The 230,686-nt window shown below is 36.8% G+C and carries 196 protein-coding genes, 6 tRNA genes, 1 pseudogene, 5 riboswitches and 3 other annotated features (2 of these 211 cut by a window edge); of the genes and pseudogenes, 47 read left to right on the top strand and 156 right to left on the bottom strand.

Translation table 11 applies throughout. The annotated features are described in order from the left end of the window. Together CACET_RS02845 and CACET_RS02840 are read right to left on the bottom strand one after the other, a co-directional pair. Positions 1 to 458, bottom strand: partial view of a LytR/AlgR family response regulator transcription factor gene (locus tag CACET_RS02845; protein WP_044823062.1) — the 5' portion only. 310 nt of this gene lie to the left of the window's left edge; the window shows 458 of its 768 coding nt (coding positions 1–458); its start codon is at positions 456 to 458; the stop codon falls past the left edge of the window. 46 nt (positions 459 to 504) lie between these two features. After that, complete coding sequence (locus CACET_RS02840) at positions 505 to 2,025, bottom strand: ADP-ribosylglycohydrolase family protein (protein WP_044823063.1); 1,521 nt, start codon at positions 2,023 to 2,025, stop codon at positions 505 to 507. A gap of 313 nt (positions 2,026 to 2,338) precedes the next feature. Here CACET_RS02840 and pyrB point away from each other — a divergent pair, with 313 nt between their 5' ends. Both pyrB and CACET_RS02830 read left to right on the top strand, forming a co-directional pair. After that, a complete protein-coding gene (gene pyrB, locus CACET_RS02835; RefSeq protein WP_044823064.1) occupies positions 2,339 to 3,274 on the top strand; it encodes an aspartate carbamoyltransferase in 936 nt (311 codons plus the stop codon). Beyond that, complete coding sequence (locus CACET_RS02830) at positions 3,268 to 3,696, top strand: aspartate carbamoyltransferase regulatory subunit (RefSeq protein WP_044823065.1); 429 nt, start codon at positions 3,268 to 3,270, stop codon at positions 3,694 to 3,696. The genes pyrB and CACET_RS02830 overlap by 7 nt, the downstream gene beginning before the upstream one ends. 222 nt (positions 3,697 to 3,918) lie before the next feature. On the opposite strand, the gene proB is transcribed toward CACET_RS02830, so the two are convergent. Continuing rightward, entirely contained in the window at positions 3,919 to 4,743 is an 825-nt protein-coding gene (gene proB / locus CACET_RS02825; protein WP_341411619.1) for a glutamate 5-kinase, read from the bottom strand. Beyond that, on the bottom strand, positions 4,724 to 5,965 hold the full coding sequence (locus CACET_RS02820; RefSeq protein WP_044823066.1) for a glutamate-5-semialdehyde dehydrogenase: 1,242 nt from the start codon (positions 5,963 to 5,965) through the stop codon (positions 4,724 to 4,726). The genes proB and CACET_RS02820 overlap by 20 nt, the downstream gene beginning before the upstream one ends. 52 nt (positions 5,966 to 6,017) lie before the next feature. Continuing rightward, positions 6,018 to 6,220 (bottom strand) — a binding site (T-box leader). A 220-nt stretch (positions 6,221 to 6,440) separates the two neighbouring features. Between CACET_RS02820 and rd the strand changes: the two genes are divergently transcribed. Next, complete coding sequence (rd, locus tag CACET_RS19755; protein ID WP_082058072.1) at positions 6,441 to 6,602, top strand: rubredoxin; 162 nt, start codon at positions 6,441 to 6,443, stop codon at positions 6,600 to 6,602. Between the two features lie 53 nt (positions 6,603 to 6,655). Here the strand turns inward: rd and yihA are convergent, their stop codons facing one another. From yihA to lonB, 3 genes are all read right to left on the bottom strand, one after another. Beyond that, entirely contained in the window at positions 6,656 to 7,279 is a 624-nt protein-coding gene (yihA, locus tag CACET_RS02815; RefSeq protein ID WP_044823067.1) for a ribosome biogenesis GTP-binding protein YihA/YsxC, read from the bottom strand. Next, positions 7,269 to 9,620 (bottom strand): endopeptidase La, encoded by a 2,352-nt coding sequence (gene lon, locus CACET_RS02810; protein WP_044823068.1) that lies wholly within the window; start codon positions 9,618 to 9,620, stop codon positions 7,269 to 7,271. Before lon ends, yihA begins: the two co-directional genes overlap by 11 nt. A gap of 127 nt (positions 9,621 to 9,747) precedes the next feature. Continuing rightward, positions 9,748 to 11,433 (bottom strand): ATP-dependent protease LonB, encoded by a 1,686-nt coding sequence (gene lonB / locus CACET_RS02805; RefSeq protein ID WP_044823069.1) that lies wholly within the window; start codon positions 11,431 to 11,433, stop codon positions 9,748 to 9,750. Between the two features lie 280 nt (positions 11,434 to 11,713). Here lonB and CACET_RS02800 point away from each other — a divergent pair, with 280 nt between their 5' ends. Further along, positions 11,714 to 12,262: a chromate transporter gene (locus tag CACET_RS02800; RefSeq protein ID WP_044823070.1), complete on the top strand. Its 549-nt coding sequence runs from the start codon at positions 11,714 to 11,716 to the stop codon at positions 12,260 to 12,262. Then, the gene (locus CACET_RS02795; RefSeq protein ID WP_044823071.1) at positions 12,249 to 12,773 is read left to right on the top strand and encodes a chromate transporter; all 525 of its coding nucleotides are present in this window, start codon (positions 12,249 to 12,251) and stop codon (positions 12,771 to 12,773) included. The genes CACET_RS02800 and CACET_RS02795 overlap by 14 nt, the downstream gene beginning before the upstream one ends. Before the next feature lie 71 nt (positions 12,774 to 12,844). On the opposite strand, the gene clpX is transcribed toward CACET_RS02795, so the two are convergent. The 6 genes from clpX to CACET_RS02765 form a co-directional block, all read right to left on the bottom strand. Continuing rightward, positions 12,845 to 14,119, bottom strand: coding sequence for an ATP-dependent Clp protease ATP-binding subunit ClpX (clpX, locus tag CACET_RS02790; protein ID WP_044823072.1), 1,275 nt, complete (start codon positions 14,117 to 14,119; stop codon positions 12,845 to 12,847). Between the two features lie 24 nt (positions 14,120 to 14,143). Beyond that, positions 14,144 to 14,728: an ATP-dependent Clp endopeptidase proteolytic subunit ClpP gene (gene clpP, locus CACET_RS02785; RefSeq protein ID WP_044823073.1), complete on the bottom strand. Its 585-nt coding sequence runs from the start codon at positions 14,726 to 14,728 to the stop codon at positions 14,144 to 14,146. 26 nt (positions 14,729 to 14,754) lie between these two features. Beyond that, a complete protein-coding gene (gene tig, locus CACET_RS02780) occupies positions 14,755 to 16,044 on the bottom strand; it encodes a trigger factor (protein ID WP_044823074.1) in 1,290 nt (429 codons plus the stop codon). Between the two features lie 275 nt (positions 16,045 to 16,319). Continuing rightward, positions 16,320 to 17,309, bottom strand: coding sequence for a LacI family DNA-binding transcriptional regulator (locus CACET_RS02775; protein ID WP_044823075.1), 990 nt, complete (start codon positions 17,307 to 17,309; stop codon positions 16,320 to 16,322). Between the two features lie 412 nt (positions 17,310 to 17,721). Then, positions 17,722 to 19,626, bottom strand: a complete 1,905-nt coding sequence (locus CACET_RS19750; protein ID WP_082058073.1) for a sensor histidine kinase — start codon at positions 19,624 to 19,626, stop codon at positions 17,722 to 17,724. 176 nt (positions 19,627 to 19,802) lie between these two features. Further along, the gene (locus tag CACET_RS02765) at positions 19,803 to 23,243 is read right to left on the bottom strand and encodes a pyruvate carboxylase (protein WP_044823076.1); all 3,441 of its coding nucleotides are present in this window, start codon (positions 23,241 to 23,243) and stop codon (positions 19,803 to 19,805) included. 232 nt (positions 23,244 to 23,475) lie between these two features. Here CACET_RS02765 and CACET_RS02760 point away from each other — a divergent pair, with 232 nt between their 5' ends. Both CACET_RS02760 and CACET_RS02755 read left to right on the top strand, forming a co-directional pair. Then, positions 23,476 to 24,813 carry an aminotransferase class V-fold PLP-dependent enzyme gene (locus CACET_RS02760; RefSeq protein WP_044823077.1) on the top strand — a complete coding sequence of 446 codons (1,338 nt, stop codon included), beginning with the start codon at positions 23,476 to 23,478 and terminating at the stop codon, positions 24,811 to 24,813. A gap of 143 nt (positions 24,814 to 24,956) precedes the next feature. Next, complete coding sequence (locus tag CACET_RS02755) at positions 24,957 to 25,436, top strand: DsrE/DsrF/DrsH-like family protein (RefSeq protein ID WP_082058074.1); 480 nt, start codon at positions 24,957 to 24,959, stop codon at positions 25,434 to 25,436. Positions 25,437 to 25,606: 170 nt separating this feature from the next. Here CACET_RS02755 and CACET_RS02750 read toward each other — a convergent pair whose 3' ends face one another. The 3 genes from CACET_RS02750 to CACET_RS02740 all read right to left on the bottom strand — a co-directional run bounded on the left by CACET_RS02750 (position 25,607) and on the right by CACET_RS02740 (position 30,510). Further along, a complete protein-coding gene (locus tag CACET_RS02750; RefSeq protein ID WP_044823078.1) occupies positions 25,607 to 26,434 on the bottom strand; it encodes a Gmad2 immunoglobulin-like domain-containing protein in 828 nt (275 codons plus the stop codon). Between the two features lie 150 nt (positions 26,435 to 26,584). Next, positions 26,585 to 29,689: an isoleucine--tRNA ligase gene (gene ileS / locus CACET_RS02745; RefSeq protein WP_044823079.1), complete on the bottom strand. Its 3,105-nt coding sequence runs from the start codon at positions 29,687 to 29,689 to the stop codon at positions 26,585 to 26,587. 67 nt (positions 29,690 to 29,756) lie between these two features. Next, positions 29,757 to 29,977 (bottom strand) — a binding site (T-box leader). Between the two features lie 332 nt (positions 29,978 to 30,309). Beyond that, on the bottom strand, positions 30,310 to 30,510 hold the full coding sequence (locus CACET_RS02740) for a helix-turn-helix domain-containing protein (protein WP_044823080.1): 201 nt from the start codon (positions 30,508 to 30,510) through the stop codon (positions 30,310 to 30,312). A gap of 344 nt (positions 30,511 to 30,854) precedes the next feature. Between CACET_RS02740 and CACET_RS02735 the strand changes: the two genes are divergently transcribed. Next, a complete protein-coding gene (locus CACET_RS02735) occupies positions 30,855 to 31,805 on the top strand; it encodes an MGDG synthase family glycosyltransferase (protein ID WP_048407521.1) in 951 nt (316 codons plus the stop codon). A 323-nt stretch (positions 31,806 to 32,128) separates the two neighbouring features. On the opposite strand, the gene CACET_RS02730 is transcribed toward CACET_RS02735, so the two are convergent. From CACET_RS02730 to CACET_RS02690, 9 genes are all read right to left on the bottom strand, one after another. After that, positions 32,129 to 33,034 carry a thiamine pyrophosphate-dependent enzyme gene (locus tag CACET_RS02730; RefSeq protein WP_044823082.1) on the bottom strand — a complete coding sequence of 302 codons (906 nt, stop codon included), beginning with the start codon at positions 33,032 to 33,034 and terminating at the stop codon, positions 32,129 to 32,131. Beyond that, positions 33,027 to 34,211 (bottom strand): transketolase C-terminal domain-containing protein, encoded by a 1,185-nt coding sequence (locus CACET_RS02725; RefSeq protein WP_044823083.1) that lies wholly within the window; start codon positions 34,209 to 34,211, stop codon positions 33,027 to 33,029. Before CACET_RS02725 ends, CACET_RS02730 begins: the two co-directional genes overlap by 8 nt. A 4-nt stretch (positions 34,212 to 34,215) precedes the next feature. Next, positions 34,216 to 34,512, bottom strand: coding sequence for a 4Fe-4S dicluster domain-containing protein (locus tag CACET_RS02720; RefSeq protein ID WP_044823084.1), 297 nt, complete (start codon positions 34,510 to 34,512; stop codon positions 34,216 to 34,218). Continuing rightward, positions 34,505 to 35,053 (bottom strand): 2-oxoacid:acceptor oxidoreductase family protein, encoded by a 549-nt coding sequence (locus CACET_RS02715; RefSeq protein WP_044823085.1) that lies wholly within the window; start codon positions 35,051 to 35,053, stop codon positions 34,505 to 34,507. Before CACET_RS02715 ends, CACET_RS02720 begins: the two co-directional genes overlap by 8 nt. Further along, a complete protein-coding gene (locus CACET_RS02710; protein ID WP_044823086.1) occupies positions 35,047 to 36,222 on the bottom strand; it encodes a pyridoxal phosphate-dependent aminotransferase in 1,176 nt (391 codons plus the stop codon). Before CACET_RS02710 ends, CACET_RS02715 begins: the two co-directional genes overlap by 7 nt. Before the next feature lie 32 nt (positions 36,223 to 36,254). After that, positions 36,255 to 37,571, bottom strand: coding sequence for a phenylacetate--CoA ligase family protein (locus CACET_RS02705; RefSeq protein WP_082058075.1), 1,317 nt, complete (start codon positions 37,569 to 37,571; stop codon positions 36,255 to 36,257). A 199-nt stretch (positions 37,572 to 37,770) separates the two neighbouring features. Then, positions 37,771 to 38,436, bottom strand: a complete 666-nt coding sequence (locus CACET_RS02700) for a methionine ABC transporter permease (RefSeq protein WP_044823088.1) — start codon at positions 38,434 to 38,436, stop codon at positions 37,771 to 37,773. Beyond that, the gene (locus CACET_RS02695; RefSeq protein WP_044823089.1) at positions 38,426 to 39,436 is read right to left on the bottom strand and encodes a methionine ABC transporter ATP-binding protein; all 1,011 of its coding nucleotides are present in this window, start codon (positions 39,434 to 39,436) and stop codon (positions 38,426 to 38,428) included. Before CACET_RS02695 ends, CACET_RS02700 begins: the two co-directional genes overlap by 11 nt. A gap of 11 nt (positions 39,437 to 39,447) precedes the next feature. Then, the gene (locus CACET_RS02690; protein ID WP_052661202.1) at positions 39,448 to 40,275 is read right to left on the bottom strand and encodes a MetQ/NlpA family ABC transporter substrate-binding protein; all 828 of its coding nucleotides are present in this window, start codon (positions 40,273 to 40,275) and stop codon (positions 39,448 to 39,450) included. Between the two features lie 91 nt (positions 40,276 to 40,366). Beyond that, positions 40,367 to 40,483, bottom strand: a riboswitch (SAM riboswitch). A gap of 85 nt (positions 40,484 to 40,568) precedes the next feature. Beyond that, a riboswitch (SAM riboswitch) is annotated at positions 40,569 to 40,684 on the bottom strand. A 179-nt stretch (positions 40,685 to 40,863) separates the two neighbouring features. Here CACET_RS02690 and larC point away from each other — a divergent pair. From larC to ychF, 4 genes are all read left to right on the top strand, one after another. Then, positions 40,864 to 42,132: a nickel pincer cofactor biosynthesis protein LarC gene (larC, locus tag CACET_RS02680; protein ID WP_044823091.1), complete on the top strand. Its 1,269-nt coding sequence runs from the start codon at positions 40,864 to 40,866 to the stop codon at positions 42,130 to 42,132. A 427-nt stretch (positions 42,133 to 42,559) separates the two neighbouring features. Next, the gene (larE, locus tag CACET_RS02675; protein WP_144414705.1) at positions 42,560 to 43,360 is read left to right on the top strand and encodes an ATP-dependent sacrificial sulfur transferase LarE; all 801 of its coding nucleotides are present in this window, start codon (positions 42,560 to 42,562) and stop codon (positions 43,358 to 43,360) included. Further along, entirely contained in the window at positions 43,361 to 44,107 is a 747-nt protein-coding gene (larB, locus tag CACET_RS02670) for a nickel pincer cofactor biosynthesis protein LarB (protein WP_044823093.1), read from the top strand. It begins immediately after the preceding gene. A 273-nt stretch (positions 44,108 to 44,380) separates the two neighbouring features. Next, positions 44,381 to 45,475 (top strand): redox-regulated ATPase YchF, encoded by a 1,095-nt coding sequence (gene ychF, locus CACET_RS02665; RefSeq protein ID WP_044823094.1) that lies wholly within the window; start codon positions 44,381 to 44,383, stop codon positions 45,473 to 45,475. 235 nt (positions 45,476 to 45,710) lie between these two features. On the opposite strand, the gene CACET_RS02660 is transcribed toward ychF, so the two are convergent. The 5 genes from CACET_RS02660 to CACET_RS02640 all read right to left on the bottom strand — a co-directional run bounded on the left by CACET_RS02660 (position 45,711) and on the right by CACET_RS02640 (position 53,270). Continuing rightward, positions 45,711 to 47,033 (bottom strand): YjiH family protein, encoded by a 1,323-nt coding sequence (locus CACET_RS02660; protein WP_044823095.1) that lies wholly within the window; start codon positions 47,031 to 47,033, stop codon positions 45,711 to 45,713. Positions 47,034 to 47,399: 366 nt separating this feature from the next. Next, positions 47,400 to 48,218, bottom strand: coding sequence for a nitroreductase family protein (locus CACET_RS02655; RefSeq protein WP_044823096.1), 819 nt, complete (start codon positions 48,216 to 48,218; stop codon positions 47,400 to 47,402). A 159-nt stretch (positions 48,219 to 48,377) separates the two neighbouring features. Beyond that, positions 48,378 to 51,518 (bottom strand): SbcC/MukB-like Walker B domain-containing protein, encoded by a 3,141-nt coding sequence (locus CACET_RS02650; RefSeq protein ID WP_044823097.1) that lies wholly within the window; start codon positions 51,516 to 51,518, stop codon positions 48,378 to 48,380. Position 51,519: 1 nt separating this feature from the next. Next, positions 51,520 to 52,686, bottom strand: a complete 1,167-nt coding sequence (locus tag CACET_RS02645) for an exonuclease SbcCD subunit D (protein WP_044823098.1) — start codon at positions 52,684 to 52,686, stop codon at positions 51,520 to 51,522. Positions 52,687 to 52,820: 134 nt separating this feature from the next. Beyond that, positions 52,821 to 53,270: a chemotaxis protein CheW gene (locus CACET_RS02640; protein ID WP_044823279.1), complete on the bottom strand. Its 450-nt coding sequence runs from the start codon at positions 53,268 to 53,270 to the stop codon at positions 52,821 to 52,823. A gap of 487 nt (positions 53,271 to 53,757) precedes the next feature. On the opposite strand from CACET_RS02640, the gene nifV reads away from it, so the two are divergent. The 3 genes from nifV (at position 53,758) to CACET_RS02625 (ending at position 57,931) form a co-directional block, all read left to right on the top strand. Further along, entirely contained in the window at positions 53,758 to 54,912 is a 1,155-nt protein-coding gene (gene nifV, locus CACET_RS02635) for a homocitrate synthase (RefSeq protein ID WP_479722671.1), read from the top strand. A gap of 79 nt (positions 54,913 to 54,991) precedes the next feature. Beyond that, positions 54,992 to 56,917: an aconitate hydratase gene (locus tag CACET_RS02630; RefSeq protein WP_044823100.1), complete on the top strand. Its 1,926-nt coding sequence runs from the start codon at positions 54,992 to 54,994 to the stop codon at positions 56,915 to 56,917. A gap of 3 nt (positions 56,918 to 56,920) precedes the next feature. Then, positions 56,921 to 57,931, top strand: coding sequence for an isocitrate dehydrogenase (NAD(+)) (locus tag CACET_RS02625; protein ID WP_044823101.1), 1,011 nt, complete (start codon positions 56,921 to 56,923; stop codon positions 57,929 to 57,931). 233 nt (positions 57,932 to 58,164) lie between these two features. Here the strand turns inward: CACET_RS02625 and CACET_RS02620 are convergent, their stop codons facing one another. The 5 genes from CACET_RS02620 to CACET_RS02600 form a co-directional block, all read right to left on the bottom strand. Beyond that, positions 58,165 to 59,430: a methyl-accepting chemotaxis protein gene (locus CACET_RS02620; RefSeq protein WP_044823102.1), complete on the bottom strand. Its 1,266-nt coding sequence runs from the start codon at positions 59,428 to 59,430 to the stop codon at positions 58,165 to 58,167. A gap of 32 nt (positions 59,431 to 59,462) precedes the next feature. Then, on the bottom strand, positions 59,463 to 61,229 hold the full coding sequence (locus CACET_RS02615; RefSeq protein ID WP_044823103.1) for a ferrous iron transporter B: 1,767 nt from the start codon (positions 61,227 to 61,229) through the stop codon (positions 59,463 to 59,465). Between the two features lie 257 nt (positions 61,230 to 61,486). Continuing rightward, the gene (locus tag CACET_RS02610) at positions 61,487 to 61,915 is read right to left on the bottom strand and encodes a flavodoxin (protein WP_044823104.1); all 429 of its coding nucleotides are present in this window, start codon (positions 61,913 to 61,915) and stop codon (positions 61,487 to 61,489) included. 102 nt (positions 61,916 to 62,017) lie between these two features. Beyond that, the gene (locus CACET_RS02605; RefSeq protein WP_044823105.1) at positions 62,018 to 62,617 is read right to left on the bottom strand and encodes a DUF3793 family protein; all 600 of its coding nucleotides are present in this window, start codon (positions 62,615 to 62,617) and stop codon (positions 62,018 to 62,020) included. A gap of 248 nt (positions 62,618 to 62,865) precedes the next feature. Continuing rightward, positions 62,866 to 63,171, bottom strand: coding sequence for a DUF2325 domain-containing protein (locus CACET_RS02600; protein WP_044823106.1), 306 nt, complete (start codon positions 63,169 to 63,171; stop codon positions 62,866 to 62,868). Positions 63,172 to 63,622: 451 nt separating this feature from the next. Between CACET_RS02600 and CACET_RS20085 the strand changes: the two genes are divergently transcribed. Beyond that, positions 63,623 to 63,841, top strand: coding sequence for a hypothetical protein (locus CACET_RS20085; protein ID WP_144414704.1), 219 nt, complete (start codon positions 63,623 to 63,625; stop codon positions 63,839 to 63,841). 245 nt (positions 63,842 to 64,086) lie between these two features. On the opposite strand, the gene CACET_RS02595 is transcribed toward CACET_RS20085, so the two are convergent. The 9 genes from CACET_RS02595 to hisS form a co-directional block, all read right to left on the bottom strand. After that, a complete protein-coding gene (locus tag CACET_RS02595) occupies positions 64,087 to 65,238 on the bottom strand; it encodes a metal ABC transporter permease (protein ID WP_201774894.1) in 1,152 nt (383 codons plus the stop codon). Beyond that, positions 65,231 to 66,379 carry a metal ABC transporter permease gene (locus CACET_RS02590; RefSeq protein WP_144414703.1) on the bottom strand — a complete coding sequence of 383 codons (1,149 nt, stop codon included), beginning with the start codon at positions 66,377 to 66,379 and terminating at the stop codon, positions 65,231 to 65,233. Before CACET_RS02590 ends, CACET_RS02595 begins: the two co-directional genes overlap by 8 nt. Position 66,380: 1 nt before the next feature. Next, entirely contained in the window at positions 66,381 to 67,184 is an 804-nt protein-coding gene (locus tag CACET_RS02585) for a metal ABC transporter ATP-binding protein (RefSeq protein ID WP_044823108.1), read from the bottom strand. A 20-nt stretch (positions 67,185 to 67,204) separates the two neighbouring features. Then, positions 67,205 to 68,164, bottom strand: a complete 960-nt coding sequence (locus tag CACET_RS02580) for a metal ABC transporter solute-binding protein, Zn/Mn family (RefSeq protein ID WP_052661203.1) — start codon at positions 68,162 to 68,164, stop codon at positions 67,205 to 67,207. 295 nt (positions 68,165 to 68,459) lie between these two features. Continuing rightward, positions 68,460 to 69,173: a 4Fe-4S double cluster binding domain-containing protein gene (locus CACET_RS02575; RefSeq protein ID WP_044823109.1), complete on the bottom strand. Its 714-nt coding sequence runs from the start codon at positions 69,171 to 69,173 to the stop codon at positions 68,460 to 68,462. Between the two features lie 109 nt (positions 69,174 to 69,282). Then, positions 69,283 to 70,140 (bottom strand): energy-coupling factor ABC transporter ATP-binding protein, encoded by an 858-nt coding sequence (locus tag CACET_RS02570; RefSeq protein ID WP_044823110.1) that lies wholly within the window; start codon positions 70,138 to 70,140, stop codon positions 69,283 to 69,285. Next, positions 70,128 to 70,841, bottom strand: coding sequence for an energy-coupling factor transporter transmembrane component T family protein (locus CACET_RS02565; protein ID WP_044823111.1), 714 nt, complete (start codon positions 70,839 to 70,841; stop codon positions 70,128 to 70,130). The genes CACET_RS02570 and CACET_RS02565 overlap by 13 nt, the downstream gene beginning before the upstream one ends. A 107-nt stretch (positions 70,842 to 70,948) precedes the next feature. Beyond that, positions 70,949 to 71,701, bottom strand: a complete 753-nt coding sequence (locus CACET_RS02560) for an energy-coupling factor ABC transporter permease (RefSeq protein ID WP_044823112.1) — start codon at positions 71,699 to 71,701, stop codon at positions 70,949 to 70,951. A gap of 237 nt (positions 71,702 to 71,938) precedes the next feature. Next, complete coding sequence (gene hisS, locus CACET_RS02555) at positions 71,939 to 73,117, bottom strand: histidine--tRNA ligase (RefSeq protein WP_242846865.1); 1,179 nt, start codon at positions 73,115 to 73,117, stop codon at positions 71,939 to 71,941. Between the two features lie 410 nt (positions 73,118 to 73,527). Here hisS and CACET_RS02550 point away from each other — a divergent pair, with 410 nt between their 5' ends. Both CACET_RS02550 and CACET_RS02545 read left to right on the top strand, forming a co-directional pair. Next, positions 73,528 to 74,043 (top strand): hypothetical protein, encoded by a 516-nt coding sequence (locus tag CACET_RS02550; protein ID WP_044823113.1) that lies wholly within the window; start codon positions 73,528 to 73,530, stop codon positions 74,041 to 74,043. A 135-nt stretch (positions 74,044 to 74,178) separates the two neighbouring features. Further along, positions 74,179 to 74,937: an N-acetylmuramoyl-L-alanine amidase family protein gene (locus CACET_RS02545; RefSeq protein WP_044823114.1), complete on the top strand. Its 759-nt coding sequence runs from the start codon at positions 74,179 to 74,181 to the stop codon at positions 74,935 to 74,937. A gap of 2 nt (positions 74,938 to 74,939) precedes the next feature. Here CACET_RS02545 and CACET_RS02540 read toward each other — a convergent pair whose 3' ends face one another. Then, positions 74,940 to 75,701, bottom strand: coding sequence for a polysaccharide deacetylase family protein (locus CACET_RS02540; protein ID WP_044823115.1), 762 nt, complete (start codon positions 75,699 to 75,701; stop codon positions 74,940 to 74,942). 267 nt (positions 75,702 to 75,968) lie between these two features. On the opposite strand from CACET_RS02540, the gene CACET_RS02535 reads away from it, so the two are divergent. Further along, positions 75,969 to 76,751 (top strand): ZIP family metal transporter, encoded by a 783-nt coding sequence (locus tag CACET_RS02535; RefSeq protein ID WP_044823116.1) that lies wholly within the window; start codon positions 75,969 to 75,971, stop codon positions 76,749 to 76,751. Between the two features lie 107 nt (positions 76,752 to 76,858). Next, positions 76,859 to 77,935, top strand: coding sequence for an S-methyl-5-thioribose-1-phosphate isomerase (mtnA, locus tag CACET_RS02530; protein ID WP_044823117.1), 1,077 nt, complete (start codon positions 76,859 to 76,861; stop codon positions 77,933 to 77,935). A gap of 38 nt (positions 77,936 to 77,973) precedes the next feature. Here the strand turns inward: mtnA and CACET_RS19345 are convergent, their stop codons facing one another. Beyond that, positions 77,974 to 80,886, bottom strand: a complete 2,913-nt coding sequence (locus CACET_RS19345; RefSeq protein ID WP_052661204.1) for an EAL domain-containing protein — start codon at positions 80,884 to 80,886, stop codon at positions 77,974 to 77,976. Between the two features lie 309 nt (positions 80,887 to 81,195). Here CACET_RS19345 and CACET_RS19340 point away from each other — a divergent pair, with 309 nt between their 5' ends. From CACET_RS19340 to CACET_RS02500, 5 genes are all read left to right on the top strand, one after another. Next, complete coding sequence (locus tag CACET_RS19340; RefSeq protein WP_052661205.1) at positions 81,196 to 82,749, top strand: glycosyl hydrolase family 18 protein; 1,554 nt, start codon at positions 81,196 to 81,198, stop codon at positions 82,747 to 82,749. 114 nt (positions 82,750 to 82,863) lie between these two features. Then, complete coding sequence (locus tag CACET_RS02515) at positions 82,864 to 83,250, top strand: GntR family transcriptional regulator (protein ID WP_044823118.1); 387 nt, start codon at positions 82,864 to 82,866, stop codon at positions 83,248 to 83,250. Beyond that, a complete protein-coding gene (locus CACET_RS02510; protein ID WP_044823119.1) occupies positions 83,243 to 84,142 on the top strand; it encodes an ABC transporter ATP-binding protein in 900 nt (299 codons plus the stop codon). The genes CACET_RS02515 and CACET_RS02510 overlap by 8 nt, the downstream gene beginning before the upstream one ends. Continuing rightward, a complete protein-coding gene (locus CACET_RS02505; protein ID WP_044823120.1) occupies positions 84,117 to 86,090 on the top strand; it encodes a DUF6449 domain-containing protein in 1,974 nt (657 codons plus the stop codon). The genes CACET_RS02510 and CACET_RS02505 overlap by 26 nt, the downstream gene beginning before the upstream one ends. Positions 86,091 to 86,153: 63 nt before the next feature. Beyond that, positions 86,154 to 86,867, top strand: a complete 714-nt coding sequence (locus tag CACET_RS02500; protein WP_158385947.1) for a hypothetical protein — start codon at positions 86,154 to 86,156, stop codon at positions 86,865 to 86,867. Positions 86,868 to 86,932: 65 nt separating this feature from the next. On the opposite strand, the gene CACET_RS02495 is transcribed toward CACET_RS02500, so the two are convergent. Together CACET_RS02495 and CACET_RS02490 are read right to left on the bottom strand one after the other, a co-directional pair. After that, positions 86,933 to 95,428: a GH36-type glycosyl hydrolase domain-containing protein gene (locus CACET_RS02495; protein ID WP_044823121.1), complete on the bottom strand. Its 8,496-nt coding sequence runs from the start codon at positions 95,426 to 95,428 to the stop codon at positions 86,933 to 86,935. A gap of 40 nt (positions 95,429 to 95,468) precedes the next feature. After that, positions 95,469 to 97,913: a sugar phosphate nucleotidyltransferase gene (locus CACET_RS02490; RefSeq protein WP_242849925.1), complete on the bottom strand. Its 2,445-nt coding sequence runs from the start codon at positions 97,911 to 97,913 to the stop codon at positions 95,469 to 95,471. Between the two features lie 376 nt (positions 97,914 to 98,289). Between CACET_RS02490 and CACET_RS02485 the strand changes: the two genes are divergently transcribed. Further along, positions 98,290 to 98,784, top strand: a complete 495-nt coding sequence (locus CACET_RS02485; RefSeq protein ID WP_044823122.1) for a YajQ family cyclic di-GMP-binding protein — start codon at positions 98,290 to 98,292, stop codon at positions 98,782 to 98,784. A 273-nt stretch (positions 98,785 to 99,057) separates the two neighbouring features. Here CACET_RS02485 and CACET_RS19335 read toward each other — a convergent pair whose 3' ends face one another. The 15 genes from CACET_RS19335 to CACET_RS19745 all read right to left on the bottom strand — a co-directional run bounded on the left by CACET_RS19335 (position 99,058) and on the right by CACET_RS19745 (position 116,619). Beyond that, complete coding sequence (locus CACET_RS19335) at positions 99,058 to 100,101, bottom strand: PocR ligand-binding domain-containing protein (RefSeq protein WP_052661208.1); 1,044 nt, start codon at positions 100,099 to 100,101, stop codon at positions 99,058 to 99,060. A gap of 158 nt (positions 100,102 to 100,259) precedes the next feature. Continuing rightward, a complete protein-coding gene (gene lpdA, locus CACET_RS02475) occupies positions 100,260 to 101,648 on the bottom strand; it encodes a dihydrolipoyl dehydrogenase (protein ID WP_044823123.1) in 1,389 nt (462 codons plus the stop codon). A 23-nt stretch (positions 101,649 to 101,671) separates the two neighbouring features. Beyond that, complete coding sequence (locus CACET_RS02470) at positions 101,672 to 102,976, bottom strand: dihydrolipoamide acetyltransferase family protein (RefSeq protein ID WP_044823124.1); 1,305 nt, start codon at positions 102,974 to 102,976, stop codon at positions 101,672 to 101,674. Between the two features lie 54 nt (positions 102,977 to 103,030). Beyond that, positions 103,031 to 104,026, bottom strand: a complete 996-nt coding sequence (locus CACET_RS02465) for an ATP-NAD kinase family protein (protein WP_044823125.1) — start codon at positions 104,024 to 104,026, stop codon at positions 103,031 to 103,033. A gap of 49 nt (positions 104,027 to 104,075) precedes the next feature. Next, on the bottom strand, positions 104,076 to 105,059 hold the full coding sequence (locus CACET_RS02460) for an alpha-ketoacid dehydrogenase subunit beta (protein WP_044823126.1): 984 nt from the start codon (positions 105,057 to 105,059) through the stop codon (positions 104,076 to 104,078). Further along, complete coding sequence (pdhA, locus tag CACET_RS02455; protein WP_082058079.1) at positions 105,056 to 106,042, bottom strand: pyruvate dehydrogenase (acetyl-transferring) E1 component subunit alpha; 987 nt, start codon at positions 106,040 to 106,042, stop codon at positions 105,056 to 105,058. The genes CACET_RS02460 and pdhA overlap by 4 nt, the downstream gene beginning before the upstream one ends. Before the next feature lie 12 nt (positions 106,043 to 106,054). Then, positions 106,055 to 106,438 (bottom strand): Lin0512 family protein, encoded by a 384-nt coding sequence (locus CACET_RS02450; RefSeq protein WP_242846866.1) that lies wholly within the window; start codon positions 106,436 to 106,438, stop codon positions 106,055 to 106,057. Between the two features lie 578 nt (positions 106,439 to 107,016). Beyond that, positions 107,017 to 108,987 (bottom strand): sigma-54-dependent Fis family transcriptional regulator, encoded by a 1,971-nt coding sequence (locus CACET_RS02445; RefSeq protein WP_044823128.1) that lies wholly within the window; start codon positions 108,985 to 108,987, stop codon positions 107,017 to 107,019. A gap of 206 nt (positions 108,988 to 109,193) precedes the next feature. Then, complete coding sequence (lipA, locus tag CACET_RS02440; protein ID WP_479722651.1) at positions 109,194 to 110,051, bottom strand: lipoyl synthase; 858 nt, start codon at positions 110,049 to 110,051, stop codon at positions 109,194 to 109,196. After that, positions 110,020 to 110,724, bottom strand: coding sequence for a lipoyl(octanoyl) transferase LipB (gene lipB / locus CACET_RS02435; RefSeq protein WP_044823129.1), 705 nt, complete (start codon positions 110,722 to 110,724; stop codon positions 110,020 to 110,022). Before lipB ends, lipA begins: the two co-directional genes overlap by 32 nt. Before the next feature lie 106 nt (positions 110,725 to 110,830). Continuing rightward, a complete protein-coding gene (locus CACET_RS02430) occupies positions 110,831 to 111,886 on the bottom strand; it encodes a 2,3-butanediol dehydrogenase (protein ID WP_044823130.1) in 1,056 nt (351 codons plus the stop codon). Positions 111,887 to 112,084: 198 nt separating this feature from the next. Then, positions 112,085 to 112,810, bottom strand: a complete 726-nt coding sequence (locus CACET_RS02425; RefSeq protein WP_044823131.1) for an amino acid ABC transporter ATP-binding protein — start codon at positions 112,808 to 112,810, stop codon at positions 112,085 to 112,087. A 4-nt stretch (positions 112,811 to 112,814) separates the two neighbouring features. Continuing rightward, the gene (locus CACET_RS02420; protein ID WP_242849924.1) at positions 112,815 to 113,456 is read right to left on the bottom strand and encodes an amino acid ABC transporter permease; all 642 of its coding nucleotides are present in this window, start codon (positions 113,454 to 113,456) and stop codon (positions 112,815 to 112,817) included. Between the two features lie 120 nt (positions 113,457 to 113,576). Beyond that, complete coding sequence (locus CACET_RS02415) at positions 113,577 to 114,428, bottom strand: transporter substrate-binding domain-containing protein (RefSeq protein ID WP_044823133.1); 852 nt, start codon at positions 114,426 to 114,428, stop codon at positions 113,577 to 113,579. A gap of 352 nt (positions 114,429 to 114,780) precedes the next feature. Next, a complete protein-coding gene (locus tag CACET_RS19745; protein WP_242846872.1) occupies positions 114,781 to 116,619 on the bottom strand; it encodes a sensor histidine kinase in 1,839 nt (612 codons plus the stop codon). Between the two features lie 428 nt (positions 116,620 to 117,047). On the opposite strand from CACET_RS19745, the gene truA reads away from it, so the two are divergent. Then, positions 117,048 to 117,785 (top strand): tRNA pseudouridine(38-40) synthase TruA, encoded by a 738-nt coding sequence (gene truA, locus CACET_RS02405; protein ID WP_044823134.1) that lies wholly within the window; start codon positions 117,048 to 117,050, stop codon positions 117,783 to 117,785. An 82-nt stretch (positions 117,786 to 117,867) separates the two neighbouring features. Here truA and CACET_RS02400 read toward each other — a convergent pair whose 3' ends face one another. Continuing rightward, a complete protein-coding gene (locus CACET_RS02400) occupies positions 117,868 to 118,407 on the bottom strand; it encodes a DUF5698 domain-containing protein (protein ID WP_044823135.1) in 540 nt (179 codons plus the stop codon). A gap of 656 nt (positions 118,408 to 119,063) precedes the next feature. Here CACET_RS02400 and CACET_RS21265 point away from each other — a divergent pair. Continuing rightward, positions 119,064 to 119,195, top strand: a pseudogene (locus CACET_RS21265) (IS3 family transposase); the annotation flags it as partial. 16 nt (positions 119,196 to 119,211) lie between these two features. Here the strand turns inward: CACET_RS21265 and CACET_RS02395 are convergent. From CACET_RS02395 to CACET_RS02380, 4 genes are all read right to left on the bottom strand, one after another. Then, complete coding sequence (locus CACET_RS02395) at positions 119,212 to 120,399, bottom strand: cation:proton antiporter domain-containing protein (RefSeq protein WP_044823136.1); 1,188 nt, start codon at positions 120,397 to 120,399, stop codon at positions 119,212 to 119,214. 101 nt (positions 120,400 to 120,500) lie between these two features. Next, positions 120,501 to 120,564: riboswitch (Fluoride riboswitch) on the bottom strand. Between the two features lie 110 nt (positions 120,565 to 120,674). Next, positions 120,675 to 120,899, bottom strand: a complete 225-nt coding sequence (locus tag CACET_RS02390; RefSeq protein WP_044823137.1) for a hypothetical protein — start codon at positions 120,897 to 120,899, stop codon at positions 120,675 to 120,677. Then, entirely contained in the window at positions 120,899 to 122,050 is a 1,152-nt protein-coding gene (locus CACET_RS02385; protein ID WP_044823138.1) for a Ger(x)C family spore germination protein, read from the bottom strand. Before CACET_RS02385 ends, CACET_RS02390 begins: the two co-directional genes overlap by 1 nt. Continuing rightward, the gene (locus CACET_RS02380) at positions 122,047 to 123,684 is read right to left on the bottom strand and encodes a spore germination protein (RefSeq protein WP_052661209.1); all 1,638 of its coding nucleotides are present in this window, start codon (positions 123,682 to 123,684) and stop codon (positions 122,047 to 122,049) included. The genes CACET_RS02385 and CACET_RS02380 overlap by 4 nt, the downstream gene beginning before the upstream one ends. Positions 123,685 to 123,771: 87 nt before the next feature. Here CACET_RS02380 and CACET_RS02375 point away from each other — a divergent pair, with 87 nt between their 5' ends. Beyond that, positions 123,772 to 124,896, top strand: a complete 1,125-nt coding sequence (locus tag CACET_RS02375; protein WP_044823139.1) for a GerAB/ArcD/ProY family transporter — start codon at positions 123,772 to 123,774, stop codon at positions 124,894 to 124,896. Positions 124,897 to 125,168: 272 nt separating this feature from the next. Here CACET_RS02375 and CACET_RS02370 read toward each other — a convergent pair whose 3' ends face one another. The 4 genes from CACET_RS02370 to CACET_RS02355 all read right to left on the bottom strand — a co-directional run bounded on the left by CACET_RS02370 (position 125,169) and on the right by CACET_RS02355 (position 128,416). After that, complete coding sequence (locus tag CACET_RS02370) at positions 125,169 to 125,795, bottom strand: class I SAM-dependent methyltransferase (RefSeq protein ID WP_044823140.1); 627 nt, start codon at positions 125,793 to 125,795, stop codon at positions 125,169 to 125,171. 146 nt (positions 125,796 to 125,941) lie between these two features. Next, positions 125,942 to 127,372: a sensor histidine kinase gene (locus tag CACET_RS02365; RefSeq protein WP_044823141.1), complete on the bottom strand. Its 1,431-nt coding sequence runs from the start codon at positions 127,370 to 127,372 to the stop codon at positions 125,942 to 125,944. A gap of 2 nt (positions 127,373 to 127,374) precedes the next feature. Further along, positions 127,375 to 128,067, bottom strand: coding sequence for a response regulator transcription factor (locus CACET_RS02360; RefSeq protein WP_044823142.1), 693 nt, complete (start codon positions 128,065 to 128,067; stop codon positions 127,375 to 127,377). Positions 128,068 to 128,137: 70 nt separating this feature from the next. Then, positions 128,138 to 128,416: a hypothetical protein gene (locus CACET_RS02355; protein ID WP_044823143.1), complete on the bottom strand. Its 279-nt coding sequence runs from the start codon at positions 128,414 to 128,416 to the stop codon at positions 128,138 to 128,140. A 688-nt stretch (positions 128,417 to 129,104) separates the two neighbouring features. Here CACET_RS02355 and CACET_RS02350 point away from each other — a divergent pair. The 4 genes from CACET_RS02350 (at position 129,105) to CACET_RS20885 (ending at position 131,930) form a co-directional block, all read left to right on the top strand. After that, positions 129,105 to 130,502: a methyl-accepting chemotaxis protein gene (locus tag CACET_RS02350; RefSeq protein WP_044823144.1), complete on the top strand. Its 1,398-nt coding sequence runs from the start codon at positions 129,105 to 129,107 to the stop codon at positions 130,500 to 130,502. Between the two features lie 808 nt (positions 130,503 to 131,310). Then, on the top strand, positions 131,311 to 131,667 hold the full coding sequence (locus tag CACET_RS02345) for a nucleotidyltransferase domain-containing protein (RefSeq protein ID WP_044823145.1): 357 nt from the start codon (positions 131,311 to 131,313) through the stop codon (positions 131,665 to 131,667). Beyond that, the gene (locus CACET_RS21060) at positions 131,660 to 131,785 is read left to right on the top strand and encodes a hypothetical protein (RefSeq protein WP_278287090.1); all 126 of its coding nucleotides are present in this window, start codon (positions 131,660 to 131,662) and stop codon (positions 131,783 to 131,785) included. Before CACET_RS02345 ends, CACET_RS21060 begins: the two co-directional genes overlap by 8 nt. A 4-nt stretch (positions 131,786 to 131,789) precedes the next feature. Then, positions 131,790 to 131,930: a hypothetical protein gene (locus CACET_RS20885; RefSeq protein ID WP_242846867.1), complete on the top strand. Its 141-nt coding sequence runs from the start codon at positions 131,790 to 131,792 to the stop codon at positions 131,928 to 131,930. 121 nt (positions 131,931 to 132,051) lie between these two features. On the opposite strand, the gene CACET_RS02335 is transcribed toward CACET_RS20885, so the two are convergent. The 14 genes from CACET_RS02335 to CACET_RS02270 form a co-directional block, all read right to left on the bottom strand. Then, positions 132,052 to 132,128, bottom strand: a tRNA-Arg gene (locus CACET_RS02335). A gap of 24 nt (positions 132,129 to 132,152) precedes the next feature. Further along, positions 132,153 to 132,227, bottom strand: a tRNA-Gly gene (locus CACET_RS02330). Between the two features lie 35 nt (positions 132,228 to 132,262). After that, a tRNA-Gln gene (locus tag CACET_RS02325) sits at positions 132,263 to 132,338 on the bottom strand. Between the two features lie 18 nt (positions 132,339 to 132,356). Next, positions 132,357 to 132,432, bottom strand: a tRNA-His gene (locus CACET_RS02320). A gap of 10 nt (positions 132,433 to 132,442) precedes the next feature. Beyond that, a tRNA-Arg gene (locus tag CACET_RS02315) sits at positions 132,443 to 132,519 on the bottom strand. A 10-nt stretch (positions 132,520 to 132,529) separates the two neighbouring features. Beyond that, a tRNA-Gly gene (locus CACET_RS02310) sits at positions 132,530 to 132,603 on the bottom strand. A 288-nt stretch (positions 132,604 to 132,891) separates the two neighbouring features. Next, positions 132,892 to 133,377, bottom strand: coding sequence for a YfcE family phosphodiesterase (locus tag CACET_RS02305; protein ID WP_052661210.1), 486 nt, complete (start codon positions 133,375 to 133,377; stop codon positions 132,892 to 132,894). After that, on the bottom strand, positions 133,370 to 133,984 hold the full coding sequence (gene rdgB / locus CACET_RS02300; protein WP_044823148.1) for an RdgB/HAM1 family non-canonical purine NTP pyrophosphatase: 615 nt from the start codon (positions 133,982 to 133,984) through the stop codon (positions 133,370 to 133,372). Before rdgB ends, CACET_RS02305 begins: the two co-directional genes overlap by 8 nt. Further along, positions 133,974 to 134,750, bottom strand: coding sequence for a ribonuclease PH (rph, locus tag CACET_RS02295; protein WP_044823149.1), 777 nt, complete (start codon positions 134,748 to 134,750; stop codon positions 133,974 to 133,976). Before rph ends, rdgB begins: the two co-directional genes overlap by 11 nt. Positions 134,751 to 134,917: 167 nt before the next feature. Next, a complete protein-coding gene (locus tag CACET_RS02290; protein WP_044823150.1) occupies positions 134,918 to 135,928 on the bottom strand; it encodes a GerMN domain-containing protein in 1,011 nt (336 codons plus the stop codon). A gap of 80 nt (positions 135,929 to 136,008) precedes the next feature. Next, positions 136,009 to 136,530 carry a DUF2179 domain-containing protein gene (locus tag CACET_RS02285; RefSeq protein WP_044823151.1) on the bottom strand — a complete coding sequence of 174 codons (522 nt, stop codon included), beginning with the start codon at positions 136,528 to 136,530 and terminating at the stop codon, positions 136,009 to 136,011. A gap of 109 nt (positions 136,531 to 136,639) precedes the next feature. Then, positions 136,640 to 138,727, bottom strand: a complete 2,088-nt coding sequence (locus tag CACET_RS02280; RefSeq protein ID WP_048407518.1) for an N-acetylmuramoyl-L-alanine amidase — start codon at positions 138,725 to 138,727, stop codon at positions 136,640 to 136,642. A 187-nt stretch (positions 138,728 to 138,914) separates the two neighbouring features. Then, positions 138,915 to 139,898, bottom strand: coding sequence for an AIR synthase family protein (locus CACET_RS02275; protein ID WP_044823152.1), 984 nt, complete (start codon positions 139,896 to 139,898; stop codon positions 138,915 to 138,917). A 53-nt stretch (positions 139,899 to 139,951) separates the two neighbouring features. Next, a complete protein-coding gene (locus CACET_RS02270; RefSeq protein ID WP_044823153.1) occupies positions 139,952 to 140,536 on the bottom strand; it encodes a DUF4433 domain-containing protein in 585 nt (194 codons plus the stop codon). A gap of 98 nt (positions 140,537 to 140,634) precedes the next feature. Here CACET_RS02270 and CACET_RS20075 point away from each other — a divergent pair, with 98 nt between their 5' ends. After that, a complete protein-coding gene (locus CACET_RS20075) occupies positions 140,635 to 140,787 on the top strand; it encodes a hydroxymyristoyl-ACP dehydratase (protein ID WP_144414700.1) in 153 nt (50 codons plus the stop codon). A 107-nt stretch (positions 140,788 to 140,894) separates the two neighbouring features. Here the strand turns inward: CACET_RS20075 and CACET_RS02265 are convergent, their stop codons facing one another. From CACET_RS02265 to CACET_RS02250, 4 genes are all read right to left on the bottom strand, one after another. After that, positions 140,895 to 141,875, bottom strand: coding sequence for a lysylphosphatidylglycerol synthase transmembrane domain-containing protein (locus CACET_RS02265; protein WP_044823154.1), 981 nt, complete (start codon positions 141,873 to 141,875; stop codon positions 140,895 to 140,897). Further along, positions 141,811 to 142,446 (bottom strand): SAM-dependent methyltransferase, encoded by a 636-nt coding sequence (locus tag CACET_RS02260; protein WP_044823155.1) that lies wholly within the window; start codon positions 142,444 to 142,446, stop codon positions 141,811 to 141,813. The genes CACET_RS02265 and CACET_RS02260 overlap by 65 nt, the downstream gene beginning before the upstream one ends. A 131-nt stretch (positions 142,447 to 142,577) precedes the next feature. Then, positions 142,578 to 144,344: a ferrous iron transporter B gene (locus CACET_RS02255; protein ID WP_048407517.1), complete on the bottom strand. Its 1,767-nt coding sequence runs from the start codon at positions 144,342 to 144,344 to the stop codon at positions 142,578 to 142,580. After that, on the bottom strand, positions 144,345 to 144,560 hold the full coding sequence (locus CACET_RS02250) for a FeoA family protein (protein ID WP_044823157.1): 216 nt from the start codon (positions 144,558 to 144,560) through the stop codon (positions 144,345 to 144,347). 252 nt (positions 144,561 to 144,812) lie between these two features. On the opposite strand from CACET_RS02250, the gene CACET_RS02245 reads away from it, so the two are divergent. Beyond that, positions 144,813 to 145,214, top strand: coding sequence for a rubrerythrin family protein (locus CACET_RS02245; protein ID WP_052661211.1), 402 nt, complete (start codon positions 144,813 to 144,815; stop codon positions 145,212 to 145,214). 102 nt (positions 145,215 to 145,316) lie between these two features. Here the strand turns inward: CACET_RS02245 and CACET_RS02240 are convergent, their stop codons facing one another. Beyond that, positions 145,317 to 145,997, bottom strand: a complete 681-nt coding sequence (locus tag CACET_RS02240) for a TIGR01906 family membrane protein (protein ID WP_044823158.1) — start codon at positions 145,995 to 145,997, stop codon at positions 145,317 to 145,319. Between the two features lie 165 nt (positions 145,998 to 146,162). On the opposite strand from CACET_RS02240, the gene CACET_RS02235 reads away from it, so the two are divergent. After that, positions 146,163 to 146,342, top strand: coding sequence for a hypothetical protein (locus tag CACET_RS02235; RefSeq protein WP_044823159.1), 180 nt, complete (start codon positions 146,163 to 146,165; stop codon positions 146,340 to 146,342). Between the two features lie 252 nt (positions 146,343 to 146,594). Here CACET_RS02235 and ligA read toward each other — a convergent pair whose 3' ends face one another. From ligA to trpE, 19 genes are all read right to left on the bottom strand, one after another. Then, a complete protein-coding gene (gene ligA, locus CACET_RS02230) occupies positions 146,595 to 148,583 on the bottom strand; it encodes an NAD-dependent DNA ligase LigA (RefSeq protein WP_044823160.1) in 1,989 nt (662 codons plus the stop codon). 25 nt (positions 148,584 to 148,608) lie between these two features. Continuing rightward, the gene (gene pcrA / locus CACET_RS02225) at positions 148,609 to 150,792 is read right to left on the bottom strand and encodes a DNA helicase PcrA (RefSeq protein WP_044823161.1); all 2,184 of its coding nucleotides are present in this window, start codon (positions 150,790 to 150,792) and stop codon (positions 148,609 to 148,611) included. A 334-nt stretch (positions 150,793 to 151,126) separates the two neighbouring features. Then, positions 151,127 to 151,630, bottom strand: coding sequence for a molybdopterin-guanine dinucleotide biosynthesis protein B (mobB, locus tag CACET_RS02220; RefSeq protein WP_044823162.1), 504 nt, complete (start codon positions 151,628 to 151,630; stop codon positions 151,127 to 151,129). A 179-nt stretch (positions 151,631 to 151,809) separates the two neighbouring features. After that, entirely contained in the window at positions 151,810 to 153,042 is a 1,233-nt protein-coding gene (locus CACET_RS02215) for a molybdopterin molybdotransferase MoeA (protein WP_044823163.1), read from the bottom strand. Positions 153,043 to 153,053: 11 nt separating this feature from the next. Next, positions 153,054 to 154,076, bottom strand: a complete 1,023-nt coding sequence (locus CACET_RS02210; RefSeq protein ID WP_044823164.1) for a molybdopterin-binding protein — start codon at positions 154,074 to 154,076, stop codon at positions 153,054 to 153,056. Positions 154,077 to 154,700: 624 nt separating this feature from the next. Further along, entirely contained in the window at positions 154,701 to 156,722 is a 2,022-nt protein-coding gene (locus CACET_RS02205; RefSeq protein WP_044823165.1) for a sensor histidine kinase, read from the bottom strand. A 191-nt stretch (positions 156,723 to 156,913) separates the two neighbouring features. Continuing rightward, on the bottom strand, positions 156,914 to 157,693 hold the full coding sequence (locus CACET_RS02200) for a chorismate mutase (protein WP_082058082.1): 780 nt from the start codon (positions 157,691 to 157,693) through the stop codon (positions 156,914 to 156,916). A 14-nt stretch (positions 157,694 to 157,707) separates the two neighbouring features. After that, a complete protein-coding gene (aroB, locus tag CACET_RS02195) occupies positions 157,708 to 158,754 on the bottom strand; it encodes a 3-dehydroquinate synthase (protein ID WP_044823166.1) in 1,047 nt (348 codons plus the stop codon). Next, positions 158,736 to 159,872, bottom strand: coding sequence for a chorismate synthase (gene aroC, locus CACET_RS02190; protein WP_044823167.1), 1,137 nt, complete (start codon positions 159,870 to 159,872; stop codon positions 158,736 to 158,738). Before aroC ends, aroB begins: the two co-directional genes overlap by 19 nt. 12 nt (positions 159,873 to 159,884) lie before the next feature. Further along, a complete protein-coding gene (gene pheA / locus CACET_RS02185) occupies positions 159,885 to 160,706 on the bottom strand; it encodes a prephenate dehydratase (protein WP_044823168.1) in 822 nt (273 codons plus the stop codon). Positions 160,707 to 160,744: 38 nt separating this feature from the next. After that, on the bottom strand, positions 160,745 to 162,025 hold the full coding sequence (gene aroA, locus CACET_RS02180; RefSeq protein WP_044823169.1) for a 3-phosphoshikimate 1-carboxyvinyltransferase: 1,281 nt from the start codon (positions 162,023 to 162,025) through the stop codon (positions 160,745 to 160,747). Beyond that, a complete protein-coding gene (locus CACET_RS02175) occupies positions 162,009 to 163,136 on the bottom strand; it encodes a prephenate dehydrogenase (RefSeq protein ID WP_044823170.1) in 1,128 nt (375 codons plus the stop codon). Before CACET_RS02175 ends, aroA begins: the two co-directional genes overlap by 17 nt. A gap of 152 nt (positions 163,137 to 163,288) precedes the next feature. Continuing rightward, on the bottom strand, positions 163,289 to 164,089 hold the full coding sequence (gene trpA, locus CACET_RS02170) for a tryptophan synthase subunit alpha (RefSeq protein WP_044823171.1): 801 nt from the start codon (positions 164,087 to 164,089) through the stop codon (positions 163,289 to 163,291). Next, complete coding sequence (gene trpB, locus CACET_RS02165) at positions 164,079 to 165,275, bottom strand: tryptophan synthase subunit beta (RefSeq protein ID WP_044823172.1); 1,197 nt, start codon at positions 165,273 to 165,275, stop codon at positions 164,079 to 164,081. Before trpB ends, trpA begins: the two co-directional genes overlap by 11 nt. Positions 165,276 to 165,279: 4 nt before the next feature. Next, on the bottom strand, positions 165,280 to 165,882 hold the full coding sequence (locus CACET_RS02160) for a phosphoribosylanthranilate isomerase (protein ID WP_044823173.1): 603 nt from the start codon (positions 165,880 to 165,882) through the stop codon (positions 165,280 to 165,282). A gap of 5 nt (positions 165,883 to 165,887) precedes the next feature. Then, positions 165,888 to 166,661 (bottom strand): indole-3-glycerol phosphate synthase TrpC, encoded by a 774-nt coding sequence (trpC, locus tag CACET_RS02155; protein WP_044823174.1) that lies wholly within the window; start codon positions 166,659 to 166,661, stop codon positions 165,888 to 165,890. Then, positions 166,658 to 167,677, bottom strand: coding sequence for an anthranilate phosphoribosyltransferase (gene trpD, locus CACET_RS02150; RefSeq protein WP_044823175.1), 1,020 nt, complete (start codon positions 167,675 to 167,677; stop codon positions 166,658 to 166,660). The genes trpC and trpD overlap by 4 nt, the downstream gene beginning before the upstream one ends. A 28-nt stretch (positions 167,678 to 167,705) precedes the next feature. Further along, positions 167,706 to 168,275, bottom strand: a complete 570-nt coding sequence (locus CACET_RS02145; protein ID WP_044823176.1) for an anthranilate synthase component II — start codon at positions 168,273 to 168,275, stop codon at positions 167,706 to 167,708. Further along, positions 168,272 to 169,744 (bottom strand): anthranilate synthase component I, encoded by a 1,473-nt coding sequence (gene trpE / locus CACET_RS02140; protein ID WP_044823177.1) that lies wholly within the window; start codon positions 169,742 to 169,744, stop codon positions 168,272 to 168,274. The genes CACET_RS02145 and trpE overlap by 4 nt, the downstream gene beginning before the upstream one ends. A gap of 148 nt (positions 169,745 to 169,892) precedes the next feature. Then, positions 169,893 to 170,152 (bottom strand) — a binding site (T-box leader). Positions 170,153 to 170,651: 499 nt separating this feature from the next. Between trpE and aroF the strand changes: the two genes are divergently transcribed. Beyond that, positions 170,652 to 171,653: a 3-deoxy-7-phosphoheptulonate synthase gene (aroF, locus tag CACET_RS02135; RefSeq protein ID WP_044823178.1), complete on the top strand. Its 1,002-nt coding sequence runs from the start codon at positions 170,652 to 170,654 to the stop codon at positions 171,651 to 171,653. Positions 171,654 to 171,897: 244 nt separating this feature from the next. On the opposite strand, the gene CACET_RS02130 is transcribed toward aroF, so the two are convergent. The 15 genes from CACET_RS02130 to CACET_RS02065 form a co-directional block, all read right to left on the bottom strand. Continuing rightward, positions 171,898 to 173,493 carry a sigma-54 interaction domain-containing protein gene (locus tag CACET_RS02130; protein WP_044823179.1) on the bottom strand — a complete coding sequence of 532 codons (1,596 nt, stop codon included), beginning with the start codon at positions 173,491 to 173,493 and terminating at the stop codon, positions 171,898 to 171,900. Positions 173,494 to 173,689: 196 nt separating this feature from the next. After that, the gene (locus CACET_RS02125) at positions 173,690 to 174,523 is read right to left on the bottom strand and encodes a beta-keto acid cleavage family enzyme (RefSeq protein ID WP_044823180.1); all 834 of its coding nucleotides are present in this window, start codon (positions 174,521 to 174,523) and stop codon (positions 173,690 to 173,692) included. 62 nt (positions 174,524 to 174,585) lie between these two features. Then, positions 174,586 to 175,764, bottom strand: a complete 1,179-nt coding sequence (locus CACET_RS02120) for an acetyl-CoA C-acetyltransferase (RefSeq protein ID WP_044823181.1) — start codon at positions 175,762 to 175,764, stop codon at positions 174,586 to 174,588. Positions 175,765 to 176,063: 299 nt separating this feature from the next. After that, positions 176,064 to 177,002, bottom strand: a complete 939-nt coding sequence (locus CACET_RS02115; RefSeq protein ID WP_044823182.1) for a cyclase family protein — start codon at positions 177,000 to 177,002, stop codon at positions 176,064 to 176,066. A 208-nt stretch (positions 177,003 to 177,210) separates the two neighbouring features. Continuing rightward, positions 177,211 to 178,149, bottom strand: a complete 939-nt coding sequence (locus CACET_RS02110) for a 3-hydroxyacyl-CoA dehydrogenase family protein (protein ID WP_242846868.1) — start codon at positions 178,147 to 178,149, stop codon at positions 177,211 to 177,213. 15 nt (positions 178,150 to 178,164) lie between these two features. Beyond that, positions 178,165 to 178,953 (bottom strand): SDR family NAD(P)-dependent oxidoreductase, encoded by a 789-nt coding sequence (locus tag CACET_RS02105; RefSeq protein WP_044823183.1) that lies wholly within the window; start codon positions 178,951 to 178,953, stop codon positions 178,165 to 178,167. Between the two features lie 15 nt (positions 178,954 to 178,968). Beyond that, positions 178,969 to 179,316 (bottom strand): cupin domain-containing protein, encoded by a 348-nt coding sequence (locus tag CACET_RS02100; protein WP_044823184.1) that lies wholly within the window; start codon positions 179,314 to 179,316, stop codon positions 178,969 to 178,971. Between the two features lie 25 nt (positions 179,317 to 179,341). Further along, a complete protein-coding gene (locus CACET_RS02095) occupies positions 179,342 to 180,001 on the bottom strand; it encodes a 3-oxoacid CoA-transferase subunit B (protein ID WP_044823185.1) in 660 nt (219 codons plus the stop codon). Continuing rightward, entirely contained in the window at positions 180,001 to 180,654 is a 654-nt protein-coding gene (locus tag CACET_RS02090; RefSeq protein ID WP_044823186.1) for a CoA transferase subunit A, read from the bottom strand. Before CACET_RS02090 ends, CACET_RS02095 begins: the two co-directional genes overlap by 1 nt. A gap of 339 nt (positions 180,655 to 180,993) precedes the next feature. Then, positions 180,994 to 181,368, bottom strand: a complete 375-nt coding sequence (locus tag CACET_RS21260; RefSeq protein ID WP_423229896.1) for a methyl-accepting chemotaxis protein — start codon at positions 181,366 to 181,368, stop codon at positions 180,994 to 180,996. Positions 181,369 to 182,185: 817 nt separating this feature from the next. Further along, positions 182,186 to 183,523, bottom strand: a complete 1,338-nt coding sequence (locus CACET_RS02080) for a uracil-xanthine permease family protein (RefSeq protein WP_044823188.1) — start codon at positions 183,521 to 183,523, stop codon at positions 182,186 to 182,188. 152 nt (positions 183,524 to 183,675) lie between these two features. After that, entirely contained in the window at positions 183,676 to 183,822 is a 147-nt protein-coding gene (locus CACET_RS20340) for a hypothetical protein (protein WP_158385945.1), read from the bottom strand. 16 nt (positions 183,823 to 183,838) lie between these two features. Then, entirely contained in the window at positions 183,839 to 184,990 is a 1,152-nt protein-coding gene (locus tag CACET_RS02075; protein ID WP_044823189.1) for a uroporphyrinogen decarboxylase family protein, read from the bottom strand. After that, positions 184,991 to 185,641 carry a cobalamin B12-binding domain-containing protein gene (locus tag CACET_RS02070; protein ID WP_044823190.1) on the bottom strand — a complete coding sequence of 217 codons (651 nt, stop codon included), beginning with the start codon at positions 185,639 to 185,641 and terminating at the stop codon, positions 184,991 to 184,993. Positions 185,642 to 185,747: 106 nt separating this feature from the next. Continuing rightward, positions 185,748 to 186,659: an AEC family transporter gene (locus CACET_RS02065; RefSeq protein WP_044823191.1), complete on the bottom strand. Its 912-nt coding sequence runs from the start codon at positions 186,657 to 186,659 to the stop codon at positions 185,748 to 185,750. A 1,003-nt stretch (positions 186,660 to 187,662) separates the two neighbouring features. Between CACET_RS02065 and CACET_RS02060 the strand changes: the two genes are divergently transcribed. The 5 genes from CACET_RS02060 to asrB are packed head-to-tail and all read left to right on the top strand — an operon-like array spanning position 187,663 to position 194,640. Then, a complete protein-coding gene (locus tag CACET_RS02060) occupies positions 187,663 to 188,796 on the top strand; it encodes an ROK family transcriptional regulator (protein ID WP_044823192.1) in 1,134 nt (377 codons plus the stop codon). Between the two features lie 34 nt (positions 188,797 to 188,830). Further along, complete coding sequence (locus tag CACET_RS02055; protein WP_044823193.1) at positions 188,831 to 191,509, top strand: molybdopterin-containing oxidoreductase family protein; 2,679 nt, start codon at positions 188,831 to 188,833, stop codon at positions 191,507 to 191,509. Further along, positions 191,506 to 192,132 (top strand): 4Fe-4S dicluster domain-containing protein, encoded by a 627-nt coding sequence (locus tag CACET_RS02050; RefSeq protein WP_242846869.1) that lies wholly within the window; start codon positions 191,506 to 191,508, stop codon positions 192,130 to 192,132. Before CACET_RS02055 ends, CACET_RS02050 begins: the two co-directional genes overlap by 4 nt. Next, on the top strand, positions 192,133 to 193,848 hold the full coding sequence (gene asrA, locus CACET_RS02045) for an anaerobic sulfite reductase subunit AsrA (RefSeq protein ID WP_082058085.1): 1,716 nt from the start codon (positions 192,133 to 192,135) through the stop codon (positions 193,846 to 193,848). 3 nt (positions 193,849 to 193,851) lie between these two features. Then, the gene (asrB, locus tag CACET_RS02040; protein WP_044823194.1) at positions 193,852 to 194,640 is read left to right on the top strand and encodes an anaerobic sulfite reductase subunit AsrB; all 789 of its coding nucleotides are present in this window, start codon (positions 193,852 to 193,854) and stop codon (positions 194,638 to 194,640) included. A 369-nt stretch (positions 194,641 to 195,009) separates the two neighbouring features. On the opposite strand, the gene CACET_RS02035 is transcribed toward asrB, so the two are convergent. The 27 genes from CACET_RS02035 to CACET_RS01905 form a co-directional block, all read right to left on the bottom strand. Next, a complete protein-coding gene (locus CACET_RS02035; RefSeq protein ID WP_044823195.1) occupies positions 195,010 to 195,639 on the bottom strand; it encodes an MBL fold metallo-hydrolase in 630 nt (209 codons plus the stop codon). A gap of 129 nt (positions 195,640 to 195,768) precedes the next feature. Further along, entirely contained in the window at positions 195,769 to 196,866 is a 1,098-nt protein-coding gene (gene eutH / locus CACET_RS02030) for an ethanolamine utilization protein EutH (protein ID WP_044823196.1), read from the bottom strand. A gap of 68 nt (positions 196,867 to 196,934) precedes the next feature. Next, positions 196,935 to 197,483 carry a BMC domain-containing protein gene (locus tag CACET_RS02025; RefSeq protein WP_044823197.1) on the bottom strand — a complete coding sequence of 183 codons (549 nt, stop codon included), beginning with the start codon at positions 197,481 to 197,483 and terminating at the stop codon, positions 196,935 to 196,937. Then, positions 197,480 to 198,829 (bottom strand): 4Fe-4S dicluster domain-containing protein, encoded by a 1,350-nt coding sequence (locus tag CACET_RS02020; protein ID WP_044823198.1) that lies wholly within the window; start codon positions 198,827 to 198,829, stop codon positions 197,480 to 197,482. The genes CACET_RS02025 and CACET_RS02020 overlap by 4 nt, the downstream gene beginning before the upstream one ends. A gap of 14 nt (positions 198,830 to 198,843) precedes the next feature. Further along, positions 198,844 to 199,125 carry a EutN/CcmL family microcompartment protein gene (locus CACET_RS02015; protein WP_044823199.1) on the bottom strand — a complete coding sequence of 94 codons (282 nt, stop codon included), beginning with the start codon at positions 199,123 to 199,125 and terminating at the stop codon, positions 198,844 to 198,846. 18 nt (positions 199,126 to 199,143) lie between these two features. Next, positions 199,144 to 199,839, bottom strand: a complete 696-nt coding sequence (locus CACET_RS02010) for a hypothetical protein (RefSeq protein WP_044823200.1) — start codon at positions 199,837 to 199,839, stop codon at positions 199,144 to 199,146. Positions 199,840 to 199,879: 40 nt separating this feature from the next. After that, a complete protein-coding gene (gene pduL / locus CACET_RS02005) occupies positions 199,880 to 200,518 on the bottom strand; it encodes a phosphate propanoyltransferase (RefSeq protein WP_044823201.1) in 639 nt (212 codons plus the stop codon). A 12-nt stretch (positions 200,519 to 200,530) separates the two neighbouring features. Beyond that, complete coding sequence (locus tag CACET_RS02000) at positions 200,531 to 201,274, bottom strand: cobalamin adenosyltransferase (RefSeq protein WP_044823202.1); 744 nt, start codon at positions 201,272 to 201,274, stop codon at positions 200,531 to 200,533. 66 nt (positions 201,275 to 201,340) lie between these two features. Next, positions 201,341 to 201,625, bottom strand: a complete 285-nt coding sequence (eutM, locus tag CACET_RS01995; protein WP_044823203.1) for an ethanolamine utilization microcompartment protein EutM — start codon at positions 201,623 to 201,625, stop codon at positions 201,341 to 201,343. Positions 201,626 to 201,644: 19 nt separating this feature from the next. Continuing rightward, positions 201,645 to 203,093, bottom strand: a complete 1,449-nt coding sequence (locus CACET_RS01990; protein ID WP_052661212.1) for an acetaldehyde dehydrogenase (acetylating) — start codon at positions 203,091 to 203,093, stop codon at positions 201,645 to 201,647. Beyond that, positions 203,094 to 203,630, bottom strand: coding sequence for a BMC domain-containing protein (locus tag CACET_RS21055; RefSeq protein ID WP_052661213.1), 537 nt, complete (start codon positions 203,628 to 203,630; stop codon positions 203,094 to 203,096). Positions 203,631 to 203,644: 14 nt separating this feature from the next. Further along, positions 203,645 to 204,298, bottom strand: coding sequence for an ethanolamine utilization microcompartment protein EutL (gene eutL, locus CACET_RS01980; RefSeq protein WP_044823204.1), 654 nt, complete (start codon positions 204,296 to 204,298; stop codon positions 203,645 to 203,647). 23 nt (positions 204,299 to 204,321) lie between these two features. Next, a complete protein-coding gene (eutC, locus tag CACET_RS01975; RefSeq protein WP_044823205.1) occupies positions 204,322 to 205,221 on the bottom strand; it encodes an ethanolamine ammonia-lyase subunit EutC in 900 nt (299 codons plus the stop codon). Positions 205,222 to 205,274: 53 nt separating this feature from the next. After that, positions 205,275 to 206,642: an ethanolamine ammonia-lyase subunit EutB gene (locus CACET_RS01970; protein ID WP_044823206.1), complete on the bottom strand. Its 1,368-nt coding sequence runs from the start codon at positions 206,640 to 206,642 to the stop codon at positions 205,275 to 205,277. Positions 206,643 to 206,662: 20 nt separating this feature from the next. Further along, positions 206,663 to 208,096 (bottom strand): ethanolamine ammonia-lyase reactivating factor EutA, encoded by a 1,434-nt coding sequence (eutA, locus tag CACET_RS01965; RefSeq protein WP_044823207.1) that lies wholly within the window; start codon positions 208,094 to 208,096, stop codon positions 206,663 to 206,665. A gap of 103 nt (positions 208,097 to 208,199) precedes the next feature. Continuing rightward, positions 208,200 to 209,609 (bottom strand): sensor histidine kinase, encoded by a 1,410-nt coding sequence (locus CACET_RS01960; RefSeq protein ID WP_044823208.1) that lies wholly within the window; start codon positions 209,607 to 209,609, stop codon positions 208,200 to 208,202. A gap of 20 nt (positions 209,610 to 209,629) precedes the next feature. Next, the gene (locus tag CACET_RS01955) at positions 209,630 to 210,199 is read right to left on the bottom strand and encodes an ANTAR domain-containing response regulator (RefSeq protein WP_044823209.1); all 570 of its coding nucleotides are present in this window, start codon (positions 210,197 to 210,199) and stop codon (positions 209,630 to 209,632) included. A gap of 285 nt (positions 210,200 to 210,484) precedes the next feature. Further along, positions 210,485 to 212,230, bottom strand: coding sequence for an NADH-dependent [FeFe] hydrogenase, group A6 (locus CACET_RS01950; RefSeq protein WP_044823210.1), 1,746 nt, complete (start codon positions 212,228 to 212,230; stop codon positions 210,485 to 210,487). 136 nt (positions 212,231 to 212,366) lie between these two features. After that, positions 212,367 to 214,070 carry a NuoF family protein gene (locus CACET_RS01945; protein ID WP_242846873.1) on the bottom strand — a complete coding sequence of 568 codons (1,704 nt, stop codon included), beginning with the start codon at positions 214,068 to 214,070 and terminating at the stop codon, positions 212,367 to 212,369. A gap of 77 nt (positions 214,071 to 214,147) precedes the next feature. Beyond that, positions 214,148 to 214,660 (bottom strand): NADH-quinone oxidoreductase subunit NuoE family protein, encoded by a 513-nt coding sequence (locus CACET_RS01940; RefSeq protein ID WP_044823211.1) that lies wholly within the window; start codon positions 214,658 to 214,660, stop codon positions 214,148 to 214,150. Between the two features lie 288 nt (positions 214,661 to 214,948). Further along, entirely contained in the window at positions 214,949 to 215,665 is a 717-nt protein-coding gene (locus CACET_RS01935) for a phosphatase (protein ID WP_044823212.1), read from the bottom strand. 258 nt (positions 215,666 to 215,923) lie between these two features. Further along, a complete protein-coding gene (locus CACET_RS01930) occupies positions 215,924 to 216,112 on the bottom strand; it encodes a hypothetical protein (RefSeq protein WP_044823213.1) in 189 nt (62 codons plus the stop codon). A 238-nt stretch (positions 216,113 to 216,350) separates the two neighbouring features. Continuing rightward, complete coding sequence (locus CACET_RS01925; protein ID WP_044823214.1) at positions 216,351 to 216,569, bottom strand: hypothetical protein; 219 nt, start codon at positions 216,567 to 216,569, stop codon at positions 216,351 to 216,353. 165 nt (positions 216,570 to 216,734) lie between these two features. Then, the gene (locus tag CACET_RS01920) at positions 216,735 to 217,865 is read right to left on the bottom strand and encodes a YkvI family membrane protein (protein ID WP_044823215.1); all 1,131 of its coding nucleotides are present in this window, start codon (positions 217,863 to 217,865) and stop codon (positions 216,735 to 216,737) included. Positions 217,866 to 217,891: 26 nt separating this feature from the next. Beyond that, on the bottom strand, positions 217,892 to 219,280 hold the full coding sequence (locus CACET_RS01915) for an FAD-binding oxidoreductase (RefSeq protein WP_044823216.1): 1,389 nt from the start codon (positions 219,278 to 219,280) through the stop codon (positions 217,892 to 217,894). Positions 219,281 to 219,323: 43 nt separating this feature from the next. Beyond that, entirely contained in the window at positions 219,324 to 220,325 is a 1,002-nt protein-coding gene (locus tag CACET_RS01910; RefSeq protein WP_044823217.1) for an electron transfer flavoprotein subunit alpha/FixB family protein, read from the bottom strand. A gap of 6 nt (positions 220,326 to 220,331) precedes the next feature. Beyond that, positions 220,332 to 221,132: an electron transfer flavoprotein subunit beta/FixA family protein gene (locus CACET_RS01905; protein ID WP_044823218.1), complete on the bottom strand. Its 801-nt coding sequence runs from the start codon at positions 221,130 to 221,132 to the stop codon at positions 220,332 to 220,334. Between the two features lie 384 nt (positions 221,133 to 221,516). On the opposite strand from CACET_RS01905, the gene dapG reads away from it, so the two are divergent. After that, complete coding sequence (dapG, locus tag CACET_RS01900; RefSeq protein ID WP_044823219.1) at positions 221,517 to 222,737, top strand: aspartate kinase; 1,221 nt, start codon at positions 221,517 to 221,519, stop codon at positions 222,735 to 222,737. Positions 222,738 to 222,957: 220 nt separating this feature from the next. Here dapG and CACET_RS01895 read toward each other — a convergent pair whose 3' ends face one another. Beyond that, positions 222,958 to 223,281, bottom strand: a complete 324-nt coding sequence (locus tag CACET_RS01895; protein ID WP_044823220.1) for a YerC/YecD family TrpR-related protein — start codon at positions 223,279 to 223,281, stop codon at positions 222,958 to 222,960. A gap of 371 nt (positions 223,282 to 223,652) precedes the next feature. Continuing rightward, positions 223,653 to 223,763, top strand: a riboswitch (SAM riboswitch). A gap of 73 nt (positions 223,764 to 223,836) precedes the next feature. Then, positions 223,837 to 223,947, top strand: a riboswitch (SAM riboswitch). Between the two features lie 74 nt (positions 223,948 to 224,021). Here CACET_RS01895 and CACET_RS01890 point away from each other — a divergent pair. The 4 genes from CACET_RS01890 (at position 224,022) to CACET_RS01875 (ending at position 226,628) form a co-directional block, all read left to right on the top strand. Further along, a complete protein-coding gene (locus CACET_RS01890; protein ID WP_044823221.1) occupies positions 224,022 to 224,819 on the top strand; it encodes a methionine ABC transporter ATP-binding protein in 798 nt (265 codons plus the stop codon). A 1-nt stretch (position 224,820) separates the two neighbouring features. Continuing rightward, positions 224,821 to 225,471 (top strand): methionine ABC transporter permease, encoded by a 651-nt coding sequence (locus CACET_RS01885; RefSeq protein ID WP_044823222.1) that lies wholly within the window; start codon positions 224,821 to 224,823, stop codon positions 225,469 to 225,471. A gap of 4 nt (positions 225,472 to 225,475) precedes the next feature. Further along, a complete protein-coding gene (locus tag CACET_RS01880) occupies positions 225,476 to 226,309 on the top strand; it encodes a MetQ/NlpA family ABC transporter substrate-binding protein (protein ID WP_044823223.1) in 834 nt (277 codons plus the stop codon). Positions 226,310 to 226,430: 121 nt separating this feature from the next. Further along, positions 226,431 to 226,628 (top strand): hypothetical protein, encoded by a 198-nt coding sequence (locus CACET_RS01875; RefSeq protein WP_044823224.1) that lies wholly within the window; start codon positions 226,431 to 226,433, stop codon positions 226,626 to 226,628. A gap of 84 nt (positions 226,629 to 226,712) precedes the next feature. Here the strand turns inward: CACET_RS01875 and CACET_RS01870 are convergent, their stop codons facing one another. The 3 genes from CACET_RS01870 to CACET_RS01860 all read right to left on the bottom strand — a co-directional run. Next, the gene (locus CACET_RS01870) at positions 226,713 to 228,428 is read right to left on the bottom strand and encodes a methyl-accepting chemotaxis protein (RefSeq protein ID WP_044823225.1); all 1,716 of its coding nucleotides are present in this window, start codon (positions 228,426 to 228,428) and stop codon (positions 226,713 to 226,715) included. 274 nt (positions 228,429 to 228,702) lie between these two features. Then, entirely contained in the window at positions 228,703 to 230,646 is a 1,944-nt protein-coding gene (locus tag CACET_RS01865; RefSeq protein ID WP_044823226.1) for a TRAP transporter permease, read from the bottom strand. 4 nt (positions 230,647 to 230,650) lie between these two features. Then, positions 230,651 to 230,686 carry the 3' end of a DUF1850 domain-containing protein gene (locus CACET_RS01860; protein ID WP_158385943.1) on the bottom strand. The gene runs 381 nt beyond the window's last position, so 36 of the gene's 417 nt are visible here — the last part of the coding sequence; its start codon lies off the right edge, out of view; it ends in the stop codon at positions 230,651 to 230,653.

Here is a 230,686-nt window from a genome sequence, read left to right as displayed (position 1 = left end):
TAGTGGGTTCTACCATAGGCTTCTAGTTTTATTAAGCCTACATTGGGATACATCTGCAAATCTTGAAGTTCTTTAATTTTCTTTAGCAGTCTCCTAATATGCCAATCAAAGGTTTGGCGGTCTAAAGGTTTTGTAAGATAAGCAAAAGGTTCTATATTTCTGTTAAGACTTTCTACAGCCCACTCCGCATAAGCAGTAATAAATATAATTTTTGTATTCATATTTATGCTTCTGATCTTCTCAGCTAATGCTACACCGTTCATCTCTTTATTTAAGTTAATATCTAAAAGACAAATCTTGGTGGCTTCATCTTCTGTGACCAAAGACAAGGCTTCCTCCGGTTGGGATGTCGCCACCAATAATTGGATATCTTTATGATCAATGTAACTTTCTAACCAATCACAGATGGTTTTTCTAGTTTTAGGATTATCTTCGCATACGATAAAATCAATCTTCATAACTTCGCCTCCACCTTTAGTGGTCTTTATCATTTTATTTACTTACTTAGCTTTTTCTTTTGATACTGGTAATTGCCTCTAGTACCTCCCTACCTATCTCATATTCTGGTGCTATCTCTACAGAACGCCGAGCATATTTTTCTGCCTTATTTAAATCATCTAAGTTGAGATAAGTAATCGCTAGATCACACAAAATAATGGGGTGGTTTAGATCATAGGCCAATGCTTTTTTAAAATGCTTCAGAGCTTCTTCGTAGGCTTCTTCCTTTAAAAGTTTGGTGCCCAGTCCTTCATAAGCTTCAATAATGTGAAGTTTTATTCTCTCATTTTTCTTTGCTTCTGGATGCTGTATAATTAAGTCTTCAAAGTATTTTACAGACTGCTGATAATGTTCTTGTTTGTTGTATTTAATGCCCTTCCACATCAATTTGTCGATCTCATCTTGAGATTTTGATTCACTAATATTTTCTCTCATTCTTCTATAGGGATTATTACTTTTATTTTTTAAAGATAGTTCAAATAAGCGATCTGCTAAAGCTAATATTTCCTCAAGATTTTTTAATTTGCTAATATATCCTTTAGGAATATGGTTATATCCTAAATAAGCCCCTGCTAAGGTCAATGCTAGGCTGGCAACGGTATCTGTATCTCTCGCCATTAAACACTGTTTCAATATTTTTTCATAATCATTGGGATTTTTTAAAAAGACAAATAATCCATAGGGTAAAGATTCCAGTACATAAGCACCACTTCCCCACTTTTCTCTTATTTCATCTACTTCTAAATCTTTTTCAATAGCCTCCGCCAATTCTATATTTAATCTTGTATATAAATTAGCAATTTGACTATTCTCTCTAGTACGGTAAACCTTGGTTTCTATACCTTTAATCCCTTTTGCGCAAACGGATATAAACTTATATAGATCCTCTTTATCCCTTAAACTAAAGGGGGATAAATTCATTAGATAGGCAATAGCTGTACTATGGGCAATACTAGAAGCAATTGCCATTTGATCCATATGGGTGATTGAAGATTGAATACCTGCCATCATTTTTAAAGAAACAAAGTCTCCATAATTAATTAAAGCTATAGGAGCACATCTCATAGCAGCACCGTTGCCGGCAGACTCAACACCACTCTTGTACCATGCTATCTTTCTATCACGATAGTTATGGATAAACTCTTTAATGGTGTTTCCCATCTGAGTAATAGATTGACGTACAAACCTATTGGCTATATCCTCTGGGTAAAAGCCTTGATGAATAATAAGAGATTCTGCCAACATAATGCTCATTTCAGTATCATCAGTAATATTTAATGAAACCGCATGTCGATCTCCTTTTAAAAAGTTATTAATATATTCTACTTCTCTAGGAAGCTGACCCTCCAAGTAGCTGCCATAAGCATCTCCTATGGCAAGACTTACCAAAGCCCCCCGAATCTTATCTCTGTATTCGATGTTCGATACAGGAATCAAATGAATGTTTTCATTATATTCCATAAAAGGAGGCATCTCCCCCTCTTCTACTAAAAAGTTATAAAGCTCTTCTAAAGATAATCCGTACATCTATCTACACCTCTTATAAATTATTTCCTCGAAGAAGTATTCTACATAATTTATTTATTTCCTTCTATTATGTCAAATCTATAAACCTTGACTTTTAATTTTCTTAATGATATATTTAAGAAAATAAATAAGACCTTTAAATCTGTCCTGTGAGACTGAAAAGGAAAGTTGCCAAGCTTTAAAGGTGGTTGCTTTGTTTACTATACCCTTCAGTCTGACTGCAAGGGTTTTATTTATGTTATACCTTTAATTTAGTCCGGGGAGACTAAAAAGGGAGTGAAAACTCCCAAATTTAAAACAGGGAGGCATATAAATGAGTTTACAAGGCAGACACTTGATTGACCCTAATGATTTAACACTGGAGGAGATTCAGCGAATTATTGATTTAGGATTAAATATTTATCATCATCCAGCTCAGTATGCAGAAATATGCAAAGGAAAAATACTAGGTACTTTGTTTTATGAGTCCAGTACACGTACTCGTTTAAGTTTTGAATCTGCTATGCTGAGAATGGGAGGAAATATTTTAGGTTTCTCTGATGCCGCCACCAGTTCTGTACAAAAAGGTGAAAGTATCGCAGATACGATCCGTGTTTTAGACGATTATGCGGATATTCTAGTAATGCGCCATCCTAGAGAAGGCGCACCTAAGTTAGCTTCTCAATATGCTACTGTGCCTATTATCAATGGCGGTGATGGTGGACATCAGCATCCTACCCAAACTTTAACAGACCTGATTACCATTCAGTATTACAAAGGTGAGATTAAGAACCTAAAAGTAGCTTTTTGTGGTGATCTATTATTTGGTCGTACTGTTCATTCTCTTTTAAAAACCTTAAGTAGATATCCTAATATAAGTTTTGTATTAATTTCTCCTCCTGAATTGAAGATTCCTTATCATCTCAAAAGTGAAATTCTTCAAAACCATGATGTTGAAATTATTGAAACCCATTGTCTTGAAACTTACATGAAGGAAATCGATATTCTTTACATGACAAGAATTCAAAAAGAAAGATTTTTTAATGAAGAAGATTATATAAAGTTAAAAGATAGTTACATTTTAAATAAAGAAAAACTAGTACCCGCCAAAGAGGAGCTGTTGGTACTTCACCCACTGCCACGGGTAAATGAAATCAGCTATGATGTAGATGATGACCCTAGAGGAAAGTATTTTGAACAAGCAAAGCTAGGGGTATACGCAAGAATGGCCTTAATGGCACTACTTTTGGGGGTGGTTGAATCGTGTTAAAGGTAAACAGTATTCAAAAAGGTATTGTGATCGATCATATAAGCTCTGGTAAAGGTTTAAAAATCTTTGAAAAGCTTTGTTTAGATAAAATAGATACACCAGTGGTTTTACTAATGAAGGTCCCCAGTAAAAAATTAGGTAAAAAAGATATTATTAAAGTACAAGACTACATTGATATTGACTTAACGATACTGGGTTTAATTGATCCTAATATCACGATTAATATCATTGAGAACGATAGAACAATAGAGAAAAAAGCTATTGAAATCCCTCAAAAAGTTTCTGGTTTATTTAAATGCAAAAACCCACGCTGTATTACTTGCATAGATGATTACGCAGAGCCAGAATTTACTCTCGTACCTAATGGTAAGATTCAATACAAATGTAGTTATTGCGAAGAATTGACGGAGTATCGTCTATAAATTTTAATATTTAAGGTCTACGGTTTGCCTCTGGCTAAAAAACGTAGACCTTAATATATTAAAAATGAATTTATAAGCGTTAACTTAATACAATTATTTCCAAAACTCTGTCAAACTGTCTTCTTGCTAATTTTAAGATCCTTCGACTCGCTTTGCTCCCCTCAGGATGACAAGTTATAGTTTAGGTTAACGCTAATGAAAGTGAATTTTACAGATATTTACTTAATTATTCGCTAAAAACACGGTTCCTTTTTCGCTGCCATCTAGTAGCTTTAATAAAATATTTTCTTTCTTACCATTAGCTAGAATCATGGGTATACCATAATTATTTACCTTCTTAGCAGCTTCTATTTTTGTTGCAATCCCTCCCGTGCCAAAATCATTTACCGTACCTATTTCAATGGTTTTTAACAGGACATCAATATTGTTAACTTCTTCTATAAATTCAGCATCTTTATAGGTTTTGGGATTCTTATTATAAATACCATCAATATCACTAAAAAGGATTAGAAGATCTGCATTCCAAAGGTTTGTCGTCAAAGCCGCTAATGTATCATTGTCTCCTATTTTTATTTCTTCTACACTTACAGTATCGTTCTCATTGATGATAGGAATAACACCTTCATCTACTAGTGTAAAAAGTGTATTCCTTATATTTAAGGTCCTGTGTGGATCTGAAAAATCATCTCTTGTTAAAAGCATCTGGCCAATATGGATGTGTTCCTCCTCAAAAACTCTTCGATAGGCATCCATCAACTCTACCTGACCAATGGCACATAAGGCTTGTTTGTAATGAATGTCTTCTTTACGCATCCATTTGGCTAAGGTTGCCACCCCAGCAATTCTTGCTCCCGAAGATACAATAACCACTTGTTTTCCCTGGTCCTTTAAGTGACTAATTTGTTTACTTAAATCCTGCAAGAAAGTCTTGCATATTGTACCATCTTGATTTGCCAATGTATTACTGCCGATTTTAATAACAATTTTTTTGCTATTATTGATAAGCTCCTTGATCATCTCTACCCCTCTATTCTCTAATTTGTCCATTGCCCACAATAGTATATTTTACTGTCACCAGTTCATTTAAACCCATAGGCCCTCTGGCATGCATTTTTTGTGTACTAATACCCATTTCTCCACCAAAACCAAACTCTCCTCCGTCTGTAAACCTAGTGGAAGCATTAACATAAACTGCTGCTGCATCCACTTGTCTTAAGAAAGTATTAGCATGAGTGAAGTTTTCTGTCAAAATTGCCTCTGAGTGCTTGCTGCCATATTGATTGATATGCTCAATAGCGTCGTCAATACTTTTTACCAGCTTTACTGCCAAAATATAATCTAAATATTCCTCTGCCCAATCTTCATCGGTGGCGGCCTTGACATCTATCAGTTTTTTCACTGCTGCACAGCCACGAATTTCTACCTTGCTTCCTATACGGTCATATAGTTTAGGTAACAACACTTCAGCAATTTTTTCATGTATTAGTACAGTTTCACAAGCATTACAAACGCCTGGACGCTGAACCTTGGCATTTTCTATAATATCTATGGCTTTTTCTAAATCACTATCTTCATCCACAAAAATATGGCAGTTTCCTACACCCGTCTCGATGGTAGGTACAGTAGCATTTTTTACTACAAAATCAATTAAATCCTTACCACCTCTAGGAATAATTAAATCAATGTATTCATTTAAGGTTAACATTTCTTTTACAATGCCTCGGTCTGTATCATCTACAAAACCAATCACCTCTTGAGATATAGCACTATTTTTCAATCCTTCTTTGATAGCATATACTAGTGCTCTGTTAGAATTGATAGAAGTAGAGCTGCCCCTCAACAAAATACAGTTTCCGCTTTTTAGGGTTAGGGAAAAAGCATCTACTGTCACATTAGGTCTTGATTCATAGATAATGCCAATCACCCCTATAGGTACCGTCATCTTACTGATGGTTAAACCATTTTCCAATGTCCATACATCATTACTTCTCCATACTGGGTCCTTTAAATCGATGATGGTATAAATACTGTCTATCATTCCTTGTATTCTATCTTTAGTTAACCTCAAGCGATCAATAAGACTTTCCTTCATATGATTTTGTTTTGCATTTTCAATATCCTTAGCATTTTCCTGCAAAATATAGTCTTCGTATTGGTTTAAGCTAATGGCCACCTGTCTTAATGCTTCATTTTTTGCCTTTGTATCTGTACTCCCTAAAACCTGGGCTGCTTTTTTTAATGTTTTGCATTGTTCAACGAATGTCATCATTTTATCACTCCTTCAAAAGTATTATGAGCAAATAAAAAAACCCTCATCCCCTAAAAGGGACGAGAGTTTACCCGCGGTACCACCCTAATTAACTAAATTAGCTCACTTGCTGTAATCTTAACGTGATTACTACCGTAATGACTTTATCATCATAGGCTCCAGAGGGGGTTCAAAAGGCTAGCCTATAGGACTTCCACCAATATCCTACTCTCTATAAAACATCACCCTTTTACTGTGCTCTTTCCCAGCATTTATCTCTATTCACTTAAATTATGCAATTATTTACTTTGAAGTATTGTATTTTAAAATGATTATATATAAAAATTCCTAAGATGTCAACGCTCTCCCAAAGGAAATATTAAAGATTATTTTTATATTTATTTTTTGTTTAATATTTTTTCAAACGGGTATAATGCTATTGTGAATACATAAAATATATTATTTTGAAAAACATTAAGAAAGGAGATATACAAGTATGAAAAAATATGTATGTACACCATGTGGTTATGTTTATGATCCTGAGGTAGGAGATCCAGATTCAGGTGTTGCTGCTGGAACAGCTTTTGAAGATATTCCAGATGATTGGGTTTGTCCTATCTGTGGTGTTGGCAAAGATATGTTTGAACTAGAAGAGTAGTAGCTACTACTAATTTATAATCAAAAAAGAGTCAGAAGCTCCAAAGTAATTTATTACTTTGGAGCTTCTTCTATTGTAATAGGCAACTGTCTTTCAATAAACAATTCCTCAATGCTGTTCCAGACTTCCTCTACGCCTTGCTTCTTTAGAGAAGATACTGGTAAAATTCTGTCCTCTTTGGTCATCTCTAGTTTTTGCCGAATGATTTTAAGATTTTTTTGCAGCTGAGATCTTGTGATTTTATCAAGTTTCGTAGCAATCACCCTACTGCCATAGCCAAAATGCTTCAACCAATCATACATCATCTTATCATCATTGGTAGGTTCGTGTCTTATATCCACTAATAAAATTACTTCTTGAAGATTTTTTCTACTTGCCAAGTAAGTTTCCATAGTCTTTCCCCAAGATGCTTTTTCTGTTTTTGACACTTTTGCATAACCATACCCTGGCAAATCTACTAAGTAAAATTCCTTGTTGATGATGAAAAAGTTGATGGTCCTTGTTTTTCCTGGTGTGGCACTTATTCTGGCTAGTTTTTTTCTCCCCAGCATCGTATTAATCGTAGAAGACTTTCCGACATTGGACCTGCCTACCAATGCAACTTCTGGCAACATATCTTCTGGATATTGGCTAGGCGCCACTGCACTAGTAACAAAGTCTGAAGTTTTAATCTTCATCTTTTACGCTCCTTTTCAAGGCATGCTCCAGTACCTCATCCATATGATCTACAAAGACAAATTCCATTTTCTTTTTTACATTTTCTGGTATTTCTTCTAAATCTCTTTTGTTTTCTATAGGGAGTAATACCTTTTTTATCCCTGCTCTATTGGCAGCCAATACCTTTTCTTTAATTCCCCCTACTGGTAAGACTCTTCCCCTCAAAGTGATTTCTCCTGTCATAGCAACATCTTTATAAACTGGGATATTCGTCAAAGCAGAAATAACCGCAGTAGCCATGGTAATACCAGCAGAAGGACCGTCTTTTGGCGTGGCTCCTTCTGGAATATGAATATGAATATCTAGGTTAGTATGAAATTCCGGATCGATCTTTAATGCTTCTTCTCTTGAACGAATGTAACTAATACCTGCCCTAGCAGACTCCTTCATTACATCGCCCAACTGACCTGTCAGCACTAATTTACCATTGCCCTTCATGGGGGTTACTTCAATAGATAATGTATCTCCGCCTACCATCGTCCAAGCTAAACCTCTTACCACACCCACTTCATCTTTTTGATTTGCCATTTCGTAACGATAAATTGGTTTACCTAGATATTTTGCTAAATTAGCAGGAGAAATCCGAATCATCTTTAATTTCTCTTCTACTACTCTTTTTGCCACTTTTCGACATAAATTAGCTATCTGTCTTTCTAAGTTTCTTACTCCTGCTTCTCTAGTGTAGTAGTTGATAATATCTCTTAAAGCTTTTTCTGATACCTTTAACATTTCTGGCTTTAAACCATGTTCTTTAATCTGTTTAGGCAGCAAATACTTAGAAACGATGTTTAGCTTTTCTTCCTCTGTATATCCCGCTATTCGAATCACTTCCATACGGTCTAATAGAGGCCTTGGTATGGTATCCAATGTGTTAGCGGTTGTTATAAACATAACCTTAGAAAGATTAAAGGGCATTTCCATAAAATGATCTGTAAAATCATGGTTTTGTTCTGGGTCCAGTACTTCTAAAAGTGCTGATGCAGGATCTCCTCTAAAATCACTGGCCAATTTATCAATTTCATCTAATAAAAATAATGGATTTTTTGTCCCTGCTTGACGAATAGAAGAAATAATTCTCCCAGGAATAGCACCTACATAAGTTCTTCTATGTCCTCTTATTTCTGCTTCGTCTCTTACACCACCCAAAGACATTCGAACAAATTTTCTATTGAGAGATCGAGCAATAGACTTAGCGATAGATGTCTTACCTACACCAGGAGGTCCTACTAGACATAAAATTGGTCCTTTCATGGACTTTGCCAGTTGCCGTATAGCTAAGTATTCTAGTATTCTTTCTTTAACCTTCTTCAAGCCATAATGATCTTCATCTAAAATTTCCGCTGATTTTTTTAACTCCAGCTTATCTTTGGTCTCCTTCGTCCAAGGTAGGTTTAAAGCCCAATCTATGTAATTACGAATCACTCCTGTTTCTGCTGAAGCAGGAGATAACTTTAACAACCTATCAATTTCTCTATCAATTTTTTCATGGATATCTTTAGGAAATTTCAATTTATTAAGCTTTTCCTTGTACTCAGCCACTTCCTCTACAATACCCTCATCTTCTCCTAGTTCCTTCTGTATCGCCTTTAACTGTTCCCTCAAATAATACTCTTTTTGAACTTTGTTGATTTGTTTTTTTACACGATTATTAATCTTTTTCTCTATTTCTAAAATTTCAATTTCTTCTAGCAAAATCTTATATAAGATTTCTAACCTCACAACTGGATCAAAAGCCTCTAGGATTTCCTGTTTTTGTCCTGGCTTAATAAAAACATTTGAAGCGATTGTATCCGCTAATCTTCCAGGCATCTCTATCTCTGCTATAGTGATCAAAATTTCTGATGAAATTTTATTACTTACTTCTACGTATTCCTCAAAGGAGTCCACCACACTACGCATTAAAGCCTCTGTTTCACTGTCTACTTCCATTTCTGTTTTATAGGTTTTTTCCTCTATTTCCACTTGAAAATACGGTGTCTCCTGTACTACATGGGTAATTTTACCTCTGGAAATCCCCTCCACCAATACTCTTATGGTATCCCCAGGTAACTTTAACATTTGTTTAATTTTAGCAATCGTACCTACTTCATAAAGATCTTCCAGTGTAGGGGCATTCACTTCAGCCTCCTTTTGAGCAACTAAAAAAACCAGTTGATCATTTACCATGGCTTCCTCTAATGCATTAATAGAACGTTCTCTACCTACATCAAAGTGTATAACCATATATGGAAAGACGTTTAATCCCCTCAAAGGAATCAAAGGAATTGTACGAGTTGAAATAGAAGTTTCTTTTTCTACCATATTATCTACTCCTTTTATTATAATCGCACAGTTGATTATTATTATATCGTTTCATACTACTTTTTTCAATATTTTACCCTAATTTCCACTATTATATCAAATAAAGCGTGAAAAAAGTAGTCTATGACTACTTTTTATCTTTGTTCCCCAAGGCGGCAGCAAAATCTATTGTTTCAACTGGAGAGGATTTTTTCTCTTTATAATCTTTAACTTCCATAGCCAGTGCAATAACTTCCTCTATATTGTCTACAGGAATTACTTCTATACTTAATTCTTTAAAACGTTCTTGATAATTATCCTTGGGGATAAGTACTCGAGTACATCCTGCCTCTTTTGCCGCTTCTATTTTTGCTGTGATTCCTCCTACTGGTTTAATAGCACCTCGTATAGATATTTCTCCTGTCATAGCTAAGCTGTTATCTACGGGCTGATTAGTAATAGCAGAATATATAGCTGTTACTATAGTTATCCCTGCTGAAGGACCATCTATAGGAACCCCACCTGGAAAGTTTACATGAATATCATAATCTTTAGGATCTACTTTAAAAAACTTTTTAATTACAGTTAATACGTTGTCTACAGAGTCAGAGGCGGTACTTCTTCTGTGTAAACTTCTTCCAGGTGCATTCGTTTCCTCACGATCAATAATCCCTGTAACAATCAATCGTCCTTGACCTTTTGTAGGCAACTTAATGGCAGATACCTCAATTTCTATGATCATACCCATATTAGGTCCATATACCGCTAATCCATTGACAAAACCAACTGTAGGTTCCTTACCTATTTTTTTCGATGGTCTTGGGCTATAGTGACCACTTTCTACCACCCACTGGACATCTTGAAGGGTTATTTTTTTTCTTCCCTCTGTTAAGGCTAAGCCTCCTGTAATCTGTATAATATTAACAGCTTCTCTACCATTAGTAGCATACTTCTTTACTTCTTCAACAGCTCTTTCTTCCATTTCAAAATTACTTTTTTTACATGCATTTTTCACAATGGCCCCTATTTGCTCTGGTGTTAAGGGGCAAAAATATATTTCTACACAGCGAGACCTTAATGCTGGTGGTAAATCTCCTGGAGCCTTTGTTGTAGCTCCTACTAGTCTAAAATCTGCTGGTAACCCTTTTTGAAAAATGTCATGAATATGTTTAGGAACATTTTCATCCTCCGCATGATAATAAGCACTCTCCAAATAAACTTTTCTATCCTCTAAAACCTTTAAAAGCTTATTCATCTGCACTGAATGCAATTCTCCAATCTCATCTAAGAATAAAATCCCCCCATGAGCCTTTGTAACAGCTCCCGGTTTTGGCTGTGGAATACCAGCTTGTCCTAAGGGTCCTGCTCCCTGATAAATGGGATCATGTACTGATCCCATTAGAGGATCTGCAATTCCCCTGTCATCGAACCGTAAAGTAGTGGCATCCATCTCTATAAATTTAGATTTTTGATTAAAAGGTGATAGCTCACTTTTTTTTGCCTCTTCCAAGATTACTCTAGCAGCTGCAGTTTTTCCTACTCCTGGAGGGCCATAAATAATAACATGTTGAGGATTCGGACTGCATAAAGCTGCCTTTAACGCCTTCAAACCATCTTCTTGACCAATAATATCATCAAAAGTCGAGGGTCTTGTATGTTCTGCTAAGGGTACAGTTAGTGCACTTTCCCTTAGTTCCTTAAGTTTTTCCATTTCCTTTTTTGATTCCTTTTCTATGGCAGATTTATTGCCTTGCTGGCTCTTCAAAAGACCTAAAAAGTAAAGTCCAATCACAATAGCAAAAAAGAACTGCACTAAAAAAAAGATATTAGGCAAAATATGACCTCCTTTCTTTTACTTCTAGTTTTAGTATGTACATTGAAAAACGAATTATCCTGTATGAAAAACTGTCATTATAAGCAACAATAGGTAATTTATTTCAATGAAATTTGTAATTTATGTTATACTAAGAATAATGTCATTTTACTAGCACTAAGATCCTTCGACGCCGCTTTGTTCCACTCAGTATGACAAATTATGGCTCAAGTTAACGTTAACGATAATTAAATAAAAGAAAAGGACTTTCCTTAAATTTTCATATGGAGGTGTATATTCTATGAAGGACTACTTAAAATTGTTTTCGATCTTTTTTCGTGTTGGTGCCTTTACCTTCGGTGGGGGCTATGCCATGCTTCCTATCATGCAAAAAGAAATGGTTGAAAACCATGATCTTATTAGAGAAAATGAGTTTTTAGACATTATTGCAGTTGCTCAAAGTTTGCCAGGACCTATTGCTGTCAACACAGCAGTTTTCGTAGGTTATAAGGTAAAAGGAATTTTAGGAGCAGTCTTTACCTTAATTGGCACGGTTTTGCCTTCTTTACTAGTGATTATGGTATTAGCTATTTTTTACGATAAAATTAAGCATATAAATACGATACAATTATTTTTCCATGGTGTTCGTCCTGCCATTGTAGCCTTAATCCTTATGGCAGCATTAAAGTTATCTAAACCCATTTCCAAAACTGATTTCAACATGGTGATTATGGTATTGTCTTTTGTTAGTATTGTGTTGCTTAAAGTCCATCCTATTCTTGTTATCATATCTTGTGCTGTTGCAGGATTGTTGCATAAAAAAAAGGAGGGGAAACGTGGGACTCATTAGATTATTTATCACTTTTTTAAAAATTGGTGCCTTTAGCTTTGGTGGAGGCTATGCTATGTTGCCTCTTATTGAAGAGGAAATAGTAAACATCCATGGATGGCTTACACCAACAGAGTTTGTAGATATTATTGCCATCTCCGAAATGTCCCCTGGTCCCATTGCTATTAATAGTGCTACCTTTATAGGTTTTAGACTATACGGCGTAGTAGGAGCTGTCCTTGCTACCCTAGGCGTTGTTTTAGTATCCTTCATTCTTGTCACTACTTTGGCTCGCCTAATCATCCAGTATAAAGATTCTCCCTTTGTTGAAGGAGTTTTTGGTGGCATCCGTCCTGCTGTCATCGGTTTGATTGCTGCCGCCTGCGTAGCTCTCTTTCAAACTTCTATTATTGATTTGCGCAGTTTCATTATTGCTTGTATCGTTTTTATAATTTTATACAAATTCAAGCTGCATCCCATAGGGGTCATTTTATTGTCAGGTATACTGGGAATCGTCTTTTATTCCTTCTAAATATGGCGCCAAGACAGTTCCTCAGAACCATAAAAAACCCTAAGTTATGATCATAACTTAGGGTTTTTTTATTAGGATGCTGATTCTTTAGGTTTCTTTTTGCTTTTTGTTGCATTAGGACTTTTTAATGTAATCGTTGGTTCTTCACCCTTCATTACTGTGTCCTTTGTAATGGTAATTTTATCAATATCATCCCTAGAGGGGACATCATACATAATATCCATCAAAAGGCCTTCTACAATACCTCTAAGTCCTCTAGCTCCTGTTTTTCTTTCAATAGCTCGCTTAGCAATGAACTCTAAAGCGTCTGTTTCGAAATCTAAATTAACATCTTCGATTTCAAATAGTCGCTTATACTGTCTTACTAAGGCATTTTTAGGTTCTGTTAGAATTTGAATTAAAGCAGCTTCATCCAATTGATCCAAGGTAACTACTACTGGTAATCTACCTACAAATTCAGGAATCAAACCATACTTTAGTAAATCCTCAGGTTGAATCTGTTGTAACAAAGCACCTATATCTACTTTTTGTTTACTTGCAATTTCTGCGCCAAATCCCATAGAATTCTTTCCAGTACGTTTCTGGATGATTTTATCTATGCCATCAAATGCCCCACCACAAATAAACAAAATATTGGTTGTATCTATTTGTATAAACTCTTGATGAGGGTGCTTCCTGCCCCCTTGAGGTGGAACGCTTGCTACTGTTCCCTCTAAGATTTTCAATAGTGCTTGTTGTACACCTTCTCCACTTACATCCCGAGTAATGGAAGGATTTTCTGATTTCTTAGCTATTTTATCTACTTCATCGATATAAATAATACCCTTTTCTGCTTTTTCTATATCATAATCAGCTGACTGGATTAGTTTCAATAAAATGTTTTCTACATCTTCTCCTACATATCCTGCTTCTGTTAAAGAAGTTGCATCTGCGATAGCAAAGGGAACGTTTAAAAGCTTTGCCAAGGTTTGAGCCAATAACGTCTTACCAGAACCTGTAGGCCCCAACATAACAATATTACTTTTCTGCAGTTCAACATCTTCACTTTTAACATCCATATTCACTCTTTTGTAATGATTATATACAGCTACCGCCAGAGCCTTTTTAGCCTTTTCCTGCCCTATAACATATTGATCTAATATAGACTTAATTTCCTGCGGCTTAGGTAGATCTACTAAGTCAACATCAAGGTTCTCATCAAATTCTTCTTGAATAATCTCTTGACATAACTCTATACACTCATCACAAATATATACATTAGGACCAGCAATCAACCTCCTTACTTGATCCTGAGACTTACCACAAAAGGAGCATTTTAATTGCTTTTTATCCTCAAATCTAGACATCTTTACACCTCGCTTAATCCGCAACTATTTTCTTGCGGTAATTACTTCGTCAATAATACCATACTCCTTCGCCTCTTGAGCAGACATAAAGAAGTCTCTGTCAGTATCCTTCTTAATACGATCTAATGGCTGTCCTGTTCTTTCTGCTAATATATCATTTATAGTATCTCTTGTTTTGAGAATTCTCTCAGCATGAATACGGATATCTTCTGCCTGACCGCGAGTTCCTCCTAATGGTTGATGAATCATAATTTCTGCATTAGGAAGTGCATATCTTTTACCTTGTTTTCCTGCAGTTAATAAAAAGGCTCCCATGCTAGCGGCCATACCAATACAAATAGTAGAGACATCTGGTTTGATATAATTCATTGTATCATATATCGCCATTCCAGCTGTAATAGACCCTCCTGGACTATTGATATACAGCTGAATATCTTTATCTGGATCTTCAGCTTCTAAAAAGATTAATTGTGCCACAATTAATCCTGCGGTTACATCATTTACTTCATCGTTTAGCAGGATAATTCTATCCTTTAAAAGTCTTGAATAAATGTCATAAGACCTTTCTCCCCGATTCGTTTGTTCAACCACAACTGGTACTAATGCCATAGGCTATCTCCTCCCAACATTTATCTTTATGCTATTTTAGCATTCTCTACTAAGAAGTCGATAGTTTTTCTTACTACGATATTGTCTTTGATGCTTGCCATATCTTCTTCTCTTAATCGTTCTTTTACCTTATCAACTTCTTGTTTATATTGTTCTGCCATCTTCTCGATCTCTTGATTTACTTCTTCTTCTGTAGCTTCAATAGCTTCTATCTGACTGATCTTATCCAGTACTACTTGTGTTTTTACTCTTTTTTCTGCATCGTCCTTCATTTGATTTCTTAAATCTTCTTCTGTTGTTCCTGTAATATTATAGTAGTACTCTAAGTCTAGTCCTTGGTAGCTTAAAGAATATTCGAAATCCCTTAACATCGCAGCAACTTGTCTTATTACAACTGCATTTGGCAGACTAACTTCTACTTTACCAACAACAGCTTCTACTACATTATTTCTTAGTTCCTGCTCCGTTCTGTTCTTCGCTTGCTCTTCTAATTTTTTCTTGGTGTCAGCTTTTAATTCTTCTAATGTATCGAACTCAGATGCATCTTTAGCAAACTCATCATCCAACTGAGGAAGCTCTTGTTCTTTAATTTCATGAACTTTTACTTCAAATATTGCATCTTTGCCTGCTAATTCTTTACTGTGGTATTCCTCAGGAAAAGTAACCTTTACCTCTACTTCATCACCTATGTTAGCACCTATAAGTTGTTCTTCGAAGCCTTGAATAAATTGTCCTGAACCAATAGTAAGACTTTGCTTTTCTGCGGTTCCTCCTTCAAAAGCTACACCATCCATCATGCCTTTATAATCAATGATTACCATATCGCCTTCTTTAACAGGTCGATCTTCTACTGTAACCATTCTAGCATTTTTTTCAACCAAAGCACTTATTTCCTTCTCAACATCCTCTTCCTGTACATTATACTCTTTTTTCTCTACTTCTATACCTTTATAATTTTCTACCACCACTTCTGGCATAACTTCGATACTTACTGTAAGTACTACATCTTTACCCTTTTCAATTTCTTCAATATCATCTATCGATGGACGATCTACTGGATGAAGTTTATGGTCTTCTATAGCAGCATCATACGCCTCAGGAAAAGTAATGTTGATAGCTTCTTCGTAAAAAACCTCTACGCCGTAGTTTAATTCAATAATTTTTCTTGGAGCCTTTCCTTTTCTAAAACCTGGAATATTAAATCTTGATCTGGTTTTATTATAGGCTTTATTAACTGCTTCTTCGAATTTTTCTGCACCTACAACTACCTTTAATGTTACTTTATTATCTTCTCTTTTGATTATTTCTGAACTCATTAGTGGTCCTCCTCAGTATTTAATTTTAGCATATATTATCATTTATACCATGATGTTATTATGTTATTCAGTTTTAAGGATAAATATTAAGTAAAGTGTCTAAAATTAGCAGCTATTATGCTAAAAAAAACATCCATAATCGTTTATTGGATGTTTAAAACATACTAATTTACTTACCATTTTAATACTATCTAATTTAATTATTATTGTCAACATAATTAACCTTTTTTTATTCTACATTTTTGATTATTTTTTTATTTATTTTCTCAAAAATTTTAGCTACTTTCTCTCTCAACAAAACTATGGTTTAACACTACTTTTTTATTATCCAATACTTCATCGTGTAATATCTTGGTCAATACCCTCATGCCTATAGCTCCCATCTCGTACATAGGTTGTGCTATCGTGGACAAAGAGGGATACACTTTCCCTGCCATGTCGATATTATCAAAGCCTACAATTGCCAATTCCTCTGGAATCGCTATATCTTCTTCAAGAGCAGCCCGCATAGCTCCTATGGCCATTTCATCGCTGCCTACAAAAATAGCTGTTGGTCTGTCTTTTAATTTCAATAACTTTTTTGCTCCTTCATAGCCGCTTTTGAAACGATATCCTCCTTCTACTACAAAGGCCTCATTATATTTTAATCCAGCTTGTTCTAATGCTTCCGCATATCCTTGTTTTCTAGCCATCCCATTTCCTGAATCATAAGCTTTCCCAGTAATCATGGCAATTTTTTCATGTCCTTTTTTTAGTAAATACTTAACGACATCCTTGCCAGCCTGTATATTATCAATGGTAATAGAAGGAAGATCCTCATAATCAGTACCTATTAGTACAGTTGGAATTTCGCTGGTTTTAAATCTTTTCCCCAAATCCTCTGCGATAATATTTCCCATGAAAATAATACCATCTACCTGCTTTTCCTCTAAAACATCAAAATATTGCACTTCCTTTTCCTGATCCAAATCTGTATTGCATAAGAAAATGTTATATTCATACATATTAGCAACATCTTCTACACCTCTCACAACTTCTGGAAAAAACTGATTAGAAATATCTGGTATCATAATGCCGATTGTTTTCGTGTTTTTTACCTTGAGACTTCTAGCAATAGCATTGGGTTTATACCCTAGTTCTTCTATCGCCTGCATCACTTTGTCTCGGGTTTTAGGACGTACTGCTTTGCTATTATTTACAACTCTTGATACAGTAGAAATAGATACACCTGCTTTTCGAGCTACATCCTTTATATTAAACTTCATTACTGTCTCACTCCTTTATATATCGCTGCGATTATATACTACCTATCATAAGCGTTAATTTAATACAATTATTTTCAAAATTCTGTCGAACTGTCTTTACTGAGCATAGCGAAGGATGACAAATTATGGTTTAGGTTAACGCCATGATACTGTTATTATATATTATTGTTTATTTCTCTACAAATTACTTAAATTCCTGTCAATAAAATATCTTTTTTGCAAAAAAATTTTCCTAATCATGCCCTTTAACTACACAAATTTTCCTCTAAATATTACTCTATTTGGAAATAATCCTGTTAAGTTAACGCCTATACTATCTTATTATAACCTCTATCAGAAAGTATTAACAATACAAAAAAGAAACACCTCTCTGTCTATTCACCATAGGAGGAGGCAAAAAGTGGTATATTATTTAACTATAATAAATATCCGAAAATTCAATGCCAATTCTCTCCAGTTGACTTGGACCTAGTCCATCTTCCTTGGTGAATAAGATTGGCTCCTCATCCTCTATATCTTCTCCTGCCATGACGGGAAGCTCTATGGTAAATGTAGTACCTTCTCCAAGTTTGCTTTTTAAGCTAATACCCCCTCCATGCATCTCCACCAAAGACTTTGTTAGGGTTAAGCCCAATCCACTACCTTCATGCTGTCTTCTAAGAAGGTCCTCTACCTGTCTAAAGCGTTCGAAAATCACTTTTTGTTTTTCCTCTTGTATGCCTCTTCCTGTATCTTTAACTGAAATCAAAACCTTATCTTTTTGATCTTGTAGGACTACTTCTATTTTCCCACCAGGCTTTGTACATTTTACTGCATTAGACAAAAGATTTAAAATAACTCTTTCTATTTTATCAGGATCACAAAAAATAAATTTTTCTTCTATCTCTGTATCGAATATTAGGTCTATTTGATGACTTTCTATATACTTTGATACCGACATAGTAATATCTTCTACCACGGAAACAATATTATGATTATTTCTTCTTAGTTCAAAAAAACCTGCGTCAATTTTTGTCATATCTATTAAATTGTTAGCTAATCTTAGCAACCTATAACAATTTTGTTTCATCATTTTTAAGTGTTTATTGTTTCTTATCTGCTGTTGATTGTGCTTCATTTCTAGTTCCCAAAGCTGTAGACTACTTAATATTACATTTAACGGAGTCCTTAATTCGTGGGATACATTTGCCAAGAATTCACTCTTTAGGTGGTCATATTCTAGTTTTTCTCTTAGATCTTCATTCAACTTCTTCTCATCCTGTATATTTTTTACCATAATATTAAAGGTTCTTGCTAAATCCATGATTTCATCAGATCCCTCAACTTCTATGTAGTGTAACGATTGAGAAGTTCCCATAGCCTGAATACTATTTGTAACTTTTTTTAGTGGTTGTATAATAAGTTTATTTAGCCAAATAAATAATAATACAATAATAATAGTAGTAGATATAAGTAGTGCTCTAAAGGCATTTTTATGCATTAATGATAATGTGGATAAATAAAAATCCCAAGATTCAACTAAAACCAACTCTCCTATAGGTATCCCAAACAAATCTTTAAGCACTGTCTTGGACATCATTTGCTCTTCTACTATTTCCACTTCCTTCACATCTACGGTATCTATAAAACCTTGAAGATTCTCTTGGACTCCTCCTAGCATCTCATATGGAGTAATCACAGTATTTGTAAAGAAAATCAACATTTTATAGCCATAATTCTCCTCAATATACCTTAATAATTTAGGGGTTACCTTTCTACCAAAGAGTATAGTTCCTGTGGCGTTCATATTTGCTGGCTTTAGTGGTGCTGCTGCTATAATATATAAATCTTTTCCATACTTAAACAAACCGTGAAGAATTTCTTCCTCTTTGTTTCGTGAAATTGTACTGAAATTTTCTCCTTTATTTTGCAATAAATGAGGATGTCCTCCCTCAAAAAAAGCATATTGGTGGAAGATTTGTCCATCTTCATCCAGTACAATAGCAAAGTCTATCTCGTATTTTTCATATAACCTATACCCATAATTTTGGCGGAACCAGTTTGTATCCCTCTCTGCCATTTTTTTATAGGCAGTTTCACAAGATGCATAGGGCCTCAACAGCATAGCCAGACCTTCTCCTTTAAACTGAAGTATTCTTTCTGCCCGACTTAAATTTTCTTTTGTTTGGTTTTTTTCTATGGTTAAAAAGGTCTTAGAAGTAAATATACTATTAAAGATTAAGTAAATCAATAATGGTATTAGTGCAATTAAAATCAAAACACCCTTTATCTTAAATTCCATTGTATTATAAGTTTTCTTCAATAAATTATAAACCACCTATTTTTCCACCCCATATCACTAATTTCTTCCTTTATTTATACTTTTTCTACTATATCTTATTTCTTCTGTCGAAGTAAGGTAAGGGGTGTCGACAGTATGCATCATTTAACAATATTTTTTTCAGCTTAGTTTTTCCATAAAAAAATTGCCTAAAAAGGCAATTTTTTTATGGCTTATGCTTCTCTTAAACGTATCAATAATTCTCCAGATTTAACTTGTTGTAGCTCCTCCACAAAAACAGTATCTACAATACCTGCTACAGGAGCAACAATATTGGTTTCCATCTTCATAGCCTCTACTAAAATAATACTTTGCTTTTCCTTAACTTCTTCTCCTGCTTTTACTAGTACTTTTAGAACTGTTCCTGGAATACTAGCACCAATCTCTAACTTGTTATTAGGGTCTGCCATTTGAACAAGTTGCTGCTTATTGGTCATTCCACTGGCTTTATCGAATACTTTTATTTCTCGACGATTACCATTTACCTCAAAGACTACAGAACGCTGACCTGTATTGTCTAATTTACCAATTTCTTGAAGTTTTACAATTAGTACCTTTCCTTCTGCAATTTCTATTTCACTGGTTTCTCCCTCTGCTAAACCATGGAAAAACACATCACTGCCCATCCTACTTAAGTCCCCATATTCAGAAATATACTTTAGATAATCCTCATAAACCTTAGGATATAAGGCAAAACTCAATAGATTTTTCATATTGGGTTTCATATTGTAATTTTCCTTCAGATACCCTTCAATAGCATCAAAATCTTCTGGTGGTAATAGTTCTCCTGGTCTACAGGTAATAGGTTCTTCACCCTTCAAGACTAACTTTTGTAATTCTTCAGGAAAACCTCCCGCCGGTTGCCCCATCATTCCTTTAAAATAAGCTACCGTGGAATCAGGGAAAGGCATATCTTTTGCCTTTTCATAAATATTTTCAGGGGTTAATTCATTTTGTACCATAAAAATTGCTAAGTCCCCCACCATTTTTGAAGAAGGTGTTACTTTTACAATATCTCCTACCATATCATTAACAGTTTTGTACATTTCCTTCACTTGGTCAAATCGATGACCCAAACCAAAGCTCTCTACCTGCGGTTTTAGATTAGAATACTGTCCACCAGGAATCTCGTACTTATAAATTTCAGCTGTTCCAGACTTTAGGTCAGACTCAAATTGACCATATACTGGTCTTACTGCACTCCAGTATTGAGAAATCTTCTCTAAGTCATCTACCTCCATCCCAGTGTGTCTATCCGTATTCTCTAACGCTGCCACTACAGAGTTAAGTGGTGGCTGACTGGTAAGTCCTGACATACTATTAATAGCTGTGTCTATGATATCCACCCCAGCTTCTGCCGCCATCAATACAGTAGCGATACCATTACCACTGGTATCATGAGTATGAAGGTGAATCGGAATAGAAATTTCTTCTTTTAATGCCTTAATCAGTTTTCTAGCAGCATAGGGCTTTAATAAAGCAGACATATCTTTAATCGCTAAAATATGTGCCCCCATTTTTTCTAACTCTTTTGCCATATTTACATAATATTGAAGAGTATATTTGTCTTTTGTTGTATCCAATATATCTCCTGTATAACATACACAGGCCTCTGCTATCTTACCAGTTTTTAAAACCTCATCGATGGCTACTTCCATTCCCTTTAACCAGTTTAAGGAGTCAAAGATTCTAAAGACATCGATCCCTGTAGCAGCAGATTCTTTAATGAATTCTCTAATGACGTTATCTGGGTAGTTCTTATAACCTACACCATTGCTTCCTCTTAAAAGCATCTGGAATAGGATGTTAGGAATCCTCTTACGAAGTTCCTCTAGACGAATCCAAGGAGACTCGTGCAAGAATCTATAAGCTACATCATAGGTAGCTCCTCCCCACATTTCTAAGGAAAATAAATCCTTCGCCAATACGGAAGTGGCTTTTCCTATCTTCAACATATCCCTTGTTCTTACTCTTGTTGCCATTAAGGACTGATGAGCATCTCTCATGGTGGTATCAGTTAATAGTAGTTTTTGCTGTTCTTTAATCCATTTTACTAATCCCTCTGGTCCCTGCTCATCTAGGATCTGTTTTGTCCCTCTTAAATCTTGGGGCTTTTCTATTTTAGGCACTATTGGCACATCAAAATCCCTATGAACACCTTTTGTTTCATTAACCACTTTTTCTCCAATATATCTTAGTACCTTTAACTCTTTATCGCTTTTTGGCTTAATGTCTAGTAGTTTAGGATTGTTAGCGATAAAACCAGTATCACACTCTCCCTTTAAAAAGGCTTCATGATTTAGTACATTGATTAAAAAGTCAGAGTTGGTCTTTACCCCAGCTACCTTTAGCTCTCTGATGGAACGAATAGACTTTCTTACAGCATCTTCGAAGGTTCTTGACCAAGAAGTTACCTTCACCAGTAAGCTATCATAATAAGGGCTAATCTCTGCTCCTGTATAACCATTGCCACCGTCTAGACGAACACCAAAGCCAGAACCAGTTCTATAAACATCAATTCTTCCTGTATCTGGAGCAAATTGGTTTGCAGGATCTTCGCAGGTTACTCTACATTGTATAGAATATCCCCTTGGGTTGATCATTTCCTGTGTACCGATTCCTAGCTCTGGTGAATCTAGTGCATACCCTTGAGCAATCAATATCTGACTTTGCACAATGTCGATACCTGTTACCATTTCTGTAACAGTATGCTCTACTTGAATTCTAGGGTTCATTTCAATAAAATAGTGATTTCCATGTACATCTACAAGAAACTCTACTGTACCAGCACTTTTATAGTTCACTTCTTTTGCAATCTTTAAGGCATCATTACAAATAGCCTCTCTTTGTTCAGGAGATAAGGTGAGTGCAGGTGTAAATTCAACCAGCTTTTGATGTCTTCTTTGAATAGAACAATCTCTCTCAAAAAGATGCACCATATTACCATGCTCGTCTCCTAATACCTGTACTTCAATATGCTTTGGTTTTTCCAAATATTTTTCAATAAAAATATCATCATTACCAAAGGCCTTTTTGGCTTCGCTCTTGGCACTGTAGAAAGCATCCAGCAAGTCTTCTTCCTTTGTAACGATTCTCATTCCTCTACCGCCGCCGCCAGCCGCTGCTTTAATCATCACTGGATAACCACAGTAAGCAGCAAATTCCTTTGCCTCTTCATCAGAAGCAATAGGTTTTTCTACCCCTGGAATGGTTGGCACTTGTGCTCTTTTAGCTACTATTTTTGATTGTATTTTATCGCCCAACTGTTCAATCATTTCGTGGGAAGGACCGATAAAAACGATGCCTGCTTCTTTGCATTTTCTTGAGAATTCAGCATTTTCTGACAAAAACCCATAGCCTGGATGGATGGCATCTACACCTTTTTTCAGTGCAACTTTAATGATTTCTTCAATATTTAGGTAGGCTTCTACTGGCCCTTTGTTTTTTCCTATCAAATAAGACTCGTCTGCCTTCGTTCTAAATAAGGCACATTGATCTTCACTAGAATAAATGGCTACTGTCCGAATCCCTAATTCATGGCAGGCCCTAAAAATTCTAATAGCTATTTCACCACGGTTCGCCACTAGCACTCTTTTAAACTTTTGTACACCCATTAGACTCCCATCTCCTTTTCCTAATTTTATGCTTTATAATTGAATATTTATTAATCCACCTTAATAAATAATAATTAGAACTATTATATAAAATCTTAATATCCTTTGCAAGATTCTTTACAATATTTTTTCAATAAAAAGTATTTTTGTAGAATACATTTTCTGTAATCACCCTTTATTCTCTTAGTGCATAGAATGTTTAAGAAGAATACTATTTAGGTGGGTGATAAAAATGAGCTACATACATCCCTTGACAGAGACCAGAAAATTGATCGCCGGCATTGATACAAAAATATCTCTTCCTAACGGAAAATACCTCCCTGTTATCAATTTTGACAACGCCGCCACCACCCCTCCCTTTCTACCTGTGCTGGAGGAAATTATGAACTTTTCTCCTTGGTATGCTTCAGTACATCGTGGTACTGGTTATAAATCTCAAGTTTCTTCTAACATCTACGAAAATGCCCGCAGCATGATTGCTGATTTTGTAGGTGCAGATTTAAAGCATGATACAATTATTTTTCTTAAAAATACCACAGAAGCTATCAATAAACTTTCTAACAGGCTGCTAAATACTTATAAAGATGGTGTTATTTTATCCAGCTTTATGGAACATCATTCTAACGATTTACCCTGGAGGAATAAATATACAGTAGACTATATTGATATTAACCAAGAAGGAAAGCTATCCCTAGAGGATTTAGAAGCAAAACTCCTCCATTATAAAGGAAGGGTACAGCTAGTAGCGGTGACTGGAGCCTCTAATGTAACAGGTTATATGAATCCTATAAATCAAATTGCTGAAATAGCTCATCGTCATGGAGCTAAGATTCTAGTAGATGGGGCACAGTTGGTGCCTCATGCCCCAATAAATATGAAACCTCCTAATGATCCTCAACACATCGATTTTCTTGTTTTTTCTGGTCATAAAATGTATGCCCCTTTTGGTACAGGAGTTTTAATTGGTCCTAAGGAAATTTTTCAGAAGGGTTCTCCAGATTATACAGGAGGTGGTACAGTAGAAATTGTAACACATGATACTGTAAAGTGGGCTGATCCTCCTCTAAAAGAAGAAGCTGGAACACCTAATGTGATGGGGGTATTAGCTATAGTTACCGCTATAAAAACTTTAAAAAATCTAGGAATGGAAGACATTGAGATTTATGAAAGAAAATTAATGGAGTACGCTTTAAGCAGACTTAAGGATATAGATGATCTTATCTTTTATGGAGACGCCTTTAATAGTAAAGATCGTGTTAGCATTATTCCCTTTAATATTCTTGGTATGTCCCACGATATGGTAGCTACTATTTTTGCTCAAGAAGCCGCTATTGCCGTAAGAAATGGTTGCTTTTGCGCACAACCTTATATTCAAAGATTGCTAAATATCTCTGCTGAAGAAATTAAAAACCGTATAGAAGATCCTTCCCTCCCTCATCCTGGTGTTGTTCGAATAAGCTTTGGACTGTATAATTCCTTTGATGAAATAGATCAATTGATCAAACTCCTTTCCAAAATTTCAAAAAATAAAAAAGCCTATCTATCGAAGTATAGGCATTTATCCTTTTAAACCATGTGCTATTCATTACATGGTTTTTTCTATATGTAAGGTTTTTGATAAGCAAAAGTGGTTACACTAAAATAGCATATAGATTTTATAAAAAACCCAGTTCATGGGGTGTGTAAAATTATATAGAAAGGCAGGTGCTTTCTTTGGAAAAGAAAAAAATAAATTTGCTCATGTTCAGTGGAGAATATGATAAAGCTTTAGCGGCCTTAATCATCGCTAATGCTGCACGAGAAATGGAGGTTGAAGTAACATTGTTTTTTGCTTTTTGGGGATTATTTTTGTTGAGAGACCCTGAAAAGATGACCTTAGAAGATAAAACCACCTACGAAAAAATGTTTGGTATGATGACGCCCAAAGGACCAGAAGAACTTCCCCTCTCTAAAATGAATTTTGGTGGAATCGGTAAAGAGATGCTATTAGAAATGATGGAGGATGACAAAGCTCCACGATTAATAGATTTTTTAAATGGTGCCATAAAAAAAGGCGTGCGCTTTTATGGTTGCAAATTATCTGTAGAAATTATGGGATTAAAAAAGGAAGAATTAATTCCTGAATTAGAAATCGTAGATGCAAAAACTTACTTAGAAGATGCTATGGCATCGGACATGCAATTATTTATTTAAAAAAGATGGTCTTTTGACAAAAGAACGCTGAAAAACTATAGTTTTTTTGTTTGTCATTTTGAAACGAAGTTGAAGAATCTTATGTTTTCAATATAATTAAGATCCTTCACTAACGTTCAGGATGACAAAAAGAACTTTTTCAGTGGCCTCTTTGACAGAGGCCACCTTTTTTAGTCTTCATTATTCTTAAATCTTACATTCACTTGTTCTCGCATCATATATTCTCCATCTTTGGCACTATATTCGCCGATTTCTATTCTTCCTTCTTCTGCATCAGTGACAGGATATCGCACTTCCTCATGAAAATTTCCCCAATAAGGTCCTCCTGCATCCGCTTGCAGATGTTCCTCATGAATTAGCTCATCTTCATCATCCAAAATACGCACAATAAAACTTCCTTCAAAGGCAATGATCCTTCCTCTTATTTCCACAGGATTATTAATTTCTTCGCCTTCTTCCGGTAGCTCTAGTACGGCATGAACTAATTTACTTTCTGTAGGAAATGTTTCACCCTCCATCGTTCTAACTTCGTATTCCGATACCATATCCGTATGAATTTGCAAAGTGACAGAAGGATAAGCAATAGCCTGCGTTACCACATCTTCATCACCTGGAACCATCATATCTACTAAGATCACTCTAGGGTATTCCTCTTCTAAGTAGTCTTCTACAATGATACCATAACCCCCTGTAGGTCTTTCGCCTGCATTAATTCTGATATAAGTGGCATCTGGACGTTGATATACGTAGGCACCTTCTTCATCTCCAAATTCTTCAAACCAACTTGCTGCATCTGAAGGGATTGTGGTCCCCTCAACGATTCTCATTCTGTCTCTAAGATCCTCTTTGATATCCCTATGTACGTTTGGATCCTCCTCAGGGGTTTCAACCGGATCCTCCTGCTGTTGAGGGGGTGGCGTTTGTTCCTCTTCAGGCTGGCAGCCTATCATGCTTATACCCATACATAAACACAGGACCCATAGAAAAAACTTCTTCATTACAATGCACCTCCTGCTTTTAACATACCCACTTTTATTTATACTTATTTCATTGGTGCAAAAAATTTCTCTCTAAGATTAGAACAAAGTCTTCCTTTGGTTATAAAAAACATCTCCAGATACTAATTATCTGGAGATGTTAAGATGTATTTATGCTTCTATCTTTTGAATTTTTATACCTGTCTCATGGTCATTCAAGTTTTGTTTTTCTAAATCATTATCTTCAACACTGTCAATAGTTACTGCTAAAGTCTCCTGCATAATATAAGACTTATAAAGTTCTACTGCCTTAGTGATTTCATCATCTCCATTAAAGTAGATTTTGATATTGTCTGCTACTTCAAAGTCGCTATTTTTTCTCATCTGCTGAACTTTAGAAACAAACTCACGGGCAAAACCTTCGTCAATCAATTCTTGGGTTAAGGTGGTGTCTAAGATAACAAACAGATTATTTTCCATTTCTACTGTAAAGCCTTCCTTTGCAGAAATGTTGATCATTACATAATCTTTACCAACCTCAAAATTTTCTCCATCAAGTTCTAAGTCTACCTTCTCACCTGCTTCTAATTTCGGTACAACAACAGATGCATCTAGACTCCCAAGGGCCTTGCCAAAGGCTTTGATTTTACTTCCTAACTCAGGACCTGCCACTCTAAAGTTTGGCTTTAGACTAAAGTCCATAAAATCCTTTAGATTCTTTTCAAAATGAACTTCCTTCACATTTAACTCTTCTTGGATTAATGGCATAAGGTCAGCAATTAAGGTCTCGTACTTACCATCCACCAATATTTTTTGCAGTGGTTGACGTACTTTCATCTTAGACTGAGCTCTTGCAGCTCTACCTAGTCCTACTAAGTCCCTTACTAAGTCCATTTTTTCCTCTACTTCTTTATCGATCAATGCAGCATCTGCTACAGGATAATCTGCAAGATGAACAGATAACTCTCCTGTTAACTTTTCATGCATCTCATCTGATAAGAAGGGAGCAAAAGGTGCCACTAACTTAGAAATACCTACAAGAATTTCAAAAGTTGTATTATATACCGCCTTTTTATCCTTGGTCAACTCTGTGGCCCAGAAACGTCTTCTAGCTCTTCGGATATACCAGTTTGAAAGATCTTCATTCACGAACTCTTGAATCTTTCTTACAGCCTTTGTCAGGTCATATACCTCCATATCACTTCGTACTTCTTTTACAAGGCTGTTGTACTTTGATAAAATCCATCGATCCAACTCTGGACGTTCCTTATATTCGATAAAGAAATCCTTAGGATTAATCTCATCTGTATTTGCATACAAAGTAAAGAAGGCATATACATTTTCAATAGTGGTGAAGAACTTACTTTGTACTTCTTTTAATCCTTCGATATCAAATCGTGTAGGTGTCCAAGCCGGTGATACATGCAGTAAGTACCATCTTAGAGCATCTGCACCATACTTATCAAATAACTCAAAGGGATCTACCGTATTTCCTTTTGATTTTGACATCTTTTGACCGTTTTTATCTAAAATTAAATCATTTACCAGTACATTTTTATAAGGTGCTTTCCCCATAACAAAGGTAGAAATCGCCAGTAGTGAATAGAACCATCCTCTTGTTTGGTCGATTCCTTCACAGATAAAGTCTGCTGGGAACAGTGTATCAAAGTTTTCTTTATTTTCAAAAGGATAATGATGTTGTGCAAAAGGCATGGCCCCACTATCAAACCAACAGTCGATTACTTCTGTTACCCTAGTCATACTTTCTCCACAGTCCTGACACTTTAAGTGGATATCATCCACATAAGGTCTGTGAAGTTCTACTGTCTCATCAAGATCTTCAATGGCTCTTTCTATTAGCTCTTTTCTTGAACCTACAGAAGTAGTACTGCCACACTCACAACGCCAAATGTTTAGCGGTGTTCCCCAATAACGGTTTCTAGATAATGCCCAATCATTCAGGTTTTCTAGCCAGTTACCAAAACGCTTTTCTCCTACATAGTCAGGATACCAGTTGACGCTATTGTTGTTTTCGATTAATTGATCCTTTAGCTTGGTCATTTCAATGTACCAGCTTGGCTTTCCATAGTAAAGCAGGGGTGTTGAACAACGCCAGCAGTGAGGATAATTATGATCCATTTTTTCCTTCTTAAATAGCTTTCCTTCTCCGTGAAGCCACTTAATAATGTCAACATCAGCATCGATAACAAACTGACCCTCCCAAGGCGTGGTGGTGTATTTTCCTTCTTCACTTACCGGTTGTAATACAGGGAGATCATACCTTCTACCTACTTGGTAGTCATCCTCACCAAAGGCAGGTGCAATATGAACAATTCCAGTACCGTCTTCTGTAGTTACATAATCAGCTAAAGTAACGAAGAAGGCTTTTTTATCTGGTTTCACAAAAGGCATCAATTGCTCGTACTCTATATATTCTAAGTCTTGTCCTTTTAATTCTTCTATGACTTCATATTCATCACCGATGACCTTAGAAGCCAAAGCCTTTGCTACAATATATACTTTGTCATTGTACTTTACCTTCACATAGATTACTTCAGGATGTACCGCCAAAGCCACGTTAGAAGCTAATGTCCAAGGGGTGGTTGTCCATACCAAGAAGTACTCATCAGCATCCGTTCTTTTCATAGGAACGATTACTGTATTGGACTTAATTTCTTTATACCCTTGAGAAACCTCATGGGAAGCCAAACCTGTTCCACATCTTGGACAATAAGGTAGAATTTTATGTCCTTCATAAATATAGTCTTCTTTAAAGAACTTATCTAAAATCCACCATACAGATTCGATATAGTTATTGTCTAAAGTAATGTAAGGATTATCAAGGTCAATCGAGTAACCCATTCTTCTGGTCATTTCCCTCCACTGCTTTTCATAGGAGAAAACAGATTCTCTACATTTTTCATTAAAAGCTGCGATACCATAGTTTTCGATTTCTACTTTGCTAGATAGTTTTAATTGCTTTTCTACTTCGATTTCTACCGGTAACCCATGGGTATCCCAGCCAGCCTTTCTCTTTACTTGCTCTCCCACCATTGTATGGTATCTACATACTGAGTCTTTTAATGTTCTTGAAATAACGTGATGAATTCCCGGTCTACCATTGGCTGTTGGCGGTCCTTCAAAAAACACAAAAGACTTTGCTCCCTCACGATTTGTAATACTTTTATCGAGAATTTCGTTTTTATCCCACAATTCAGCTACAGCCTTTTCTCTTTCAGCCACAGGAACATTCGATAAAGATTTAAATCCTTTCATTGTTTTCCCATCCTTTCTAAAGTACATTCAAAGTTACGCCAAAAATATAAAAAAGCCCCTAGAATAATCTAGGGGCGAATAAACCGCGGTACCACCCTGCTTACAAGATAAATTTCTTATCTTGTCACTCAGATACATGATAACGTATGTCTACGGAGAACCCTACTGCTGTTTCAGATCCTCTGCTCCAAGGTGATTTTCATAAAAAGCTCCATAATAATCTCGCACCACATGATTATCTCTCTGTAAAGGTTATCTTTCTATTACTGTCCTCTTCATAGCAATGATTTATAAAAATATTTTATTGTATTACCACTCATATTTACAAATTTTGTGCAAACCTTTAAAATACATTATACAATCAGTTATGCATAAAAGTCAAGCAAATTGACTTTTATCTACTTGTATGAATTTTAGCCTATTTAGCAAAAAATATACATTATAATATGTCTCCATATCTAAATAAACATAAAACCTATCTCCGATCTGGAATATGATATTATGGCAATATTACTGAGAATGACCCACCTAAATTATTCATAAAAATCTTGTATGTTCACAATCATTGTTTGAATTTCGATATTTTATATAGATTATACAAAGGAGTTCTTTCTATTCATTTATAACTTCAATACCAACTCATCCACCTTCACACCTAAGACCTTAGCTATTAAAACAACTTTATTAAAAGCAGGGTTATGTTTTGTTCCTCTCTCCAATTCTTCTATATAGCTTTTGGAAATTTGTGTTAAGTTAGCCATATCTAGTGTAGTATATCCTTTGACATTTCGCAACTCTCTGACCTTTAAATTATTTAACATAAAAACCCCTCCTATAAAGTAGTTAAGTTGTTGTGTTATAACTTAATTCCTTTGTTACAGTGACTACAACAAATATCGCAGTCTTTCCCTCTGCTAAGGTCTAGATCAGGTAGCTTAGTTGATTTTTTTACCTAGCTACAGAATATCACCTTACATGTATGGTTTGGTTATAACTTTGTAAAGTATTTGTTAGCAAGGTATTAAAGAATATGCTTCTTCTTCTCACAATTTACTCTTATACTTAACAGATTTTTAACTGGTGGTTAATAGATCCTTAAACTTTATATTGTAGTCTTAAATTGATAGTCATCGTATTACCACCATATAAGGAGGAGATTGGTTCTATGAGGTTAGCTATTGTTACAGCTTCAGTAGGTCAAGGTCATAATTCAGTTGCCTTAGCTTTACAGGAGGCTTTCCAACTGGAGGATCCAAACATTAAAATTAAAATATTTGATGTTTTAGATGACAGTAGAGTATATCAGTTCTTTACTAATGTATATTTACAAGTAATAACAAAAAACCCATCTATCTATAGCAAAATTTTTTACTGGTCACAACAACATCAACAAGCCAGTTCCATCATAAGCTACTTAAACTTTGTTTGTTTTAAAACCCTAAAGAAAATGAAGCAAAGTTTTCAGCCTGATGCTTTTATCTTTACCCACCCAATTCCTACAAATAGCTACAACGCCACTATAAAAATTCCTGCTTGGACGATTATCACTGACTATTCCTACCACCCTATCTGGTATAATTCCGATATAACAGGATACTTTGTTGCAAATGATCATCTGCAAAATCAATTGCTAAAAAATAAGTATCCTATTGAATCCATATTTAATACTGGGCTACCTATAAAGCAATCCTTTACCACTGGAAAGAAAGTTTATAAACCTCTAATACAATATCCAGATACACATCCTTTGATATTAATTATGGGAGGAGGGTTAGGTATAGGTGCATTAAATAGCATCGTAGAAAAGTTAGAAACTATAGATTTTCCCTTCCAAGGACTGATAGTTACAGGAAAAAACGAACGTCTTTATTGGGAGATGAAAAAACTTGAAAATAGAGACTCAAAAAAATGGGAAATTATCTCCTTTACCAATGAAATTCCTTCACTGATGAAGAAGGCATCTTTACTAATTACTAAGGCAGGTGCCATTACATTGACAGAAGCACAAGCTTGTGAACTGCCTACAATTATTTATAATCCAATCCCTGGTCATGAAGAAGAAAATGCCCATTGTGTATGTCAGCAAGGATGGGCAACCTGGGCAAAAAACTCCTGAAGAGCTTATTCATATGACTACAGATTTGTTGGTTTCAAGCAATAGACTTAAGTCTATGAGAGAGTGTACGATGAAATTTGCTAGACCTAGTGCAGCCAGTGATATTACAAAAATAATATCAAGTCATTTATCGGTACCATTTAGGGGGACTATATGAATATACTTAGTTTTCAAAGATATATTTTTTTGTAATGGTGTTATTCCGCCTTAAAGATTTAAGACAGCATACTAACCTTTCATAGTGCATGCGAAGCAGGGAAGTGAATGAATAGATTCACTTCCCTGCTTTAATATTAAAAGATAAAGCCCTTTTGTAGTTTCCTTTATGATCTTACCCAACTTTTTCTAATCTTTTCCCACTTCTCATCACGATCTTTTACGATCTTCTCTATATCTTCCTTTAATAAGTGCTTAAATCGACCTTGATTTTTTAAATAGTCCTCAGCTGAGGCAAATTCCTTAGGATTTTTATTTAGAAGAAACTCTCCGTTTTCATATTCCGCTAGATACCAAAGCCCACAGTCTACCACTTCTTTACCTAATTCTATAGCAGAGTCAGCAGAGGTTCCCCATCCAGTAGGACAAGGAGCATATACATGGATGTAGGAGGTACCCTCTACTTGTTTTGCCTTGTTAATCTTATTTAAAAAATCTTGTATATAACCAATACTAGCGGTGGCTGCATAGTCAATGCCATGGGCAGCGACAATTTCAAACATATTTTTCTTCGTTGTAACTGCTCCTCGAATATTATCTCCTGCCGGTGTGGTGGTGGTGCGGGTACCATAGGGGGTCAAGCCACTTTTTTGAATCCCTGTGTTCATGTAAGCCTCGTTGTCATAGCAGATATAAATAATTTTCTCTCTACGGTCTATGGCACCCGAAAGTGCTTGAATACCGATATCTGCTGTACCTCCATCTCCGGCAATACCTACAGCATGGAAATCCTTAATACCCAATGCCCTTGCCCCTGCTGCTACACCTGAGATCATAGAAGCTGTTCCTGCAAAGGTAGAGATCATGGCATTGGTGGTAAAGCATAGCTGCGGATAATTAAATCCTACCGCCGACATACAACCAGCAGGAAGCACTGTAAAGGTTCGCTGTCCCAATACCTTTAATACTAACCGAACTGCTAAACTACCTCCACAGCCAGCACAAGCCTTATGACCATAAAAGTATTCTTCATCTGTAATATTACGGGCATTTATATTTTTTTCCCTACGCATCGATCTCCACCCCCACATTAATAAAGTGTACATGCTTTTCTACCTTTGTTCCTGGGACTTCCTGTAACTTTTCAAACATTCCTTGAATATCTTCCTTAGAAATATCTCTACCACCTAACCCTGCAATGAAGTTTAGGCTCTGTATATCTTGACCTCCTTTTGCTAAGGCAGAATTGACATTGGTATACACAGTACCTTCATAGCCAAAAGAAATATCTTTATCGATTACACCTACCGCCTTTACATCTTTCAGCACCTCGAGAATTTCCTTCTCTGGAAAAGGACGCATAAAACGAATCTTTAATAATCCTACCTTCTGCCCTTGTTGTCTTAGGGCATCCACTACAGTACGACAAGTCCCACAAACACTGCCTAGTGCAATCAAGACGACCTCTGCATCCTCACAACGATAAGCTTGTATGAGCCCTCCATAATCTCTATGAAACTGTGTTGCAAAGTTTTCATTCACTTCTTTAATCACCTTTACAGCATCTAAAGCTGCCTTATGCTGTTGATACTTAAAGGCCATATTATCTGCTGGAGAAGAACTAAAGCACATATTTGTAGGATTCTCCAAGTCAAACTTATTGGTGGTTTTATAAGGAGGTAAAAAAGCGTCTACCGCTTCTTGCTGCGGTACCTCCACCTCCTCATAGGTGTGGGTTAATACAAACCCATCTAAGTTCAGCATAATAGGTGTCAATACATCAGGGTGCTCTGCAATGGCATAGGATTGAATCACCATATCTAAACTTTCCTGTGCATCCTCTACATAGACCTGCAGCCATCCAGAATCCAAAAGAGATAATGAATCTCTTTGATCTCCATAAATGCTCCATGGCAAAGCTACAGAGCGATTAGCATTCATCATGACAATAGGAAACCTACCGCCGCTGGCATAATGCATACATTCTGCCATATATAAAAGTCCCTGCGAAGAACTGGCTGTAAAAGTTCTAGCACCTATTGCGCTAGCCCCCATGGCAGCGGATAGTGCAGAATGTTCTGATTCTACATGCATAAACTCTGCTTTGATGCTTCCTTCCTCCACCATCTCAGAAAGACGCTCTACTACGATGGTCTGTGGAGTGATAGGATAAGCTGAAATAACATGGGGTCTAGATAATTTTGTTCCTACTGCTACAGCTTCATTTCCAGAAATAAATACCTTCTCCATGATCCTACTCCTCCCTATTCATTGTGATAGCCTTAGCTTTACAAGCCTTAGCACAGATGCCACAACCTTTACAAAATTTATAATCAATGTCTACTTTATTTTCTTTTTTAAAGATAACGCCCTCAGGACAACACAAATAACAATAAAAACATCCATTACAACTTTCATTATTGATCACAGGTTTTTCTGTTCTCCAGTCTGCATTTTCTGTCACTAAATAGCCAGCCGTAAAGCATGTACCCTTTGGATACTCTTTGATATGCACTGGTTTCTTATAAGGTCGAACAACAGGTCTACTCATGGGACACCCCTTTCACTACTTCATAGGCTTTCTTTATCAACGCTATGTTTTTGTCAACAATTTTAGCAGGCAACCCTGCCTCTAATCCTTTAATAGCAGCATCTAAGGAGACAATCTCTGTGGAACCTAAAAGTGCCCCCAACATAGCTGTATTGGTGATAGGTTGTCCTAGTATATCTAGGGCCAGGGATGTAGCGTCTATCGTCACTACCTGTGCCCCTTGCCAGTCGTGATACTTTTCTGGATGACTGGTGTTGATAATTACCTTGCCATTCGGCTTGATGGTTTCTAAAATCCCTTTATTTACAAGACTTTCATCTAATACGACAGCATAGTCACAGGATTTTACTTCAGTACGATCTATGATTTTCTTCTCATCGATTTTCGTAAAAGCTAAAACTGGTGCTCCTCTTCTCTCGGGCCCAAAGGAGGGAAAGGCTAATGCATATTTATTTCCATATAAGGTTACTGCAATGCCTAATATTCTTGATACAGTAAAACTTCCCTGACCACCTCTGCCGTGCCATCTAACTTCTACCATGCAACTCCCTCCTCTACTTTTTCACGAAGTTTTGCTAGCCGCTTTAATGCTTCTTTTAAAGTTTCTTCTTGCTTTGCAAAATGGAAACGTATCAAATGATTCACATCTTCCCTAAAGAAACTGGAACCCGGTACAGCCGCCACCCCTACTTCTTTTGCCAGCCATTCACAGAATTCTACATCATTTGGAGCCTCAAACTCTGAAATATCTACTAATACATAATAAGCTCCTTGAGGCACAGTATAGATCAATCCTATCTCATCTAATCCCTTGAGGAAGAGATCACGTTTTTTTCTATAGGTTTCTTGTAACGCCTCATAATATAAATCATTAAACTCCAAGCCTACAACAGCTGCCTCCTGTAATGGTGCTGCAGCCCCTACCGTTAGAAAGTCATGTACCTTACGGGCAGGATCAATAATCTCCGCTGGGGCAATCACATAACCCAGTCGCCATCCAGTGATAGAATAGGTCTTAGATAAAGAACTACAAGAAATCGTACGTTTAAACATACCTGGTAAAGAAGCAAAGTAAATGTGCTTATAAGGCTCAAATACGATATGCTCATAAACTTCATCTGTAATAACAAAGGCATCATATTCCTCCGCCAACTCAGCAATCCTCTGTAGCTCCTCTAGGGTAAAGACTTTACCAGTAGGATTAGAGGGATTACAAAGAATTAGCGCCTTTGGTTTTTGTTGAAAAGCCCTTCTCAATTCTTCTATATCAAAGTGAAAAGTTGGGGGATGCAACGGTACATAGATAGGCTCTGCACCACACAAAATGGTATCCGCCCCATAGTTCTCGTAGAAAGGAGAAAATACAATTACCTTATCTCCTGGGTTGCAAACCGTCATCATGGCTACCATCATGGCTTCTGTACTGCCACAGGTAACGACAATTTCTGAATTTGGGTCAATCGGTATCCCCATATACTTCGACTGTTTTTTTGCCAAGGCTTCTCTAAAGTTTGGTGCCCCCCAGGTAACGGCATATTGATGCGGTCCTTCCTTCGCCACTTTCTGAAGAGCTTCTTGTATCTCTACAGGGGGCTCAAAATCAGGAAAGCCCTGAGATAAATTCACCGCATCATATTGGTTGGCAATTCTTGTCATACGTCTAATAATTGATTCTGTAAACCCCGCTAATCGACTACTTATTTCTGGCATAAATATCTTCCTCTCCCTCAAAATTTATATTATTAGTTATTTCTCAAATCAATTAATCGCTTTGCTTTATGGGTAGCTCTTGGCAGTTCCCCTTCTTTTAGGAGAACGACCTCTTTAGGTCTTACACCCAATCGTGTCTTTATACTATCCTGCACCTTTGCAAGTAAAGCTTCTTCATCTATAGCTGAAGTATCTAGCTTTTCTACTTCTACCTTATACTTAGTTGTAAAGTTCTCTGTAAATACGGTGATACGATACTCTCCAGTAAGCTCTGGAATATTTCTTATCACAAATTCAACATCACTAGGGAATACATTCACTCCAGATACAATAAACATATCATCTAGTCGTCCTGTAATATTAACTCTCCCGTGGGTTCTGCCGCATGTACAAGGTTCTTTTGTATAGGTTACAATATCTCCTGTACGGAATCTGATCATAGGTCTTGCTGTCTTTCGCAGTGTGGTCAAAACCAACTCTCCTCTTTCACCATCTGCTACAGGTTCTAAGGTTTCGGGATTTAATACCTCCACCAGGATATGGTCCTCGGCAATGTGTAGACCGCTTCTTGCTTCACAAGCACCAGCACATGCACCAAATATATCTGAGATTCCATAAAAATCGTAGACCTTCGCACCCCATAATTCTTCAATAGCAGCTCTTGTGGCATCAATGGAGCCTCCTGCCTCACCAGCCACAATAATTCTTTTAATGGCAAGGTCTTTTGCAGGATCAATCCCCTGCTTACGGGCAGTTTCTCCTAAATACCATGCGTAGGAGGGTGTGGTCCAAATCATGGTGGGTTGGAATTCTTTTAAGATGAATAGCAACCGATCAGAGGGAATTGCTCCTGCCCATAGGCACAGTGCACCAAGATTCTGTGCCCCAATTACGTCTGGTCCACCTACAAACAAAGTAAAGTTCAGTGCGTGAACGTATCTATCAGTGGGTCGCATTCCTGCTGCCCAGAACAGCCTACTTTGTACATCTTGAAACTCTTCAAAGTCTTGGCGGGTAAAGGGACTTAAAGTAGGTACACCTGTAGAACCACTGGAGGCAGAAACAAATACAACCTCCTCCTCCTCTACTGCCGTCATATCTCCTAAGAAAGGCTTTAGATTTTGTCGTTCCCGTTCTATTTGTTTATTGGTAAAGGGAAATTTTCTAATATCAGCAAGTTCTTTAAAATCCGAGGGTTTCACCCCCGCCTGATCAAAAGCTTCTTTATAATATGCAGATTGATCATAGGCCAGTAGTAGATGTTGAGAAAGCTGATCTGCTTGATAGGCTTCTAATTCTTCTCTAGAAAGTGTTTCGATTTCTTTGTTCCAAAACTGTCTGTAACGCATCATATTGCCCCCTTTATTAAAATCTTAAGTAAATATTTTCCTATCACAGATGTTAACTGAATACAATTATTACTAAAGTTCTCTTGAACTGTCATCCTGAGGGTAGCGAAGGATCTTGGAGCAGTCTATGAAATTTAATATACTAAAGGCTAGCCGTGTGTATCAAAGTTCAAGTTTAAAAGCGTACTTAAAATTACTACTATCTTTTGTCCACTACTTTAGATAAATGATCACCTAAAAATTGTAAAGCTTGCACTAATATTACTAAAACAATTACTGTTACCAGCATCACATCGGTTTGGTAACGATAATAACCAAATCGTATAGCAAGATCTCCTATACCGCCTCCCCCTACGATTCCCGCCATGGCAGAGTAACCAATAAGGCTGATGGCGGTAACTGTCACCCCATTGATCATGGAGGGTAAAGCCTCCGTCAACAGTACATGTCGAATAATCATAAAGGGTTTTGCTCCTATAGCAATGGCTGCTTCTATGACTCCCCGATCCACTTCACGGAAGGAGGCCTCCACCAATCGGGCATAAAATGCTACTGCCGCTACAGAAAGAGGAACCGAAGCAGCTCTTGCTCCAATGGTGGTTCCAGTAATCAGCTTTGTCAGCGGTAGTAACAGCACCAAAAGAATGACAAAAGGCACTGATCGGATGATATTTACAAGAATTCCTCCTACAAAGTTTAAAGTTTTATTTTCAAAGAATAGTCCTTGAGAAGTAATATAGATGAATAAACCTAGAGGAATTCCTAGAATAATCGCAGCAAACAAAGAAATCCCCACCATTTCAAAGGTCTCTGACATTGCCTTTATCAAATTAGATACCAGTTCTGTAACTACATTAGCTTGCATAGGACACCTCCGTTACATCTGTATTTTCTCTTATATAATCCAACCCTTGTTTTACATCTCCTGCCTCACCGTTAAAAGCAACCACCAGTACACCTATGGATTGATTTCCTATATATTCAATCTTGCCGTGAAGAATATTTAAATCTAGATCAAACTTTTTCGTTGCTTGAGATAATATAGGCTCTAATGCGGAATCCCCTCTGTATACAATTTTCATAGGTTTTCCCTTTAAATTCTTAAAGATTTCCTGTGGTAATTCTAAGTTGAAGGTATGCTCCACCAACTTTTTAGTAAACTCATGTTTTGGTGTAGCAAATACATCATAGACATTACCTACTTCCACAACTTCACCCTTCCTCATTACAGCAACACGATCACATATACTCTTTACTACATCCATTTCGTGGGTAATGAGTACAATAGTAATACCTAAATTTCTGTTAATTTCTTTTAGTAATTGCAGGATAGACTTTGTTGTTTCTAAATCCAGCGCAGATGTAGGTTCATCACATAAAAGAATTTGTGGTTCATTGGCAAGAGCTCTAGCAATACCAACCCTTTGTTTTTGTCCTCCACTTAACTTGGAAGGATACACATCTCTTTTGTCTGACAAGCCTACGATCTTCAAAAGCTTTTCTACTCTATCTTTTATCTCTTCCTTCGACTTTTCAGCCGCCTTCATAGCGAAGGCAATGTTATCAAATACTGTTTTGCCACGGATTAAGTTAAAATGTTGAAAGATCATTCCTATTTTTAACCTTGTTTTTCTAAGTTCTTCCCCTGTAAAATCCGTGATATCTGTGCCGTCTATTACCACAGCCCCAGAAGTTGGTTTTTCTAAGAGGTTGATGGTGCGGAGCAGTGTACTTTTACCTGCTCCACTAGAACCAACAATCCCAAAGATTTCTCCTGTATCTATCGCAAGAGAAGCCTCTTTTACTGCACCTACCACTTGATTTGCTGCTTTAAATGTCACTGAAATATTCTCAAGACTGATCAAGTCAATTCCCCCTATTCAAACCAATCAGGCTTTTGGAAACCACTAAATATATCATTAGGATTATTAATTGCCTCTCTAAAAGCTTCTGATTGAACGATTTCTTTAATATCCTTTACAAATTCTTTATCTAAATCTTCGGTTCTTACAGCGATCAAATTTTTATAAGGTTCCTCCAGGGTTTCCATAACAATAGCGGTAGAAAGATCTATGCCAGCAGCAATTGCAAAGTTGCCATTGATGGCAGCTAAATCTGCACTTTCTAAGGTTCTAGGTAATTGTGCCGCCTCCACTGGAGTAATCTGTAAATTCTTTGGATTTTCAACAACATCCTTTTCAGAAGCTGTTGTAGGATCTACATTTTCACTGATGGTGATTAACCCTGCTGCTTCTAAAAGTCTAAGCGCTCTGGCTAGATTAGTAGGATCACTGGCAATGGTTACTACGCTTCCTTCTGCTAATTCATCTAAAGACTTTATTGTATTAGAATACAGCCCAACTGCCGCTGTAGGAATATTTATTACTGGTGACAATTCTAAATTGTGATCCTGAGAAAACTTTTCTAAATATACAGCATGCTGAAACATGTTAGCAGTAATTTCTTTATTGGCAAGTGCTTGATTTGGCAGCACATAGTCACTAAACTCTTTTACTTCTATAACATATCCTCGTTCTTGTAACTGTGGTTGAATCGCTGTTTTAAACATATCACCATAAGGTCCTGGCGCTACACCAATAACCAACTTTTCACTCACTTCTGTACTATCTACCTTCTGACAACCTGTAAAAATCATCGCTAAAATTGCTACTACTAAAAATAATACCTTTACTCTCTTTTTCATAAATCTCCCTCTTTTCTTTTAATTATTTTTTAAAAATTGTTAGTGTGAATTAAAAAAACCTCTCGACAAGAGAGGTTAGTTAACTAGCTCTCTCTCATCTCTCAGCCGCTACTATAAGTTATAGTTGGCTGTAGGAATTAGCACCTTGCACTTGTATGCCGGTTGCTGGGTTTCATCGGGCCTATCCCTCCACCTCTCTGGATAAGAGTTATCCTTTATAATTTTTGTACGTAGGGCTTTCTTAGGTAATAAAAAACCCTCTCGACAAGAGAGGGCATGTGCACCTATACCATCTCTCATCTTTCAGCTCCACTGTAAACCACAGTTAGCTGTAGGAATTAGCACCTTGCACTTGTATGCCGGTTGCTGGGTTTCATCGGGCCTATCCCTCCACCTCTCTGGATAAGAATTAACAATCAATTCATATTATTTTGATATGATTATATAGGATTTATTTTCGAAAGTCAATAAGAAATTTAAAATAAATTACACTATTTTTTTATCTTTGTTTGTTATAGTATAATAAGGAAATACTATAGCAAAGCTTATATTTGCAAGTTAGTCTTTAAAATTTCAGGAGGAATCGCTATGAAAATACTATACTACGACTGCTTCTCCGGCATCAGCGGAGACATGAACTTAGGTGCAATGATTGATCTCGGCGTAGATGAAGCTATTCTAAGAGAAGAACTAGAGAAGCTCCATTTAAATGAATATGAGTTAGTGATTACAAGGGATGAAAGAAAGGGAATCACAGGTACAAAAGTAGATGTAAAGCTCCTACATAACCAGCATGAAAACCACCATCATCATGATGAAAACGCTTGTTCTCATAATCATACACATCACCACAAACACCATTGTCATGATCAACATGAACATCCTCATAAAATAAAACAACATCATCATAGAAACTTTCACGACATCGAAGCTATTATTGATGGTAGTGATCTAGATCCTGCTGTAAAGGAAGTTAGCTTAAAGATGTTTAGAGAAGTAGCAGTTGCAGAGGCCAAAATTCACGGTAAATCTATAGAAGAAGTACATTTTCACGAAGTAGGTGCTGTGGATTCTATTGTAGATATCGTAGGGGCAGCTATTTGCTATAATTTCTTAAAAGTAGACAAAGTTATCTTTTCTCCTATTACTGTGGGGGGTGGTTTTATCAATTGTGCGCATGGTAAATTTCCCGTTCCAGCTCCAGCCACCGCAGAGATTTTAAGGGGTATACCTATCCTGTCAGGTGAAATTCAAAAGGAAATGACCACACCTACAGGTGCTGTTATAGCCAAGGTTTTAGGGGATGAGTATACCTCTGATAAAAACTTCTCTATTATGAAAGTTGGTTACGGTATAGGACATAGAGATAATATGATCCCTAATGTATTGCGTGTATTTTTAGGAGAAGTAACTAACCAGCATCAAGAAAAAGCCAGAATAATAGAATGTAATATTGATGATATGAACCCAGAGCTTTACCAATATGTGATGAATAAGCTTCTATCGGAAGGTGCTATGGATGTATATCTTACGCCAATTACCATGAAAAAGAGCCGACCTGCTATGAAACTCAGTGTTTTATGTAGTCCTCAAATGGTAGATAAAATGATCCCTATTCTCTATGAAGAGACTACAACCCTCGGAATTCGTAGCTATGATGTGGAAAAGAGTATGATGGGGAGAGAAGTTGTCACAGTTGATACACCCTATGGTAGTGTTAAAATAAAGCTTGCCCTTTATCAAGGAAAAGTAGTAAAATGGAAGGCTGAGTATGAAGACTGCAAGAAAATTGCAGAAGACCATAATATACCATTGAAAAGAGTCTATGAATTAGTAGAAAGAATTTATAAAGACTAATGTTTTTAGCAGCAATGCATAGACTGTATATATACTTATTTACAGTCTATGCCTCTATGTTTGAACCTAAGCACTTTACATTCGCTACGCCACGGGGACAGTTCCAAGCATACGTGCCAGATGAACCGTCCCCATGACTCCACTATCTTTCACTAAGCTGTAAAGTTTTATTGCAACTTCATTAGCGTTAGCTTAACCCATAATTTGTCATCCTGAGCGGAGCAAAGCGGAGTCGAAGGATCTTAGTATTAGCAGAGTTCTTCGTTATTCCAAGATCCTTCGCTATGCTCAGGATGACAGTTCCAGAAAATTTTGATAATAATTGTGTTAAGCTAGTGCCTATGACTGCAACTTATATATTTCAGTTGTGCAATTACTTAATGTCGTGATGAAAATTAAGTATATACATAAAAAGGGGGACGTAAAATTGAATTTATATGATAAATATCAAAGGTTGTTACAATACATCAAGTCCTTAGAAAGTGTTGTTATTGCCTTTTCTGGCGGCGTAGATAGTACGTTTCTATTAAAAGCAGCTCAAGAGGCTATAGGAAATCGGGCAATGGCCCTCACCATTAAAGCACCCTTTCATCTTTATTGGGAAATTGAAGAAACCAAAGAGTTGGCAGCACAGTTATCTATTCCTCATGTCGTCATAGAACATAAGGAAATTCCTAAAGAAATTCAATATAATCCCAGTAATCGATGCTATCTTTGTAAAAAGAAGATTTTTCAAGGAATTTTAGATTTTGCTAAAGAAAATCATTTTCAGCATGTAGCAGATGGTACAAATTTTGATGATACGAAGGATTATCGTCCAGGTATGCAAGCTTTAAAAGAGTTAAACGTAGTCAGCCCTCTTTTAGAAGTTGGCTTTACTAAGGAGGAGATTCGACAGATGTCTAAAAACTTAGAGCTTCCTACCTGGGATAAACCTGCTTATGCCTGCATTTTAACAAGAATCCAATATGACCAAAAAATCCTAGAGGAAGATTTAAGAAAAGTAGAGAAGGCAGAAAAATACTTAATAGATTTAGGCTTTCCTGTGGCGAGAGTTCGTCTTCATGGTCAGCTGGCTAGGATCGAGGTGGCCCCTGATAGATTAAAAGATTTGTTGGAGGAAAGACAAATGAAAAAAATTGCTGCAGACTTTAAAACAATGGACTTTCAATATATTACTGTCGATTTAGAAGGCTATCGAACAGGAAGTCAAAATGAGGTGTTATAGATGAGAACAGAAAATATAGAAAAATTATTACTAGATGTAAAAGAAAACAAAGTTTCAGTCAACGAAGCCCTTTCCACACTAAAACAATTGCCCTATCAAGACCTAGGCTTTGCTAAGATTGATCATCATAGAGAACTCCGTCAGGGCTATCCAGAGGTAATTTACTGCAGTGGAAAAACTGTTGAACAGGTTGTAGATATTGTCGAGGTAATGTTTCATAAAGGCAGTAATATTTTAGGCACAAGAGCTACTGAAGAAATGTATCTGGCTGTAAAAGAAAAGTTCCCTATGGCAGAATACAATAAAATGGCTAGAATTATTACCCTCTTACAAAAAGAGATTCAAGTAAGTGATAGTTATATCGTAGTTGCTACCGGCGGCACCTCTGATATTCCTATTGCAGAAGAAGCTGCTATGACAGCAGAAATCCTCGGCAACAAAGTGGAACGGGTTTATGATGTGGGGGTAGCTGGCATCCACCGATTATTTTCTAAGCTAGATATCATTAGAGAAGCTAAAGTTGTGATTGCTGTAGCTGGTATGGAGGGAGCCCTAGCCAGTGTTGTTGGCGGTCTTGTGGACAAGCCGGTGATTGCTGTCCCTACTAGTATAGGTTATGGTGCTAACTTTGGTGGTTTGGCAGCTCTACTGTCTATGCTGAACAGCTGTTCTAGCGGTACTGCTGTTGTCAATATTGACAATGGTTTTGGTGCTGGCTATATGGCCAGCATGATTAATAAATTATAGTTAATATTGCTAAGGCATCTCCAATAAGGTATAATTTTACCTATGTGTATATTGATATAGATATCATAGGGTTAACTTAATACAATTATTACCAAAATTCTCTTAAACTGTCATCCTGAGGGTAGCGAAGGATCTTGGAGTAGCCAAGGATTTTACTAACACTAAGATCCTTCGATTCCGCTTTGCTCCACTCAGGATGACAAATTATGGCTTAAGTTAACGCTGATGATATGGATATGTAATTAAGAATTTCATAGAGAAAGGAAGATTCACATGAAACTAGGCATTGTTGGTCTGCCTAATGTTGGAAAAAGCACATTGTTTAATGCTATTACTCAAGCAGGAGCAGAATCTGCTAACTATCCTTTTTGTACGATAGAGCCTAATGTAGGCGTAGTAGCTGTTCCTGATGATCGATTAAAGTTTTTGACAGACTTATATCAGTCTGAGAAAACAATCCCCGCAGCCATTGAGTTTTATGATATTGCAGGATTAGTACGGGGTGCCAGTAAGGGTGAGGGTTTGGGAAATAAGTTTCTTTCTCACATTCGTGAGGTAGCATCGATTCTTCAAGTTGTTCGGTGCTTTGAAGATTCTAATATCACCCATGTAGAAGGAAGTGTTAATCCTTTAAGAGACATAGAAACCATCAATTTAGAATTAGTTTTCTCAGACCTTGAAATGGTAGAAAAAAGACTTCAAAAGTCCGAAAAGCTAGTTAAAGGAGATAAAAGCTTATTAGCTGAAGTGGATTTACTTAAAAAAATTCATAGTACCCTTGAAGAAGGTTTATCCGCTCGTAGTTTAGAGTACGATGAAAAAGAACTAGAAATCCTAAAAACTTTTAATCTTTTGTCTATGAAGCCCATCATTTACATTGCCAATGTGGCAGAGCATGAAGTATCAAATGAAGGTGCTGATAATCCTTATGTACAACAATTAAGAGGATTTGCTAAAACAGAAGGTGCAGAGGTAGTTGTGATCTGCGCTAAAATCGAAGCAGAAATTTCAGAGCTAGAGGAAGAAGAAAAAGCTATGTTTTTAGAGGAGTTAGGACTAAGCCAATCTGGTCTAGATCGTTTGGTACAAGCCTCCTACTCTTTACTTGGTCTGATCAGCTATTTGACAGCAGGTCCAAAGGAAGTACGAGCTTGGACCATCAAAAATGGCACTAAAGCTCCACAAGCGGCTGGAAAAATCCATTCTGATTTTGAAAGAGGCTTTATTCGTGCGGAGATTGTTGCCTTTGATGATCTTGTAAACTGCGGTACCTATGCTGCTGCAAAGGAAAAGGGTCTTGTTCGGCTAGAGGGTAAGGAGTATGTAGTACAAGATGGAGATGTTATTTTATTTAGGTTTAATGTATAAGTTACCATCAGCTGGACTACTTAATTAATCACACTGTACTGGCTTACAGAGTGATTATTTTTTTGCCCTGAAGTTCAGGACTGCTATTATCAACGTAGAAAATAAATTCATGATTGACAATGTTTTATATGTAGTCATAGCAGATGCCCAAAAACAAAACACCTCTAAACATAATTTGAGGTGCTTTGTTATCTTGAAACTGTATTATTCTATTTTATATTTTCAACATACCTTACTAAAAATAAAGCATACCAATTATACCTGCTAATAAAATTGTAAGGATTGTTCTTTGAAGCCATAGAGCAATCAATTCTGTAAACTTAACGGGTATTTTGGTGGCCAAGATGCAGGGGATAAAACCCGCTAAAAAAACAATCATCGAAACCGGTAAAACGGCAATCATATACCGTGTTTGTAATGCTATATCTTGACTACCGGCAATGACAGCCGGTAGAAAAATTTCCAAAATTGAAATACCACTTGCCTCCATAGCTACTGCTATATCCGGAGTATTCACAAGTCTTAAGAATGGATAATGAATATATCCTAAATACGTAAAAAAAGAAGTATTTTGATTAATATACAAACCAATAGACGCAAAAAACATTCCTCCACATAGTAGGCCAGCTAAAATTTTAAAACTTTCCTTCAATATGAAAATCATCCTTTTAGGTAGAGGGTCAGCATTAGCAGCAACAGTTAACCCTGTAATATATGCATTTCTTATCAGGTTTTTTTTGAACTCTTGCTCTGGCTGTGGTGTTACCCCAACGTAGTATTCATCTTTCTTTTTATTGAGGGGCCATAATCTAATAGAAATAAATGTAACGAAAAAGGTAATAAACAAACTACTCCAGAAGTAAAAGGACCAGTATTCCATAATACCTAATGTATTTGCCAATACCATCAAAAACCCTATTGAACAGGTGCAAAATCCTGTTCCTATAATTACTGCTTCTTTCTCAGTCAGCTTCCCTTCCTTATACATACTATCCACAGCAATATGTCCTACAGAAAAGTTTCCTAAAAAAGCAGTTACTGCAATAACAGCAGATCTTCCTGGACACTTAAAAATAGGCCGCATTACACCTTTTAATAAAACACCTATAAAATCCACAAGTCCATAGTCTAATAAAAATGGTAAGAACAATGTAGCTACGGGTATCGTTATCGTTATAGGAATTAACAAGTTATTTATCACAAACAACCCAATAGCTTCATCTAATATAAATTTCGGTCCAACCCCTAAGATTACAAACAGCAAAAAAATAAAACCTATTATTTTACATAGTGCCAAAATTATAGTGATAAGGTTTTTTTCATCTCTAGATCTATTCTTAACTATATCAATGATACAATAACTACCAATAATTACTATAATGTAAGGCAGTACAGGAAACAAACTTGTTGTTAAAAATCCAGATACATGTCCTACAAATATCGTTCTTTTTTCCCCTATAGTCACATTGATAAAAAACACAAATACGCCTATAAGACTCATTATTATCATCTTCAAAGATAATCTAAAGCTATTTTTTTTGACAGAATCGACATTCATACTATCAGCTCCTAAATAATTATGATATGAATTAAACTGTACTTTAATTATAAATCCAACCTCCACATAGATCTATTTCTTTATTTTACCAAAACATGTTTATGGAGGCTTTTTTTAATATTTTTTAAAAAATATAGAATATAGATAGCTTTTATCTGCAAAACGTTTTCCTTTTAATAACATTTTGCTAGCTTGGATGATTTGCTGAATTTTTTCTTTCTCGAATTTCTAGCTACTATTGTTCCAGATTTATGTATAAAGCATGAATTAGTAACTCGGTTTTTAAAAAAGCAATATCCTATAAGAACAAGGCATATCTGTACTAGAAGTGCCTTGTTCTTATATATTTAAGGGTGATTTTAGCGATTATACAGTGTAATATCCAATTAATTTATATTCCTGTGGAATATTATACTTCCTTTCCATCACTTCCCCTACTGCCAATTCCCACTTTCCTGTAATGCCTTCTTCCTCAGCGGACTTTTGGAAGTAAAGCATCACAATACCTGAATCAATCCTCATGCTTTGCTGCTGTTCTTTGTTCATCACTAATAATACCTTATCTCTATCTATGATAAATTGCCATGGCTGCTGATTGCTCCATGATGGTGCTAGCTTTGTATAATAGAAAATATTGGTCATGGCACGGGTATCTAGGTATTCTATACTACAAGGGTTACCCCATTCTTCCAGGTATACTAAATCTTTAATACTTTTTCTAGCAGTCTTTCCAGAGGTATCCTTTTTGAAAATTCCAGTGTAAGGTACACCTATTGCAATAAAAGAAGTAACAGTTCCTAGTTCTGTGATACCTAAGATTTTCTTGGTTTCTTCCCCATCTTCAACATTTAGCCAGCAGGTTCCCAAACCAAGCTCCCAAGCCTTTAGTCTCATCCACTCCGTGATATAGCCGCTGTTCTCCATAGAATAAGGATATTCTCCAGATACCACCGCTATATAATGCGGCGCTTCCATCATCTTACCATAGTATCCTACTTTGCCAGATAGTGCTGCATAAGCTTCTTTACCATTTTCGATAAATACGACAGATGTGGCGGTATTTTCTACAAGACCTTTTATTTCCTTGCCGGCCTCTATAACTTTTTGAATCAACTTTTTGTCTACTGCATCTTTTTTAAACTCCCTTATTGTTTTTACTTCTTCAATTAAATTTGTAAACTTCATCTCTTCAACATCCCCTTTGCCCCTCATAATTTAAATTTATTTTTTCTATAATTACCCACTTTGTTTATGTTTTAAAAACAATATTTTACTTAAATGATAGTTTTTTAAAATACTGCTGAAGACAAAAATATATTTCTTAAGTTGATCCTACAGCTTCCTTTATACAATAAATTTTGTCTTACTTCCCCCTATCTCCTGTTGAATTTCTAGCCGAGTAGCGATTCTATCCTTCAATTCTTGAACATGTGAAATAATTCCTACTAATCGCCCAGAGCTTTGCAATTCTAAAAGACATTCTATAGCATTATCCAGAGACTTTGTATCTAGTGTTCCAAAACCTTCATCAATGAACATAGTTTCTAGACTAATTCCACCAGCATAGGATTGTACTACATCAGCTAAACCTAAAGCTAAAGAAAGGGAAGCTTCAAACTTCTCCCCTCCTGAGAGGGATTTGATATGCCTTGATTTACCTGTATAATTATCAAAAACTTCTATCTCTAATCCACTCTGAGCATTTCCTTTGCTCTTTTCTTTTATTCTACTCATTTCATATCTATTTCCCGTCATTTTTCCTAATCTTATGTTGGCCGCCTCAATAATATCGTCAAAATATGCTGCTAATACGTAGCTTTCAAAGGTGATCTTTTCACTGTTATCGCCTTTTGCAACCTTTGCCAATTCTCCAATAATACTATAGTTTTTTTCTTCTTTCTTTATAGCCTCATTAATCTTTTTAATATTTATGGATATATCCGTATTATGTTTGATACGTGCAAAAACTTCAGTACTTTTTGTAGTCAGACTACTCTTTTCCTCTGTTTTTTTCCCCAGTTCATCTTCTATTACGTTTATATCCACTACCTTTAGATCTTTAAGTCCTTCAATAATTTCCTTGTATCGATCTTCATTAGACTTTACATTTCCATCATATGTTTTAATTTCCTTTTCTAACGTCTCTATCTGATCTTCTGCAAGTTTAGCTATCCTATATGCTTCTTCATCTTCAAAACCTAAGGCTATTATTTCCTCTTTAAGCTTTTTTTGAAGCTGACCGCATTCCATCTTTATCTCTTTAAGATCTTCCTCTTTGATAACCTTTTCCTTTAGCAAGCTGGTGTTTCTTTCTTTGTTTTTTAGAAACTGTTCTTTTGCATCATGAAGCGCCTTTTCCATAAGATTATATTCACTTACTATAGTTGTTATTTTATCCTGTAGTTTTTTTTGTGTTCTAATCTCCTCTGGTAGTTCCTTTTCTAAAGTTTCAATGGTGGTGGTTTCCTTCTGCACTTCACCATACACCTTTGTATATTGCTCTAGAATAGTCTCCAGCTGTTTTTCTTCTTTTGCTAGAGTTTCCGTTTTCTGCTCTGCTTCAATAATTAGTTCTTCTTGTCTGTTTTGTTGCTCTTCTAAGGCTTCACACCGTTGCCTTAATGCATCTATTTCTTTACTTAACAGCTTTAGCTTCTCCTTGATAAAGCCTGTCAATGCTTCCTTTTCAAAAGCACTTATATCCACCTCAATGATTTCTTGTATTTCTACTTTTTGATCCTCCACTTGACGCTTTTGAGCAGTACCACTCCCCATCAATCGCTGAAATTCCTCATAGCTGATACGATAATTTTCTTCTAAAATCTTTAACTTTTCCTCTTCTTTTTGTAACATTTCCTGTGTAGGTACATCTTCTATCATCTTAGCAGGGTTGGGATGATGATGAGAACCACATACAGGACAAGAGTCTTCTTCTTTCAAATCTTTTGCTAACAGCCCTGCATATCCTTTGTAAAACTTATGCTGCATTTCTTGGAGTTTAGCTTTTTGATCTTCATATCGCTTTTTCATCTGATTTTTTTCTTCTATCTGTTTATTGCACTGTTTTCTTATTCTATCCAGTTCCTGCAACAAGGGTTGGAACTGCTTTAGTTTTTTCTGCAAGGCTTCTTTTTTCTCTAAATCTCTTACTAGAACACCTGCATCCTTTGTTGCTTTCCGAATTCCTTCTGCTTCAAGATGGAGAGATTTTATTTTGCTTTTTATCATTTCCACATCTTGCTTTTTACGATTGACATTTGAAAGACTTGTTTCCAAGCTGCTTTGTAGCGCAGCGTAATGACCCTGCTTTTCTTCATAGACCTTTACTTTATCTGTATAGCCTTTATAGATGATCGCTTGATTCATCAAAGTTTGTCTTTGCTCTTGTTTACTTTCCTCCTCCATTAGGATTTTTTCTGCGTTTTCTAAAGTCTTTTCAGCTTCCTTTAAAACTATATAAAGATTTTCTATTTCCCCCTTTCTTTTCTCTACCTTATCTATATTATTTAAATAACTATCTTCCAATCCCTTTAAATTCAAGGCTTTTCTACCCTTACTTACTTTTTCTATATAAAGTCTAATAACTCCTTCTTTTTCCTGTAGTTTCATTTTTTCTTGTTCAATTTCAAGTTTTCTTTGGAATTTTTCATTGTTTTTTAATGCTTCATTTATTTTTTTATGCAAGGCAGTACAAGCTTCCTCCAACCCTTCTATTTCCTTTGTCAGTTTTTTTTCTTCTTCTTTATCCCGTTGAATTTGATTTGTCAATGTTTCCTCAAGAAGGCTGACATTGATTGTTTCAGTAGAAATCAATTGACTTAATTCTTCACACTCCCCAACATATATATTTTTTATATTGGTTCTTCTTTCTTCAGTTAATCTAGTAACTTCTGAGGCAATCTTCTTTGCCCTCTCATAAAGTTGAATTTGAATCTCTTTGAATATATTGGTGCCAAAAATTTTTCTAAAAATTTCTTGCCTTTCTTTGCTGCCTGCCAACAGCAGTTCTCTAAACTCTCCCTGGGGAATCATGACAATCTGTCGAAATTGTTCATAGGTAAGACCTATAATTTCCTTTATTTTATGGTCCACCTCTAGAACACCCGTATAAATTTTGTTATCCTCGATTATTTTTAATTCTGCATCTGATTTTTGTTCTGTATAGCCCTCACCTCTGGTTTTCTTTTTATACTGCTTTGGAATTCTTTTGATATAATATTTTTTACCGTGTAATTGAAAGGTAAGTTCTACATAGGTTAATGTATCCTCATTGGCAAAATCGCTGCGAATATGCTCTTGGTCCCTGTCGGAGCCACTGGTTTTACCATAGATAGCATAAGCAATCCCATCGAATATTGTAGTTTTTCCAGCCCCCGTAGGCCCTGTTATAAGAAAAATATTTTTACCATTTAATCTTGTAAAATCTATGCTTTCAACCTCAGCATAAGGGCCAAAGGCTGACATGGTAAGTTGAATAGGCCGCATTTTATTCACCCTTTTCCATTTTTTCTACTTGTTTTATCACTTCTAACATGATTTCTTTCTTTTCTTCTGTAAACATGTCTCCAGCAATACTGGTATAAAAATCTTGGAAAAGTGCTAATGTACTCTTACTTTTATAACCTGTTCCAGCAGAGGTTTTTGATATCTTTGTTTTTGTCGTTTTTACTTCTCTTTCTATAGAAAGAATATTAGGATAAACCCCTCTAAGTTTGTTGATGGGATCCAGCAATTCTCCTTCATCTGTTAAGATAACATGGAGATAATCTTCTACATTAGTATCCTTATATGCTTCACCATCCAACAATTTATTTAATTCTCCTCTAATGATCCTCATATCCCTGCGGGGGACTAATTCTTTAAAAGTCACTGTAACTTCCCCTTGCTCCCCTAGCTCAATAAGCTTCACCCCTTTTTTATGTTTTGTCTCTGAAAAGGAGTATTTAAGAAGAGAACCAGCGTAGCGAATATTGTCTCCCCCCACTTTTTGAGGACCATGTAGATGTCCTAAAGCAGTGTAATTGAAATCCTTGAAATATTCCTGCGTAATATACTCTGTCCCTCCAATGGATAGAGGTCTTTCTGAAGCACTTTCTTCTGGCGCTTGTCCCCCCACAACGAATCCATGTAAAATAGCGATATTTCGTTCTTTTAGATTTATTGTTTTATTGATTTCATCTATAATTGCCTTACAAGCAGTATCGTGATTTTTAATATCATCTTGGTCAAAAATTTCTCTAACTTCAGCTGGGTCTGCATAGGGGATCACATAGAAGTTTACTGGTCCAAATTCATCCTCTAGTATTAGCTTATCTATCTCTTTCTTCAATCTCCCTGCAATGTGCAGCCCATGGTCTTTTAGAATCTTCCTTGCAAACCCCACCCGATCTCCACTATCATGATTTCCTGCTATAGCAATAATAGGGGTTTTACACTCCAACAGTATTCGATTAAATACATTATCCAGTAATTCTACCGCCTCTACAGGAGGTACACTTCTATCATAGATGTCTCCTGCAACAATTACTACATCAGGCTTTTCTTGCAAAACGATATCCACCAATTGGCCTAAAACATATTCCTGATCCTTAGTCATATGTACATTATTTACAATTTTTCCTATGTGCCAATCAGCAGTATGGAGTATTTTCATTGCCCAACCCTCCTTTTAAAATATTGTATATATCTTCCAAAAATCAAAGACACAATGTTCCTCTCTATATACATCAGAGGTTTTCTTGTGTCTTTTTTATGTAGCTTTAAAATATATCTTTCATCCATAAATTCTTACATGTTTTTTATTTCATTTTTTTCTTTTTCTGTCAGAATTTTTTCTAAGTCCAATAAAATGATAATTTTTTCTTCTACCTTACCTATACCAATAATATATTGTCGATCAATACCCGTTAAAAGCTCTGGAGGGTTTTCTATTTGTTTTTCATCCATAGTTAATACCTGTGAAGCATCATCTACAATAAAACCTACTTGTTTATCTGCTATATTAATGATAATAATTCTGTTACTTTCTTGAATTTCTCCCTCTTGCAAATTGAACTTCTTTTTCAAACTAATAATTGGTGTTATATTTCCTCTTAAATTAATAATACCTTCAATAAATTTTGGTACATTAGGAACAGTTGTAGCTCGTTTGTGTTCTGTGATCTCTTGTACATGTTGAATAGCTACACCATACTCTTCCCCGCATAATTTGAAAATAACATACTGTTTTTCTGCCATCGTCAACTTCCCTCCCCCTTTTATACAAATTATACCACAGATCATCAGGTTCTTAATGGCTTTTCTAAAAAATTTTAGCGATTAAAACAAATTATGAATGGTATTTTGTATCTCTTGCAAAATTCTTTTTATTTATTTTACAAAAAAGGGAATTATGTAAGTTTATTCACGGTTATTCATGAAATTTTACCACTATTTAGGTTTTTTACTGATATTTATCCTAAAAATTTCCTTTTAAAAACCTTCTGTTTCATTGTATAAATTCTTTTTTATATAATCTTCTATATTATTCCATTCACATTTGTGGAGCTTTCTATTTCTATTATTGCATTTTATGTGTTTGTACATCAATATATTTCATAACTTACAAGAAATTATGAAATATTTTTAAAAAAAATTTCATTTTTTCGAAAAATGTAATTGAAATTTCATAAAGTTGCATATATAATAATATATAAAGTTAATTATTGGAGATTCAAAGGGGGTTATTTGTGTGGAAAAAAAGATTAAATTGTTAGATACAACTTTAAGAGATGGTGAACAAACTGCTGAAGTAGTATTTGCTAATGAAGAAAAGGTGTTTATCGCCAAAATGCTAGATGAAATTGGTGTAGATCAAATAGAGGCCGGAATTCCTATCATGGGAGAAGAAGAAAAAGCTGTAATTAAAAAGATTGTAAAAAGTAATTTAAAGGCCAGTATCATGGGATGGAATAGGGCTGTTATCAAGGATCTTGAAGCTTCCATCGAATGTGGTGTTGATGCTGTTGCTATATCTATCTCCACTTCCGATATCCATATTAAACATAAACTTCATTCTACCCGAGCTAGAGTGTTAGAACAAATGGTAAAAGCTGCAGAGTTTGCAAAATCTAATGGACTATATATATCAGTAAATGCTGAAGATGCTTCCCGTACAGATGAAGCTTTCTTAACTAACTTTTTCAAAGCTGCTAAAGAAGCAGGAGCGGACAGAATAAGATTTTGTGATACTGTAGGAATTTTAAACCCTATTAGCACTTATAATATCATCAAGAACCTTAAGGAAGCAGTAGATATTGATATTGAAATGCATACCCACAACGACTTAGGTATGGCAACTGCCAATGCTATCGCTGGAGCCATGGCAGGAGCTAGTTATTTAGGCGTTACTGTGAATGGTTTAGGTGAGCGAGCCGGTAACGCTTCCCTAGAAGAAGTAATGCTGGCGTTAAAACATGGAATTAATGGTGATATCACTGACTATAACATGGGAAAATTAAGAAGTTTGTGTAATTATGTAGCAAAAGCCTCTAATAGAGAAATCCCTGCTTGGAAGGCAGTTGTAGGTGAAAAAATATTTTATCATGAATCTGGTATTCATGCTGATGGTGCCTTAAAAAATCCTTTAACCTATGAAATTATTTGTCCAGATGAATTAGGACTGGAAAGAAAAATCGTTATTGGCAAACATTCTGGCACTGCTGCTATTAAGCACAAATTAGTATCTGAAGGTATTCATATAGATGACTTTACCGCTTATTGTTTATTAGAAAAAGTAAGAAATACAGCGACTGCTTTCAAAAGACCTTTAACAGATCAGGAGCTTTTTAGTTTATATGATGAAGTAATTAGTGAAGATAAACTAGCTCAAGAAGCTTAGATAAAAATAACCAATATAGATCAATTATAGATCAATTAATTTAAAAAGCTTGAATGACAAAATCAATGAGGTGATTACAGTGGGAAAAACTTTAACATATAAAATACTAGAGAATCATTTAATTTCAGGGACACTAACCCCTGGAGAAGAAATTGCAATCAAAGTAGATCAGACCTTAACCCAAGATTCTACAGGTACAATGGTCTATCTTCAATTGGAGGCTATGGGGGTCAAAGAAATAAAAACAGAACTGTCTGTAGCCTATATCGATCATAATACTTTGCAAACTGGTTTTGAAAATGCTGATGACCATGAATTTATAAAGACTGTGGCAGAAAAGTATGGTGTTATCTTTTCTAAACCAGGAAACGGTATCTGCCACCAACTACACTTAGAAAATTTCTCTGTACCTGGAAAAACACTGATAGGCTCAGACAGCCATACTCCCACCAGTGGAGGCATGGGGGTATTGGCAATTGGTACAGGTGGGTTAGATGTAGCTGCTGGCATGGCCAGTGGTAGATACTATCTAAAGGCACCTAAAGTAGTGAACATTCAACTGAAAGGAAGTTTAAATCCTTGGGTTTCTGCTAAAGATGTTATTCTTTATATACTAAAAAAGCTTACTGTTAAAGGTGGCGTTGGAAAGGTCATCGAATATTCTGGGGAAGGTGTCAAATCCCTTTCTTTAACAGATCGTGCCACCATTACCAACATGGGAGCTGAATTAGGAGCAACCACTTCTATTTTCCCTAGTGATGAAATTACTTATGAGTTTTTAAAGGCCAATGGAAGAGAAAATAATTGGACTCCTTTAGCAGCGGATGAAGATGCTGTTTACGATGAAGTTATCGAAATTGATCTTTCTGACATTGCTACCATGACAGCCAAACCCCATAGTCCCGATAATGTAGATGCGGTGGAGACTGTAAAAGGATTGAAAATAGATCAGGTTTTAATCGGCAGCTGTACCAACTCTTCTTACAAAGACTTGATGAAGGCAGCAGCTATTTTAAAAGGTAATAAAGTACACCCTGATGTCAGTTTAGGTATTTCTCCAGGTTCCAGTACTATCCTAAAAATGCTGGCGGATAATGGTGCTCTATCCACCTTTATTGCAGCTGGTGCTAGAATATTGGAGTGCAGCTGTGGTCCTTGTATTGGTATGGGGCAATCCCCTAAAACCGATAGTGTTTCTTTAAGAACCTTTAATAGAAACTTTTGCGGCAGAAGTGGTACAAAAAGTGCAGACGTGTATTTAGTTAGTCCTGAAACCGCTGCTATATCTGCTGTAAAGGGATTCTTCGAAGATCCTGTTACTTTAGGAGAAGATATTATTATAAAAGAACCTACCACTTATGATATCAGTGATAATTATTTTGTTAGAGCTAAAGATATAGATGCTACTGTGGTGATGGGACCAAATATTAAGCCCTTCCCTACAAAAGAAGGCTTAACGGATGCTTTAGAAGGTAAAGTAGTATTAAAAACTGGAGATAATATTACTACAGATGATATTATGCCCTCCAATGCCAAATTATTGCCTTATCGTTCTAACATTCCGCACCTTTCAAAGTTCTGCTTCCATGCACTAGATGAAAAACTATGGGAAAAATGCGAACTTCATGGTGGTGGCTTTATCATTGGTGGAGATAACTATGGTCAAGGCTCCAGTAGAGAGCATGCTGCATTGGTTCCCCTCTATCTAGGAATTAAGGCAATTTTAGCCAAATCCTTTGCTAGAATTCACAAAGCCAACTTGATTAATAGTGGTATTATTCCTTTGGAATTTATTGATCCTAATGATTATGTTTCCATAGGAGAAATAGATGAATTGGAAATCAAAGATGTAAAAGCAGCTTTAGTAAGTAAAGATACTATTGAAATTAATAACAAAACAAAGAACCTCACAATAAAGGCAAAGTTCGTAGGATCTCAAAGAGATGTAGATATTCTATTACTTGGAGGCTATTTAAACTATATTAAGATGAACTTGGGGGAATAAGAGATGACACATACAATTACACTTATACCAGGAGATGGGATCGGATCAGAAGTAACATCAGCAGTACAAAAGGTGATAGCCGCAACTAATGTAGCTATCGACTGGGAAACTGTTAATGGCGGAGAGGAAGCCTATAAAGCTACTGGAAAGTTTATTCCAGATGAACTTTTAGAAAGTATCTCTAAAAACAAAATCGCTTTTAAGGGACCTATTACCACCCCCATCGGTACAGGATTTAAAAGTATCAATGTTACTTTAAGACAAAAATATCATACCTATGCTAATGTAAGACCTGTTAAAACAATTCCAGGGATTAAAACACCCTTTGAAAATATAGATTTAGTGATTGTCCGTGAAAACTCTGAAGATCTATATAAAGGCATAGAGCATTGGGTAACAGATGGTGTGGCTGAGGCTATTAAAGTAATCACTGAAAAGGCTTCTACAAAAATCGGAGAGTATGCCTTTGAATATGCTAAAAAGTATAATAGAAAGAAGGTTACAGCGGTTCACAAAGCAAATATTATGAAAATATCTGATGGATTATTTTTAGATTCTATCAGAAAAGTAGCTGAAAAGTATCCAGAGATTGAATATGAAGAAGTAATTGTAGACAATATGTGTATGCAGCTGGTGATGTATCCCGAAAACTATGATGTATTGGTTCTACCTAACCTTTATGGAGATATTGTTTCAGATTTAGCAGCAGGTTTGGTAGGGGGATTAGGTTTAGTTCCAGGGGCGAATATTGGTGAAGATATCGCAATCTTTGAAGCTGTTCATGGCAGTGCTCCAACTATTGCAGGAAAAAATATTGCCAATCCTACTGCTTGTATACTATCAGCAGCTATGATGTTGGATTATATAGGTGAAACCAAGGCTGCCACCCTTGTACGGGAAGCGGTAGCCACTGTTATTAAAGAAGGAAAAGCTACCACGCAAGATATTGGCGGTACTGCTACAACAGAAGAAATCACAGAAGCAATATGTAATTACATTACTTCTGCAAAATAGTTGTTACAAACTGCATAAAAATTGTAGGGACGGTCTTTGACCGTCTCGTTTTATATTATATTTAATATTTTATTTAGGCGACCACAGGTCGCCCCTACTTTAGTGCCATTTGTTGTAGTAATTGTAGGGTAGGATTCATGATTGTAATTGTAGGGGCGGTCTTTGACCGTCTCGTTTTATATTATATGATATTTTATTTAGGCCACCAGAGGTCGCCCCTACGTTGCTTTTATTTATATCTTAAATTTTGGTACAATCTGTTGGAGTTCTTCTGCCATATGGGCCAAATTTTCTGAGGAAGCTTTGATGCCCCTCACATGTTTTAGCTCTTCCTGTGCAGATGTAGCTATATTCTGCATACTGTAGGATAGTTCTTTAGCTATACTTTCTAGTTCATTCACAGAGCTGCTGACTTCTTTTGCTCCCACAGACATCTCATCGGATACATTGGCTAGATCTTTAATTTCCTTTGCCACACCCTTTACGGAGATCAAAATATCAGTAAATACTTCATTTACGTTTTGAATAACAGTTTTTCCCTTTTGTACCTTTTCTTTACTGGTGTTGATAGATTGCACCGCTCCCTCAGTATTGCTTCCAATGTTCCCTACTAGCTGCCTAATATCTTCTGTAGCTCTTAATGTCTGTTCAGAAAGTTTCCTTATTTCATCTGCCACTACAGCAAAACCTTTCCCTGCCTCCCCTGCCCTAGCCGCTTCAATAGCAGCATTTAGTGCTAGTAGATTGGTCTGATCAGATATATTGCATATGATTTGGAGGATATCGGTGATTTTTTCTGAATCCTTTTGTAATGCTTGGATAACTTCTGCTGTTGTAGCAGTACTAAACTGAATGTTGCTAATTTCTTCAATGGCGCTATGTACTGCCTTATTTCCTCCCTCCGCTTTATCTATCATATTGTTAGAAGAATTCAAAACATTAGAGGAAGTATCAGCTACTTGTTTAATTCCCCTGACCATCTCTTGTAAATTGCTGGAGCTTTCTTGGGTTCGTTGCAATTGATGGTCTGCCCCAGAAGCAACCTCTTCGATGGCTGTTGTTACTTTGTTGACTAATTGACTTGTTTCCTCAGAACTCTTGAATAATTCTTCAGAAGAAAGCTCTAATTTCCCACTTGCTTCTATGATTTTTGTAAATATATTTCTCATGGATTTTTGCATGATGTCAATACCCTTAGACATATCTCCTATTTCATCCTTCGTTTGCAAATACTCCTCCGGCACATCTATACTAAAATCCCCACTGGCAATTAACTTTGTATGTATGGTTGTAGCTTCTAAGCTATTGGTGATTCCCTTCGATAGATATAATCCAGCAATAATACCATAGAGTGGAAAAATAGCAATGATACTGAATATCACCTCTTTTAAATTATTGATATTTTTGTAGGATAAGAAACCTATCAGCAACAAAGGAAAAAAGCTTGCAACAACAAATATTAGTAATATTTTATTCCTTAGTTTCAAATTTTTCATCATATTTTTGGTCCTCCTTTGTATCAATCATACTGTTAAAATAAAGATAAAATTAACTTTGCACTATGGTGAATAATACCTCCTACTAAAAATGCAGTGAAAATTGTTAGAAAACTAATCAACATAGCAGCTTTTAAGCGAAACTCCTTTACTAAAATGCCAAAGACAGAAAGGCAAGGAAGATAGAACAAAGCAACAACAGCACCAACTACCATTTGTAGTGTATTCAAATTCAGTTCTAATAGAGGAAGTACCGCTAGTTCTCTTCTGATAATTCCTAGTATTAATGCTATACTAGCCTCAGGGGGCAGACCCAGCCATCCAACAACCAAGGGTTGAACTAAACTTCCAATAGAATTTAGCATGCCCGTTTCTACAACAACAGCAGCTAGACCTACTGCTAAAATCATGGGAAGCTCCGCCTCCACCATGAAACTACGGATTCTAAGCCAAATTTTTTTAAACAATGCTTGTTCATTTGGTATAAGCAAGCTAGGAATCTCTAGCAGCATCGGACTTACCTCCCCCTTTAACATTTTATTTAAGATCATCCCTCCAAAAAGAATAAAGCTAAAAGAAATAAAATAGACGATAACAATCGCCAGCATAGAATGGTTGCCTAAAAGGGCGATAAAAGCACCTGTTTGTGCAATACAAGGAACTGCCAATGTCACAAGCGTTGAAATGATCAATCGTTCCTTGTGGGAAGTGGCAGCCCTTGAGCCTAATATGGCCGGTATAGCACAACCGTAACCCATGATAAAAGGAACAATACTGCTGCCTTGGATACCGATGCGGCTTAACAATCCGTCTACAATAACGCCTAAATGCGGTAAGTATCCGCTATCCTCTAGGATAGATAAGATTCCATAAAACAGTACAACATAAGGCAGAATTAAAGCAAAAGGCCATTCAATCCCTTTAATGAGCATGCCGTATTCTCCTATTAAGACATTCAAAAGAATCCCTTCTGGCAGTACTGACGATACAATTGATGAAATAAAAGGAACATACCAATGATTTAAAATAGGTAGTAAAATCAAAGCCCTTAAAGCCTTCCCCCCACCTACAACAATCCCTAAACAAACAAATAAAACAAGCACAGCAATAGGAAGGCCCGGAAAGAAGTTTAGACATAAATCACTGAATCGATCTAGTAAGGAAGGTTCTGTCTCCTTCAAACTAACTTGAACTTTTTCAGCAATACTGCAAGCTTTTTTCCAACGTTCTTCTTGCGTAAGGCACTTATCCACTTTTATACCTTTTTCTTGATATGCCAGTTCCCATGTTTTATTTAAAACTTCCTTTAATCCTATACTTCTAGTAGCAATAGTAGATATGACTGGTGCACCTAACTCTTTTTCTAAAGCTTTAATATCAATAAAGATACTTTTACTTTCAGCTATATCCAGCAAGTTTAAAACAAATATCACCGGGGTATCATATTCCATTACTTGATAGGCAAAATCTATGCTTCGTTCTAAATGTGTAGCATCTAGTACACAGATAATTACCTGTGCTTCTCCTTCTTTTAGTAATTTTACTGCAACTTCCTCTGCAGGAGATATCGCCTCTAATGAGTAGGTTCCAGGTACATCTATTAATATACCTTTCTTCCCCTGATATTTTATTCTACCCTGCACATAGTCTACAGTTGTTCCTGCATAATTAGCACTCATCACCTGCATTCCCGTCAATTTAGAAAAAACAACGCTTTTTCCTACATTCGGATTTCCCATTAACAAAACCTTTAGTTCTTCCCCTGTTGTCTGTACTAAAGTACTAGTATTATGACATCCCAATCAGCTCACCTCTTTTTCTTGATTCTAATGAATTCACTATCAGTACAAGGATAATTTTTTATAGTTAATTTTATTAGAGATGTTAAAATCTTTCGATAATGATATTCATTTTCAATTCTACATATAATAGTACTCCTTTATCTAAAATTTGTCAATGTTATTTGGAATTTTTTTCTTTAATGTGATTCTATTACCATATAATAAATAAAAAGACTATTGAAGGTGTTCTTCAATAGTCTTTTTATTTAAAGAGATGATTACTTTACTAAATTTCTCCCAAATTCCCTGCAAGCCTCTAATTCAGTATCTCCAGGTGTTAGATTCACCATAAGTCCTGGTGCTACGAGATTTGCCCCATATTGCTTCATTCTAGCCTCCCAGTCCTGCATCCATTCTCCGTCGCCCCAATCATATGAACCAAAAAGACCTATAGGCTTTCCATTAATCTCTGGTTTTTCTAAAGAAGCAACAAAGGGCTCCATTTCTGTTTCTTCCAGCACTTCCGCCCCCATAGAAGGGCATCCTAGGGCAACCGCATCTGCATTGAAAACATCCTCTACTGTAGCCTTACGCACTTCCATCAGCTTTACTTCCACACCGTCAGTCTTTGCACCTTCAGCTATTGCTTCCGCCATCATTTCTGTATTCCCTGTAGCACTCCAGTAAATAATCGTTACTCTTTTCATTCCAGTATCTCCTCCTTTATTCTATAAACACACTTTATACTTGGCAAAATAATTGATAAAGTTTACACAATATACTTTTATCTAATCGCAAATATTATTAACTTAAGCAGATTGCACAATTTTTTCAGGATGGTTTAGTTTAAGCATGCTCTTTATTTTTTCTTTGGCACATAAAATCTCTGTGTATTTTTCATCAGATAATCTAGGGTCCCCATAGACCCTCCAGCCCTTTACCTTTGTTAGCTTTAAGGATGGGTGTCCTATAAAACCCAATACATCTTTTAAAGGATATCCTAAAAAGGTGCCAATCTCATGAGGCATTTCTCCACTTTCCATTTTTTTTACTAGAACATCCAAATAGGTATTCAAATCATATTCATGGGGATAGCCCTGTTCTTTTAAAAACTTAATGTTTTTGAATTCCTTCAGTGTATTATCCAATGCTTCTACGTTATAAAACAATATTTTTTTACAGCCTTTGTCGGTATAGAATTCTTTGTAATAAACTTTAGTACTTTCATCAAAGATCCTTTTAATTTCTTCTCTGCGTTCTATACCTTTCTGATCATCTTCAGGAAAACTCATAATTTCTGCTGGCTTTGCTCCAAATAGTACTGGTCCTAATAGTTCTATCGTCCAGGTTATAAAGACATCCTGGTTATCTTTGTTCCAGCAGTAACAGTGGCTTTTATTGGTTTTCATTATATCACCCCACTTTTAATAAATATTTTGCTAAATGAATGTCTGTACTTCTAAAACGAAGCTGCCGATACTCTGCGATCAAGCCTAAGTTCAACTAGTACTTAACCTCTAGCTATTCAATTTCAATAAAATCTCTGCTTTATAAAATAATCTGAGTTACTATTATATTATGTAGTAAAGTCCCGCTTGTGAATGAAACAAGCTTATCATTGAATTTCATTCTCATTAAAAGAATAAAATTTTTATCTTTAATTTTTCATAATACATGACTTACATCCACTACAATTATTTAGTTGTTTTACAAGATCACTACATGCTCTTCTAGAAAAAATGCAGGGAATATTATTTTGTTTTGCTTTTTCTTTGACAATCTTTGTTATATTGTGTTCAATAAAATCATAAAAGACTATAATCATATCTGTTTCTGTGGGAATCTCAAAGTTTCTCATCCCTTTTTTTCTCCCTGTCCAATGTATGTAATCTCTTATGCCATAATCCATTAGTGTACTTGGAATATTTCCAAGTCGATCCGCTCCAATCAATAATGCCTTCACACATGTCCCTCCTTAATTATACTATCTTTTTAAATATCGATAATGATTATTATTATCATTATTATAACCCATTTATTACCGTATGTCAATAACCTATCAAACCTTTTTTATACGTTAGATGGAATTATGGAGGAATTTGAGTTGTTCCTTTGAAAACTAAAAGTTTTTATGATATATTTAGAGCATTAGTAGTATACTTATTTAAAGAATTGAGTTACTGATATATGTAAATCATAGGCGTTAACTTAGTACAATTATTACCAAAATTCTCTTGAACTGTCATCCCGAGGGTAGCGAAGGATGACAAATTATGGCTTAAGTTAACGCTAATGATATGTAAATATAAAGTGAGGTGTTGATCATGAAAGAAGCTAAAAGTAAATTATTAGGTGTGGGGGCTGTTTTGAGTGCTGTACTTTCTACACTGTGTTGAACAGGCCCCCTTATTTTTATGTCACTCGGGTTAAGTGGCATCGGTTTATCTTATTTATCCTTTCTTGGACCTTACCAAAGCTATCTTCGTTTTTTTGCTGTTATTTCTCTATTGTTTTCTCACTATCGCTTAGCACATCGGTCTGTAAGCAAAAAAACAGAGGTTTTCATATGGGTTGTTACAGTTATTGTAATTTTATCCTTTTTATCTCCTCTAGCATTGCGGTTTATAATATAAGTACCTACAACTCATCCTCTTGGCAGTATTCTTTTCTATATAAGCTGTAGCAAATATATTACATCCGCTACACCACAGGGACAGTTCCTCAGACACATAAAAACATACATGCCATATGAATCGTCAGGCTGCGCAAAAACTAACTTTGTTCGGGTTTTTGTCATTCTGAACACAACGAAGAATCTTGTGTTTTAAACCTTTATGGCTTTTATAAGATTAATATAATTTTTTTCCAATGCTCAACTTTAACTCGAGGGATTTATGCTTTTATTTTTTACTTCCAATCCAACCGTAACCAAACCTTCTTCAGCTTTTTGACGTCCATGTTTTGTTAATAACAATATCCCTTCTTCTTCAGTTAACATATATTTTTTTATTAGCCCTTTTATGAGCTTATTTACAAATCCAGGTTCCCACTGTAGGACTTCCTTGATGTGATCTATATGACATTCTTTTTCCTCTTCAGGTATTGTCTCATGATCATAGATATGCATCAAAAGGGTTAGTTCAGCAAAATCCCCCTTTTGTTTCTGACGACGATAGATTGTAGCAATCAATCCGTAGCGTGGACCTAAAAGAAAGATAAGCATAAAAATAATCCCTGCTATCGTAGCCATTGCACCAGCTATTGAAACATCAAAAATACCTGCCAATTGATAACCTAAAATACCTATAGCTATTCCTATCATGCAACTAATGAATAGGATATCCTCTAACTTATCTGATATCAAGTAAGCGGTTAGGGGGGGCACAACCATTAATGCCACTACTAATATGGATCCCACTGCATCGAAGGCACCTACCGCTGTAAGAGAAACCATACCCATTAACCCATAGTGAATAAAGGCAGGAGAAATCCCCAGTACTGCTGCTAGTTTAGGGTCAAAGGTAACTATTTTTAACTCTTTATAAAATACTGCTATAAAGATTATGTTTAAAATCAGAATCATCAACATAACATAAAGAGATTTTGGTCCTAAATCATATCCCCTGATTATAAGACGATTAAAAGGAGCAAAGGCAATTTCACCCAATAGAACTGCATCAATATCTAAGTGAACATTTCCTGCATATCGAGATATGATGATAACACCTATACTGAAAAGGGCCGTAAAGACCATACCTATAGATGCATCCTCCGATACAAGTTTTGTCTGTTGAAACATCTCTACTAAGAATACCGTTGCAATTCCAGTGAAGGCAGCCCCTATAATCAAAAGAGGTGAATGAATATTTCCTGTTATGATAAAAGCCACAGCTATTCCAGCCAAAATGGAATGACTGATAGCATCACTCATCATCGCCATCTTTCTCAAAACTAGGAAAACCCCTGGCAAAGTACAGGTAACCGCTACCAAAGAAGCCAATACTTGAATTTCTAACTGTGGATTATGCATTAGCATCTCCCCCCATTTCTTGATGAATTTTTCTAGCTTCTTCAAGTCCTTCTGATGTTAGGGCCCATTGGTGATCTTCCATATGCTTTACCCAGCCTAAAGCTTCTAAATTTTTTAGGTTTTTTAAAATTCTCCCTTTGTTTTGCCGATATTTTTCCCCTGTTAAATTAAAAAGAGATATGGCATAAGGATGAAAAGTATCCTTCGTATCTTTTGAAAGAATATAAAGCTTTTCTAAGGTCATTTCCATACTAATACGCCCATGGTTTTCATACCGAAACCACAGTTGATATAAGATCCCCCGCTTCGGAGCAAATAAGATAGAAAACATTACAATAATAAAACCCACCAGCACTATTGTCGGTCCTGTCGGAAGCTTCGATACACGACTACTAATGACTGCTCCACTAATCCCTGACAGGGCACCAAATAAAGCTGACAGTATTGCCATAATCTCTAGTCGATCCGTCCATTGTCGGGCTGATACGGCTGGTGCAATAATCATAACACTCATCAAGACTACGCCTACTGTCTGTAAGCCTACTACAATACCAACTACCAACAAACTGGTTAACAAAAAGTCTACTGCCTTCATAGAAAACCCTAAACTCATTCCGTAGTTGGCATTAAAACTTAATAATTTAAATTCTTTCCAGAAAATTATTAAAACAGCTAATGCTACAGCACTGAAAATTCCCATCGTTATCACATCTTGTCTTAACAACGTTGCTGCCTGCCCAAATAGAAATTTATTTAGACCAGCCTGCCTTGCATTTGGAAACTTTTGTGCATAACTGAGAAGCATTAATCCAAAACCAAAAAACACCGATAAAATAATCCCTAGTGCACCATCATATTTAATATGAGAATAGTTTACAATCCCCATCATACAGTAAGCTGATAGGCATCCAGCAATCAGTGCACCTAGTAATAAAACTGTTGAAGACTTGCTGGATGTTAGAAGAAAAGCAATAACAATCCCAGGTAAAGCCGAGTGGGAGATGGCATCTCCCAAAAGGCTTTGTTTTCTTAAAACAGCAAAGGTTCCTAACACACCACTGGTGATCCCTAAAATCGCTGCCCCCATAGAAACGGTTCTTAATGTGTGATCTGTAATAATTTCCCTCAACAAAGTCATCATATCACTTTTCCTCCACCACAATTGTTTTAGGTTTCAGTGCAGCTATCTGATTTTTTGAATGTTTCTTTTCATTAAATTTCATAAAGGGTATAGGTTGGTTTCCATAGGTTTTTATTAAGTTTTCCTTTGTAAAAACTTCTTCCTGAGGACCATAAGCAATACATCTTACATTTAATAACATCACCCATTCAAAATACTCCGCTACTGTTTGCAAGTCATGATGTACTACAATCACTGTTTTACCCTGCTCTTTTAAATCCATCAATAGTTTTACAATCACTCTTTCTGTCAAAGCATCTACCCCTTGAAAGGGTTCATCCATTAAATAAATATCTGCATCCTGTACCAGAGCCCTAGCTAAGAAAACCCGCTGCTGCTGTCCGCCAGATAATTGACTTATTTGCCGATTATGAAACTCCTCCATAGCTACTTTTTTCAGGGCCTCCATCGCCATTTCTTGTTCTTTTTTTCCTGGCCTTTTCATCCATCCCAAGGCACCATATCGCCCCATTGTAACTACATCTAATACATTTGTAGGGAAATCCCAGTCAACGCTGCTTCGTTGTGGAACATAACCTACTTTTTTTCTGTTGACTTTATAGGGCTTTCCACAAATCAATACCCTGCCTGCCACTGGCTTTATGATTTCCAAAATAGATTGTATAAAAGTAGACTTTCCTGCTCCATTGGGGCCTACAATCGCCAACAGTTTACCCTGTGGCACGTTTATGTCAATATCCCACAGCACTGGTTTTTCCTTATAAGCCACTGTTAAATCATGAACCTCGATAACATTCTCATTCATATTACCCTACTCCCCCTGACTTATTTTAACAAAGCTTCTACAATAGTATTGATGTTATAACGAACCATCCCTAAATAAGTTCCTTCTGGCGTCCCCCAATCTCCCATCGCATCTGAGTACAATTCTCCCCCAATTTCAACTTCGAAGTCTCTAGCAGCCACAGCTTCCTGGAGAGCTATTACATTGCGCTCCGGCACAGAGGATTCAATAAAAATGGCGGGAATTTCTCTGGCTACAATAATTTCTGCCAACTCTCTTACATCAGCAATTCCTGCTTCAGATTCTGTACTGATACCCTGCAAACCCAATACCTCAAAACCATAGGATTCACCAAAATACTGGAAGGCATCGTGTGCTGTGATTAATACACGCTTTTCCTCTGGCACCCTCAATGCCTGTTGGATTACATATTCATGAAGTTCTTCTAAGTCCAATAGATACTTCTCAGCATTCGCTGTGTAAATTGCCTTATTAACAGGATCTTTCTCTACTAAGACATCCCTTACATAAACCACTGCTTCTTGCCAAAGACTAACATCAAACCAAATATGGGGATCATAACTATCTTCATATTCATCTTCTCCACTTAAAAGTTTTGATGTAGCAATCGCATCAGTAATAGCTACTGTTTGAATACTTCTTGCTGACATTTCCCTAAAAATGTCCTGCATCTTACCTTCTAAGTGCAAACCATTATAAAATATAATATCCGCTGACTGTAATCTGTTGACATCCCCCTCTGTAGCTTGATATAAATGGGGATCAATTCCAGGCCCCATTAAACCCCGTACTTCTACTACATCTCCCCCAATCACCTGTAATAGATCTGTGATCATGGTTGTGGTTGCAACTACATTGAGGACCTCTCCTTCCTTACTTGCGGTTACTTCTGAACTTGTGTTTAAGTTTAGTGTGTACCAAAACATTCCTCCTAGAAAACCTACTATTACAATAAGTACTATAAAAGATTTTAGCTTCATCTTTAAAACTCCCTTCTTATTTTTTATTTACTTAAACTTCTAAATTTAGTCTTGGGAAACTTTCCTTAACATGATATTCTCTAGCCCAGAATAAGGTGCTAGTTTCCCGTAGGAAAATTTATGATTTTTAAAACAAAACAAAAGGACGATACAAGTTTAAATTTGTATCGTCCTTTTGTTTTGTTTTTGACGTATAAGGTCCCCCTCTAAGCGTTAGCACACATGAGGTTTTTAATCAGGCAAAGTAGACTCTCCACCTGATTTACCTCTATTCAGCTTTAGATGAACGCCCTCACTATTTACTTACAGTAACCTTGCCCCAAGGACAAGCAGCTAGACACTTTCCGCAGTTACCTATGCCGTGTTGTGCCTTCACTTTTTTAAAATAATCATTACATACCTCTGGCTCCAGCATTGTACTTAAAGGGTTTTCATGGTGAAACTTTTCACCCTTTATAGCTTTTGGTGGGCAAGCATCCTGACAAGCAGTACAACTGCCGCATCGATTGTTCACCGGCGCATCACATTCTAAGGGTGCATTTGTTAAGACTGTAACCAACCTTAGCCTAGGACCTACCTTTTCATTGATTAAACAACAGGACTTCCCAATCCAACCTAATCCCGCTAATGATGCAGCTAGTCTATGGGAAAATGCACTCTTACATGGATCGTTTAAAAACTGCTGAGAAGCGGGTATTGGTATAGCATCGTAACCAGCCTTATAGAGAAAATTGCAGGTAAGCAATCCCAGCTCATCAAGCTTACTATTCACTACACTATAGTAATGAGAGTATATCTGCTGAGGTCCCTGTTCTAATAGCTCTATTATCTTTGTCGGCAGAAATATTCCTATAGAAACTGCCCTTGGAAAGTTTGAATAAGGTTCTGCATAGTTTTTTTTCATATATGCTTCAGCCCTAGTAAGATCAGCTATGCCAAATAAATCTGCTCCTATGTCAACAGTTTTTTCTTTTAATTCTTCCTTCAAAAAAATTGCCTTGTCCCCCATATGAAATCCCCCTTTTTCATTCTTGAAATATTTTACTGTTTTAAAGATTCCTACTTCCATTCGTCAGTTTTCATCGGTCAAAGTCAGACACTTGTCTGACTTTTAAACTTTAACTAGAGGAATTCACTATTTTGCTATCCCCTTTCAGCATAGATAACAATGTTTCTTCCGCCTCATCTAAATCATTGGGGATATTCACATTATATCCTTTTGCTTTAAGACGGGCAAATAATTCTAAAAGAATTGGGGGCTCTAAGTTTGCCTCCTTTAACACATCTACTTGTACAAATACTTCTTGAGGCGTACCCCGAAGGACAATGCTTCCTTCTTTTAATATATAAATAGTATCTGCTACACTAGGCACCACATTAATATCATGGGTAGTCACCACTAGGGTCACACCATGCTCCTTGTTGAGATGATTAATAATTGACACCATTCCACCTTTAGATTTTGGATCTAAAGAGTCGAAGGGTTCATCCATAATCAATATTTTTGGCATCATTACCATAGCACCAGCTAAAGCCACTTTCTTTTTTTGACCACCACTAAGATAATGAGGAATTTTATTCAATAGGCCTTCGATCTTTAAAGTCTTTGCCACCGCCATTACCTTCTGATGTACTTCTTCTTTTGATAAACCTTCATTTCGAGGTGTGAAAGCAATATCATCATACACCCTAGGGCCTATAATTTGTTCATCAACATTTTGAAAAACAACACCTATATTTTTTCTAATGGTGTTGAAGTTCTTATAAGGGGTTAGACCCATCACCTCTACCTTTCCCTCCACAGGAGAAAGTAGACCTAATACGTGGGATAGTAGGGTTGTTTTTCCTGCCCCATTAGGTCCTAGTATAGCAACCCTCTCCCCTTGCTTTACAATAAAATCCAGCCCACATAACTTCACTTCTGTCTTATCAGGATAAACGTGTTTTAGACACTGCACCTCTATTATATTCTCCATGGAATCACCGTCCCAACTAAAATGACTGCACCTGTAATAATCATGATATAATCAATAGCTTTTAGGGGGAAGATTTCTACAGTCAAAGGAATTTTTCCTTTATATCCCCGCAAAGTATATACCTTGTACATCCTCTCACTCATTTCAAAGGAATGCATAATGAGAACCCCCAGAATACCAGCCACGCTTTTTAGATTTACCCATAAATTAAAAGGCTTATAACCACCTCTTAGTCGTATACTTTTTATTAGATTCTGGATTTTATGGAACAGTATAAAAAAAGACCGATAAGTAAATAAAAATATATCCACCAGTAGGTTAGGGATAAATAAAGATAATAAAGCAAATATATCTATATATGGTGTTGTGGTAATTAATAAAAGCATGGTAAGGGCTGCCCCTACTGCCTTCATGATCACCACAATTCCTAGTCGCCAAGACTGTTGTGCACTTATCAAGGCAAAAATAATACTAAAAAAAGCAGGATAAAGTGCTAGGTGTACCACCTGTTTTAAAGGAATTTTTCCTAAAATAAAAAGGAGAAAAAGGATAGCCATAAGGCATCCTAATCTCACAAAATCATTAGCAATAATAAAACTAGATAATAAGAAGAAGGTCAAAGCTATTTTAGATAAAGCCCTTGCTTTATGTAAAAGGCTCTCTCCATTATTAGATATTTGATCAATGTCAGCTAAGTGCATTTTTTTACCTTCCTTATACATTATTTTATTGGCATAATCCCCGCATTTTTATGTTTAGGATACATGCCTCTCATTCCTAGTTGTTTTAGCTTCTCAAAATGAATTCGTTAAATATCTTTTGTAGGCATAATGAGATCTGGTCTAACCTTTAAGAAGTATTTTACTATAAGAGCTGTTCCTAGTGATTCTAAGAGTATACCCATTGCTAGAATAAGAAAAACGGCCTTCCATCCTGCAAAGGTAAAGTATTCTATTTTTGCTACCTCTTCTGAAAGCTGCCCATGATTATGCTGGTGATCATGATCATCATAACTTTCTTCTAAGTGCTGTACCTCTTGCAGATGTTCTTCATCGTGATGATGAGGCAATGCTTCTGTTAAACCTGCCGTTATACCCACTACCCCTACCATCAGCGTAGTAGAGACCAATAGCGCCAGCACTGTAGCCATTACCGTACCTACCACTTTATTTATGTTTTGGGTAAAGTATTTGAATAAATAATATCCTATAAATACCTCTGAACCAATGATCAAGGTGTTTAAACCGACAATGGTAATCCCTCCGTGACCAAAAAATGCTAATATGATGTTCACAACAAATACCGCAAGAAAACCTAGCTTAGGCCCTATCAAAATCCCTGTCATAACTGCAAGACTTAAATGCACCGGCACAATTACTAAAGGTACCGACATACCTAATAGCATGATAGCTGCTGCTATACCGGTAAAAGGAATTTTTTTTCTTGCTTCTTCTTGGTCCATACTCTTAAATATAAAAAACATGATACTAAAGGTTAGTAGGTATCCTAAAACCCACCAAAGTGTTGGAATTATTCCGTCTGGCATATGAATATGACTCATTTTTATTACCTCCTTATAATCCTATTTTTATTTATGTCACATAGTTTTTGTATCAATTGTACTTACATCTATATTCTATATTTTAGCCAGATTTATGTCAATTAATTCCATGTATTCTAGTTTTTACCCAAATCCAGTAAATAAAAAAGCAGATTTTGCAATAAATGCAAAACCTACTTTTTCATCCTGATATTTATCAATATTTGGTTTACCCTTATTGATTACAGTAATAATTTTTTATTTTATTACCTGCACCTCATAGCCTTGTTCCTCCAGTTGATTAACTTTTTTCCCTAGTTTATTTCTGTTGACAAAAAAGTTAGTAACAAGACTTCCTCCCCCCGTTAGTTTTTCTGTAAGATCAATGACCTCTTTCAACTGCTGTTCCTCTGTAAAAACAAGGGCTACTTTTTTCTCCATTGTAGGAATCTTGAAGTTTCTTTCCTTTAAAATGGTTATAATTCTTTCAAAGCCGATAGAAAAACCTACGGCAGGTATACTATCCTTTTGGAACTTGCTCAGTAAATTATCGTAGCGTCCTCCGCCAGCTATAGAACCCCTAAAGTCTTCACTAACAATTTCAAAAATAGGTCCTGTATAGTAGCCCATACCCCGCACTAAAGTTGGCTCAAAATCAATAGGATAATACTTTGAAACAATATCTATAGCCTTTTGTAGCTCCTTGGCATGTTCACTGTCAAAACCACCTATGTTTGTGTTTAATAATTCCAGTAACTTATGTACTTTTGCTTCCTCATAGGCCTTGTCTAGTAGTTCTTGTGTTACACCGTCTTCCCCCACCTTGTCCATTTTGTCCAATGTGATACAAACGGTGTCAAAGTCTTCTTCTTTGAATCCAGCCTTCACCACCATGTCTTTTAAAAGACGGCGATCATTGATTTTAATAGTAAAGTTTTTAAAGCCTAGTTCATATAATGCTTTCGGAATCGTTAACAGTAAGTCAATTTCAGCATAAATGCTTTTTTCCCCAATAATATCAATATCACATTGGGTAAACTGACGAAATCTTCCTTTTTGAGGTCTTTCTGCACGCCATACATAACCCATCTGAAAGGACTTAAATGGTGTAGGTAATTCATTGCGATTATTAGCATAGAACCTACTCAAGGGCAGCGTCAAATCAAATCTTAGACCTAAATCACATAAAGCATTTTCAGATAGTTCATCGAAGGTCAGCTTGTCCCCCCGTTTTAGAATTTTAAATAATAGTCTAAGATTTTCACCACCTTCACTATGATTTAAAAGTTCTAGATTTTCAATACAGGGGGTCTCCATCTGCATATAGCCTCTTTGCCGATAAGTTTTTTTAATAGTGTCCTGTACCCAATTTCTTAACTCCATATCTTGCGGTAAAACATCAAAAGTACCTCTTACAGGATTAGAATTAAATTTCAATGATATATCCTCCTCTATTTTAAAGTTTGATTTTAATCTATGTGAGTTTCAATGTCTGATAAAATCCTATTTCTTTTATTTCTAAATCCATAGGATTCTATACATTTATTCTATTCTAACTACAGAGATTTCTATAGCTAATTAATTTAAGTTATGCAATTATTTTTTGCACAGAAACCAACCCAATCAACAAAGGCAACGATTCAGCATTTATGGTTCATCTATAGGGTTGATTAACCATATAAGAATTAGTATACCAAAGGTAATTTAATAGAACAACTGCTTTGTTATTTTTTACTAAATAATAACTTTACAGCTTTTATCCATGAGACCCTCCAAACCCGTATACTATTTTAGCTAACTATGTTATAATTTTGCTATTCATAATGGGAAGTTTGGAGGTATATACTTTGTTAGAGATTTTTAGAAAAAAAAACCCTTGGAAATCCGTTAGTTATTTATACAAGATTTTTATGATTTTGCTCTCGTTAACGATTGTGCTTCTGTCTGTATGGGATCTGATTTTTCCCTTCAGTGAAGCAACAGAAGGATTGGTCAGTAAAATCGATTGGTTGATCTGTGGCGTATTTGCAGCAGATTTACTTATTCATTTAAAACTAGCGAAAAACAAAAAAAAATTTATAAAAACCAGTATTATAGAAATTATCGTCATTACTCCTTTTACCATTTTCTTGAAGATTCCTGGTTTTTTTAGAAACTTTAACTTTTTCCCAAATAAAACAATAGCTCCTTCATTTTATTTACCACCTGGCAGTAGAACTGTTCTTGACAAAGTTAACTTATTGTTATCGCAAAAATTCATTATACGGTCCATTGCTTTTATCATGCAACCTAGTGTAACTAGAGTAGCTAAGTTTTTTAACTTATCTAGAAACTATTTTGATAAAACAAAAAAAAGTCAGTAAAAAAGTGAATATAATCATTTTTCATAGAAAAAGTTTTTTTAACCCCATATAATTATTGAATATTTAACAGTCTCTCTTACTATATATAGATACAAGAGCAGTATTAGACATTCAATAATTATGTGGGGTAATTTTATGCTAAAAAAAAGTAAATCCATCATCTTTATCATTGTTCCTCAGTGGCTATTTATTGCATTATCTATTGTGATTATTTTTTTATCTTTTTCTATTGTACATAAGACCATTACTTCTATTTCCAATAGAGATACAATGCTTGAAACTACCGTTGTTATAGATGCTGGACATGGGGGGATCGATGGGGGAACCTACGATAAAAATCTCATGTTATTGGAAAAAGATATTAATCTTGATGTGGCTTTAAAGGTTCAAAGAATCTTGGAACTTAATGAGATCAATACAGTTTTAACAAGGGAAAAGGATGTTTCCTTAGAAGGAAAAAGCAATCTCCAATCTACAAGACATGCAAGAGATTTAGATGCTAGGCGGCAAATTATCGATGGTAGTCGCAGCAATTTATTTGTTAGTATTCATGTGGATGCGCAGCCAAAAAATCTCAATACCAGAGGTGTGAAGATTTTTTATAACAAAAATTCTCAAAAAGATAAACAAATTGCGGAAGAAATAAAAAAGTCTGTTGACCTTATTGTCGTTGATGAATTCTTAAATAATAATTCTATAAAAACAGAAATAGCCCCAGGAAACTTTTATGTTCTAAGGGCTACAAAAACTCCTGGGGTATTAGTAGAAATAGGCTACATAACAAATATTGAAGACAGAGAACTACTACAACAAGAAGCTTACAAAAAACATATTGCTTTGGCCATCAGTGATGGCGTTATACGGTACTTGATTAAGACTGGAGAGTTTTATTAACTTCAGTCATTTTTTATGTCTGCTACAGCATTCATTTCAATAATCTGGGAAATTGTTACAAACTTATATCCCCGATCTTTTAGCTCTGGCAAAATCTCTTTTAGTGCTTCTAGAGTTTGACTTTCTCCCTCTACATAGTCGTGTAGAAGAATGATATCACCATTTTGGGTTTTTGAAAGAACTGTCTGTACAATTTTATATACACCAGGATTGCTCCAATCCTTTGAGTCTTGATGCATTGACCATAGTATGATCTTAGACCCTGCTTCTTTGGCAATTGCTATAGTATTTTCATTATAAAAGCCAAAGGGAGGACGGAAAACTTGAGATCTCACACCAGTGATAGAAAATATAGCTCTCTGAGTTTTTTCAAACTCTTCTTCTATCTTTTCTTTAGAAGTTTCTCTCACATTAATATGACTATAAGTATGGTTACCAACCTCATGCCCTTGTGCCACCATCTTTTTTACTACTTCTGGATACCGCTCCACATGTTTTCCTAAAACGAAAAAAGTAGCTTTTATATCGTGTTCTTCTAATAGCTCTAAAATTTGTGGAGTATACCTAGGATGCGGGCCGTCATCAAAAGTTAAGGCAACAATTTTTTGATCTGTTGGACCATTCCACACGATTTCAAAGGTAAGCTCTTCCTTATCAGCATTTACCTGTTTATCTAACACAGCTTTATGAAGAGATACAGTAGTAAAAATAATCATAAGCCCCACGCCTGTTGCAAAAACAAGAAATTTCACTTTGTTTTTCATAGATCACCTCTTATTTACTTGAGTTGTGCAATTATTTAATACAGCAGTGAAAATAGTTAAGGAAATTCCACAAATCCAGTTATTTATTAAAATACTGGAGATAACATTGGTTTTTATCATCTCCATAAAGAATATATGCAGTTAAAAAAGGGTTTTATTACGGTTATTTTACATTTGTTTCATATACATCTATCACCCATTTTATCTTTACTTCATAAAATGATTATAGGTGTATATTTTGAAAAAGATTATAGGAGGTGTATCTTCTTGGTTGACTATTTGTCACAGTATAACATCATTTATATTGGATTAATTGCCAGCTTAGCAGCAGGTTTATGTACAGGGGTAGGAGCACTACCAATTTTTTTTACAAAAAACGTCTCTCACAAAACATTAGATACGATGTTAGGATTTGCTGCAGGAGTTATGTTAGCGGCAACCTCCTTTAGCTTAATTGTTCCTGCTATAGAGTATGCTGGCGAAGGAATTCGCGGTGCCGGCATTGCTGTTATAGGAATTTTGGCTGGAGGGATTTTTTTAGACTTGATGGATCATTTTGCTCCCCACAACCATGTTTTAAAACTTGCTGAAAAAGGCGAAAAAAATAATTTAACAAGGGTATGGCTTTTTGTTATTGCTATCACCCTCCATAATTTCCCTGAGGGTCTTGCTGTGGGGGTAGGCTTTGGTAACGGAAATGTCGGCAATGGTCTGGCTATTGCTATTGCCATTGGTCTGCAAAATATTCCTGAAGGTCTTGCAGTGGCTTTAGCCCTGGTCCGAGAAAAATATAGCGCTACAAAAGCTTTTCTTATTGCTCTTGCTACAGGACTTGTAGAGCCCATCGGAGGCGTCATCGGCGTTGGTTTAGTTCATGTGGCAGAGCCTATTCTTCCTTATGCCCTCACTTTTGCTGCTGGTGCTATGTTATATGTAATCTGTGATGAAATTATTCCTGAAACCCAAAAACATGGTTATGAAAGATATGCAACCTACGGATTGTTGATAGGATTTGTCTTAATGATGTTTTTGGATATCGCCTTAGGCTAATTAATTTTGTTTATACAAATGAAGGTATGATATAATTATGAATATTCCATCTATAAAATCAGTGATACTATAAAAACATAAAGAAAATTTTAATTGGAGGAAAACTTATGAAAAAAGGCAACAACATTGAGTCTGCTATTATTCAATCTGTGGTGTTAAAAGACGATGAAGATGCTTTGGTACTTTTAGATCAAACCCTTCTTCCTGCTGAAAAAAAGTTTCTAAAGATCACAGAAATGAAAGATTTGTGGGAAGCAATCTACGAACTCAAGGTTAGAGGAGCCCCTGCCATTGGCATCGCTGCTGCCTTTGGTATTTATCTTGGTACAAAAGCTTCTACAGCAAAAGATTCCGAGGCGTTGTATGTGGACTTTAAAAAGATTAAAGAGTACCTTGCCTCTTCTAGGCCAACAGCTGTAAATCTTTTTTGGGCATTAAATAGAATGGAAGCTCGCTTTAAAAAGGAGGAAGGCAAAACACCACAAGAAATAAAAATCGCATTAAAAGAGGAAGCAGAAAAAATAAGAGAAGAAGATGAAGCTGTATGCGAGGCTATAGGAAGCTATGGTCTTTCTCTTCTAAAGCCTAACTGGGGAATTCTTACCCATTGTAATGCTGGTACTATTGCTACCTCTAAATATGGTACAGCACTGGCACCTATTTATCTAGGAGAAGCTGAAAACTATAACTTTAAGGTTTACGCAGATGAAACAAGACCTCTACTTCAAGGGGCAAGACTCACCGCATGGGAACTCAAAGAAGCTGGTGTAGATGTAACCCTTATTTGTGATAATATGGCTTCCATTGTTATGCAGGAGGGAAAAGTTCAAGCTGTTCTTGTAGGCTGTGACAGAGTAGCCGCCAATGGTGATGCTGCCAATAAAATCGGTACATCAGGGGTAGCTATTTTAGCCAAATATTACGGTATCCCCTTCTATGTATGTGCACCTATGTCCACCATTGATATGGATTGCAAAACCGGTAAAGACATTCATATTGAACTAAGGCCTCATGAAGAAGTCACATCTAAGTGGTATACAAAACCTATGGCTCCTGAAGGTGTAAAAACTTACAATCCTGCTTTTGATGTAACCGACAATAATCTGATTACGGCTATTATCACTGAAAAGGGTATTATTTATCCCCCCTATACAGAGAACTTAGCTGCTATTTTTGAATCTTAACAAAAATCCCCTTCATATTTATGGAGGGGATTTTCAACTTAATTTATCTTTTCTAAAAAGTTATGATTATAAATTTTCTCTATTTCCTCTATTGCTAATGGCTTGCTAAAAAGATAACCTTGAATATAATCACAACCTCCTATTTTTAATCTTTTATATTGTTCCTCTTCTTCTATCCCTTCTGCGATTACCTCTAGTCCCAAACTATGTACAAGAGAAATTAAACTATCCATAACCTTGATGTTTTCTATTTCTAAAAACTTATCGTTTAAAGATTTATCTAGCTTGATTTTATTCACTGGAATGAAGGTCAAGTAACTAAGAGAGGAATATCCTGTACCAAAATCGTCTAAGGCTATTTTAACACCTATACCTTTAAGTTGATTTAAAAATGCTATAGTACTTTCTGTTCTTTCCAGTAATATTCCCTCTGTTATTTCTATCTCAATATATGCAGGGTTTACACTCTTCTCTTTTAGCGCTTCTTCAAGGAATTCAAGGTACTTTTCATCGTTTAGTTGTTTTGCCGAAAAATTAATAGCTATAGGCTTTAGTTTTAAGCCCTTTTCCTTCCAGACTGCAATCTGGTTGATTACCTCTTTTGTTACCCATTTCCCTATCTCTATAATCAGTCCCGTCTCTTCCGCTACTGGTATAAATAAATCCGGAGATATCTTCTGATCCTTAAGTCTAAGCAAAGCCTCGAACCCTACTAGTTCTCCAGTCTTCACGCGGATTTGTGGTTGATACAGCAGCTTAAAACCTTCTGTCTTCAATGCTTCTCTTAAAGCACTAGCTATTTCAACTTTTCCTTTTAACTTTTCTAGCATTTTAGTATCGAAAAACATGTAGTTGTTTTTTCCAGATTGTTTTACTTTGTACATTGCTGTATCTGCATTCATAATTAATTGGTTAATATTCTTAGTATCATGGGGATAGAGCGTGATTCCTATGCTAAAGTTTATATACAGATCCGTATTTTTAATAATAAAAGGCTTTTTAAATAAATGTAACATTCTTTGAATGTACCCTTCAATCTCACTTACACTTTCTTCATCACTTATAAGAATAAGAAATTCATCACCGCCAAATCTAGATATAAACAGCTTTTCATCCTCCATACCCTTTAGTCGTACTGCCACTTCCTTCAGCACTTTATCACCATATACATGGCCTAAGGTATCATTAATTTCTTTAAAATTATCAAGATCTAAAAGCATAACAGCCCCTTGTTTTTCTTTATGTATCTCTTCTTTGAGTTTTTGCATAAAAGCTCTCCTATTAGGAAGACCTGTTAAAGCATCATGATTGGCGAGATGTTTAATATAAGCCTCCTGCTCCTTCATCTTTGTAACATCCAGCAGGATACCATTGATTAGTTTTAAATCCTCTGCCCTGTTATAAATTCCTTTACCGCTGATCAACAGCCATTTTATATTTCCTGCCTTATCTCTTATACGTACTTGACAGTAAATTCCTTCTTTTTCACCTTTTTCATACTTTCTGTATTCTTCCAATAACACCTCTTTATCTTCCTCAATTAACAACTCCTCTAATATTTTATGGACATCTTCTTTATCTTTAAATGCAATACCGGCAATGCTTTCAAACTCATCAGAAAGATATAGTTGTTTATCTTCTAAATTCATCTCCCACACAGCACTGTTGGTGCCTTTAATAGCAATTTCATATTTTTGTTTTAAGCTTTCTAGTTTTTCTGTATAACTCTGTATTGCACAATATTGAGCTCGCAATTCTTCCTCCGATGCAGCTAACTGTTGGAAGGCCGCCGACACCTCTTCATTAATAATTTTTAGTTCTTCTTCATTTTCCTTAAGTTTCTCAAGAAACAGAGCTGTTTCGTCTAGAATCTCGTTGATGGAGTAAGACAAGCCTAAAAAAGTATCTTCTTTTACTAAGGGAAGGCGGTATCTAGAATTACTTCTCAAGTCTATTTGATGGATATTTTTATTCAATTCCTTCACTGGTTTTATAATGTTGTTTTTTTGTACCCAGAAAAATAGCATAAACATGATCATAGTAATAACTAGTGCGTTTATAAGGGTTTTATATATAGATGCATACACTTCCTTCATAGAAAATCCTAAGGTAACCGCACCAATAATTTTTTCCTCTATTATGACAGGCATCGTAACATGATAAGTCCTAGTCCCTCCCTCTGAATCATAGGTTTCTACTCCGTAGGGTTTTCCTTGCATGATGAAATCCTTACTGTTTTTATCATGAATCGTAGTACCTAAGTTAGCTTTATCACTGTAAGCAATCATTTGCATATCAGCATCCATCATTAGAGCATAAACAATATTTTCTTCTTGGCTTAATTCTTCAACAAGACTCTGATAGCTAAACTTTTTTGTTAATTCCTGCACTCTATCTGCTAAAATTCCTACTTGAACCAAGTTTCCTTCTAAGGTTCTTACAGCGCCATATTTAGTGAAAACACCAAACTCTGCATCTGGTCTTATGTCCTCCATTAGCTCTACTTCATTACTTTGTAAAAAGTCGTATAGAGGGTGCCCATAGAAGGGTTCCCAATCCAAATACCCTTCAACACTTGAGTATAAGATTCTTCCTTCTTTGTTAAGCCAATGGAGCTCATCTACATCTAAATCTTCTGTCAAGTGCACTAAGAATTCATTACTTAGATTGTTTCTATTTCTTATTAAAACCCTGGCAGCTATCCTTATTTTATTTTCTAGCATTTCGTTGATAATCTCCAAAGACGTATAGTGATTCGCTAATTGTCTCGTAATTTGTCTTGTGAGATTTAATCCATCTTGTTGCATTTGACGCAGCAAAAAACTCTTACTGGAGTAGAAGGTTACACTACTTACCCCCAAAAGAGCCACTAAGGTGATCATTAGTGGCTTAAGGATTAGTTTATGTTTATTCACCAGGCTTCTTTCTGGGATGCGTTTGCTTTTATCCATAAATACTCCCCTCTATATAAGGTCAGATAAGTCACCTTAAAATATCAACCAATTATGTTTGTTTTTTATAGATTGCAATTTTTTTCATACTGTAGCAGCTTTCAAAAGCTCTAGCTATTAATTTGTTTATACCCCGCAAGTCATAGAATACTCTCTTGAATCAGCTTTATTTATGCATATATACCATTGTATTTTGTTCATTGCTAAACTGGAAATTTATTCATTTTACTTTATTTCTTGCCGTCTTTATCCTGTCCTACGCTTCATGATATAATGAAGATAAAATAAAAAATTTAGGGGGATGAGGTTTTGAGAGCAGCAGTAAGAAAACAAAAAAAGAAAAAGATGCACGTAGTATCTCTTTTACTATGCTTGGTGGTAGCTTTTTCGGCAGTTTTTTATTTGTATAATCCCAGTATTCTTCAGCGTATTAACGACTTTACCAACAGCATTGGTTTCAGTTTTGCTGACAATTCTCGACAACAATATGTCAGTAATATTATGATAACGGATAAAACTTTTGAAGGAAATACATTTATTGATAAAGGTACAGTATATTTAGATATCGATTTTATAAAAAATTATTTAGATACCTCTATAGAAGTAGACAAAGAAAGCAGAAGAGCATTTATAAATATTTCTCAAAACCACTATAAGTATGAAATCGAAACATTGAATGAGTTTATGAAGGACAAACCTCTCCTATTAAATTTTTTATTAACTAAGGTTGAGAATATCTATTATTTACCTATTGAGGCGATAGCTCCACTTATAGGGTTTGAAGTTCAGTACTTTGCCGATAGAAATTTAGTTGTTATTGATCCTACACACATTGATTCTTTTACTATTTACCATCCTATAGAAGAAAAGTGGCTTCCAACTGAAAATATTGGTCTTGTTTGGGATTATGTCTATCAAGTTACTCGTGATAGAAGAGAAGAAGAGAAGATTTCTGCATTAGATATTGTATCCCCTACTTGGTTTAAGCTATCGAAAAATGATGGTGCCATAGAAAACAACGGAGTACTTGATTACGTAAAGGATGCCCACGAAAAAGGTTATAAGGTATGGGGTTTAGTCACTAACGATTTTGATCCTCATCTTACAAATGAGTTTTTAGCAGATATAGAGGCACAAGATAACTTTATACGACAAATCGTATTATATAGTTCTCTGTATAACTTAGATGGTATTAACATTGATTTTGAGAACATCTACTATGAAGACCAAGATGCTTTTACTGAGTTTGTAAGAATACTAACAGAAAAACTTCATCAATTAAACTTGACGGTTTCGATTGATATTACTATACCCTCCACCAGTTTGAACTGGTCAAAGGTATATGATCGGCAGAAACTTGGGGAAATTGTAGATTATGTAGCTGTTATGACCTACGACGAACATTGGGGTTCTAGTCCCAAAAGCGGTTCTGTAGCATCTATTGGTTGGGTGGAAAAAGGGATTCAGGCAACACTGGACTATATACCTCCTGAAAAGATTTTGTTAGGTTTGCCCTTCTACACTAGGCTATGGGAAGAAGAAAAACAGTCGGAGGGAAGCATCAAAGTTTCTTCAAGAGCTTATGGAATGAATGCTATAGCTTCTATTCTTGAAGAAAACAATGCTGTTATACAATGGGATACTACCACTGGACAATATTATAGCCAATATGAAAAAGAGGAGAAAACCTACAAAGTTTGGTTAGAAGACCAAAGATCCCTTGCCCTCAAAGCCTCCCTCATTGAAAAGTATCAGTTGGCAGGATTTGCTGCTTGGAGGAAGGATTTTGAGAAGGAAGAAGTTTGGGATGCTTTACAAAAAATAGTAAAAGAAAATAAAGATTATAAGGATTTAGAATTTTAATTTTACAAAAAGCCTAAAAGATTTAGGCTTTTTTTGTTGACATTATTTTCCTCATGCTATATTATATAACTGTATTAAGTGTACTATGTTTATTAATACAGTTAGGAGGTGCCTATGATCCAGTTAGACTTTAAAGACCGCAGACCTTTATATGAGCAAATCAAGGAAAAAATCAAGCTCTTAATTATCCAAGGGGTGTTAAAAGCTGATGAAAAGATTCCATCAGTTCGTGAGTTGGCCTTATCACTTACGATTAATCCCAATACCATACAAAAATCTTATAAAGATTTAGAGGTAGAGGGATTTATTTACTCAGTTCGTGGCAAAGGAAACTTTGTAGCACCCTTAGAGCATACTGTCAATCCTATTAGGCAGGAGGAGTTGATCAAGGAGCTTGAAAAAATCGTTGCAGAACTTATGTACATGAATGTGTCTAAAGAACAGCTAATTACTTGCATTAATACTATTTATAAGAAGAAGGGGGTCTCATTAAATGATTGAAGTTACAGAGTTAACTAAATCTTTTGGTACATTTAAAGCCTTAGATAGTCTAAATATCTATGTAAAAGAAGCATCCGTTTATGGTCTGCTGGGTCCTAATGGTGCTGGTAAAACCACTTTGATTAAGCATCTTGCCGGCATCTATCGCCAAGATGCCGGCAGCGTTACAATAGGAGGAGAAATCGTTTATGAAAATCCAGCAGTAAAGTCTTCTATGGTATATATCCCTGATGACTTACACTTTTTTTCTCAATACACGATTGAAGAAACTGCAAAGCTCTATGCAGATCTCTATCCTACATGGAATCAAGAACGTTATCTATCTTTAAAACAAGTATTTCCTATCGATGTAAAAAAGAGAATTACAAAGCTATCTAAAGGTATGCAAAAACAAGTGGCTTTTTGGCTGGGTATATGTATCATGCCTAAGGTGATGATCTTAGATGAACCTGTAGATGGACTGGATCCTGTTATGCGTAAGAAGGTATGGAATCTTATGCTTCAGGATGTGGCAGAGCATCAAACAACCATCCTAGTTTCCTCCCATAACTTACGGGAGCTGGAAGATGTATGCGACCATGTAGGTATTCTTCACCGTGGAAAAATCGTAGTAGAAAGAGAACTGGATAATATGAAGTCAGATATTCACAAGTTACAAGTGGCCTTTTCTGAAGAAGTTCCCAAGGAGTTTTTAGAAGAGTTAGAAATACTGCATCGCTCTGAAAGCGGCAGCGTTTTATTGCTGATTGTCAAGGGAGAGAAAGAAAAGCTCCTTTCTATTGTGAAAAAGGCAAATCCTGTGATCCTTGACCTCCTACCATTAACATTGGAGGAAATTTTTATCTATGAATTAGGAGGAATGGGCTATGACATCCAAAACATCCTTATTTAAGAAAGGCTTGATTTTAAGTGACATAAAGCGCTTCTGGTGGGTGAGCGTTTTATATGGTCTGTTATTATTTTTTATGTTGCCCCTAAGACATATCATGCTGAAAAATGCAGTTGAAAATGAATGGACAAAAAGACAGCTGGAGAACGCTCTTAACCTTTTTTATTATCAAAATAATGTACAGGTCTTTTTGATCTTTGTCGTACCGGTACTCATGGCAGTATTGGTTTTCCGATACATGCAAAAACCCAATGCTGCTGCTATGGCCCATAGCTTACCTTTTAATAGAAAAACCTTGTATTTCAGCCATAGTGCTGCCGGTTTATTCTTGGTAGCTATTCCTGTAACTTTGACTGCCCTTATGCTTACTATACTTCAAATCACCACCAATTTAGGGGAATATTATTCTCTTATGAATATATTCCAATGGGTAGGACTCACTTTGTTTTTTAATAGCCTCTTTTTTAGTATTACGGTTTTTGTAGGAATGTTTACGGGAAACTCCGTCGCTCAAATAGCCTTTACCTATATTCTACATATGTTGCCGGCAGGAGTTTATGTACTTTATCGGCACAATTTACAGCAATTGCTTCATGGTTATATTTATGATGGCGTTTCTACCTCGATAATAGACAATCTACCTATGTTTGTACTGCTAAGTGCTAGACGTTTCCTATCAATGCAACTTCTACTAACCTATGGGATCATGATGCTATTATTTTTTATTGTAGCATATTATGTATACAAAATAAGAAATATAGAAGTAGCAGGTGATGTTATAGCTTTTACGACAGTACAGCCTATTTTCAAGTACGGAGTAGCTACCTGTAGTGCATTATTGGGAGGGGGTTACTTTTCAGGCTTCTTAAGAGGCGGTTTTTCCACCATGGTTTTTGCATATACACTTAGTTCTCTTTTAGGTTATTTTATTGCTGAGATGCTTATACAAAAATCCTTTAAAGTCTGGTCCACCTATAAGGGTTATATAGCCTATCTCGTTCTATTATTAGTAATACTTACTGGACTGAAAATGGACGTTACTGGCTATGTAGCCCGTGTACCCAACAGCGAAGATGTTGAAAAAGTTTATTTTCATTACAGCTTATACCCTTGGAATCGCTTTGAGGAAGAATTAACTGAGTTGGCCGAAGCAGCTGCTATGGAGGATCTAACATATATTACTAACTACTTTTTTCATGCTGAAGAAAATATAGAAAACATTATAAAACTTCATGAAACATTGATAGAAAATCCGTCTTTTGTATCCGGCAGATCCCAGTACATTATTTATACTTTAAAAAATGGCAAACATCTGATCCGACAATATATAGTAGATGAACGAAAATATGCTTCTTTACTTAAGCCTATTTATGAATCTGAAGAATATAAACGTGGAAGGTTTCCTGTGATTACACAGAAAGCAGAAGATATTAAACTTCTAGAAATTGTAGACTATCGTTCTCCGAAAAGACCAGTTGTACTTGCAGAATCTGCTAAAGTGCAGGAGCTTGTGGAACTACTTCAAGAAGAAATCCAAAAACTGTCCTTCCAGGAGTTGACCTTTTCTGAAAGAAATGCTCCAAGAATTATTATCACTGACAACAACGAAAAGCGTATGGATTATGCCATTAGAAATAGTTATACTTCTGTGATCCAGTGGTTAAAAGAGGAAGGTTTCTATGAAAGTATCCTGCTGTTGCCAGAGGATATAGAATATGTCCTTCTACAAAAAACAGGGGAATCTCCTAAAAATGTAGAAATAAGAGATCCTCAAGTGATAGAAGAACTATTAACCCTCAGCAATTACTTAGAGGATTCAAGCGTAAGTGAAACTATCTTGGTTAGCTTCTACATAAAAAGTTCTTCAGGTCTTGCTCATCATATGGACAATATAGCTCAATCTATACCTGTTTCCGATGAGTTAAGAACTTATCTAAACCAATTAAAATAAAATTCCGTTATAATTTAGGGATGAATTCATGGTGTCATGAATTCATCCCTTTTTTGCTTCTTTGTGATAATGCTCTTTATTGTCTTATTTTTAAAAAATATGTCTATTTATGCTATGGAATTTGTTTTTTTATTCTCAAATCTATACTATAATAGAACTATGAATTTATTCTTATCAGGGATGGTGGCTGATTTGCATAAGGAACTTTATAAGATCAAAAGTATTGCAAAGGCTTTAGAAGAAAATACATATACCGACTCAGATATAGGCTTATTGGAAGAATTAGCAGCAGCTGCTGCCGCTTACAAAAATCATTTACTGAGCATGAAAAATCGTAAAGAAGGTACATCACAAGTCAGCGATCTAAATATGAAAATGGAAAAAATCGCAGAAGAAACCTTTTTATATAAACCTGTCACCACAAAAAACTATTATGATGGTGATTATTTAGAGAGATTTTCTATGATGCGGACTTCTGACTTAAAATCAAGTGGTGTATTTGATCTCCACAATAAGTTCTGGCAAGCCCATGAGGTTTCTGGTGGTAATATTTTTGCAACCATACCCCTTGCTTTGCTGAATGATGTACAATCCTATAAATTACAAAGCTTCAATTGGTACAAAGGGGATGTGGATGTTTATGAAATTGCAAATGAAATTCAATCAAAACTTTCAAAAGGTGAAATGATTACGATTCTTAAAAAAATGTTTGAACACTTTATATTGGTTAGAGAAATTCGTGGCAATATTTTTATGGTACTGCACTATAAAATTTAGACTCCAAATGTTTCCTGTGGAACCATTAGAAAAATGACCACTATAGTGATAGTGGTCATTGAAATTTATAACATTACCTCAACTTTATGCTCCTTCTGATCGTCTACTAAAAGGATGTATTCCTCCTGCACTTTAATGCCATCCAGTTGAATTTCCTTCACCTGATGATTTGTTCCATTAGGATTCTTTACAGTGATATGGTAGTAGGTGTTTTTATACCTATATCTCATCTCATATTGCTGCCAATCCTTCGGTATACATGGATCAATAAATAGTTTGTCTTCATTCTTTTTAAGACCTAGTATAGACTCTACACCAACCTTATACATCCATCCCGAAACCCCGGTATACCAGCTCCATCCACCTCTGCCAGTATGAGGACTGACAGCATATACGTCTGCCGCCATCACATAGGGCTCTAGTTTATAGGTGGCACACTCAAGAGAGGTTCTGGTGTGATTGATGGGATTAATAAGATTAAAAAGCTCCCAAGCCTTATCACCTTCTCCTGCCATGGCGAAGGCTTTAATTACCCAAGTGGCTGCATGGGTATACTGACCACCATTTTCTCTTACCCCAGGAACATAACCTTTGATGTAACCAGGATTTTGTTCACTTTTATCAAAAGGTGGCGTAAAGAGAAGGATTAACCCTTCATCCTTCTTCACTAAGTATTGTTCTACAGCCTCCATAGCCTTCTTGCTTCGGTCCTCTCTGCCGCCTTCAGAAATAATGGACCAGGACTGAGCCAAAGAATCAATTTTACACTCAGTGTTTTGTGAAGAACCTAATGGACTTCCATCATCGTAAAAGGCTCGGATATACCATCCTCCGTCCCAAGCATTTTTTTCTATAGCTTCTGCAATCTTTTTAGCAAAGTCTATATATCTCTTACTTCGCTCTTCTTCCTGCATCCTATTACAGACTTCAGCAAATCCATTTAGGATGGTGTATAAAAACCAACCTAGCCATACACTTTCACCTTTTCCTTTGTTGCCAACTGTATTCATACCATCGTTCCAGTCACCAGAACCCATTAAAGGTATGCCATTTTCTCCAAATTGCAAACCTCTTTCAATAGCTCTAATACAGTGTTCATATACAGAGGCTTTTTCTTCTGAAATTCTCGGTATGCCATATCTTTCATCCTCATGCTCTCTTAAAGGTTCTTCCTCTAAGAACTGTACTTCCTCCTCTAAGATACTGTAGTCCCCTGTATTATGAAGATATTCTACTACAGCAAAGGGCAACCATAATAAATCGTCAGAAAAGCGAGTTCGTATTCCTTTGTCCCCTGCACCTGGATGCCACCAGTGTTGTACATCTCCCTCTACAAACTGATGGGCACAATGTAATAAAATTTGTTCTCTTGTAGCTTCCGCTAAAGGATATACCATATTCATTGCATCTTGAAGCTGATCTCTAAACCCGTAAGCTCCTCCTGACTGATAAAAAGCAGATCTTGCCCATATTCTACAGGATATGGTTTGATATAGAAGCCATTGATTTAACATCAGATTCATGGATAGATCTGGGGTTTTTACTTGAATTGTATCCACCAACTCCAACCAATAGTTTTTTACTTCCTCCAAAGCATTTTTGCTGTTGTTGATATTTTTATATTGATTGACCATTCTATTGATTTCTTCGATATTTTCACTTTGACCAAACAAGCATACTATTTCTCTTTCTGCGTTTGCCTGAAGGTTTACTATTACTTGGAGAGCCACACAAGGATCATATCCTGCCCCTGCTTTATTAGAAAATCCTTCTCTTTTCAATGCAGCAGGGTCACTTAAACTTCCTTCGAAACCTATAAATTCTTGTCGGTCACAGGTATAAGAGCCTATCTTCTCTGAAACAGTTGCAAAAGCTATTCTACCTGGGAAGTCAGAATTATATGGATTTCTTATAAGCACTGTATCTGTGTTTTCATCTTTTTGTGTCACGATATGCTGCTGCGTCACTTGATCACTGACCCCCATCACTGGTCTTAAATAGTAGGTTAGTGTCAATTTTCTGTTGGTATTACTGTTATTTTTTAATTTTATTAGGTTTATTTTTACAGTATCCTCCTTGGGAACAAACATCGTCAGTTCTTGTAAGATCCCTTGGCTATGATGTTGGAAGGTTGAGTAACCTAATCCATGGGCAATTGTATAGCTCTCCTTTTCCCTGATAGGAGAAGCAGTGATGGACCAGACTTCCCCAGTTTCCTCATCTCTTAGGTAGACAATCTCTCCAGAGGGATCAGAAACAGGATCATTGGACCAAGGAGTTAGCTTATTTTCTCTACTGTTTTCTCCCCAGGTAAAACTAGAGCCTCTTTCTGAAACAGTAAAACCAAAATCTTTGTTGGCTACAACATTAATCCAAGGAGCAGGCGTATAGAGGTTTTCCTTCAGCCTAATAATATACTGCCTTCCATCCTTGCTAAATCCTCCGTAGCCATTGTAGTAATCTAAATCTAAGATTTCGTCTTTACTTAAATATTGCTGTTTTTCTTTAGTAAAAACTTTCACCTTTTCTACAGCATCTTCTTGCAGAAATTCTAATTGATTTTGGAGAAAACCAGCTTCTGCCTTGATAACGATTCTAGCTACAGCATACAAGAGGACCTGATCCTCTTGAGGTATCACATCGGCACTACGGATAAAAATACCTCCTGGTTGATCCAATAAGTATCTCCCCTGACTTGCAAAAACCCTATCGTGAATTAGCTGTTGTAACGGTTGTAGATAATTACTCTCATCTTCATTTAATATAACAAGATCCACACTTAAACCCTTCACTCTCCAATATTCGTGTGCTTTTAGCAGCTGGTTGATGGTATCAATATCCTCTGCACTTTTAATTGTTGCTAACACAATAGGTAAATCCCCTGATATACCATAAGCCCAAAGGCTAGACTGAGCTTTGGTATTCTCCTTTAGTACATTCTCGTACTTTCTTCTTATAGGACTCAAGTAAATAATGGAGGAAATCATTTCTTGATAAAGCTTCATCTCCGCTGATTTTAAGTTTAAGTAGCTGGCTTCTACTTGACTTCTAGTAATCGCCAATTGGAAAGAACGTTGCAAAGCGGCATAATCTCTGTACTTTTTTACTAGTTTGATGACTTCCTCCTTAGTATTGTGAATACCTGTAATAAAGGAGATAGTAACAGATTTACCTGCTGGCACTTTTACGGTTTTTCTTAAACTCATGATGGGATCAAGAACAATCCCTGCTGTGCCGCTTAGCGGTTGTTTCAGCCCAATAGCATTGGTGATATTCCTGCCTCTACCTATAAAAGCCCCCCTGTTGGTTTCATATTCAAGTCCCCCCATAGTTTCGCCGTCTACAGTGACAGCATGGAAAATCCATTTGGTTTCCTGACCATGTTCCCTTGGTCTTCTAGAGGCGATCAATCCATCATACTCAGGTAATACCTCTGTTCTCACAAAAAGATTACTGAAGGCAGGGTGAGCAACGTCCGCTGCCTGGTATGTCAAGACTGTTTCAAAATAACTAGTGACCTCTATGTTGGTTGTTTCATTTCCATGGTTGGTCAATGTAACTTTTCTGATCTCTACATCATCCTCTGGAGATACAACAACTTCTGTATGGGTGTCTATACCTTCATCAGTGCGAAGGAAGGATACCTTGTCTTGAAGAAACTTCACCTTATACTCGTCTGGCTCTGAGACAATAGGCTCCTTGGATGTTGTCCATAGCTTATTACTATTAAGGTTGTGAATAAAAATATGTGTGCCATCCTTTCCATGGATTGCATCTTCCCTCCATCTGGTGACCTGTAACTTTTCCATTTTGCTGTAACCAGTTCCAATATTGGTAAGCATCACCGAATACCTGCCATTGGATAGGAGATGACATTTAGGTAAGGTGTTTTCTGGCATACTATAGGTAGCCACCATTCTTTCGTAGCTTCTCTCTTCTTTCTTTAAAGGCTCCACCGATTCTTTATATTGTTTCGTAATGATCATTCTCAATGGAATACGTTCCTGTAACAGTATTTCTCCTGCTCGAACAACAGGATCTCGATGAAATCTTTCCTGCATAATATTGTTATTTAAAAAGTTGTCTAAGGAGGCAAAAATCATACCTTGGTGATGGGCCATAAAGCTTTTTACAACCTCGCCATTTTTACTTTCTGTTACTTTCCTTGGTGTATAATCCTTTGCCTCATAGAAACCATACTCTGCCTCTAAATCTTCTTTGATTAATTCGTGAATATTCTCCATAGCCTCCTTCGGTGCAAAGGGCAGGGCTAGAAAAGTAGAGTACGGCGAGATTACCATATCCTTTGCTAATCCCCTCTTTAGACCTAAATCTGGTATACCGAAGGCTTTATACTGATAGTTTAGGGCCATGTCAAAGGCATAATATCCAGATTCAGAGATACCCCAAGGAACTTTTCTTTGTTGACAGTAGAGTTTTTGTGCTTTTACAGCAGTGGCATAGCTCTCCTCGATCAATGTGTTTTCATAGTTTTTCATTACCAAGTAGGGCATAAAATACTCAAACATTGTTCCTGTCCAAGACACCAGACCTCTGTGTCCCTCAATGATAGACATAGCCCTTCCAAGCTTAAACCAGTGTTTTTTAGGCACTTCTTTTCTAGCTATCGCTAAGTAACTGGTTGTTCTTACTTCCGAAGCCAATAGGTCATAATAAGCGTTGGTAAGTCTCTCTTCATCAACACTGTATCCAATAGAAAACAGATGTCTTTTAGGATCATATAAATGTACAAACTCTGCTGCATCTATTACATCTGTCATTCTTTTTATCAAACCATTTACTTTATTAATGGCACTCTCTATATGACGTACTTTTTCCAGCAGTTCCTTAGCAAGTTCATCTTCTTTCTTATTCTTTGTTTTAGAAAGTATATTTGCATAGGTTTCCCTTAACTCCAGCAAAGACAGGTCCCCTAGATTTGATAGTTTTCGTCGACTGCTTAACATGTCTTTTGAAGGAAAAAAGATTTTTAACTCTTTTCTAAAACTATTTACCGTATCATCAAATCTTCGTTTCCAACCGGACTCTCCTATTTCTTGGGTTGCATGAAGCATTTCAATCTTCTCTATAAATTCATTTAAGTCTACAGTTTCGCTTTTTAATAGTTCTTTTAGGGAATACCTATCTGTACTTTCTACCAACAGCAGGGTATCTACTAAACCCTGTAGGATTTTTTTATCTATAAGAGGTTTTTCTAAGTACTCCTTTAGCCCCTCCTTTACTGTAATTAAATAGCTGATGAAGTTGCCGCTATCTACAGTAGATATATAATAGGGTCTTAAAACCTCTAGGGTTCTTGTATCATACCAATTATAAAGATGACCTTTCCAGGTGTCCATTCTCTCTATCGTTGTCATGGTCTTATCAATACGATCAATCATGTCTCCTGTAGATAAATAACCAAAATCTCTTGCAGACAGAATCGACATTAAGAGAAAACCAATGTTTGTTGGAGAAGTCCTATAGGCCAGTTCATTTGGAGGAAAAACCTGGTAATTGTCTGGTGGAAGATAATTATTTTCTTCTCCTGCAAAATCTTCATAATACGCCCAGGTTTTTCTTGCAATTCTGCGTAATTGTTGGACTTCCTTTTCTTCTAATTTTTCTTCCTCTTTCTCTATTTCTTTGCTAATCTCAAAAGCAATAAATGGTGCCGCAATCCATAAAATACCTAGGGGAATAGCATACACTAAATAATAAGGATTGGCATACAAAGTCCCAAGGAAAACTATTCCTGCAATAAGAATAGAGCTTTGCATCCTTTTTATAGAACTTTTTTGATCATTTTTTAAATTTTTTTCCACATCAGCTGCAGTAACCCATTCCAATAAATTTTCCTTTGAAATATAAACACGATACAGGGTACGAACAATAGCATCCCCCATCATATATGCCTGATAAGGCAAAAAAATCAATGTTAATAGCGCTTGATACAGACTGGCTTTTAATCCCACAATTAAGTCAGCATTTAACCTTTCGTTGATGGCTTTATAATGCTGTTCTCTTAGATAGTTGTAAAGACTAATTAATAAGGGAAAGGCAATCGTAAGCAGTCCAATGCCTATCCAAAAAATTGCTGCTCCTGGAAATACCATCATACCTAAAGCCAATAAAAACAGCAAAGCTATAGGCACAAGACTTCTTCTCAGGTTATCTACAATTTGCCATTTAGATAAAGGGCTAAGAGGGTTTTTTACAGTTTCTCCTCTTCTGTTTTTGACTGTGGGGAATAACCATCTTATAAGCTGCCAGTCTCCTCGTACCCATCGGTGTAATCTCATAATATAAGCACTATACTTAGAGGGATAATTGTCAATCAATTCAAAATCAGTGGCTAAGCCAGTCCTTACGTAACTACCCTCTAATAAGTCATGGCTCAATACGGTATGATCTGGAATAGCTTCCTCTAAAACGCTAGTAAAAGTATCTATATGATAGATGCCCTTCCCTGTAAAAATTCCTCTTCCAAATAAATCCTGATAAACATCTGAATTAGCCACAGTGTAAGCATCTATTCCTCCTTGCCCTGCAAATACCTTGGTAAAAAAAGAGGTGTTTGTACTTTCTATATTTACACCAATTCTAGGCTGTATGAGACCATAGCCCTCAACAACAATTCCTTTTTCTTCATCAACAATGGGTTTGTGTAATGGATGGCTAGCTATACCAATCAGTTTTTTTGCCGCATCTATAGGCAACTGTGTGTCTGCATCAATGGTAATGACATATTTGATTTCCCTTAAGTTTGCGGTATTTCCTGATATAATCTTATAGGATGTCTCCTTCGAACCTTTTATTAGTTCATTCAGTTCAACAAGAGCACCTCTTTTCCTTTCCCATCCCATCCATTTCTTTTGTTTCTCACAAAATTCTCTTTTTCTATGAAAGAAATAAAAAATATCTTTTCCATACTTTTTATTTAACTTCTCAGCTGCTGCTATTCCTGCGTCAATGATTCCTTGATCCTCTGGTAACTCCATTCGGTCGGTATCTTTATAATCTCCCGCCAAAGCAAAGTAGAGATGATCTTCTTTGTTAGCAAGATAAAATACCTCTAACTGGCTCATGATTTCCTTTACTCTTTCTTTATTAGGAAGCAGGGTTGGAACTACCACAAGCGTGGCAACCTCACTTGTCATTCCCTCTCTGTACTCAATCCTAGGTAGAAGAGTAGGAGGAAACATATGTGTTAAAAGCCAGTTTGTGAAGGTAACAGCAATATCGCTGGCGGGAATAAGAACAACCAACCCTGCTAAAATTAGCACCCCTACATTTGTGCTAAACCGTAAGCTATAGGCAATAGCTGCCAAAAGAATACAGGCGGTAATAAGGGATATAGGTAACAAGTAGGTGGATAGCGGTTTATTTTTGAAAGTGTCCTTTTCTGCTGCATGACCTAAACTCTCAAATAGTGTTTTTCTTCCCTCATCCAACAGATAAAATCCTACATGCTTTCTTTTATCCCCATCATAAGTTTGACTGGCATCTTCACTACATTCCACAGCCTTTCTTGCTACTCTAGTTTCTGGTTCCTTTAGTTTTTTAGCTATTTTTTCAACATGACTCCTATAATAGTCTCGAGAATCAAAGTCTAATTTAGGATAAACGCCAGCAGGATCATCCTTTAAAACTTCTTCTACCACACTCAAACTTTCAAAAATATCATTCCAGTCTATTGTAGCAACAACATTTAAACTGGTAATAGAGTTTCCTATGGCTATTTTTTTTGCTGCCTGTTCTCTATGTTCTTCTTCAATTAATCCCTTTATAGAGGTATTATAATCTTTTAATTTCTTTTCAAGATAGGTGATGATTTCCCCCGTCTCCACACCTTCTCTTCTTAAAACCCTTAACAAATGCTCCACATAAGAAGCATTGCCTCTGCCATCTATCTCAATATTTTCCTTCACTGCAAGTAAAATTTCTTTTTCCGATAACCCTACAACCTTTTCAGCTTTTTCCCATTCTATATGATTATGATAGATTTTTTCAGAAATCCTTCTAATATTTTCGATCAAAGCACATCGAGTCATTAGGGATAGAGACCAAATCTCAGCGATTTTCAAAACCCTTTGAGATTGATAAGACTCAATATAATTCATTAACAGTTTTTCCTCTAATTTTCCTTCCGTGTGAGCAACGAATTCTAGAGCAATAGCATAGGTTCTTGGAAATCCCTTTAGAAAACCATTATTCAGTGTATCAAGTTTTAAGAATTTTTCTTTATGTAGGTTTTGTCTTACTTCTTTTACTTGTTCCTCCACTTTATAAAAGTTATCAAGAAGCCACTCAGAAGCAGGAGATAAATCTTGTTTATGTTTTAAGGCCTCATTAAAACTCTTATATATAAAGGTAATTTGCTCAAAGTTTTCATCTAATCTCTTCACCAAATGTTTTAAGGATCTACTTTCATGAAATACAGTATGGTTTTTGGCAATCTTTTTTGCATGCTTCTCTAGTTCCTCTGGAGTTAATAATATATCCTTTAGATATATATTTTTATGATCCTCACTTTTTCCATTATTTGTGTTAAGAAACATATGTATTTCATCTCCTTTGTTTTCAAGAAAATCAAAGGCATTATTGCCCTTGATTTTTCAATAATTCCTTCACTTTTTCGCGAAAGAATAGGGAAAGTTCTTGTGCATATTCTTCAGAAAATCCTTCAGTATAAATATTAAATAGTGGTTTTTCACTATCTGGCAAAATCAATGCCCAACCTCTTTCATCCTTTATTTTTACTCCCTCAAACAATTCGATATTTTGACTTTCGTTGTCCTCCACCAATTGACGAATTACTCTACCCTTGTCCTGCCAATCACAAGGAATTTTTTCCTTGATATAGTATAGATCAGGCATCTCATTTACTAAGTCTTCTAAAACCATATTTCTTTCCACTAAAAAATCTAGAATCATACCTATAGCCCAAGTAGCATTGTAACTTAATATATATTGGGATATTCCCTGCTCTTCAGTACTTAACATAGCATTCATAATACTTGCTGGGTTAGACTTTACACGCATCACTTCTACATTATGATCTTTGGCCATTTTTTCAATCATATAGGGAGAAGTGTAGGGCAAAATAAGCTTATTTTTATTTCCTTCCTTCAGTAGCATCATTGCCGTCAGAGCATCATACTTTTCCTGTTGAATCACTCTTCCCTGCTTATCTATTAAGATAAGTTTTTCTCCATCTTCGGTAATCATTGCCCCTAAATCTACATTTCCCATCACCACTTGCTGTTTCATATCCATCAAATAATCCTTTGCTTTTGCAAATCCTTTTATTCTGTAGTCTTCCTGTACACCACAGCCTATACTTCTTAAAAATTCTGATGTCAATTGTTGTATTGCCTCAGATTTACAGCTTATGAGTATTGTGGGGGCTTTTCTTTTTAAATCAGAAATATTTTTTAGCAACTTCATGCCATTGCTTATATAAAAATCTTTGAAATTTTCTATATGAATTACTGACTTAATTTGATCTGCATTACATCGCTTAAAATCTTCTCGATTAAACAGATTCTCTATTTCTCTTTCTGCTGCTCTTTGAATATTAGCACCGTTTTTATCTACCAGTTCAATATGTACTAAATTATGATCTGTATAATCCATCCTTACATGAACCCCGCCATTGCCTTTAAAATGTCTAACTGCAAAACGGTTTGCTGGCATAACGACACTGCCTATATCCATAACCCCCGCCCCGGTCGAAGCTATGCCCGTCATTAAAGCATTCTTAATAAGATGGCTTGCATGGAAGGAATCACTGCTTATGATGATTGTACTTTCCTCCTTCAAAGAAGAAGCAAAGGCGGTACCTAGTCTTGAAGCAAACTCCGGACTTATTTCAATATTAATTTGTCCTGAAACATCTTTGTAACCAAAAATGGTTTTAGAAGCCTTTGTTCCCCACACCAAATTTTGATTGACGATGGTGTTCTCATCAATTTTTTTATGGGGCCAAAGCTTAATATCAGGTTTGACAATTACGCCCTCTGCTAACTGACTTCCTTCGCCAATAACAGCATTCTCATAGATTTCTACATTTTTTTTTGTTTCAACATTATTGCATATAACAGCACCTCTACAGTGGGTATCTTTTCCTATCTTAGAATGGCTCCAAATAATACTTCTCTTTATAGATACATCTTTACTGATGGTAGAATAATCCCCTATAACAGTATAGGCATCTAACTTACTTCCTTCTTGTAGAATACAGTTTTTCCCTATGTATACTGGCGAATTTAAGATTACTTGGCTGCTTAGCTGTGTTCCTTCACCAATCCATATGCCATCCTCTATTTGATGACCGTCTATTTCAATATTTACCTTGCCCTCTAATATATCGAAATGAGTCTGCGTATAAGAGTTTAATGCCCCTACATCCGACCAATAATCTTCAGTAATATACCCATACATAGGTATCTCATCCGCCAGTAATTTTGGGAAAAGATCCTTACTAAAATCAAAGTTTTCACCTTTTTGATAATATTGAAGCACTTCAGGTTCTAAAATATACATCCCCGTATTAATCGTATTACTAAAAACTTCTCCCCAACTAGGCTTCTCAAGAAATCTAGTAACTTTTCCATCAGCATTTGTAATAACAACACCATATTCTATGGGTACAGGCTCATTTTTTAAAATTAAAGTTGCCTTAGATTGCCTGCTTTTATGAAAAGCTAAGGCTTTTTCAATGTTTATATCTGTTAATGAATCACCACTCAATACAATAAAGGTATCGTCAATAAAGTTTTCAGCATTTTTTACACTGCCACCCGTTCCTAATGGAACATCTTCAATGAAGTATTCTAGGTTAACACCCCATTTTTTTCCTGTAGCAAAGTAATCGGTTATAACTGTGGGGAGATGGGCAATCGTCACGGCAATATCTTTTATTTCATGCTGTTTGAGCAATTGAATCGTATACTCCATGGTAGGTTTATTTAAAATAGGAACCATTGGCTTTGGCATACTACACGTAAGAGGCTTAAGTCTCGTTCCTTTTCCGCCTGCCATTATAATAGCTTTTATGATAATCACTCCATTCTTTAATATTTTTTCTATTTATAGTTATTTTGTGAGAAGGCTTCATTTCTATTCATAAAAAAAAAGACTTCAATCGTCTTGACCTTTTAAAGTTTTACAAAACTTTTAGATTATATCCTTTCGTTGATCAATTACTGTGTTACTGCCTATATTTTCTTAGATATTTTTTTCTTTTTTTTTGAACAATATGTATACTTTTTTAAAAAATAAAGCTAATTTTTATATTTTAGCTGCTAATTCTCCCCTTAACTTTGCTTCAATAGGGCTTTCGCTAAAGCTTACACTTGTTTTTTTATGGTAATATGGCTATAATATTGGTAAAAGATGTTGAAATGGAGTGATAACTATGGCAGCAAAAGATAGTTCTTTTGATATTGTCTCTGAGGTTGATATGCAAGAAGTTACAAATGCCCTCACCCAGACAGAAAAGGAAATTGCTCAAAGATTTGACTTTAAAGGAAGTAATACTACTGTTGAAAAAAATGATGATGAAGTTGTTATTGTTACATCTGATGACTTTAAACTTAGAAACGTAGTAGATATCTTTCAAAGTAAACTTGCTAAAAGAAATGTATCCCTTAAAGCTTTAGATTACAAGAAGCCTGAAAGTTCTTTAGGTGGAAGAATGAAGCAAGTAATCAAAATTAAGCAGGGAATTAGTCAAGAAGAGGCTAAAAAGATCACTACATTGATTAAAGGCTTAAAAGTAAAGGTACAAGCATCTGTTCAAGGAGATGTTGTTCGAGTATCTGGCAAAAACAGAGACGATCTTCAAGCTGTAATTCAAGCTTTGAAAAATGCTGATTTACCTATGAACCTGCAATTTACTAACTACAGATAGCTTTATAAAGAGATTACCAAGTATTTTTTGTAAAACTATCGAGTCTTTTATTTATCTTATCAAATGTTATTTTTTACATACTATCAAAAAGATGAAAATCCCTTGATGCTATTGTCATTAATATCATTATATAGGTGTAAGCCCCTATGGTTTATAACTGAATTTTTACTTCAGTACATATGTATTGAGAAAAAGTCAGCGTATCTTTTAAAAAGCAAAGATACGCTGACTTTTAAATTAACTACCTACAGATTTGTCTATTAAAACAAATTCTTATTTAGGTATCTTTTGAGATTTTTGAAAACGCATCGTAACATCTGTAAGAGTACCCACCATTCTTGTAGGTTTATTTTCTTGGTCTCTTTCCATAACCCGTCCCTTTGAGACAATCCATTTGTAATTACCTTCTTTATCTTTTATACGGTACCCACTGTGATAAAACAGGATATCTCCATCTAAATATTTTCTCATTTCCCTCAAAACATCTTTACGATCCTCTGGATGAATTCTATTTATATATTCTTTGGTATCCCCAATAAACTCATTTGCTTCAAATCCCAGCAAACTTTTATAAGCTTTTGAAAAGTAAACTTCGTTATGGTTTATATTCCAGTCCCAAACGATCAGACCAGTTCCTTCAATAGCATATTTCCAACGCTTTTCACTTTCTCTTGCGAAATTTTCCTTTTCCTGCAATTTATCATATTGATCCCTCAATTCTTCTAGGGTAGCTATTAGTATTTTCTGAGAATTCTCTAAGTCTTCATTTGCCGTATGAATTTCTGCTTGTGATTCCAGAATTTTCAGTTCCTTCATCCCCATTTCCCCTAGTATTTCTGCAAAACAGCAAAGATAAGCCATAATATGCTTCAATCTTTTTTCTTCAATGATTGGAATTTCTAATAGTGCTCTTACATACTCAGATTCATCGAATCCAAATTCTCTAGCTTGTTTAATAAAGAAATCTAAATCCGGCTTACCTAATAAGAGTTGGCCAGTGAATACGTTTGCAATATGTTCTTCTTGCACAATTACAGGGGCTACCGCATCAATTAGTCCGTTTTGACATTGATAAATTTTATAATTTTTATTCTCCACTAATACTTTATGAATATAGGTATCGCTCTCAATACATTTATCTCTTGCCTTTGAATTGGTCCGATGAAATTTCGTACAAATCTCATTCCAGCCCGAAGCGGTTAAAATATTTCCTTCTAGGTCAAGAATCCCAGTAAGAATACCCGTCGCTTTGTAAAAAAGATTTGTCAGTTCCTGGATTTTAGAAATATCAACAAAATCAGCAAACTTATATGTCATGCTGAACCCCCCTGAAATAATTGTTTTTTTATAACAATAATACGAAACTTTATTTGTAATTATTCTCCATTTACACTGAATATCCTGCCTATCATTTTACTTAAAATAATTTAAGCCCATAGTATGGCACTATGGGCTGTGTAGGTTTTAATACAGTTTTACTTAGGTAAATGAATGGCCATATTATGAACAGCGTGAACTGCTTCATGAAGGGATTCTCCTACTGTAGGGTGTGCATGTATTGTTGTTGCTATTTCTTCAATAGTGGCTTCTAGTCTTAGTGCAAGTGCGCCTTCCACAATCAATTCTGTTGCCCTCGGTCCTGCCATATGAAGCCCTAAAATCTCTTCCGTTTTTGCATCTACGACATATTTTACCAAGCCATTAGCTTCCCCCATAATTAAAGACTTACCATTAGCATATAAAGGGAATTTTCCTGTTTTGGTTTCATATCCCTTCTCCTTCGCCTGCTTTTCTGTCATACCCACCGCTGCTAATTCTGGTTTGGTATATACTGCATAAGGAATTGTTTTAAAATCAATTTTCGAAGTTTTTCCCATAATGCCTTCAACAGCAACGATTCCTTCTGCTGAAGCCACATGTGCCAGCATGATTTCTCCTCTGCAATCTCCAATCCCATAAATATTATTGATGTTTGTTTGAAATTTTTTGTTTGTAATGATTTTGTCTTTATTTAATTTCACGCCAATTTTTTCTAACCCCATGTTTTCAGTCACAGGCTTTCTTCCTATAGATAAAAGAACTTTTTCTACTTCAAAGGATTTGCTTCCTTCTTTAGATACTGTCTTCACCCTTAGACCTGTTTTAGTTTTTTCAATCCCTTCTACTTTTGTATCTGTATGAATATCCACTCTAGCTTTTTTCAATGCTTTCACAAGATAATCAGTGACCTCCTGATCCATTGCAGCTACAATATTTGGAAGAGCCTCAACGATTGTTACCTTTGTTCCCATACTGCTATAAATGCTGGCAAATTCGCTTCCTATAACACCGCCGCCTATCACCAGCATACTCTTAGGGATCTCTTCTAAAGAAAGGGCTTCATCACTTGTAATCACCCCTTCTAAGTCAGCTCCTGGTATTGGAAGGATCAAGGGCTTTGAACCTGTAGCAATAATTGCATAATCAAAATCTACTGCTGCTTTCTTTCCTTCCTCCAGTTGAACCTCTAACTGATTCTCATTTAAAAAAGATGCTTCACCCATTATCACCTTAACCTTATTGGATTTTAAAAGCATATTTATTCCACCGATTAATTGACTCACTACTGTCTTTTTTCTCTGTTGAAGTTTTTTCCAATCAATATCAAGTTTTTCAATTTGTATCCCTAGTTTCTTCGATTCTTTTTCTAAAGTAGTATATAATTCAGCAGTGTGAAGCAGCACCTTTGTAGGGATACAACCAACATTTAAACAGGTTCCCCCTATGTATTTCTTCTCTACAAGTGTAACTTCTGCCCCTAGCTGTGCCGCCCTGATGGCTGCTACATATCCTCCAGGTCCTCCTCCAATGACAACAACTTTCATTTTTTAACCCCCTATAAAATTTTCTATAGTAATAACATCTCTGGCTTCTCAATATATTCTTTTACCTTTGCTAAAAATTGTGCAGCTATCGCTCCATCTACTACTCTGTGGTCTGCCGTAAGACTTAAGTTCATCAATGGTTTAATCACAATCTCCCCATTGACCACAACAGATGTTTCGGTGATGGTATTGACACCTAAAATAGCTACCTCCGGCTGATTAATAATTGGGGAAAAGGACTCTATACCGTACATCCCAAGGTTGGTAATCGTAAAAGTTCCTTCTGTCATATCTTCCTGGTTTAACGCATTATTCCTTGCTTTTTCCGCCAATTCTTTTACTTCACCTGAAATCTGCCTTAGCCCTTTTTCATTGGCATATTTAACGACGGGTACAACAAGACCACCTTCTAAAGCAACAGCAACACCAATATTAGCATAATTGCGTGTAATAATCTCATCATTTTCGATTCTGCTGTTTAAGTATGGAAATTCCAACAGAGTTGTTGCAATAATTTTAACCAATAGGTCTGTAAATGTAACCTTACAGGTACTCTTCAACCAATTTCTAATTTCTTTTAACCTGGTAACATCTACTTTTATGTCAAAGGTTACAGCCGGTGATACCTTCCAACTTTCAGACATCCTATTGGCAATAATTTGTCTCATCTGGTTCATTGGGATTCTTGTTTCTATCAGATTTCCTTGGACCTGTGCCTTATCCCTTAGATAATTATACACATCTTCCTTCATAATTCTTGAATCCTTTTTAATCTCACATAAATCTATACCAAAAGCACCTGCGGTTTTTTCAGCCATTGGAGAAGCTTTTACCTTTTTTGCATGATTATTTATATAATTTTCTACATCTTCCAATGTGATTCTTCCATTAGGACCTGTTCCTGTTACAAGCTCAAGATCAAGATTTTTTTCCTCAGCTAACTTTTTTGCTATTGGAGAAGCTTTTATTCGTCTTCTCTCTTTTGCCTTATCAACTGAAGCCTTTTCAATATTTTCATTACTGATTTGTACGTCAATTGCTTCATCCCTTGTACCTCCTGACGCTGTCACTAAAGAAGATATATCTTCATCCACAGCAGCAATGATAGCCACTGGCTTTAAGCATTCTACAACATCTTCCTCCTTCACCAGTAGTTTTCTCACAATTCCGCTTTCTGTGGCTTCTACTTCGTTAGTAAGCTTGTCGGTGGTAACATCAAAAAATACTTCTCCTGCTTGAATTTCTTCTCCCTCTGCTTTATACCATTTTGTCAATTTACCTTCTGTCATTGTTAGTCCCAGTTTTGGCATTGTTACTACTTTCGCCATGTTTAATCCTCCTCTATACTGTAGTCCTCTATTTACAAAATTTCATTTTTATTGTCATCTAAGAAAAAAACCATCTTTCTGCGCATCTTCTAATGCCTTTTTTATATTTACACGAAGAGGTCCATTCCTCGTTATTTTAAAGGTTATCTTTTCATTTTCTCTAAAGGGAATCTCTCTTTCACCGTCAACCGCAATCATACCATTACACTTTGTTTCATACACGTATACTCTATTGAGTTTTAAAATTTTCGGTTCACCCATGCAGACTTTTTTTACTAGCCCTGCCGCCATCGGTGCAAGAATATTATATCTATCTTCTGTTAAATTAACAGAAGCACCAAAATCATCTTCATCTCTTATGATTTTTTTACACCCCACAATGGAGGAAAAACCTATAGACGCAGGATGCGCTTTCGATACGATTATTTCTATCATATCCTCCATGTCCCAAATTGCTTTGGAGCCAACAAATAAACTTTTTGATAGTACTGCATCCACCAATGCAATATCTATTAATTCTTGGTTTTTATAGATTTCAATTTTTTTATCTCTTTTACATATGCTATCCTTAGCATACTTTCCAGAAGCAGCTACTGCTGCAGCTATTCCAGCTACAGTACCCTCTATCATTTCAGGGTAAACATTATTGGTGCCTGTCGATATACTGATCAGTGGCGTATCTTTTATCACCTTCGCTGCTGCCCTATTGGTGCCATCCCCACCTAGTACAATCAGGCAACCTATCTTCATATCTTCCATCATCTTTGCGGCACATGTAGTATCTGTTGCATTGGCACTAAGTTTCATACATAAAACTTCTACGCTACTGGTCAGTTCTCTTGAATAGGATAAGTTGTCTATTGCCTTATAACCTATATTAAAGGAGTCCGGCATAATATAGATGTTTTTTACACCGCATTGCTGCGCCCCCAGTAGAATTCGCTCAACAATATTTACTTTTTCATGGTTATCCACAACAGTTGCGTGGGAAACAAGTCTTCTTATATCTTTACCTGATACAGGATTGGCAATGATCCCTATACTCGACATATCCTACCACCCTTTTAAAGGGGGGTAACATAAGTTACCCCCTATTGATTTAGACAGCACTATGTACAGTGCTTTTTACTGCTCTTATGATGTCGACAGAATTTGGAAGTACATAATTCTCAAGACAAGCTGTAAATGGTATAGGGGTATCTAATGCACCTACTCTGACAATAGGAGCATCTAAATGATCAAAGGCTTTTTCAGCAATAAGTGCTGCAATTTCCCCGCCATAGCCACCTCTTTTGTTTTCTTCTGTAGCAACAACTACTCTATTTGTCTTTTCAACGGATTTTAATATTGTTTCTTGATCTAATGGATATAATGTTCTTGGATCGATTACTTCAACTTCGATTCCTTCTTTGGCAAGCTCTTCCGCTGCTTTTAAAGCCTCATGGAGCATCTTCCCATAGGCAATTATTGTGACATCTTCACCTTCTCTTTTTATATCAGCAACTCCAAAAGGAATCGGTGCCACCTGATCCTCCACATTACCCTTCATAGCATACATTGCCTTATGCTCTATATACATCACTGGATTATCATCTTCGATAGCAGTTAGCATAAGCCCTAATGCATCCTGTGGGGTAGATGGATATACTACCTTTAATCCAGGCACATGGGTCAACCATGCTTCAAGGGATTGTGAATGTTGGGCTGCTGCTTGAACGCCACCACCAGCAGGCAGTCTAACAACCATAGGCACAGTAATCTTTCCACCAAACATATACCTCATTTTTGCTGCTTGATTTACAATCTGATCCATCCCTACCGTTAAAAAGTCAATAAACATTAATTCGGCTATAGGTCTAAGTCCAGTTGCTGCCGCACCAACAGCTCCACCAATAATAACACCTTCTGATATCGGGGTATCCTTTACTCTTTTTTCTCCAAACTCTTCAAAAAGTCCAGCCGTTACACCAAAGCATCCACCAAAGGCACCAACGTCTTCCCCCATAATAAATACCTTTGGATCTTCTTTCATTTTGATCCTCATACCTTCTCTTATTGCTTCACCATAGGTCATATTTCTCATCTAACTCGAACCTCCTCTACGATATCTGTATAAATATCCTCAACCGCTGATTCTAGCGCAGGATATGGACTGTTGCCTGCAAACTCTACAGCCTCTGCTATCTGCTGATTCACATCCTTGTTTAATCCTTCTAACGCCTCAGGCGTGATTACTTTATTGGCCAACATATGTTTTTCTAATCTCTCCAATGGGTCCTTTTGTAACCATTCTGCTAATTCTTCAGAAGACCGATAGGAGGTAGGATCTCCTTCAAAATGACCTCTGTGTCTATAGGTTTTACATTCTACTAAAGTAGGTCCCTGACCGTTTCTAGCTCTTTTGATGGCTTCATTTGCTGCTTCATAAACAGCAAATACATCGTTGCCATCGACAGTTACTCCAGGCATGTTATAGGCAACTGCTCTATCGGATACATCTTGTATCGCTTGATGCCTAGACTGACTCATGGAAATACCATATAAATTATTTTCACACACAAAAACCACAGGAAGTTTCCATATACTTGCAAGATTTAATGCTTCGTGAAAGGTACTCTGATTGGTGGAAGCATCTCCAAAGAAGCAAACACAAACTTGATCTGTTCCGTTATATTGTGCTGTAATCCCTGCCCCAACAGCGAGATTGTGTCCAGCACCTACAATACCGTTGGCACCTAAAATCCCCTTTGTGGCATCTGCTATATGCATAGATCCGCCTTTTCCTTTGCAATATCCCGTTGCTTTTCCATAAAGTTCTGCCATCATTTCTTTTAAATTTCCACCTTTAGCAAGAATATGTCCATGGCCTCTATGGGTACTTGTAATATAATCAGCCTCTGTTAGGTTGGCACAAACACCTGTGGCAACAGCTTCTTCTCCAATATATAGATGAACAAATCCAGGGATTTCCCCCTCCGCAAAAAGCTTCATAGCCTTTTCTTCAAATTTCCTTATTTTTAACATTTGGTTATAGATTTCAATAACCTTGTCGTTAGATAAATTCACATTATTCCCTCCTCATTTTTTAGCTGGTATAGAGTTTTCACAAGACACCTTTACTTCTACGCATGCATTCGCAATCACTATACTATCTTTTAAATCTCCAAATTCCTCCACACAAAGTCCTGGTACTTCCATCCCTCCCTTCACGATTTCTATTGACTTCTTACCTATGGGTAGAACCTTTATCACCTTTTCTGCCTCTACTTTTTCTGGATAAGGTGCAGCAATCGTGACATGTACACCTACTTCGTTAAGATCTGCGACTTCCAGTATCTCTTTCAAACCACAAAGACAGCTTTTAGAGATTGCATCCTTTACAGCTCTTTCAGCCGCCTTTGTTACATCCTGTCCATGCAGATCTGCTCCCCAGCCTAACTCAACGATATATCGCTTCCACATCATGCCACCTCCTAATACTCTCTTAGCCTTCCTTTAATAAATAAAGCAATAAGTGTGCCATTACCAAAGCTATTATTAGAAATTTTTATCAACCATGGAGCTGTCTATGTCTCTGACCTAATAAAAACTGCCGCTTTCTCTAGAGGTTTCAATATATTTTTACATTTTTATAGGCATACGTTTATAAACTTTAATATACCAAATGCTGCATTTGTAGTTTTTGACCATATTCTTTAGCCAAGACGGAATTGTACGTCTTAACTATCTAAAATCTAAATTTCAATACATAACTTTATGGCATTTTACAAAATAATTTTTAAATAAGAACTGTCTTATTAATATAGTTGTTACTATTAAAAAGCAAAGACTTTGTTAGTTTTTCTAACAGTTTTCACTACACTCTTTACTAGCAACAATTGAATTTCTTCATCTCCAGATATCTACTGTTAGAATATCTAACACTCATCAATTTCAGGACACTAAAAAAACAATAGTTCTTAGAACTATTGTTTTTATCATTCATCCCTTATCCTCAGAAGATCTAGTTTCTGAAAATAAAAAAATAAAGCAAACTTGCTTTATTTTTTTATTTTATATTTTTTCATTTTTTCGTAAAGGGTATTTCGAGCAATGCCCAGGGATTGAGCTACCTGCGTGATATTACCATCAAATGTTTTTAGCGCTTTTCTGATTGCATTACACTCTAGTTCTGCAAGCGTAAAAAGCTCCTCTTCTTTCTTTATTTTTACCTCTGCCGTGTTAAGGTAATAAGGTAAACATTCCTTTGTCATACTATTCCCTTCTACCATATTGATAGCATATTCTAATACATTCTCCAGCTCTCTAACATTCCCTGGCCAATGATAATGATTTAAAATTTCCATCACTTCAGCATCAACCTGTGAAATTTCCTTCCCTAACTTAAGTGACATCTTTTGAAGAAAATATTCAACAAACAACGTAATATCTCCATACCTTTCTTTTAAAGGTGGAATATTAATGGTAACAACATTTAATCGATAAAACAGGTCTTTACGAAAAATGCCTTTTTCTACTTCTAAACTTAAGTTTTTATTCGTAGCAGCAATGACACGGACGTCGATAGGAATTGGCTTATCGCCCCCTACCCTTACTACATTTTTTTCTTGCAAAACCCTTAGTAGATTCACCTGCATATCAATAGGCATATCTCCTATTTCGTCTAATAGCAATGTACCACCATCAGCTAATTCAAATTTTCCTGGTCTTCCTCCCCGTTTAGCACCGGTAAAGGCCCCCTCACAATAACCGAAAAGCTCACTTTGTATCAGTTCTCTAGGCATAGCAGCACAGTTCACAGCTATAAAAGGGGCATCTTTACGCTCGCTGGAATTATGGATTGTCTGTGCAAAAACCTCTTTACCCGTACCGCTTTCTCCCAATAATAAAACTGTAGATGGACTTTTAGCAGCTATTTTTGCTTTTCTAATCGTCTCTTGAACTTTATCACTCTTTCCAACAATATCTCTGAAGCGAAATCTTGCCTGAGTAGCTGCCATCTTATTTACAATCTGATGTACTTGTTTAATCTCTCGAAAAATCACCACTGCTCCCACAACCTGCATCGATTTATCCTTTATAGGGTTGGCTTCTAATGTACAGTGAATATGTTGATTCAGTACATCTATCCTAACTTCGTCTTCTAAACAAGCTTTGCCTGTTTCTAAAACCTTCTTGATATGATAGCAGTCCTCAAAAATACTGTTGATCTGTTTTCCGATCATATGACTTGGAAGCATACCTATAATTTTAGACAAGGCTGGGTTTACATGTGTTATAACAAAATCCTTATCAATGGACATAATACCTTCTGAAATTGTATTCAACACAGTAGTTAAGTGCTTGTGTGCCGCAAATAGTTGTCCTTGCGTTTCTTCCTTATGCAGTTGATTTTCTATAGCTCTTACTGCCGCAACAACCATACCTAAATCCTTTGAATGTTCTCGTCCTATTGAGCAGGACATATCTAAACAACCAATGACATTTCCGAAGGAATCATGTATAGGGGCAGCAGAGCAAGCCCAAATATGATGTTTACTACAGTAGTGTTCCTCTCCCGAAACCTGTATGGGGCTATTAATCGCCAGTGTAGTTCCTATAGCATTGGTACCAACGCACTCTTCAGACCAATCTCCCCCAGGGAGAAAGTTGATGGTCTTTGTCATTGCTAAAACATCTGGGTCTCCCATAGATTCCAGTATGAAGCCTTTTTCATTGGCCAACACAACAATAAAACTAGAGCCTTCTACGCACTTAGATAAAGTTTTCATAATAGGTTTTGCAATATCTATAAGCTGTTTTTTTTCTTGAATGTATTGTTGGATTTCCTCTTTAGGTAACAAATCTTGACAATAGCCGTCCCGGTGATTTACTCCCATATTATAGCAACGAAGCCACGAATCAGCTATAACATCACGCACATAACTTTCTTCCACTTTTCCCGACAATACGAATTTATTCCATGCCTGTTTTATATTTAGCCTTCTAGAACTACTTGTTCTATGTAACATGCCTCACCTTCCCCCTTAACAGATATCGGAAATTTCATATCCCTAATCATCCTTCTACTCTTCATAAATAGCACTAGAAAAAGCAAAACGCATTCTTGGAAGTGTATGTTTTATTATAGCATAACATAAATTTTCTAATTATAACGACTATTTTTGTTTTCTAAACTTTTTAATCTTTGTTAACAAATAAAACCTCCACAAAGATCTTAAAACATTCCCTCAATTATATTCACAGCTTGATAAGAACTTCTTACAAAAGGCCCACTCTCAACAAATTTAAACCCTTTTTTAAGAGCTATTTCCTTATAAACACTGAAGCGCTCTGGAGAAATGTATTCTTCTACATCTATATGTCCCTCTGTTGGTTTTAAATACTGCCCAAGGGTCAAAACATCACAATCTATTTTCCGTAAATCATCCATCACTTCTAGTACCTCCTCTCTCCTTTCCCCTAAACCCAGCATCATTCCAGTTTTCGTAATAATTTTTTTATTACTTTCCTTCACTTGTTTTAACAGACCTAATGATCGAGTATAGCTTGCCCCTGATCTTATTTCACTATATAGCACAGGTACAGTTTCTAAATTATGATTAATAATCTCAGGTTCAGCATCTATTACTTTTTGTATAGATTTTTTGTTTCCTTTAAAGTCCGGTATCAGTACCTCAATAGTAACATTTTTATTGCATTTCCTGATTTCATTTATAGTATCTACAAAATGCTGTGCACCCCCATCCTGCAAATCATCCCGTGTTACCGAAGTAATCACCACATGTCTTAAGTTTAGTTTGTTTACTGCTATAGCAACGCTGACTGCTTCCTCTGTTTTTATAGCTTCTGGTATTCCTTTAGAGACTGCACAGAACCCACAGTTTCTTGTACATGTTTTTCCTAAAATCATAAATGTAGCCGTTTTTTTCTGAAAACATTCCCCGATATTTGGGCAATCCGCCTCCCCACAAACCGTATTTAATGCTAAATCCTTTAATAATTTTTCCATTTTCAAAAAACTTTTTTGATCTGCTGCTTTTTTAGTCAACCATGATGGTCTTGTCTTCATCATTTTTATATGCTACCTCCTTTATTTTATCCCCCACTAAATGACAATGCATCACCTCTTCAAAGCTAGTTTTTAGTGCTTCTATCACCATCTCCTTTTTTATATCCTTGTTGATAGATGTTATAGAAGTCACACCAAATTCTGTGATGCCGCAGGGATGAATCAGTTTAAAATAATCTAAATCTGTATTATAATTCAAAGCAAACCCGTGCATGGTAATCCAATTCTTTACACGTATCCCTACTGCACATAATTTATGATCCATGACCCAAACACCTCTGTGTTTTTTCTTTCTCCCTCCAACAATGTCTATTTTTTTCAAGGTTTTTATAATCATTTCCTCTATGGCATCCACATACCATCGGAGGTCTTTATTAAACTTTGATAAATCTAAAATGGGATACCCCACTATTTGCCCAGGCCCGTGGTAGGTAATATTTCCTCCTCTATTGGTTTCATAAATATCTATTCCTCTTGCCTTCATTACTTCCTGCGTATAAAGCAGGTTCTCAAGGCCTCCTTCTCTTCCAATCGTAAACACAGGCTCATGTTCAAGAATTATAAAAAAACCTGCTGCCTCTTTATGATCTTTGGCATATTCAAACAGCTGGTTTTGGATGCTTAGTGCCTTCTCATATTTCAATTTCCCTAAATTCATAAAAGATACTTTTTCCATTATAGCCTCCTCGTTCCTTTAATTTTGATTTGCAGTTATAAAAGAACAATAAAGGACTATTAAAATTATAGTAGTCCTTTATTGTTCTATTTCATCAGCAACTCGACTACCAAGGCGTGACCAAAATTTTAATATTTTCCTCCTTACGATGAACTAATTCGTTGAACCCCTTTTCTACTAAATCATCTATTTTGATTTTTCCGGTAATTAAGGGATCCGCCTGAATACGTCCATCATTCATTAGATCAATTGCAATTTCAAAATCTCCAGCATAAGCCAAGGAACCAATAATATGCTTATCTTTAAATACAATACTGTTGAAATTCAGGCTGGTTTCTTTTTCATAAACACCGACTACTACAATTTTCCCACCTGTCCTAGCCACTTCCACAGCTAGAGGGGTTACCTTTTCACTGCCAATACATTCAAAAACCACATCTGTTCCTACACCCTTAGTGACTTCTTTAATTTTCTTCCTAATATCCACCTCATTTGGATCAAGGACTTCAGTGGCTCCCATTTGCTTTGCATAAGCTTTTCTAGCCTTCGCTACTTCCACCACATATATTTTGCTGGCACCTGCAGCACGAACTGCCTGAAGTGTGGCTAAGCCAATTGCTCCTGCCCCGAATATCACAACGTTTTCCCCCTGGAGAATTGGTGCTTGCCGTACTGCATGAATTCCTACAGAAATCGGTTCCAGTAGGGCTGCTGTTTCATAGGTCATATTGTCTGGAATTTTATAGAGAGTATAATCAGGAACAACAACATACTCTGCAAAGGCGCCATTTGTCATCAAGCCGGTAAAAGCTAGTTTTTCACAAACGTTATACTTTCCAATTTTGCAGGGATTGCAGATATGACAAACTTGACATGCATCGGGTGCAACTCTGTCGCCTACTTTGAAACCTTCAACGCCTGGTCCTATTTCAACAATCTCTCCCGAAAACTCATGCCCAAGAATGATAGGAGCCGTATCCCCTGTTAATGGGTGGGGTTCTGTTGGAATAAAAATAGGCCCTGCTAAATACTCGTGTAGATCTGAACCGCATATACCACACCATTGGACTTTAATTTTTACTTTACCCTTGCCTGGTGCTGGCGGCTCAGGTACCTCCATGATTCTAACATCTTTTTTTCCATACCATACTGCTGCCTTCATAAAAAACCTCCTCTTTTTTATAAATACCCGTGAAAACTTTATCCCGCACTATAACATTGCAATAACCATGCCAAATTTAAGCTAGTTGCTTCAAAAGATATACAATAAATTGAACTCATCGGGAAAACATTTAGAAGTTTATTTAAAAACTACATAAAAAAACTACATGATGGATGATGCTCATGTAGTTTCTTCCTATTAAAAATGAATTTGTCCTAAAAAGGCTTTTAACCTTTCATGCTGTGGATTCTCAAAAATATCTTTTGGTGTGCCTTCCTCTGCAATAATACCTTCATGTAAAAAAATTACTTGGTCTGATACATCCTTAGCAAACCTCATTTCATGGGTTACTATAATCATCGTCATCCCTTCCTTTGCTAAGTCCTTCATAACAGCTAGTACTTCTCCCACTAGCTCAGGATCTAAAGCAGAAGTAGGCTCGTCAAATAGCACTACCTTCGGTTCCATCGCCAAAGTTCTTGCTATAGCTACCCTTTGCTGTTGCCCTCCAGATAACATCGCAGGATATTGATTGGCTTTATCTGATAAACCTACTTTTTCTAACAGGGCTAATGCTTTTTTCTTTACTATATTTTTTTCCTGTTTTTTTATCGTCAAAGGCCCCTCCATAACATTCTCTAAAGCCGTCATATGAGGAAACAAGTTAAATCGTTGAAACACCATACCTACTTTTTGCCTAATTTCATTAATTTCTTTTCCCTTACCCATCACTTCTTTGCCATCGATCCAGATTTGCCCTTCGTTCTTTTTTTCCAAAAAATTAATGCATCTAAGAAGGGTACTTTTTCCGGAGCCGCTAGATCCTATCATACATACAACTTGCCCTTCTTCTACTTTCATATGAATGCCTTTTAATACCTGTAGTTTTCCAAAATATTTATGTAAATTTTTAATTTCTACCATAACCTCACCTCTCATAGACCTTTAATCGTTTTTCTACCCTTAACAATGCTTTAGATAAGCCTATAGTAATAATCATATAGTAGCATCCTGCAATAAAAAACATGGGCCATGGATTAAAGGTAGCAGCCGTATACTGCCTTGTCAGCATCAAAATTTCTGTTATTGTGATAACACTAGCTAAAGAAGAATCTTTAATAGCAATAATGAACTGATTTCCCAAAGCTGGCACAGATCTTTTAAACGCTTGAGGTAGCGTTACCCGTCTCATAGCCTGCCACTTGGTCATCCCTAAAGATCTAGCTGCTTCTTTTTGCCCAGAGTCAATAGATTCAATAGCACCTCTAAATATTTCACTAATATAGGCACCATTATGAAAAGCTAATCCAATAACAGCAGATATAAAGGGAGAAAACCTAATTCCAACTTCAGGAAGGGCTTGAAAAATAAATATTAATTGTAATAATAAAGGTGTTCCTCTAACAATACTTATATAAATGTCAATGGTTTTCATTAAGGGTTTGATCTTTGTCATTTTCAGCATAGTGGCAACTAATCCAAAAACCGTTCCCAGTAAAATTGAAAAGAATGATAATTGCAGAGTCATCTTCACACCTGGTAAAAACCTTGGAGCATATGTTATAACCACTTGTATAAAATGATTTATCTGACTTATAATTTCACCCAACATACTTGAATGCCCACACTCCTCTTTGAAAGTTAGAGATGGGTAATATCTCTATTACCCATCTCTAACTTATATATAAATTTAGTTGTCTAGTATACTGGTACCGAACCACTTGTAACTGATTTCTTCATAAGTACCATCCTCTATGATTTCTTGTAAAGCTGTATTCACTGCTTCTAATAAAGCTATATCGTCTTTTCTTATAGCAATACCGATTTCTTCAATATATAAAGGATCTCCTATAGGTGCCAATGGCATATCAAATTTTTCAATACCATGTAGTCCCACTAATAATCCTGTAATTAGTCCATCTGATCTCCCTTGTTGAACTGCTCGCATATTGTCTACGTCACTTTCAAACTGTAAAATATCTGTTACGTTCTCCATCTCTACTAAGAAATTTTGGAAGGTTGTTCCTGTAACAACACCTACAGAAGCATTCTCTATCTCTGATAGGTCACTAACAGCAAGGTCTTCCCTACCGAAAAATTGTGCACCATCATAATAATATGGATGTGAGAAATTAACTTCTTTTAGCCTCTCTTCTGTAATAGCCATACTTCCAATAATCATATCAAAACGCCCACTGGTTAGACCTGTAAGAATTCCATCCCATAAAACAGTTATGGGTTCCGCTTCAACACCTATCTTTTCTGCAATGGCATCAGCAATATCAATATCAAAACCTATCAGTGTTCCATCTTCATCAATAAAGTTAAATGGCGGGTATGCCCCCGTCATAGCAAACGTCAAGGTGCCTCTTTCTTTTATCTCATCTAGCGTGTCTTTAGTTGAATCGTTATCTCCAACATCTACTTCTACATCCTCAACTGGATCAGTGCCTGTATCTGTTAGGTTACCCTCCTCTGTGGCACATCCAACCATAAAAAACAACATCATTATAACTAAGAATATACTTATTTTTCTAATCATTGGTCCCCTCCATATTTATATATTTGGGGCTGCCGACAGCAAAGCTTTCACGTGAACATAAAAATTAACTCTTAGCTTGTTCAGTATTTTATTATAAATCGGCTTTTGGGTCAAAGAGGATAAATTACCTTAATTTTACAACATGCTAGCTGTCTTTACATCTCCTATGATGTAGTAGAGTATTCTTAGTAATCCTCCCATATACTTTTGTATACGCTTATATAGATTATTTTACACGTATTTCATCTATTGAAAGCACCCTCTGATATTATGAATTAAGCAGATTGCTAGTATAAAGCTGAGAAGAATTGATAGAATGCATCAGAAGAGCTTGATACTCAAGTAGAATTGTCTATGTGTAAATATCAGAAAATTCAATATTTATCCTTTCTACATTAGCAAAAGTTGTTTCTTTTGAAACGTGAATAGAATCCTCTACTAATCTTACTGGTAATTCTACAGTAAATTCACTTCCTTCTCCTAGTACACTCTCAACTTTAACTCTTCCTTTATGCATATGTACAAGAGATTTTACTAAAGAAAGACCAATTCCGCTGCCCTCGGCTTTTCTATGTGTAGGACCATCTACTTGAGTAAAATATCTAAAAATTGATTGATGCATTTCCTTAGGGATACCTATTCCATCATCTTTAACAGAAATCTCTATTGTATCTTCCTTATCATGTATGCTTACCTCTATCCTTCCTTCAGCTTCAGTAAACTTAATTGCGTTTGATAAAAGGTTTAGCAGGATTCTTTCAATCTTATCGGGATCAACTGCTATCATTTTTTCTTCAACATCGGTGTCGAATATTAATTCAATGTCCTTAAGCTTTGTATATTCCACAACAGACATTGTTATATCTTCTGCCAGCTTCACTATATCACAATTGATGAAATTAACTGTAAATTGTTTACCTTCAATTTTATTTATATCTATAAGGTTATTTATCAACCTTAAGAGTCTATAACTGTTCTGTTTCTGCATATTTATGTATTTATCTTTTGATTCTTTATCCATGTTATCCATATTCTCCATAAGCTGCACTGCCCCTAAAATAATATTGATGGGTGTCTTAAGTTCATGAGATACTGTTGAAAAAAACTGCGTTTTTAGTCTAGCAATCTCATCTCTTTGAGAGATTTGATAATTGATCTCCTTTGCCATTCGATTGAAGGCTTGACTAGTTACTGCTATCTCATCCTCCCCTGTAAGCTCTGTTTTTATCGTTAAGTTTCCTCTAGCGATTTCCTCTGCAGCATTTCTTAGCTTCATTATAGAATTGGTGTATTTATTACCTAATATTGTAGCTAATAAAAGGGATACTACTGATGTTAAGATCAGAATAGCAATATCTATTTTTGCATGTCTTCTAATATGACCCAATACTTCGTCAATTGATTTCGTATGGTAGCTTACCCACCCTATCTCTGTAATAGGATAAAATCCTCCTAAACGATTTTCATCATCAAACCTACAGTAGGCGCCCCTAGATGGTACAACCTCTCCCTTAAGGGCCCTCCATGTGGGAGAATCAGGATGAACCTCCCTTTCTTCAAGAGGGATATAAGGATAGCCATGTCTATAGACTACCATCCCTGCACGATCAACTAATCCAAACCTTGCCGACTCAGAAGCACATTCAAGGTTTAAAATATAACTAAGTTTCTCTACATCCATAATACCAAGCATGATCCCTTTTAGTACATCTCCCTCATAAATTCCCCTTGCTATATGAATAATAATGGTATCATCCTTAATACTTTTCCTTATATTAGATACTACCTTTTCTTCTCCCTGGATAATGCGTTGATAGAATTCCATGTGTTGCACATTGACACCAGTTAAATTACTGGTAGCGCTTACAATGCTAAATCCTTCTGGACTAATCCATGCATATCCTTTTAGCGTTCTTTTTTCTAAAAAAACACGACTAATATAATCTTTAATTTCTTCCCTGCCCCATTGTGGATTTGCTAAAATAGCTAATCCTACTGCATATTGTTGTGTCCAACTTTCCTCAAGGTAGTTCATAAACGACACGTCGATGGCTTGTGCAAACTTTATGCTAGATTCTAATTCTTCTCGAAGATTTTCCTCGTAGTTCTTTTTAATTCCTGCCAGTTGCAGTGTAATTAGGGGAATAAGTACAATTAATACCAATACGATAAGCTTGAGTTTTATACTCATCTTCAATTTCTGACACCTCCAATAGTTAGTCCGTACATTAAAATGATTTATAAAATTTATTGCATTAAAAAAACTCTTCTGAAATACTTTACTTTAAGTCAGATGTTGTATGCTTGATTTCTCAGAGTAATTTAATTCATCTTATTTTATTATTCCTATAAACTTTGCTTTTTCTAAATCTCTTCAGCAAGTTTAAAGTTGTTAATAGGTCAACACTACATGTTTTTACTATATTTTCTAAAATTCTACAATTCTTTAAAAATTCCTCCTGATATACTTTTTTTGTTATTTAAGTTATTTAGAATTTTTTAATAATAAGTGCTTAGTAATATTTTTATCACAAACTGAAAGATGCTAAAGCAAAATGATGTATATATTGCTCCTACAATGTTATTATATATATGATGGATAAAAGAAGGAGTGGTTTGATGAGAAATATTAAACTGATAATAGAATATGATGGTAGTAGATATAGTGGCTGGCAAAGACTAAAAGGTGCCGATGAAACAATCCAAGGAAAATTGGAAGGTGTCCTCACTCAGATGGTAGGCTCCCCCATAGAGGTTATCGGATCAGGGCGAACTGATGCAGGTGTTCACGCTAGAGGCCAGGTGGCTAATTTTCACACCAAGTCTGATATGTCATTAAAAGAGATCCACAAATACATGAACTATTATTTGCCACAAGACATTGTCGTCAAAGAAGTAAAAGAAGTTTCAGAAAAATTTCATAGCCGCTATAATGTAAAGAGCAAAAAATATGTCTGCTATATTTGGAATCATTGGATCCCATCAGCTTTTCATAGAAAATATAGTTATCACCTTAGTGAAAAACTAGATATTGCATTGATGCAAGAGGCATCAGAAAAACTATTAGGAACCCATGATTTTATTGGTTTTTCTTCGGTTAAAAAAACCAACAAATCCACCACTCGGACCATTAAAGAAATAACCATTACTAAGGAAGGAAATATGGTCATATTTAGTTTTATTGGAGATGGTTTTCTATACAATATGGTTCGTATTATAATGGGTACTTTAATAGAAATTGGCCTGAAACAAAAAAAGGTCTCCTATATTGATGAAATACTAGAGAGCAAAACTAGGTCCATTGCCGGCAAAACACTTTCTCCTCAGGGTTTATTCTTAGAAGAAGTATATTATTAAACTACATAAATTTTTCAATAGTTACAATATAAAAAACCTCTATGCAGTGATGGAGGTTTTTATATTGTATCTGATTCAACTATTACACTGTTTTTATTCTCGTAGCAGTAATTTTACCTTCTACTTTATTGAGATTTTTAATCTTTAAAGTTGGATTTGTCACACCACATTCATTCATAATATCTTCAAGTACTTTGAATTCTTTTCTTCTTATAACAACCTCCACTTTGTATCTTCTATCGCCATTATTTCCTCGAGCTAAAAAGTTGTTCACTGTATAGCCTTCTTCTCTGAGTTTTTCTGCCATTGCCACCATCCTGTTTTTATTATTTAAAAATATATCTACTTCTAAAATTCCTAGGGCAAGCTGTTCTTCGATTCTATTACCTATGAAAACTCCTAGTGTTTTTCCTAAAGCATATGCAACTGCAAAATGAAGTCCTTCCGAACTAGTTACTTTACCAACAACTGTTGCAAAAATGATAGCATCTGCAAATACTAAGAAATACACTGGGTTCATAATTTTTTTTGCCATTAATATGCTTTTTAATGTTGCAAAAACATTTGTAAGTGCTGTTACTAAGAACAGTCCGATAAGCGTTAATATTAAATACTGTGTCATTAAGACACCTCCTTTTAAATTCTTAATTATCCTTCAATATCTATTGAAGGTACTTGTTAGTATATTGTTTCTTTAATGTAAGTATTACAAAACAAAAAAACTAACATAGTAGTATGTTAGTAAAACATCATTGTTTTTAAGAATGTCATCATCAAATCCAAAATCATTTCACAGAATATGTAACTTCCTTTGCTAGGCAATCATAGCAAACATCCTATAAAAAAATTTGTAAGGATCAATCATGTAATCATTTATTTTAATAATTCATATTGAAAATTCAAGAATAGAATAAATTTACTTTCATTATTAGATATTTTAGCAACCTCTAATATATACTAAGGAGGGCATCTAAGTTCTTATAAACCTTAGAAATAAAATGAAAAGCATCTTCATAGCAATTTTGAAACTAACGATAAAATCATTGTAAAAAATAATTCGACTATATCTTAACCAGTTATATCTAACCAATAAACTAACTTTTGTATTATATCATATATTGAAAATTTTTACAAATTATTTGTAAAAACGAATAATGATCCTGTAAATGATATGCTCTCCTTATGGTAAACAGTTTAAATAATAAAAACTGTTTACCATAAGGAGGAGTATCTTTTTATGTCTGGAAACAGCAATGTATCACCTGAAGAAAAACTATTGGCTGTAACAATACATCTAAACAATTCAAAAATAAACTTGATGAAGCAGGAATGACTCAGAGTATGTCTAGAGTTTCCAGATACATTGATAATGGTCCTATGAAAGCCTTTTGTGGAATGATCAAAACGGAACGGTGAATAACTATAGTTATTCACTATACAACTCCAAAACCCTCTCCCCCGTCACCTTAATAGCAATGGCTCCTATAGGTGCCGTCACAACAATAGCCAATACAGCCAATGCCAATATCACTTCTCCTGCAGGTGCTCCAATAGATAAGGGTACTGCTCCAATGGCTGCCTGTACCGTTGCTTTTGGTATATAGGCAACAACACAAAATCCTCTCTCTTTTGCTGAAAGATTTGTTCCTAAAAGCGATAAATATACACCAAGGGACCTTGCCATAAGACCTATAGCAATAATTATCAAACCAATCCACCCAGTTTCTGCGGCAAGATAGATATTTACTTGGGCACCTACTAAAACAAATAAGATAATTTCAGCAAAAACCCATATTTTATTGAATTTATCAGACAATTCCTTAGCTAGAACCTCTTTTTTCTCTAAAATCACAAATCCAATTACCATCACGCCTAATAGAGCTGCAATAGGTACGATGTCATGCAGGATATCCTCCAATCCAGTTAGAATAATTGCTGAAGCCAAAATCATTAATACCTTCTTCGTATTTCTAATATGAAAATGATTAAAGATATAAAGTAATAGTATGCTTAAAACAGCACCCAAAGCTATGCCTGTCACAATGGATAAAGGAATGTTTAGTAGTTGTCTTATAAAATTAATATTTTGTCCTCCATACATGCCTACAAAACTAGAGAATATTGTGATTGCAACGACATCATCTACGGAAGCTCCTGCCAATATTAATGTGGGAATTCCTTTTTCTTCCCCCTTTCTCCTTTCGATAAAGGAAAGCATTGAAGGTACAATGACCGCTGGTGATACAGCCGCAATAATAAAACCTAACATGCCTGCCTCCACCCTGCTAATATCAAGAAGATATCCAGCCACCAACATAACTGTTAATCCTTCAAAAATCCCTGGGATACAACTTAACTTTACAGCAGGTATACCTATCTTATTTAAAGTATCTCGATTAATACCAAAACCTGCTCGAATTAAAATGATAATTAAAGCAATTTTTCTTAAATCTCCTGAAATGAGCAATATACTTTCATCTAACCAATCTAGTCCGTAGGGTCCGATCAGCACCCCCAACACCAACATTCCCAGTAATCCTGGAAGTTTCATTTTTGTAAACAATTGATTGAATAACAAGCCCAATAAAATGATCATAGCTAAACTAAACGCCATACAAATCCCTCCCATTTAATAATATTAGTATTTTCTCCTATCCACCGAATTAAATTAAGCTTTTAAATACAAAAAACTCCTGTAAAACCATCGATATCGATTGTTTTACAGGAGTCATCAACTAAATTTCAGTGGTTAAGGGCGAACTCCATCGCCATTTAATTATAAAGAAATTATATCATGCTATCCCATCTTTTTCAACCATATAAAGGAATATTTTACACCATTATCAGTTTTTGTGACGATAGAGGATTTTAAAGGAAGTTAGACTGATTCTACTGTAACTTTATTTCTATCCAATCCGTAATAGGCCGCATCTTTTCAACTCCTATTTCTATAGGAGTTGTTTTAAAAAACTCATATTTTTCTGCTATCACAACCAGTAAAATCATAATAACGATGAAACCATAAATATAGAAAATTTTTTTATTGCTTTTATCTAGTTTGACAAAATCAATCATCAATACACCTGCCACCAACAGTATTAAAATAATCTTCACTAGATTCTCCCCCTATTTAGGTTTAGTGCAGAGTGAAGAAGCGTGCTCTCTACCCTTACATTGATATCTGCCTGAGAAAATACTTGATTCCAATCATCCTTTAACTCCTTAAACTCTTTGGGATACTTCCTGAAAAAATCTTGGCTTAAGTTAAAATAATCAACCTCATATTTCTGCTGGGCATCGCAGATAGCTTTATTTAACTTATCTGTTAAAGTTTGATTTAATTGATTTTGTAGAAATATTATGTCTAACTCATAGGCACTATCTCCCTTTACAATTCTCTCAGCTACATTACCTTCAACCTTTAATTCAATATCAAAGCTTACTTTTCCATCCTTATAATCTGGTGTAATAATGGGTGTTCCTGACAAACTCTCTACTATGATTTTGTCGTTGGTAGGAGCATATTCAAAAGCAATTAAACCATTTCTAAAATTGTTAGTAATAAGGTTAAAGGCTTGACTCTCTTCATAGTCTAGGTATCCCTTAAGTTTGTCATCATCAAAAATAGCTATTTGGCTTAATTTCAGTTGCGGCAACTCCTTCTCTGATGGAGAAGGCAGCTTTTCCACCAGCGTAGTTACATAATTAAGTACAGGGTTGTTGATTGCCTCCGCTGTTTCATGAAGGTTAGCAACATAGATTTTGTTATTAGCACCAAAGTTTTCTGCTACTATGTTCATAACACTAGCAGGAATTGCTCTAAGAATATTTGGGGTATCAAAAATTTCTTCGGGGGGGATTTTGCTAATAAAGACCTCCATTTCTAGCCGCACTTCCATATCCTGTACAAGAAAACTAACCACTTGCCTTATTCCTTCCTTTGCCACTGATTCATCTATAACAAGAGCTTTAATATGGGCAATATAAAGACGCCGCCCAGCTATCATAGACATATTTCTTAAGGCATCAAAAACCGTAAGGCCTTCCGCTTTTATAATGGTGTACACATCTCTCTTAGCAGAACTGTCTGCTGCAATCGCATCAGGGTTAGCAACTTGCACCACGACAGAATAAAGACCCTCGTCAGTTTTAGAAACACCTAGACCCAGCACAAAACCGAGATCTTCAATTTCCCTACGACTCCAACAGGAGGTGGTGAATATAGTAGAAAACAACAGAATGAAAATAATACTAGCTCTTTTCATAATTCTCTCCTCTCTTCATCCTTCAGCGGTTTGGGCTTTAGTTTTTTTGATTTTCTCTTCATATTTTCTTTTGCAATATGGGGAGATCTTTCGGTAATAGCCCATTGAGGAAATCGCATTACCCAATCCTTCATTTCCTGTAGGCTTAAAGGAGCAAAGGGTATCATAAAGGGAACGCCAAAAGACCTTAGAGATATAAGATGGAGTGCCACTAGCAAGGCACCAGTCATAATACCATAAATCCCCAAGGTTGCTGCTAGAGCCATCATAAAAAACCGCACTAGTCTTAAACTTAAGGAAAAATTGCTGTAGGGCATTGTGAAGGAAAATATAGCTGTGATAGCCACCACGATGACCACCGCAGAAGAGACCAACCCAGCCTCCACAGCCGCTTGTCCGATAATCAAAGCCCCTACAATGCTTACCGCTTGCCCTATATGGGTTGGCAGTCTCGTTCCTGCTTGTCTCAATGCCTCGAAGGCAAGCTCCATAATCAGTGCCTCAACAAAGGCGGGAAAAGGTACACCAGCTCTAGCCCCAGCGATGGTGAGGGCTAGAGCCGTTGGCAGCATCTCTTGATGAAAGGTAGTAATTGCAATATATATTGAAGGTAAAAATGTTAACACAAAGCCCCCCAGATACCCAATAAATCGACAAAAGTTAGCAAAGGAAGGAACTTGATAATAGTCTTCAATCCCATTAAAGAAATCGGAAACAATTGCAGGAACTATGATTATAAAGGGAGAGCCATCATAGAGGATAGCAATCCTACCCTCTAACAGCATCGCTTGTGTTCTATCGGGTCTCTCTGTATAAAGGGTGGTTTGAAAAAGGCTGGTGGGAGCATCACTAATATATTCTTCAATGACACTAGAACCAATAACACCATCAACATCGATCCTCTTCAGGCGTCTAAAGACCTCCTCTACAATGGAAGGGTCAGCAATATGATTGATATAAGCCACTCTTATTTCTGATCTTGTTTCCCTACCTAGTTTAAGCTCTTTAACCACAAGATTTGGAGACTTAATTTTTTTCCTAAGTATAGAAATATTAGTTGCTATATCTTCTACAAACCCCTGTTGAGGACCTTTGACCACCTTCTCTGTTTGAGGTTCAGCATATTCTCTGGCAGCATCTTTAGAGATACTAAGGGATAAAGCAGTAGGATATTTGTGAATCAGTAAAATGCCTTTTCCCGATAAGATTTCCTCTACGGCATCCTTTACTTGATGGATAGGAAAAATGCTACTATTGGATAGCATCCTCTCTATTAAGGTATCTATATGGGAGTGCAAATAAACTCTTTCCTCCACTGTCCTTTGACCAAGACCCTGGGTTAAGGGTGCTAGTACAGAGGATTCTAACGTATTTTGGTTGATTAAGGTTTCGATAAATACTACTGCTGCCCTTATACCAGGAACTGTGGAAATTTCGAGATATCGAATAAGGAGATCATCACTACCCCCTAAGTAAGATTGCAGTATATGAATGTTTTTATCTAAGTCACGTGAAAACTTCATGGTCTGAAGAGTTTCTTGCTTATTCTCCATTTTGCTTGTACTGTTGTTGTTATTATTTTTAATCATTTTACTGATGGTTTCTTTAAAAATTTGTAGTATTGATTTTTTCACAGCTGCCCCTCCCTTGGATACCAATCATATTTTGTGCATTTATGGGATAAAATATGATGGAATGAAAGAGAAGAGAGGGAAAAGCTTATGATGAAAACAGAAAACGGAGAAAAAGAGTTCATTTCCTTTAGACAACTTTTTTGGTTAACTGTAGCACAGCTTGGAGGAGCATCTATTATCTATCTTCCTGGAATGATTGAGGCAGGAAGGGATGTGTGGATTTCCAACATTATCGCTTCCATAGTAGGCTATATAGTAATCTTCAGTCATTATCTTCCCTTGTCTCTATGCCCTGGCTCAAGTATGACGAAAGCCCTGAATACATATTGGGGAAGGCTCCTGGGGGGCTTGATTAATCTTTATTATATTTTTTTCTTCTTTTTTCTTTGCTGTCTTATCATTTCAGATGTTTTTTATTTTGGAAAAATAACTATGCCTGAAACCCCTGGCTATATTTTTATCGTTTTTTTCCTAGTACCTGCCGTCTATGGGGTAAAGCTTGGCCTAGAAGTAGTTGTAAGGCTAATAGAGTTTCTCGTACCCATCCTTGTGATTATTTACTGTATTTTACTACTATTGGTTTTACCTAAACTGGACTTACAAAGGATTTTTCCCATTATGGCGGAGGGGATAAAGCCTGTACTGGCAGGAGCCATTCCTAATATGAACTTTCCTTATGCACAAATATTGCCAGTGGCCTTTTATTATAAGCATACGAAAGCAAATAGCCAAGGACAAAGAAATTTCTTGAACTACACCTTTATGGCAATTGTCTTATCTACAGTACTGTTAACCTTTAGAGCATTATCTGCTTCTACTGCCTTTGAGGAAGCAACCTTAAAAACCCTTACCTTTCCTCCCTTTAGCCTCATAAGGATGATTGAGGTTGGAAATGTTCTAGAGAGGTTAGACCCTTTATTGTTGGCAGTCTTTTATGGCACTACTTACTTTAAGTTCATTCTTACCTATTACATCATCTGTGAAATCATTTCTGATTATTTTCAGGTAGGGCAACCTAGTGATTTTGCTTGGCCGACTGCTATTTTCATTGGGGTATCTATGCCCTTTTTAGTACCTAGGTTTGATATAATTATAGAGACTGTGGTACCCTACTTTCTTGTATCTCTGCCATTATTTCTGCCCATACCTCTATTATTGTATATAACGATTAGGATAAAAAATAGAAAATCTCAAAAACCAGTAGGGCAGTAAAAAAAGCAGTACATTCTATTCTCTTAGGGTATAGGGGTTACTAAACAAAAAGGTGTTAGAAATATATGATAATGTATGTTATAATCACTCCAAGTTTTCTTCATCCGCCCATTGGTCCTACCTGGGTTGTTGGCTGGCAATATACTCTGCTACTTCGTTTAGCCAGCTTGGTATCGTTACATTTTTACGGACTGACGTATATCGTTTGCTTTACGATATGCTATAAAATCAACGGCTATAAGGGTCACAATTTCGTCGGATTTATGCTTCATTCATTGGTGATTTTCCTTCGTTATTTCTATTTTCTTTACTATATCATTCCACAAATTAGTAATCTTTACATTTTTAAATCCTGCTATCTTTACATTTTCCTCTGTACGTCTGTTTATGTTGGCACCATATAGGTTCACTGTAAGAGGATTCATCAAATCCATCAATAGGCCCACCACCTTTTTCTCACTTCTTACGTGCTCGATTAGAATTACCTTTCCACCAGGCTTCAACACTCTCTTCACTTCTTTGAAACCTTTAATAGGATCAGGAATAGAGCAGAAAACACAGGTTGCTACAACATAGTCAAAGCTATTATCTGGTAAATCCATTTTTTGTGCGTCCATCTCCTTTAGTTCTACTTTTGCACCTAGTTTTTGGACCTTTTCTCCAGCTTTTTTCAGCATATTGGGGCTAAAATCAATAGCAGTTACTTCAATGTCGTCATGATAATATTCAATATTTTTCCCAGTTCCCACGCCTATCTCCAGCACCTTGCCTTTTAGGCTTTCAAAAATTGGTTTTCTCCATCTTCCTAAGGCCATTTTTTCCATAGGTCCTTCTAGTAAATCATATATCTTTGCTACACGGTTGTACCTTTTTCTTATTCTATCCGTTTGTATATTCATGAAACAACAATTCCTTTCTATCTCTTACTTACAATCTCCTAAAAAATTTCCTTTCTTTTGATCTATTCCGGTCTCTCTGGATATATTCTATTTCTCAAATGAGTTCCTATAATGATTCATATTAAAAGCTATCAGTATAATAACATTTATATGCTGCGATTTTCCTTAGGTAGGATTATGCTAAATTTACTTCCTTTACCTTTTTCACTTTCTACAGTGATTTTACCTCCATGGGCTTCAATCAAGTTTTTTGTAATGGTTAGTCCTATTCCTGCTCCTCCAGTTTTTCTACTTCTTGATTCATCACTTCTATAGAATCTTTCAAATATATAAGGAATCTCATTGCCATCTATACCAATTCCTGTATCATCAATAGTTATTTTTATCATCCCTTTTTCTTTTACCAAATCTACATTCACGCTTCCCCCTGGGTTTGTAAACTTAAGAGCATTCGATAAAACATTTATTAGTGCCTGCTTAATTTTATCTTTATCTCCGTTTATCTGAACATCCTTCTGAATATTGCTATCAATTTTAATTCTTTTATCTTGAAACTTTATTGCAAGGCTTTCTAATACTTCCTCTAAGTCCCTTGATAAAGAATATTCTTGGAGCTCTAAGTTAAGTCTGTGACTTTCTATGTCTGTTAAGTGTTTTAGCTCTTCCACCAGCTTGATCAATCTAACCACTTCACTCTTACATATATCTAATTTGTCCTGAGTGGGCTCCCAAATACCATCACTAATGGCTTCTATATGACTTTGTAGTATGGTCAGAGGGGTTCTTAGCTCATGGGATATATCAGAAGTTAATCTTTTTCTTAATAGCTGCTGACTATTTAGAGAGTTAGCTAAGTGATTAATTGAACTAGAAAGCTCTTGAAGTTCTACTATATTATTAGATATTTCCACCTTAGTATCTAACTTACCCTCCCTTATATAATTAGCTGCCCTCGTGATCCGTAAAATTGGCTTTAAAAAAATCCTTGAAGAATACATTCCTAGTAAAATTGCTGATAAAATTGAAATAATTGCACTGTACAGAATAGACCTATTTATGCCTCTAGTAAATTCTATTTCTCTTTCAGATACTTGAAAAGGACCTATGTGCCCAATTGCTATAGTTCCAATCTTTTTATCGTAAGAAAATGCTTCATGATTCTCCACAATGTAGTTTTCTCCCCTTAAATTTTGCCCCATCGTCCCCCTAGACCCCCTACCCATCATAGGATGTCCCATTCTATCCATCATCTGATTATGCATCTGAATCATATTATTCTCCATATAGTGGGTATACACAATATTATTTTGCTCATCCTTAATTTCAATATCAAAAGTATGAATAAGATGAGAAACATTAATGTTATATATTGTAGCTTCTGTCCATCCCCCATTTACGGTATAGGACTCCTCAATCAATCTGATTACTTCTTCTACTCTATTCTCCTGCTCCCTTTGCATATAAGCCTCAAACCTACTAAGTACAGTAACGTTTGTAATAATACTTACTAAAAAAATTGAGAAGGCAGCCCCTCCTAGAGTCATTAATATAAGCCTTGTTCTTAGTTTATTGAACATTTTTAATCCTCCTGAAACTTATACCCTATGCCATATACAGTGGCAATATATTTATTGTTGCCATCCTCAATCTTTTGCCTTATGTTTTTTACATGAGTATCTATCGTTCTATCATAACCCTCATAATCGTAGCCTAATACTTTAACTACTAGCTCTTCACGACTAAATATCCTTCCTATATTTTGAATCAGTAGACTCAGTAGCTTGTATTCTTTGGCTGTCAAACTCACAATTTTACCTTGCTTTTTTACTTCCATCTTATTTAAATCTATTGTTAGATCCCCATTAGAAAAATCTAGTATGTTTGCCTTTACCCCTTCAGTGTCTGTTCTTCTTAAAATAGCCCTTACCCTAGCTACTAATTCCTTTGGACTAAAGGGTTTAGTAATATAATCATCGGCTCCAATATCTAAGCCATAAATTCGATCTGATTCCTGTGCCTTTGCTGTCAGCATCAGTATCGGCACCTGAGATTTGATGCGTATTTTCTTACAAACCTCTTCTCCCGATAGGTCTGGCAGCATTAGGTCTAAAATTATAAAATCAATTTCCTGCTGATTAAATATATCTATAGCCTTACTTCCATTATAGGCAACAAAAGTGTTATACCCTTCTTTTTCAAGATAGGCTCTAACTACATCTGCAATACTCTCTTCATCCTCTACTATCAGGATATTTCTCACCTTATAATCCATTTTCCCACTCCCTATATCTAAATACTCCACTACATAGTTTGTAGTCAAGATTTTACATGCACTTTTAATACTATTCCATGAGTATATCTATACCCAATGAAGACTTTATACCATCTTCCATCCAGACAGCCATATCTTCAAAACCATTTCCTCTCATTATTTGCATCATATCGCCACTATTCCTGTAGTGTTTGTTAAAGCTTCCTTCTGTTATTCCTTCTCGGGTTAAATAACCTCTTCTAGTATTCATAGGTCTTGTGAAGTTTGTTTCTTCAGCAGAGGTATATCCCACTATTGATATAGCCGCAATAATTGCTATCCCTGCTATTGCTAATAATCTCTTTTTCATAATGTTTTCCTCCTCTATATTTTTTAAGTAACTTTCTTAACTTCCTTACATTGATTATAGGAAAACATTTTGAAGAAATTATGAGGAAATTTTTTCAGTATATATTTTTTAGCTTAGGCTATAGTCTTAAGTTAAGTTTATATTTTGCAATATAATACACATTTCCTAATACCTTTATCTGTTCTGAATTTAATATTTGGTTAGTAGGCCTTGGGATTCGTTGGTTTGGGAAATATGTAAAGCTAACTAAATTGTGCTATACTATGGAATTAATTAGCTTTGAAGTTTTGGTGAAGTATAGCAAGTGGAAACTGTATCAATTCAAAAACGCTACAAATCAATAATGTTGCTTTTGCATTAATCAAATATCTTTCTAGTAAATTCATTATATATTCCTTAAATGTAAAATTTCGCAACACTTTTATAAAAAAAGAGGTGTTTGTAAAAAAATGTCGAATTTTATCCTTGTAGCTAGATCTTATTTGCTATTTAAAATCATTTTCTATAATTTGTAATTTCTTAGAAAATATTCTTCAATTGAGAATCTCACAATACCAAAACATTAGTAGTAGCAATCTTATTTAAAGGAATAAGCCTTTTGTAAAAATATATGATTTTTTAAAACCCTTTAAGTTCTAGAATTATTATATAATTTCGTCTAATGAGTAACAATAAAGGAGGACATACTATGTGGAAAATATTCATCGGTGTAATTATTGGAGTGCTACTATCTGGCGTGTTTATTAAGGTATATAAAGGGAGCTCTAACAAAGGCATTGAACAAAATAAGCTTATAAAAGAAAAAAATAATAGTATTAAGGAATTATTAAGCCAATCGGTACAAACCATTATAGAACTCAATCAAATTTCGGTAGCTACGACTCAAGCTTCAAAGTCAATGGATGAAACGGCAACAGGACAATTAGAGTCAATGGTTGAACTAGAAACAACTATCAGGGAAATTACCAAGGGTTCGGAAGAAGTCACTGATAATATTACTAAGCTATCAGACATTATATCCAGGACTGCTGTAAAGGGAGAAAAAGTTAGAAGTAACACAGTTGAAATGGTAACCATATCGGAAAAAGGTAAAAGTGCCATGGAGGATACAGCCCGAGAGGTTACCACCGTTAGGGATTCTATGGTTAAATTAACAGACACAGTAGTAGAGGCAGGCAATTCTACTTCGGAAATTAAAGGAATTATACAGGTTATAGACAGTATTGCTAACCAAACAAATCTGCTGGCATTAAATGCATCTATTGAGGCTGCAAGAGCTGGGGAACACGGCCGGGGCTTTGCGGTAGTAGCTGAAGAAATAAGGAATCTAGCTAAAAATGTTACAGAGGCTACTAAAAGTGTCGAAGGTTTAATCTTAAATGTTCAGTCGATCGTAACCAGAGCAGTGAACGAAACTAAGTTCAGTACCGAAAGCATTGCTTCGGTGCAACAGTCGCTAAAGGACACAGATGAAATTTTTGAAAAAACGCTACAATCTATTCATGAAGTCGATGATCAATTAAGTACTATTGTTCTTGATTTGAAATCTATAGATGAATTTACCCACGAGATTGCCAGTATTACAGAGGAGCAATTGGCTGGCTCTGAAGAGATGTTGGCAACATCTGAAGGTGTTCATGCAATGACTACGGATACATTAACTCATAGTAAATTAGTGAGAGAGAATGCTGAAAAACTAACAAATATGATAAATGAAACTGGCAAAAGTACTATTGCCCAAATGAAAGAAATTGCAGGAAATAGTGGAGATTATGGCTACTTCTTTTATAAGCATGATCTTAATTGGGTATTCCAATATGCAACGCCTTCAGTAGAAACTGTGTTAGGCTATACCCCCCAAGAGTTTATGACAAATGTACAGGATTTTATGCCAGACTCAGAAATTAACTCAAAAGCTATTTCTTATACCGAAGGAACTTTTAAAGGAATTCAACAATCCTCTTACAAAGTGGAATTTAGGAAAAAAGATTCTACTATTGCATTGACAGAAGTAACAGAATTCCCAGTGTTTGATGGACGGGGGACAGTAATTGCTGTAGAGGGTCTAGTTGAATTAATTAACTAGTACTTTAAATAAACCTTAATATCCTTTAGTTGCCGTTATTAAAAAACAAAGATTTGGTTATATGTACTCATAAAAACCCCTCCTACTGCAATTATATGCTAATTCTGATAGGAGGGAGTTTTTTTATTTTGAGCCTATAGAAAATTTTGTGTAAACAGATTAAATATACTCTTTCTAGATAATAATTGAGGTAATGATAAAACACCAATTTTTTCAGTAAGAGGAGTACTATAACTTAGCTGGACACCAATAAAGCTTCCTCCTTTTTTCAGCGTTGTAAAGAATGATTCCGTACAAGCATTATCATAGCAGTCTCCTTAACGCTCATACTCTACCTTATGCCATTTTCTCTAAGTTTATCTTGATAATCACTGGTGCCCTCTATCTGAATAAAATATTAAGCCTTTAACTGGCCTTTCACGGGTAATAATTTGCTCTAAGGCATTGAGGGTTAATTCTTTAGTCATTCTACTATCTAATGATCCGCCTACTATCTTTTTATGATACATATCTTCTTGACAGAAAACCCGGAGCTATATTCTTCGATAAATAAATATTTTACTTCACATCCCTGCTGAAGATGCCCATAACCTTTTTATTGATAATTTCTATAGGCAAGAGAAGAAAACCACTTCCCTTACAACTGTAAAGGTCCCCACATTGCGTAGTCTTTTTCATTTTTAAAGCCTGAAGCTATAGAAATAGGGAAGGTATGGTATAATAAAGATAAAGAAGTGATAGACATTTCAGTGACAGCAATGGCTACAATTGATCTAAAGCTACCTTTAATATAGAGGAGGGAGTAGATATGAGGAATTTTGAAAGGATTTCAAGTGAGACGGTTCGAAGAGTATTAAAAGAAGTTGTTGTTAGCATGGATGAGATCTTTGGCAGCGACTTGAAAAATATCATTTTATATGGTTCTTATGCAAGAAATGAGCATACATCAGAATCAGATATCGATGTAATGATTTTAGTAGGCTTAGATGAGGAACGACTAAAGTCTTATGAAGGTCAGCTGACGGATGTTATGGTGGACTTATCTTTAAAGTATGATGTAGTCCTTTCATTATATGCCCATAGTGCAGAGAAATATAAAAGCCAGGTTAGTGTCCTCCCGTTTTTAGGTAATATTCAAAAGGAGGGGATTGAAGTATATGGATGAGATGCTAATAGAATTAGCAAAGTACAGAGTAGCTAAAGCCCTAGAAGATCTAGAGGCAGCTAAACTTATGTGCCCAGTCCCTCAATCGGTCATATTACTCAATCTTTCATTCTGTTAGAGCCGTGTTGGCATTTGAAAAATTTGACTCTAAGAAACATTCCGGTATCATAGCATACTTTAACAAAAATTTGTTGCCTCAGGAATATTTGAAAAAAAATATTCTCAGACAGGCTATTTATTCTTCTATCTCTCTCCATAGATAGAGGCTTTTTTCTTTTTTGTGTCCACTTATTTTGTGGCACCATCAGTGGCACAAAATACACCAATAATACAACAACACAAAAACAAACAAAACCTGTAATCATTGAAATTACAGGTTTTAACTGGCGCGCCCTGAGGGACTCGAACCCCCAACCTTCAGATTCGAAGTCTGCAACTCTATCCGATTGAGCTAAGGGCGCATATTTATATGTGCAAAAAATTAATGGAGCGGAAGACGGGACTCGAACCCGCGACCCTCGCCTTGGCAAGGCGATGCTCTACCACTGAGCCACTTCCGCATGTAAGAAGGGGTTATTCCCTTCCTTAGTTAATTTGGCTGGGATAGCAGGACTCGAACCTGCGGATGACGGAGTCAAAGTCCGTTGCCTTACCGGCTTGGCTATATCCCATTATTTATATCTTTAACTTGGGGTGGATGATGGGATTCGAACCCACGCATGCAGGAGCCACAATCCTGTGTCTTAACCACTTGACTACACCCACCATAATAAAGTGGCGTACCCACAGGGATTCGAACCCCGGACTCTCGCCTTAGAAGGGCGATGCTCTATCCAGCTGAGCTATGGGTACATATTTTAATTGGAGCGGGTGAAGGGAATCGAACCCTCGCGGTCAGCTTGGAAGGCTGAAGTTCTACCACTGAACTACACCCGCATCATTGTTTTTTTAACGCTATAATATCTTATCACATCAAACTATAAAAGTCAACGCTTTTTTAGTTTGACCTCCTTCTTTTTTGAAGGACAAGATATAGTATACCTATAATAACGCTACAAGTCAATAAATTCATTTTGTTATTACTAAGGATTTCCCCTTGTTCTTAAAATTATACTCCTTTATTCTTTAATTTTCTCCTAATTATTAAATAGTCTATAGACAATACAATACCTTTATCTTCGTTCAAGTTCCTATAGGACATATACAAGCCCTATAGGAACTCAATCATAACTCCACAAACGCAACAGAAATATCCTCATCAATGGTGATAATAGCATAGCATTTTGAAGAATTCCCCCTTGGTATAGAGATACTGCCAGGATTTAGTAGGATCATTCCCTCTTCTATAGAGTAATGTGGTACATGGCTATGTCCGAAAATCACAACATCTGCCTCTAGCTCTTTTCCCCTATAAAAGATTTTCTCTAATCCATATTTTACTCCATATCGATGTCCGTGGGTAACAAAGAACTTTTTTTCTCCGAATGTTTCTAACAGTTCATCTTTTCCCTCCGGATGAGTATCATAGTTGCCCCTTACTCCGATCGTTTTAACATCAGAGTTTTCAGCAATATATTTCATATCATCAAAATTATCTCCCGTATGAATAATATAATCTATATCTTCAGCAGCAATAGATTCCATAGCCCAATCGATATTCTCCGTCTGCCCATGACTATCTCCTAATACAGCTATTTTCAAACTATTCACCTCTTAATCTTTCCGTAAAAGTCTTCTTCATTTGTTCTAGAGCTTTAGCACGATGACTAATCTTATTTTTTTCTTGTAAGCCTATTTCCGCCAAACTTAGACCGTCGTATCCTCTAGGCATAAATAAAGGATCATATCCAAAGCCTTCTTGGCCTTTAAGCTCAAATCCAATCACACCATAAAGTTCTCCTCGCACAGTAAAGTTTTCACCATCCGGCATGACGACAGCTATTACACACACAAACCTAGCTCTTCGGCCTGATAGGGGGACATCCTTCAATAGTCTAAGTAACTTTTCGTTATTTTCCTCGTCTGTAGCTTTTTCTCCAGCAAATCTTGAGGAATAGACCCCCGGTTGGCAGTCTAAATACTCTACCTCTAGACCTGAATCGTCTGCTATAGCCATATATCCTGTCTTCTCCATAACTGTTTTGGCTTTGATTAAAGCATTTTCCTCAAAGGTAGTACCACTCTCTATAATTTCTAGTCCCTGTAGATTTACATCCTGCATAGACTTTATTTCTAAGTTAAAGCCCTTTAAGATTTCCCCTATCTCTTGCAACTTGTGGGAATTACCTGTAGCAATAACAGCAATATTACTTTTCATTTTTCTCCTCCGCAACCCCATCAGCAGTACTTTTCACCTTGTCTGCTATTTCTCCCAATATAGATTTTTGTAAAGCTAACAATTCACTATTACCTTTTTCCGCCAAGGTTAGCAGTTCCATTAGGTCTTTTTTAGAAAAAGGGGCTTCTTCTCCTGTACCCTGTACTTCGATAAACTCTCCTTTATCTGTCATAACAACATTCATATCTACTTTTGCCTTGGAGTCTTCTTCATAGCACAAGTCCAGTACAGCTTTATCGTCTACGATACCTACGCTAATAGCTGAAACAAAGCTTTTTATAGGAAATTCTTGCAAAGTTCCCTTTTCCATTAACAAATTGACAGCCTCTACTAATGCTACAAAGGCTCCTGTAATTGATGCTGTTCTAGTACCACCATCTGCCTGAATCACATCGCAATCAATCCATATCGTTCTTTCTCCCATACTATCTAAATCTACTACTGACCGTAGAGCTCGTCCTATCAATCTTTGGATTTCTTGCGTTCTTCCTTCAACCTTCCCTCTAGAGGATTCTCTTATTTTTCGGGTTTGGGTAGAACTAGGCAGCATGGAGTACTCAGCAGTAATCCAGCCCTTACCTGTATTTTTTAAAAATGGCGGTACCTTTTCTTCAATCATAGCAGTACATATGACTCTTGTTTCCCCCATCTCTACTAATACAGAGCCTTGAGCCTGTTTTGTATAGTTTTTTGTAAACTTTACAGGTCTTAATTCATCGTAGTTTCTTCCATCTATTCTATTCAAATAAATCTTCCTCTCTTCAATTCTTAGGTTAGTAGAAAAATATGTAACTTTCTAAGTTGTATTGTATCACACTTTTCTTTTTCTATAAAAGTTTTCCCAAAATTTTTCTTTTTATTTCCATAAAAAGCAGGAGAACATACTTCTTCTCCTGCTTTTGGTACCAAATTTTAAAATTCATTTGAGAAATAGGGTAAGTTTAAGCTCACATCACTACTTAACTGTATTTCTGTACCATTGGATAGTATTCTTACTTGCGTTATCGTAGGCTCTATTTCTTTAAGCGTCAATCCTAATTCATAGATGAGTGACTGCTGATGTCTTGCATTTTCTGGCATTCTTTTAATCTCCTCAGAAAAATCTATATAGGCTACTCCATCTTTAACATATACATCATTCACAGAGGTACCAAAGGGAATTTCACTATATAATCCACTGTTTTCTGGAGCTCCCTCCAACAATGCTATTAGAGCTGACTTAATATCTGCCTTTAAAGCACTTATTCCCTTTGTCACGGGAACAAAAAAGGATTCTTCTCCATTGGTGGTTCCTTTATAGTATACGACAACTGGAATACTCTCTTCCTGCAGGACACCAGCTAAATTAATGTTTTCTCTTTCTAGAGGTTCTGTAATATTTGTGCCATATGTAAGTTTTTTAGGGGCAGCTCCCTCCACCAGTATTTGTACATTATCAATGCTTTCAAATTCCGTTAAAGTATAGACGATGGATTGAACTATGGTCCTCTCATCTACCTCATTATGATAAGTCAAAATATTTTCATTAAAGTCAACTGTACATAAACCATCTCGTATAGACATGCCAATAATCTCTGTTCCTGCTGGCAGCACTGGTTTTAAACCAATAGCAGCTAAGTCCTCTCTTAATACTGGTCGATCTATCAACTGGTTTATTGCAGCTTGAGCAATTCCCTCATCCCAAGGTATTTTTCTCATTACAGGGACGATAAATCCCTTTTCATCTCTATAGTAAAGTACTGTTCTTCTTAAACCTTCATTTTCAAAGTCCACAAAGCCTTCTTGATCAATGAGATAACTAACATAAGAAGTCTCCAAATCTTCTTTTTCTTGTATTAGGTTAGCAATGGGATTTTTGCAGCCTGTTAAGGCGATGATCATACATAGTACCACACTAACAGCCAACAGCTTATAAAATTTCATACATCTTCGTCCCCCTTAACAATATAATACCGAATTCTTCTATAACATTATATTATAAAGGGTATGCTACTATTCTTCATTTATCTTCTTTTAAAGCGTGTGAAGTATCCTCCTCTTATTGACCTAGCATCGGTAATGGTAACAAAAGCTTTTTTATCATGCTCATCTATAATTCTATAGAGCTTTGGCAAGTTTTTTCTTTGCATCATTATATTCAATAGATGCTGCATTCCCTCTCTTCCATAACCTTCAACTACTGTAACCCCAAAACCTTCTGCCCTAAGTTTTTCTACCAAATACATAGAATTCCCTAAAGAAATCACCTGAACTATGATACTGCCTAGTGCCATTTTTTCTTCTACAAAAATCCCCATATAATTACCACTAGCAAATCCCAAGGCATAAGCAATCACGTTCACAGGATTGTTTAACTCTGTCAGTACTTTTCCTATAGCCATTATATAGATAATGATCTCTACAAATCCTATCAAGGCTGCCTGAATACGCCTTCCCTTTACTACCATAATCATACGAATAGTTGCTAATGTAACGTCAGAAACCTTAGCAAAGTAAATAAACAAGTAACCCAAAATCCCCTCCATATTTAAACCTCCTATAAATATTCTTTCTGTTATCCTATATACCCAGTAAAGTATCCAACTTCACACGCACAAAGAATGGACAGAGGATTCCTCTGTCCATTTATTATTTCTATTTTACCTCTTCAAAATACTTAACAATCCCTTGAAACATTCCTTCCGCTACCAACTGCCTATATTCCGAAGTAGCCAGTCTTGCCACTTCCTCAGCATTTGTTAAAAACCCTATTTCACTTAATACAGCTGGCATAGTTGTATCTCTTAACACCACTAGTTTATCTCTTGCCACAATATTTCTACTATGAGCTCCGGTTACCTTAACCATTTCTCTCTGGAAAATCTCTGCTAATTTTTTGTTAGGTCGATGATCATTAGGATTTATGTCGCTAGGATAGTATAAGTTTTCAATACCTCTAGCAGTTGAAGCTCCCGCAGCATTTGCATGGACACTTATAAATAAATCTGCCTGCAACTGATTTGCTATCTTAGCACGATCTGCTAAAGCCACAGAAGTATCTGTTTCTCTTGTCATGTAAGTGTTAAAACCAGCTTCTGTCAATAATTTATTCAAGCGTTTGGCTACATCCAACACAAGATCTTTTTCCATTAACCCACTAATAGGTGATATGGCCCCCGGATCTGTTCCACCATGCCCTGGATCGATAACAATCAAAGGAGTTTTCGTCGGGCTTTGCTGGTTATTTCTAGGTAAAAACTCTATTGCATAATCTCTTGTATAGCTTGGAGATACTACTCTATATTGTATATCTTCTTGTAAAGCAACAACAACAATATATTGATCTGTTGTTCTATCTTCGCTTATAGAAACACTTTGTACAAGGTGATCATTAATTTCTATTGTTTTTATTGGCAACTCAATATCTTCCTTGGATATCGCAACTTGTAAAGTTTTCCCGTAATCTCTTACACTAAAAGCATATTCTACTAAGGAAGCTGTTTTAAATTCTAGTCTTGTAAGCTGCCTGTTTACTTCTCTGTATTGTAGAACTTCGATAGAGTCATTCTCTTCTATATCCTCTAGGTATAGGAATAATCTATCGCTCTCAACCACCTTTTGATAATCAGCGTAATCTTCTCTTTGCTGTAGGGTAATGACCAGTCTCACACTCTCACTAGAGGTCATCTCTGCAACATCAATAGATTGAATGAGTTTGCTATTTATCTGCAAATTCCTTAAGTTCTTTGAAGGATCTAACGTGGAAGACGGTATGTCTACAATAAGACGTTCTGGATTATGGAGTCTTGTTACAGTATGATTAACTATATTGTCCCCGTGAACAACGATTACTTCCCGTCCTTGATAGATCTCTGTTCTAACATCCTTTACATAGCTTTTATTGACTTCTTCAGTCACAAATTGAATTACCGTTTCATTTGTCTTATTATCATAAGACACTTCAGGTTTTGCCATATTATCTAATTCTATCGTCACTCTTGTTGTCATGGGGTTCAACTCAAACTGTGCTGCTCTAACACTTCTAATCCCGTTTCCATTTACTTGGACCTGTAGGGTACCATTTGGTAATAGGTCGCTTTTATTGGCTAAATCAAACTTTGTATCTACAAAGTTAAATACAACTCTTGCAGGATTACTCAATTCGGAGGTAGTATAGGTCAGTTGTTGGTCTCCCTTAACACGAATTTCAGTAGTATTTCCAACGGTATTCACTTGTATACCTGTCATCGTCTTGTAAGTTGGCTTTTTTCCCTCTACAGACACGGTTCTAGTACTTTCGTTCCATTCTACTTTTAAACCTAGTTCTCTAAGAAATGCGATGGGGAGCATGGTTCTGCCACTACCTTGATAGGTAAGAATTTTAGGCGGAACATCACTAGGTAAGCGCTTCGCCACATCATTTACAGTAGCAATAGGGCTGTCAATTTTTAAGATAACTGTTTGATCCTCCGAAGTAATAACTACTTCTCTCGAGGCGTCCCTCCATTCAACCCCTATACCCATGTTCCTTACAGTATGTATAGGTACTAATGTCCTACCTTGATGCAAAACAGCTGGTACATCGGTTGTAGCAGGTTTCCCTTCAATGTTTAATTTCACAGTGTGAAAATCCATCGTTCTGCCGTCCATAGTCATTCTAACTAAATTGCTGTTTGCATTTGCATAACCCAGCGAGGTGGTGAGAATAACCAACAGTAATACAACTGAAATAATTTTTTTCATTAGCTTGTCCCCCAATTAAATAATTCTGGTTCAGGCTGAAAAATATTTGCTAACAACCATACACCGATAAATATACCTACTATAGTTATATCATTGTTATAAACTTCCCGTCAATCAATCAGCTAAATTGTCATAAAGATGTAAAATAGATAAAAACTTGTAATAAAAAATAGGCTACTACGCCTATTTATATTACTTTGTATAGTTCATCCGTTTTAGGTGCTTCCAATGGATTTTTTGTAGTTCCCTTTAAAATCACTTTTTCCTCTTTTGTGATTTTTCCTATCATGGTAGCTTCAATAGCATGCTCTTTAAACGTTTCTAGAAGCACTTGTGCTTTTTCTTTAGAAGCCGCCATAACCATCACACCACTAGAGATTAATCTTAAAGGATCAATAGATAATTCTGCACATATTTTCAAGGTCTCAGAAGCTATAGGAATTTTATCTTCATAGACTTCTATGCCCACCTGAGAAGCTTCTGCCAATTCCCATAAGGCTCCTAATATTCCTCCTTCTGTTACATCGTGCATACTATTCACCCCTACAGTCCCTGCCAATACACCTTCTTTGACGACACTGATTTTTTTTGCAAATCCCTTAGCATTATCTATTACTTCCTGCGGAATGGCTTTTCTAAGCTGATCTTCTAAATCGGCAGCAATGATGGCAGTACCTTCTAAACCTGCGTGTTTTGTCATAATAACATGATCCCCCACCTGGGCACCCTTGGAAGTAACCATAGCAGCTTTTTTCTGTTTTCCAATGGCAGTAGTGGTAATTACCATACGATTTACCGCATCTGTAATTTCTGAATGCCCACCTATAATTTCTACATTGATAGAGGCTGCTGCTCTGTTGGCCTCCTGCATAACATAACTCAAATCCTCTTTTGTCGTACCTATTGGGGCCAAAATCGTCATCATCACACCAATAGGTTCTACGCCATTAGAAGCAATATCATTGCATGAAATGTGTATACTTAAACTCCCTATATCCTTCACCGCTCCAGTAATGGGGTCTGTACTCATCACACATACATTTTCCCCAAAGTCTACGACAGCACAGTCTTCTCCAATATTCGGACGTACTAAGACTTCAGATCTTTTATGCTGAATATTTTTAAAAATCACTTCCTTTAAAATATCTGTAGGTACCTTTCCAACCTCCATATTTTTCCCCCTCTTTCACTAATAATCGTATTATAACACAGTTTTTTTTCAGATTACATACAGAATATTCGTCTCCATTCCTGTATTTCTAAGGTGCGGTGGTCTGATACTAAATACAAAACTTCAATATTTTCTGGGGGTATAGAGTGAAAGATCATTACTTCTGCATCATAACTTTCCTTTAAATCTTTTCTTTCCTTAAGGTTTTCTTGAAAGCTTAGAGAGGTTTCCCAGTAATCTTTTATTAATGCTTTCCCTTTTGTTTCCAGATAAGCTTTAGCCTCACGAAATCCATCTACGTTTTGTAAAATAAAGGGTTCGTAGATTTGATTTGCTCTGTTTTCATTGGCTACCCAACATCTTGTAGGGTCTACCTTCACCGCTAGTACTGCTGTATGAGAATGAAAATTAGGCTCTTTTCTGTAGTTCATAGAAGCAAATATAGCCTTTTTTCGTATAACCCAAGAAGGTACATTGACAGGTCGAAGTTGATCGATAAAGTCATGAAAAGAATAGTAGTGTCTTTCATAGGTAATTTTATCATTATACTCTATTCCATCCTTTAAAATCTTTTTTAAATCTGTTATATGAGCAATGTGATAAATCACACCTGTTTTGCTATAATCATGAAAAAACATAATATCACCTCTTACGAAATTTCCTTACATAGTAATAATTACAATGTATTAGAAGTTTTTTTTATCCCAAAATATAAGTATAATAAGGAGGTGGGGTTTTGATAACAATCTTTTGTAATCATTCATGTGTTTATGAAAATGAAGGTACATGTACCTTGACCCATATCACTTCAGCATCAGAGTTAAGCGATAGAAGCTGTGCCTATTATAAACAAAAGGGGGATGAAACTAAAAAATCTAATAAAATTTAGTATGATCTTTTTTCTGTTCATTTATTAAAAACATAACAAAATAGTTTCTTTAAGTTGTATGACAAAAACAGCAAAGAAGACCTTCTCTGCTGTTTTTTTCTGACTTTTTAATGACTATAGAGATTTTGTATTTTCATGAGTTGTTGATATCCTAAAAAAAGAGCACTTAAAAGAAAAACCAACCAAAAGGTAACCAACCTTAGAATTAAAGCAAGAGCCATACCTTCGTAGGAAGCTACTCCCAAGGGCAGAAGAAAGAACACCATACTTCCTTCAAAGGTCCCTACTCCTCCTGGTAGTAGTGGCAGCATGCCAATCATGTAGGTCAAATAAGTGATTACTGCAATCCCTATAAAAGATAATTGTATATTTAATCCCTTGGCAATCAAATATGCTTTAAAAGCAAAAAGTAACCAGATGATTAACGATAAAGAAAACTGTCCGCAAAGTTGTTTTTTTTGTTGAAGCATATCTCTAACTGTTGCTTCTAATGTTTCTAAAACATCATAAAACTTTTCCTTCCACTTTTTCTTTATAGTGAGGCCTTTAATAAAACTTAATAACTTAGAAGGGTATAGCACCAACAGCAGTAGTACCAACAAAACAACAGTCAAAAACAAAAAACTACCGAAAATAACCTTCACTTGTAGTCCCTCTACATCTACAGAAACTACAAACCATCCCATTGATAAAATATTTAGCAACAAAAATGCTATTAAACTAATAGTTTTTTGCACTGCCACCAGTGCTGCTGCTTTACCAGTAGAAAATCCCATTCTGGTTTTCAACAAATATACCTTTGTAGCTTCCCCACCTGCTTTAGCAGAGGGTGTAATGCTTTCTACAAAAGTTCCTACCATATTCATATGAATTAAATCCTTCAAAGCCGTTTTTTCTCCCATATTCAAGGCTATCTTATGCCATTGAAGATTAATTAGCAGTATGGTGATCAGTTGCAATAAACATATAAATAACAAGTTTTCAAGACTAAAATCCTTCAGGACTATAAACACTTGTGAAAAATCAGCCTGCCATAGGATGATGCACACCAGCAGTATCCCTGCTATAAACAGGACTAGCTTTTTCATTGTTTTTCCCTCCAAGATTTTTAATATAAAGTAAAGTCTCTCTCATGATTGTATTTTCTTCTTCCCTGCAACTATACTTATCACAGTAACGGGCCCGTTGCAATAATGTGTAAATATCCTTCAAACTATTTCTAGGACTCCGTACCAATATTCTTGTGCCTTGAGTTGCCTTTTTTAAAATATTATTTAGTATTTCTTCATGAGGACAAGCCTGTCTAGCTATATGTATCACAGTAAAATTTGATGGATCTACTTCTTGCCCAGACTCTTGAAACACCTTAATCTTTTTGTCCAAATGATATTTTTCAATAACTCTTCTTGAGTTATCTATGGCTATAGGATCTACATCCACCACTTCAACATCAGCCCCTGTTTTTAAAGCAATCTCCAAGGCTGTACAAGGAAAAGAGCCTCCACCTATGCACAGCACCTTATCTTCTTTACATATATTTACGATTTCTATTTCTTTTGCTACCTTACCCCTGTAGTAAGGAAAAAGAATACGCCCTGTGGTCGGATGCTTTGATAAAATTTTTTCTAATTCCCGCGTAATAAATGGTCTGAGTTCCATACTTATTCCACCTTTTAAAGTAATCAATCTATCTTAACTATGAACATTCTGTGAGATTTGTTTGTAAATGAGATTACTTATCCATTAAAAAGGGCATATCTATTATTTTTTTAAATATACCCCTTCATTTCTTAGAGTAATGCCATCACAAAGTTACCAACGTGGTTAATGATTCCTCCGAATAAGAAGGCAATCATAATGGTAGCTACCCCTATGGTTACAGCTATTTTTACGCCAAATTCCTTGATCAATACACCCAGTACAGACAAGCAAGGGATATAAAATAGAGCAACCACTGCTCCTACTAGCAATTGTAGGGTTGTTAAGTTTAACTCCAGAAGCGGCAATACTGCCAATTCTCGTCTAATAACCCCCAGCATCAATCCTAAGGTAGCTTCCTGAGGAAGTCCTAGCCATCCACTAGTAAGAGGTGCCACATAACTACTGATAGAATTTAACATACCAGTTTCTGCCACCAAGGCAGCAAAGCCTACCCCTAACATCATAGGTACTTCGGCTTCTATCATAAATTCCCTCGTTCTAATCCAAATTTTCTTGAACAAGCTCTGTCCGTCTGGCATCAATATGTTAGGAATTTCTAAAAGCATTGGCTCTGTTTTTCCAGGAATCATTTTATCTAATATGATTCCTGCTACCACAATGGCCATAAAAGATATTAAATATACTGAAACCAGCACCAAGGCTGAATGATCTCCCAAAAGTGCTATAAAAGCTCCCGTCTGGGCGGCACATGGCACCGCTAATGATACTAAAGAAGAAACAATAAGCCTTTCCTTGAAGGTAGTAGCAGCTCTAGTACCTAAAATAGCAGGAACTGCACAACCATATCCCATGATGAAGGGTACGATATTCCTTCCATGGATTCCTAAGCGTCGTAGCGTTGCGTCTATCAAAACCCCTAGCCTTGGAAGATATCCACTATCCTCCAGGAAAGATAGCACGATGTAGAACAAAAACACATAGGGTAATATCAGTGCAAAGGGCCATTCGATACCCTTCACAAAAACTCCATATTCTCCTACCAATATATTATATAAAGTTCCTTCTGCTATAAAACTGGAAACCACTGTTCTGAAAAAAGGTACAATCCAATTATGTACCAAAGGCAAAAAAATAGCAGCTCTTAGACCTTTACCTCCTCCTACAACAACCCCTAAAGCCGCTATCAATACGATAAAAGCTATAGGTAAGCCAGGAAAAGGCTGTAGCGATAAGTCTCCTAATTTTTCCAAAAACGTAGGATGTCTATGTTCTACCTGCTGCGTACTTTTTATCATCCTACCCACTACCTGCCAACGTTCCTCCTCTGATAACTCCGTTGAAGGTGTAAGCTTGTCTTTATCCTTGACTACTTGCCAAGTCTTATCTAAAAGATCTCTTAAACCAATGTTGCGAATAGCTACAGTAGGTACTACAGGAGCCCCAAGGGCTTCTTCTAATTTTTTTACATCAATACTTACTCCTTGGCGTTCTGCCACATCAATTAAATTCAAGGCAAACACAATGGGTAAGCCGTACTCCTTCACCTGTAACGCAAAGTTCAAGTTTCTCTCTAAGTTAGTAGCATCCAAGACACAGATGACTGCATCTACAGAGGAATCCTGCAAAAAATCAACAGCTACCTCTTCTGCGGCAGATGTAGCTTCTAAAGAATAGGTACCTGGTACATCTATCAGTACACCTTTTCTGTCCCTATGACGAATCTTGCCTTGGGTATAGGTTACTGTTGTACCGGTGTAATTGGCTGACAGCACCTCCATACCAGTTAGCTTAGAGAAAACAACACTTTTACCAACATTGGGATTGCCCATGAGCAAGATTTTTAATTCATCTTTCCCTATATGTAAATCCGTTTGCTCCGTACTATGACAACCCAACTAGTTTACCTCCTTCACCAAAATCTGCTCTGCCACATCCCTGGCTATAGCAATACTTCTCTTGCCAATTTGAATAACAATAGGACCTCCTAAAGGCTGTCTTGACATTACAGAAACCGTTATTCCCTCACGTACTCCTAGAGATTTTAGTAAGTGATTCACAGGTAGTTTTTCTATCATACAACGATTGTTTTTTTGTAAATGATATAACGCCATAATAATAACCCCCTTCAAATGATAACAAATTTCATTATCCTTTATAAAATTTTAACATACTTTTCTTTAAATGGCAACATATTTTTATCTTTTCTGTAAATTAAGATAACTCTATTGCTAAAAAAATCCTCTACTTCGTTTTCTATCTTGATTCTCTTTTTCTTTTAATTATGTTAGAATATATTCATTCCATTGCTTGTTTGATTCTTAGCTGTGAAAAGCATATTCACTAATTTATAGGGGGGATTGGTTTTGTTATTGAAGGGAACAAAAACAGAAAAAAATCTTTGGGCTGCCTTTGCTGGCGAAAGCCAGACAAGAAACAAATATACTTATTTTTCTGAAGTAGCACTAAAGGAGGGGCACAAAGAAACCGCTGGGGTTTTCGAGGAGATTGCCAATCAAGAGAAAGATCATGCTAAAACAATCTTTGAATTTTTAAAAGGTATCAAGGATACGACTTCTAACTTAAAATTATCAGCTGTAAGCGAAAACTATGAAGGAGCCACCATGTACAAAGAATTTGAACGCGTGGCCCGCGAAGAGGGTTTTGAAGAAATTGCTTTATTCTTTGGGGAAGTGGCGGCTATAGAACTAGAGCATGAAAAAACACTTTCTGCTTTACTTACTAAAATTTTAGAAGAAAAAAAATAAGTCGTAGTCTACTTCACATGATTTAACCAGACAAACAAAAGTCTATAAATAAAACTTTTATTTGTCTGGTTATGTAGAGTAAAAAGACAAGGCTGCCTAAAGTTACCTTGATAGGCACTCCTTTTTTTTATACCAAAAACCTCCTACGCCTAATGCAATTAAGCTTGAAACATAGATTATAGCTATTCTTACTGCTGTATTATAAAAAAATTCCTCTGGTAACATTTGAATCAGTATTTCTGTCTGAGGATCTAAGATCCATAGATCATTGTCAAAAAAAACATAGTGAAAATAATCAAAGTACTTAGTAAAATCAAAATAAATGAACAAAGCAAGAATAGTTAACAGCCCTAGATTGATTATGGCTGTAAACATAAGCATCCTAGATAAACTTTTTTTCCAATCCGGATCCTTTTTTATAGCTATAACTAATAAGATTCCTAATAAAACAACACTAATATTTCTTATCCATCTTCCTTCAATAAATAATTCCTTTACGTCTACCATATGAAGCTTTTCACGTTCCCCAAAAACTTCTCGTTCTTGTCCTGCCACAGTAGCTAGGATATCTAAGTCTTCCCGCTCATCTCTTAAGTAGTTCAGCAGTTCTCCTATCACATACTGTAAGTTCCTCATATCCATTCCCGTAACAGCAGGAATATCATGCTTTTTAAATTCTCTTTCATAATGTCTACTGTTGAAGCTTACGATTTCCACCGAAGTTAATAGCAAAACAACTGATAACAGCAGCCCAAAAACAAATAACCCTACTTTTTTTATCACCTTTAACCACCTCTTTTCTCCTATATCCTCTGCTTTTTTTATTATACAACAACGATGCTATTGCTAAACAATATTTTTTAAACTTCTATCACGCTATTTCCTCCTCCTTCATATTATAAAGCAGAAGATAAAGTATTCTTTATCTCAACAAGGAGGTGAAAGATTATGGCTGAAACTGCAAGAGGTGGTTTATGGGGAGGTAATAGCAGTCTATTGTTCTTCTTCCTACTTCTAGTGATTATCTTCTGCAACTGTGGTATCTTCAGATCTATAGGTGGAGATAGCTTATTATTCTTCTTCCTATTACTAATCGTTTTATTCGGTGGAAGATATTTCTGGTGCTAGTCACATAAGAAAATTTTCAAAGGGTGGTCTTAAAGACCACCCTTAAATCTTGCAACCACAGAGGTTAGAGATCTTGAGATTAATGCTAAAGTGATATCTCTCCTGGAGACCACTGAAAAAGTTATTTTTGTCATCCTGAGCGTTAGTGAAGGATCTTAATTATATTGCAAACATAAGATTCTTCAACTTTGTTTCAGAATGACAAACAAAAAACTATAGTTTTTCAGTGGTCTTATCTCCTGGGGGAATTTTTTATTTTATCATTGTTTCGAACTCTTCTTCCGTTAAAATCCTTAGGTTGGTTTCTACTCCAGCGTTTATAATCTCCTGTGCCTTATCTAGTTTCGAACCAGCTTCTTCTCCTGCTAAAACATAGTCAGTATTTTTACTGACACTACTGGTGATCTTGGCCCCTAGTTTTTCCAACAACTCTTTGATTTCTTTTCTGCTGTAATTTTTCAGTGTTCCAGTAACCACCACCGTTTTCTCTGTAAAGATACTTTCCTCTTTTTCTTCTCCTTGGTACTTGGGATGAAGACCTTTATCTAATAATCTTTGAATACTACCTAGGATTTTCTCGTCTTGGAAAAAATCTACGATGCTGGCAGCAACAATTCCTCCAACATCCGGTAATGTAATCAATTCTTCATACTGGGCCTCCATGATTTTTTCTAATGATTTAAAATAATTGGCTAAATCAGTTGCCGTTTTTCTTCCTACATTAGGAATCCCCAAAGCATAAACAAAAGCATCTAACCTACAGTCTTTGCTTTTCTCAATAGCCTGCAATAAGTTTTTTGCTTTTTTATCTCCAAATCTTTCTAGGGAAATTAAATTTTCATAGCTTAACTGGTACAGATCAGCAATGTCCTTGATCCCCAATGTTTCATAAAGTTGCTCTGCTGTCTTCTCACTAAAGCCTTCAATATCCATAGCATCTCTGCTGCTATAGTGGACAATGGCAGAAACCATCTGTGGTTTACAGGAAAGCGTATTAGGACAAAAGATATGGGCTCCTTTTTCTATAACCTCACTGCCACAGGCAGGACAATATTCAGGTTTTTCTACCTCTTTTGCCCCTTCACACTCTTCTTCAATTGCTCCCATAATTTCTGGAATCACATCATTGGAACGCCTTAACCAAACTCTACATCCTTTTTTCACTTTTTTTCTCTGAATATCCTCCCAATTGTTTAAGGTAGCCCTACTAACAGTAACTCCTCCAATATCCACTGGTTCCAGCACTGCTGAAGGCGTGAGTTTTCCAGTCCTCCCCACCTGCCATAAAACATCCCGCAGCTCTGTCGTCACTTCCTGAGCCTCAAATTTAAAGGCAATTGCCCATCTAGGGAATTTTTGTGTATAACCTAGTTGTTCTCTCACCCTCAAGTCATTGATCTTAATTACTAGACCGTCGGTTAAAAAATCCAAATCTTTAGCTTTGTCTTTGATCTGCTGAATTTCTGCAATTACCTCTGTTATGCTGCTGCATAGCTTTATATATTGATTTACTGGAAACTTATTTTTTCTTAAAAAATCAATCATCTCCATGTGGGTAGCAAAGCTTGTTCCTTCTGAGTAACCTATATTATAGCAAAAAGCATCTAACTTTCTTGTGGCAGTTACCTTCGGGTCAAGATTTCTTAAGGCCCCCGCCGCTGCATTTCTTGCATTTTTTAAGGGGTCCAATGCCTTTTTATTGTACGCCTCCAGTACAGACAGCTTCATCAATCCTTCCCCCTGTACCTCCATCTTTCCTTCAAATTCAATAGATAGGGGTAAGGATCGAATGGTTTTTACTTGAGGAAGAATAGATTCTCCTACAGCACCGTTGCCTCTGGTAGCAGCTTGAACTAGTTCTCCCCCTTCGTAGGTCAAATTAATGGTGAGGCCATCAAACTTATGCTCTATTACATATTCCAAGGGAACCTGATTTTCCCCCAACAGGCGTTTTACCCGTGCATCCCAAGTCAATAATTCCTCTTCTGTTTTTGCTTTGTCTAGACTCCATAAGGGAGCAGTATGCCGATGAGAAGCAAAGTTCTTCAAAGGTTCCCCACCCACCCTTAGGGTTGGTGAATCTGGTAACAAAATATTTGTTTCCTTTTCCAATGCCACCAGTTCATCATACAAAACATCATATTCCTTATCACTAACAATAGGCTGATCCATCACGTAGTACTGGTAGTTATATTGATTTAGCTGCCCTACCAGTTGTTTTATTCTAGTTAATTTGTCCATTTTATCCCTCCTGGAAAATCCAAGATTATTCTACTACATCTAACTGAAGGAATGTAGTAGCAATTTTTTTGACACCTACGCTTGGAAAAGCAATCGTCAATATCTCACCACCAGCAGCCACTACCGTCCCTAAACCAAATGTAGGATGGTTTATCTTATCTCCTGTCCTTACCTTTTTCTTTACTGTAGTAGTATCTAACTTTGGTTTACCTTGAATGCCAGGTAATCCTCCGCCAGTAAAAAGTGGAGAAGTCTGCATTTTTTTCACTTCTTCTTTACGCTTATAGACCTTCTCCTTTGTAATAAGCTCTTGAGGAATTTCCTCTAAAAATCTAGAGCAGCTGTTGTAACTGGTTCTGCCATAAAGGGTTCGCATCATAGCATGACTCATATACAACTTTTTCATAGCTCGAGTAATTCCTACATAACAAAGTCTTCTTTCTTCCTCTTCATTTTTTTCCTGCATTGACATATAGGAGGGAAAGATACCTTCCTCCATTCCCGGCATAAAGACAACTGGAAATTCTAGTCCTTTAGCACTATGTAGGGTCATCAATACCACTGCATCTTCTTCTTCATCATCACCATCCAAATTACTTTCTAAAGAAGTTCTAGCTAGAAATTCCTCTAAAGTCTTTATTTCAGCGTTCTTATCGAAATCCATCGTTAAAGATAAAAACTCATTAAGGTTTTCTATTCTACTATCTGCCTCTACACGATCCTCTTCTTTTAGAGCATCTATATAGCCTGTCTTTTCATAAAGTTCTTGAACAATTTCTGTTACGCCCATTTCTTCTTTTTTCTCTCTTATGCCTATGATCATATTGGTGAACTTCTTGATTTGTTTTTGTACTTTCCCACTGACTTCTCCTATCTCTTCTATATCTAGCAGAGCCTCGAAAAATCTTATGTCCAATCTTTCTCCATAGGCTTCAATTTTTTCTATGGTTTTAAGACCTATCCCTCTTTTAGGTACGTTTATAATCCTCTTTATACTAACATCATCTACTGGATTTTCTACAATGGTCAAATAAGCAAGAATGTCTTTGATTTCCTTACGATCATAGAAGCGGGTACCAGAAAAAATCTTATAAGGAACCCCCCGCTTCATCAGCTCTTCCTCCAGTACACGGGATTGTGCATTGGTTCTATACAAAATAGCAAAGTCTGAGTACAAATGATTTTCTTGTTTTCTCAAAGTTTCTATACTACCAGCTATATAAGAAGCTTCATCATACTCATTATTGGCTCTATAGTACTGAATGATTTCTCCTTCTACATTATCCGTCCAAAGCTTTTTGTCTTTTCTACCTGCATTGTTTACTACTACCTTATTAGCAGCTTCCAATATAGTTTTTGTGGAGCGATAGTTTTTTTCTAGTTTAATCACCTCAGCACCAGGAAAATCCTTTTCAAAGCCCAAGATGTTTTGAATATCTGCACCTCTCCATCCATAGATAGATTGATCATCATCACCTACCACACAGAGGTTTTTGTGCTGTTTTGCCAACATACTTACTAAAGTATACTGAGCCATATTGGTATCCTGAAACTCATCTACTAGTATGTACTTAAACTTATTGTGATAGTAATGAAGGACAGTAGAATCTTGATTAAAAAGCTCTACTGTTTTCATAATCAAATCATCAAAATCTAAAGCATTATTGTTCTTCAATGTTTTTTGATACATTTTATAGAGTTCACCTATTTTAGCATCTCTAAAATCACTGCCATGTATTCTTATGAATTCTTCTGGTCCTATAAGCTGGTCTTTTGCCTTTCCAATAGCCCCTAGTACAGCTCTAGGGTTAAAGTATTTTTCATCAAGATTAAGTTTTTTTACACAATCCTTCATCACTGTTAGTTGATCGGAGGTATCATAAACCACAAAATTTTTCTGATAACCTACTTTTTCAATGTCCATTCTAAGAATACGCATACAAGCAGAATGAAAGGTACTCACCCATAGATCCCTATAGCTGTCCCCCATTAAATTTTCTAATCTTTCCTTCATCTCTCTAGCAGCTTTATTGGTAAAAGTTATGGCTAATACGCTATAAGGAGATACCCCTTTTTCCTCCACAAGATACGCGATACGATGGGTCAGTACCCTTGTTTTTCCGCTCCCTGCTCCTGCTAGTACCAATAATGGTCCTTCTGTATGTTCTACAGCTTTACGCTGCATATCATTCAAATGATTTAAATTCATTTTAAAAACTCCCTTCAAACTTTCTATAGCTACCTACTATATTAACATTATTTAGAGGGAGTATTCAACATAAGGAGGATTTAAGTTTTGTCAAAGGCAATTTAAAAGGAAGAGAGCTATTGCTACTACTTAAAGTAGTCAATAGTCCTCTTCCCTAGAGATTATGCTTCAAATAATTTTTATCATAAATCATTAGCGTTAATCTACACCATAATTTGTCATCCTGAGCGGAACAAAGCATAGTCGAAGGATCTTAGAATTAGCAAAGTTCCTCGTTATTTCAAGATCCTTCGTTACACTCAGGATGACAGATAGGTTTACCAGCACCGTTATGTTACTTCTCCCCACTACCGCTTAAAAATTTTTCCTCTATAAAATCTACTAAGGATAAAATTTCATCAAAATTAAATTGCGGGATATCCTTTTCAAAGACCTTATCGGTAACTAAAGCAAAAAGTTCTTCATCTTCACATAGAAGTTCATCGGCTATTTCCTCTCGATAGACCTCTAGCTTAGGCTTATCCCCGCTTTTATAGCCTTCCGTAATAATGATATCTATATTATTTATTTTCTCAATGATTTCATCTAAGGGATATTCCTTATCAACCTTTTCAATCATAGCAAATTTTTGTGGGGAAGAAATCATCACTATATCTGATCCTGCTTGCCCATGCTTCCAAGTATCTTTTCCAGGATGATCAATATCAAACCCATGCACATCGTGCTTAATGGTAGCTACCCTATAGCCTCTCTGCTTTAACTCCTTAATAATGTTGCACAAAACAGTGGTTTTTCCTGTATTTGATGATTTCCCTACTATGGAAAATATTGGTATCATTTCAATTCCTCCAATTTTTAATAAATTATATATAGAGATAAGCAAGTTGAAACTTTAATTTTGATATACACGGTCTACGGTTTCGCCCCAAAACCGTGGGCTGCAAATGTAGCCCTTAGTATATCAAAATTAAGTCCTGATGTTGTTTATCTACATTTTGTCTAATGTTTTTTCTCTTCTTACAATACCTCTGGGTGATTCAATAGTTGTACCTTTATCTCCTCTCCAGCTTTATAAGGTCCTGTCCCAGCTGGAATATATAGCAGTGAATTGGTGCCGGCAAGGCTGGAAAGTACGCCTGAACTATGTTTCTCGGGGAGTTTCGTGTAATATTTTCTATCCTTATAATAAGTAATAGCTCTTACAAATCGGTTCTGACTACTTATCTTATTGAACTCATTTTCCAACACAGAATGCACTTCCATGAACTTATATGTGCTCTTCCCTGCCTTTTTTTGGATAATAGGCCTTACAAATTGTTCAAAGGTAATATATGCAGCAGCGGGGTTGCCGGAAAGGCCAAAAATTAACTTGTCTTCATATTTAGCAACAGCTATAGGGGTCCCTGGTTTCATTTTTACCCTCCAGAATAAAATTTCCGCCCCTACCTCCTGAAAAGCTTCCTTTGCTAAGTCATAATCTCCAACAGAAACGCCCCCTGTTGTGATAATAATATCTGCCCATCCTAAGGTAGATTTTAGTCTTGATTTAATGGTTTCTATATCATCATCACAAATTCCCAACATCAATGGTTCTGCCCCCAATTTCTTAACCTGGGCTGCGATGGTATAGGAGTTGCTGTTTCTTATTTTTCCTTCTGTTAATGGCTGTTGGATTTCTAACAGCTCGCTTCCAGTTGCTAAAATAGCAACTCTAGGCTTGCGGTACACATGAACATAACCTTTTCCTAGGGTAGCCAGTATACCGATCTCCGGTGCATCGATGACAGACCCGGCCTTTAGAACGAGATCGCCTACTTCCATATCTTCCCCCATCCTGCTAATATTAGCACCTGAAGGATAGGCATTATATATTTTTACTTCTTGATCAGTAAAGTTAGTCTCCTCAAAACGAATGACTACGTCAACTCCCTCAGGAAGCTTTGCCCCCGTCATAATTCGCACAGCTTGATTTTGAGAAACCTTCTTTCGGGACATGTATCCAGCAGGAATGAAGTCTACTACCTCCAATATTATCGGCTCATCTCTAGAAGCATTTTTTATATCTTCAGAACGAACAGCATAGCCGTCTAGCGGTGATTTGTCAAAGGGAGGCATGTTAACATCACAAAAAACATCCTCTGCTAATACACCTCCTACACTCTCCAATAAAGGTACATGAATAGATTCAATAGGAGGGCTTTGCCTCAATAATATTTCTAATGCTTCTTCTAGTGTAATATTTGTACGCATGATCCTCCTCCTTAGCACTTGCCAAAATGGCAATCAGGGAAACTACAGCTTTGGCACTTCAAGCATTGTCCTCCATAACCCATTCTTGTAATATCTCTTCTTACAATTCTTTCTCCTGCAAATACCCTCGGCAAAAGTATATCAAAGGCAGTAGTGTGGGAAAACATCACACATCCCGGCAACCCAAAAATGGGTATGCCTTCTATGTAACCCACTAAAAGCATAGCACCTGGCAACACCGGGGTGCCATAGGAAATAATCTCTGCTCCTGCTGCCTTTATTGCACCTGGTGTCTTGTCATCTGGATCTACAGACATTCCCCCTGTGACAATGATTAATTCCGCTCCCTTATCTTTACACCGTAGCACAGTTTCTTTAATCCTATCTAATTCATCCGGTACAATAGTTTTATAAATAACATCTGAATCATAGGCCTCAATTTTTTTTTCTACAACTGGACCAAACTTGTCTTCTATTCTTCCCTTATAAACCTCACTACCGGTTACAATTATCGCTGTTTTCAGTGGTTTGAAGGATTTTACCTCAATCATTGGTTTTGCATCCTTTAGTATTGCTTTTGCTTCAGAAATCTTTTGCTTAGGAATCGTAAGAGGAATAACACGACATCCTCCAATCAATCCATCTTTATCTATCCGTCGATTTCCATGGATGGTTGCAAGACAGATCTCTCCTAGATCATTGATCTCCTCTAACAGCTCTTTATTTATTTTCAAAAGCCCTCTATGTTTAGCAACAATATTGATTTTGCCTTCGCTTGGTTCAGTGAAATAAACACCTTCCCCGCAAGCTAACTCTCCCAACTGGATAGCAGCATCATCCTCATGCAATTCATCCGGCTTTAGTTGGAAAACATAGACATGTTCTTTCCCTATCCTCAACAACCTCTCTACGTCTTCTTCTTTTATCACATGTCCCTTCTTAAATGCCACACCTTTAAATACATTTGGAACAATTTCTGTGATATCATGACCTAATACCATGCCTACTGCTTGATTTGTACGAACTACTCTCATTGCGTCACCCCGATTCTTGATTAAACAACCTTTGGTATATGATTATGGAGAAGTATCTCCTACTTCACTTCTTTTTAAAAACATCTTCTTAATTTAAGTTTATTATAAATATAGCAACGGAGTTTTGCAAGATACTTTCGAAAGAAAGTTTAAAAAGTTTTTGATTGATTGTTTGCTCTGTCAAAAAAAACAAGGGTTATACCCTCGTTAGCCAATTATCCATCTATCTAATTTTTTCTTAGTTATTTTTTCATCAGCACCTATAGCCTCTGCATCTATATATAGTAAATCTACGCAGAAGCCATTATCTTCTAGATAAGTATACCGTCTCCCCTCCTGAATCCCACAGATATACCGATTCTCCGTTAGCCGTGATACTGTGGAGAATCAATATGCATACCAGAATTAAAACTATTTTTACTACCGTCCGTAAATTAAATATAAGTTTCAATATGGCCCCCCCTTTACTATCAATTATAACTGTTTAAAAAATTCTCTCTTTTTCTCCAAATTCCTTCTTTAAACGACACCTTTTTGAAAATTTTCTAAATGTTTTATGCTTAATTTTCAATAAAAAAGAAACCTCTTATTTTAAAGTGATTTCTTTTCTCAATAAATAGTGTCCTAATGCCTAGTTTTTGAATCAGCATGATATATATCTGAAAACTCAATATGGATCTTTTCTACATATTTATTTTTAATGTCTATCTCTCCAACATTCATTCTTTTCTCTTTTTGGGCTTGTAGTGTTGCAGGTAATTCTATAGCAAACTCTGTCCCACTACCAACCTCGCTCCTTACTTCTATACTTCCACCATGTATCTTCACCAGTGATTCCACAAGGGACAATCCGATACCGCTTCCCTGCTGGTTTTTCCTAGTGCTTTTATCCACCTGTCTAAAACGGTCAAATATAAATGGGAGTTGATCCGCTGGAATACCTTCTCCAGTATCCTCTACTAAAATGGTGACTATTTCCCCCTTATCTTCAAAACTTACAGTGATTTTTCCTTCTTCTTCTGTAAATTTGATGGCATTGGATAATAAGTTCATCATGATTCGTTCAATACTGTTTAGATCTACAGCCATATACTTTTCCTCTACATTAGTATCAAATATTACATTTATATGATTATTTTCTGCATATGGTGCTATAGACATGGTTATATCCTCTATCACCTCAACAATATTATAATTTTCTAAGCTAACTTGGAAGTATCCCACATCTATTTTTGTGATATCTAATAAATTGTTGATAAGCTTTAACATCCTGTAACAATTTTGTTTCAATGCCTTTATATGCTTTTTCATGGCATCTCCTGTAATTCCTTGAAGTTCAAGTAACTGCACTATGCCAAAGATAACATTTAAAGGGGTTCTCATTTCATGAGATAAATTACTGAAAAATTCAGTTTTAAGTTCCTCCTGTTTTATTGATTGCTGAAGCTCCTTCTGCTTATATACAATATGTTTCTCTAAAGCTTCAGCGTGTTTATCCATTGAAATATTTCTTACTATTGCTACTATCGCCTCTTGGTTTTCAAAGGGTACTAGTTTCGAAATAACCTCTACATACAACGTTTTCCCCTCTACAGTAATAAGTCTTTCCTCATCAGTTACAGCAACCTCTCCTTGCTTGACTCGCTTCATCCTTGCTTCTACCAGAGCATGATCCTCTGGATGAATAATATCCAGTAAATCTTTGTCCAAGAATAGCTCTTGGGTAGCCGCACCCAGCATTTTGCATAGAGCCGGATTGACAAAACTAATTTTTCCCCCAGTATAAACACAGACCCCCGTTGGCAACAATTCTACAACACTTCGATACCGTTCTTCACTGGAAGCTAGTTTTTCATAAGGATTTTTCAGTGATGTCTCTACAATTGCCTTATATATTAAATAGAAAGACAGAATTTTAAAGATATGCCCTATAGTAATGTACATATCTTGCGGTGATTTGAAATAACATAGGGTTATTTCAGAAGCAATAGTGGCGATAGAAGAAAATATTAGTAACCAAAAGCTTTTTTTATCCAAACGATTTTTATTTCGAATCATCATAATAATAGATACCGCTATGATACCTATAATCATATACTGACTGATGACTTTGAAGGCAGTAAGGCCCTTGTCCTCTATAAAACACTTAGGAAATATGTTCCATGAAAATATACTCAACAAAGCGAAAACACTAGTAATCCCGTAGACAAAAATCAAGTAAGAAATTTTTATTTTTTTATGGGACTTTAAAAAGTTCACCGCTATAAAAATAGATATAGCTTCTATGTAACGTGCTACAATCCACAGTTGTATTGTCAAATTGGTAGTACTCATTGAAAAAATTCCTAATGAATCGTAAGCCAATGTATGCAGCAAATCCCATATAGCTACAAACCCATAGGCGACTCCTAGCAGCATTAAATAATGATCCTTATTAAATTTATGCGTGTTTACAACAATCATTGTCATCATAATCATAATAATTATACCCAGTAGTTCTATAGTGGTATGGAATAAGAGGTAGTTATAGAAACTCAAATAAGTGCTGCCTATGCTTAGTAAAAAAAATACTATTGCTTCACCATAAAACTTTTTTTCTCTATGGTTTAACTGTTTTTCCTGTGCTAATATCTCCTCAAAGTGCATACATGATACCCCTCCTGTTTTTTTGAGGCTATTTACTGTTTTTCGAGACTTATTTCCTATTTACTTTTACTTAGTTCTACATTTTTCTTTCAATCCCTCTATTATACGCCAACAACTATAGACATTTTTTTCATAAACAGGTCTTTAAAACAAAGATCAATAAAATTAAGAGAAGCTATGCTTAGCTCCTCTTAATTTTCCTGCAGTAACTTTTTAATAATCTCTTTACTGATTTCATCAATTGACTTACCATCTGTATCTATAGTAAGATCCGCTGCTTCATCATATAAAACTCTTCTTTTTTCTAAAAGAGCCTCTATATGTTCTAGATGCATTTTTCCCTTCAACAAAGGTCTTGAACTGTCTCCTTGTAATCGGTGAAAAATCGTTTCTGGTAGTGCTCTTAAAAGAACCGTCCTACTATTTTTCTTGAGGTTCATTACATTATAAGGACTTAAGATCACACCTCCACCGCAGGAAAGAATCATATTTCGTTCTACGCTGAGTTCTTCTACCATATCCGATTCCATCTTTCTAAAGTGGGCTTCTCCATAGTTTTCAAAGATTTCTCCTATAGTCATTCCCATCTTTTCTTGAATCAACGTATCTATGTCTACAGATGTCATTTCTAATTTTTCTGCCAAATCTCTAGCAATAGTGGTTTTGCCGGTCCCCATGAATCCTACTAAAGCGATACTATAAGGGAAAAGTCTTTTAGACTGCATCTTCCTGCTGATTCTCATAATTTCTGTATAAAGCTGTTCTATTTCCTCTGGTAGATTGGTATGAGAAAAATTTGTCAGTACCTTCTCCATTACCTGCTGCTCCCTTTCTGGATGAAATACAGGCAGACCCTTTTCTCGCTTGTAGGCCAATACCTCCATTACCAATTCCATTCTTCTCTCAAAATTTTTTACGATCATTTCATCACATGCATCAATTTCTTGGCGTAGTGTTTCCAAATCCTTCACTTTTCTTCACCTCTTCACCATACTACCTCTTCCTTAGACAGCAGCACTTCTTTTACTTCTCCTTTACCGCTGGGAAGGATAAAGGAGATCTTATTATCTTGATTTTTCTTATCCTTTGTCATGCTATTTACTAAATCTTCTAAAGAAAATGACGCTATATCTAGAGAAACATCGGTTTTCCTTATAACATTCTCTATTTCCTGATAATATTCCTCTTTAATCAAGCCCATAGTCTTTGCCATCTTAGCTTCATAATACATGCCTACTAAAACCGCTTCTCCATGGGTATATTTTTTGTACTGAGTAACTGCCTCCAAAGCATGACCAATAGTATGTCCATAATTTAAAATCTTTCTTAAGCCCTTTTCTCTTTCATCTTTTGAAACAATTTCTGCTTTAATTTCACAACACTTTTTGATAACCCTTTTTAAACTCTCTTCCTTAAGATTTATAATCTCAGAAAAATCATCCCTTATATAGCATAAAAAATCATAATCATAAATAATCCCATACTTAATGACTTCCCCGATGCCACTCATCAACTCCCTCTTAGGAAGAGTTTCTAACACTTCAGTATCAATTACCACAGACTTTGGTTGATAAAAACTGCCGACAATATTTTTTGCTTGAGGCATATTTACTCCAGTTTTTCCTCCTACACTGCTATCCACCTGCGACAATAGGGTTGTAGGGACCTGTATAAAAGAAATCCCCCTCATATAAATGGAGGCACAAAAGCCTGCAATATCCCCTACTACACCGCCGCCTAATGCAATGATCTGGGATTTCCTAGTCAGACCACCCTCGATCATGCTATGTAAAATCCCCTCCACCGTAGCAAGGGTTTTGCTTCCTTCTCCTGGAGGTAATACAATTTTTTCTATCTTCTTCTCCTTCAGAAGTTGCTGAAGTTCTTTTCCATATAAACCATCAACATTTTCATCGGTAATCAAAAGGCACTGATCAGCTTCTCCTAAATAATCCAGAATAGATTGCCTTAACCCACCGTCAATGTCTATAGGGTAACTATTTTCTCCTAAATCTATATAGAGTCTTTCCATCGTTTTATAATCTCCTCTAATGAATCTGAGCCAAATTTTCTTAAAAATTCCTGTGCAATTACAGTAATTGCCACCATCTCTCCTACAATAGAGGCCGCCGGCACAGCACAGGTGTCACTCCTCTCAACCGTAGCTAAAACCGTTTCTTTCGTAGCAATGTCTACAGTTTTTAGTGGTGTATATAGGGTAGGTATTGGTTTCATAGCACATCGGATAACAATATTTTCACCATTAGACATCCCTCCCTCTATACCTCCTGCGTGATTGGTTTCTCTACAATAGCCTTGACCTTCTTTGTAGAAGATTTCATCATGGACCAGTGAACCCTCCCGCTGAGCATTCTGAAAACCATAGCCTATTTCTACCCCTTTAATAGCTTGAATCCCCATTAAAGCATAGGATAGTTTGGCATCTAATTTTCTATCCCATTGGACATAGCTTCCCAGTCCCATGGGTACACCAGTAATATGTATTTCAAAAATTCCCCCTAAGGAATCTCCTTTTTCTTTGGCACTTTTTATTTCCTCAATCATAGCCTTTTCTATTTTAGCATCGCAACATCGTACCTCTGAGGATTCCGCTGCCTTAATCTTCTCTATATCCTTAATTTTCTCAGGAAAAGATGCTCCTCCGATGGCAGTAACGTGACTAAATACTTCTATATTAAAAACCTGCATCAGTTGTTGTGCTAAGCTTCCTACTGCTACTCGTACTGCTGTTTCCCTTGCACTGCTGCGTTCTAGAACATTTCGAATATCTGAAAATCCATATTTTATGGCCCCTGTTAAATCTGCATGTCCAGGTCTTGGCTGGGTGACTTTTTTTGTCTCTCCATCTACATCGATGGGGTTCATATAGGGCTCCCAGTTTTCATAATCTTTGTTCTTGATGAGAAAAGAAATGGGGCTTCCCAAGGTCTTTCCTCCTCTGATGCCAGACAAAATCTCTGCCTGATCCTTTTCAATCTGCATTCTGCCACCACGACCATATCCACCTTGCCGTCGTGCCAAATTTTTATTGATCTGAGCTATATCTATTGCTACATTAGAGGGAAATCCCTCTACCATTCCTACCAAACTTTTACCGTGGGATTCCCCTGCGGTTAATAATCGAAACATGTTTTTTCCTCCTTACCATATTTTACCAATAGGATAAGAGCCAAAAATCTTTAATGTATTAACTTTCTCCATAATGCGGCTTAATACCTTCTTGGATTTTATGTCTTCTTGATGTCCATGAAAATCAATATAAAAAATATATTTTCCCAATTCTATTTTAGCAGGACGGGATTCGATTCTTGATAGGTTAATACCTTCCTCAGCAAATTCCTGCAAAACGCTGTACAAGCTACCAGGAGCATCGTTATGAAAAGAAAAGACAATAGAAGTTTTGTCATTACCGGTAGGTACAGTCGTGCCTTCTCCAATGATTATAAACCGGGTTTGATTAAGAATGTTGTCCTGTATATCTTTATAAAGAACCTTCAGTCCATTATTTTCTCCTGCCCAACTGTTACCAATAGCTCCATAACCCTTACCCTTTTCTTTTGCTATTTTGCAGGCACTGGAGGAGCTTTCACATGGAATCAAGGTAATTTGAGGAAAGTGATTTGCAAAAAAACCTCTGCATTGTTCTAAAACCTGTGAATGTGATAAGACATAAAAAATATCTTCTACATTCTCCTCCACACTGAAAAGATTATGATGTATTTGCAAAATCATCTCTGCTTGAATCTTGGAAATTTTCGTATGCATGAGAGCATCCATTACCTGCGTAACAGCCCCCTCTGTAGAGTTTTCCATTGGCAAAATCCCTTGTTGGATTTTCCCCTCTTCCACCGCTGTAATAATCTCTTTGAAGGTCTTCATCCCTATCAATGTTGCATCAGGTGCATAATGCACTGCTGCCGCATGACTAAAGGAGCCCTCCGGCCCCAAATACCCTAATTTCATCTCATTCCCCTCTTTTCTGTCACAGTAATCATATTTAGTTATTTAGCAACCTGCTTTAGCATTTCTTCAAACTCTGGAAAAGATACAGCGATACACTCACTATTATTTATTTTTACAGGGTCACTGGCAAATAGCCCAGCAATCGCCATCGCCATGGCGATACGATGATCTCCATAGCTTTCTACCGTACTACCGCTTATTTTATTATTCCCCTCTATTTCCATACCGTCCGGCAACTCTGTTACTTGGATTCCCAGTTTTTTCATCTCTGTTACCATGGAGGTAATACGATTGGATTCTTTAACCTTTAACTCTTCTGCTCCAGTAATGATGGTTTTACCCTCTGCTACTGCTGCGATGACAGCAATCACAGGGATTTCGTCGATCAATCTAGGCATAATTTCTTTTCCTATACTAGTACCCTGCAGTTTTTTTCCTTTTATAATAATGTCTCCAATCTCTTCTCCACCACTTGTAAAAACATTGTCTATTTCGATTTCTGCTCCCATTTCCTTTAAAACATCAACGATGCCTGTCCTTGTAGGGTTCAGACCTACCTTTTCAATAATCAAATGAGAATCCGGTATAGCTGCTGCCGCCGCCATAAAAAAGGCAGCAGATGAAATATCCCCCGGTACCTGTATCTCATCTTGGTTATAAAGTTCTGATTTTTCTACCGTCACTTTACCCTCTCCTGTTGTAATCTTAGCTCCTAGAGACTTCAGCATCTTTTCTGTATGATCTCTTGAAGTGATTTCTTCCCTTACGATGGTGCTACCTTCGCTATAGAGTCCTGCCAATAGAATGGCAGATTTCACTTGCGCACTGGAAACAGGAGAGGCATAGTCAATCGCCTTTAGGCTTCCCCCTCTGATCACTAAGGGGGCTAAATTCCCATGATCTCTTCCTTCAATGACAGCTCCCATTTTTCTTAAAGGTACAGCCACCCTTGCCATAGGTCTTTTTCTTAAAGAACTATCTCCCGTGACAATCGTCAAGAACTCCTGTCCTGCCAATATACCAGAAAGAAGTCGCATGGTGGTTCCAGAATTTCCAGCATCCAATACGTCCATCGGTTCCTTTAAACCATAAAGACCCTTTCCTTGTACGATGATTTCCTTCCCTTTATCTTCGATTTCAATACCCAAACCCTGAAAACAAGCTATGGTACTGAGACAATCCTCACCCCTTAAAAAACCTTGAATTCTGCTAACACCTTTACTAATACTAGATAACATAACAGCCCTATGGGAAATGGACTTATCTCCAGGAACTGTTATTTTTCCTTGAATCTTATTGATTTTACTGGTTGCCAACATCTTCACTCTCTCCTTTACGATAAGTTAAGGGAAATCCTCCGTTTTTCAAAAGGTTAAAGGCTTTTTCCTGACCTTCTTTAGAAGACAGAGCAATTCTTATTGCTCCCCTCTCTCCCTCTCTAGCATGAAGTATTTCAATTTCCTTTATATTAATAGCATGATCTCCAATAAGTTGCGTTAATTCCCCTAACACCCCAGGACGGTCCTCTACGTCAACAATTAACTCATAAAGCGGTGGTATGTAATCCCTAGCCCCTAAAGGTATAGTATCTCGAATAGCTTTGGCTTTTTTTAAGGTATCTAACACTTCCTCCGATTTCTCTTGGCATAATATTTCTCTAAACTCTTTTAACATTACCTCTAATACTTCTATTCCCTCTAACATTTCTCTTTGGTTATAAAAGAAAATGTCCCGCCACATATGGGGGTTTCCTGCAGCAATCCTTGTGGTATCTCTAAAGCCTCCTCCTACAAAAGGTGTATAGGAGATGCTATTTCTCCGATCCAAGGTATTTGCCAGCAATACCGCTACTAAATGTGGCATATGGCTGATCTGTGCCACAATTTTATCATGTTCGTCAGCAGCCACAACTACAGGAAAAGCACCGATGCCTTTAATCAAAATCTCTAGGGCCTCTATGGTATCTTTTCTAGTGTTTTTATTAGGAGTTAAAAAGTAATAGGCATTTTCATAAAGAAAAGGACTGGAGGCGCCAATACCTCCCTTTTCTGAACCCGCCATAGGATGCCCTCCTAAGAACTGAATCTCCTTTGGCAAATAAGCATCCACCACATCCTCTACATACCCCTTCACACTGCCTACATCTGTCACCACAACATCCTCAGATAAAAAGGGAGCAACTTCCCTAAAGATTTCAGCATAATATCCCACCGGTACAGCCATCACCACTAAATCAGCTTTTTTCACTGCTTCTTTAGGATCTGTATAAGAGGTATCAATGGCACCAAGGATCTTTGCCTCTTCCAAAGTATCCTTTGATACATCGTAACCGATAATTTCACCTGTAAACCCCGACTTTTTTAGAGCCAGTGCCAGCGATCCCCCTATCAATCCCATGCCTATGATGACAATCCTTTGAAATTTCTGCATTTTTCTTCTCCCCTTTTATCTGCTGATTTTCTTAATAATGTCAAAACTATTGAAACTAAAACAGAAATGATAGCTTATTTAAAAGCATATATACCTACAATTAAAGTCACACTTATTTTAATTAAATACTTTACTGAATATTGTAGCAGTTGTCAAGCAATGTTTTTTGCCTCATCTAATTTTTTCACAAAATCATATACATCCTTCTTTACTTCTCCCTTAGGAATTGCTTCCTCTATTTTTTCTATAATGGCACTTCCTACAATAAGAGCGTCACAAAGGTGCTTTAGACTTTCTACCATCTCAGGAGTAGATATACCAAAACCAAGCGCTAAAGGTACATCAGTATATTTTCTTACCTTTTGTAAGAAATTATCCAAGTTTATATCAAACCCCTGTCTCCTTCCTGTCACCCCCATAGATGAAATACAATAAATAAACCCTTCAGCATCTTTAACAATTGCTTCTATACGTTCCTCAGAGGTAGGGGCTACCAAAGGTATCAGATCTATTGGATACCCTTTCATTATCTCTTGCAACTCTCTTCTTTCTTCTAAAGGCAGATCCGGTATAATTAGCCCATCTATACCACTTCTACAACAATTGTCTAAAAATCTTTCTATCCCGTATTTAAATACACAGTTATAATACACTAAAAACACAAGAGGAATTTGGGTTTTTTCCCTAAGTTTTTCTACCAACTGAAAAATAGAGGAGATATTTGCCCCTGCTTCTAAAGCTCTTTGAGCCGCCCTCTGAATCACTGGACCATCTGCCAAGGGATCGGAATAGGGAATCCCTAGCTCGATGATATCTGCCCCTGCCCTTTCCATCTCTAATACAAGGTGATGCGTAGTATCTAAATCAGGGTCTCCTGCGGTAATATAGGTAATCAGTGCTTTTTTATTTTCTTCCTTCAATTGTTGGAATTTTTTTGTTATTCTACTTTTCATCTTCTTTACCTCCTAGCACTTTGCGTATCGTATGAATATCTTTATCCCCTCTGCCAGACAAATTCACCACAATAACGTCTTCTTTTTTGGTATAAACTGCTAACTTCATCAAATAAGCAATAGCATGAGCACTTTCCAAGGCTGGAATAATCCCTTCTACCTTGGTCAAATACTGAAAAGCCTCTACAGCTTCATCATCGGTGATAGCTTCATACCTTACCCTTCCAGTTTCATGAAAATAAGCATGTTCTGGCCCAATACCGGGATAGTCTAAACCTGCGGATATAGAGTGAACTGGTGTAATCTGGCCATAATCATCTTGTAGTAAATAGGTCATCATCCCATGGATCACTCCCATAGAGCCCTTCGTTATAGTAGCAGCGTGGTGTTCAGTATCTACTCCTAACCCAGCTGCTTCTACCCCATAGATTTTCACTTCTTTATCTTCAATAAAAGGGTAAAACAATCCCATGGCATTGCTTCCACCACCGACGCAGGCCACTAAATAATCTGGCAATCTTCCCTCTTTTTCAAGGATTTGTTTCTTTGCTTCATCTCCGATAATTCTTTGAAAATCCCTTACCATGGTGGGATAGGGATGGGGACCTACAACAGAACCGATCACATAAAAAGTATCTTCCACATTGGTGACCCAATCTCTTATGGCTTCATTGGTGGCATCCTTTAGGGTACTGGTTCCAGAGGTTACAGTCCTTACCTTTGCCCCCAACATCTCCATCTTAAATACATTGAGGGCTTGTCGTTCCACATCCTCCTGCCCCATGTAAACCTCACATTGTAAATCAAACATAGCACATATAGTGGCAGTGGCTACACCGTGTTGTCCTGCCCCTGTTTCGGCAATGATCCGTTTTTTTCCCATCCTTCGTGCTAATAGCACCTGCCCAATAACATTGTTGATCTTATGGGCACCTGTATGATTTAAGTCTTCCCTTTTAAGATAGATTCTTCCTCCACCTAGTTTTCTGGTGAGATTCTCTGCGAAGTATAAAGGTGTCGGTCTTCCTGAATACTCCTTTACATAGTGTTGATAAGCTTCTTGAAAACCTGCATCTTCCTTAGCCTGAAGAAATGCCTCCTCTAGCTCAATCAATGCCTTCATTAAAGTCTCAGGAACAAATTGTCCTCCAAAGGCACCAAATTTTTTAGGTAATACATTTGCCATCATATTATCCCCTCACTGTTCTTATAAATTTTTCTATTTTTCTATAGTCTTTATATCCATCCCTCTCCACACCACTGCTTACATCTACAGCATAGGGTCTAAGGGTTTTCACTGCTTCCTCTACATTTTCTGAAGTAAGCCCTCCTGCTAAAATAATGGGTCTTTTTTGTGGCAATGGTGCAATTCCAGTCCAGTCTAAGGTCTTACCGGTACCTCCATATTCTCCCTCCACATAGGTATCTAGTAAATAACCCTCCGTATCATATTGCTGTAATTGACTTAAATCATCCGGGTTTTTGATTCTAAAAGACTTCCAAACCTTCTGGGAAAAAGCATTGATATAAGCTTGATCCTCCTCCCCATGAAGCTGCAATATATCTAAATCACAATATGCGGCAATTTCTTTTACTTCTTTTATAGGCGCATTGACAAAAACCCCCACGGTCTTAATCTGCTTTTCCAAGCCTTGTATCAAACTTTTTGCCTTCTCCTTTGTGATTTTTCTTTTGCTTTCTGCAAAGACAAAACCCACATAATCCGGTCGCAATTGATTTACATAGCTTATATCTTCCTTTTTTGTCAAACCGCATATCTTTACGGCTGTCATTTCTTTCACCCCCTAAGTTCCCTGATCTTTTTTCCTATATCCTCCGCCACCATAAAACCTTCCCCTATCAAGACAGCATTCACACCTAGTTTTTGTAGAAACTGCATATCTTCTCTTGTATGGATGCCACTTTCACTTACAATCACTTTATTTTTAGGAACAGAGGAGATTAACTTTTCTGTGGTCTTTAAGGTGGTTTCAAAGGTTTTTAAATTTCTATTGTTGATACCAATAATTTCTCCTCCCGCCTCCAGCACTTTATCTAATTCCTCCTCATTGTGGACCTCCAATAGACAATAGAGCCCTACCTGCTCTGCGATTCTTTGAAATTCTATTAATTGTTGTTTTGTCAATATTGCAGCTATCAACAAAATAGCGTCTGCCCCCAACAGCTTTGATTGGTAGACTTGATATGCCTCTATGATAAAATCCTTTCTAAGCAGTGGGCAGGAGGTAGTCTTTCTTACTTGTTTTAAATAGTCGTCACTTCCTTGAAAAAACTTATCTTCTGTCAGTACAGACATAGCTTCTACACAGCTTTCTTCATAAACTTCAGCGATTTCTAAAGGGTCAAAGCTTTGTCTAATGACACCTTTTGAAGGGGAGGCTTTTTTAATTTCTGCAATGATTGTCAACTGATTTTCCTTCTTCAAGGAATTTTTGAAATTTCGAGGGGGCTGAATGCAGTCAAGTTTCTCCACCAACTTCGATAAAGAAAGTTGATGTTTTTCCTCTGCCACCTTTTTTTTCTTATGGGCTACAATTTTATCTAAAATCATTGTTTCATCTCCTGACTAAAAGCAATAAGCTGGTGTAGTTTATCTAAAGCTAAGCCCATATCAATCACTTCCCGTGCCTGATCAATTCCTTCTTCTAAGGAGTTTGCTGCCTTACCTACATAAATCGCTGCCCCCGCATTGAGAAGAATCATATTTCTTTTTCCTCCCCTCTCCCCCTGTAGAACGTTTAAAAGAATTTTTGCATTTTCCTCTACATCTCCCCCTTGAATTTCCTGTTTATCTGCTAAAGGCAAATCAAATTTTCGTGGATCAATCTCATAAGTCCTCACCTTTTTATCCTTTAACTCACTTACTTTTGTTTTATCGCTAATGGTGATTTCGTCTAGACCATCACAGCCATGTACCACCATCGCCCTCTCCACACCTAAGTTCATCAATACCTCTGCCATCGTTTCTGTAAGGGCATCATCAAAAACCCCCAAGACCTGCCCCTGTACAGCAGCAGGATTTGTCAAGGGACCCAGTATATTGAATATGGTTCGAATACCCAACTCACGTCTAGGAAGAACAGCATGCTTCATGGCCTGATGAAAGTTAGGAGCAAACATAAAGCCTATATTTAATTCTTCAACACATCGCTTTACTTCCTGGGGAGTTAGCTGAATGTTTACTCCCAGTTTTTCCAAGACATCCGCACTGCCACAACTGCTGGTTACTGAACGATTTCCGTGCTTGATGACGGTGACGCCGGCGGCAGCAGCTACAAAGGCCACTGTAGTGGATATATTAAAAGTATTGCTGTGATCCCCTCCTGTTCCACAGGTGTCAATCGCATAGCAGTCCTCCACATCCACTTTTAATGCTTTTTTCCGCATCACCTTAGCACTTCCTATAATCTCCTCTACTGTTTCCCCCTTCATCCTTAAAGCTGTCAAGAAACCTCCAATTTGAGAGGCTGTAGCTTCCCCCTCCATGATGCTCTTCATCACTTCCATCATTTCTTCTTCTGTCAAGTGTTGTCTCTTAGTCACCTTATCAATAGCATATTGAATCATTTCATACACCTCCGACAGTTTAGATTACTTACTTCTCTATCTTCAAAAATTTTTTAATGATTTTTTTTCCTGCCTCCGTAGCTATGGATTCTGGATGAAATTGCAGACCAAAAATTGGATACTTTCTATGCTGTAATGCCATGATTTCTCCCGCTGGTCCCCTAGCAGTTACTATTAATTCCTCTGGCAGATTTTCCTTATCCACTACCAAAGAATGATAACGTGCCACCTTAAAAGGACTTCCGATACCACAAAATAGATTTTTTTCATTATGAGAAACCATAGAGGTTTTCCCATGAAACAGTGTTTCTGCATGAATAACTTTTGCACCAAAGACCTCTCCTATTGCTTGATGTCCAAGGCAGATTCCTAAGATCGGTGTTTCTTTTCCTAGTTCTGCAATAACACTTTTACTTATTCCCGCACTTTTAGGAAAACCTGGTCCTGGAGAAATAATAATATGAGAAGGCTTCATCTCTCTTAAAGCCTCTACGCTTATAGCATCATTTCTGAAAACCTCAATTTCTGGTTGAATTTCTCCTATATACTGATAAAGATTATAGGTAAAAGAATCATAGTTATCTATAATGATAATCAACTTACCCTCTCCTCCAATCTACTCATAGTCACCATCAGCCCCTCCAGCTTCCTTAGGGTTTCTTTGTACTCTTCCTCTTCATTAGAATCTGCCACAATACCAGCTCCAGCCTGCAGATAGGCTTGCTTTTCCTTAAACAAAATACTGCGTATGGCAATACACATATCCATATTGCCATTGAAGCCTAAATAGCCCACAGCACCACCATAGATCCCTCGCTTTTTATTTTCTAGTTCATCAATGATTTCCATAGCCCTTACTTTTGGAGCTCCTGATAGCGTTCCTGCTGGCAGACAAGCCACCAAGGCATCATACATATCATATTTCTCTTTCAGCTTCCCAATCACGTTTGAAACAATATGCATCACATGAGAATATCTGCAAACCTCCATATACTGACTGACCTCTACGCTGCCAAACTCCGCCAGCTTACCGATATCATTTCTAGCTAAATCCACCAGCATAAGATGCTCTGCTCTCTCTTTCTCATCTGTTAGTAAATCCTTTGCCAATATTTCATCCTCTTCAGCATTTTCACCTCTAGACCTGGTTCCTGCAATAGGGCAAGTTTCTATCAGTTGATCTTTTACCTTCACCAACAACTCTGGTGAAGACCCCGCCAGCTGATAATCTCCAAAATCTATATAAAACAAGTAGGGAGAGGGGCTTACGCTTCTTAGGTTTCTATAAACTTCAAAAGGCGACAGTTCAGTCTTAACCTGTAAACGTTGAGACAATACGACTTGAAAAATATCACCATTTCTTATATGCTCCTTTGCTTTTTTCACTTTTTCCATGAAGGTGTCCTTTGTCTCATTGCTGCGATAGTGAAGCTTTGAACTCCCCTCTGTCATGTCTCTTTCCATTAAAAAGCTCTGCCTACATATCTCCTCTTGAATTTTTTTAAGCCGCCTTACCCCAGTATCGTAAAGCCTTTCTATATCCCCTTTTATGGACAAGTTCACAATGATTTTAATTTTTTGTTTCACATGATCATATACAATAATCTCCTCTGCCATTAAAAGATGCACCAGTGGGAGATTCACGTCATCTTCATTGACATGGGGTAATTTCTCATAATTTCTTACAATATCGTAGCCTATATAGCCTACCGCCCCTCCAATAAAATCCGGCATATTTTCTATTTGAGGTGCTTTATAATCCTCCATCACCTGCTTGATGATCTCTATTTCATTTCCTTTTTTTTCATAAACCCTGTCTCCCTCCACAATCGTTACTTGATGATCCTTCCCCTGCATGGTGACAAAAGGCTTTCTGCCAATATAAGAATATCTTCCTCGCTTTTCTCCTCCTTCTACACTCTCCAATAAATAACAATTGGAGGTGTTACATAGCTTTTTAAATAGGGTAATGGGGGTTTCGGTATCTCCTTGTATCTCCATAGAGACAGGGATGATTTTATAGGTTTTGCTTAAATCTTTAAATTGTTGATAGGCTGGATAAGTCATTATATTTTTCTCCTCTCTATAAAAAAAAGCACTTCATCCCTATAGTAAGGACGAAATGCTTTAGATTCCGTGTTGCCACCTTCATTAGATGTAAGATCACTAAAAATAGATGTGTATTTTAGGGAAATAAAAAAACACTTCAATTCCCCTATAGGACGAAATGTTTCTACTCCGTGTTGCCACCTATTTTAGATGATTTTAATCATCTCACTCTTCCAAGTACGGAAATAATTTCTTATTTCGATACCCTGTCTCTGTAACGTGAGACCTACGGCTAGTGATACTCTCTAAAGATTTCCCACTGCTTCTCATGGAACCATTCAATAAGTCTATCTGCATCAGGCTTTCACCACCCCCGACTCGCTTTGGCTTCAGAGCTTACCTACTCTTTCCAATCTCAGAATTTACTGTAAACTATACTTTTTTAAAATTCTAATACGATTTCTTCCATCTGTCAATAGTAAATTTCAAAATATCTATATTAAAATTTTTTATGTCCTTTTAAAAAATTTTGTATTGACATACTTAAAAAATTTCATTATAATTTGATTAAAATTTTCTAATAATTTGATACATAGTTTTACCAGATTCATATAATATATGTAAACCATATAAATTTGAAAAGAAGGGTGATTTTCATGTTAAGTAACATTAAAGAAATTTGCCAACTTCATAGCTATTATTTTAACTTTTACTGGGGCTTTTACTTTTTTAGCGCCAGCTATTTTGCATTCAAAAAATATAGATATGAAAACTTCTTTCAAAGGAAATATATGGATGAAAAACTGATGCCAACATAGTTTTTCTCACTTTCACAACGTAGTACGATTATACAAGTGGATTCCTAAGAAGGAATCCACTTTTTTATTTGTATAAAATTTAAATTAAAAACAAGGAGGAGTTAATGATGGTTATTGTAATGAAGCCAGGTGCACCACAGGAGGTTATTGAAAAAATTGAGAAGAAGATGATTAGTTTAGGTTGTGAGGTTCATCCGGTACAGGGTGCCAGCTACTGTGTATTAGGCTTAATAGGAGATACCAATAAAATCAACCAAGGTCAGATTGAAGCCAATGAGTATGTAGAAAAAGTACTGCGGGTACAACATCCCTTCAAGCTGGCCAGCAGAGTTTTCCATCCTGAAAATACTATCGTTGAAGTAGATGGTGTGAAAATTGGTGATGGTAGTGTTACGATTATGGCGGGGCCTTGTTCTGTAGAAAGTGAAGAACAATTAATGACAACTGCCTTTGCTGTCCAAAGGGAAGGAGCTCATATTCTTAGAGGTGGTGCCTTCAAACCAAGAACTTCCCCCTACAGCTTCCAAGGGATGGGTGAAGAGGGCTTAAAAATTCTTAGAAAAGCAAAAGAAGCTACTGGCATGCCTATCGTTACAGAGGTAATGTGTCAAGATACCTTTGATATTGTAGAAGAATACGCAGATATCCTCCAAATCGGTGCTAGAAATATGCAAAACTTCCCTCTTTTAAAAAGAGCCGGGAGAAGCCAACGTCCTATTCTTTTAAAGAGGGGCTTATCCGCCACCATAGAAGAACTACTGATGTCAGCGGAATACATCATGTCAGAGGGTAATCACAATGTTATTTTATGTGAACGTGGTGTCAGAACCTTTGAAACCTACACACGAAATACCTTCGATGTCAGCGCTGTACCTGTCATCAAAGAACTAAGCCATTTACCGATTGTCACTGATCCTAGTCATGCCACTGGAAAATGGTCTATGGTAGATCCCCTAGCAAAAGCCTCTGTTGCCGCTGGTGCCGATGGATTGGTGATCGAAGTACATCATCAACCAGAAGTTGCTTTATGTGACGGTGCTCAGTCTCTTAAGCCTGAAAAATTCGCTAAACTGATGAGGGGTATTGAGAAGCTTGTGGAGATTCGGTAATGTGTTCGTTGAATAAACAACTAAAAATCTAATTTGAAAGTTTTTGTGTTGGTCACTGATCAAGAGCAGTAAGTTCCACTGATTATTAATGCTTAGAGGTGAGGATTTTCTATACTAAGAGTGAAAACAGAATGAAAATTCTACAAGAGGATTAGATAGTTACCTGCAGAAATCTCAAAATTTCCACAGGTAACTAATCCCTCTTAAATACGCAAAATAGCTTAAGTACTTTTATTCTATTCAATTACCACTTCTCTACCCCTAAGGACCGTGCCTTCCTCAAGACAGTAGGTTGTGCCACCCCTAAGACTTTGGCTGCTTTGTAGGTGCTTCCATACTTTTTCAGTGCTTTTTCGATAATTTTTTTCTCAAATGCATCTACTGCCTCTCTTAAAGTCATGTTTTCGCTATTGGTAGGATCATCTAAAAATTTGTTTTTCCCAAAAATATTGACGATATCATTTCGAGTAATTGCTTTTTTTTCTCCAATAATCACCAATCGCTCTACTGTATTTTCTAGTTCTCTTACATTACCAGGCCAATCATAGTGCTCCAGTGCTTCGATAGCATCTATTTCGAAGACTTTCTTTTTATGATACTTTTGATTAAAGTCTTCAAGGAAATTATATGCTAATAACGTAATATCTCCCTCCCTCTCTCTTAAGGGCGGTATTCTAATAGGCACTACGTTTAAGCGGTAATACAAGTCTTGTCTAAAGGCTCCCTTTTCTATTTGTTCCTGTAGATTTTGATTTGTTGCAGCAAGCACCCTTACATTTAAGCTAATGTTTCTTGTCCCACCAATTCTTGTAACCTCTCTTTCTTGAAGAACTCTGAGAAGTTTTGATTGTACTCTGATGGGGATTTCACCAATTTCGTCTAGTAAAATCGTTCCATTGTTGGCCATTTCAAAGAAGCCTAGTTTTTCTTTATTCTGCGCTCCTGTAAAAGCACCTTTTTCATAGCCAAATAATTCAGATTCTAACAAAGTCTCTGGAATCGCTGCACAGTTGACCTTAATGTAAGGTCCATCTTTTCTTTTGCTATGTTTATATATTTCTCTTGCAATGACTTCCTTTCCTACACCAGTTTCCCCAGTAATCAGTACTGTAGCATCAGTTTTTGCAACGCTCTCAATCAGTTCTCTAATTTTTTCAACATCCATGCTTTCTCCAATTAAAGCACTTCGCATTTCATGCTCTTTAATGTGTTCCAACTCATGAAGATATCTATTTTTCTCGCTTTCTGTTTCATCAAGCTTTTTCTTTAGTTCTACTAATTCTGTTAAATCTCTAAGCACCGTCAATACATAAGCCACTTCCCCCTCATCATCAAAAAATGGCGTGCTTGTTATAAGAAAGCTTTTTTCACGTCCTTTTGCAGTAGTGATAACAGAAATCTTTTTCTTCTCTTCTAAAACCACTATTGATATTGCGCGAGGTTGCATAATTTTAAAGGTTTTATTCGTGCTTTTTTCAACCATCTCTAGTGTAGAAGTTTTATTTTCTGCTTCACCCACTATAAAGGTCGTAGTATAATTGATGTTTTTGTCCCATATAGCATCTATATGCTTTCCAATAACATCCTCTTCTTTAAGGTCTTTTATCTCCAAATACCTTTTGTTAACAGCAGTTATCATTCCGTTTTTATCTATCACATAAATACCATCTGCTATGCTATTGGCAATAGTAAAGGCATCTAGCTGCTTTTTCTTAGGGATTTTATTTTCTTCAATAATCTGATCGATAAGATCATTTATATCCAAACCAGTCTTTTCCGCCAATTCATCAATTTTCTTTTTGACTTTCTGAGAAATTTTGATTGTATGCCCTCCGTTCATTTTTCCCCTCCTCAAGCCTTATTATAAGAGCTAGTATTAAAAGTTCTTAATAATAATTATTATATCATAATACTATCCTTAAATTAGAAACTAACAGGAGGGAAAATTAGTAAGATATTTCACTGGATAAAAATAACCAGCAGGATATAGATTGCTGGTTATTTTTATCTGTGCTGATAGGAAAGTTTTTTTCTTTTTATTTATTCCAATTCTTAAGACCTAAAATTTCTCTTGTTTCGTCTGGCGTAGCGACTTCTTTGTTCATTTCAGCTATGGTTCTCTTGGTTCTTTCCACAAAATCAACATTTGATTTTGCTAAAACTCCCTTTGAATAGAAGATATTGTCTTCCATGCCTACTCTTACATTTCCACCTAATGCTAAGGTTGCATATAAGATAGGAAGATGTTGTTTTCCAATTCCAAAGGCACTCCATGTAGCATCTTGAGGAATTAAACTCTTTAAAAACACTAGGTTTTCCACTGTAGCTGTCATCCCTCCTGGAGCCCCTAAAACAAATTGAAAATGCAGCGGAGCTTTTAAAATCCCCTTTTTAAGATAATATAAAGCATTATATACCATTCCCGCATCGAAAACTTCTATTTCAGGTTTTACATTATTTTCTTGCATCGTCATACCTAATTTTTCTAGAAACTTTGGATTGTTTTCAAAGACAGTGGTATGTGCCCAGTTCATGGTACCACAATCGTAGGATGCCATTTCTGGCTTCAATTCAACAAAAGGCTTCATTCTTTCTTCATCTGTTAAACCTATACCTCCAGAAGTGGTTAGATTTAATACAATGTCACATCTTTCTCTAACAAGCTTTACAGTTTTTTCAAACTTTTCAAAGCTCATAGAGGCCTTATCTTCATCATTACGTACATGTATATGTGCCATAGAAGCCCCGGTCTTCCAACATGCATAGATTTCGTTGGCGATCTCCTCTGGTTGCAGCGGCACATAGGGTGTATCTTGTTTTGTAGGCCATGCTCCTGTGGTTGCAACGGTTAATATCACTTTATTCTCCATTATTTCTCCCTCTCTCTATCGATGTAGTTTACAAGTGGTTATATTCTTTACTTTGCAAGTTGTTATCTTTCCACGATCAAGGCTGTTCCCATTCCCCCACCAATACATAGGGTTGCTAATCCTGTTTTAGCCTCTCTTTTATTCATCTCATAGAGCAACGTTACCAGAATCCTTGCCCCCGATGCCCCAATAGGATGCCCCAGAGCAATGGCTCCACCGTTTACATTGATTTTAGACGGATCTAATCCTAGGTCCTTTGCCACAGCTAAGGATTGTGCTGCAAAGGCTTCGTTGGCTTCGATCAAGTCTAAATCATCTACTGTCATTCCTGCCTTTTTCAGGGCTTTTTTTGTTGCTGGTACTGGTCCATATCCCATAATGCTTGGATCTAGTCCATCAGATGCATAGGCTTTGATTTTTGCAAGCGGCTTTAATCCTAGTTCTTCTGCCTTCTCTTTAGACATTACCACCAACATAGCGGCTCCATCATTAATACCAGAAGCATTTCCTGCTGTTACCGTTCCATCCTTTTTAAAAGCAGGTTTTAATTTTTTTAAGCTTTCCACTGTAGTACCAAACTTAGGGTATTCATCCGTATCAAAAACGATGGGATCTCCCTTTTTCTGTGGAAGAACAACAGGGACAATTTCCTCTTTAAAATTTCCATCCTTTACTGCCATCTCTGCCTTTGATTGGCTTTTAGCTGCAAACTCATCCTGTTCTTCTCTTGATATCTGCCACTTTTCAGCGATATTTTCAGCGGTTATACCCATATGATAGTTGTTATATGCGTCCCAAAGCCCATCTTGGATTATGGAGTCAATAACATTGCTGTGACCCATTTTATTACCCCATCTTGCTTGGTCCAGTAAGTAGGGAGCATTGCTCATGCTCTCAGTCCCTCCTGCTAAGACAATTTCTGCATCTCCTGATTGGATGATTTGAGCTGCTAAACTTACAGCACGAAGTCCTGAACCACAAACTTTATTAATAGTCATTGCTGAGGTTGTTTCCGGTAACCCACTTTTTATTGCAATCTGTCTTGCTATATTTTGTCCTAGTCCAGCCGACAGTACATTCCCTACGATCACTTCATCAATCATCTCTCCAGTGATACCAGCTCTTTTTGTTGCTTCTTTAGCAGCTATAACACCTAACTCTACTGCTGACATCTTAGCAAGGCTGCCACCAAAATTCCCGATTGGCGTTCTAGCTGCACCAACAATTACGATTTCCCTCATTTTGATCCTCCTCGCAGCTATTACTAAGGGCATCCCATGTTGACGAATCATCCTACCTATGACTGCCCTTAAACAATTCATTTCTAACTATTAGCATTAACTTACTCCATAATTTGTCATTGTTATGAAAGTCCTATTTTTGTCATCCTGAGGGAGGTACCACCGAAGGATCTTATGCCTAAAAGGTGCCCAAAAAGAATATCTTTGCTACAGTCTAGTTTAAGTACAATAAGATCCTTCGCTATGCTCAGGATGACAAATCAAGAGAGTTTAGGGTACATCTATATCACTTAGCAGTATTAGAATCCACCGTATCTATATTCTCTATCTGGTACATCATTTAGATCATCCTCATCGATTTCAGCAACGCAGCGAACCATTGATCCATCTCCTAACCACCAGCGAATTGGGAATGCCATGAACTTAAAGCGTTTTCCCACAACTTTGTCAAGGTCACCACCAAGGTTTTCTACACCTACGATACCATTACCCATCATAAGCTTATGGCATGGCTCCCAAGTTCCCTCAAGACCATGATTTTCAAGTTTTCCATAGGCTTCCATGTATTTTTCTAAACCAAATGTATTAATATAAGTTTCCTTGTTAAATTCTGCATAGGTTTCAATACCAAATTTTTCGATGTATTCTTCAGTGATCGGTTTACCAGAATTACCAATAAGGTTCATTGCAACGTAACCACCATTCTTGCCCATGGTTGTGTGTAGAGGATGATCAAGGGCTTGCATGTCCATAGCTACACATTTTGGTTGGTACTTTGCAAACCATTCTCCTGCTTCTCTACCGGTTCCACAGGAATAATGATAATATTCTTTTGTATCATCAAACTTTAAGTGCATACCTGTCCTGATACAAACAACCATTCCTTTTAATTCTTCCGGTTTGATATTTGCACGTTCGCAAGCATCATAAAGATGTGAAGCTTTGATCAATCCCCAGTTTTCAACACGAACATCAAGACAAACCGCATCACCATAATAGGCATCTAAAGGCATTTCATGGGTGTAACGTGCACGCTTACCATTAAACTCGTATTCCATAACATGTCGGGGTGCATCCGCATGTGTACCGCAGTGCATAACAACATCTATTTTTTGTGTTAACACGCCGCTTTTTGCAAGGTTGTGCATTGTATCTATTTTAGGCTTTGCAAAATAAGGCCATACAGGTATATCCGCATGGAACGGATGACTTAAATCTACTAATACTTTCTTTCCCATTGTTAATAACCTCCTAAAATGTTTAATTTAAATTTCATAGGCGTTAACTTAGTACAATTATCACCAAAGTTCTCTTGAACTGTCATCCTGAGGGTAGCGAAGGATCTTGGAGTAGCCAAGAATTTTACTAACACTACGATCCTTCGACTCCGCTTTGCTCCACTCAGGATGACAAATTATGGCTTAAGTTAACGCTAATGATTTAAATTTATTTGTTATATAAGACCTTTACTAGGTACTCTGCCAACTGCTTTTTAGAAGCTGTGGCTTCTTCTGGTGTCCATTCTTGAAAGCCTTTTCCTGTCTTAAAGCCCAGTTCTCCTTTTGCAACCTTTTCCTTTAATAGTGGAGAAGGTTCATGAGAATCTTCAAGATATTTTAAAATATAGCTGTGAATAGACAAGGTTAAGTCTAGTCCTACCATATCAGCATTCTCCATTGGTGCTAAAATCGGTAGTCTTAAGCCTGGTCCAAATTTCAAGGCTTCGTCCACTGTTTTAGCATCTGCTATGCCTCTTTCTACAATGGAGATAGCTTCTCTCCAAAGGGCATGTTGTAATCTGTTGGCAACAAATCCAGGTACATCTTTATTTACCTTGATGGGATGCTTGCCAATAATGTTCATTAAATCCATGGTTTGTTCTACCACTTCCTCAGATGTTTCTTCTGCTTTGATTACTTCCACCAACGGAATAAGGTATGGAGGATTCCAGAAATGCGTTCCTATTACCCTTGCCTTGTTTTTGGTTTTTTCAGCAATCTCTGTAATGCTCATTACAGATGTATTGGTAGCAAAAATGGTATCCGGTCTACAAAGTTGATCCAGATCCTTAAATAAGTTTTGTTTTAGTTCCATGTCTTCAGGAATACATTCTATAATAAAGTCAGCATCCTTAGCGGCAATCTCCATGTTATCAACAACTGTAACATTGGATAAGGCAGTTTTTACCTCTTCCTTCGTATGGATCCCCTTTTCTACCAATGTGTTTAGACTTGATTCAATGGTTTCCAACACACCAGAGGCCATTCCCCTTCTTGAGAAAATGGTGACTTTGAAGCATCCTTTTACCGCAAAAATCAGAGCGATGCCGCTTCCCATCATTCCCGTACCAAAAATAGTGATGTTTTTAAATACTTTTTTCTCCACAATGATGCCTCCCTTTTAGCCTGCGGTACAGCCGCCATCTACATAAATTACTTGCCCTGTAATGAAGTCTGCCGCTGCTGAAGCAAGGTATACTGTGGAACCCACCATATCTTGAACCAATGCAGCTCTTCCCATAGGGATTCTATCTAAGAAAATTTTCTTTAATTTTTCATCCTCTAGTACTTCTTGTGTAAGAGGTGTCCAGAAAATTGTTGGTGCAACAGAATTTACATTAATATTGTATTTTGCCCATTCAGTAGCTAACTGCTTTGTTAGTAAAGATACAGCTCCTTTACTTGTGCCATAGGCTGCGTATCCTCCTGGATGTCCTGCAAAAGCCCTTACAGAAGAAACTGTAATAATTTTTCCATAACCCTGTTCCTTCATGACATTTCCTACGATTTTACAAGGAATAAAGGTTCCTGTTACATTGATGTCCATTACTTGCTCAAAAGCATCTACTGGGAATTCTTCTGCTGGAAACCTCTTTGCAATGCCAGCAACTGTAACTAAAATATCTATTTTACCGAAGGCATCTAAGGTTTTTTGCACCATTTCCTTCACTTGTTCTTCCTTAGTAACATCACAAACCACTGCTAACGCACGTTTACCTACTGCCTCTACCTTTTTTACAGTTTCTTGAAGGGTTTCTAAAGTTCTACCAGTTACAACAATATCTGCTCCATGAAGGGCAAGTCCTGTTGCCACCCCTTCTCCTAATGACCCAGCGCCACCTGTAACGATAGCAACCTTTCCCTCTAGGCTAAACATGTTTTTGATTTCTGTATTGTTCATTACCTTCATAAATACCCCCCTTATCTATACTTCAGGATAATTAACCACTACCAACATAGTTGCCGGCATATTGGTTTCATTAATAATCTCTCTTCCCTCATTAGGTCCTATAAAAATAGAATCCCATTTTTTCAACACAAATTTTTCTTGTTTTGATTTAACAACAACTTCTCCTTCTAAAACAACATAGATCTTCTCTGTGGGAGAATCCTCATAGGCGTACTCTGCTCCACCACCAGGGAGAAAGTGTGAAACACCCATCCAAAACTTAGAGGCTCCAGTTTCTTCTAAGCCATGTAATTTTAAAGTAGATACATCAAAATGCAATGGTGCCTTATAAGGTTTAACATCTTCAAATGCCACCTTCTTCATAAACTTCACCTCCTCTCAATAACTTTTATAATTCCATAACCTTTAAATCATCGCTAATGATTAGATCTGCTTCAGTTGCTTTTAAAACATCTTCTACAGTAATATCAGGAGCAATTTCCTTTAATAAAAGACCCTCAGGACTCACTTCCATCACCGCTAGTTCTGTAACAATAAGATTTACCTGCCCTACAGCTGTAAGAGGCAACTTACATTCTTTTAAGATCTTTGCCTCTCCTTTAGCAGTGTGAAGCATAGCAATAATTACTTTCTTTGCTCCACTTACCAAGTCCATAGCCCCACCCATACCGGGAACCATTTTTCCTGGGATCATAAAATTTGCTAAATTTCCTTTTTGATCCACCTCTAAAGCCCCCAGCACTGTGGCGTCTACATGCCCACCACGGATAATCCCAAAAGATGTTGCACTATCAAAGAAAGCCGCTCCTTTTTTTACGGTCACATACTGGGCCCCTGCATTAACAATATCTTTATCTTCTTTTCCAACTTCAGCAGCTGTGCCTAAACCTACAAAACCGTTTTCAGACTGCAAAGTTACATGAATGCCTTCAGGGATATAGTCTGCCACCATGGTGGGAAGTCCGATGCCTAAATTTACCACATCTCCGTCCTTCAACTCTTTGGCAATTCTTTTTGCAATCATTTTTTTTGCTATATTTGCCTCCATTATTTTTCACCCCCAACAATGTAGTCTACAAAAATACTAGGTGTCATAACATAATTGGGATCCAGCTCTCCTACTTCAACAATTTTCTCTGCACCAACCAATACCATATCTGCAGCAGTTGCCATTAAGGGGTTAAAGTTTCTTGTGGAGCCATTATAAAAAACATTCCCTATTTTATCTACGATAGAACCCCTTAAGAGAGCCAGGTCTGCCCTCAGTGGCAGTTCTAAAAGATATTCTTTCGTGCCCACTTTTATTTTTGTTTTCCCCTCCTCTATAATCGTCCCTATTCCGGTTTCAGTTAAAAAGCCTCCTATACCTGCACCACCACATCGAATTTGTTCTACTAATGTCCCTTGCGGCACTAATTCTACCTCTAACTCTCTTGCGTTCATTTGTCTACCAGTCTCTGGGTTTAGTCCTATGTGGGAGGCTATTACCTTCTTAATCTGTTTTTTTGCAATCAGCTTACCTATCCCTTTATCTGGCAGCCCTGTATCGTTGGCAATTATCGTTAGATCTTTAACCCCTTTTTCTACCATTGCATCTATAAAAATTTCTGGCGTACCTATCCCCATAAATCCACCAATCATGATGGTCATACCATCTTTGATTAAACTCATTGCTTCATTCATACTTTTTACTTTACTCATGGCTCATACCTACCACCTTTGCAATAGTCTGTACTCTCATCTCTTGCCTATCCTATTATATAAGCAATCTCTATGCCAAATTTTATTAATATAAGTTTTTTTTGCATTTCAATTAACAGAGCCTTGAAAACACTGGATTTCTTTATTAACTTATTTAAAATGCTCATGTAAACCTTCTGTGAAATTAATGCTAGAGGATACTGTTTTCTTAATAAAAGAAAAATATTGATACAAATTTGTATCAATATTTAAGCTTATAAAAGTAAAAGTACACTTTAGTGTGGTTTTTCTTTTGATTCATTTTTGTATCGTTGTGATGTTGTTTTGTATCGCAAAAACCTAAAAAACTTTAGCCATTTCTTCAAGAACTTTAGCCGAGGCATCTAGCTCCTCTATTGTTGCTGTTATTTCCTCTAATGCAGCTGCTTGTTCTTGAAAAATACCCTCTGATTGCTTCATATTATGTAGTATCTTTTCTACCGATTCTCTCACCCTCAATAAAACAACATCAATCTTTTCTATAGATTCACTACTTAAACTAGATAGTTTTCTGATTTCCTCTGCCACAACAGCAAAACCTTTGCCGCTCTTTCCTGCTCTTGCAGCTTCAATGGCTGCATTTAAACCTAATAAATTAGTTTGACTAGCAATATTATTTACAAATCTAATAATTTCATCTGTTTTTTTCGTTGTCTCACAGGTTTCATTTGTCATCTCTACCATAGTGGAGTTAGTTGCCGCTATATCTTGAGCCCCTGAGGAAATTGCATTAACAGCAAAAGCTATTTGGTGTAGGGAGGCAGCAAGGTTTTCTGCTAACATCGACATTTTCAACTGTTTTTCCAAACTTCTGCCTATACCAAAGGCCCCAATAATAGCCCCCTCTTCACCTCGAATAGGTACTGCTGTGGACCTAAAGGCAGTGCCGAACTTTTCCTTCGGAACTATCACAGAAAAAAGTTTGCCAGATTGTATTGCTTCATACATACCATCCCCTTCTGTAATCAAATCTCCTTCATTCACACTGACGGGAATGTTTTTGTTTTTAGTCTGATGTATAAATTTTTCTCTGTCTGTTACGCCAACAATAATATCTTCATCAAAAAAATAGGATAAATAAGAGGTCAAATAAATAAAATGATCTAATATTTTCTGCTGATTCTCCTTCTTCATCATAATAGCCTCCCTAAATGTTTCATTATTTTTTATTCATCTCAACATCTACAGCAGCTGCTTGTATCATAATATTAAAAGTACTTTCTGTGCTGCTGATCTTTTAGGTTTTCTTAAGAAAAATACAATGAATCCAGCTATAGTCCGCGAAAAACAGCTTTAAAATAGATAGAAAAAAAGATACAGGGGGTTCCGGTTAGAGTAACTCCCTGTATCTACTAGTTTATTCCATGCTTAGAGCTATTTTCCCTTTTACCTATATAACCAGAGAAACTTTTGGGTTTTCTCCCCATCCTACAACTCACATTTTAAGATTAATAAATAGCAATTTATGAGGACTTTATTTAAGAGATAAACTTTAAGAATTATTTACATCTGTTATAGGATTTACAGCTATCCTATCTTCAGTATTCTCTGGAAGCACTAAATTTGCAACAACTGCAGTTATACAACCAATAGCGATAGAAGCTTGGAATAAGTAACCAATTATTCCAGGCATTGCATTAGTAACCGCAGCAGGTAGAAGCCCTGCACCTATTGTTGCTAAAACTGAAATACCTACAACTAAATTATTTCTCTCCGTAATTGGGTAATTTTTAATACTATTAAATCCACTCATAAGAATAGCAATGCAAACGATTCCGTATACTCCCCATACTACCGAAGAAGGGATAATCGCCATTAGATACATAAGCTTAGGGCTAAAGGCTAAAATAACAGCTACAACACCAGCAGCAATAGCAGCATATCGGCTAAATACCTTAGTAACTACTAGAACTCCTGTATTGGAAGCATAACTACTAACAGGTAAACCCCCAACTAACGATCCAATCAATACGCCAAGACCTTCACCTATTACCCCTCTATCCATTCTCTCATCATCTACCGCGTCATCGCTCATCTCAGTAATCGTAAACCAAGTACCGATGGACTCAACCATACTTATTATCATAATTACGGCAAACACCATAATTGAACCAATTTCAAACTTTGGAGCTCCAAAGGGGAAAAGCCTAGGAATAGCGAACCAAGGGGCACTTACTACAGGTGTTAGATCTACTTGCCCGAAGAAGGACGCAACAAATGTTCCAATTGCCATAGCGTAAATTACCCCTCCAATATTAAGGGCTTTACTTAGTGTGTTTTCTGATCTACCTAATCGCATAAAAAATAACAAGGAGAAAAATGTAACTCCTGCTATCAAGAAGTTAACGCCGGGTGAACCTGGAAGATCTAATATAGAAGTGAAGGTAATTGGCATCAATGAAATACCTATAACAACGATAACCGTTCCAGCTACTAATCCTGGAATGAATTTTCTGACGAATTTACTGAAGAGTCTAAAATAACCAAGTAAAACAATCATAATTGAGGTCACCATTAGTGCTCCCACAAGGGTAGCAAAATCTGCTCCCATCACCACCGCAATTACTGCCCCAAATGTTGCAAAAGACATTCCTTGTATTACCTGCATCTTAAGAAAGAAGCCCGCTTGAATAATTGTTGCAATACCACAAGCCAAGAAAGTCATTCCAATGAAAGCAGCTGCAAGCGAAACCTCCATTTGGAAAACACCAATAAGCACAAAAGGACCTAAAAATAAGTTACATGCTAATAACGATTGCATACCATAAAAAAGTGACTGCTGAACAGTAAGCTTTTCATTAACCCCAATTCTTACTTTAGAACTATTCATTTACATTTCCCCCTCTTTAATTTGTTATCTTTCTCTTTTAGAATTAAGACTCCCCCTCCAAACGTTAACGTAGGTGGGGTTTTCAAATCAGATGGAGCAGACTCTCCATCTGATTTCCCAATGTTTTAATTTACTGAAATGAGTTCACTGCTTTACATGGTTAAATACATGGAAAAGCCAAAAACTAATTCTTCATATTGCTGAGAATTCGGTGCAATAAATTCTTCCTCGTCTTGAGAAACATCGTTTTTTTCTACATACTCTGACCATGAAGTGTAATATTCTGATTTAAATTCCATTTTTCATTCCTCCTTTTTAATAAACGCCGTATTCTCTTACAAATTCATTAACGGCAATAATATTTTCAGGATTGGCATCCTTTATATTTAAAGCTACTTTATCAAAAGAGAATATATAATTGCCACCTGGTGCAAGGATATCAAGAAGTTCTTTTGCCTTATCAATACATTCTTGCTTTGTTCCTTGAGCTAGCAATGTCAATGGATAAAGCCCTGAAACAATATGTTTCTTCCCTACTTTTTCTTTGATTTCCTTTGGATCACCATACTCAAACATCATGTGTGTGCCTGCAGGCAATTCATTTAAATAATCTAAGAATCTAGTCCAATCATGTTCAACAAATAACAATACCCCTGCGCCTGCAGCTCTTAATCCTTCAACTAACTTTTTAAAGGTTGGCCAATAGAATTTCACAAAATCTTTTTCCCTCATATAAGGTGCCATATGGAGAGGAATAAATGTTTTTTTGCTGATAGATGAATTAGGTTTAACTCCTGCCTTCAACATCATAGGTAGTACCGCTTCACATGCTGCAAGCACCTTTTCTGGATACCTTCTTATATCTGAGCTAATTCCACTAAAACTTCTAAACTGATCTGCAACTTGATCAAAGGGTGCAATTGACTGACCATTTACGCGATCATCTGCTAAACCATATTTTGCATTCATCTCAGCATCAGCAGCGGCTATTTGCCCCATGATATCGAAAAAGGCTTTTTGTGCCTTTGCAAATACTAAGGCTTTTTTGGCTGGTGCTGCATCTAAATTACTATATAGTCGTGGAAATATTTTATCGTGCATAAACTTATAAGGGTCTGCAATCATCTCATCATACTCTTCCGGCTGCATACCGGTAATCTCTGGATGTTGGATTTGTCCAGAAGAACTCATCACAAAGTTTTTTGCTCCTAATATGTTATATACTGGATATAATCTCGTAAATGTAGCTGGATTAATATCGGATGCAAAGGATTTTGCGCCAACTTCAATCATATCTCTAAATCCACTAACATCCCATTGCGCCTTTTTTAAGTCCACCCCAGCATATTGCATAATATAGGTTATATCCATCCAAGTATACACAGGTACCCTTTTAGGTATTTTTCCTTCTTCAATATCTTTGAAAAGCTGATTTCTCTCTGCTGCTTGTGCTAACATATCCTTCATTTAATTCACCCACCCTTGACATATTTTTACACCTTCTGCTGCATTTGTAGTAAAGGCATCTGCCTCAACATACTCACAAGACTCTTTTGTTACAGGATTACCTCCGATGATAATTTTTACATCTTCTCTTAATCCTTCTTTTTTCATTTCATCTATGATATTTTTCATAGAATCAATTGCTAAGGTAAGTACACCACTCATGCCTATGATCTGTGGTTTTACTTCTTTAACCTTTTGAATAAAAGCACTTGCTGACTGATCAATACCGATATCATATACTTCAAAACCTGCTGCTTCTGCCATACTTCTAAAGATATTTTTACCGATATCGTGTAGGTCCCCCTCCACTGTACCAAGAACAATGGTGCCCACCTTTTCTGTGCTGTCTGAACCAATTACAGACTTTAATGTTTCAATAGCACTTGTTAATAACTCTCCAGCAAAGATTAAGTCTCCTACGAAGTATTCACCTTGATCAAATAAGTCCCCTACAATTGCCATTCCTTGCTGACATACATTTACTACCTTTTGCGCTTCTTCTTCGCTTGGATTTGTTTCCACAAACTTCTCTAACATTTCCAACACTTGCTCTTCATCAAGGTCCCCTACTGCCTGTTTTAATACATTTAAATCAATTGCTAATTCTGCCATTTTAAATTCCCCCTTGCTTATATTTAGATTGTAAGTTTTTAAAAGCATTTATAATTAATCAAATTATCTTTCAATAAAACAATTGAAATACTCATGTAAAGAAATTTTACTGAAGTAGTAGAAATACTATTGGTATTGTAATAATAGACAGTACATGGCTCATCAATACACATTTCGTTGCAAAGTGCGTATCCCCACCATATTTTTCTGGAAAAATTACAATGGTCATTGCTGCGGGAATTACTTCAATCGTTACACAAATCTTAATCAGCATAAAATCTAAATTCATACCTTTTAGAAGTGCAAATGTTAAGATAGGTGCTACGATTAATCGAACAAAGCATCCAATGTATACATCTTTATCTGAAAATAAATCATGAAACTTTAAATCAGCAATTTTACCACCTATAATCATCATAGCTATTGGTGTTGTCATTGAACTTAACATATTCATAGGTCTAAGAATCACATATGGTATGTTGACGGAAAATATAAATGTCAACAGACCTATCACAATAGCTAAAATGCTAGGGTGTATTATTAAAGCTTTCATAAATGAAGGATCCTTTGCTTTAGCAAACAGTCTTTGTCCATAAGTCCACATTAAGACATGGTAAGGAATCATAAATATAGAAGCATAGAAAACCCCTGTTTCTCCATACAATGCCAGTATAAAGGGTAGCCCCATAAAACCAGCATTAGGAAATATGCCAAAATAGTTTAGTACATTCCTCTTATCTACTTCATACTTTTTAAATATAAGCTTATTAACAACAACTAATAGCACATGAATAAGTGTGGATAGTATTAAAATTAGTCCAATGTTTTTAAACATCTCTATAGAAAATTCAAAGTGAAATGCCGATATAATCATAGCTGGTAGGGCGATATATATTAGAATGGATGATAATCCATTACTTAGCTGATCGCTTAATATTTCCTTTTTTCTTGTGATATACCCTATGATCATCAAGATTGCCAAAACAGTTACTTGATTAACGACATAAAAAATTTCCATTTTTTTCTCCCAATTTTCTTAACGATAGACTATTTTTACTTACTATATTTTTTTACATTTCTCAACTTCTCATGAATTTAATATTCATACTGCCATTATGTAAAAGCAAATTTTATGCCAAAACTTCCTGAGGGCATCATTTTTTATTTTGTAAAATTTCTCACCTATCTAAAACATTGATTTTGCTGTTTAAATTCATCTTTCTTATACAAATAAACTTTACTATGGGAACTTTTTTAAAAATCCTCCTATCACAGTATTTAAAGTTTTTAATGCAATTTTGTATTAAAAGTCATACAAGAAAGCAAAAGATCCAGTATTGTGCCTTTTACTTCTTAGATTCATAATTGTATCACTTGTGATACTTTTTTGTATCATCTCTTACATATTACATACCTCTGCCCTAATCTGTAACTTCGAGATTATTTTCATACTCTAGATAAAATTCTACTCATTCAAATCCTATCCTATTGACAATACTTCTTTTGATGTTGGCTTAGCCCTATTATTTTCACCATCACCTTCCATATCAAACTGAGCATAGCGAAGATCTTCTCAATTCTAAGATTCTTTGTTTTCCCTCAAAAACTTTTTAAACTTTCTTTCGAAAGCATCTTGCAAAACTCTCTTTGGATATTTATAATAAACTTAATTAAACTTGTTGTGCTATTTAGATAAATAATTCAAGTATTGATCTAATAGGGATATTACAGTTATTTTTATTTCCATAATGCCCCATAGTAAAAATGTGTAGTTTAGCACAACAGATTAATTTAGTGCAACAGATCATTAGCATTAACTTAAGCCATAGTTTGTCATCCTGAGTGGAGCAAAGCATAGTCAAAGGATCTTAGTGTTAGTAAAATGACAGTTGGAGAGAACTTTGATAATAGTTGTATTAAGTTAACGCCTATGATATACAGACTAATTCATTTGATTTGAGGGATGCGTTATGCCAAGTATCAATAATCTAACCCATGAACAAATACGGGAAATTAATTGTATGAAAATTCTACAATTTTTAAGAAAAAATCATGAAGCTACAAAGTCAGAACTTGAAAAGATTTTGGGGGTAAGCCACACTACTGTCAATTCATATACTCAAACATTGCTTGATAGAGGCTTTGTAACTCCCTTTGGAACAGCAGATTCAAATGGTGGTAGAAAGCCGGTTATTATTCGGCTGCTACCAAACGCACGATATGCTTTTGGGGTTAATGTATCACCAAAATATGTTAGCTTAGCACTGGTAAATTTACAGGGGGATATTGTGGATTCCACTGAGTTTACCTATTCTTTTAATCTGGGACTGCCAGGTTCCCTTACCCAAATTAAGGAGCATATTTTTACAATGCTGGACCACCACAAAATAGAGAGAGAAAAAGTATTAGGTGTAGGAATGGCTTTTCCAGGATTGGTCGATGGTACTATGCTGGAATACATCCCTAACCTTAATATCAAAAAATATTGCCTGAAAAATTTTGAAGAAGAACTGGGTTTAGATATTTTCCCGGAAAATGAGGCTGATCCCGCGGCCTATGCGGAATACGTGATCGGAAAAGGCGGGGACTTAGATGATTTTGTCTATGTATCCATTGCGGAAGGAATTGGGACAGGAATTATGATTGATCACTGTATTTTTCGTGGAAATCGCAAGCGGGCCGGAGAATTCGGACATCTGAAAGTATCTGATGTAAAGCTTCGCTGCAATTGCGGTCGCTACGGTTGTTGGGAATTATTTGCTTCTAAGCGTGCTTTATTAAAGGATAGCAGTAACACCATCAATGAAGTAGAATATCTTCAAAAACTATTTCATGATTATAATAATAATGTTCCTTCGGCGGTCCTCAAAATAGAGGAATATGTGCATTATCTATTTTCTGGATTAGAAGCTATTTCACTGACATTAGATCCATCTTGCATCATTATCGGCGGTGACCTGGGAGATTATATGCAGCAATTGATTGATATCGGCGTCAAGAAACTAAAACTCACAGATAATTTCTACGGATATGAATCAATAAAAATTATGTCTTCAGCTATTAAAGAAAATGCAGCGTTATTAGGAGCCGCACTACTTCCTTTTGAAAAGGTGTTTAATTTTCAAAAAGTTGATTTTAAAGCAAGGTTTAATTAGTCTCAAGTAAATTTATTATATGAGGAGGTAAAACATGGAAGGAAAGAAGTTTGCGAAAGAAAACGTTCTTAATGCAATGAGCATTGGCGGGATAGCATCTTGTTTGGAAGACACAGGCGGTTTAACAAAAGGAAAATCACAAGAACCTGCCCCCTCTCCATCCGTAAAAAAGGTTAAAACCAATTGCAGAGCATGTATTCAAAACTGTGGGGTTATTGCTCATGTGAAAAATGGGCGAGTTGTTAAGCTGGAAGGAAATCCTGAAGATCCTATGAGCAAAGGCAGAATGTGTGCTAAAGGACTTGCCGGTATCCAAGCACTTTATCATCCTAATCGCAATAAATACCCAATGATGAGGGTAGGTAAGCGTGGTGAAAACAAGTGGAAGCGAATTTCTTGGGATGAGGCTTTAGATACCATTGCAGAAAAGCTGATGGAAACCCGGGAAAAGTATGGCGCAGAAACAGTATTCTGTTCTACCGGTGGCGGAGGCAATCCTGAGATTTGGAGTATTGCCAGATTCTGCAATATATTCGGTACACCAAACTGGTTTGAACCAGGATGTGCTCAGTGTTATCTCCCCCGTGTACTGTCTTATACCATGATGTATGGTGGCGATGATCCAAGTATTGCAGATTCCAATGCCCTGGAAATCTACTATCCAGAGGATACTCCGATGAAAACCCTGGTTTTATGGGGAACAGCCCCTGCTTATTCCTGTCCTGCAACCGGTGGCGGTGCTGTTACGGATTTGCGCAGCAAAGGTGTAAATACCGTTGTCGTTGACCCACGCTTTACCATCGATGCAGCAAAGGCAGACGTTTGGTTACCAATCCGGCCAGGAACTGATGTTGCACTACTTTTTGCCTGGATCCGCTACATCATGGAGCAAAAGCTCTACGATCATGAGTTTGTTATGAAATGGACCAATTTACCCTATCTAGTAAATGTCAAAACTAAAATGCTATTACGAGCTGAATCCAGTGATAACCCCGATATCCCAGATACGTTTATGGTGTGGGATGCAAACACCAACGCAATACAGCCTATGGAGTATCCATGGAATGATGCGCTTGATCCTGTATTAGAGGGCAGCTTCGTTGTAGATGGGGTTGAGTATAAAACAGGTTTCCAATTATTAAAAGAAAGAGTAGAAGCTTATACGATTCAAAAGGCCGCAGAGATTTGCTGTCTTGATGCCGAAAAAATTGAGAAAGCAATTAAGCTGTATGCACAAAATACACCAAGTGGGATTGCCCTAGGGGTAGCCACTGACCAGAATCCCAATTCGGTACAGGCAGCCATGTCTTCTGCTATTATTGACATGCTGATGGGAAATGTTGAAAAACCAGGGGTATTACTGCAACGTTTTCGAAAAAGCGGTGTCTTCGATATGCCATTTTATCCTGTGCCTATTGCTGCCGACAGGCTTCCTCAGGAACAGCTAAAAAAACGTCTCGGTGGCAATGAATACAAGGGCCTCGGCATCTGGTACGCAGGACATCCTACTAGTGTTCTGGAGGCAATCCTTACAGGACAGCCATATAAGCCAAGGGTGTGGATAGAACGCTCCGGTAACAAGCTTGGTGCTGTTGCTAATAGCCAGAAGTGGGCAGATGCCATAGAAGAGCTTGATTTCATCGTACATATGCATATGTATCCCACATCTTTTTCCGCTTTTGCCGACATCCTGCTTCCTACGCAAGAATGGCTAGAAACAGATATGATGGTTGAAATTTGCAATAAGCTCTTCGCAAGGCAAGGTGTGGCGCATCTTTGGGAAACAGTGGATGAAACAGTGATCTGGTCAATGTTAGCAAAACGATGCGGTGAACTTGGGCATGAGGCCTGCCAAAAAGCCTTCGATGCGGAATATATGGGCAAGGATCTTGCCTATTGGGACTCGGTGGGTGAGCTTTTTGATCACTTTTTAAACAGAGTTGACCTTACATGGGAAAAGCTAAAGGAAATAACACCCTATGAATTTATGTCGAAGGATGAATGGAAAACCTACTATGTTTACAAGGAAACAAATCCAAAGACAGGCTTGCCGGCAGGATTCCCTACACCTTCTAAAAAGTGTGAGCTTTACCTTGAAAGTATGATTACCTTGTCAAGAACAGGACGCCCTTTTAGTCCCTGCGACTTGCCTCCTGCATCCAAGGATTACGACCCGCTGCCCTATTATTTAGAACCACATGAAGGTCCGGTGAGTGACAGTGAACTTGCCAAAGAATACCCATTGATCATGACCAACGGAAGAATCCCCTTTTACCATCATAACACCTTGAGAAACATCCCGTTGCTAAGGGAAATTTATCCTGTACCGGAGCTTTGGATCCATCCGAAAGCTGCTGAAACCTATGGTATTTCGGAGGGGGATTGGGTATGGGTGGAGTCAAAGCGCGGTAAGATTAGAGCATTGGCTTCGGTAACAGAAGGAATCAATCCAGGAACGGTATATATGGAGCGGTTTTGGAATCCTGAAACTTTGAATACGGAGACTCAGGGCTGGAAAGAAATGAATGTCAATATGCTCACAAAAGAAGATGCTCCCTTCAATGATGTGGTGGGAACCTATACTTTAAGGGGCTTCCTTGTAAAGGTTTCAAAAGCTGACGCCCCACCAGAGGGGATCTGGACAAAACCAGAGGATTTCAAGCAATGGCTGCCGCGACCAGTTGATTCTACAGAGGAGGTGAAGGTAAAATGATGGCACAATATTGTTTTGTGGTTGATTTAGATCGTTGTATCGGATGTAAAGGGTGTCATGTTGCCTGCAAAGTGGAAAATGACGTTGCATTGGGTTCCAACAGAATTATGGTCCGCCAAGTAGGCCCCACCGGGGTATATCCGGATTTAGAGATGTACTATATGCCTTCAATGTGTCAGCAATGTGAAAGCCCGGCCTGCGTTGAGGTATGTCCTACAGGAGCCTGTTTTAAGAACAGTGGTGACGGTGTTGTCTTGATTGATCAGGAACATTGTATTGGCTGTCTAGCATGTAAAAATGTCTGTCCTTATGAGGCAAACACTTTTAAAAAAGAAATGAGAGTCATGGAAAAATGCACCTTGTGTGACCACCTAAGAAAAATAGGTGAAAAACCTGCATGTGTGAAAAACTGCCCCGGAAGGGCACTGATGGTTGGGGATATCAATGATCCAAACAGTGAAATCTCTATAAAACTAAAAGAAGCTGGAAGTGAAAATGTTCACAGCCTTAAGGATTTCGGACACAGTCCTTCTGTCCGTTATATTTTGCGGAAAGCCCAATGGCAGGATGTACTTCCCCAGGAATGTGAGACGCTGAGGGGTAGAAAGGAAGGTGGAAGATAAATGGATACTAAGCTTATGAAAACCAGAGAAGAACTGTACCGTTTTTTGAGTAGAGTATATCTGCGAGAAATTGATCAGGACTTTTTTGATCAGATGAAAGGCTTCACTTTTCCCAAGGACTGTTGTGAAACGGAGTTGGGTGCAGGTTATCAACTACTAAAGGAGTACCTTGAAACCTGTGGCAGTGATGCGGTAATCGATTTAGCGGTGGACTATGCAAAAGTATTTTTATCGGCAGGAATATCCCAAGGCTCCTCTGCATTCCCCTATGAATCCGTGTACACAAGCCCAGAAAGAATTGTTATGCAGGATGCTTGGGACCAAGTCTGCAGTGTTTATGCATCAAATGGCATCGTTAAAGGAAAGGTTAATTCAGATATTTTGGAGGATCATATTGCTTTAGAACTTGAATTTATGGGTTTTTTATGCAGTGAGGCGCAAAAAGATCCTGGGAACATCAGTTGGCTCAAAAAGCAACAGGATTTTTTAGAGCAGCATTTGTTAAACTGGGTCCCTGAGTTTTGCCAGCAAATAGATCAATTTGCCGATACTTTGTTTTACAAAGCAATTGCAAAAATCACTCATGGATATTTAAAACTAGAGAAATCTATCCTCAGCAGCGGTTTTGAAACTCTTGAAAGTGATACCGACAATTCTTTACAGTGCTATGTAAGTTGGGAAAAAATGAACACCATTCTAGATGAACTAAAAAAAGAATATAGGGTCTATGCTCCGAAACGTTTTGAAAAGCGTGGGTTCAAGAAGGATACAGACTTAATTCGTTATGGGGAAATTAGTAGGGTAGAAGAAATCGTGCATGATGTACAGTCTGACTTTTCACCGAAGGAAGTTTTTTATCCCATTACTCAGGCAATGATTTATTTTAAAGATAATAACTGTGAAGAAAGCTCTATTGATGATACAAAAGGGATGATTATATTTGCCCGTCCTTGTGATATTAACGCCATAAAAAGATTGGACAATATTTTTATGCAAAATGGCGATAATACAGACATCTATTACAAGAGACTACGTGATAAAGTTAAGCTATTCATGCTGGAATGTCGAGAAGGATGGGATGACTGTTTCTGTGTTTCCATGGGCTCCAACGAGACTGATAATTACAGTGTGGCAGCAAGGTTTAAGGAAAATGGCTTACTGCTAGCAGTAAAAGATGAAACCTTTAAAAAATATTTTGCCAAAGAAACAGCAAGCGACTTTATACCAGAGTTTGTTCAATCTAATACTAAAAGTGTAGTATTGCCAAAAATTGAAAATCGTGAACAGTTGAAAGCAGCCTGTGATCTTGATTTTTGGAAGCAGTACGATGAACAGTGCATCGGTTGCGGCGGCTGTAATACAGTCTGCGGCACTTGTAGCTGCTTTGATACGGTAGATGTTATCTATAGCGAAACCAGCAGCAGCAGTGATGGTGAACGAAGAAGGGTCTGGTCACCCTGTATGCTGGATACCTTTACCCTGACAGCGGGAGGACACAGATCCCGACAAACACCGGGGGAAAATATGAGATTTAAGACATTACACAAGATCTATGATTATAATCTTCGTTTTAATGAAAATGAACATATGTGTGTGGGATGTGGACGATGCGATAAACGATGCTTCAAGGATATTTCATTCTTTGATGCTATCAATCAACTCAGTAAAGAACTAGAAGTAGTAAAGACAGAAAAAGATACAATGAGGGGGGAGTAAATCATGCACAACGCTATGATACCAGAACCTTATAAAATTTTGAGTATTATCAATGAAACCAAAGCAGAGCATACATTTCGAGTAGCATGTGATGCAGAAACTAAACATGGACAGTTTTTCATGCTTTCTATTCCTAAAGTAGGTGAAGCGCCAATATCCGTTAGTGGAAAGGGTCCTGGTTTTGTTGAATTTACGATTAGAAAAGTTGGTAAGCTTACTGAAGGTGTATTTGGTCTGAATCCAGGGAATACACTGTTCATGAGAGGTCCCTATGGAAATTCATTTCCTGTAGAAAAGTATGAGAATAAAGATTTAGTGATTATCACCGGCGGTACTGGTTTGGCACCGGTTAAAACACTTATTAACCATTTTTATGACCACCCCGAAGTATGTAAATCTGTGAATCTTATTGCAGGTTTTAAAGACATAGACAGTGTTTTATTTGAAGAGGAAATCGAAAAATTTAAATCTAAGTTTAATGTGATTTGTACTTTAGATGATTCTACAGCACCTGGCTTTGAAAGAGGACTGGTCACCGCTCACATTGATAAGATTCCCTTTAATACCTTTAAAGATTACAACGTAGTTGTCGTAGGTCCTGAAATAATGATGCACTTTGCAACGAAGGCTTTACTGGCAAATGGTGTGGATGAATCTCAAATATGGGTATCCATCGAAAGAAAAATGTCCTGTGCTGTGGGTAAGTGCGGCCACTGTAAGATCAATGAAACCTATGTTTGCACTGATGGTCCAGTATTTAATTACACAAAGGCAAAGGATTTGGTAGACTAGGAATCTATATAACGCTTCAAGAATTTAAGGCCGCTGCACTAAGAACTATAAGGCTCCTTGTGCAGCGGCTATCTTTTTTGAGAATTCCTATAGCTTTTAATTGTATATAGCTATAATGGTCTTCTTTCTTTTAATACATCCCCAAACTTTTCTTTTATATCACCTTTTATATGTCTATTATAGGCGTTAACTTAGTACAATTATTACCAAAATTCTCTTGAACTGTCATCCTGAGGGTAGCGAAGGATCTTGGAGTAGCCAAGAATTTTACTAACACTAAGATCCTTCGACTCCGCTTTGCTCCACTCAGGATGACAAATTATGGCTTAAGTTAACGCTAATGATATATCTATTTAACTGGGGGATAGATTACCTTAAATATTGTACACCTCTCCCTCTAATTTGCAGCATTAAAGCAGCTTCTCCATGACCTGGGTAAATCATGGTATTCTCTGGCCATTTGGAAACCTTGTTTGTAATACTCCTTTTAAGACTTTCTTCACTGCCACCCTCTAGATCTGTTCTACCTAAATCATCACTAAAAATCGTATCGCCTGTAAAGATGATATTACTATCTTTTACTTTAAGACAAATCCCTCCCGGAGTATGGCCTGGGGTGTGAATCACCTCCAATACTATTGTGCCGATGAAAATGGTGTCTCCATCCGACAAAAGCTTATCTGGTGTTACGGATACAGGTGTTCTTCCATCTAGGTTAGAGCGGTTTATTTCAGGTTTTTGCAACCCCTCCACCTCCTTTTTATGGGCATAGACAGGGCAGTGGTATTTTCTCTTCAGTCCTTCTACCCCGCCTATGTGATCATAATGATAATGGGTCAAAAGAATCCCTTGAGGCTTTAGTGCATGTTTATCAATATACTGAATCAGTACTTTTTCCTCATCCCCTGGGTCAATAATGAGGGCCTCTAAGGTATTTTTATCATAAATAATGTAACAGTTGGTTTCGTTCATACCTACAACAAATTTTTTTACCTCCATAAAAAATCTCTCCTTACTTAAAATCAATAAGTTTTCTTACTATTATACTACTTTTACACAAAAAACATAAAGGTAAAACCTGATTTTTATCAAGTTTTACCTTTGTATTTTTAAATCTAGTAATTTGTATTATTTTGCTACACTTTCCCTTGCAGCAGTTTTATTGGCAATGAAGATGGCCACCATCACAGCAGTAATACCACCTACTAGTTTACCTACCACCATTGGGAAAATCATGTCTTGGTTTACACCAGCAGTAAAACCAAGATGATCACCTAAAACAAAGGAAGCGCTCACTGCAAAGGCAACATTGATGATTTTTCCACGATGGTCCATATCCTTCATAAGCCCAAACATAGGAATATTATTGGCCAAAGTAGCTACCATACCTGCAGCCGCAACATCCCCCATTCCCAATAGCTTACCTAGCTTCATAAGGGGCTTATTAAATACTTTCGTTACAAAATGAACCATTGGAAAAGCTCCTGCCAACATAATGGCAATTTCTCCTACGATTTCAATTCCCTCAGACACTGGCGCCATACCGGGAATAATTACAATTCCGGTTAGGGTTTCTACGATAATGGCCGCTAACCCTATTGTAATCACCACCACAACACCTTTACCAAAAATTGTGAATCCCTTAATCATTTTCTCAGGTATTTTCCATAATCCAAGAGAAAGCAATAAAGATACTAGGATAATCGGTACTAAATTACTTAAAATCATTGCAATATCGAATCCAGCCACGATTCCACCCACAAAGGAGCCGATGGGTATCGTAATCATCCCTGCTAAAACCCCTGTTGCTAAATATTTATGATCTTCCTTCTCAATAATACCTAAAGCTACTGGTATGGTAAAAACAATAGTTGGCCCCATCATAGCTCCTAAGATTAGTCCAGCAAATAATCCTGCTTCTTGGCTTTGTGCTAACTGCATCGCCAAAGGATATCCACCCATATCATTGGCTAATAATGTGGTTGCAAACATCGAAGGGTCTGCACCTAAAAATGTATACACCGGCACAACGATAGGCTCCAAAATTGTAGCCAGTACTGGGGCTAAGGATACAACCCCTACCATTGCCACAGCGAGAGACCCCATTGCAATGATCCCTTCGTCAAACTTTTCTCCTAAACCATATTTATTACCTATAATTTTATCTAAAGCACCCAGTACCATGAAGGCTACCATAATATAAACAATGATTTCATTAATATTCATAAACACACCTCTTCCTTTGAATTTTTAGCAAATCCCTTTGTATTTCAACAAGAAGATCTTTACTTCTACTACAGTAACTTTTCGAACAACTCTTTTCGCGGAGATGGGATGACACTTTTTTCTACCATCATGCCTCTTTCTTTTCCGATGGCTGCTCCAACCTCCACTGCTTCTTGGACAGAACTGACATCTCCGCATAGTGTGATAAAGGACTTACCTCCTATAGAAAGACCTAAGCGGATCTCAATAAGGGTGACAGCAGCGGCCTTGGCAGCAGCATCCGCCGCTACAATGGAGGTAGCAATATTAAAAAATTCCAATACACCAATAGCATTTACCTCTTGGACAGTATTTGTACCATGAATGGCATCAATTAGCTGAGGATGTATACTTGGTAAAATTAAATGATCAACAACATAAGCGCCGCCTATTTCCTTGCCTGCATCCATGGCGGCTTCAACAGCTCCCACATCCCCACATATGAGTATAATGTATTTACCTGGACATACAGAATGTGCTTTTAATAACTGTACATCCGCTGCCTTTATCATGGTATCCCCTGTTTCTACGCCTCTAGCAATACTATTTAGCTCTATTAATCCTATACTTCTTATCATTGCATTCCCACCTTCTCTCCAGCCTCAATCCAAATAAATTCATGGTTTACTTCTTTAATCACACCCTGTATACTAGCATGGATCTTGGCTCCTAAATCCTTCTCTTCTACCTTTGCAATCAGTTGACCTTCTTCCACGACACTTCCAACCTCTACAATAGGCATTGCTGTTTTACCAATATGCTGTCTCAGTGGTATTTTTACTTCTTCAGCTTCTATACAAGCATATCCCTCCTGAATCTTACCAGAATACCTGTGAAGGTCTAGTCTTGACAACAGTCTTTCTGCTGGTACCTTTCTATATTCCCTCATGCCATGGACTTCACTTTGTGCAGGTGAATTTGAATACTTTATCCCTTCCTTCCCAAGGAGGTTTTTAATCTCTCCGTTGATGCTTTTAGGAGAAAGCCCCATGGGACAAGCATAAATCTGGCACACACCGCACTCACAACATAAAAGAGCTTCTTTTAATATCTCATGTTGCTGTCTATCTACCGACAAGCTTCTCATAATTCGATGGGGGCGCAATGGATGACCAATCAGGTTTCTCGGGCACAAATCTGTACAAAAAGAGCATTGGATACAAGCAGACCGACTTCTGTTAATCATTTGTGCCAAATCCTGTTGCTTGTTTTTGAAAAGAAAATGGTCCTGAGGCAGCAGGATCATTGCCCCTGTTGTTTTTGTCACCACTTCTTGACTTAGCTGACTTTTGTCTATAATCCTGCCCATCATAGGGCCCCCTAGGATAATACCATAATCCTGTATCGTTGCTGCACCGGCTGCTTCAATACATTTATCAAGAGAAGTACCGATAGGTGCATAAATGATAGAGGGATTTTTCACCTCCCCTAAGACTGTAACAAATTTGTGGGTGACAGGTTTTTCATGGAGGGCTTCATAGATATTTACCACTGTGCCTACATTGCACACCACAACCCCTACATCCTTTGGGATGCCTCCAGGGGGAATCTGCCTCTGGGTCAGCTCGTATACCAATACTTGCTCATCTCCTGCGGGATAAAAGTTATTAAGGAAACAAAGCTCTACCCTTGAATTTAAAGTCTCGATGGCTTTTGTAAGGGCTTGTACTTCCCTGGTGTTTTTCTTTTTTACACCAATTATAACTTTTTTTGCTTGAATTTGATCCGCTATAATCCCTAACGTTTCAATGATTTCATGGCTTTTATACCGTATTAAAAATTTATCGGTTTCTAGTAAAGGTTCACATTCCACTGCATTGATTAACAAATATTCTGCTACACCCTTCAGCTTAATATGGGTTGGAAAGCCAGCCCCGCCAGCCCCAACAACGCCGGCTTGAAATATTTTTTCTAAAATATTCATTTTACCTCCCCTTGCTAACTGTTATTTTGCAATGTAACTTCCACTTCATCTATGATACCCACTACTGTCGCATCCACAGCTGCATCCTCTCTTTGAAGAACCTTCCTAGCTGAGCTTCCCTTTACCACCAGTACTTGATCTCCAATGCCAGCACCTACACTGTCTATAGCTACAAAAGGTTCTTTCGTTTGATTTCTACCATAATCTATAGTTTCAACCACTAGAAGTTTTAGTCCATTTAAGCTTTCATCCTTTCGAGTGGCCCATACATTACCGATTACTCTGCCAATAATCAATTTGATCTTCCTTCCTCATTACACTCTAATGACTTGTATTTTCTTCATTCGTATATAATCCTTTGCCATGGGGGTAATGATTGCCTTTTGTCTTATACAAAGCCTGCTATTTGGGTGACAGTCCATTTCCTTTAAAATTTTCTCAGTGATTACTTTATTATCTATTGAAGTTTCCTCTGTTGTTTTTTCTTGCATTATTGGTGAGATAGGCTGTTGTGGCTGCTGCTGAGAGGGAGAAAGAATTTCTTCTAGTGTTCCTATTTTCACCCCAAAATCTTGCAGTTTTTTTTCATAATCTATGTACATCTGATAAAAATAGGGTTGACTGCTTTTCTCAAAACTTCGATGCTCCATTCCGTCACTTAAAACAAAAACCTCTTTTCCATGCAATAAGCTTCGAATAACCTTTTTAGAAATTTCATCCCCCTCAACACCCATAGCAATATGGGCTAAGCTGCTTAAGGGCAGGATAGGCAGAATAATATAATCCATCTGCTTTATTTCATCTTCAGTACACTCCTCTAAAAATACACATGCAATCCCCATCTCCTCTAGATAGGTTATATACTGTTGATTGACTTGTTCTTTAGAGAAAAGTACCCAGGCTTTCTTCGTGAACTGTAGTTCTTCACTAGTTTGCCTTTCTCTTTGCCCTTCTCGAAGCTGCTTCAACACTTCTTCCGTTATTTTTTGAACCAATGCTTCCATCTCCATTGAATCACCCCCTATTTTTTACAATAAGCATTATTCCCTATTACTTTATGATTTCTCCTGTCATTCCTGGTTGATAGGCAGCGGCATTTCCTTCGTCGTGGTCAATATGCATACTAAGTCGATATTTTTCGCTCACCCTTATCAAAACATCTTCTAAAACAACGGGTCGTTGACTCTTAATTCTCACCTTCACCTGCTGACCGTCCTCTACACCAAAGACTTTGGCATTCTCAGGAGTCATATGAATATGTCGCTTTGCGATCATAACTCCTTTGTCTATATTGACTACCCTGCGACCTGCAACAATCATAACACCTTCTGTATCTTCTAAGTTACCTGACTCCCTTAAGGGAGGGCTAATTCCCAGAGTTCTAGCATCTGTGTAGGATATTTCTACCTGTGTATCTTTTCTAACAGGCCCTAAGATAGCTACATTGCTGATGGAACCCTTAGGTCCCATCAGGGTTATACGTTTATCATACTGAAATTGTCCTGGCTGAGATAGTTCTTTTAAAATAGCTAGCTGCGCCTCATCGCCAAATAGGGCGGTCATATGCTCTTTACTTAAATGAACATGTCTAGCAGAAACTTCCACTGGAATTTCCGTTGAAGTTTGTTGGTATCCTTCTATATTCTGCATGACCTTTTCTACAATTTGTTTGATCAATTCTTCCTGCATCCTCTGCACCCCCTACTTGTAGTGACCACCTTGCCACCGGCACATCATAATGTACAAACAACTGCTTAATCGGTTAAGTGCTTGAAGAATATCATTTCTTTTTATCTCTCCGTTTTCTCCCGTAAAGGCCTTCACTCCGACGATTTCTACTTCTCTAGCAGCACTTCTTAAAGTATTTAATTTTATCAGCACTGCCCCCATAGAATACTCCGGCAGAAGATGGCTTACATCAAAGAACTTTTCTGGATGATGGGATATTTTTCTTAGCTCTTCCTCACCCAATCCCAGTATTTTGCATTCACCAAAGGGTTCCTCCAGCACTTCTGCCCTTAAGATATTTCTAACAAAGACAAGTACCTCTCCTAAATCATCTAAGAGTTTTTTCTCTTTAAGGCTATCTAAAAACACCTGCACCTCGAGGATTTCAGCCTGAAAACTATCCAGTTTTCCCCTTAAGCGAATTCTAGGATGATCTTTGTTGACGAGGAAATTCCCGTGAAGCTGTGTCATATGTTCAGGCTTCTTTTCAAAAAATCCTCCATGGTAATAACACTTATACTTAGGGGGAACTTGATCTTTTCTTTCTTGCTTTGTTTCCACATCTGCATCCCCTTCTTCAATGATCAATGCAATTTTCTTTTCTTTCAAATATTCTCTTGCTGAAGGGGTTACTAATACCCTTGAACTGACGGAATAGGTTTCGGGAAACTTGTTTTTGAATGCCATTCGAAGTCCTGCTTCTGTTAAAACCTTCATAGGCTTCCTCCCTTTCATCAATGAAAACCTCTCAGATCAAAGTTTTGATCCAAGAGGAATTTGCATTTATTCTTTTACTTGTGGAAGGATGACTTCTACTTCGCTATGAGGTCTTGGAATAACATGTACAGAAACCAATTCTCCAACTCTTTCTGCAGCAGCTGCACCAGCATCTGTGGCAGCTTTAACCGCACCAACATCCCCTCTTACCATCACAGTTACTAGACCGCCGCCAATTTGCTCCTTACCTAACAAGGTGACATTTGCCGCCTTTACCATTGCATCTGCTGCCTCAATTGCACCTACTAATCCTTTTGTTTCAATCATTCCTAACGCATTTAGAGTTGCCATTTAAAATTCCTCCTTTAGATTAATTATTTTTTTGTTTCAAACTTTGGATTACTAACTGAGCGATTGCTTCAATATCTATATTACTTAATTCCTCTGTCTCTTTTGTTTCTTTGCACGCCTCTATGCCATAAGCCATTCTTCGGATATTAATCAAATGCATCGGTCCTACATTATCTGATGTAGCACTTCCACCAATAGCTCCACAACCTAAGGTAAAGGATGGTGCAAGGTTTGTACTTAGACCGATGGCCCCTTGCGTTGATGGGGTATTTACTAAAAACCTAGAAACCGGTTTTTTTAGAGCAAATTCTCTAATGATGGTTTCATCCTGAGAATGAATCACCAGGGTATGCCCTAACCCGCCATTTTCTAATAAGCAATAGCACAGTTCACAAGCTTCTTGCCAGTCTTCAACTGTATAAAAGGCCAAGAGTGCGGTAAGTTTTTCCTTGGAGAAGGGAATATGCTTTCCAACCCTCTTTTCTTCACAAAGTAGGATCTTTGTCTCCTTTGGAATTTCGATTCCTGCTATTTTTGCAATATCCTGAGCAGACCGTCCTACAATTTTGGGATTCATTCCTCCTGTAGCTGTCTCCATCACAGCTATTACCTTTGCCAACTGTTCTCCGACTAAAAAATAACCTCCCTGACGCTTTACTTCTTCCTTCACTTTTTCAGCAATACACGCCTCTGTTACAATGGCCTGCTCTGATGCACAGACGGTTCCATGATCGAAGGTTTTGCTTGAAAAAATTTTTTCGATTGCTTCATGTACATTGGCACTTCTTTCAATAAAAGCAGGAACATTACCAGGTCCCACCCCTAAGGCTGGTGTTCCTGAACTGTAGGCTGCCTTTACCATACCAGAACCTCCAGTGGCTAGAATCAAGTCTACATCCTTACGTTTCATAAGCTCATTGGTTCCCTCTAGGGTTGGTATGGTCATACAATGAATTAATCCTTCTGGTGCTCCTGCCTCTACAGCAGCTTTATTTAAAATCTCCACTGTCTTTAAAATGCTTTTTAAGGCATTTGGATGGGGACTGAAAATAATAGCGTTCCCAGATTTTAATGCAATGAGTGTTTTATAAATCACGGTAGAAGTTGGATTGGTAGAGGGAATTAAGGCAGCAATGATACCAACCGGTGTCCCAATTTCTACTATCCTTTTTTCTTGATCCTCATGAATGATTCCAATGGTTTTCATCTCTTTAATATGATCGTATACAGCTTTGCTGGCAATTTCGTTTTTAATTTTCTTATCTTGCCATTTACCAAATCCTGTTTCTTCAGAAGCCAGCTGTCCAAGAAACTCTGCTTGAGGATAAGCGGCTTCCTTCATGGCATAGACAATCTGATCAATGGACTCTTGACTAAATTTAGCAAATTCCTGCTGAGCTTTATTGGCTTTTGCCACCATGTTTCTTACCTCTTGAATGGATACCAAATCTTTATCCAGCAAATTCACTTATCTCACCTCCATCTTCAAATAATTTAATATAGCATCTACCAGCTCTGCTTTGTTGGCAAATTTGATTTTTTGTGCTTCCATAGAAAAATCTGTTAATCCCCTAGCAACTTTTCTCAGATCCACCACCTTCATTCTATAGAGATCTTTTTTGGACATAATCTTCATCTCTTTCCCATGAAGATGGATCACCGAATCCTTCGGCTCTTTTTGTACCCTTTCTTCCTCTACTACCTCTATGGCTGCTTGATTGCCGGGAGAAAATTCTTGAAACAAAAGTTTTAGCTGGATATCTGGTCTTGAAATCACATGTTGAGAAATCACAGAACCTACTGTTGCTGCAGCAGCGCTTGCTGCTTCAATTGCCGCCTGAACAGCTGCCACATCTCCCTCTATCATCATCGTCACTAAACCGCCGCCGACAGTTTTAAAGTCTTTTAGTGTGACATTTGCTGTCTTTAAAGCAGTGTCTAAGGCTGTGATTGCTGCCGTATAACCATAGGTTTCTAATAGTCCCAGTGCATTATAGCGCATCATAAACTCAACTCACTTTAATAATTTGTAGGGTTATCTGCCACAAACTTTACAGCTTCCGCAAAAGCATCACATGCTGCCTTGCATGCAGATTGGCTTCCTGTTAATAACCCACCGCCAAAGTTGGTTTCAGTAGGAGGACCATAGAAGCATACCATGCGAACATCTGCTGCCTTCATAGCGGCATCTAAGGCATATAGTGCCTCCAAAGGTGGTGCTATGACATAAGCTAAAGCTTCTCCTTCTTTGATCCCTGCCACCTGCGATAAATAGGAACCTGTTCTGGAGATACAGTGGGCATAATATGCAATAGAATCGTCCTCATTTGCACTATAAAAACAAGCATCATTTTCAATAAATTCAGTGACAGCATCCACACCACTTCTTACTTCAGCAGGATTCGGTGCAGAGATAATGCCTATGAACTCTCCTGCCAGTTTTGTATTGGCATTGGCGGCACCTCCATAGAAGGATTTTGCATAAGCCACCTTGACATCTGCTTTTTTCGTAGCTTCGTCCAGAGCTGTATAAGCTACGTCATCACTATCGGCAGTAATGATTCCTATACTTCTATGTCCCTGCTCCAGCTTCAGTTCTCTTACCATATCAGAACTTAGATTAGGAATGATTTTTACGCTTAGGACAGAAGCACGCAGTGCATCATTTTTCATGTTCTTCACTCCATTCTTTATATTTACAGCTTTAGATCTAAGCCGCTTGCTTTTTGTTCTATCATTTCCTTAATAATATGAGCAATATGAGCTCCTGCTTCCGTGGCAGATGTGCCTCCCTTATGAATATTGGATATAACGGTTCTTCTGGATTCAGGCATACCCACCTTTGCACGATACGCCATATAACAACTCATACTTTCTCCAGTAGCTAACCCTGGCCGTTCACCAATTAATACTATCGTTACTTGAGCATCAAGGGCTTCTGAAACAACATCCATTGCTGGCACTCTCCCATGTTTTACGAAAAAGGGTGTTCCTGCCTTTAGCCCATAGTTCTCTAATCCCTGCATGATCGATGGCAAAATATCCTTAACATTCGCTTCGATAGCTGTTGAACTTAAACCATCAGAGACATAAATTTGTACTTGAGGATTTTTTACGCACCTTTCTTTAATGGTTGCTATTGCCTCTTCACTAAATTTTCTACCTAAATCAGGTCTTGTCACATACTCATCTTTATCACGGCATAGGGTGCTCACTGAAAACAGTTCCATTTCTTCTAAAAATTCCTCAGAGACATACGTAAAAACAGCATCCATAGCAACAGCATGATCCGCTCTAAATCTCAGTAATGTTTCTGTGCGATAACGGGGTCCTGCTCTCCAAATCCCCACCCGAGCAGGGGTACTTTCCTTCAGCCCTAAATAAACTTCCTTATTGGCTGGATCAGGTACTGCAAAGTAATCCTGCATTTTTATCTCTGTCAAATCTTTTAACTCTGTATTGTCTAAAGGTACTTCTGTTTCAACCTTTGTATCTGCGTTTTGTAGATCCTGCTCTTCAGCGACTTGTTGATTATCCATGGAGAGTTGCTGAATAATTTGTTGAACCATATCCTTAATTGCTTGTTCTGAAACCAATGAAATGCCCTCCTTTTTCTTTTTATCTAAATTTTTTACGACAAACCCTTGGGCTATTTACTGAAAAAAATTGATGCATCTCCAGCCCGTTTGGATAGTTTGCCATTTTCATAAACTCCCACTTTTTCTAACCACTGCTGAAATTCAGGAATCGGTGTTAGATTTAATAATTCTCTTAAAGTAGGGGCATCATGGAAACTCGAGCTTTGATAGTTAAGCATAATATCATCTCCTGCAGGTGTTCCAATCAGGAAGTTACATCCAGCACTAGCTAATAGAACGCTGAGATTTTCAACATCGTTTTGATCCGCCTTCATATGGTTGGTATAACATACATCTACCCCCATTGGAATCCCCGATAGCTTACCCATAAAATGATCCTCAAGACCTGCGCGAATTACCTGTTTACTGTCATATAAGTATTCTGGTCCAATAAACCCAACAACGGTATTCACCAAGAATGGCTGATACTTTTTAGCTAGTCCATAGCATCTTGCTTCTAAGGTGACTTGGTCTACTCCCATATGGGCATCTGAAGAAAGCTCAGAGCCTTGACCTGTTTCAAAGTACATGACATTTGGTCCTGTAGAAGTTCCTTCCTTTAGTACAAGTTCTCGGGCTTCAGATAGAATACTGTCACTTACACCAAAGGCTTCATTTCCCTTCTCAGTTCCTGCTATACTTTGAAAAATCAAGTCTGAGGGTGCTCCTTGTCTGATGGCTTCCATTTGTGTTGTCACATGAGCTAATACACAGGTTTGTGTAGGAATTTGCCACTGTTGCTTTACTTCTTCGAATAGTTTTAAGACATTCTTTACACTATTTACTGTATCATTTACAGGATTTAATCCCAGTACAGCATCCCCTACCCCATAGCTTAGGCCTTCGTAGAGAGATATCTTGATTCCTTCTATGTTATCGGTTGTGTGATTCGGCTGAAGTCTATAGGCCAGTGTTCCTGCCTGACCGATGGTTGTATTACAGTGGGCAGTGACGATGATTTTTTTTGCACCATAGACCAAATCTATATTAGACATGAGTTTAGCCACCGCTGCCACCATTTCACTGGTCAATCCTCTGCTGATTCTTCTAATATCACTGCTGGTGGTTTCACTATTTAAAATCCATTCTCGTAATTCAGCAACTGTCCAGTTCTGAACTTCTCCATAGATTTTTTCATTCACACCGTCTTGAATAATTCTGGTCACTTCATCTTTTTCATAGGGTACAGCTGGATTGTTTCTGATATCCTTTAATGTTAGATTGCTTAATACTTCCTTGGCTGCTATCATTTCTGTAATAGAAGCTGCCGCCAGTCCAGCCAGTTTGTCTCCTGATCTTTCCTCATTGGCTTTCGCCATCACTTCATTTAAGCTTTTAAACTGATAAACTGTACCAAATAATTTTGTTTTTAATAGCATGTTCTATCTCCCTTCTATGTTCAATAATTTAATACCAAGGTTTTTATAATTACAGGTACTACTTTGCCATTGGCCAAAGGTTTACCGATATCAATGTAATCCCCATTATCAACTCTTATTGAATCAATACAGAGGACGTCCCTTTTTTGGGGCAGGTGGGCCTGAATGCCTTGTCCCAGTATCTTTGCCATATCATTTTCAACGATAATAATCAGTGGTTCCTTCTCCCCCAGCTTATTGTCCATCCCTTCAATGATAGCTTTTGCTAACACTTGTATCTCTTGAAAGCCTGGGTTTTTTATCCCTTTCATGGCTAAGGCTACTAGCTGCTGATCATTTTCCAGGCGAAACCAATCTAATTTTTCAGCAATTCTACGACTTAACTGTTCATGGTCAAGTCCTTCATCCTCTCTGCTTAATCGCAAAATGGGAATATTCTTTATAGGTAAAATCGATGCTTCAATGGTGATGGTACTACCGCTGATCTCTGTTGTATGAGTTCCTGCTCCTACAACTGTTGCGCCAATGGTTTCACTGGCTTGAATGACTTTGGAAGTCTCTAACCAAGGGGAGGCGGCTATAGCTTTCCCAAGCAGAATGCCGATATCGCCATATCGGAAAAGGGGGACACTTCCCTTGTTAAAGATACAATCCGCCACACCTCCTGAAAAAGAAATAAAATCGATTTCCTTCTCCCATTTTAAAGGAGCCCCAGTCAGCATCTCCTGTAGAAGAGGGGTTGCAGGAATCACCCCTATGCTTTCCGCCAAAATATCTGCCATTCTTCTGCATATACCTTCTACTTCGTCTACCGACAGTCTTTTGTCTACTTGAACATCGATTCCGATATCCTTCGCTAAAGTTTTTATTTTGTTAGAAGCATAGTTGACTTTTAATTGGTCCTCCTCAAACTTAATCAAACGCCCTCCGATGTCAAGGCAAGCAGTATCAACGACTTCACCATTTTTGAAAATGGCTATATTGGTTGTGCCTCCACCAATATCTAGGTTTACAACAGTACAGCCTTTTTCTTTAGAAAATTTTCCTGCCCCTGCCCCTTTACCAGCAATAATGCTTTCTAGGTCTGGGCCTGCAGTAGCCACCACAAAGTCACCGGCTAAACCGCTGAGGGTATTGAGGATTTCATTGGCATTTTCCTTCCGAGCAGTTTCTCCTGTAATAATTACCGCCCCTGTATCAATTTTTTCAAAGGAGATATTTGCTTTTTTATATTCCATCTCAATAATTTTTCTAACAGTATCTCCATCAATTCTTGTTTCTGATAGCAATGGTGTGAAATGTATATCGCTTCTGTAGATAATTTCTTTATCAATAATTTGTATTTTAGGAATTGCTGTCATGGAAGCTGTATTTTCAATAGTAAGTTTGCTAAATACCAACTGCGTAGTAGATGTTCCAATATCAATACCTACACTAAAAATGTTTTCTCTCAAAATTTTTCCTCCTTTCTCTATAAAGACAATGGGGCCAAGAATCTATGTGTTTTCATAAATCCCTGGCCCCATCGCCTTTAAAAAGCACCCCATTGTGCTTTATTTATTCGTTTTTAAAATTAAACCGTATTTCCGTTCCAGTATTACTGGAATTCATTTGAAGATTACCGTAAAGCCTTTCTCGAACAATACTATTGACAATACTTAACCCCAGACTTTTTCTTTGAGGCTTTTCTGTATCAAAGCCCACACCATTATCAGTTACAGTAACCTGCGTATAGATTTCACCCTTTTGAATCGTAATTTCAATTTGACCATCTTCCCTTCCTTCAAAACCATGTTCTAAAGAATTTTGTAAAAGCTCATTTACAACCAGTGCAATAGAGGTAGCTTTATTAGAATTTACAGTGATAGGATCTCCTTTGATTTGAATACTGATATTTTTTTCTGGAGATACCACATAATCCAGTGTACTCTCCTTCATTCTCTCTAAGATGGTTCGCAAATCAACATCATCCACACCATTTTGAGCCAGCAGTTCGTGGGTAATGGCAATGCTTAAAATTCTACTAATACTTTCGTTGAAGGCTTTCTTTGCTTGATCCTGATGAATGCGTCGTGACTGCAGCCTCAACAAACTGGCAATGGTTTGCAAATTATTCTTCACACGATGATGTATCTCACTAATGGCAACAGATTTTGAGATCAGTTCCATTTCTTTTTCCTTTACCTCTGTAACGTCATTGATAATCATAATAATTCCGGTAATTTTATTTTCATCCTCCATGGCTACATATTTTACCCGAAGGGATAGTTTTCCTATTTTCACTTCTTCTACATTGACAAAATTGTTATGCACGATGCCCGAAAAGCTCCTGCCGCTTAATGCTAAATTGCTGAAGGCTAATCCAACGATTTCGTCTTGATAACCCAGTTTTTTATAAAGTTGATGGGCCTCAGGATTACAATAAGTAGCAATGCCATTGCTGTTGAACATAATAATGGCCTCATTCACATGATGAATAATTGTATTTTCTGCACCCTTCAACGTACTTAAGGTTTCGGTTAATTTTTCTGTTGTTTCCAATAGATCTTTCATCTCTTTGTCTCTCTTAATATGCTTTGTAATATCTTGTTCAATAATCAAAACACCAATCACTTGACCTTTCTTATTCCTTATAGGCTCTACACTTTGTCTAACTGTTTTGTTTTCCTGTGTCAATGCCTTTAAATCCCTAGATGAAACCCCGGTTTCTAGTGTTCGTAAAGCAGCAGGTTCATTTTCTCCCAAAGCAAATTTCCCGACAACTGAGTGCTGGTACATGGATTCTTCCTGCGTTTGTTTAGCTTCTGCCACGACGACAGCGATGTTGGGGATATTGGTTAGACAATCGATGAAGACATCTGCTTTAATCGCTCTAGAGATCAGTGGTAACATTTGCTTTAGATTTTCTAGAATAAGAATATCTGTATCGGATAGTTGTGTATAGGTTTCACAAAGCTCCCTTAACATCCACTCACCCCTTAGTATCCTTATTGATTCATGGTAATAATCCTTGCTATTTCACCCATAGAGCGTCTTTTGGACATGCTTAATGTCCTTATTTTATTGTAGGCTTCCTCTTCTGAAAGCCCTTCAGTTTTCATCAAAATCCCCTTTGCTCTTTCAATTTGCTTTCTGTCCTCTAACTGCATCTGTGCTTTTTTTACCTGTTGCTTCATCTCTTTAAATTCTTTGCTTTTAGATACTGCCACCTCTAGAGCAGGTAATAGGTTTTTTTCATTGATGGGTTTAACAATATACCCCATCGCTCCTGCTTTTTTAGCCTCTTCTACAAATTCTTTTCCACTATAGGCGGTTACTAATACAATACATTCTGCCAACTCATCTTGATTGATTACTTCAGCTGCCTTTAAACCATTCAATAAAGGCATTTTCACATCCATTAGTACCAAATCCGGTTTATACTTTTTACACAACTCAATTGCATCAAATCCATCTGAGGCTTCACCTACAACATCGTAGCCTTCTTCCAACAACATTTCTACTATATCCATCCTAGTAATAGGTTCGTCATCGGCTATTACCACTCGCCCTTTCATGGCACCTTCCTCCTTTGATACTTTCATAATCTCCATTGATTATCTTAATTCGTTTTATTCCCATTATATAATTGATTTAAAACCCATAAGCTGTTTGTCTTGGTACAAAAACATAGAGAAGCCTGCAAAGAAAAAATATTTTCTTTCTTGCAAGCTTCACCGCTCTTTCAACACTACACAACGTTGGGTAGTTGTCTTTATTTTTTATTTATTATCCATCATATCATAATGCTATCTCTATGGCAAGTCTTTTCTAACAAAAATTCTTTATTGATAGAATCTTCTTTATATTCTTTCCTTCGCTTCAAACTTTGTATGCAATAGTTTCTTCGCCAGTTCTCCATAAGGTTCTCCTAAGTATTCTTCGTAGAGTTTTATAACCTCAGGATTTTCATGGGATTTTCTAATGCTTTTCCGCTGATCCTCTCTATAAATGGCTTGCTGACGTTTTTTTACGATTTCATCATTACCATAATGATAAGGCTGACCACCACCGCCAATACATCCTCCTGGACAGGCCATGATCTCAATGGCATGATATTCCCCTTTGCCATTTCGAATATCCTCTAGCAATTGTCTAGCATTTCCTAACCCATGAGCAATCCCTATCTTGATTTCTTTTCCCTTTAAATCCACAGTGGCTTCTCTTAGTCCTTCCATGCCTCTTAATTGTTTGAACTCTACATTTTCTAAGGTTTCACCTGTCACCCATTCATAGGCTGTACGCATAGCTGCTTCAATTACTCCCCCAGTGGTACCAAAGATGCTGGCTGCACCTGTGGATTCTCCTAGAGGATGATCAAAGTCTTCATCTGGCAGCTTATCGAAGTCAATCCCTGCTTCCTTTAGCATATCCCCTAATTCCCTTGTAGTAACAACGATGTCTACATTGTCATGATCGTCAAGGCTCAACTCTGTTCTGGCAGCCTCCGCTTTTTTAGCAACACAGGGCATAACAGAAACCACCACCATTTTGTTAGGATCAATCCCCATTTTTTCAGCTAGATAGGTTTTTGCTAGGGTACCAAACATGATATGAGGAGATTTACAGGTAGAAGGTACGTCGATCATATCTGGAAATTGATGTTCAATAAAGCTTACCCAAGCGGGACAACAACTGGTCAACATCGGTAGACGTCCACCGGTTTCCAGACGATGAATTAATTCTTTTGCCTCCTCCATAATGGTTACATCTGCGCCAAACTCAGTATCGTAAACCTGATCAAACCCTAATTTTCTCAAAGCCGCCGCTAACTTTCCTGTGACAATGGTTCCTGCCTCCATACCAAACAGCTCTCCTAATGCCACACGAATGGCAGGTGCTACCTGCACCACTACATACTTATCTGGATTATGTAATGCCTTCCATACCTTCCTTGTATGGTTTACCTCTGTTAAGGCAGCAGTAGGGCAAACTGCTACACATTGACCGCAGTAGGTACAGGAGGTTTCTACCATTGGCAAGTTAAAGGCTGGTCCCACCACAGTTTCAAACCCTCTGTTTAAAGCCGATAGAATCCCGCAAGTTTGTATTTCATTGCAGGCAGTTTCACATCGTCGACATAGGATGCACTTATCTTGATTCTTTATAACTGCTTGACTAGAAGTATCTAAGTGATACTTGTTTCGCTTTCCTGAATAGTGAATTTCCCGTATATTTAAGTCTTGTGCAAGGGATTGTAGCTCACACCGTAAGTTTCTCTGACAAATAAGACAATCTGTGGGGTGATTGGAAAGCAATAGTTCCACCGACATTCTTCTAGCCTTAATTGCCTTCACAGTATCCGTATGAATTACCATTCCGTCATTTACAGGTGTTGCACAAGCTGGGGCGAGACTAGGTCTATTTTCCACCTCTACCATACATACTCTACAGGAGGCGGTACGGTTTACCATCTTCAAGTCATGCAAATCCAAGTGACATAAGGTAGGAATCTTAATTCCTGCCTCTACTGCTGCATTTAAGATGGTATATTCCCTTGGTACTTCTACTTCTTTATCATTAATGGTCACTTTTACGTATTCCTTCAAGTTTGCACCACCTTTATCTATATAGATATTATTTTTTTATTCATACTAACTTTCTTCATTATTTCTTATCTTCACTTTTTTTCAAAGTCCTTTGCTGTCCTCAGAATAACAACCTAAGTCAAATGTCATTATTTCTTTATTGTCCCTCTTGGTTTTTAGGAGGAGGAGCTGCTTTCTTCTTCTTACCCATAGCACATACTCCAGCAGGGCACTTTTTATTAACCACATGCTCATGATACTCGTCAGCAAAATACTTCATGGTACTTAAAACTGGATTAGGAGAACTCTGCCCTAGACCGCAAAGAGAGGCATCTTTAATCATTCCTCCTAGATCCTTTAGAACCTTCAAGTCTTCTTCCGTGCCTCTGCCATTAGTGATTTTTATTAAAGTTTCATGAAGTCTCTTGTTACCAATTCTACAGGGGGTACATTTGCCACAGGACTCATCTTCTGTAAATTCTAGATAGAACTTTGATATATTTACCATACAGTCATCTTCGTCCATAACAATCATTCCCCCTGATCCCATCATAGAACCGACTTCCTTTAAACTCTCATAATCGATGGGAATATCTAAGTCTGCTTCAGGAATACATCCTCCAGAGGGTCCTCCCGTCTGTACTGCTTTAAATTTCTTTTGATCTCTAATGCCACCACCAATGTCGTAGATAATTTCTCTTAAGGTAATCCCCATAGGCACTTCCACCAAACCTACATTGTTTACTTTACCTGCTAAGGCAAAAACCTTCGTACCCTTACTTTTTTCTGTACCTATGGTATTGAACCATTCAGCTCCCTTTAGAATAATCGCTGGAACATTGGCAAAGGTCTCTACATTGTTTACACAGGTAGGCTTGTCCCATAAACCACTTTCTGCTGGAAAAGGAGGTTTTGCATTTGGTTCTCCTCTGCCTCCTTCTACAGAATTAATTAAGGCTGTCTCTTCGCCACAGACAAAGGCTCCAGCACCATACTTGAGTTCAATATCAAAATTAAAGTTGGTATTGAATATTTTTTCTCCTAGAAATCCATATTCCCTAGCTTGCTCTATGGCAATATTTAGCCTGTTAATCGCTAGTGGATACTCTGCTCGAATGTAGATATATCCTTTTTCTGCCCCGATGGCATAACCTGCGATGGCCATAGCCTCCAGTACGCTATGGGGATCTCCTTCTAAAATACTTCTGTCCATAAAGGCTCCAGGGTCACCTTCGTCAGCGTTACAAATAATAAATTTTAAATCATTCTTATTTCTGAGGGCAAGCTCCCATTTATATCCCGTTGGGAAGCCACCGCCGCCTCTTCCCCTTAGTCCACTATCTTTTACGATTTGTATGACTTCTTCTGGCGTCATCTGTGTTAATATTTTTCCAAGAGCTAGGTAACCATCTTCTGCTATATATTCTTTGATATTTTCTGGGTTGATGAAACCACAGTTTCTCAAAGCAATACGCATCTGCTTGTGATAAAAAGATATATCCTCTTGCTTCTCGATCTTTTTGCCTAAAGTAGGTTCTTCATACAATAATCTTTCTACCCTTTTTCCTCCAAGAATATGTTCCTTAACAATTTCCTCTGCATCCTCTGGCTTCACCTCTACATAAAAAACATGGTCAGGATAAATTTTTATAATCGGTCCTTTTTCACAAAACCCAAAGCAGCCAGTTTTGAGTACCTGCACTGTTTCATTACACCCAGCTTTTTTCAATTCTTCTTGGAGACGACCTATGATCTCTCTACTTTCTTGAGATTCACAGGCAGTCCCACTACAAACTAATATATGGGAGGAATGATTTTTTTCATCGATTTTCTCTGCCTTTTCATGACTGCTTTTTCTTATACCTAAGTCCTTATTCGCCTCTTCCCTAAGTACTTTTAATTCCTCTAAGGATTTTATTGTCTTCACTTTTACACCTCCTACTGTTGATATTCAGATAAGATGCCTTCTACTTCCTCTGGTTTTACCCGTCCATAGACTTTATCATTGATGACGATTAGTGGTGCCAAACCACAAGCTCCCACACATCGGACATCTTTTAATGTAAATTTCCTATCTTCTGTTGTATCTCCCACTGAGATCTTTAGCTTTTCTTGAAACTCCTCTAATATTTTGTTGGCTCCCTTTACAAAACAAGCAGTACCTGTGCAAACATTGATGACATATTCTCCCCTGGGTTCTTCTGTAAAATAGGTGTAGAAAGTAACAACACCATTTACCTTTGCCCCCGTGACCCCTAGTCTCCTGGCAATAAATAATTGAACATCCCTTGGTAGATAGCCAAAAATATCTTGAGCATGATGTAATACCTGGATCAGTCGACCTTCTAAAGAAGGTAATCCGTCTATGTAGTCTTCTAGCTTTTCATAATGCTCCTTCGGTATAGGTTTTTCTAGATTGTTTTTTTCCTTTACTCTAAGCTCCTCTGGCATTTGACTCCTTCCTCTCTAAGTTCAAGATATAATCAACTATTATTGTTTATAAATTGACGATTCATTATTCTTGTCAATAAAAAATAGCCAAAGTTTTTTTCTCTTAATAGAAAAAAACTTTGGCTATCTTCTTAGTCACCTTAATCTTTATCATTCTTTCATAGGCGTTAACTTAAACCATAATTTGTCATCCTGAGAGGAGCGAAGCGGAGTCGAAGGATCTTAGTGTTAGTAAAATGACAGTGCGAGAGTATTTTGGTATTCGTTGTATTAAGTTAACGCTAATGATCATTCTTTATAATTTATATATGCCTTTAGTTTATCCGCACAAGTATTCATTACTAACTCTTCTGGTACTTGAAGACTTTCAATCATCTCCTCAGCAAAAGTAAATTTACCTATGTCAAAAGCAATATGAGAGTCACTTCCTATAGCTACGGGAACCTGATGGTCTCTACAAGCTTCTAAAATTTTATAACAATTTTCTTTGCTGCCTGCTCTAAAACTATCAGGTTTTAAAGAACTATTATTAATTTCTATTAGGGTACGATACTCTTTGGCAGCTGCTACAACTTTTTCAATGTTTATGGGATAAGCAGGGTTTCCAGGATGCCCAATCATATGTATATAGGGTTTTTTCATTAAATTGATTAGGGTGTTGGTATTCTCCTCCACTGAGCCTGGCTTAATGCAGGGATGATGAAAACTGGCAATAACCATATCTAATTCCTTTAAAACATCTTCAGGAATATCCAGTTTTCCACGATGATCTAAAATGTTTACCTCTACTCCCCTTAAAATTTCTACCCCGTTTATTTTTCTAGGTATGACTCGAAGATTTCTAAAGTACAAAAGATGAGTACTACCTGGCATCTTGGGGCCATGATCTGTTATGGCTATTAAGTTAAACCCTATAGCAGCAGCATGTTGTGCCATTTCCTGTATGGTGCTGTAGGCGTGTCCACTGGCTAGTGTATGACAATGTGTATCTAGTACAAATTTCATAAAATGTGTCTCCCTCCAAATCTTATTTATTGGACCTGTGCAATTTCTTTAGTTACTTCGATAAAAAAGCAGATATATGAACATAGCTGCCACCTTCTATTAATTTATCCATGAAGAAGCAAATTCTCTCCACCATTTTTTACCACAGATTTTATACTTCTATTATAACAACTTCTTCCAAAAATAAAAAGTTATGTCCCATTATGGTAAAAGTAAAGAGGTAGATCAGATCTACCTCTTTACGGATTTGTTAAAGTATTACACCCAGAAATATCTTCCACCAAATAGCACTACTAGTAGTAACAAGAAGAATAATAAGCTGTCTCCTGATCCTCTAAAGATACCGCAGTTACAGAAGATAATCACTAGTAATAAGAAGAAAAATAATATGCTGCTTTGACCACCGAAAGCTCCGCCAAAAAAATCTTTTTTAACAACTTCACTCATTTATAGCACCCTCCTTATATTCTTATTAGGACTGTCTCTAGTCTTAATATATATTATGTTCAAACAAAAAAATGGTTACTAATATTTACAAAGTCTACAAATCAAATTGTTGCTTATCTATTTAAAACAGGTGGAGTAGACCCTCCACCTGCTTCCTAATGGTTCAACTTACTAAAACCAGTTCATTAGATTAATGAAGATCCACCTACCTCAACAGGCAATAAATTTCATAAAAAGTCTATATCCTGCATATGTTACCACCGGTAAATAGTACTACTAAAATCAAGAAGAAGAATAACAAACTATCTCCTGAGTCCTTAAAACATGGGGAGTTACAGAAAATAATCACCAGTAATAAGAAGAAAAATAGTAAGCTGTTCTGACCTATTCCTGCTACTGGACCTCCACCACCACAAAGGCTGCCTAATAATCCTGTACCTTTTGCACAATCACTCATTCCTTGCCACCTCACTCTCTCTTGGTTTTGTATCAAGTCTCATTTTATCTTATGAATTATAAGGATATTTGGTGCAGGTTTCCAAAAAAGTTGAATCCTTTTCTCTACAACAAAAACAAAAAAAGAGCAGATAATTTTAATATCTGCCCTTCTTCCCTTCTTAACTTACATATTAGAAGATTTTGCTAATTTGCTTTTTCTAGTAAGACCTATATATAATATCGGAATGACAATTGCTGGTACGGAAATATAGCCTATATAACCATAACCCTTTGCTACAAGAGGAATTAAACCAAAAAGGGCGATCCCCCATGTCAACACTACATAAACCCCAGAGGCAATGATTTCTGCCTTCTTATCTGAGACACCCGTTTTTTCCTTACCCAAAGCACTAATTACTCTTTTAGCACCTCCATAAATTAGGTTTACTCCTGTAGAGATAACCCCTAAGAAAATTAAAACAGATACCAATAACTCTCCAGCTCTTCCACCTACCCCATTGTTAATAACGTATAGTACCGGTACTGATTCTGTCAAAATAGCTGGATAATAGCTTAAAATTACAACAGCAGCAAGTCCTAAAATAGAAGCATTTAATATAAATCCTGCAATAGCTGCCTTTTTTGCATCTCTTTGATCCTTTAATACATCCGCTACCGCTACATAACTACCTAACACCGCTGCCTGTAGTCCTCCATACTTTAAGGCTTCCCATATAGGCGGCCATGTACCTTGAGGAGCTGGTGCTGCAGCAATGACTTCTTTTAATCTTGGTAAAATAGCAATGAAGTTACTTCCATAAATAATTAATAGTCCTACAATCACAATAATAGCAATCCAAGAAGCCACCGCTCTAATCATATCTGCACCATAGATTGTTACAATAAACATAATGATGGCTATAACAGCAGTGTTTAGTATATAAGGTGTACCTATTACCTGCGTTAAAGTAGCTCCGCCTGTGGCAAAAGCAACGGCTGTGGCGGTAAATAAAGTAAGATTAAATACAATTTCGTAAAGGGTTGTAAATATTTTTTCATAAGGACTATAAAAGGCATCACACCAGCTCTTATAATCAAATTTTTTGTGACTTACACTAAAATCCCAAACAAGATAAAAAACCACAGCATTTATCCCCATCGCTATAATAGGTGTCACCAATGCATACCATCCATACTGCACAAAAAACTGTACTAACTGTCTTCCAGAGGCAAATCCTCCTCCGAAATGTGTTGTAAACCAAACAAAAGCTACAGCAAAAAAAGCTGGCATAGCACTAGCAGGACTCTTTTTCATTTGTTTTCCTCCCCCAAAATTTTAATTTATTTAACATTGACTACGGTGCCCGGGTTTAAAATACCATTAGGATCAAAGGCCTTCTTGATTCCCTTAATTAAGTCTATTTCCTTTTCACTTAACTGGAGGTTTAAATTAGTCATTCTTGTTTTACCTACACCATGCTCCGCTGTAATGGTACCCCCATACTTTACAGCCGTTTTGTACATCGCTTCTTTTAGCTCCTCGTAATAAGAAGGAATTTCACCATTCTCCCTCATAATAAAATTGTGGATATTGCCATCTCCAGCATGTCCCACGGCTGGTGTTCTTGCCCCATACTTATCTGCCAATGCAAAGATATCATTCATAAAGTCAGGAATAGAGCCAACAGGTACTGCCATATCTAAAGCATCTGCTGCATCATGAACAACTGCTGTATATACATTGCTTCGAATAGATAAAATAGACCGTTGTTCCTTTGCGGTTTCCGCAATTAAGGTGAATACTGCATTATGATTTTCACAAAGGTCTACAATAGTTTCACTTTTTTCATAAAGTTCATCCTCTTTGTCCTCAGAAAGAATAATCATAACATCCACACTACCCTCTTCCGCTGGCCATTTCTCTCCGATATGTGCCGCCGATTCTAGGGCTATGTCTCTCTCCATATACTCAATCGCCAAAGGTGTGATTCCTTGCTGTAATATTTTTGGTACAACTGCTATAGCATCCTTGCGATTATTAAATGAAATAAGCAAAGTGCCCTTATGCTTAGGCTCTGGATACAATTTTAGTGTTACCTTTGTCACAATCCCTAAAATTCCTTCGCTGCCAATCATAAGGTGCAGCAAGTCTAGTCCAGCATTATTTTTAATTAATTTTCCACCTAAGTTAACAATCTCTCCTGTAGGTAGTACTACTTCTAACCCTTTGATTTGATTTCTCATGATCCCATGCTTTACCGCCCCAGCACCTCCGGCGTTTTCTACCGCCATGCCACCAATATGGGCCCCCTCATCTCCTGGATGTACTGGGAAAAATAAATTGTCATATTCGTGAAGTTTTTCTAGAAGTGCCGCCAGTGTTACCCCTGATTCACAAGTTACCATTAAATTTTCTTCATCAATTTCTAAGATCTTGTTCAGCCTTTCATCCGATAGAATGATACTGGTTTGGGTTGGTATAGCTCCACCACAAAGTCCAGTACCCCCACCTCTTGGCACTACTGGTACCAAGGCTTCATTGGCATACTTTAATATTGCCGCTATCTCCTCAGATGTTTTAGGTTTTACAACTACACAATCTTCTGCTGCTTTAGGACGAATCAGTGCTTCTGTTTCATCATATAGGTAGCCTCTTGTCTGATCTAAGTTGGTCAGTACCCAATCCTCCCCTACAATATTTTTTAAAGCCTCCACTACTTCCTGTCTCATCTTTATCCCCCTTGTGTATATTAATTTTTATTAAGTTCTCTTCTTAAGCATTGGCTAAACTAGTTTTTTCGTTACTGACTTTTTTAATCAGCATAGGGATAACCTCATATAGGTCCCCCACAATACCAACATCTGCAATGTTAAAGATAGGTGCTGAAGGATCTGTATTGATGGCTACAATGTTTTCTGCCTCCCTCATTCCCGCCAAATGCTGTGGTGCACCAGATATACCACAGGCGATATATACCTTGGGTTTCACACGGTTACCGCTATAGCCTACCTGATGATCACTAGAAATATAGTCTTCCTCTACAACAGCCCTACTAGCCCCAACTACACCACCTAACAATGTTGCCAGTTCCTTTAACATTTTAAAATCTTCTGGGGATTTTAGTCCTCTTCCCCCTGCTACCACCACTTCTGCTTCTGTGATATCAGTTTCATTAGATTGTAACTGCTTTAATATTCTTACAGCTGGACTTTCTAACAAGATAGCATCCACTTTTGCAACCTTTCCTTGACGCTGTGGATCTCTTTTGGCCTCCGAGAATTCTTTATAGCGAATCGTTGCCATTTGAGGATAGGTTTTTGTCTTAATATGGGCTAAAATATTGTCGCTGAAGGCTGGTCGAATTTGAATTAGCTTTCTGTCTTCATCGATCCTCAGTTCCGTACAGTCCGCCGTTAATCCAGTTTCTAAGCTGCCTGCTACCCTTGGCGCTATGGATCTTCCAAAAGAGGTAGCACCAAACAAACATATTTCAGGCTTTATACGGTTTATAAGGGTCACAATATTTTCCTTATACAATAATTCATCCGGCTGATTAAATGCATCATCCTCTCCATAAAAAACTTCATCTGCTCCTCTATAAATCAGTTCCTCAACAGCCATATTCTTTGGTCCCAACACAATAGCATATATCGGCACTTCTAGCTTTTGGGCTAATTCTCTTCCCTTGTTTAAAAGTTCAAAGGTAACCTTATGGAGGTTGCCATCTTTTTGTTCAGCAAATACCAAAACTCCTTTATGTACCTGTTCTGTCATCTCTACTTATCCCTCCATTACTTTCGTCTCTTTAAATAGTTCTATGAGCGTATCCGTAGCTGCTAATATATCGTCTCGAAAAATTTTGCCTTCCCTTGTAGGCATAGAAGGTACCTCAATCTTATTTACCCATGTTGGAGAACCCTTCAACCCAGCCTCTTCTACAGTTAGGAAATCTTGTAAATCTGCAAGGGTAAGTTTCTTTATTTCCGCTTTTCTAGCCATCATTTTTCTTTTAAAAGCAGGTAATCTAGGGGTGTTAATGTCCTTTGTCACAGTAATTAAACCCGGCAGCTTCATCTCCTTCAGGTAGGACCCAGAAGATATTTCAGATACCACCTGTAGGCCCTCTAAAGTAACTTCTTCTATATTACTCACATAAGAAACATGAGGTATATTTAAATAATCTGCTGTCTCAGCACCCACCTGCCCCGTATCTCCATCCACCGTTTTTTCTCCCGCAAGAATCAAGTGAAAATCTCCCATCTTTTTTATCGCTGCTGCCAATGTATGAGAAGTGGCCTTTGTATCAGCACCACCAAAATATTTATCAGTAATTAAGATACCTTCATCAGCTCCACGAGCAATAGCCTCCCTTAAAGCATCTTCTGCACTAGGAGGTCCCATACTGATGACTGTCACTGTAGCATCGGTTTTCTCCTTTATCTGTATAGCTGCCTCTAATGCATTTAAGTCAAATGGATTAATTTCTGTTCCAGCAGATTTTCTATCTATTGTACCTTTTTCGCTGTCGAACTTTACTTTTTCCATATCAGGTACTTGTTTAATCAGTACCACAATCTTCATTCTGATTCCCCCTCGAGTCTTTTGTTTTAAAAATAAATTGTAGACCTAAAAAAATTTAAGTATTAAGTATAATTTTATTTTTTTAAATATAGTTTAATTTTTAAAAAATATTTTATCATACATTTTTTTAATAGTCAAAATATAATTTTAATTTTGATTTTTATTTTGTCGAAGATTGTATGGATGTGTCCCCTTAAATTTTAATATGTTAAGACGCATATTTACAGCCCACAGTTTCGGGGTGAAACCGTAGACCGTGTATATTAAAATTTAACTTTAGAAGTGCACATCTAATAGCATTGACTTAATGGTAGAACATTTATAATATAGAAGCATAATTTAATAATAAAGGCTAATAATTAAAATAAATATGAGGTGGTTTTTGTGAACATTATTGTACAAAAATTTGGGGGCACATCTGTTGCCACAAAAGAAAGACGAGAAATGGTGATTAATAAGATAGATGAAGCTAAAAAAGCAGGCTATGCTGTGGTTGTAGTAGTGTCTGCTATGGGTCGCAAGGGTGACCCTTATGCTACCGATACATTACGGGGGTTGGTTGTAGAAAATGCTCCTATTCTTAATTTAAAGCATCTAGATCTTTTAATGTCCTGCGGAGAAGTGATTTCTTCCGTCGTACTGGCTTCTGCTCTAGAGGCAGCTGGTTACCCAGCAGTACCTCTTACTGGCTATCAAGCTGGTATTCAAACAGATGATAAGTTTAGCAGTGCAGATATCTTAAGTATAAATGTCAATAAAATACTGCCTCACTTAGAGGAAGGAAAAGTCGTTATTATCACTGGCTTCCAAGGGGCTACCAAAGATGGTTTCATCACTACCTTAGGTCGCGGGGGTAGCGATACTTCAGCTACAGCTTTAGGTGTAGCATTGAAGGCAAAACAAGTAGAAATCTATACAGATGTTGACGGGATTATGACAGCGGACCCAAATGTAGTACCAAGGGCGAAAATAATTGATGAAATCAACTATGATGAGGTATTTCAAATGGCAGAAAAGGGGGCGAAAGTAATTCACCCTAGAGCAGTAGAAATTGCTCAAAACGGTAACATTCCTGTTAAAATCAAAAATACTATGTCCACCCATCCTGGCACCTGCATACACTATTGCCGCAAAAATGGAGGAGCTCTATATTCTACTCAAGCATGTAAGCAGTTATTAACAGCGATTACGCATAAAGATGGCATTGTGCAAGTTGTTATTTATATGGAAGAAGATTCTTCAAAGGATAGTCATTTATTATCTGCCTTAGCTGATGCTAATATTAGTATTGATATGATTAACTTCTTTGTAGATAAGAAGATTTTTACTATTGAAGCAACACAGGCTACAGCGCTAGAAGAAATACTAAAAGACTTCGGCGTAAAATATTCCCTCCTTAAGGACTGTAGCAAAGTTACGATTATAGGCTCCCGCATTACTGGCATACCAGGTGTCATGGCTACAGTAGTAAATGCCTTAGCTGACAAAAGCATTAAAATTTTACAAAGTTCTGATTCTCACGCAACCATCTCCTGTCTAGTAAAAGAGGAGGACGCAAAAAAAGCGGTAAATACTTTGCATGAGGCTTTCCAGTTGTATCAGTAATAAAACTAAGTAAAACAAAGCCTTCCTTTGGAAAATTTAAAGGATGCCATGCTGAAACCTATAGGGGAAATTATAACTTATCCATAACTTATCAAGTTTATAATTTTCTATCGGTTATAAAAAAATCAGGTGAAAATGACACTTCACCTGATTTAACTTTTCAGAAACCATTTTTTAAAAATCTTTTCCTAAAAATCGTCTCTCTTTTATTAAACTTTGTCTATTTTGTCTGCTCTACATCTTCTGGGTCCTGCACTTGTAATCTCTGCAGAATTAGTTTATAGCCATCTGCCCCATAATGCAGACATCGATTTACTCTACTAATAGTGGCTGTGCTGGCACCAGTAATCTTTTCTATCTCATTGTAGGTACCACCTTCTTTTAGTAGTTTTGCTACCCCTAACCTTTGAGAAATAGATTGTATTTCCTTAATGGTACAAACATCTTCAAAAAATCTATAACATTCTTCTATAGTTTCTAGCTTTAATATGGCCTCGAATAGTTCATCTGTAAACTGATCTTTGATTTTTGATTCATAGGACATTTTTTCACCTCTAATCCTTACTTTACTATCATAACTTTACTATCATAAGCGTTAACTTAATACAACTATTTCCCAAATTCTGTCGAACTGTCATCCTGAGCGTAGCGAAGGATCTTGGAATAACGAGGAATGATGACAAATTATAGTCTAGGTTAAAGCTAATGATTTTACTATATAAATATAAATTCGACTAATCTTTTTTATTTCCTCTTCCTTGCAAAAACTTTTTCACTTTAATGCGTTATTTAAATTTTTTATGTGAAAATTTACCATTAAATTTTTCTAGTTTATATTATTGACTTTTTATCTAAAACCTAATATAATTTACTTCAGTGGTTAAGATAATTAATGAAAAATATAAATATAATAAACTCTTATCAAGAGAGGTGGAGGGACTGGCCCGATGAAGCCCGGCAACCACGATATATTACGTATATCGAAGGTGCCAATTCCTGCAACACATTGGTGTTGAAAGATAAGGAAGAGAATTGTTTTGTGATGCCTCTTTCCTTATGAAGAGGTTTTTTTAATGGAAAAAACCAATACGTTTTAAAACTCTTATCAAGAGAGGTGGAGGGACTGGCCCGATGAAACCCGGCAACCACGATATATTACGTATATCGAAGGTGCCAATTCCTGCAACACATTGGTGTTGAAAGATAAGGAAGAGAACTGTTTATGTGCCTCTTTCTTTGCGAAGAGGTTTTTTTTATGGCAATTATTTTTCAAGGAGTGATGAAATGATTCAGTTAAAAAATGTCAGCAAACTTTATGAATCTAAAGAAGGTAACGTCTTAGCGCTAAAAAATATTAATTTAACTATAAACAAAGGAGATATTTACGGGATTATGGGCTTAAGTGGTGCGGGAAAATCTACCTTGATCCGCTGTATCAACCTATTAGAATCCCCTACCAATGGAGAAGTGTGGGTAGATGGTGTTGACTTGACTAAACTTTCTCATAACCTTTTACGTCAGTCTCGTAGAAACATGGGAATGATTTTTCAAAACTATCATCTTCTTACCAGCAGAAATGTAGAAAAAAATGTAGCTTACCCTTTAGAACTCAATAACGTAAAAAAGCATGAAATAAATGAAAGGGTAGAACAACTATTGCAGTTAGTAGGTCTTTGGGAGAAAAGAAAGCATTATCCATCGCAGTTAAGTGGTGGTCAAAGACAAAGAGTGGCTATCGCTAGAGCCTTAGCTACCAACCCCCAAGTCCTCTTAAGTGATGAAGCTACTTCTGCTCTAGATCCTATCACCAGTAGAAGCATCTTAAATTTATTACAAGAAATTAATGAAAAACTAAACATTACAGTGGTATTAATCACCCATCAGATGGAGGTTATAGAGCAGATTTGTAAGAAAGTAGCCGTATTAAAAGATGGAGAAGTCGTAGAAGAAGGTTCTGTTCATCAGGTCTTCAAAACACCCCAACATCCCTATACAAAATTGTTGTTGGGTAATAAGGGTCTTGAGAAGCATCAACCTATTCCTCTTGATCTATTTAGAAATGTTAAGGCAGGTGGATTATAAAATGGAAAGATTATTAAGTCTTATTATTCCTTCTATACAAGAAACACTTTATATGGTCTCTTTCTCTACACTTTTAGCCGTATTGTTAGGAACTCCTTTAGGAATCCTTCTTGTGGTTACTAGAAAGGACCATATTATGGAAAACAAGGCACTGCACCACTGTTTTTCCTATGTTGTGAATATGGGGCGTTCTTTCCCCTTTATTATTCTAATGATTTCTATTATTCCCTTTACTCGTATGGTAGTGGGAACCGCTATTGGAACAACCGCAGCTATTGTTCCTCTGACGGTAGCCACCATTCCTTTTTTTTCTAGGGTGATAGAAAATGCTCTCCTAGAGGTAAACAAGGGTGTTATAGAGGCATCTCAGGCAATGGGTGCCAGCAATTTTCAAATTATTTATAAGGTTTTAATTCCAGAAAGCATGCCAGCAATTATCTTAGGTATTACCATCACCATCGTCAATGTCATTGGCTACTCCGCCATGGGAGGAGCAGTTGGTGCAGGTGGTTTGGGAGACTTAGCAATTCGATACGGTTATCACCGTTTCGATAAAGATATTATGTTATGGACAGTAGTACTACTTATTTTAATGGTGCAAATTGTTCAAGCTTCAGGAAACTTTATCGCTAAAAAAATTGACAGGAGGTAACAAAATGAAAAAGAAGAGTATTTTATTTATTGTTGGGTTATTAGTAATAACATTATTAGCAGGCTGCACACAGGGTACACCTGCGGCAGAGGTTGAAACTACAGACGTCGAAGGTGATGTAACAGTATTAACAGTCGGTGCTACACCAGTACCTCATACAGAAATATTAGATTTTATCAAGCCTATTCTTCTTGAAGAGGGCATCCAATTAGACATAAAAGAATTTACTGACTATGTGACCCCTAACTTAGCTTTAGCTGATGGCGAAATTGATGCCAACTTCTTTCAACATGTACCTTACATGGAAACATTTGCTGCTAACAATAACGTACAGTTAAGCGCAGTAGCTAAAGTGCATGTAGAACCCCTAGGGCTTTATTCTAGGAAGCTAAATGCTCTTGAAGATTTAGAGGACGGAGCTACTATCTCTATTCCAAACGATCCAACCAATGGTGGTAGAGCACTATTATTGTTACAGTATTATGGTTTAATTGAGTTAGCAGAAGATGCTGAACTAACAGCTACTGAAAAAGACATTGCTTCTAATCCAAAAAACCTAAAGTTTATTGCCCTAGAAGCTCCACAATTACCTAGATCATTAGACGACGTAGCAGCTTCTGTTATCAACACCAACTATGCCTTAGAAGCAGGATTTAACCCTGTAAGAGATTCATTAATTATAGAGGACGCTAATTCACCTTATGCTAATGTATTAACAGTACGTCCAGAGGATGAAAATAAAGAAACCATTTTAATTCTAATTGATGTATTAAATTCTCCAGAAGTAAGAGAATTTCTTGAAACAAAATATGAAGGAGCAGTTGTTCCAGCTTTTTAATTTCTTTTCTTTGAAAAGTGCTAAGAATATTCTTGGCACTTTTTATTTTTTTGTTAGAAGTCACTGATAAAAAAAACTAGTATTTGCCATACTAATAAAAAGTGGATGAGGAGGAGTGAAAATGAAAAAAAAATATCTACCTTCCCCTAGAAATCCTCAGGATATCATTGATGACACTTACAATGCTAGGGATTTTGAAATAGAAAATAAAGATATGAACGCTTATGTTATGCCTTTAGATATGGTACGGGATGTAGATGCCTTTGATGCTAAGTACTTTTATGAAGAAGAATGGCAGAAAATCATGAAAGGGGAATAACCCTTTACTAAAGAAAACTTTAAAGCCGTCAAAGTAATGAAAACATTCATTACCTTGACGGCCCCTTTACAATATAAGCATAAATTAACCTTCACTTAACACAAATTGTCCCATTTCCTCCTGCATACTAACTGTCATTGTGCTTAATGTTTGAGCTGTCGATGCCACTTCTTCTACCGAGGCACTCATCTCCTCAGAAGAACTAGCTATATGTTGAGCAACAGCTGCATTTTCTTCGGAAATTTTTAAAACAGCCTCTACATTGGAGATAACATGGTTTTTATTCTGATTTACATCTTGGATGTCACCACTAACATTTTCTATTTTTGGTAGAATACCTTCTATATTATGTAATATTTCTTTAAAAGAATTTATAGTTTCCTCTACTACCCTCTCTTGGGTTTGTAAATTCTGAATACCATCAGCTGTCACATAGGTAATTTTCTCTCTATCGGTTGTAATATCCATCAATAATTCATTGATATTTTGAGAGGATCTTTGTGACTGATCTGCTAACTTTCTGATTTCATCAGCAACTACAGCAAAGCCCTTTCCAGCTTCCCCTGCTCTTGCAGCTTCGATAGCAGCATTTAACGCCAACAGGTTAGTTTGCTCTGATACACTATTGATTAATTCTGTAATATCTGAAATTTTACTGATTTTTTCGTTTAGTGAAGTTACATTACTACTTACTTGGTGGAAGGAAGTACTAATATTTTCTGTAGAATTCACCAAATGCCGCAGTTTCTCATTTCCTTGTAAAATCATTGCATCTGTTTGTTTTGTACTAGTATGAATTGCTCCTACATTATAAACAACCTTTTCTAGTGCCTCACTAAAATCATTTAATATATCCTTAACCATTTCCAGTTCTTGTGTTTGATCATTAGAACCCTTTGCCACTTCTTGTACAGCCTCAGCAACCTCCTGTGCCGCAGCTGTCATCTGTTGGCAGATGGCAGATAGCGTATGAGCACTGTCGCTGTTTTGATGAGAATTTTCTTTAATATTCTTAAGCATTTTAGAAAAGTTTTCTACTGTCTGTGCCAATGTTTTCTTCATCATCCCAAATTCATTTTTCCCCGTGGTATCTATAGAAACGGATAGATCCCCAGTAGCAATCTGTTCATAAACCTCTAACATTTCCTGAATAGATGATCTAAAGGTCTTTATAATAATTAGGGAAAAGAGCAACAACAAAGCAGCCCCTATTATAAAAATTCTTATAAGACTTTTATTGTTTTCATCATAAATAGCAGCACTTTCTTCATTTAGAAGCTCTGCTTGTTCTTTATTATGTACTAAAATGTAGTTAAGGTTATTTAAAATAGAATTTCCTCTAGTATCTAATGTAAACTGCTCACTAGTAATTATTTCTTCTCCCGCCATCAATTTTTCTTGTAGTTCCTGCCAAATTTCCATGTATTGATCATACAATTGCATACTATTGGCAAATATAGTCGAACTTCTATCAGTCTCATCATCTATTGCTTCTAGATATTCACTTATTTGCTCCCTTAGCTCTCGATCTAGTCGATTGATATTATTAGCAATGCTAGGATTGTATCCCATTTCTAACATCCGCAGACTTTCTACCCTAATATTCATAAACTTATGATTGATATCACTGGCTTGTTGACTGGGGATAATGGCATCATGATACATACTATTTACTCGTTGATTAATATTATTGATTCCTGTATATCCTGTAAAACCTATAAGCATCATAGATATAAGACCTAAAAACACGATAGTCCCGATTAAATAATTGAGTGAAATATTCCCTAATACTTTCTTCACGTTGTCTTACCCCCTTATAATAGAAGTCATAATATTTTTTAATGTAAAAAAATTCTTCTTTGGACAATATTAACATGAATTTCATCAAATTTCAATATAATCTAATTATACTGTTTACAAATAATAAGCTAGTACTAATTTTACTGAATATTCTATCTAGTGTATGAAATACCCCTGTCGCTTCCTCTTTTATAAAAACCTCCTCCCTCACATGAAGATAGTTGGTTGTAACAACGGTAAAAAAGAAAGGTGCCTTTATCGACACCTTTCTTTTTTAGATTGCTTCTATGATGTTTTGTTTTTTAGCCCTGCTCCATTGTAGCACTAATATAACAACAATGATGACTAGCCCTACAACATCTTGTAACAAATTTGCACTTATGAGCATCATAGCCCCTGCAAATAATACTAGTTGGTGTGCTCTTTTCATAGAGGTAAAAAAGTATCCCTCTGCTGCACTCCCTAGCATGATTACCCCTATAATAGAAGTAAGTGTTACCAATGTTCCTTGTATAAAAGTAGTATCCCTTAAAAGCAATGCACTATTATAGACGAACATATAAGGAACGATAAAACCAGCAATAGAAAGTTTCATCGACTCAAAGCCTGTTTTCATCGGATTTCCACCTGAAATGCCTGCTGCTGCAAAAGAAGCCAGTGCTACAGGTGGTGTAATGTTGGCAAACATAGCAAAGTAAAATACAAATAGATGTGCTACAATCGGCTCAATACCCAGCCTTACCAATGCAGGTGCAGCAATGGTGGCTGTGATTAAATAAGCAGGGATACTAGGTAATCCCATGCCTAAAATAATACAAGTAACCATCGTAAACATTAGCGTAAATAATAGGCTGGTTCCCCCTAATGATACAATAGCATGGGCCATATTTAAACCAAAACCCGTTATACTGGTGACACCTACTATTGGACCTACTGCCGCACAAGCAATAGCCACTGGTACAACAGAACGGGTCCCCTCATAAACTGCATCAATGATATCTTTAAGACTCATTCTAGTAGTAGGACGAAGCATGCTTGTGCCGATCGTTACAATAATAGTCCAGAAGGCAGAATAAATAATGGTTTTTCCAGTAAAAAACAGCATGTACATTAAGAATAATAAAGGAAGTAAAAGGTGTCCTCTTTCCTTCATAACATCTCTAACCTTCGGTAATTGGGACTTTGGCAACCCTTCTAATCCCTTTTTAGAAGCACGCATTTGCACCTGTGTCATAATACCAAGGTAGTATAGAAGTGCTGGTAAAATTGCTGCCATAACAATCACCTTATACTGTATCCCTAGAACCTCCGCCATGATAAATGCTGCCGCCCCCATGATAGGCGGTAATAACTGTCCGCCTACTGAAGCTGAGGCTTCAACCGCACCAGCAAATTCAGCATCATATCCTGTTCTTTTCATAAGTGGAATGGTAAATGCACCTGTTGTTACAACATTTGCTACCGCTGCACCATTAATACTTCCTAAAAAACCGCTGGCAATCACCGCTACCTTTGCAGGACCACCTTTTGTATGTCCAGCTAATGCTAGAGAAATATCATTAAAAAACTGCCCCATACCCGACTTACCCATAAAGGCACCGAATAAAATAAAGAGAAAAATATAGGTTGAAGCTACACCTACAGCAGTTCCATAAATCCCATCAGTGGACACAAATAAATGGTTTACTATTTCCGTCCATCCATAACCACGATGACCAAAGAACCCTGGCATCTGCCTGCCAAACAGAGCATAGGCAATAAATAAGACACCTAGCAAAGGTAAGGCAAATCCTGTTACTCTTCTTGCTGCCTCCAATACTAGCACAATCAATACCACACCAAAGAATAAGTCTAGGTTATTAGGAAGCCCCGCTCTATGAACGATACCTAAATAATCCATAAAAATATATACGGTTGTAGATATTGACAGTAATCCTAAAAACCAATCATACATCGGCATCTTTTTTCTATCTGCATTTTTATGGGCAGGATATAAGAAATAGGTTAATGCTAGGATGCCTGCCACATGTAATGAACGATGCTTTAAGGTTACCAGTGTCCCAAAATAAGAAACATATAAGTGATAGAATCCAATAAGAATGGCAAAAACTTTTATAAATAAAGCTGTGTTTTTATTTTTAAACACTCTAAATCTTGACTCACTATCGTACTTTTCCAATAATTCCTGTTGTTGTTCTTCTATATTTTTATCCGCCATTTTTTCACCTCTCTTGAATAGCCATTTTTATATACTCATG

The organism is Clostridium aceticum (assembly GCF_001042715.1).
GTDB classification, from domain to species: Bacteria; Bacillota; Clostridia; order Peptostreptococcales; family Natronincolaceae; genus Andreesenella; species Andreesenella acetica.
Note: the sequence above shows the minus strand (reverse complement) of the source record. Positions and strands in the feature narration are given on the sequence as shown.

Bases quoted from the DNA above. Each gene is read 5' to 3' on its own strand.
- CACET_RS01920 (WP_044823215.1), bottom strand. From the start codon at position 217,865: ATGAAAAAGAGTCCTGCTAGTGCTATGCCAGCTTTTTTTGCTGTAGCT.
- aroC (WP_044823167.1), bottom strand. From the start codon at position 159,872: ATGTTTCGATTATTAACCGCAGGGGAATCCCACGGTAAAAGTTTGGTA.
- CACET_RS02840 (WP_044823063.1), bottom strand. From the start codon at position 2,025: ATGTACGGATTATCTTTAGAAGAGCTTTATAACTTTTTAGTAGAAGAG.
- CACET_RS02175 (WP_044823170.1), bottom strand. From the start codon at position 163,136: ATGCAGAAATTTCAAAGGATTGTCATCATAGGCATGGGATTGATAGGG.
- pyrB (WP_044823064.1), top strand. From the start codon at position 2,339: ATGAGTTTACAAGGCAGACACTTGATTGACCCTAATGATTTAACACTG.
- CACET_RS02035 (WP_044823195.1), bottom strand. From the start codon at position 195,639: ATGGAGGTAAAAAAATTTGTTGTAGGTATGAACGAAACCAACTGTTAC.
- rd (WP_082058072.1), top strand. From the start codon at position 6,441: ATGAAAAAATATGTATGTACACCATGTGGTTATGTTTATGATCCTGAG.
- aroB (WP_044823166.1), bottom strand. From the start codon at position 158,754: ATGGAAAGACTCTATATAGATTTAGGAGAAAATAGTTACCCTATAGAC.
- CACET_RS02705 (WP_082058075.1), bottom strand. From the start codon at position 37,571: ATGCGTTACAGACAGTTTTGGAACAAAGAAATCGAAACACTTTCTAGA.
- CACET_RS02690 (WP_052661202.1), bottom strand. From the start codon at position 40,275: ATGAAAAAGAGAGTAAAGGTATTATTTTTAGTAGTAGCAATTTTAGCG.
- CACET_RS02395 (WP_044823136.1), bottom strand. From the start codon at position 120,399: ATGGCGTTTAGTTTAGCTATGATCATTTTATTGGGCTTGTTATTCAAT.
- CACET_RS02725 (WP_044823083.1), bottom strand. From the start codon at position 34,211: ATGGAGAAGGTATTTATTTCTGGAAATGAAGCTGTAGCAGTAGGAACA.
- CACET_RS02460 (WP_044823126.1), bottom strand. From the start codon at position 105,059: ATGAGAAATATGACCTATGGTGAAGCAATAAGAGAAGGTATGAGGATC.
- CACET_RS01875 (WP_044823224.1), top strand. From the start codon at position 226,431: ATGAAAAAAAAATATCTACCTTCCCCTAGAAATCCTCAGGATATCATT.
- CACET_RS02760 (WP_044823077.1), top strand. From the start codon at position 23,476: ATGAGCTACATACATCCCTTGACAGAGACCAGAAAATTGATCGCCGGC.
- eutH (WP_044823196.1), bottom strand. From the start codon at position 196,866: ATGAATATTAATGAAATCATTGTTTATATTATGGTAGCCTTCATGGTA.
- CACET_RS02250 (WP_044823157.1), bottom strand. From the start codon at position 144,560: ATGGCGTTATATCATTTACAAAAAAACAATCGTTGTATGATAGAAAAA.
- CACET_RS02260 (WP_044823155.1), bottom strand. From the start codon at position 142,446: ATGGAACTCAGACCATTTATTACGCGGGAATTAGAAAAAATTTTATCA.
- CACET_RS01885 (WP_044823222.1), top strand. From the start codon at position 224,821: ATGGAAAGATTATTAAGTCTTATTATTCCTTCTATACAAGAAACACTT.
- CACET_RS02120 (WP_044823181.1), bottom strand. From the start codon at position 175,764: ATGAGGGAAATCGTAATTGTTGGTGCAGCTAGAACGCCAATCGGGAAT.
- clpX (WP_044823072.1), bottom strand. From the start codon at position 14,119: ATGTCTAGATTTGAGGATAAAAAGCAATTAAAATGCTCCTTTTGTGGT.
- larB (WP_044823093.1), top strand. From the start codon at position 43,361: ATGAGAACAGAAAATATAGAAAAATTATTACTAGATGTAAAAGAAAAC.
- CACET_RS02425 (WP_044823131.1), bottom strand. From the start codon at position 112,810: ATGGTAGAAATTAAAAATTTACATAAATATTTTGGAAAACTACAGGTA.
- trpD (WP_044823175.1), bottom strand. From the start codon at position 167,677: ATGATTCAATATGCTATTGATAAGGTGACTAAGAGACAACACTTGACA.
- CACET_RS02355 (WP_044823143.1), bottom strand. From the start codon at position 128,416: ATGAAAAAGAGATTATTAGCAATAGCAGGGATAGCAATTATTGCGGCT.
- CACET_RS19745 (WP_242846872.1), bottom strand. From the start codon at position 116,619: ATGAGTATAAAACTCAAGCTTATCGTATTGGTATTAATTGTACTTATT.
- mtnA (WP_044823117.1), top strand. From the start codon at position 76,859: ATGAAAAAAGGCAACAACATTGAGTCTGCTATTATTCAATCTGTGGTG.
- CACET_RS21055 (WP_052661213.1), bottom strand. From the start codon at position 203,630: ATGATGCGCTATAATGCACTGGGACTATTAGAAACCTATGGTTATACG.
- CACET_RS02055 (WP_044823193.1), top strand. From the start codon at position 188,831: ATGGAAGGAAAGAAGTTTGCGAAAGAAAACGTTCTTAATGCAATGAGC.
- CACET_RS02625 (WP_044823101.1), top strand. From the start codon at position 56,921: ATGACACATACAATTACACTTATACCAGGAGATGGGATCGGATCAGAA.
- CACET_RS02290 (WP_044823150.1), bottom strand. From the start codon at position 135,928: ATGAAATTTTATAAGCTGTTGGCTGTTAGTGTGGTACTATGTATGATC.
- CACET_RS02515 (WP_044823118.1), top strand. From the start codon at position 82,864: ATGATCCAGTTAGACTTTAAAGACCGCAGACCTTTATATGAGCAAATC.
- pheA (WP_044823168.1), bottom strand. From the start codon at position 160,706: ATGAAATTAGGGTATTTGGGGCCGGAGGGCTCCTTTAGTCATGCGGCA.
- CACET_RS02160 (WP_044823173.1), bottom strand. From the start codon at position 165,882: ATGACAGCCGTAAAGATATGCGGTTTGACAAAAAAGGAAGATATAAGC.
- lipA (WP_479722651.1), bottom strand. From the start codon at position 110,051: ATGATGAAGACAAGACCATCATGGTTGACTAAAAAAGCAGCAGATCAA.
- CACET_RS02710 (WP_044823086.1), bottom strand. From the start codon at position 36,222: ATGCCAGAAATAAGTAGTCGATTAGCGGGGTTTACAGAATCAATTATT.
- lpdA (WP_044823123.1), bottom strand. From the start codon at position 101,648: ATGAAAGTTGTTGTCATTGGAGGAGGACCTGGAGGATATGTAGCAGCC.
- trpA (WP_044823171.1), bottom strand. From the start codon at position 164,089: ATGAAAAGTAGAATAACAAAAAAATTCCAACAATTGAAGGAAGAAAAT.
- CACET_RS02125 (WP_044823180.1), bottom strand. From the start codon at position 174,523: ATGGAGAATAAAGTGATATTAACCGTTGCAACCACAGGAGCATGGCCT.
- CACET_RS02730 (WP_044823082.1), bottom strand. From the start codon at position 33,034: ATGCGTAGGGAAAAAAATATAAATGCCCGTAATATTACAGATGAAGAA.
- CACET_RS02350 (WP_044823144.1), top strand. From the start codon at position 129,105: ATGTGGAAAATATTCATCGGTGTAATTATTGGAGTGCTACTATCTGGC.
- CACET_RS02700 (WP_044823088.1), bottom strand. From the start codon at position 38,436: ATGCAAGCTAATGTAGTTACAGAACTGGTATCTAATTTGATAAAGGCA.
- CACET_RS02585 (WP_044823108.1), bottom strand. From the start codon at position 67,184: ATGAATGAGAATGTTATCGAGGTTCATGATTTAACAGTGGCTTATAAG.
- CACET_RS02570 (WP_044823110.1), bottom strand. From the start codon at position 70,140: ATGGAGAATATAATAGAGGTGCAGTGTCTAAAACACGTTTATCCTGAT.
- CACET_RS20085 (WP_144414704.1), top strand. From the start codon at position 63,623: ATGTCACTCGGGTTAAGTGGCATCGGTTTATCTTATTTATCCTTTCTT.
- CACET_RS01940 (WP_044823211.1), bottom strand. From the start codon at position 214,660: ATGCCAGAGGAGCTTAGAGTAAAGGAAAAAAACAATCTAGAAAAACCT.
- CACET_RS02215 (WP_044823163.1), bottom strand. From the start codon at position 153,042: ATGCGTACAAATATTACACTAGAAGAAGCATTAGAAATATTATTGAGG.
- CACET_RS02430 (WP_044823130.1), bottom strand. From the start codon at position 111,886: ATGAAGGCAGCAGTATGGTATGGAAAAAAAGATGTTAGAATCATGGAG.
- CACET_RS02400 (WP_044823135.1), bottom strand. From the start codon at position 118,407: ATGACACAGTATTTAATATTAACGCTTATCGGACTGTTCTTAGTAACA.
- CACET_RS02385 (WP_044823138.1), bottom strand. From the start codon at position 122,050: ATGAAAAGAGCTAGTATTATTTTCATTCTGTTGTTTTCTACTATATTC.
- CACET_RS02265 (WP_044823154.1), bottom strand. From the start codon at position 141,875: ATGAAAAAGCTAGTCCTGTTTATAGCAGGGATACTGCTGGTGTGCATC.
- CACET_RS02115 (WP_044823182.1), bottom strand. From the start codon at position 177,002: ATGGGAAAGAAAGTATTAGTAGATTTAAGTCATCCGTTCCATGCGGAT.
- CACET_RS01960 (WP_044823208.1), bottom strand. From the start codon at position 209,609: ATGTTAAGGGAGCTTTGTGAAACCTATACACAACTATCCGATACAGAT.
- CACET_RS02490 (WP_242849925.1), bottom strand. From the start codon at position 97,913: ATGGCAGGCGGAAAAGGAACGAGACTTAAGCCTCTTACGTGTAGTATG.
- CACET_RS02450 (WP_242846866.1), bottom strand. From the start codon at position 106,438: ATGTGGAAGCGATATATCGTTGAGTTAGGCTGGGGAGCAGATCTGCAT.
- CACET_RS02360 (WP_044823142.1), bottom strand. From the start codon at position 128,067: ATGGATTATAAGGTGAGAAATATCCTGATAGTAGAGGATGAAGAGAGT.
- ligA (WP_044823160.1), bottom strand. From the start codon at position 148,583: ATGGACAAATTAACTAGAATAAAACAACTGGTAGGGCAGCTAAATCAA.
- CACET_RS02660 (WP_044823095.1), bottom strand. From the start codon at position 47,033: ATGAATGTCGATTCTGTCAAAAAAAATAGCTTTAGATTATCTTTGAAG.
- CACET_RS02365 (WP_044823141.1), bottom strand. From the start codon at position 127,372: ATGTTCAATAAACTAAGAACAAGGCTTATATTAATGACTCTAGGAGGG.
- CACET_RS21260 (WP_423229896.1), bottom strand. From the start codon at position 181,368: ATGACAAATGAAACCTGTGAGACAACGAAAAAAACAGATGAAATTATT.
- CACET_RS02210 (WP_044823164.1), bottom strand. From the start codon at position 154,076: ATGAGAGTAGTTCGTACAAATCAAGCAGTAGGCATGGTATTAGGTCAT.
- tig (WP_044823074.1), bottom strand. From the start codon at position 16,044: ATGAGTTCAGAAATAATCAAAAGAGAAGATAATAAAGTAACATTAAAG.
- CACET_RS02075 (WP_044823189.1), bottom strand. From the start codon at position 184,990: ATGAAGGATATGTTAGCACAAGCAGCAGAGAGAAATCAGCTTTTCAAA.
- CACET_RS02010 (WP_044823200.1), bottom strand. From the start codon at position 199,839: ATGGAGATGGAAGCATTGGTTCAAAAAATAACGGAAGAAGTGTTGAAG.
- CACET_RS02235 (WP_044823159.1), top strand. From the start codon at position 146,163: ATGGCTGAAACTGCAAGAGGTGGTTTATGGGGAGGTAATAGCAGTCTA.
- CACET_RS19335 (WP_052661208.1), bottom strand. From the start codon at position 100,101: ATGACATATAAGTTTGCTGATTTTGTTGATATTTCTAAAATCCAGGAA.
- CACET_RS02095 (WP_044823185.1), bottom strand. From the start codon at position 180,001: ATGGAGGCAAATATAGCAAAAAAAATGATTGCAAAAAGAATTGCCAAA.
- yihA (WP_044823067.1), bottom strand. From the start codon at position 7,279: ATGAAGATTAAAACTTCAGACTTTGTTACTAGTGCAGTGGCGCCTAGC.
- CACET_RS02345 (WP_044823145.1), top strand. From the start codon at position 131,311: ATGAGGAATTTTGAAAGGATTTCAAGTGAGACGGTTCGAAGAGTATTA.
- CACET_RS02605 (WP_044823105.1), bottom strand. From the start codon at position 62,617: ATGAAAACCAATAAAAGCCACTGTTACTGCTGGAACAAAGATAACCAG.
- CACET_RS02275 (WP_044823152.1), bottom strand. From the start codon at position 139,898: ATGGAGGTTGGAAAGGTACCTACAGATATTTTAAAGGAAGTGATTTTT.
- ileS (WP_044823079.1), bottom strand. From the start codon at position 29,689: ATGAAAGGATTTAAATCTTTATCGAATGTTCCTGTGGCTGAAAGAGAA.
- CACET_RS02645 (WP_044823098.1), bottom strand. From the start codon at position 52,686: ATGAAAATACTCCATACTGCTGATTGGCACATAGGAAAAATTGTAAAT.
- CACET_RS02465 (WP_044823125.1), bottom strand. From the start codon at position 104,026: ATGTCGAGTATAGGGATCATTGCCAATCCTGTATCAGGTAAAGATATA.
- trpE (WP_044823177.1), bottom strand. From the start codon at position 169,744: ATGACTTATCCAGCCTATCAACAATTTAAAGATTTAAGCAAAACCTAT.
- CACET_RS02775 (WP_044823075.1), bottom strand. From the start codon at position 17,309: ATGAAGTTTAATATAAAGGATGTAGCTCGAAAAGCAGGTGTATCTATT.
- CACET_RS01890 (WP_044823221.1), top strand. From the start codon at position 224,022: ATGATTCAGTTAAAAAATGTCAGCAAACTTTATGAATCTAAAGAAGGT.
- CACET_RS02735 (WP_048407521.1), top strand. From the start codon at position 30,855: ATGAGGTTAGCTATTGTTACAGCTTCAGTAGGTCAAGGTCATAATTCA.
- CACET_RS02545 (WP_044823114.1), top strand. From the start codon at position 74,179: ATGCTAAAAAAAAGTAAATCCATCATCTTTATCATTGTTCCTCAGTGG.
- CACET_RS02070 (WP_044823190.1), bottom strand. From the start codon at position 185,641: ATGGCAGAATTAGCAATTGATTTAAATGTATTAAAACAGGCAGTAGGG.
- CACET_RS02020 (WP_044823198.1), bottom strand. From the start codon at position 198,829: ATGAATATTTTAGAAAAAATATTTCAAGCCGGCGTTGTTGGGGCTGGC.
- CACET_RS02505 (WP_044823120.1), top strand. From the start codon at position 84,117: ATGACATCCAAAACATCCTTATTTAAGAAAGGCTTGATTTTAAGTGAC.
- clpP (WP_044823073.1), bottom strand. From the start codon at position 14,728: ATGGCATTAGTACCAGTTGTGGTTGAACAAACGAATCGGGGAGAAAGG.
- trpB (WP_044823172.1), bottom strand. From the start codon at position 165,275: ATGGCAAATGTATTACCTAAAAAATTTGGTGCCTTTGGAGGACAATTT.
- asrA (WP_082058085.1), top strand. From the start codon at position 192,133: ATGGATACTAAGCTTATGAAAACCAGAGAAGAACTGTACCGTTTTTTG.
- CACET_RS02080 (WP_044823188.1), bottom strand. From the start codon at position 183,523: ATGAATAGTTCTAAAGTAAGAATTGGGGTTAATGAAAAGCTTACTGTT.
- CACET_RS01910 (WP_044823217.1), bottom strand. From the start codon at position 220,325: ATGACAGAACAGGTACATAAAGGAGTTTTGGTATTTGCTGAACAAAAA.
- CACET_RS02580 (WP_052661203.1), bottom strand. From the start codon at position 68,164: ATGAAGCTAAAATCTTTTATAGTACTTATTGTAATAGTAGGTTTTCTA.
- lipB (WP_044823129.1), bottom strand. From the start codon at position 110,724: ATGGAAAAAGTATCTTTTATGAATTTAGGGAAATTGAAATATGAGAAG.
- CACET_RS01865 (WP_044823226.1), bottom strand. From the start codon at position 230,646: ATGGCGGATAAAAATATAGAAGAACAACAACAGGAATTATTGGAAAAG.
- CACET_RS02750 (WP_044823078.1), bottom strand. From the start codon at position 26,434: ATGAAGAAGTTTTTTCTATGGGTCCTGTGTTTATGTATGGGTATAAGC.
- CACET_RS02205 (WP_044823165.1), bottom strand. From the start codon at position 156,722: ATGCACTTTGAGGAGATATTAGCACAGGAAAAACAGTTAAACCATAGA.
- CACET_RS02650 (WP_044823097.1), bottom strand. From the start codon at position 51,518: ATGCGGCCTATTCAACTTACCATGTCAGCCTTTGGCCCTTATGCTGAG.
- CACET_RS02540 (WP_044823115.1), bottom strand. From the start codon at position 75,701: ATGAAAAACAAAGTGAAATTTCTTGTTTTTGCAACAGGCGTGGGGCTT.
- rdgB (WP_044823148.1), bottom strand. From the start codon at position 133,984: ATGAAAAGTAATATTGCTGTTATTGCTACAGGTAATTCCCACAAGTTG.
- CACET_RS01935 (WP_044823212.1), bottom strand. From the start codon at position 215,665: ATGAAATTTGTACTAGATACACATTGTCATACACTAGCCAGTGGACAC.
- truA (WP_044823134.1), top strand. From the start codon at position 117,048: ATGAGAAATATTAAACTGATAATAGAATATGATGGTAGTAGATATAGT.
- CACET_RS02270 (WP_044823153.1), bottom strand. From the start codon at position 140,536: ATGTTTTTTCATGATTATAGCAAAACAGGTGTGATTTATCACATTGCT.
- CACET_RS02375 (WP_044823139.1), top strand. From the start codon at position 123,772: ATGATGAAAACAGAAAACGGAGAAAAAGAGTTCATTTCCTTTAGACAA.
- aroA (WP_044823169.1), bottom strand. From the start codon at position 162,025: ATGTTGGCAACCAGTAAAATCAATAAGATTCAAGGAAAAATAACAGTT.
- CACET_RS02620 (WP_044823102.1), bottom strand. From the start codon at position 59,430: ATGATGAAAAATTTGAAACTAAGGAATAAAATATTACTAATATTTGTT.
- eutL (WP_044823204.1), bottom strand. From the start codon at position 204,298: ATGAAAAATGATGCACTGCGTGCTTCTGTCCTAAGCGTAAAAATCATT.
- CACET_RS02575 (WP_044823109.1), bottom strand. From the start codon at position 69,173: ATGGGGGACAAGGCAATTTTTTTGAAGGAAGAATTAAAAGAAAAAACT.
- CACET_RS02800 (WP_044823070.1), top strand. From the start codon at position 11,714: ATGAAGGACTACTTAAAATTGTTTTCGATCTTTTTTCGTGTTGGTGCC.
- CACET_RS02560 (WP_044823112.1), bottom strand. From the start codon at position 71,701: ATGAGTCATATTCATATGCCAGACGGAATAATTCCAACACTTTGGTGG.
- CACET_RS02510 (WP_044823119.1), top strand. From the start codon at position 83,243: ATGATTGAAGTTACAGAGTTAACTAAATCTTTTGGTACATTTAAAGCC.
- CACET_RS02060 (WP_044823192.1), top strand. From the start codon at position 187,663: ATGAAAATTCTACAATTTTTAAGAAAAAATCATGAAGCTACAAAGTCA.
- CACET_RS02050 (WP_242846869.1), top strand. From the start codon at position 191,506: ATGATGGCACAATATTGTTTTGTGGTTGATTTAGATCGTTGTATCGGA.
- CACET_RS02495 (WP_044823121.1), bottom strand. From the start codon at position 95,428: ATGTTTCTTAACACAAATAATGGAAAAAGTGAGGATCATAAAAATATA.
- CACET_RS02415 (WP_044823133.1), bottom strand. From the start codon at position 114,428: ATGATTAGAAAAATAAGTATATTCTTAGTTATAATGATGTTGTTTTTT.
- CACET_RS01955 (WP_044823209.1), bottom strand. From the start codon at position 210,199: ATGAAAGGGCGAGTGGTAATAGCCGATGACGAACCTATTACTAGGATG.
- CACET_RS02280 (WP_048407518.1), bottom strand. From the start codon at position 138,727: ATGAAAAAAATTATTTCAGTTGTATTACTGTTGGTTATTCTCACCACC.
- CACET_RS21060 (WP_278287090.1), top strand. From the start codon at position 131,660: ATGGATGAGATGCTAATAGAATTAGCAAAGTACAGAGTAGCTAAAGCC.
- CACET_RS02820 (WP_044823066.1), bottom strand. From the start codon at position 5,965: ATGATGACATTCGTTGAACAATGCAAAACATTAAAAAAAGCAGCCCAG.
- CACET_RS01925 (WP_044823214.1), bottom strand. From the start codon at position 216,569: ATGAGTGATTGTGCAAAAGGTACAGGATTATTAGGCAGCCTTTGTGGT.
- CACET_RS02090 (WP_044823186.1), bottom strand. From the start codon at position 180,654: ATGAGTAAAGTAAAAAGTATGAATGAAGCAATGAGTTTAATCAAAGAT.
- CACET_RS02445 (WP_044823128.1), bottom strand. From the start codon at position 108,987: ATGTTACATAGAACAAGTAGTTCTAGAAGGCTAAATATAAAACAGGCA.
- CACET_RS02655 (WP_044823096.1), bottom strand. From the start codon at position 48,218: ATGAAGTTTACAAATTTAATTGAAGAAGTAAAAACAATAAGGGAGTTT.
- CACET_RS01895 (WP_044823220.1), bottom strand. From the start codon at position 223,281: ATGTCCTATGAATCAAAAATCAAAGATCAGTTTACAGATGAACTATTC.
- CACET_RS02640 (WP_044823279.1), bottom strand. From the start codon at position 53,270: ATGGCAGAAAAACAGTATGTTATTTTCAAATTATGCGGGGAAGAGTAT.
- larC (WP_044823091.1), top strand. From the start codon at position 40,864: ATGAAAATACTATACTACGACTGCTTCTCCGGCATCAGCGGAGACATG.
- CACET_RS02485 (WP_044823122.1), top strand. From the start codon at position 98,290: ATGGCAGCAAAAGATAGTTCTTTTGATATTGTCTCTGAGGTTGATATG.
- CACET_RS01880 (WP_044823223.1), top strand. From the start codon at position 225,476: ATGAAAAAGAAGAGTATTTTATTTATTGTTGGGTTATTAGTAATAACA.
- CACET_RS02740 (WP_044823080.1), bottom strand. From the start codon at position 30,510: ATGTTAAATAATTTAAAGGTCAGAGAGTTGCGAAATGTCAAAGGATAT.
- mobB (WP_044823162.1), bottom strand. From the start codon at position 151,630: ATGATACCAATATTTTCCATAGTAGGGAAATCATCAAATACAGGAAAA.
- CACET_RS02065 (WP_044823191.1), bottom strand. From the start codon at position 186,659: ATGGAAATTTTTTATGTCGTTAATCAAGTAACTGTTTTGGCAATCTTG.
- proB (WP_341411619.1), bottom strand. From the start codon at position 4,743: ATGGACAAATTAGAGAATAGAGGGGTAGAGATGATCAAGGAGCTTATC.
- asrB (WP_044823194.1), top strand. From the start codon at position 193,852: ATGCACAACGCTATGATACCAGAACCTTATAAAATTTTGAGTATTATC.
- CACET_RS20340 (WP_158385945.1), bottom strand. From the start codon at position 183,822: ATGGAATTTAAATCAGAATATTACACTTCATGGTCAGAGTATGTAGAA.
- CACET_RS02565 (WP_044823111.1), bottom strand. From the start codon at position 70,841: ATGCACTTAGCTGACATTGATCAAATATCTAATAATGGAGAGAGCCTT.
- CACET_RS02370 (WP_044823140.1), bottom strand. From the start codon at position 125,795: ATGAATATACAAACGGATAGAATAAGAAAAAGGTACAACCGTGTAGCA.
- CACET_RS02590 (WP_144414703.1), bottom strand. From the start codon at position 66,379: ATGATGACTTTGTTGAGGGAAATTATTACAGATCACACATTAAGAACC.
- CACET_RS01915 (WP_044823216.1), bottom strand. From the start codon at position 219,280: ATGAGACAGGAAGTAGTGGAGGCTTTAAAAAATATTGTAGGGGAGGAT.
- CACET_RS02105 (WP_044823183.1), bottom strand. From the start codon at position 178,953: ATGAAGGTAATGAACAATACAGAAATCAAAAACATGTTTAGCCTAGAG.
- pcrA (WP_044823161.1), bottom strand. From the start codon at position 150,792: ATGAATTTAAATCATTTGAATGATATGCAGCGTAAAGCTGTAGAACAT.
- CACET_RS02470 (WP_044823124.1), bottom strand. From the start codon at position 102,976: ATGGCGAAAGTAGTAACAATGCCAAAACTGGGACTAACAATGACAGAA.
- CACET_RS01905 (WP_044823218.1), bottom strand. From the start codon at position 221,132: ATGAAGATTGTGGTACTGATTAAACAAGTACCTGATATGGAAAAAGTA.
- ychF (WP_044823094.1), top strand. From the start codon at position 44,381: ATGAAACTAGGCATTGTTGGTCTGCCTAATGTTGGAAAAAGCACATTG.
- CACET_RS01970 (WP_044823206.1), bottom strand. From the start codon at position 206,642: ATGCTATTAAAAACAAAATTATTTGGTACAGTTTATCAGTTTAAAAGC.
- trpC (WP_044823174.1), bottom strand. From the start codon at position 166,661: ATGATTTTAGATAAAATTGTAGCCCATAAGAAAAAAAAGGTGGCAGAG.
- CACET_RS02765 (WP_044823076.1), bottom strand. From the start codon at position 23,243: ATGGGTGTACAAAAGTTTAAAAGAGTGCTAGTGGCGAACCGTGGTGAA.
- CACET_RS02025 (WP_044823197.1), bottom strand. From the start codon at position 197,483: ATGATAAGAAGTATAGGATTAATAGAGCTAAATAGTATTGCTAGAGGC.
- CACET_RS02720 (WP_044823084.1), bottom strand. From the start codon at position 34,512: ATGAGTAGACCTGTTGTTCGACCTTATAAGAAACCAGTGCATATCAAA.
- pduL (WP_044823201.1), bottom strand. From the start codon at position 200,518: ATGCAGGAAGAATTGATCAAACAAATTGTAGAAAAGGTCATGCAGAAT.
- CACET_RS19345 (WP_052661204.1), bottom strand. From the start codon at position 80,886: ATGGATAAAAGCAAACGCATCCCAGAAAGAAGCCTGGTGAATAAACAT.
- CACET_RS02285 (WP_044823151.1), bottom strand. From the start codon at position 136,530: ATGGAGGGGATTTTGGGTTACTTGTTTATTTACTTTGCTAAGGTTTCT.
- CACET_RS01930 (WP_044823213.1), bottom strand. From the start codon at position 216,112: ATGAGTGAAGTTGTTAAAAAAGATTTTTTTGGCGGAGCTTTCGGTGGT.
- lon (WP_044823068.1), bottom strand. From the start codon at position 9,620: ATGGTAGAAAAAGAAACTTCTATTTCAACTCGTACAATTCCTTTGATT.
- CACET_RS02130 (WP_044823179.1), bottom strand. From the start codon at position 173,493: ATGAACGGAGGGCATACAATCAAAATTTCTCAGAAAGTCAAAAAGAAA.
- CACET_RS02595 (WP_201774894.1), bottom strand. From the start codon at position 65,238: ATGCATAATCCACAGTTAGAAATTCAAGTATTGGCTTCTTTGGTAGCG.
- eutM (WP_044823203.1), bottom strand. From the start codon at position 201,625: ATGGCAACTCTAAATGCGTTAGGAATGATTGAAACAAAAGGATTAGTA.
- aroF (WP_044823178.1), top strand. From the start codon at position 170,652: ATGGTTATTGTAATGAAGCCAGGTGCACCACAGGAGGTTATTGAAAAA.
- CACET_RS02000 (WP_044823202.1), bottom strand. From the start codon at position 201,274: ATGAAGGTTTTAACAGAAGCAGGACTTCGAATGGCATTCAAAAACAAG.
- CACET_RS02610 (WP_044823104.1), bottom strand. From the start codon at position 61,915: ATGAAAAGAGTAACGATTATTTACTGGAGTGCTACAGGGAATACAGAA.
- CACET_RS02715 (WP_044823085.1), bottom strand. From the start codon at position 35,053: ATGGTAGAAGTTAGATGGCACGGCAGAGGTGGTCAGGGAAGTTTTACT.
- CACET_RS02100 (WP_044823184.1), bottom strand. From the start codon at position 179,316: ATGAAGAAGGTGGCATTTGAAGATGTTAAACCTTATAAGGCACCATTG.